The organism is Streptomyces sp. NPDC042201 (genome assembly GCF_055582185.1).
Genome location: NZ_JBVJDS010000001.1, coordinates 686,445 through 908,409 on the forward strand (window position 1 = coordinate 686,445; position 221,965 = coordinate 908,409).

Consider the following 221,965-nt stretch of genomic DNA (forward strand, 5'->3'; position numbering starts at 1 on the left):
GCGCAGACGCGAGGCGTTTTCTGGTCCTCGCCGTGGTCTTCGTCTGCGCCGCGTGCGGACTGGTGTACGAGCTGGAGCTGGTCGCGCTCGCCTCGTATCTGATCGGGGACTCCGTCACCCAGGCGTCCGTCGTCCTCTCCGTGATGGTCTTCGCGATGGGCATCGGCTCGCTGGTCGCCAAGCGGCTGCGCTGCCGGGCGGTGGTCGGGTTCGGGCTGCTGGAGGCGGCGCTCGCGCTGCTCGGCGGCTGTTCGGCGCTCGTGCTGTACGCGAGCTTCGCGTGGATGGGCGAGTCCCGTTACGCGCTGGTCGGCTTCTCGCTCGGCATCGGCATCCTCATCGGCGCCGAGATCCCGCTGCTGATGACGCTCATACAACGGGTCTCCCGGCAGGACGCCGGCGGGACCGTCGCGGATCTCTTCGCCGCCGACTATGTGGGCGCGCTCGTCGGCGGGCTCGCCTTCCCGTTCCTGCTGCTGCCCTGGCTCGGACAGCTGACGGGCGCGCTGCTGACGGGCGCGGTCAACGCGGTGGCGGGCGGCGCGCTGGTCCTCTGGGTCTTCGGGCGCGATCTGACACCGCGTTCGCGCCGGCTGCTGGTGACCGTCAATGTCCTGGTGCTGGCGATATTGGCCACCGCGGCGGTCCTGGTCGACGACTTCGAGCGGGCGGCGCGGCGGGCGGTGTACGGGGACCGGGTGCGGGTCGCCGTCCACACGGATGTGCAGGAAGTCGTGCTCACCGGCGGGCGCTCGGGGCCGCTGGACCTCTATCTGGACGGGCGGCTGCGGGTCAGCGGGCGGGACGAATACCGCTACCACGAGGCGCTGGTGCACCCCGCGATGCGCGGGCCGCACGCGCGCGTGCTGATCCTGGGCGGGGGCGACGGGCTCGCGGCGCGGGAGGTCCTGCGGTACGGGGACGTCCGCGAGGTCACCGTGGTCGAGCTGGACCCGGGGGTCGTCGGGCTGGCCCGTACGGACCCCGCGCTGGCGGCGCTGAACGGGCACGCGTACCGGGATCCGCGGCTGCGGGCGGTGTACGGGGACGCGTTCACCTGGCTGCGGGAGGTACGGCGGGAGACCTACGACGTGGTCATCTCGGATCTGCCGAACCCGGGCATCACGTCCAGCACGAAGCTGTACTCCGAGGAGTTCTACGGCCTCACCGCGCGCGTGCTCGCGGACGGCGGGCGGCTGGCTGTGCACGCGGGGTCGCCCACGGCCCAGCCGCACACGTACTGGACGGTCGACGCGACGCTGCGCGCGTCCGGGTTCAGCACGAGCCCGTACCGCGCGACGGGACGGCTGTCGCGCTTCGCGGCGGGGCCCGACCGGGGGCGGGGCGGCAGGTCGGCGGCGAGCGACTGGGGGTTCGAGCTGGCGGAGGTGGGCGGGCGGCCGCGGCTGGGGCTGGCGGCGGATGCGCCGAGGCTGCGGTCGCGGGGGGTGGTGGCGCTGGGGGCGGGGACGCGGGATCTGCCGCCGTCAACGCTGGTGCATCCGCGGTACGGGGGGTAGGGGGGCGTTTCGCCGTCCGGCGGGGGGTGCGGGGCCGTTCGTCGTGGTGCGGGTGTCGGGGGTTCCGGAGGTGCGTGTCCGGACTGCATGATTTACGGCGCCGTGCGGGTCGGATCCCGGGTGCGGCTTGTGTGCGCCGACAAATCACGCTTTACGTCCGGACACGCACCTCCTGCACCCCCGACCCCCTCCCGCCGGTGGCCCCCGCCCGGCTTGGGGTGGGGTGGGGGTGGGGGTCTGTGCGGGTGGTGGAGGGGGACGGGTAGGGGTGGTGTCCAGGACGTAGAGCGTGATTTGTGGCGCTCGACAATCCCGCGCCCGGGATCCGGTCCGCACGCGCCGTAAATCATGCAGTCCAGGACACCACCCCTACCCGGCACCCGGCGACAACCCGCACCCGGCCAAGACCACCGCACCCCGCCGGACGGCGACCCGCACCCGGCGACAACCCGTAGCCGAACGACTGGCCCCGCCCAAGACCACCGCACCCCGCCGGACGGCGACCCGCACCCGGCGACAACCCGTAGCCGAACGACTGGCCCCGCCCAAGACCACCGCACCCCGCAGGACGGCGTCCCCACCCAAGACGAGCCGTTCCACCGCCGGACCGGGGCCGGGCTGAGTAGGCTCGGGGGCATGGAGCATGAGGTGTTCGTTCCGGTTACGGCAGAGGCTCTCCGGCAGACGCTGCGCGACCCCGCCCGGGTCGCCCGCTGCGTGCCGGGGCTCCAACAGGACGCCGAGGAGTCGGCCGGCCCGCTCTCGGGGCGTCTGAAGGTGCGTATCGGCGGCCATACGATCACCTACCGCGGCGCGCTGACCCTCGCCGAGCGGGACGGTGCGTTCGAGGTGGAGGGCGAGGGCGCCGAGGTCCGTGGCACGGGCTCCGCCAAGCTGACGCTCACGGTCCGGCTGGCGGAAGCCACGGGCGGCACGACGCTCGCCTTCACGGGCGGATCGCGCGCCGAGGGCCGGCTCGCGGAACTCCCCGACGAGGCGACCGTGGCCGCTGCTCACCGCCTGCTGGACCGCCTGGCCGCGCGGCTGGGCGAGGAGTCGGCCCCGCCGGAGCCGTCGGAGGAGCTCGAACCCCCGGCCCCCGCGGACCCGCAGGCGCACACCACGGACACCCCGGCCCCCGCAGACGCAGACGCAGACGCAGACGCGGCCGCAGACACCCCGGCCCCCGCGGAGCCAGACGCCGACGACGTGCCCGCGTTCGACGTGGACGTGACACCCGCCGCTCTGGACGGCGAGACCGCGTCCGGGGAAGGGGACTTCCTCATTCCCGATGAGCCTCCCGCCGAGGCCGCCCACGCCCGGCGCACCATGATCGGGCGGAGCGCCGAGGAGGTCGATCACGCGCCGCCGCGTGGACGGTACGCACCCGTGCCCGCGCCCGAGTCCGCCAGCGCGGGGGCCACGCTCCGGTGGGTCGCGCCGGCCGCCGCCCTCGCGCTCGCCTCCGCCGTGGTGGTCGGACGCGTTCTGCGGCGTCGCAAGTAATGTCGGAGCGTGAGTAGCAGCGAAGAGAGCATCCGACTGGCGGCGGGCGACGCCGAGTTGACCATCAGCCCGGCGAACGGCTGCCGGATCGGCAGTCTGCGCATCGGCGGGACCGAGCTGTTGCGCCAGGGCGAGCGGTACGGCTGCTTCCCGATGGTGCCGTGGTGCGGGCGGATCGAGCACGGGCAGTTCCGCAACGGCGAGGTGGTCCGGCAGATGCCGCTCAACTCCCCGCCGCACGCGATTCACGGCACCGGCAGGGACACGGCCTGGCGCACCGCCCGGATCAGCGAGAACAAGGCGTCGTTCACGTACGAGCTCGCCGACCCCTGGCCGTACAGCGGCCTGGTCACCCAGACGTTCGAGCTGACCGAGGACTCGTTGACCCTGGTGCTGGGGGTGGAGACATACGACACCTCTTTTCCCGCCCAGGCAGGCTGGCACCCCTGGTTCCTGCGCAACCTCGGCGGCGAGGGCGGCGATGTGCTCGTCGACTTCACCGCCGCGTGGCAGGAGGAGCGCGGCGAGGATCATCTGCCCACCGGCCGCCGTATCCCGCCGCGCTTCAGCCCGTGGGACGACTGCTTCGGGATGCCGGACGGCGTCGATGTCACCCTCACCTGGCCCGGCCGGCTGGAGCTCAAGGTCGCCAGCCGCGCCGAGTGGGTCGTGATCTACGACGAGCAGGCCGAGGCGGTCTGTGTGGAGCCGCAGTCGGGCCCGCCGAACGGCCTCAACACCCTGCCCCGGCTGGTCACCCCCGTGGACCCGCTGGAGATCGCGACGACGTGGAGCTGGCGGGACCTAAGCTGATGGGCATGACTGACGTACGGGCTGAGCTGCTTCAGCTGATCAAGGACAAGGCCGTGGTGCACGGCAAGGTGACCCTTTCGTCGGGTCTCGAGGCCGACTGGTACATCGACCTGCGCCGGATCACGCTGGACGGACATGCCGCGCCGCTGGTCGGTCAGGTCATGCTCGATGCCACCGCCGAGCTGGACTTCGACTGTGTGGGCGGGCTGACGCTCGGCGCCGACCCCGTGGCGACCTCGATGCTGCACGCCTCCGCCGCGCGCGGGAAGCGCCTCGACGCGTTTGTCGTCCGCAAGGCGCAGAAGGCGCACGGCCTCCAGCGCCGGATCGAGGGCACCGACGTCAAGGGCCGGCGCTGCCTGGTGGTCGAGGACACCTCGACCACCGGCGGTTCGCCGCTGACCGCCGTCGAGGCGGTCCGCGAGGCCGGTGGTGAGGTGGTGGCGGTCGCGGTCATCGTGGAGCGCGGTGCGGCCCCCGCCATCGCGGAGGCGGGGCTCCCGTACCTCAATGTCTATGCGCTGGACGAGCTCGGCCTCGCCTGACCTGGTTCTTCGATGCGGGCTGGGCCGTTTCACGTGAAACGGCCCAGCCCGCATCGCCGTATCTGCCGTGCTCCAGGTGGAGCCCGGACAGGAGTCTGGAAAGATGGGGGCGACGATGACGTCGCCCCCAGGTCAGGGACAAGCACCTCACACCCGCACATCACAAGGAGCGGCCCGATGCCCATCGCAACCCCCGAGGTCTACAACGAGATGCTCGACCGGGCGAAGGCAGGCAAGTTCGCCTACCCGGCCATCAATGTGACCTCGTCGCAGACCCTGCACGCTGCGCTGCGCGGCTTCGCGGAGGCCGAGAGCGACGGCATCATCCAGATGTCCACCGGTGGTGCCGAGTTCCTGGGCGGTCAGTACAACAAGGACATGGTGACCGGCGCCGTCGCGCTCGCCGAGTTCGCGCACATCGTCGCCGCCAAGTACGACATCACGGTCGCGCTGCACACCGACCACTGCCCCAAGGACAAGCTGGACGACTATGTCCGTCCGCTGCTCGACATCTCTGCCGAGCGCGTCCAGGCCGGTCGTAACCCGCTCTTCCAGTCGCACATGTGGGACGGCTCCGCCGAGACCCTCGCGGACAACCTGTCCATCGCCGAGGAGCTGCTCGCCAAGGCCGCCGCCGCCAAGATCATCCTTGAGGTCGAGATCACTCCGACCGGCGGCGAGGAGGACGGCGTCACCCACGAGATCAACGACGAGCTGTACACCACCGTCGATGACGCGCTGCGCACCGCCGAGGCCCTCGGCCTGGGTGAGAAGGGCCGCTACCTGCTGGCCGCGTCCTTCGGCAATGTCCACGGCGTCTACAAGCCGGGCAATGTCGTGCTCCGCCCCGAGCTGCTCAAGGACCTGCAGGCGGGCGTCGGCGCCAAGTACGGCAAGCCCGCCGGCAGCCAGCCCTTCGACTTCGTCTTCCACGGCGGCTCCGGCTCCACGGCCGAGGAGATCGCCACCGCGCTGGAGAACGGCGTCGTGAAGATGAACCTCGACACCGACACCCAGTACGCGTTCACGCGCCCCGTCGCCGACCATGTGCTGCGGAACTACGACGGTGTGCTGAAGGTCGACGGCGAGGTCGGCTCCAAGAAGACGTACGACCCGCGCACCTGGGGCAAGCTGGCCGAGGCCGGCATGGCCAAGCGGGTCACCGAGGCCTGCGCCGCGCTGCGCTCCACGGGCACCAAGATCAAGTAGAACCGAACAACAGCCTGTGCACGTCGGGCCCGGTATCGCTGTCGGTACCGGGCCCCCGTCATGCCCGGAGGAGAATCACCGTGGGCTACGACTTCGACACCCCCATCGACCGCTACGGCACCTGGTGCGTGCAGTGGGACGGCGTCGCGGACCGCTTCGGCGTCGATGGACTGCTCCCCTTCACCATCTCCGACATGGACTTCGCCTCGCCGCCTGAAGTGCTCGACGCGCTTCAGCGGCGCATCGCCCATGGTGTCCTCGGCTATACCGACTGGCGCAACGAGGATTTCCTGTCCGCGATACGCCACTGGTTCGCCTCGCGGTACGACACCGATATCGACACCGAGCGCGTGGTGTACGGGCCGTCCGTGCTCAATCAGCTCTCCCAGCTGCTGCGCATGTGGACCGGGCCGGGTGACGGCGTCGTCGTCCACACCCCTACGTACGACGGCTTCCTCAAGTCGATTTCCGGGCTCGGACGGGACCTGCGCGGGGCGCCGATCGGCGATACGGCGGCGCTGGAGCGGCAGCTCGCCCGGCCCGGCAGCAAGGTGCTGCTGCTGTGCTCGCCCCACAACCCCACCGGGCGGGTGTGGACGGAGGACGAGCTGACGGAGTTCGCCCGGCTCGCCGAGGCGTACGGGGTCGCCGTCATCAGCGACGAGATCCATGCCGACTTCGTCCACGCGGATTCCGTGCCCGAGGGGTACCGCCATCTGCCGTGGACCCGGTTCGGTGCCGGCCGGTGGGCGCTCATCACCTCCGCGTCGAAGGCCTTCAACTTCCCCGCGCTGAGCGGCTCGTACGGGATCATCGGTGACCCGGACGACCACGCGGCCTTCCTGCGCCGGATGGAGACCGGCGAGGGCCTCGCCTCGCCCGCCGTGCTGACGCTGACCGCGCATATCGCGGCGTACCGCGAGGGCGGCCCCTGGCTGGATGCCCTCAACGCGTATGTGGAGGGGAATCTGCGCAGCGTCGCCGACCGGCTCAACTCGGCCTTCCCGCAGCTGGACTGGCGGCCCCCGCAGGCCGGCTATCTCGCCTGGATCGATCTCCGGGCCCTCGGGGTCGATGACGACGCGGTCCAGCGGGAGCTGATCGCGCGCGAGAAGGTCGCGATCATGCCGGGCGTCACCTATGGGAGCGCCGGTTTCGTACGACTCAATGTGGGGTGCCCGCGCACCAAGGTGGAACAGGGCATCGACGCCCTGATCCGGGTGCTGCGCCGGCTCGCCCCCTAGCCCGGGGGCGGGGATGATCCCGGTATGGACATCAGGCTGTCCTCGGCCAAGGGCCGCTGGGTCATTCTGACGACGGTGCTCGGTTCCAGCATGGCCCTGCTGGACTCCACCGTCGTCAATGTCGCGCTGCCCCATATCGGGGACAGCCTCAACGCGGACCTGGCGGATCTTCAGTGGACGGTCAACGCCTACACGCTCACCCTGGCGGGGCTGATCCTGCTCGGCGGGTCGCTCGGCGACCGGTTCGGGCGGCGGAAGATCTTCGTTCTCGGCACCGTCTGGTTCGCGCTCGGCTCGCTGCTGTGCGGGCTCGCGCCCAGCGCGATCGTGCTGATCATCGCGCGGGCGTTGCAGGGCGTGGGCGGGGCGCTGCTCGTACCGGGATCGCTCGCGATCATCCAGGCGAGCTTCCATCCGGACGACCGGGCGCGGGCCGTCGGGGTGTGGTCGGGGCTCGGCGGGGTCGGCGCGGCGGTCGGCCCGTTCCTGGGCGGCTGGCTGGTCGACGGGGCCGGCTGGCGCTGGGTGTTCTTCATCAACCTGCCGTTGGCCGCGATCTGTGTGCCGGTGGCGCTGCGGCATGTACCGGAGTCCAGGGATCCGGCGGCGCACGGCCGGTTCGACGTGCTGGGCGCGGTGCTCGGCGCGGGGGCGCTCGCGCTCGTGACGTACTCGCTGATCGCCAAGGCGCTGTGGGCGGGGGTCGCGGGTGTACTGGTCGCCGTCGTCTTCGTGCTGGTCGAGCGGCGCAGGGCGGACCCCATGCTGCCGCCGTCGATCTTCGCGTCCCGGCTGTTCACCTCGGTCAACCTGGTGACGCTGTGCGTGTACGCGGCGTTCGGCGGCTTCTTCTTCCTCACCGCGCTCCAGCTCCAGGTCGTCGTGGGGTACTCGGCGCTGGGCGCGGGGGCGGCCCTGCTGCCGACGACCGTTCTGATGCTGCTGTTCTCCGCGCGGTCCGGTGCGCTGGGGGCGAAGATCGGCCCACGTATTCCGCTCACGGTGGGGCCGCTGCTGTGCGCGGCGGGGCTGCTGCTGATGCTGCGGGTGGGGCAGCACGCCTCGTATCTGGCGGATGTGCTGCCCGCGCTCGTGGTGATGGGGGCGGGCATGGTGACGCTGGTCGCGCCGCTGACGGCGACGGTCCTGGCCTCCGTGGACACCGCGCGGGCGGGCCTGGCCAGCGGCATCAACAACGCGGCGGCCCGCGCGGCCGGACTCCTGGCGGTGGCCGCGCTGCCGCTGCTCACAGGCATGGGCCCGGAGTCGTACCGCTCGGCGACGCAGTTCGGCGAGACCTTCCGCCGCGCGATGCCGCTGTGCGCGGGGGTGCTGGTGCTGGGCGCGGTGATCGCTTTCTGGCGGATCCGTACGCCGAAGGACGCGGCGAGCCGGCCGGAGTGCAGGATCCACTGCGGTCTGACGGCGCCGCCGCTGGAACCGGTGACGGCCGAGGGACCTACGGACCGGCCCGCGACCGCCTCGTAGGTCCGGTGAGACCGGGCCGGGGGCCGATGGCGAGAGCCGCCGGAGCGGGCAAGGCAGACTGTAGACATGGCCATCCATGAAAACCTCCTGGGGGGACCGCCCCCCACCCACCTGCCCGACGATCCCGAGCCGCGCGAGCTGCTCGCGAACGGCACGCCGCCCACCGATGTCGCCGCGAAGTACCCGACCTCCTCGCTGGCCTGGGCGCAGCTCGCCGACGTCGCGTTCGAGAACGGGCGGGTCGTCGAGTCGTACGCGTACGCCAGGACCGGCTACCACCGCGGACTCGACTCCCTGCGGCGCAGCGGGTGGAAGGGGCACGGCCCGGTGCCGTGGGAGCACGAGCCGAACCGCGGCTTCCTGCGGGCCCTGCACGCGCTCGCCCGCGCCGCGCAGGCGATCGGTGAGCAGGAGGAGTACGAGCGCTGCGCGACGTTCCTGCGGGACTCCTCGCCGCTGGCGGCGGACACCCTCGGCTGAGTTGTCCGGTTGAAGAAGCAACCTTTCGAAGGCCCGGCCCGTCTCCCAGGGCGCGGGCCTTCGGTCTGTACGATCGCACGCGTTGTCGCATCACCAGTCACTTCCGGCACAGAGGCCCCACAGCACCCCACCTCTCCCCCCGCCGCCGGCCTCACCAGGGGAGAAGTCTGTCGTGGGCAAGCGTGCCGTCGGCCGCCGAGGACGCCGTCGTGGGCCCGCCCGCGGTCGCGGTCGCAGTAGCAACCGCAACCGCGGCCGCCGCTCACCGGCCCACATAGTCCTGGCAGGACTCGTCCTGGCCGCCGTGATCGTCGGCGGCGGTGCCGCCGTCGCCTCCTGGCAGGGCGACGAGGCAGGGACCGGTCCCGCCACGGCCCGCGAGGTCACGGACGCCCTCCGCTCGCCGGAGCCCACCCCCTCCGCGTCGGCGTCCTCGAAGCGCCCGCCCTCCCCGCCCTCTCCGCCCGCGAGTCCCAGCGCTTCCGTCGAGCCGAGCCCCTCCGCCTCCTCGCGCCGCCCGCCCGCACCGCCCCGCGTCCCCGCCTCGGGCCCCGGCACCTTCACCACCGCGCGGGCCGACGGCGACCGGGTCGGCTCAGGACCGTTGCGCCGCTACCGCGTGCAGGTCGAGAACGGCATCGACATCTCCGCCACGGGGGCGGCCGCCGAGATCCAACGGATCCTCGCCCACCCGCGCAGCTGGGCCGCGCACGGCCGGGGCACCTTCCAGCTGGTCTCCTCGGACGCCGACTTCGTCATCCGTATCGCCACCCCGGCCACCGCCGACCGGCTCTGCCTTGCCCAGGGGCTCAACACCCGCGGCGAGCTGAACTGCGAGACCGTCGACGGCGTGGTGGTCAATCTGCGGCGCTGGGTGCTGGGATCGCCGACGTTCCGCGGGTCTGCCGCCGAGTACCGGCACCTGATCATCAACCACGAGGTCGGCCATGAGATCGGCATCCGGCAGCACATGGGGTGCCGCGGTCCCGGCAAGCTCGCGCCGGTGATGATGCAGCAGATCAAGGGCCTCAACGGCTGCCGGTCCAATGCCTGGCCGTACAACGAGCACGGGACGTACATCACCGGTCCGACTCTCTGACGCAGCCCGCAGCCCGCAGCCCGCAGCCCGCAGCCCGCAGCCCGGACCCCGGAGCCCGCAGCCCCGAGCGGACGTGGCATATCGAGCCCGCATATGGAGCCCGGATCCGGACCCAGGATTATGATGCGCGGAGGGGACCGGGGCTCCGTAACCAACACGGAAGGGGCGGACCGCTACCCGGTAGCAATTCGAGGAGACAGAGATGTCACACGACCCCGATGCCTCCGGAGCCGGCACCGCCGGTTCGGACACCCCGAATCTCGACTTCGCGGGGACGACCCCGTACGAGGACTATGTCCAGGCGGACGTCCTCACCCACTTGCAGCACCCCCTCTCCGACGACCCCGGCGAGATGGTCTTCCTCGTCACCACCCAGGTCATGGAGCTGTGGTTCACGGTCATCGTCCATGAGTGGGAGACGGCGTCCCGCGCGCTGCGCGAGGACCGGACGCAGGTGGCGGTCGACGCGCTCAAGCGGTCCGTACGCGAGCTGGACGCGCTCAATGCCTCCTGGAAGCCGCTCGGACAGCTGACTCCCGCGCAGTTCAACTCGTACCGCAGCGCGCTCGGCGAGGGCTCCGGCTTCCAGTCGGCGATGTACCGGCGGCTGGAGTTCCTGCTCGGCGACAAGTCCGCCTCCATGCTCGTCCCGCACCGGGGCGCGCCGCGCGTCCACGCCGAGCTGGAGAAGGCGCTCCAGGAGCCGAGCCTGTACGACGAGGTGCTGCGGCTCCTCGCGCGGCGCGGACTGCCGGTGCCGCCGGCGGTGCTCGACCGCGATCTCTCGAAGCGGTACGAGCCGTCGGCCGCGATCGAGGAGATCTGGGCCGGCATCTACCGCGACCCCGACCAGCACACCGAGCTCATCCGGCTCGGCGAGGCGCTGACGGACGTGGGCGAGCTGGTGTGGCGCTGGCGCAACGACCATCTGGTGGCGACCCGGCGGGCGATGGGCTCCAAGACCGGCACGGGCGGCTCCGCGGGCGTCGCCTGGCTGGAGAAGCGGGCCACCAAGAACGTCTTCCCCGAGCTCTGGACGGCGCGCAGCCATGTCTGAGTCCCGCACCGACCGCACCGATCGCACCCACGTCCCCCACCTCACCGACCGCACCGGCGCCGCTGAATCCCTGGCCGAGCGGGCCGCCGCGCTGGACGCCGCCGACGAACTGGCCGAGCGGCGCAAGCTGTTCACCCTCGACGACGACTCCGTCTATCTCGACGGCAACTCGCTGGGCGCGCTGCCCCGCCATGTCCCCGAGCGGATCCAGGACGTCATCAGCCGCCAGTGGGGCGAGCTGCGCATCCGCTCCTGGACCGAGGGCGGCTGGTGGACCGCGCCCGAGCGGATCGGCGACCGGATCGCGCCGCTCGTCGGCGCGGGCCCTGGGCAGATCGTCGTCGGCGACTCCACCAGCGTCAATGTCTTCAAGGCCGTGGTGGCGGCGGTACGTCTCCTGGATCCCGCGGAGCCGGCCAGGGACGAGATCCTGGTCGACGCCACGACCTTCCCCACGGACGGCTACATCGCCCGGTCCGCGGCCCGGATGACCGGCAGGCCGATCGTCCCCCTCGACCCGGAGAACCTGCTCGGGGCGCTCGGACCGCGGACCGCTGTGGTGCTCGTCAACCATGTCGACTTCCGTACGGGCCGCCTCCACGACCTCCCCGGCATCACCGCCGCCGCGCACGAGGCCGGGGCTCTGGTCGTCTGGGACCTGTGCCACAGCGCGGGCGCCCTGCCGGTCGGCCTGGACGCGCACGGGGTGGACCTCGCGGTGGGCTGCACGTACAAGTACCTGAACGGCGGGCCGGGTTCGCCCGCCTTCCTGTACGTCGCGGAGCGCCACCAGGCCCGCTTCGACTCCCCGCTGCCCGGCTGGAACGCGCACACCGACCCGTTCGCGATGGCCCAGGAGTTCGCGCCGGCGGACGGCGCGGTCCGCGGCCGGGTCGGCACCCCCGACATCCTCTCCATGCTGGCGCTGGAGGCGTCCCTCGACGTCTGGGAGGGGGTGCGGGTGGAGGCCGTACGAGCGAAGAGCCTGGCGCTCACGGACTTCTTCCTGGAGTGCGTGGAGGCATACGCGCCGCCGGGGCGGGTCAGGTCGGTGACCCCCGCCGCGCACGCGGAACGCGGCAGCCAGGTCGCCCTGCGGTGCGCGGAGGCGCCCGCCATCATGGAGACGCTCATCGCCCGGGGAGTGATCGGCGACCTCCGCAGGCCGGACCTGCTGCGGTTCGGATTCACCCCGCTCTATGTGGGCTTCGCCGACGCGGAACGGGCGGCGAGAGTGCTCGCGGAGGTCCTGACGGAGGTCCCGGCGGGCCCGCCCGCCTGACCCGTGTCCGGCCGGGGGGCCGAGGGGTGTGATCAACGCCCGCCGGGGCTGATACCGTCCCCGCTGATCAGGTCAATTCGGCCCCCGTACCGAGAGGTTGGAGCAACATGCCGGACCCCGCCGCGCACGATGCCGTTGCTCGTGACGCCGCAGAGGCCGAATCGGTCTTCGCCCATCCGGGCGTCCTGCCCGATGCCACCGCGGCGTACGGCGAACACCCTGATCAGGTGATCGACTTCTATGCCCCCCGGGGCAACCAGGAGCGGGTGCCTCTCGTCGTCGTGCTGCACGGCGGGGCGTGGCGGGCGCCGTACGACCGGGGACACCTCACCCCGTTCGCGGACTTCCTGGCCCGCCGCGGGTTCGCCGTCGCCAATGTGGAGTACCGGCGGGGTTCCGCCATCCCGCAGCAGGGCGGCGGCGCTCCGGTGGCGGGGCGCTGGCCGGAGACGTTCGACGATGTGGCCGCCGCGATGGACGCGCTGCCCGCGCTGGTCGCGGACGCGCTGCCGCAGGCCGACGCGCGGCGGATCGTGGTGACCGGGCACTCCGCCGGCGGCCATCTCGCGCTGTGGGCGGCGGCCCGGCATGTGCTGCCCGAGGGCTCGCCCTGGCGGCTGCCGCACCCGCCGCAGTTCCGCGGAGTGGTCGCGCTGGCGCCGATCGCGGATCTCGTACGCGCCGTCGAGCTGGACGTGTGCGGCGGGGCCATCCTCCAGCTGCTGGGCGGCGAGGAGGAATTCAAGAAGCGCAGGGAGAGCGCCGACCCGGCCGCCCTGCTGCCGACGGGCATCGCGACCGCCGTGGTGCAGGGCCGTACGGACCTCACCGTGCCGTACGCCGTCCCCGAGGCGTACGTGGACGCGGCGGCCAGGGCGGGCGAGATGGTCGGCCTGACCCTGCTGGAGGACGTGGGCCACTTCCCGCTCATCGACCCGGCGGCGGACGCGTGCGCGGTGGTCGCGGAGGAGATCGCCCAGCTCGCCTGGTGAGCGCCGCGCTCCGTGCCTGGTGGGAGCGTGTAGTACCTGGGAGGGACGGGGAAGGATCCGCTTCGCTGGTGACGACCTCGCCCGGCACGCCCCCTACCGTGGCAACGTGACCCAGACAGATACCGGGAAGACCCGGAGCCCCGAGTTCCGGCTGGCCATGAACGCGATCGGCGGCCTGCGCCAGGACCTCTTCCACGACGCCTTCGCCTATCGCCCGCTGAAGCCCATGCGGACGGACGGGCCGATCACCCGCCGGCTGCCGCGCCGGATACGGGAGCGTGCGGCCTGGACCCCGCACGCCGTGATCGTGGGATGCGCGCTGATCGTGGTCCTCATCGGCTACGACAGCGGCGTGCTCGCCATCCTCCCGGCGGTGCCGGTGCTGCTCACGCTGGTCAGGCCGGTCGGCGCCTGGTGGCTGCTCCTGATCGTCAGCGGCTTTCTGGGTCTCGTCACCGGCGGCTACGACGGCTGGCCCTGGACGCCGGGCGCCTTCGCCGCGGCTCTCCTCGTGATGACGGTGACGGCGATCCGCACCCGGCCGCGCACCGCCGCCTGGATGTGGGTGCTCACCGCCCTGTACGGGCTGTTCGCCGAGGCCGTCCTCAACCGCGGCGACTACTTCCCCAGCACCCCTCCGCTGCTCTTCATCTCCGCGCTGGTGCTGCTGACGGTGACCGTGCTCCACGTCCGCCGCGAGGCACAGCACGAGGTGGCCGCCCAGCAGAGCGTCACCGCCGTCGAACGCGACCGGCGCACGCTGCTCGAAGAGCGCACCACCATCGCCCGCGAGCTGCACGATGTGGTCGCGCACCACATGTCGGTCGTCGCGATCCAGGCCGAGGCCGCCCCGTACCGGGTGGAGAACCCACCGCCCGAGCTGGAGCAGGCGTTCGTCACGATCCGGGAGAACGCGGTGGCGGCGCTGACCGAGCTGCGCCGGGTCCTCGGTGTCGTACGGGCGGAGGACTACCAGGCCCCCGATGCCCCGCAGCCCACGCTCGCCGAGCTGGAAGGGCTGCTCGGCAACGTCCGGGACGCCGGCCTGACCGTGGAGAAGACGGTCACCGGCGCGGTCCGCGAGCTGCCGCAGGGTGTGGAGCTGTCGGCGTACCGCATCGTTCAGGAGGCCCTCAGCAACGCGCTGCGGCACGCACCGGGATCGACCGCGAAGGTGGAGATCTCGTATGTCCTGGGCGGGCTCGGCCTGCGGATCGTCAACAGCGCGCCGCAGGGCCTGGTCAAACCGTCGCCCGGGGCGGGGCACGGCATCACCGGGATGCGGGAGCGTGTCTCGATGCTGAGCGGCGAGATGACCGCGGACCTCCTGGCGGACGGCGGCTACGAGGTCGCGGCGTTCATCCCGGTGACCGCCGTGCAGGACGGGGACGCGTCATGACGATCCGGGTGCTGATCGTCGACGACCAGGTGATGGTCCGCGAGGGCTTCTCGGTCCTGCTGAACGCGATGCCGGACATCGAGGTCGTCGGCGAGGCGGTGAACGGCCGCGAGGCCGTCAGCCAGGTCGCCGTGCACCGCCCCGATGTGGTGCTGATGGACATCCGGATGCCGGAGATGAACGGCATCGAGGCGACCCGCGAGATCGTCGCGGCCGACGCCGACGCGAAGGTGCTGGTACTGACCACCTTCGACCTCGACGAGTACGTGTACCAGGCGCTGCGCGCCGGAGCCTCGGGCTTCCTCCTGAAGGATGCCTCGGCGCGGCAGCTGGCGGACGGCGTGCGGGTGGTGGCGTCCGGCGAGGCGCTGCTCGCGCCCACCGTCACCAAACGCCTGATCACGGAGTTCTCGAAGCTCGCGGAGACCCCGCGCGCCCCGGCGATGGCCCGGATCGGCGACCTCACGGAGCGCGAGACGGAGGTCCTGGTCCTGATCGCCCAGGGCCTGTCGAACGCCGAGATCGCCGAGCATCTGGTGGTCGCGGAGTCCACGATCAAGACGCATGTGAGCCGCATCCTGGTGAAGCTGGGGCTGCGGGACCGTACGCAGGCGGCGGTGTTCGCGTACGAGGCGCGGCTGGTCACGCCGGGGTGAGCTGGTCACACCGGGGTGAGGCGGCGAGCACCGGACAGCTGATCACCCGCACGAGTGATCACACCGGGGAAGGCCGCATGGCTCGGGTCCGAGTCCGTCACGCTGGTATTCACCTGACAGGAGGGGCACCATGACAGCTATGGACGAGCGCACGGCGCAGATGACGGCGGAAGAGTTCGAAAGGTACGCCGCCGTGGAGTCCGAGACCGTCAGGCTGGAATTCATCGGCGGGCGGATCGGGGTCAAGAAGGTGGCGGACGGGGACCACGGAGCGATCACTATGTGGCTGCTTCGTCAGTGCATGCAGGCGCGACCGGACCTTGATCTGGACCCCGTGCAGGGGCTCAAGATCGAGAAGTATCGCCAGGGCCGTGCCCGGCCGGACGGGACACTGGCACCTGTCGCGCACTTCGCCGGCCAGGGCGAGTGGGCCGACACCGCAGGTGTGCTGATGACCGTCGAGATCACCTCGTACGACTCGGACACGGACAAGCGGGACCGCGAGGAGAAGCCCTCCGCTTACGCCGACGCCGGTATCCCGGTGTATCTGCTGATCGACCGGGATTCCTGCACCATCACCGTGCACAGCATCCCGGACCCGGTCGCAGGTGACTACCGCGACCGGCACAAGGTTCCCTTCGGAGAACCGATCTCTCGGCCCGACCCCGTCGGCATCGAGCTCGACACCGAGATCCTGAAGAGCTACGTCCGCTGACGTCCGCCGGCGCGCACCGGCCCGGCTTTCCACAGGCTGTGGATAAGTCGGACCGGGTGTCGCTTCCGGTCAGCTCAGCATGTCCCTGCGCCGCAGTCCCGCCAGCCCCGCCGCCACCAGCGCCGCCGCGAGCGCGGTCAGCGCCAGCACCGGCGTCCAGGCCATCTCCGTGCCGGGCAGCTTGGGCAGGTGCCCGAACGGCGACAGGTTCAGCACCGACTGCGGGAAGCCCAGCGCCGGGCCGATCCAGCCCAGAGCCAGGGCGAGGCCCGCGACCGCCCAGCCGGCGACGGCCGCCTTCGGGACGATGCCGTACAGCGCCACCGCCAGCGCGCCCAGCACCCAGATCGCGGGCAGCTGCACCAGTGCGGCGCCCAGGAGGGCGGGCAGGGCCCGGCCGTAACCGATGGCCAGCCCCACCCCGCCGAGCAGCACGACCAGGGCGCCGCCGCCGAAGGCGATCATCAGATGGCCCGCGGCCCAGCGCAGCCGTCCGACTCCCCCTGCCAGCACCGGTTCGGCGCGCCCGCCGGTCTCCTCGCCGTACAGCCGCAGCACGGAGGCGACCACATAGAGCGCCGCGACCATGGCGAGCACGCCGACCATCGCGGCGAGGAAGGCGTCGGTCAGGCCCTGCCGGCCGCCCATCCGCTCGATGATCTCCCTGGTCTGCTGGTTGCCGCCGACCAGGTCCGCCACTCCTTCGGTGATACCGCCGAAGACGATCCCGGCGAGCAGGAAGCCGGTTCCCCAGCCGAACAGGCTGCCGCGCTGGAGCCGCCAGGCGAGCCCGCCCGCCGTGCGCAGCCTGCCCCGCGCCGGTCCTGGGCGCGCGGGCAGGAAGCTCATCCCGATGTCGCGCCGGCCGGCGAGCGTGTACGCGAGGACGGCCTGGACGGCGATGGCGGCCGGCAGCATCAGCAGCACCCACCACCGCTCCCCGGCGAAGGCGCGGACGTTCTCCGCCCAGCCGAGCGGGGAGAGCCAGGTGAGCACGGAGGAGCCGTCGTCCGACGCGGCGTCACCGGCCGCCTTGAGCACGAACGCGGCGCCGACGACGGCGCCGGAGAGGCCCTTGGCGAGGCGCGCGTTCTCGGTGATCTGCGCGGCGATGGCGGCGGTGCAGGCGAAGAGCATGCCGACCCCGGCGACGGCGAGGCCGAGGGCCAGTGCGCCGGCCGTGTCCTCGACGTATCCGGCGAGCCCGGCCGTGATCACCAGGGCCAGTGCGGCGTTGGCGATCAGCGCCGTGAGCAGCGCGGCGGTCAGCGGCGCCCGGCGCCCGACCATCGCCGAGGAGAGCAGTTCCTGACGGCCCGTCTCCTCTTCCTCCCGGGTGTGCCGTACGACGATGACCAGGCTCATCACGGCGGCGAGCCCGGCGCCGAAGCCGACCATGCGCACGGCGGTGAGCCCGCCGATGGAGTCGGTGAAGACCGGTCCGTACAGGGCGCGCAGCGAGCTGTTCGCGGACATCGACCGCGCGAGGTCCGCGCGCGCGGCGGCGGTGTCGTACAGCGCGGAGTAGGACTGGGCGACGGACGCGAAGGAACCGCCGAGGACCAGCACCCAGACCGGGATCATGATCCGGTCGCGGCGCAGGGCGAGCCGCAACAGCGGGCGGGTGCCGGCCAGATGGCGGGAGCCGGTGGTGCGGGCCGCCGGGACGGCTACGGCGGCGGTCATCGCGACACCGCCTCGTCGGTCGTGGTCGCGGACGCGGACGGGGGCACGTGGGTCACGGGCTCGCCGGTCGTCCGCTCGTCCGGCGCGTAGTGGCGGAGGAACAGCTCCTCCAGGGTGGGCGGGGTGCTGGTCAGCGAGCGGATGCCGGACGCGGAGAGCGAGCGGAGCACCGCGTCCAGCTGGTCGGTGTCGACCTGGAGCCGGACCCGCCTGCCCGGGCCCCCGGCGACGGACTGTTCGGCCAGGTTGTGCACCCCGGGCAGCCCGGCCAGTCCGGCGGGCGGCCCCGAGAGCTCCGCGCTGACGCTCGTACGGGTCAGATGGCGCAGCTCGGTGAGCGAACCCGACTCGACGGTCACGCCCTTGCGGATGATGCTCACCCGGTCGCACAGCGCCTCGACCTCGCTCAGCACATGGCTGGAGAGCAGGACGGTCCTGCCGCGGTCGCGCTCCTCGGTGACGCACTGCTGGAAGACCTCTTCCATCAGCGGGTCGAGCCCCGAGGTCGGTTCGTCGAGGATGAGCAGATCGACGTCCGAGGCGAACGCGGCGACCAGCGCGACCTTCTGGCGGTTGCCCTTGGAGTACGTACGCCCCTTCTTGGTGGGGTCGAGTTCGAAGCGCTCGACGAGAGCGGCCCGCCGCGCCGTGTCGAGCCCGCCGCGCAGCCGCCCGTACAGGTCGATGACCTCGCCGCCGGAGAGGTTCCGCCACAGCGTCACGTCCCCGGGTACGTAGGCCACGCGCCGGTGCAGTTCGACCGCGTCCCGCCAGGGATCCCGGCCGAGGAGCTGGGCCGCGCCGGAGTCGGCGCGCAGCAGCCCGAGAAGGACCCGGATGGCGGTGGACTTGCCGGCTCCGTTGGGGCCGAGGAAGCCATGGACCTCGCCGGTCTCGACGGCGAGGTCAAGGCCGTCCAGCGCGTGCGTCCGGCCGAACGACTTGTGCAGTCCGGACACGGTGATTGCCTTGGTCATGTTTCGGAATGTACGCTACTTTCACAAACTTGTGAAGTTAAGGAAGCGTAAAAACGCACACGTTAAGATCGGGGGCGGACCGCGAGCAGGGGAGACGATGGGGCGATGAGCAGCAGGACCGGCGAGACGGATGAGACGGGCGCGGCGGACGCGGCGGGCGGGACGGATGAGACGGGCGACCCGCAGCGGGACGAGGAGGCGGTAGCGCGCTTCGTGGAGCGTTTCGCCGCCGATATGACCGAGGCCGGAATGCAGCGGACGGCGTCCAGGGTCTTCGCGGCCCTGCTCGCCTCGGACGACGCGAGCATGACCTCCGCCGAGCTGAGCGAACAGCTCGGCATCAGCCCCGCCGCCGTATCAGGGGCGATCCGCTATCTCGTCCAGGTCAGCATGGTCGGCAGGGAGCGCGACCCCGGCTCGCGCCGTGACCGCTACCGGCTGCACAACCAGCTCTGGTACGCCACCTTCGCCCAGCGGGACACGGTCCTGACCCGTTGGGAGCACACCCTGCGTCAAGGCGTCGACTCCCTCGGCAGAGACACCCCGGCCGGCGCGCGGGTCGCGGAGACGGTGGCGTTCTTCGAATTCCTGCAGAAGGAACTGGTGGCCCTCCTGGACCGCTGGCGCGAGCATCAGGCAACCCTCCGCCACGACGAGGGCTGACGCGCTTCAGCGGTCCTGTTCAGCGGGCTCGGAAGGCGGTTCGAGGGCCGGTTCGACAAGGGGCTTGTACGCCGTGTTGCGTCGCTGTCGGCCCTTGAACCCGCCGACCAGCCCGGTCAGCGTGAGAGCCCCGCCGGCCACGCTCAGCGCGGCGTTCACCTCGTCGGCGACGGTGCCGCGCAGGTCGGAGTCGTAGAGCTCCCCCTTCCACGGTCCGTACGAGACCACCCAGCCGGTCCACCAGTCGTCCAGGAGCGGATCACGGTCCGGATCGCAGTGGAAGGGGCCCTCGCGCCGTTCGCCGCTCCAGGGGTCGGTCCACCGCACCTCGCAGGTGCCGTCCGGCTCCTGCGCGATCACGGTGAGGTCGATCTGCGGATCCTTCTCCGAGCCCAGGGAACCGGCGATGCCCGGCCCCAGCAGGACCACTCCCGCCAGCAGCACCCACCGGTAGCCGCCCCAGCGGCGGGCGGGCTTCCGCTCCCACCGAAGGTCCCGCTCCAAAAGCTCGGACACCGGTGGCGGTGAAGGTGGCGGTGGCGGTGGCTGGTGCGGCGATGCGGGCCGAGGTGACGTCTGCCGGTCCAGCAGCCCTTGCCGCTGCGCCGCCCGTACGACGCGCTGCCGCGACCAGCGCCCCCGTACCGGTTGCGTCCAGATCAGGTCCGCCCCGCCGGGAGGCGCGATCACCCCGCCGGTCCGTGGGTCACCGCACCACCACAGCGACCCGTCGGGACCGGGCTGTGCCAGGTGGTAGCGCTGCTGGATCGCGATTAAGGTCAACGGCCACAGCTCACCGGTCGCCGGATCCCGCAGGACCACCGCCGCGGCATGTATCCCGCGCGGTACGGCCTCGGCGGCGCAGGCCATCCAGGGGCCCGCGGCCAGCCGGTCCCGCATCCGGCGGGAGAGCCGCAGCGTCAGCAGACCGAGCCCCGAGCAGAACAGGGACACGCCGATCAGCGCGGGCAGCGCCCCCCTCGGCCACCCAGGACCCTCGCCCGTCAAGGCGATGATCACAGAGCCCATCAGCATCGTCAGGCCGACCCGCACGCATATGCCCGCGCATGCCCGGTAGCGGGCCAACGCCTTCGCCGTGTCGGCGACGGCCAGAGCCGTGCCCTGCGATCCCGTGTCTGGCATCGATGCGGCCCCCCCGGGCGTCGTGTCGAAGGCCGAGGCTACCCGGCGCCCCGACCCGGCAGTAGAGGTCCTGTACGGCTCGATCCGGTGGTCATCCCCCGCCGGGGCCCGCGTACGCGCCTGCCTCCGCCGGCAGCGTCAGCCCCCACGCCCCCGGCCGCAGCGTCCAGGTTCTGGTCCGCACCGGGCCGGTGATCCGGGCGTCCGCCCGGTAGCGGAAGTCCGCGCCCGAGACCGTCACGGACAGCGCGCTGGCCCGGCGCGGCTCGGCCGACGCGTGCGTACGGATCACGACTTCGGCGCGGCCGCCGTACGAGCGCACCGTCACGACCTCGACCGGCTCGTCCAGATCGCTCAGCAGCACGCCGTCCGCCTCGACCCGCAGCCGGTGCGTACGCGCCGCGAGCGCCCCCGGCGGAGGCCGTACCAGCGTGCGGACCAGGGAACGGCAGGTGTCCCAGACGGACGGCGCGGCCGGCGCCCCGCCCCTCGTCGGGAGGGCCGGGATACGCAGCCCGCCCAGCACCACGCCGTCGCTGTCATCGACCAGCAGGTCCAGCCGGCGCACCACGCCGTCCAGCACCGCGCGCGCCGCGGCGACCGCGCCCGTCGGCACGCCCAGCGAACGGGCCAGCTCCACGGAGGCTCCCACCGGCACCACCGAGAGCGCCCCGGAGCCCAGCTCCCGGTCCCGGTGGAGCAGGGCCACCATCCGCAGCAGCGCCCGGTCGTCGCCGATCACCACGGGTCGCCGGCTGCCCCGCCGGGCCAGCGCCCGGGCGAAGGCCTCCGGGCCGTCCGGGAGACAGATCTTCACTGACGCCCCCGCGCTCAGCACGTCTTTCGCGATCAACACGGATTCGCCGTCGGTCCGGCGGGCGACCGGGTCGATGACCACCAGAAGCTGCTGCGCACCGTTCTCGGCGGGCTCTGGAGCCGACACCTCGGTCCTTCCTCGGGTAGCATCCTTGTGCAAGAGCCCCTTGCGCTATTGCGCCAGGGGCTTCGTCTATTCCGGGGCAACCGGTTCGACGGTTCGGGCTGTGTCGTACAGCGTTGTGCGATGACATACGGCGTACGCGCGCCGCATGGACGGCGTTAGTGCGCCCCCTGACCTTGGACATGCCCCGCCCGGAAGGGGTGTACGCCTGTGCCCGCACTTGTGCTGCTCGGTGCTCAGTGGGGTGACGAAGGCAAGGGAAAGGCCACCGACCTGCTCGGTGGGTCTGTGGATTATGTCGTGCGCTATCAGGGTGGCAACAACGCCGGCCATACGGTCGTCGTGGGCGACCAGAAGTACGCACTGCATCTCCTCCCTTCCGGAATCCTCTCGCCGGGATGTGTCCCGGTGATCGGCAATGGAGTGGTCGTCGACCCGGCCGTCCTGCTCTCCGAGCTGAGCGGGCTCAATGACCGCGGTGTGGACACGTCCAAGCTGTTGATCAGCGGTAACGCCCATCTGATTACCTCGTATCACACCACGATGGACAAGGTGACGGAACGGTTCCTCGGTTCGAGGAAGATCGGCACGACGGGCCGTGGCATCGGTCCGACCTACGCCGACAAGATCAACCGCGTCGGTATCCGGGTCCAGGACCTGTACGACGAGTCGATCCTGATCCAGAAGGTCGACGCCGCTCTCGACTTCAAGAACCAGATCCTCGCCAAGCTCTACAACCGGCGTGCCATAGAGTCCGGCAAGATCGTCGAGGAGCTGCTCACGTACGCGGAGCAGCTGAAGCCGTACGTCTCCGACACGACCCTGGTGCTGAACAACGCCATCGACGAGGGCAAGGTCGTCCTCTTCGAGGGCGGCCAGGGCACGCTGCTCGACGTCGACCACGGTACGTATCCCTTCGTCACCTCGTCCAACCCGACGGCGGGCGGCGCCTGCACGGGCGCGGGTGTGGGGCCGACGAAGATCAGCCGGGTCATCGGCATTCTCAAGGCGTACACGACGCGGGTGGGCGCGGGGCCGTTCCCGACGGAACTGTTCGACGAGGACGGCGAGGCGCTGCGCCGCATCGGCGCCGAGCGCGGAGTCACGACGGGCCGCGACCGCCGCTGCGGCTGGTTCGACGCGGTGATCGCGCGCTACGCGACGCGGGTCAACGGTCTGACGGACTTCTTCCTCACCAAGCTGGACGTGCTGACCGGCTGGGAGCAGATCCCGGTGTGTGTGGCGTACGAGATCGACGGCCGGCGCGTCGAGGAACTCCCGTACAGCCAGACGGACTTCCACCACGCGAAGCCGGTGTACGAGTACCTGCCCGGCTGGTCGGAGGACATCACGAAGGCGAAGACCTTCTCCGACCTGCCGCAGAACGCGCAGGCGTATGTAAGGGCACTGGAGGAGATGTCGGGGGCCCCGATCTCGGCGATCGGCGTCGGTCCCGGCCGTACGGAGACGATCGAGATCAACTCGTTCCTGTAGCCGGGCACGGATGAACGGCGGTACCGCGCCCCGGCGGCCTTGACGGCAGCCGGGGCGCGGTCGCGTCAGTCTCCCTTTGCGCGTCAGTCTGTGCGTCAGTCTTCCTTTGTGTACGTCAGGGACTCACCGTTGGAGGTCACTCGGCGCAGGCTGCCGTCGGACAGGATCGTCAGCTCCGTCGGGGTGCCCGGGGTGCAGGAGGACATGGGCTCGCCCGTGGTGACCTCGGAGGGGCCGATGCTGAGCGGCGCGTCGGAGACGGGAGAGGACGCCAACGGGGCCTCGAAGACGCAGTGGTAGCTGCCGCCGCCCCCGGCCGGTCCGTCCGCCGTCAGGGAGAGGACCGTATCGCCCACCTCGCCCTGCTCGATGACGAGTCGCCGGGTGCTGTAACCCGAGCTGGTGTCGACGCCGCCCGTCCATGTGCCCAGGTACTTCGTGGGCACGTCGCCCTTCTCGGCCGTGGATGTGGCGCCGGACGGTGTGGTTGAGGCGGACGGGGCGTCGACCGGGGGCTTCGGGGTCGTCGTGTCGGTCACCGCCGTCCCCTTGTCGTCCTTCGTGCCGTCGCTGCCCATGAACGCGTACACCGAACCGCCCGCGCCTATCGCGACGATCACTGCCACGGCGATCAGGGCGATGGTGCCGCGGGCGTTGCGCTGCGGGGGCGGGGGGACCGGCGCCGGGCCGTACGGGGGAGTGGGGCCGAAGGGCGCGTGGTACTGCGGGGACGGTCCGTACTGCGGGGACGCGCCGGGTGGCGGTGTCGGCCCGTGCGGCGGTGTCGGGCCGTATCCCGCCGGCGGATAGCCGTACGGCTGCGGTACCGGTGCCTGGCCGTATGCCGGAGGCAGCGCCGGAGTCTGGAGGGGAACCGGAAAGGGCGCCGGACCCGGCAGGGGAGCCGCAGCAGGAGCAGGAGCAGGAGCAGGAGCAGGAGCCGGGGCGGGGGTTGGGGCAGCGGCAGAGGCAGGGGGAGGGGTAGCGGCAGGGGTGGGGGTAGGAGCCGGGGTCGCGGCCGGGGCCTGGCCCCCCGTCGGCGCGGGCGCCGCCTCGGGGGCCGACCCGACCGGGCCCGCGACCGCCGGGCCTGCCGCCTCAGGGGTTGGCACCGCCGGCCCCGCCACCGCCGGCCCCGCCACCACCGGCCCCGCCACCGCCGGGCCCGGCTCGATCGCCGCCACCCCCGCCGTTCTCAGCTGTCCCGTCGGGTCCTCGTGTTCCAGCAACCGCACCGCGTGCTGGCCCAGTTGTGCCAGCAGTCCGCCCGGCAGCCAGGGCTCCCCGCCAGGACCCGCCCCCGAGTCCGACGCCTCGCCCACCCGGGCCAGGATGTCCTTCGTGGTCGGCCGCGCCGCCGGATCCTTGAGGAGGCAGCACCGCACCAACTCGGCCAGCCCTTCGGGGAGTCCGGACAGGTCCGGTTCCTCCTGGGCGATCCGGAATATCAGCGCGTGCGCCCCGGTGTCCGCCGCGCCGAACGGCAGCCGGCCCGTCGCCGCGTACGCCAGGACCGAGCCCAGGCAGAACACGTCGCACGCGGCCGTCACCCGTTCCCCGCGCACCTGTTCCGGCGCCATGAAGCCGGGCGAGCCGACCAGCGCACCGGTCCGCGTCAGACCTCCGTCGGTGACCGTCTCCAGCGCGCGGGCTATGCCGAAGTCGATGACGCGCGGCCCGTCGATCGTCACCAGCACATTGGACGGCTTGAGATCGCGGTGGATGAGGCCGGCCGCGTGGATGTCCTGGAGCGCGTGCGCGAGACCGGACGCGAGGATCCGTACGGAACGTTCCGGGAGCGGACCGTGGCCGCCCGAGACGACCGACTGCAGGGAGGGCCCGGCCACGTAGCCCGTCGCCAGCCAGGGCACCGCCGCCTCCGTGTCGGCGTCCAGGACGGGCGCCGTCCACGAGCCGCCGACCCGTCGCGCGGCGGCGACCTCCTGCCGGAAGCGGCTGCGGAACTGCTCCTGTTCGGCCAGCTCCTGGCGTACGAGCTTGACCGCGACCGTACGGCCCCGGTCCGAGCGCGCCAGATAGACCCGGCCCATTCCTCCCGCGCCGAGGCGCGCGAGCAGCTGGTAGGTGCCGATGCGTTGTGGATCTCCTGCTGCCAGCTTTTCCATGGCCGCGCGGCCTCTCCTCGTACCCGAGCGCCCAAGGAACCGCCAGCCATGTCCGTCAAACCGGTTCCCGAGGGCTACACCACTGTGACGCCCTGGATCATCTCGCATGACCCGGCCGGCCGCCCCCCGGCCTTCCTGGCTGTTGGGAGGCCCGCCGTCCGAGCGCTTCCGGGGAGTAGGGTCTGCCGCGTGACTGAGCCGTCCTACCTGCGCGAAACCCGGGCTTCGTACGACACCGTCGCTGTCGACTACGCCACGCTCGTGCCGCCCGCGTTCGAGGCCGACGTTCTGGGGCGCGCGATGCTGGGCGCGTTGGCCGAGCTCGTGCGGGCCGCCGGCAGCGGCCCGGTCGCCGACGTGGGGTGCGGCCCCGGCCATGTGACGGCGTATCTGCACTCTCTCGGGCTGACCGCGTTCGGCGTCGATCTGTCGCCGAGGATGGTCGAAGTGGCCCGGCGGGACCACCCGGGCCTGCGGTTCGACATCGGGACGATGACGGCCCTGGGGCCGGCGGACGGCGAACTCGGCGGCATCGTCGCCTGGTACTCCATCATTCACACGCCCCTGGACGTACTGCCGGCGGTGTTCGCCGAGTTCCACCGGGTGCTGGCTCCCGGAGGCCACCTGCTTCTCGGCTTCCACGTCGGCGACGAGCGGCGGCGCAAGGAGAAGGGATACGGCGACCACGAGATGTCCCTCGATGTCTACCTGCTCCCGCCCGACCGCATCGCCGAACTGGCAACGCGAGCCGGGTTCGTGGTGCACGCCACGCTGGTCAGCGAGCCGGAGAGTATGCGAGTTCCGCAGGCCTGCCTCCTGCTCCGCAAACCGACGGCGTCGTAGCTCACTCCGGCCAGGCCGAGTTCTCGATCACGTCGACGAAGTCCGTCCGTACGAACCCCGGGGAGAAGCGCGCCAGTACATCCGCCTTCACATTCCCGAAGGCCGTGTCAGGACGGTGCTCGATCCCCTCCGTGAACGCCTGCAGGATGCGCCGCTTGAAGTCCGGCCGCGGATGGGCCGCGACGACCTCTTCCCTGGTCTTCGACGGTACGTCGTTCAGCCCCATCCCCAGGACGTCGAACTCGACCCCGGCCGTGACGAGCGCGACCTCGGGCTCCATATGGGCCGGGATCTCCGGCGTCGTGTGCAGCGCGATGGCGGTCCAGACGATGCGCGCGCTCTCCTGGGACAGGCCGTGGCGCAGCAGGAAATCCCTCGCCGCGTCGGCGCCGTCGAGCTCGAAGCGCTGCTGGGAGCCGCGGTAGTCCTCGGTCAGGCCGAGGTCGTGGAACATCGCGCCGATGTAGAGCAGCTCGGGGTCGTACGCCAGCCCGCGCCGCTGCCCCTGGAGCGAGCCGAAGAGGAAGACCCGGCGGGAGTGGTCGTACAGCAGCGACCCGGTGGTGTCCCACACCAGCTCGGTGGCTTCCTTGGCGAGGCTGCTGTCGGGGATCTCGATACCGGCGATGCGCTCGGGCATGGCGGGATTCCTTTCGCGAGGGGCGTGTCTCCACTCTCCGCCCGGCCGCCCCGCCCTCGCCATGTCCATCCGGACGTACATCCCACACATACGGCCATGGATCCGGGCTAGCGTGGCCATATGCAGGGAAGAGAGCGCAAGGACATCACCGTGCTCGTGTACGACGGCGTTCGGCTGATGGATGTCGCCGCGCCGCTGGAAGTGTTCGGTACGGCCGCGGGGCTCGGCGGCGCGTACGCCCAGACGGTCTGCTCGGCGGACGGCGGTCCCGTCATCACCTCCACCGGCACGCGGCTGTACGCCGACGCGGCGGTGGCCGAGGTCGGCAGGACGCACACGCTCGTCGTCCCGGGCTCGGAGGACCTGCCGCACCACCCACCGCCGGCCGGGCTGCTCGACGCGGTGACCGGTCTGGCCGGCCGGTCCGCCCGCGTCGCGTCCGTCTGCACCGGGGCCTTCGCGCTGGCCGCCGCCGGGCTGCTGGACGGCAGGCGCGCGACCACGCACTGGCGGCACGCGGCGGTCCTGGCGCGGCGCTTTCCGGCGGTGACCGTCGACCCGGACGCGATCTTCGTACGGGACGGCCGTACGTACACCTCGGCCGGAGTCACCGCGGGCATCGATCTCGCGCTCGCCCTGGTCGAGGACGACGAGGGCGCGGACCTTGCGCGTGAAGTCGCCCGTGACCTGGTGGTCTTCCTGCAACGGCCGGGCGGCCAGTCGCAGTTCTCGGTCGCCGCGCGCACCCCGAGCCCGCAGCACGACGCGCTGCGCGGACTGCTGCGGGAGGTCACGGCGGATCCGGCCGCCGACCACTCACTGCCCGCGCTGGCCCGGCGGGGCGGGCTGAGCGCGCGCCATCTGACCCGCCTCTTCAACGAACAGGTCGGCAGCACCCCGGCGGCGTACGTCGAGTCCGTACGGCTGGAGGCGGCGCAGGCGCTGCTGGAGGCGGGGGAGAGCGTGACGGGCGCGGCCGGGCGCAGCGGTCTGGGCAGTGACGAGTCGCTGCGGCGGGTGTTCCTGCGGCGGCTGGGCGTGACGCCTTCGACGTACCGGGCGAGGTTCCGTACGACGGCCCCGGCGCCCTGAGCCGTCCGGCGCCCTCCCGGACATACGTGGGCGTCGACAGCGGCGCGTCGACACCGGTGCGTCGACACCCTCGCGTCGACACCCTCGCGTCGACACCATGCCCAGCAAAGTGCCTCACTCCATACAGCGTGGCCATACCGCCCCCCACCTGCGCCTCCTAACCTGGGCCGCATGAACCCTCTTGTCGACCCGCAGGCCGGCGCAGCCGTGAAGGCCGCAGACCGCGCGCACGTGTTCCACTCCTGGTCCGCCCAGGGCCTGATCGATCCGCTCGCCGTCGCCGGCGCCGAGGGTGCGTACTTCTGGGACTACGACGGCAACCGCTACCTCGACTTCACCAGCGGTCTCGTCTTCACCAACATCGGCTATCAGCACCCCACCGTCGTCGCCGCCATCCAGGAGCAGGCCGGCCGCCTCACCACCTTCGCGCCCGCCTTCGCCATCGATGTGCGGTCCGAGGCCGCGCGCCTCATCGCCGAGCGCACCCCCGGCGACCTCGACAAGATCTTCTTCACCAACGGCGGCGCCGAGGCCGTCGAGAACGCCATCCGCATGGCCCGTCTGCACACCGGCCGCCCCAAGGTGCTCTCCGCGTACCGCTCGTACCACGGAGGCACCTCCACCGCGATCAATCTGACCGGTGACCCGCGCCGCTGGGCCTCCGACAACGGATCGGCCGGGGTCGTGCACTTCTGGGCGCCGTTCCTCTACCGCTCGCCGTTCTACGCCTCGACGGAGGCGGAGGAGTGCGCCCGCGCGCTGGAGCACCTCGAAGCGACCATCGCCTTCGAGGGCCCTGCGACCATCGCCGCGATCATCCTGGAGACGATCCCGGGCACGGCCGGCATCATGACCCCGCCGCCCGGCTATCTCGCGGGCGTACGGGAGATCTGCGACCGGCACGGCATCGTCTTCGTCCTCGACGAGGTGATGGCGGGCTTCGGCCGTACGGGCAAGTGGTTCGCGGCGGAACACTTCGACGTCGTCCCCGACCTGCTGACCTTCGCCAAGGGCGTCAACTCCGGTTACGTCCCGCTCGGTGGCGTCGCCATCTCCGCGGCCATCGCCGACACCTTCGCCACCCGCCCCTACCCCGGCGGACTCACCTATTCCGGCCACCCGTTGGCCTGTGCGGCGGCCATCGCCACGCTCCAGGTGATGGCGGACGAGAAGGTCGTCGAGAACGCCGCGCACATCGGCGAGACGGTCCTCGGCCCGGGGCTGCGCGAGCTGGCGGCCCGTCACCGGTCGGTGGGTGAGGTCCGCGGTACGGGCGTGTTCTGGGCCCTCGACCTGGTCAGGGACCAGGAGACCCGCGAGCCGCTGGTGCCGTACAACGCGTCGGGTGAGGCGAACGCCCCCATGGCCGCCTTCGCCGCCGCCTGCAAGAAGAGCGGCCTCTGGCCCTTCGTGAACATGAACCGTACGCACGCGGTCCCGGCCTGCAACATCACCGAGGCGGAGGCGAAGGAGGGGCTGGCGATCCTGGACGCGGCGCTGTCGGTCGCGGACGAGCACACCGCGTAGGGCGGAGTTCGCGGACCGGGCCCGGTGCCACCCGGCCCGGTCCGTCCCACCTCGTCCCATCCGCTGCCTTAAGGTGTCGGAAGCCTGACGAGGGGACCGAAGACCATGCCCGCCAGCGGAGCCGTGACCCGCAATACTCTGCGGCAGCAGATCGCGGACGCGCTCCGTGACGAAGTGCTCGCAGGGCGTTTACTGCCGGGGCAGGAGTTCACGGTCAAACAGATCGCCGAGCAGTACGGAGTCTCCGCGACCCCCGTCAGGGAGGCGCTGGTCGACCTCTCCGCACAGGACCTGCTCGACTCCGACCAGCACCGCGGCTTCCGGGTCCACCAGTTCTCCATCGCCGACTTCCGCGACATGGTCGAGGCACGCTCGTTGATCGTGGACAGCGTCTTCCGCAAGCTGGAGGGCGAACACCTCGCGGGCCGGGCGCACGGCGCGGCGCTGGTGTCCGTACGCCGCAGGGCCGAGGAGTCCGCGCGTGCCGCCAGGGGCGGGGATCTGAACGTACTCATCGGCTACGACCTGCGGTTCTGGCGCGAGTTCGGCGCCCTGGTGGCCAACCGCTACGTCGCGGACTTCCTGCACCGGCTGCGCGTCCAGGCCTGGGTGTTCTCCGTACCCTTCCTGCGCGAGGACACCGAGGGCGGGAAGTGGCTGTGGAGCGGACATGAGCGCGTGGTCGACGCCCTCACCCTCGGCGACGCGGCGGCGGCGCGTGCCGTGATCGGGGAGTACGACGACCATTCGCTGGAGTGGGCGGACCGGCTGGAGCGTTCGCAGCGGTGAGGACGGACGCGGCGAGAGCGGGCCTGGGCGAGGACGCGGTGAGCGTCGATCTGACCGTCGTCGTACCGGCGTACAACGAGGAGCGGCGGCTGCGCCCCACCCTGGACGCCATCTGCGCCCATCTGCGCGCGGATCCGGACCGCTGGGGCGAGTGGGAGCTGATCGTCGTCGACGACGGTTCGTCGGACGGCACAGCGGGGATCGCCGCGGCGGCCGCGGCCGACGAGCCGCGTATCCACGTGGTGACGAGCAAGGGCAACCGCGGCAAGGGGCATGCGCTGCGCCAGGGCGTCCTGGCCTCGTACGGCCGGCGCGTGCTGGTGACGGACGCCGACCTCGCGACACCCATCGACGAGCTGGACCGGCTCGACAAACAGCTCACGGCCGACGGTGGCGGCGCGGCGATCGGCTCCCGCGCCCATCCCGACGCGCGGATCGAGGTGCGGCAGCTGGCGCTGCGCGAGTGGCTCGGCCGCCTCGGCAACCGGCTGATACAGCTCGTCGCGGTCCACGGCATCAGCGACACCCAGTGCGGCTTCAAGCTGTTCGACGGCGAGCAGGCGCGGGCCGCCTTCGCCGACTCCCGGCTGGACGGCTGGGGCATCGACGTCGAGATACTGCGGTTCTTCCGGCGGTCGGGCTGGCCGGTGACGGAAGTCCCGGTGCGCTGGTCGCACCAGCCGGGGTCCAAGGTACGGCCGCTGGATTACGGCAAGGTGCTGCTGGAGCTGGTACGGCTCAGGGCGCGGGGGACGCTGGGGACGCGGGGGACACGGGGAGCCCAGTGGGCTCAGCGGCTCCACCGGGGCCGGCGTACGGATCTCGCGGTGGCCGGGCTCTTCCTCCTCGCCTCGTTCTTCCTCTACAAGGGCCTGTGGGCGGACCTCGACCACACGTATCTCGCCGACGCGGGGTCGGACCAGAACCAGTGGGAGTGGTTCTTCAGGGTCACCGCCGACAACGTCGTGCATCTGCGCAATCCGCTCTTCACCACCCTCCAGAACTTCCCCGACGGCGTGAACCTGATGGCGAACACCGTCATGCTCGGGCTCTCCGTACCCCTCACGCCCGTCACGCTCGCCTTCGGCCCGACCGTCACCTGGGCGCTCGTCCTCACCCTCGGTCTGACGGCGACGGCGGTCGCCTGGTACTGGCTGTTCGCGCGCCGGCTCGTCAGGAACCGCTGGGCGGCCGCCCTCGGCGCGGCCCTCGCCGCGTTCGCGCCGCCGATGATGTCGCACGCCAACGCGCACCCCAACTTCCTTGTCCTCTTCATGATTCCGGTGATCATCGACCGGGCGCTGCGGCTGTGCGCGAGCGCGGCTGCGGTGGTGGAAAAGGCGCCGGACGGGGCGGCGGACAAGGGGACGGACAAGTCGGCGGACCAGGGGCGCCGGGTCGCACGGGACGGGGTGCTGCTCGGCCTCTTCGCGACGTACCAGATCTTCCTGGGCGAGGAGCCGCTGCTGCTCGCCGCGATGGGGATGCTGCTCTTCGCGCTCGCGTACGCGGTCGTGCGCCGCGATGTGGCGCGGGCGGCGCTGGGGCCGCTGCTGCGCGGGCTCGGATTCGCGGTGCAAGTCTGTCTGCCGCTGCTGGCGTTCCCGCTGTACTGGCAGTTCTTCGGCCCGCAGAGCTACCACAGCGTGCTGCACGGCGACAGCGCCGGGAACAGCCCGCTCGCCTTCCTGGAGTTCTCCGGGCGCGCGCTCCTCGGCGACGAGACGACGGCCGACGCGCTCGCGATGAACCGCACCGAGCAGAACGCCTTCTACGGCTGGCCGTTGATCGCCCTCGCCTTCGGGATCGTGGTGTGGCTGTGGCGGCTCGCCGTGGTCAGGGCACTGGCGTTCACGGCGGTCGCGGCGGCGCTCCTGTCGCTGGGTCCGAAGGTCCGTATCCCGTTCACGGACGTGGTGCTGCCCGGCCCTTGGCGGGCGCTCGCCCATCAGCCGCTCTTCGAGTCGGTCATCGAGTCCCGGGTCGCGATGATCTGCGCGCCGGCGCTGGGCGCGCTGGTGGCGCTGGCGGTGGACCGGCTCGGCGACCGGCTCGGGGACGTATCGCGGCGTACGCACCGGATCGTCGGACTCGCGGCGGTGGCCGCGGCCCTGCTCCCGATCCTGCCGACACCGCTGCCGGTACGGGACCGCGTGGACGTACCGCCGTTCATCGCCGAGGGGATGTACCGCTCGTACGTCTCCGAGGGCGAGACCCTCGTGCCCGTACCGCTGCCCGACCCGGGCGGCGCGGAGGCGCTGCACTGGCAGTCCGCGACCGGCCTCGGCTTCTCCGTGCCCGGCGGCTATTTCAACGGGCCATGGGGCGAGGACCGCAGAGGCATCTACGGTGCCCCGGCCCGCTACACCTCGAACCTCCTGCGCGATGTCCGCTACAGCGGCCAGGTCCCGACGCTCGGCGACGACTGGAAGGCGCAGGCGAGCTACGACCTCGCCTTCTGGAAGGCGGGTGTGGTGGTGCTCGCGCCGCAGGCCAATGACGCGGCGCTGTACGAGACGCTGGAGAAGCTGCTCGGGCGCCCGGGGAAGCGGATCGGCGGGGTATGGATCTGGGACCTGCCGCCTGCCGCGGGAGGTTCAGGATGACGGGATCGGCCGCTGCCGGATGACTCGATTCGCCGATGCCGGACGACGGGACTCGCCGGTGGTGGCTGACCGGGCTCTTCGCTGAACGTGCCCGCCGCACTACGCTGTCCCGACCATCGCGACCATCGCGCGCACGCGTACGAACCCCGTTGGAGAGCGAGCCTCCCTTGGCCTGTGACCTGTGGTTGGTCCCCCTCGTCGATGTGCTGTGCCACAGCCCCGACAATCCCTTCGCCGAAGAGATCGCCGTTTATGACAAGGCGCTCGGCGACGCCGGGCTGCCGTCCGTTCCTGTCTTCGCCTATATGCCAGGCCTTTCGGGGGACGTCGCCCCGGTCGCCGGCTTCGACTACGACGCGCTGCACTTCCTGCGGCGGGTGTATCTGCTCCAGCTCTGCGGCCTGGCGGTGACGCCGGTCGGCGAACTGGGCGGTGACTACGAACAGTTGCTGGAGATGTTCGAGTCGACGGCCCAGCAGTCGCATCTGGTCTGGCACTACGACCACGCGGGCGCGTACGTCCCGGTGGACTTCGCCGCGCCCCTCTCGAACGAGGAACTCCTCGCGGGCGGTGGCCCGCTGGGCTCCACGCAGGGCCTGCTGCGTGAGCTGGAATTCGTCGCCGCGTCGATCGGCATCGACGCGGCCAACCCCCCGGCCGCCCCGACCCCGCCCGAGCGCCCCACGTCCCTGGAGGAACCGGCGACCTCGATCCCGTACGACGACAGCCCGTTCGCCAGGGAACGCCACGTCTGGCTGGGCCTGCACGCGGCGGCCACGAGGAGCCTCGGCCAGGGCTCGATGATCGTCTTCAGCTGACCGAAGCGGTCGGCAGCTGAGAAGGAAAGGAAGGGGGCCGACGCGATCCGCGCCGGCCCCCTTCTGCGCAGGAGGGCCCAAGAACCAGATGCTGTCCGACCGGCCAGGGCCTAGCGCGGCTGCTCCGGCGGTCGTTGCCTGGGCATGTTCGGGCGGGAGCCCGGGGGGAGGGGGAAGCGGCCAGGGGCCGGCAGGGAGCCGTCACCCCGCGCCCCGCCCATCGGCATCGACTGCATCACCAGGGGCGCCGGGCCGGAGCGGAACTCGACCATCCAGTCCGCCGTCTCCGCCCGTACCAGCTCCGTCACGTCCTCCGTGAACCTCCGCAGCACCCCGAGGCACCGCTCCGCCGCCTCGCTCGCCGTGCCCTCGGTCGGGCCGAGAACCTCCCGTACGCACTCCGACGCCCAGTCGAACTGCAGCGTCTGCAATCTGCGTTGCACCGCCTGGGCGGTCGCGACCGCGCGCATCCACCCGGACGTCAGCCCGAGGTACCGGTCGCACCCCAGACACGCCGCGCCCAGCAGCAGCGAGAGATATCCCCAGCCCGCCGCGCCGGGCAGCGCCCCGGTCAGATCGAGCAGCGGCAGCGCGGCGCCCGCGGTCACCCCGAGGGCCGTGGCGACGCGCAGGACGCGCGCGACGCGCCGTTTGCGTAAGCGGTCGGACAGATACCACTCGACTGTGTGCAGCGCCCCCAGCTCCACCCACTGGTACAGCTCGTCGAGCTGTTCCGCCGGCTCCCCCCAGTCCCCGAGCGGGAACGGGCCTCCGGTCAGATCGCCGTGCGGCGGGCCGCCGTCGCCGGCTCCTTCTCCGTACGCGGCGTCACCGTGCGTGGCCTCGGAGGGGGCGTCGGACGGGGTGTCGGACGGGGTGACCCGGTCCTCCCGGGCGGTGCCTCCGGGCTGCATCTCCGGCTGGCTCACCTGGGCGCTCCTCTGGGGTCTGCTGTGACTCTGGGTGACGGAAATGCCTCGGTGGCCATCGCACGACGCGTGGTGACGCACGTGGTGGCACAGGGTGATGCGCGTGGCGACACGCATGGTGACGCGCCTGGTGACGCGCCTGGTGACGCGCATACATTCCTACCGCCGAATGGCGGGCCGCGTGCCCGAAATCCCGGTATTTACCCCTACGCGAGGGTGTTGATCAGGTGGAGGAGCCGGGAGGCTTCACTCGAAAGAGTTGGCACCCTCGGGTGGGGCGAGGTGCTCGGTGACCACGTAGGCTCGGCTTACAGGTACATCGTCGTCGAATGCCAGGAGTGACCGTGATTCCCGGTGGTGGTCAGCCCGATATGCAGCAGCTGCTCCAGCAGGCCCAGAAGATGCAGCAGGACCTCGCACAGGCGCAGGAGGAGCTGGCGGCGACCGAGGTCGAGGGCCAGGCGGGCGGTGGCCTTGTGAAGGCGACCGTCAACGGCTCCGGCGAACTGCGTGCCCTTGTCATCGACCCGAAGGCCGTCGACCCGGAGGACACGGAGACCCTCGCGGACCTCGTCGTCGCCGCCGTCCACGCGGCGAACGAGAACGCGCAGCAGCTCCAGCAGGAGAAGCTGGGCCCGCTCGCCCAGGGTCTCGGCGGTATGCCGGGTCTCCCCTTCTAACAGCCCGCGACACCAACTAGCGTACGTACCGCGTACGGAGCACAGCACCACAACCGCACAGGCAGCAGGAAAGGCAATCCGTTGTACGAAGGCGTGGTTCAGGACCTCATCGACGAACTGGGCAGGCTGCCCGGCGTCGGTCCCAAGAGCGCGCAGCGGATCGCCTTCCACATCCTCCAGACCGAACCGACCGACGTCCGCCGCCTCGCCCACGCCCTCCTCGAGGTCAAGGACAAGGTCCGGTTCTGCGCCGTGTGCGGCAATATCGCCCAGGAGGAGCGGTGCGGCATCTGCCGTGACGCGCGGCGCGATGTGACGGTGATCTGTGTCGTCGAGGAGCCGAAGGACATCGTCGCCATCGAGCGCACCCGCGAGTTCCGCGGGAAGTACCACGTGCTCGGCGGCGCGATCAGCCCCATCGAGGGCATGGGCCCCGACGATCTTCGGATCCGCGAGCTGCTGACCCGTCTGGCGGACGGCACGGTCACCGAACTGATCCTGGCGACCGACCCCAACCTGGAGGGCGAGGCCACCGCCACCTACCTCGCACGCATGATCAAGCCGATGGGTCTGAAGGTCACACGCCTGGCCAGCGGTCTGCCCGTGGGGGGCGACCTGGAATACGCTGACGAGGTCACGCTCGGGCGTGCCTTCGAGGGGAGACGACTTCTCGATGTCTGACGCAACACTGCACGCCGTCAATCAGGATCCGGACGACTTCGCGGTCCAGATCGCCGACCAGATCGAAAGCTTCATCGTCGCGGTCACGGAAGTGGCGAAGGGCGACGAACCCGACAGTGCCGTACCGTTTCTGTTGCTGGAGTTCTCCCAGCTCATGCTGGCCGGCGGCCGACTGGGCGCGCACGAGGACATCCTTCCCGACGAGCGGTACGAGCCCGATCTCGGCCCGGAGCCGGATGTCGACGATCTGCGCGAGCGCTTCGCCGTGATCCTTGAGCCGATCGATGTCTACTCCGAGGTCTTCGACCCGTACGAGCCCCGCAAGGCGCCCGTCGCGTCCCGTATCTCCGACGACATCGCCGGCGTGGTCACGGACCTCCGCCACGGCTTGGCCCACTACAGCGCGGGCCGGACGACCGAGGCGCTGTGGTGGTGGCAGTTCTCGTACTTCTCCAACTGGGGCTCCACCGCCTCAGCCACCCTCCGCGCCCTCCAGTCCCTGGTAGCCCACGTCCGCCTCGACCAGCCCCTCCCGGCCCTCGACGGCTTGGACACGGACCAGGACCTGAGCGAGGACGCGCTGGCGGAGGAGGCGGGCAAGGTAATGGCAGAAGAGATCGCGGCCCCGCTGGGCCTACGGACACAGGTGGCAAGCCCCCTCGCCTGACGACGTCGGTGACCCGCGGCTCCGAGCCGGGCGTCACGGGCGCGCAGCCCCCAGGGACTACTGCCCGGGGGGCTGCTCCTCGGTGCCGACGAAGCGGTTGACCAGGAGCGTGATACGGCTAGGAATCCGGTCGGCGGGAAGCCGGCCGGCGCGGGTGAGGGTGATCAGGCCGTGCAGCGCGGCCCAGAAGGTCTCGACGAAGAGGCCGGGCTCCTCGTCCGGGCCCGCGTGCGCCACCAGCGGGTCCAGCAGGGCCTGGAAGGCCTCGCGCAGGGGCGCGGGGGTGGCCTCGGCGGCGAAGGGGAGGCCGTTGTCGAGGCTGAACATCGCGTCGTACAGAGCCGGGCTGCCGGTGGCGAAGTCGGTGTAGGCGTGGGCCAGCGCGGCCACAGCCGGCCGTCCGGCGGGCTGCTCGACCACCGCCGCGCGCAGGGCAGCGGTCAGCTCGGCCATGCCCTCCAGGGCGACCGCCCCGAGGATCTCGCGCTTGCCCCGGAAGTGGCTGTAGAGGACAGGCTGGCTGTACTCGATCCGCTCGGCGAGCTTGCGCGTGGTGACCGCGTCCCAGCCCTGGGCCTCGGCGAGCTCCCGGGCCGTGGAGACGATCAGCTGATGGCGGTTGGCCCGCTCTCGTTCCTTGCGTTCCTGTGCAGACATGCCCCGATTCTAGCATCGCTAGACAAACGAGCAGTGACACGTCTAGCATTGCATCAGAATCTAGCGCTGCTAGAACAAGCCCTGGGGAGGGGTCATGCAGAACGCATTGGCGGTCGTCACGGTAGTCGTGGTCGGAATGATGGTGGGCGTGGAGTTCGCGGTGGCGGTGTTCGTCAACCCGATTTTGGACCGGCTCCCGGACGACAGCTGCATCGCCGCCCGCAGCGACGGGGCCCGGGTGCTCGGCCGGGTCATGCCGGTCTGGTACATCGGCTCGATGGTGCTCGGCGCGGTCTGGGCCGCCGTGGCCTGGGGAGGCGCGGGCGCTTCGCTGGTCATGGCGGCCACCGCGCTGCTGGCGGTGAGCGTGGTGATGTCGTTGCTGCTGCTGGTGCCGATCAACAACCGGGCCAAGACCTGGACCGCGGAGGGCAGGCCCGCCGACTGGAAGCAGCAGGCGGGTCGCTGGGACCGCTACCACTACGTCCGGGTGGGCGTGATCGTGCTCGCCTTCGCCCTGTTCGCGGTCGCCCTCAACCGGTGACGGCGTCGGCGCCGTAGAACGGCCGGGCACGTCGCGCCAGTTCCGTTCTGCCCAACGACCCGTCAGGTACGTCTCGGGGTACGGCAGCGCCGGACCAGGTTGAGCACCGCTTCGAGCACCGGAGTGCCGGCAGCGGCCGGTGCCGCCGGGAGCCGGATCCCAGCGCGGCAGTGGAATGGGGCGGCCCGGCTCGGCTAAGCGTCAGGCCGTCATCAGCTGTCTGAGCTGGGGTTGTCGTCTGCGAGTCAGGACCGAGGGGTATTCGGGGCAGGCCGGGTCGTGTTGATCACGGTGGGGCCGCCCCTTTCTGTGTGAGTGTCGCGGTTGCGGGTCGGGCGTCAAGGGCGCTCCTCCGTCGCGTCGGCTACGCCGATTCCGCTCCGCTCCACCCGAAGTCGGAGCGTTGGGGGGATATAGCGTCGCATCATGAGACCGCCGACTGGCACCACCACCGACCAGGCGCCCGCTGATCCGGCCGCCACCGACGACATGCTGGCCACCCAGCCCGTCGGCTACTGGAGTGGCCTCGCCCACGCGGCCGTCACCCGGCATCTGCGTGACGCTATGGCCAGGATCGACGTCACGCAGCTGCAGTACTGGGTGCTCAACCGGGTGAACGGGCCTGCGGCGCCGAGCCGCGAGGAGGTCGTCATCCAGCTGACGCCCCTCGCGGACGGGCCGCACGAGATCGCTCGCGTCATCGACCAGCTGTTCCACCGCGGCTGGCTCCAGGTCGACGCCGGGCAGCGCCTGCAGCTCACAGACGCCGGGGAGGCTGCCAGGGTGCGGCTGCGCGAGCTGGTGACCGAGCTGCGCGCCGTGGTCCACGAGGGCATCAGCGACGAAGAGTACGTGGCGGCGCTCAAGGTGCTGCGCAGGATGGTCGCCAACGTCGAGGACAACGGGGATTCCTAGGTTCTGCGGGGTTGTTGTCTGCGGGTCGGGGCCGGGGGGTATTCGGGGCAGGCCGGGTCGTGTTGAGCACCGTGGGGCCGCCCCTTTCTGTGTGAGTATCGCGGCTCCGGGCCGGGCCTCAAGGGCGCTCCTTCGTCGCGTCGGCTGCGCCGATTGCGCTGCGCTCCACCCGTGACCCCCGTCCCTCCACCGCAAGTGACTCTTTGAGGGGGGCGGCCGGGGGGAGGGTTCCCCGGGGGGCTTGGTTCTGGGCCCGGGCCCTTTGCCGTCCTGAGGTCTGTGGGTGGTCTGCGCGGCAGTGGAATGGGGCGGCCCGGCACCGGCTCAGCGGCAAACCCTTATCAGCTGTCCGAGGCACAAGCAGGTGTCTGAGCTGGGGTTGTTGTCTGCGGGTCGGGACCGAGGCGTACCCGAGGCGGGCCGGGTTGTGTGGTCCGGGTGGGGCCGCCCCTTTCTGTTTGAGTGTCGCGGTTGCGGGCCGGGCGTCAAGGGCGCTCCTGCGTCGCGTCGGCTGCGCCGATTGCGCTGCGCTCCACCCTTGACCCCCGTCCCTCCACCGCAAGTGACTCTTTGAGGGGGGCGGCCGGGGGGAGGGTTCCCCGGGAAGGCTCGCAATTGGCCGAGGCGCTTTGCCGTCCTGGGGTCGGGGGGTGGATTGCGCGGCAGTGGAATGGGGCGGCCGGGCTCGGCTTAGCGACCAGCGACCGTCCCTGGCCGAGGCACAAGCTGGTGTCTGAGCTTGGTGCGTGGTGGGGTGGGTGTGACTCATGGGACGGAAGTGGGTTGGTAGAGGCCCCGTTTGTGCCCGAGGATCCGCTTAACGCAACCCCTGGCGCATGACAGCCCTCCTGAGACCCCAAACGGCTGGGCATATGGGGCATATCGGATGGCCGAAGGAGACTCGCCGCCCCAGTCGGATTTCCGCTGCACATGCGGCCCGCTCTCGCCCACCGGGCCGGGAGGTGGCTGGCGCGCAGGCGGGGTTAAGTGCGACGGGTCGACATGATGCCCTGTATATCCCTATTTACCCCGCCTTTCGGTCCCCTCACTGATCGGCTATGCGTCAGAGAGTGCGTTAAGCGAGTCCCCCGGCACATGCGAGCCCTCTACCGGCCCACTTTCGTCCCATGAGTCACACCCACCCCACCACCCACCAAGCTCAGACACCTGCTTGTGCCTCGGACAGCTGATAAGGGTTTGCCGCTGAGCCGGTGCCGGGCCGCCCCATTCCACTGCCGCGCAGACCACCCACAGACCTCAGGACGGCAAAGGGCCCGGGCCCAGAACCAAGCCCCCCGGGGAACCCTCCCCCCGGCCGCCCCCCTCAAAGAGTCACTTGCGGTGGAGGGACGGGGGTCAAGGGTGGAGCGCAGCGGAATCGGCGCAGCCGACGCGACGCAGGAGCGCCCTTGATGCCCGGCCCGCAACCGCGACACTCACACCGCAAGGGGCGGCCCCACAGTGCTCAACACGACCCGACCCACCCCAAGTACCCCTCGGCCCCGACCCGCAGACAACAACCCCACCCCAGACACCTGACTGCACCCCAGCTCACCGCTGACGTCTTGCCTCAATCCTCGTGGAGCGAAAGATCGAGGAGCAGGTAGCTGTGGTGCTCACGGCCGAGCGGCGAGCGTGCCGTGAGGACGTGTACATCGGCCGCCACCTGCCGTTCCGCATACGCTCCCAGGAAGGCGGTCACCTTTTCCTTGAGAGTGCGGATCACGACGACGCCTTGTCCCGCGACCTCAATCTCGATAATCCCGCGGAGCTTGCTGCCGCCGACGACTGTGCCGAAGAGGCGATCTCGATGCTCCTCCACCTCGGCCGCCCTCAGAACCCTCCGGCACCGATCGGCGCCGGCCGAACTCAACCGAGAGGTCCTGCTCACAGTCGACAGCGACTGCCAGGTCAACGTGACATCCGCGCCGGTTGCCGCGAGTACATCAGAAAGCTCGGAAAGATGGCTGATGGCGCGACGGCCCAGAGGCAGGGTCATGTCGAGAACGGAATCCTCGACACCTGGCCCTGAATCGGCGCGGTCGGTCACATCAAGGATCCTGTTGATCGCTCGGTCGAGCAGCCCGTCGGAGTTACCGAAAACAGGCAGCTCTTCCTGGTTCTGCACCGACGTACCTTCGAGCACCATGCCGTACGAGGACGCGAAGGCCGGTCCCGAGTAGAGCTTGGTCGCGCGCTGGATTTCCTTGGGCACGGGGCCCGAATCGTTAGTGGGACGGAGTTCGTCCAAGGCGTATGCCACAGACTGCACTGCGGTCTGGAACGCCTTCAGCCAGTCGCCCAGCACTGCGGATTCGACTCGGTGCTTCTGCACTGGCGGACCATCGAGTGCGAAGCGGAGCACGGGGCGCCGAGATGGCTCGCTGCCGACAGGCTGTGCCAGAGGGCCATCGTTGAGTGCCTGACGCAGCCGCTTGCGTTGCGCAGAGTCCAATTCCGAAAGCGTATGAACGGGAGCGTTTCCCACTGCTTTTCTCCGCCGGGTCTGCAGCCAGGCGAGCAGCGCGTCTTTGTCCGCAGGGTCGGGAAGGCCCGGGGGAGTGCTCGCAGGGTCACCTCCACATAGCCGCGACGCCCAACGCTGCCAGATCTCGTCGTACAGCCCGAGCTGCTGGAACACCTCATCGTCTCCCGGCGCCATGGCGATTGAGTCGAACGCCTTCGGTGCGATGAGGTAGGCGAGATCCACGTCGCTGGGGTCCAGTTTGCCGCTGACGAAGCTACCTGCCAGCCATATGCGATCCCTATGGCAGCTGTGTCGTACGCGGCAGGCGAGGAGAACCATTCCCCTGAACGAGGACGGGCACTGCGGTCACCTCAGTGCAGGTCGGCGTCTTCGGGTTTGAGGTCCAGCTCGAACCAGACGAACTTGCCGAACGGGCGCTCGCCCACGCCCCAGCGGGACGCGATGGCCTCTACGAGCAGCAGGCCGCGGCCGCTCTGGTCGTCCGCTGCGGGGTGGCGTAAGCGGGGGCGGCGGCGGTTGGCGTCGTGGCATTCGACGCGTACGCGCTGATCGTCGGCGTCAACCTTGAGCAGGAGCGCCCCGCCGACGGGCACGCCGTGCCGAACGGCATTGGTCGCCAGTTCCGAGACGCAGAGAAGGACGTCGTCGAGCGCGTGGGCGTAGGCGCGGGCCTCGCCCAGAACGTCTCGGGTGAAGGCGCGGGCAGCGGGGACGGACGCGGCTGAGCGGTCGAACCGCATCGATGTGGTGAGCATGGTCGTGGTCACCCCGCGACCCGGGCGGGTCGGATTGCGTTGTTCATGCTCACAGGCTGGTCAGGACTGGCTACGCTCGGAAGCGACTGAGTAGATACGCGGCTTGGCGTATCAATCGGAGGTGCGAGCTGTGTCACTCCAGGACCCGCAGCCACCGGTCGCGTGGCGCTACGCCGGCGACCAGCTGAAGAGGTGGCGGACAAAGGCGGGCGTGAGCCGTGAGGAGTTGGGCACGGCGGCGAGCTACGCCCCGGACACGATCAAGTCGATGGAACAGGGCGTACGGATGCCGACGCCGAAGCTGCTGGACGCGGCGGACGACTTGCTGCGGGCGGAGGGGTTACTGAGCGCCGCGAAGCAGTATTTGCGGCGGGAGCGGTTTCCCGTGCGAGCACACGACTACATGCTCCACGAGCGTGAGGCGATCAGTCTGTGGTGGTACGAACTTGCCCTGGTGCCGGGGCTTTTGCAGACAGAGGACTACGCCCGAGCCCTGATCGGCAACCACTGCCCGCCATTCGACGACGAGACAGTTGAGGAGCGCGTCACCGCTCGTATTGAGCGTCAGTCGATCTTTGCTCGCAAGCCCCCGGTGGTCTTCAGTTTTGTGCTTTTCGAGGCCGTGCTGCGCACCCCGGTAGGGGGCCTCGAAGTCCACCGACGTCAGCTGCTCCATTTGCTGGAGATGGGTCGGCTGCGCCACGTATCGCTCCAGGTCATGCCATTCGACCGTGCCATCCCTGCCGCACTCATGGGGCAGATGGTGCTGATGGAAACACGCGACCACGACCGACTCGCATACGCGGAAGGCCAACCTGCGACGGAGCTGACGCCCGATCCGGACGTGGTGAGTTCGCTGACTGAGCGTCATAGCATGATTCGCATGCAGGCCCTCAGCGTTGAGGAGTCGGCCTGTTTCATCGAGCGGATAGTGGGTGAGCTGTGAGCGATCAGCGACAGTGGTTCAAGTCCAGCTACAGCGATTCTGAGGGCGGTGCCTGCGTCGAAGTCGCCCTGTCCTGGAGCAAGTCCACGTACAGCGACGCCGAAGGTGGCAACTGCGTCGAGGTTGCCGCTTGCCCCGCCGCCGTCCACATTCGGGACTCCAAGCGCACCGCCGGTCCCGAGCTGGCCGTGCCCGCCGCTGCGTGGGGCGCGTTCGTCTCGTACGCGAGCCGTCGCGCCTGAGAAACCGCAGGTCGTTCCGGAGCTCAAGCCTCGGGCTCCGGGCCTCGGGTTCCGAGCTCTTCCCAATGGAGTGGGCGGTTGAGGGAAACCAACCTCCCACCCAAGCCCCTGCCTGACTAGGAGAGATGACTTTCCGTGGTCGGCTTGCGCCACAGCGTGGTGACCGTTTAGGTTCGCAGCATTAAGCAGCCCCGGTCGGTGCGCCAACACCGAGTCCGGGGCCTGACCGACGGATCGAAACGGATCGATCGTGGCTTCCCAAGACCTTAGTGCCGCCCTGCCCGCGCCCGCACATCCCCTGGCCAATCCCGGCTACGGCAAGCGCTGTGCGCCCGACCAATGCCCGCGCGGCGAAGCCGACTTCGCACATCTGCGCACGAGGGAAGCGGCCATCGCCGCGTACATCGATCGCCTGCCCGAGGGCACGGCGATAGGCTACAAAGCCCTCGCCGCGAACGTCGCCGACTACGGGCAGCAGGCGTGCGGCAAGGCGCTGAACTTCCTGTCGGACGCAGGCCACCTGCGCCGGGTGAAGGAACACCTGGCGCTGGAGGACAGCAGCTTCCGCTGGGTGACGCGTACGTACTTCTCCCGTACGGCCAGGGACGACGACTGGTGGAAGGCGTTCGTGGGCGGCCTTCGGGGGGTCGACCTCACCGAGGCGGAGAGGCGGGCCAAGGCGGCCGCCGAGTCGAACCCCGGGCCCGCACCCGAGCCCGCCGCCGGGCCGGAACCGCAACCGGAACCGCAACCACGACCGCAACCCGAGCCGCGGCCCGCCCCGGCGGCGCCCGCACCCTCCGACGCGTACCGCGTCCTCGCCCGTCTCGGCCGTACCGAGCCCCGTATGACGCTGTCCGCCGCCGAGTGCGCCGCGCTCGAAGGGCTGGCCGCGACGTGGCTGGCGCGTGGTGCGACGCCGGATCACCTCACCCGTTCCCTGACCGCCGGGCTGCCGCATCCCCTGCACAGTCCCGGTGCGATTGCCCGTACCCGACTGGAGAACAAGATGCCGCCCGAGCCGGTCAGCGCACCCTCGTACATCACCCGTGCCGTGACGGTCTGCATGACCTGCGACGTACCCGAGACGACAACGCTGCTGATCAGAGGCGTATGCGTCGACTGTCGCGAGGAGATGACGGCCTACGACGTGGCGGAGGAGGCCGGGGCGGTCATCGACGCGATCCCCGACACCTTCCGCGCGGTCCCCGCCCAGGTGGACGTCGCCCGCCGGGCATCGGAGGCCCGCGCCGCGGCCGGCCTGAAGGCACGGGCGATCCCCCAGCCCCTACACGGGGCCCTAGGACGCGCCCAGCACCCAGCGACCTGACCGACGTAACGACCTGACCGACGCAACGACCTATCGTGGAGGTAGCCCGGTGATTCCATGCATGGAAAGGCGGCTCGACATGGCCCGCATCACTGTCGAGATCGACGCGGAGTTCCTCGAAGACATCCGTAAGGCATACGGTGCGGAGACGGATGAGGAGGCGGTCAAGGCCGCCGTGGTGGACGCCGCGAAACGCCTGCGACGCCGGGAGTTCAGCGACGCCATCAAGTCCGGGGAAATCGACCTCATGTACGACGCCCGTACCGAACACGGGCAGGAGTCGTCCGCAGCGTGAGTGAGCGATATCTGATCGATAAATCCGCATTCGCCCGCTGGCATCGGTCGGCCGTGGCGGAGGTGCTGGATCCGCTTCGGGAGCGGGGGCTGCTCTGTATCTCGGGAGCGGTGCGCGTCGAGGTCATGTACTCCGCGCGCGGTGCCACTGACGCGAAGCGGCTGGAGCGCTGGTTATCCGGCTTCGAGTATCTGCCGTGTCCGGACGAGGTCTGGGACACCGCGGAGGACATTCAGCGGCAGGCGATGATCAAGGGCAACCACCGCGCGTTGTCTCTCGCCGATCTGCTGATCGCCGCCACTGCCCAGCGACACAAGGTCACCGTGCTGCACTATGACGGCGACTACGACCAGATCGCCGAGATCACCGGGCACCCCTCCCGGTGGGTCGTGGATCCCGGAGCGGCCGACTGACTGATCGAAGGCGGGCTCGCTCTCGTGGGACTCGTGTGACGCACCCCACGTTTCTGCGTGTCGTCGGTCATCGGGGGCATGCATTCTCACCGAGCGGGCGGCTACGTCTCCTGGTAATCATGAAGTGAGCGGGACATCTCACGATGTGGTATAGCCCAGGCATCGCGCGGCCGCTCGTTAAACTGAGCCGACAGTAGTAATGGACTGAGCGAGGAGCGCACGTGGGCCTTGTCGTGCAGAAGTACGGAGGCTCCTCCGTAGCCGATGCCGAGGGCATCAAGCGGGTCGCCAAGCGAATCGTCGATGCCAAGAAGAACGGCCACCAGGTGGTCGTCGTGGTTTCGGCGATGGGCGACACGACGGACGAGTTGATCGATCTCGCCGGACAGGTATCCCCGATCCCTGCCGGGCGTGAGTTCGACATGCTGCTGACCGCCGGAGAGCGGATCTCCATGGCCCTGCTGGCGATGGCGATCAAAAACCTGGGTCACGAGGCCCAGTCGTTCACCGGTAGCCAGGCGGGCGTCATCACCGACTCGGTCCACAACAAAGCGCGCATCATCGATGTCACGCCGGGCCGGATCCGTACCGCGCTGGACGAGGGCAATATCGCCATCGTCGCCGGTTTCCAGGGGGTGTCCCAGGACAAGAAGGACATCACTACCCTGGGGCGTGGCGGCTCGGACACCACCGCTGTCGCGCTCGCGGCCGCGCTGGAGGCCGAGGTGTGTGAGATCTACACCGATGTGGACGGTGTCTTCACCGCTGACCCGCGGGTCGTGAAGAAGGCCCAGAAGATCGACTGGATCTCCTTCGAGGACATGCTGGAGCTCGCCAGCTCCGGTTCCAAGGTGCTGCTGCACCGCTGCGTGGAGTACGCACGCCGCTACAACATTCCGATCCATGTCCGCTCCTCCTTCTCGGGGCTGCAGGGCACATGGGTCAGCAACGAGCCACAAGGGGCACGCAAGGTGGAGCAGGCCATCATCTCCGGTGTCGCCCATGACACCTCCGAGGCGAAGATCACGGTCGTCGGTGTCCCCGACAAGCCCGGTGAGGCCGCCACGATCTTCCGGGCCATCGCCGACAACCAGATCAACATCGACATGGTGGTGCAGAACGTCTCCGCCGCGTCGACCGGTCTCACTGACATCTCCTTCACGCTGCCGAAGACCGAGGGCCGCAAGGCCATAGACGCACTGGAGAAAACGAAGTCGACGATCGGGTTCGAGTCGCTGCGCTACGACGACCAGATCGCCAAGATCTCGCTGGTCGGCGCCGGTATGAAGACCAACCCCGGGGTCACGGCCAGCTTCTTCGAGGCGCTGTCGGACGCGGGTGTGAACATCGAGCTCATCTCGACCAGTGAGATCCGTATCTCGGTGGTCACCCGTTCGGACGAGGTCAACGAGGCCGTGCGCGCGGTGCACACCGCCTTCGGGCTCGACAGCGACTCCGACGAGGCCGTGGTCTACGGGGGCACGGGACGATGACCCGGGCCGGTGCGTACGCGGGCTTCGGGCGCGCGTACGCCGGGCGTAGAAGCGGAAGCGGCGCGCGATGAACGGCAGGCCGACGCTCGCGGTCGTGGGTGCGACCGGGGCCGTCGGCGCCGTCATGCTCCAGATCCTGTCGCAGCACGCCGACGTCTGGGGCGAGATCCGGCTGATCGCCTCGCCCCGTACGGACGGCCGCAAGCTGTCGGTGCGCGGCGAGGAGACCGAGGTCGTCGGGCTCTCCGAGGAGGCCCTCGACGGCGTGGACGTCGCGCTGTTCCTCGTACCGGACGAGGTGTCCGCCCAGTGGGCACCGATCGCCGCGGCCAAAGGCGCGGTGGTCGTGGACAATTCTGCCGCTTTCCGGCTGGACCCCGATGTCCCGCTGGTCGTTCCCGAGCTGAATCCCCACGCCGTACGGGCCCGTCCGCGCGGCATTGTCGCGAGTCCGGGCTGTGCCACGCTGTCGATGATCGTCGCGGTGGGCGCGCTGCATGCCGAGTTCGGCGTGCGCGAGCTGGTGGTCTCCTCGTACCAGGCGGTCAGCGCCGCCGGCCAGGACGGCGTCAGCGCTCTGCGCGATCAGCTCTCCATGGTCGCCGGTACGGAACTGGGCACGCATCCGGGCGATGTGCGCCGCGCCGTGGGCGACACCACCGGTCCCTTCGCCGCCCCGCTGGCGCTCAATGTCGTGCCGTGGTCCGGTTCGCTCCGGGAGGGCGGCTGGTCCTCGGAGGAGATGGCGATCCGTGAGGAGACCAGGAAGATCCTGGATCTGCCCACGTTGCGGGTGACGGCGACGTGTGTCCATGTCCCCGTGATCACCACGCACTCGCTGGCCGTGCACGCGCGCTTCGAGCACGAGATCACGGTCGACCGGGCGCACGAGATCCTGGCGACCTCGCCGGGGGTGGTGCTGTTCGACAATCCGGCGGCGGGCGATTTCCCGACGCCCGCGGATGTGGTGGGCACGGACCCCACCTGGGTGGGGCGCGTACGGCGCTCGCTGGACGATCCCAGGGCGCTGGAGCTGTTCGTCTGCGGCGACAACCTCCGTAAGGGCGCCGCGCTGAACACCGCGCAGATCGCCGAGGCCATCGCGGTGGAGCTGTCGAAGCGGTGACGGGCGGTGTCGTGCCCGGCCGCGCGCGGCCCTAACTCCGGGCTGTGCGGAGGCAGTCGGCGGAAAACCAGGCGCCCCCGATCCTTAAATCTTTGTAGGGTCTGTGAACGTCCTGTGATCAAGTCGAAGGTCTGTACCGCTTGAGCTGGGCGTTGTCATGTCCGACGATGTGGATCCGTCTTTCTGTGGAGGCACTGCAACCGCCGGCCGACCGGAAAGCGTCTCTGCGGTCGCCCCTGTGCGTCGCAAAAAATTGGGGCATTGGGGGAGATTCGGTACGTATGAGGGCAATTGGTGCACCGTCAAATGGGCTGGCGTGCGCGTACAACCCTGACGGGGGGAAGCGTGTCCAACAGGCGTGGCAGAGGTTCTCGACATCACAGGGATTGTCCCGGTGCGCGGCGTTGCAGTGCGCCCCCTCCGGCGACCGCGCACGGCCGGTGGCATGCCGGTGATCGCTCCCATGCCCGCTGCGCGGCCGACCCGCATCCCGTCCCAGCGCGACGGCGCTGACGACACGATGACAGCGGGTACCACCGTCGACCACCTCACCGAGACCTATCGCGCCCATTACCGGTCGCTGCTCGGTCTCGCGGCCCTTCTGCTGGACGACACCGCCTCCTGCGAGGACGTCGTCCAGGAAGCCTTCATCCGCGTGCACTCCGCGCGCAATCGCGTACGTGAGCCGGAGAAGACGCTCGCGTATCTGCGGCAGACTGTCGTGAACCTTTCCCGGTCCGCGCTGCGCCGGCGCATCCTCGGCCTCAAGCTCCTCTCGAAGCCGATGCCCGACATGGCGAGTGCCGAGGAGGGCGCGTACGACCTGCTGGAGCGGGACGCGCTGATCAAGGCGATGCGAGGGTTGCAGCGCCGGCAGCGCGAGGTGCTGGTCCTGCGCTACTTCGCGGACATGACCGAGGCGCAGGTCGCCGAGACACTGGGGGTCTCCCTGGGCTCGGTGAAGGCGTACGGCTCGCGGGGCATCGCGGCGCTGCGCGTCGCGATGGAGGCCACGTCATGAGTGGGCGGAAGAACCGGCGCGGATTCGGCCGGGCAGAAGGCCGTGAGAACGAGCAGACCGGTCCGGACGCGCCGATGGACGACCTGACTGGAAACGGAATTGTGAAGAACGGGCCGGATAACGAGCTGAGCGGCCTCGGCGGTACGGGTGCCGGCAGCGGCAGCGGCAGCGGAAGCGGAAGCGGAAGCGGCAAGGGAAGCGACAGCGGAAGGGCGAGCGGTTCGGGCGGCGACCCGGGCGGCGGCCCGAGCGGCGACCCGGGCGGTGACTGGCTGGGCGACCTGCAAGGTGACCTGCGCGGCGGCCTGAGCGGTGATCTGAGCGGGAGCTTCGGCGGCGACCTGAGCGGGAGCTTTGGCGGGGACGAGCTGGCGCTGCGCCGGATGCTGCACAGCGCCGTGCAGGACTTGGAGCCGGCCGACGGCGTACTCGACCATCTGCGCAAGGCGGTGCCGACCCGGCGGGCCAGAAAGCGGCAGGCGATCGTCGGGATGGCGGCCGCGGCGCTCCTGTTCGGCACGGCGGTCCCCGCCTTCGTCCATGTCGCCAACTCCGGCGGTCTGTCCGACGGGAACCCCGTCAACGCCGGTCATGGCCAGCAGCAGGGCGGCAAGGGCGACGGCGGCAAGGGCGGCGACGGCACCGAGCAGGACTCGGGCCTGCCGTCCGACAAGGTGTCCGCCGACGAGGGCGACCCCGGTAAGACCGGCGAGCCCGGTGCGGACGCGTCGGGGTCGCCGAACGGTGTCCCGGGCGGCGCGGCCAGCCCTGGTGACACCTACACCGCCTCGTCGCCCACCTGCGACGCGAGCCAGCTGCAGGTCACCACGGCCGAGGCGGGTTCACCCGGCTCCGACGGCAAGGTGTACGGGACCTTCCGCGTCGCCAACGTCTCGGGCGCCGACTGCTCGGTCAACGGCAGCGGTTCGATCAACTTCCAGGCGGCGGGCGCGGCCGACGCCACCAAGATCAGCGTCGTGGCGCACACGGCGGGTGACGCGGCGAGCGGGCTGCCCGATCCGTCGCTGGAGACCAACGCGGTGGTCCTGGGGCCGAACAGCGCGTACGAAGTGCAGTTCGCCTGGGTGCCGACGGACAGCTGTCCGTCGGTGGGCCCCTCGCCCGACCCCACGGCCACCGACGACGGCTCGTCGGGTGTGAGCGGCGGCGGGTCCGGCCCTGATGCGGGCGCGGGCGCGGGCTCCGGCTCCGGCGCGTCGAACGCGGAGACCCAGCTCGTGAACGACGGCGGTACGGCCGACGGCAGCGTCTCGGTGTCGCACACGGCGGAGCCGGGCGCGCCGAACGCACAGGCCACGATCCCCAACGCCTGCGCGGGCACGATCTACCGGACGGGCGTCCTCAGCGCGTCGTAGCGAGGCGCTGTAGCGGGGTGCTGTAGCGGGGCGGGGGCCGAAGGTACCCGCCCCATGCCGCGACCGGACAGGGCCTAGGCGGCGGTCTCCAGTCCCAGTGCCCGATCCTTGACCGCTTCGGCCTCGCGCCGGTACAGCCGGAACCACATGAAGACCACGAAGCCGGCGAAGACGAACCACTCACCGGTGTAACCGAGGTTCTGGAACGCCTTGAGGTCGAGCCCGGTGTTCTGCGGCGCGGCCGCGGGCACGGCCCGCAGCCCGTCCGACGCCTCGCTGACGGTGATCCAGGCGTCGTACACCCCGTACGGCACGAGGTTGACCAGCGACGCGGCGCTGATCATGCCCAGCTGCCCCTGCGGCAGCCCGCCGCCCGCCCGCACCCCGTCGGACCCGGTGGACTCGGACGCCTGAAGGGATCCGGTCACGGTGACCTCGCCCGCGGGCGGCGCGGGTGCTTTCTTGCCGGGGGCCAGCCATCCACGCACCACCGGCAGCGCCTGGCCGCCGTCGGTACGCAGCATGGTCAGGACATACGAGCCGTTCTTGCCGTCCAGCTCCCGGTCGGGCACCAGGAACTGATCGCCGTACCGGCCGCTCGCCGTCGCGTGCCGCCCGGATGTCTCCTGATCGACCGGGAGCAGGGTCTCCACCGCCACCGCGGCCCGCTTCCCCGGATCCGGCCGCTCCTCGGCGGCCTTGTGCGAGTCGACACGGTCCTCGAAGCGCCCGAGCTGCCACGTCCCCATAAAGATGCAAAAGGGAATCGCCAGCACGACGAAGACATTGATCCCCCACCAGCGTGGAGTCACCAGGAACCGGTACACCCCTCCACGGTACGGAACGCGGCCCCGCGACTCGGCCGCGGGGCCCCGGCCCGCCCCCTCCTCCCTCGGCTGCCGCCCCGGGGCAGACGCCTGGTCTGACCCAGGCGCCTCGTTCAGCCCAGGTGCCTCGCCGCGAAGTCCAGCTCCAGCCGGACCTGCTTGATGCGCTCCTCCACCACCAGCGAGCCGTGGCCCGCGTCGTACCTGTACACCTCGTGCGTCGCGCCCCGGGCCGTCAGGCGCTCCACGTAGTTCTCCACCTGGCGGATCGGGCAACGGGGGTCGTTGACACCGGCCGAGATATAGACCGGGGCCCGTACCGCGTCGACGTACGTCAGGGGGGACGACGCCTCGAAGCGCTCGGGCACCTCCTCCGGTGTGCCGCCCAGCAGGGTGCGGTCCATCGCCTTGAGGGCTTCCATCTCGTCGTGGTACGCCGTCACGTAGTCGGCGACCGGCACCGCCGCGAGCCCCAGGGCCCAGGCCTCCGGCTGGGTGCCGAGGCCGAGCAGGGTCAGATAGCCGCCCCAGGACCCGCCCGCGAGAACCAGCTTCGCCGGGTCGGCCAGCCCGGAGGTCACCGCCCACTCGCGGACCGCCGCGATGTCCTCCAGCTCGATCAGCCCGACCCGGTGCTTGAGCGCGTCCGTCCACTCCCGTCCGTACCCGGTGGAGCCGCGGTAGTTGACCCGTACGACCGCGTACCCGTGGTCGACCCACGCGGCAGGGCCCGCCGCGAACGCGTCGCTGTCGTGCCACGTCGGCCCGCCGTGGATCTCGAAGACCGTCGGGAACGGGCCTTCACCCGCGGGCCGCTGCACCAGTGCGTGGACACGGCCGCCCGGGCTCTCGACCCACGCGTCCTCCACCGGCACCGAGGCGGGCGCCTTCGGCCCCGGCGGGTCGAGCACCACCCGGCCGGCCGTGGAACGCACCACCGGCGGCCGCGCGGCCGACGACCACAGATACTCCACGCTCCCGTCCGGCCTGGCTGTCGCCCCCGATACCGTCCCGGCCGGGGTGTCCACCGCGATCAGCGCGCCCTTGGCGAAGTCGTACCGCCAGAGCTCGCTACGGGCCTCGAAGCTGTGCGCGGCCAGCAGCCCCGAGCCATCCGGATACCACTCGGCGTTGACATCACCGGGCAGCTCGATCGCGAGATCGGTCTCCTTGCCGGTCAGCGGATCCCAGATCATCGGCTCCCAACGGCCCCGCCGCTGATGGCCGATGAGCAGCCGGCTGTCTCCATCCACCGGCGCGAAGCCCAGCACCTCAAGGCCCAGCTCGCGCGTGCCGCCCTCGGTGTCGTCCAGGTTGGCCACCAACGAGCCGTCCAGCCGCAGCACCCGAACCGCCGAGTGCATCGCGTCCCCGTGCTCGGTGTGCTCGATGGCGAGCAGCTCGCCGTCGTACGACAGATCACCGACGCCGGCCGACTCCCGGTGCCGGTAGATCTCGACGGGCGCCTCCCCCGGCCGTACGACATGGACCGTCGATCCGTCGTCGTCGGTCGACCGCCCGACGACCGCCGTGCCGTCCCGCCCGAGCGCGAGCCCGGCCGGATAGGAGGGATCGAGCCCCGGCGCCGCGGGCTCGTCGAGGCCGGGGGCCCCGGCGCCGTCCCGGCCGCCCTGCTGGTCCGGACCGCCCTGCGGGTCCGGTCCGGCGGGCTTGTCCGCTCCAGGGGTGAACGGCTGCCGCATCCAGACCCCGAATTCATCCCCGTCCGTGTCCGAGAACCACCAGATCCACTCGCCGTCGAGCGAGAGCACCCCGTCCGTCGTCCCGTTCGGCCGGTCGGTCGCCTGCCGCTGCTCGCCCGTCGCGCGATCCCACGCGTACAGCTCGTACGTCCCTGTCGCGTTGGACACGAACAGCGCCCGGTCGGGCGCGTCCTCCGCCCAGTCGGGCAGCGAAACCCGCGGCGCCCGGAAGCGCTTCTCCCACTCCGGCATGGAGTCCGGCGTCGAACCGGTGATCTCAGTCATGACCCCATTCTGCGCTCGCCCCCTGACATTCCGTCGGCGTCCCCCTGAGCCTGTGGACAACTCCGGAAGCTCGGTCCGCTATCGGTCCTCGATCAGCATCTTCGTGGCCATGGAGGCAAGCTCCGCCTCGGCCTGGTCCCAGCTCCAGCCGCAGTCGTCGATAAGAGTGCGCCACGCGCCCAGGCCGAAGCAGAACCACAGCACATCCGCACACCGGTCGACGGTCGTGCCGGGCCTGAGGGCGCCGAGATTGTCCAGATGTGCTGCGATTTCGCGCAGGGCAGAGTTATACAAGGCAGTGCCCTCGTCCCAGAGTGCTTCCGCAGCCTCATGGACGGGTAGAGCACTGTAGAGGATGGCAATGGACTCGCGGTGTTCCTCGTTGTCGAGGCGCGTGCGGTGTGCCAGCAAGGCGATGGCGTCGACGGCGTCCGTCGTGCGCCGTACCTGTTTCACGGTCTCCTGAGCGCCCGAGTTCTTGACGGCTCGGTGCACGGTCTCCCGCAGGATCTCCAGCCTGCCGCCGGCGCTCACATAGACCGTCTTGACCGCGGTCCCGGCCTCGCGGGCGATATCGGCGACGGTCACTCGCGCGTAGCCGCGCTTCAGGAAAAGCCGTCGCGCAGCGTCCATTATGTCGCGCCGGGTCGCTGCCGCAGTGAGGGCGCGGCGCGGGGAGTGGTATGGCCGGACGCCGGACATAAGGGCATTTTATGACAGACATTGGGCGCAGTAAACTTGATTTCATTGCTCATGGTATTACCCGAATTCGAGGGATAGATGATGACTGCTTCACCCACGCTTCGGGCCGAGGGTGCACGCATGTACGAGGAGTTGCTGGCCGTTCACACGATCATGCGCCGGGGCACCGCCCTGGTCTGCGAGTCGTTCGCGCGCCTGGTCGACGGTGAGCCCGTCGACGCCAGGGCGCTGGTGGCCACGTCCCGCTGGCTGATCGAGTTCGTTCACCGCCATCACGCGGGTGAGGACGTGCTCTTCTGGCCGGTGCTGCGCGACCTGTTTCCCGACTCGGTCGCTGAAATCGACGAGCTGACCATCGAGCATCAGGCACTCGACGCCGAGTTGCACGCCCTTGCGAGGGCGCTCGATGCGATAGCCACCCCGGAGGTCGTGGGGCCGCACCCCGCGTCCCTGGTGATCGTCGGCCAGGCGGCCCTATACGGGCTGCCGTCGGCGCAGCGGGTCCAGGCCATCCTGATCAAGCAGTTCGACGAGGAGGAGCCGGTGCTGCTGGAGCTGTTCCCGCGCGTGCCGGACCGCGACATCCTGAGGCTGCGGAAGTCGATCGTCCAAGGAGTCACGCGTACGAGCCCCCACCTGGTGCTCGGCCTCCTGGAGGACCCGGACCGGACGCCGGCGTACGCGGAGATGGTGAGCCACTTCCCCGCAGCCCTGCGCTGGACGAGGCCGGTACTGCTGGCGCGCTACCGCTCCATCAAGAAGGCACTCGGAGTCTCCACGCCCACCCGCCTCTGACCCCCTCCACATCTCCCGCCCCACCCCCGCCCGGCCCCCGGCGCTCCCTCAGTCCGCGCCCAGCGGGGGCGGGGCGCGGAACGCCACACGATCAGGGCGTTCGGATCTTCGTACGGCTCGTGGTGATGGCTTATGACCGGCCGCCGGTGGGTCGGCTTGAGAGTGTGATCGCTCGGTGTCAGCTGCCCGGGCGATGCGCACGCTGCGTCGTGCGCATCGGCTCGGGCTGGCCGAAGTCCCTCGGGCCGACGTCGAGTTGCTGCGGGAGCACAAGACCGGCGTGGTCGACGGCATGGTCAAGACCAACCGGAAGCAGTTCCGCGACTCCGGAATGGAACTGGTCCTCGGAGAAGCCCGGTTCACCGCGCACCGTACGGTCGAGGTGACGCTGGACGACGGCGGCTCCCGTACGCTGCGCGGCGACGAGACGGTCATCGACACCGGTACCCGGCCGCTCGTACCGGCAATCCCCGGGCTGGCCGACGCCGGCGCGCTCACCAGTGACACCCTGCTGCGCCTCGACCGGCTGCCGGAGAGCCTGGTCGTGATCGGGGGCGGCCCGGTCGGTCTGGAGTTCGCCGACATGTTCGCGGCGTTCGGCAGCCGGGTCAGCGTGACCGTACCGGGGCCGCGGCTGCTGCCCGCCGAGGACGAGGACATCGCCGAGGCGGTCACCGCCCAGCTGACCGCCTCGGGCGTCGAGGTCCATACCGGCCGGCACGTCGCCTCCGTCGAGCGTGACGCGGACGGCCGGGCTGTGGCCAGGGCGGCGGGATACGACGTGCGCGTCGCCAAGCTGCCCGTGGCCGCCATTCCGCGGGCCCGTACGACCCTGGAGACGGAGGGGATCTGGAAGGCGGTCGTCGACCGGGACACCGAGCGGATCCTCGGCGTGGCGCTGCTCGGGGCCGAGGCGGGCGAGACGCTGACCACCGTACAGACCGCCATGCTCGCGGATCTGCCCTACACGGCGCTACGAGACATGATCATCACGCACCCCACCATGAGCGAGGGGCTCAATCTCCTCTTTGCCGCGCTCCAGGACTGAACAGGGTCGGCTTGCGGCCCGCGAGATTGAGGCGCAGGCTGGAATTTCGTTGGAATTGCGCTGTACATGAGCCGGTTGTGCCTGCTCAGAGGGGTATTCCCCGGCGATCCGCCCGCGACGTTCTCGCAAGGTGAGGCACCATGAGTAATTCCGTCACTCACTACAGGACGGCGACCGTCGAAGGCCTGGAAGTCTTCTACCGCGAAGCCGGCGACCCGTCCGCTCCGACCATCCTGCTGCTGCACGGATTTCCTTCCAGTTCGCACATGTTCCGTCAGCTGCTGGCCTCCTTGGGGGACCGGTATCACCTGATAGCGCCGGATCACATCGGTTTCGGTCTGTCGGCCATGCCGTCGGTCACTGAGTTCGAATACAGCTTCGACAGGCTGACGCAGATCACCGAAGGACTCATAGACCAGCTCGGTATCGATCATTTCGCTCTCTATATCCACGACTACGGGGCCCCGATCGGTCTGCGCATCGCCAGCCGTCATCCCGAACGCGTGACCGCGCTGATAACCCAGAGTGGAAACGCCTACATGGAGGGCTTCACTCCCTTCTGGGATCTCCTGTTTGCGCACGCCAAGGACCGTGCGGCGAACGAAGAGGCAGTCCGTAAGGTCTTCACGCTCGATACGACGCGCTGGCAGTACACCCACGGCGTGCCCGCAGACCGGCTCGACCGGATCGCACCCGATGCGTGGCTCATGGACCAGGCGGGCTTGGACAGGCCGGGCAACGACGCGATCCAACTGCAGCTCTTCTGGGACTACCAGTTCAATCTGGACGGTTACCCCGTATTCCAGGAGTACTTCAGGAAGCACCAGCCTCCGCTGCTCGTCACCTGGGGCAAGAACGACGAAATATTCAACGCGGCAGGGGCCGAGGCGTACCGACGTGACCTGCCGGAAGGCGAATTCCACCTGCTCGACACCGGGCATTTCGCGCTGGAGACCCACGGGGAAGAAATCAGCGACTACATCCACGACTTCATGAGCCGGGTGCGCTGACCGCCTTCCCCCAAGGCTCGCTGACGGAAAGGGCTGGGGCTGATGACGGCGTCTGTTGATCCCGACCGCTCGGAATGGGACGTCATTGTCCTGGGCGGCGCCGCGGCGGGTGAGAATGTGGCCCAGTACGCGACACAGTTCTCAGGGCTGGACGCGGTCCTGGTCGAGGCGCAATTGCTGGGTGGCGAATGCTCGTACTGGGCCTGTATGCCCAGCAAGGCTCTGCTGCGCCCCGTCGAAGTCCTCGGCAGCGCACGTCACGCGCCCGGGGTGGCCTCCCTGGTCGAGGGCGCGGGACTCGACGTACCGGCCGCGCTGGCCAGGCGGGACGTCGTCGTGAACGGCCTGGACGACACCTCGCAGATACGGTGGGCGCTCGACACGGGGATCGACGTGGTGCGTGGGTACGGGCGGCTCGCGGGGGAGCGGACCGTGGAGGTGGCCACGGCCGAGGGCCGTACGCGGACCCTGACGGCCGGGCAGGCGGTGGTGATCGACACCGGATCCTCCACCAAGATTCCGCCGATCCAGGGTCTGGCCGATGCACTTCCCTGGACCTCTCGCGACGTCACCAACCTGCACCAGGTGCCACGACGCGTGATCATCCTGGGCGGGGGAGTGGTCGCCTGCGAGTCGGCGACCTGGCTCCGCGGACTGGGCGTCGAGGAAGTGGACCTGGTGTACCGGCGCGAGCAACTGCTGCCCCACTCCGAACCGTTCGCCGGACAGCTGGTCGGCGACCGCCTCCAGGCCGCGGGCGTACGCCTGTTCGCGGGCAGGACGATCACCCGCGTACAACGCGACGACCCCTCGGCAGACGGGAGTCGGGCTGCCGCACGGCGGAGAGATCACCGCGCTGCTGGACGACGGCACCACCCTGCTCGCCGACGAGTTGGTCGTGGCCACCGGGCGTAAGCCGCACACCGAGAACATAGGTCTGTCCTCCGTGGGTTGTCCCGACGGTGGGTACGTAGAGGTCGACGACCAGCAGTGCGTGCGCGGCGTGGACGGGCAGTGGCTCTACGCCGTCGGCGACGTCTGCGGGCGGGCGCTGCTGACCCACATGGGCAAGTACCAGGCGCGGGTGGCGGGCGAGGTGATCGCGGCGCATGCCACGGGACGGCCGCCGCCCGGCGGGGACGAGAGCTGGCTGAACGCCGCGGCCGGGCACCGCGGTCTGCCGCAGGTGACCTTCACCGATCCGGAGGTCGGCTCGGCCGGCCTGACCGAGACGCAAGCGCGCGCCGCGGGTATCGACGTCGAGACGGTCGAGTACGACATGGCCGCTCTCGCCGGCACGTATGTACTGAGCGACGACTACATCGGCCGCGCCAAGCTGGTCGTCGACCGGGCGACGGACACCATCGTGGGAGCGACGTTCGTCGGAGCCGGCATCGCGGAGCTCGTCCACTCCGCGACGATGGCCATCGTCGCGCGCATACCGGTGCCCACGCTCTGGCACGTCGTCCCCAGCTACCCCACCGCAAGCGAGACCTGGCTCCGCCTCCTGGAAACCCTCCGCACCCAACGCCACCCCACCCCCTGAACTGGTCGGCGGGCGTGGGCGCGATGCGGCGAGTCACACGGACTTCGGCGGTCGCATCCAGTCCACGAGCGCTGCCATCGCGTTGGCGAGATCTGCGTGGGTTTGTAGGTCGCGATGCTCAGGGTGGACCTGACCACTTGCGACGTCGGCATAGTCCAGTTCCGCTTCGCCGCTGTCCCAGACCGTGACCGCGGCCAGGCGGGTCTCTGACTCCAGGGTCAGCCAGACGCTGGCCTTGTCACGGCCGTCGTCCGGAGACCTGCCGAGGTCGCAGCTGATCCCTTCCTCCGCCTTGAGATCCGCCGCGTGCTCGGCGAACCAGGCGGTCAGCGCCTGAGGGAGATCGGTCACGACGCGTCCGTCGGCAGGATGCGCGCCGGATCGGTGGCAGGGGCGAAGGAGGCGAGGCGGCTCGGGGCGCGAGGGTCTTCGTTGTCGGTGGCCCAGCCGACGGCGCCGGAGATCACGTAGTCCGTGCGGCCGTCCGAGGTCTCCAGAAAGTGGACGCGCTCGTTGCGGCCGAACTTGCCCGTATCCGCCACGATGCGGGTGCGCTCCTCGTCCGTGGCGCACCGGATGACGAGGCCGTCGTAGACCATCCCTGTTCGTATCGCCTCGACAGGCTTGAAGAGCACATCGATCCTTGGGCCACCGTCGACGGGTGCGCTGCGCAGCAGGAGCTGGCTGTGACTGAGTGAATAGGCCCAGACCTTGAACGCCCGATCAGAGCGGAACAACACCCGGCCCGGCGCGAAGTGGTCGTCCTGGTTGAGCCACGCATCCGTCTGCATCTGGGGATCTTGTCAGCACCCTGACCTTCCCCCTGATTTCTCTCCAACGACCGCCCGAAACGAAGGAAGAGCTTGACCCGCGACACAGATCAAGCCCCTGAGCTGGTGTTTCTGCTGTCGGGGTGGCGGGATTTGAACCCACGACCTCTTCGTCCCGAAGCAATTCGACCGACCGTCCGAGGCCCGAGAAAGATGATGTTGACCAGGCACGACAGTTCCTGAACGTCCGTGGCTGTTCGCGTCAGTACGTCGCCGTTGTAGCGCAGTTAGACACTCAGCCGCGCGCACACCGCATCCCCGAATCCGGGGCCAGGTAGAGCCCTCCCCCTCTACCCGACGCCCCGCCGCACCCCCGCCCGTGCCACTGGAAGCGTGGTCCGGTCGGCGCGGCCGGTAGAGGGGGGCCTTTACCTCGATAGAGGGAGGTGGTAGGGGGGTCTGACCTGGAAGGTAATGGGGGTAGAGGGGGTATGGCGGTCTCGTGCCGGCCGCGCCATAAAGGCGGTTTCAGGGGCAGGGAGGCAGGCAGGGAGGTTCGAGGGAGGCAGGGAAAACTCCCTGTCCGCCTCCCTGCCCTGCCTCTCCGTACTGGCCCGGGGTAACCGCCGGTTAGGGAGGTGAGGAGGCTTCTTCGGGAAGGGGTCCAGAACGGCCCCAGGGCGCCGTTTCGCTCCTCTGTCAGTGCCTCCCTCCCTTGTCGCGTCCCTTGTCGTCTGGCTCGTCGCTTGTCGAATCGCAGGTCACAAGCCCGTTCCGGGGGCTCCAGCATCTTCCGTGCGCGTTCTCAGGTGGGGTTGGCGACAAGCGACAAGCCAGCTGTGAACGGACCTCGCTCTGACACCGCGTGACACCTGACACCGTCACGGGACCGTGACACCCAGACCCCTAGGCGGGAGAAGGTGCCACACACCCTGACAGGGCTCGTGACACCGAGCCTGACACCCTGCCTCTGATACGCGACGTGCGAGACCCACGTAACGAAATGCATAACGAAACTCCCTGCGCGCCAGAGCTCAAGAGCAGGAAGGACCGCCCTGTCGGCCGGACGACTCTCGGGTGCCCACGGTCGGGGCTCCCTGAGGCTCGTGGGCGCGTGCCGGACCTGTTGTCTCACCTGTAGTGCGCCTGTTGCCTGTCGCCTGTCTGTTGCCTGCAGCCCCCAGGTCAGGAGGGGGGTACAGGCAACAGACGGCTCCCACAGGGCCCTGGATCGGGTCCAGGCGACAGGCTGAAAGGACCGCCCGCCGGGCGGGGCGACATTGGGCGCCTGCGGTGGGAGCTCCCAGAGGCCGTGGGCGCATGGACCCCCTTGGTAATGGCTTTCATTACCAAAGGCCGTAGCTGGGCCGTCGGATGTCACGTGGCGTGTTTCTTTTTCCTCCCCCTCTGAGGTCCGCTACAGCCGCTACGCCGCTACATCACAGGTCAGGGGCGGGTTATCTGTAGCGGATGGGTGTCGTGTAGCGGATAGGTTCCTCTACCGGCCCCGACTTCGGTGACGGATTGCGACAACGGGACAGGGTCGGAGACGGTCGGTCCGCCCCTCCCGTCCTCCATTGGAAGGCTCGCTGTCCCGGCGCGGCCGACATGGGCCCGGCGGGAGGCCCCTCCCCCTCCTGTCGGGTGCGCTACCGCCGCTACCGTGCAGGTCAGGGGCATGATCGAGGTAGCGGATAGGGGTAGCGGTAGTGGATGGCTGCCGCTACTCGCTTCCCCTCCCTCTGAGGATCCGCCACGTCCGCCACGCCGCCACAGTGCAGGTCAGGGGCTCGGATGTGTGGCGGATGCCCGGTCGTGTGGCGGATAGCTTCCGCCACACGACCGGCGCGGCTCCAGGACCAAGAACAAGAAGGACCGCCCGCCGGGCACGGCTTTTGAGGCGCGCACGGTGGGAGCTCCCAGAGGCCCGCAGGCGCCTGCGGAAGCGAACGACGGCTTTTACCCGGGGGCGGCCAGGTCCCTCCCCCTCCTCTCCACTGAAATGCCTCCCCGCGGTGAAGCCCTCCCGCACTGGCAGGGATCCCCCTCGCACCCCCAGGCAGTGCCTCCACGCGACGCGCACTGCTAGGCCTAGCACCCCCCCCTGCTAGGTCTAGCACCTCCACTAGCGGCACACGTGGGCCATGAGCAGGGAACTAGCGTCTAGCAGGGGGATCGGTCACCCCTCTCGAACCGACCCGCCGGCAGAGGGTCCGGCCCGGTGGTCGGCGCTAGGCGACGCAAGGGGGAAGAATCTCTTAAGCAGGGGATGGCGGCCGGTCTGCGGGAAAGCAAGTGCACGCCCGGCATCACCAGCGCCCTGAACTGGTCGACCGCCCACAACCGACCCGCACGGCGTGAACGCGCCCCCGAGTCCCCCCAATTAGGCCCCGGACCCCTATCTCTGACCCGAGGCGCAAAGTGACGGTCGGGACCTCGCGGTCCGGCCATGCCAGCTCAGATTCCCCTCAAGCCGCCCCCTAGTGTGTGATCACCCTCTGCATGCTGAGCCTATGAGCATTGCCAAGGAATGCCAGGCCACCGCCGGAGTCGTTGACTGGGGCACGTTGCCCGCCTGGTTCAGCGCGATCGGAAGCACCGGCGCCCTCGTCGCTACGATGTGGATCATCCTGCGCGACCGGCGCAAGGAGCGCTGCAAGGACGCCGACCGCATCGTGTGCGCCCTGGGCATACCAGCCAACGGCGATGAGGAGAAGCTGACGGTTCGCAACACCGGCGAGCGCCCGGTCTACGACGCCTCCGTGCACACCGGCAACACCACCGGAACCCTGAGCTGGCCTCTCTTCCGGGTTCTGGGCCCGGGGGAGGAGAAGACGCTGGACCTTGCCGAAGACGGCAAGGGCAAGCGGATCTGGGCACTGCTGGTGTCGTTTAGGGACACTGACGGGCGCATGTGGATCCACCACCTTCAAACGCACAAGGTGCGGTCGGTGCATCCGCGCTTGCTCGGGCGAGCGGTGGTCAGGGCTACGCGTCGTGACCGCATCGCCCAGCGACCTTGCTGGTGTCTGTTCTAGGACTCCGGGGCCAATTAACAGGCAGTTCAACCCGACCGGGTCGCGCCCCCGCCGAACTGCCCCCTGCACGGTTCGTCACAGGAGGCTCTTCAGTGGGAAGGGGGGTGGTCTCTTCGGTCGTCGCCCTGGTGCTGGCCGTGTCCGCTCCCGCAGGCGCCCATGGGCCGCTGGGAGCTCTCGCTGTGGGCGCCTGAGAGTCGTCCGCCCGGCAGGGCGGTCCTTCCTGCTCCTTCCGTCCTGACCCGTACCGGTCGTGTGGCGGGAGCTATCCGCCACACGACCGGCATCCGCCACACATCCGAGCCCCTGACCTGCACTGTGGCGGCGTGGCGGACATGGCGGACGTGGCGGACTCTCAGGAGAGGGAAGTGAAGCCTTCCAAGCGGGGAGGATAGATGGAGACCGGCCGTCGCCCGAGCCTGCCTCATGCTCACAATCCGTCACCGAAGCAGGCCCGGTAGCGGGAGCTAGCCGCTACACGACACCCATCCGCTACGGAAAACATGCCCCTGACCTGCAATGTAGCGGAGTAGCGGCTGTAGCGGACCTGAGAGGGGGAAGGGGGGCCTAAGGGCCCCTGGCGCGCGGCCCGATCTCCCGCCCAATCGAGAAGCTAGTCGAGGGGTCGGAGTGGATGACCGCGGGGAGCGTCGACCGCGGAACCAAGGATCTGGCCGCCTAGGCCACGGTCGCCGTACGTCGGATCAGGCGCACGGCCAAGCCCGTCCTGGTCGGCGACGCGCGCCGCCAAATCCGCGACTACATCGCGGGCCGGGACGGACGCCACTGCCACTACTGCGCCCACCCCTTCGCCTCCGACCTGGCCGACGCGACTCTGGACCACTACATCCCCTACTGTCTCTGGCCCATGAACAGGCCCCGGAACCTCGTTCTGGCCTGCGAGCCCTGCAACCAGGCCAAGGCCGACCACCTGCCCCCCACGCTCGCGCTCATCCTCGCCGCCCGCACCCCCACTGTGGATACCGTGAGCGGCCCCCTGAACGCCGTGAACGCCCCGAGCGCTCACGCCATGAACAGCGCGAGCGGGCCCGTGAACACTGAGCGTGTTCACGAACACCCCGGACTCCGCAGGCGCTGACCAGCGCGACGACCCGCGTCGCACCCCGTCCACCGACCCGACCGACCGCCCGGCGCTCCGGCTGGTCGGCCCCGGTGGGAGCCGGGGAAACGTACCCGATTCCGCGGCTCCCGGGCCCGTACCGACCGTGGCCATGCTCGCCGTTCTCCGGCTGCTGGCCCGACTCACACACGCCCGACTGTCCAGCCCCCATTCGGGTGAACGGTCGGCCCCTCACCAGCCCATTCCCCTGGCCTCCACCATCGCGCGGGGCCACCTGCGGGCGGGCGGCAACTTCCACCCCACACAGCACGCGGCCGTGACTGCGGCCCTTCTGGCCGGCAGTCACGCGCCACTGTGGGACGGCAAGGGCAAGGAGCGGAAGGTCCAGGTCTTCCCGGACCAGTTCCCCGCGCTCTTCGATGTTCCCCTCGCCTCCGGAGGGCGGGCCGGAGCCCTGCTGTTCCCCCAGGTCGATGCCGACGCGGCGCCCGACGTCATCAACGGGGCCCGGACGCTGGGAGCGGCGGACTTCATGTCCGGTGCCACGGAGGACCGTTACCCGGACGTTTTCGAGCTGGCCCAGGTCGTCGATGGTGGCGGCCGGGAGAGCGTTTGTATGGAGGTGGCGTCTCGTCTCGCCGCGCTGCCGCATCACGCTGTCCGGCTCAGCCACGACATCCCGGCCGGCGCCGCCCTGCTGGGCAAGGTCGCCGACACGGCGAGCTGACTGATCAGACCCCCGTACACCTGGAGAACTTGATGGACGTGAGCACCTGGGATCGGATCACCCGCATCCGCCAGTGGCTGGAGGACGAGGCCGGGGAGCAGGCTGAGAAGGAGTGCGCACTTCTGCGAGTGCTGCTCAAGTCCGGCAAGGAGTCCGGGGAGTTGCCCGAGGCATTGCACGGGGCGCTCGGCGCGAACCCGCAGGGGGGACAGTCCTCCTCCTGGGAGGACGTGGGGAGGGAGCTCGCGGACGTCGCCGTAACGGCGTTCATCGCGCTCGCGAGGTTCACCCCGGATGGCGAGGAGGAGTTCGACAAGCGGCTCAAGCAGCTCGTGGACTGTATCCCCGCTCGTGCCCCGTCCGGGCGATCCTCGTGGGCCCGGACGGGGCACGAGCGGGTGTGCGGCGGGGCTTCGCCCGCCGAGGGGGGATCAGCCCGAGATGTTGATGCCCAGCATCGGCTGGCCCGCCGAGGAGATCTTCGTGGCGGTGAGGCCGTATGCGATACCGGTGGTGGACATGGTGGAGCCGTTCGAGCGGAACGCGACCACGTTGCCGTCGAAGGCGTTCTCGCCCGGGACACCGACGGTGAGGTCGGCCCTGCCGTCGCCGGTCACGTCGGACAGGAACACCTCGCCGCCGAACCCGTCGCCGGTCTCGCCGCTACCGGGTACACCCGTGGTCTCCTGCTCGATCGCCAGTCCGGTCGCCGAGAAGAACCCGTTCGGAGTGCCGTAGAGCACCGAGACCATGCCGGCGTCCTTGACGGTGCCGATGTCCTCGCCGGGCGAGCCGATGGCGAGGTCCTGGAGACCGTCGCCGTTGATGTCGCCCAGCGACAGCTCGTGGCCGAAGCTGTCACCCGTCTCGTTGCTGCCGGGGACGCCCGGGGAATTCTGGTCGATGGTGAACACGCCCCCGGTGGGGCCGCTGGGCGTGCCGTAGACGACGTCGACCGCGCCGCCCTTGGAACGGCCGGGGCTGTCGGCGGACACGTCCCAGCTGTTGCCGACGACGATGTCGCCGTAGCCGTCGCCGTTGGTGTCACCGATGTCGGTGATGATGCCGGCGGGCAGCTTGCGGGAGCCGGTGGTGGTGATGCCGGAGGCGCTGCCCGGCAGGTAGTAGTTGGCGTTCCAGGAGTAGTCGCCGCTGCTGTCGCCCTCGTACCCGTCGACGATCAGGTCCGTACGGGCGTCGCCGTTGACGTTGCCGGCGGTGAGGTTGAAGATGTCCGGTCCCGGAACGGCGAGGATGGCCGGGGTCACCGTGTAACGGCCTCCGTTTCCGCCGGTCTTGGTGAAGCCGCCCTTGAAGATGTCAATCTTGTTGATGTCGGAGGCGACGGCCAGGTCGTCCTTGCCGTCGCCGTTGAAGTCGCCGGCGGCCAGGGCACGGCCGAATTTGTCGTGGCTGGAAGGGGACGGGTCGGAGACCGTCGCGGCGCCGGACAGGCCGCCCGCGGCGCCGAAGACGACGATGGCGGTGCCACCGTCCACGTCCGTGCCGACGTCCTCGCTCGCCACACCGATCGCGAGGTCGGCGTAACCGTCGTCGTTGAAGTCACCCACGGCGGTGTGCCCGCCAAAGATGTCACCCTTCTCGGCGCTGCCGGGGATACCGGCGGTCTCCTGGGTGATCGTCTGGATCCTGGCCGCGCCCGCGCCGGAGGCCGATCCGTAGAAAACGCTGACCGCGCCCGCCTCGGCCTTTCCGTTCACGGTGGCGCGCGCGGCGCTGATGGCGAGGTCGCGGTAGCCGTCGCCGTTGAAGTCGCCCTGGAGCCCGGAGGGCGCGGCGGTGGCCATGCCCTGACCGGCGACCAGCAGCCCACCGGTCAGCGTGGCGGCCACAGCGGTGGCCAGGGCCGTACGAAGGTGCATACGCATGCGGGATTCTCCTGCGGCATGCGGGGGCGCCCGCGAAGGGGCGCCCCCAGTCAATGGGTTCGCGGAACGCTGGCGTACACCGGGAGTTTGCCTGGGTGACGCCGCCGCGTTCGGCGATGACATGACTGATGGTGGGGGTGAACGGTTGTACGCAAGAGCGCATGAGTTCGGATCTTGTGATGATCTCGTGTCCGGGGCCCTCCGGCTCACGGTCCCCCGGCCGCTGCGGCGATCGGGAGAGGCCGTCCCTCTGAGGTGGTTCGCCGTCCCTCGCCGGCGGAGGAGACGGTCGCCTAGCCGCCTGCTGCTGGACTGGCGCGGTCGCCTCCCCCCGGGGGTGACCGCACCTTTGCGTACGGTCCCCAGGGGCGCCGGAGTCCGGGTGTGGCACCCAGTTCCGGGGGTGGGCGGTCGCGTTGCACACCCCCGGAACTGGGCAGACTTCTCACGTACTTCTGCGGAATCTGGGTGTGAACCGGGTGTGATCTTGAAGGACGGAGAAGTCTGGAGACGTGTGTGAAAGGTGTCCCGAGCGACGCGACACCCGCGCACCCCACCCGCCTTAGGCGTTTTGACCTGGTGCTTTGCCGAATGACGGGGCAGGTCAGAGAATCGCAATGTCCGGTTTAGCAGCAAATTCGTCTCCGAATGCCGTCAGGGCCGGTCTCCCGTGAGGGAAACCGGCCCTGACCTGCTAATTCTCTGTCGGGGTGGCGGGATTTGAACCCACGACCTCTTCGTCCCGAACGAAGCGCGCTGCCAAGCTGCGCTACACCCCGATGTCGCCCGTGTCGCGGCGACATCGCTTACTTTAGCCCACCGCTGGCCGGAGACGAAATCCGGTTTCGTGGTCTCAGGGGCGGGACGTCAGGGTCAGCAGGGTGGCCTCGGGGGGGCAGGCGAAGCGGATGGGGGTGTAGCGGTTGGTGCCGCAGCCGGCGGAGACGTGGAGGTAGGAGGTGTGGCCGCCGGAGCTGTGGGTGGAGAGGCCCTTGACGCGGTCCGTGTCCAGGTCGCAGTTGGTGACCAGTGCTCCGTAGAAGGGGATGCAGAGCTGGCCGCCGTGGGTGTGACCGGCCAGGACCAGGGGGTAGCCGTCGGCGGTGAAGGCGTCGAGGGAGCGCAGGTAGGGGGCGTGGACCACGCCGATCGAGAGGTCCGCGTCGGTCTCGGGACCGCCCGCGACCTGCTCGTACCTGTCCCGCTTGATGTGGGGGTCGTCGAGGCCGGTGAAGGCGATCTCGTGGCCGTCGATCTTGAGGCGGCCGCGGGTGTTGGTGAGGTTCACCCAGCCCGCCGTGTCGAAGGCGTCGCGCATCGGCTCCCAGGGGTTGTGCACCGCGGCGACGGCTGGGGCGTTGCCGTTCAGGCCGTGGCGCCCCTGGGCCTTCTCGAAGAGGTAACGGGCCGGGTTACGGAGCTTCGGGCCGTAGTAGTCGTTCGAACCGAAGACATAGACGCCCGGGAACTCCATCAGCGGGCCCAGCGCGTCGAGCACCTCGGGGACGCCCTCCGGGTCGGAGAGGTTGTCGCCGGTGTTGACGACGAAATCGGGGCGCAGCCCGGCCAGCGACTGGAGCCAGCGCTGCTTCTTGCGCTGTCCGCTCACCATGTGGATGTCGGAGACCTGGAGTACACGAAGATCACGCATCCCGGGCGGCAGCACCGGTACGGAGATCCTCCGCAGCCGGAACGAGCGGGGTTCGAAGCCAACGGCATAGACAAGGCCGGCGGCGCCGACTGCCGTGATTCCCAGGGGTACTCCGTAGCGTGCGCGCATGCGCCCATGGTCGCAGACACCGTACGGGTGCGAAATCGCGGGCGGGCACCGCTCGGCACCTGCCACACTGGCCGCATGACCAGCCTCAAGTCCAAGCTGAAGGAAGACCTCACCGCGGCCATCAGGGCACGCGACGAGCTGCGCTCCGCCACGCTCCGGCTGACCCTCACCGCGATCACCAAGGAGGAGGTCTCGGGCACGTCGGCGCGCGAGCTCTCCGACGACGAAGTGCAGAAGGTGATCGCCAAGGAGGCGAAGAAGCGCCGTGAGGCGGCGGAGGCCTTCGCGCAGGGCGGCCGTGCCGAGCAGGCCGAGCGGGAGAAGGCCGAGGGCGTGCTCCTCGACGCGTATCTGCCGAAGCAGCTGACCGACGAGGAGCTCGGCGAGATCGTCGCGCAGGCCGTCGGGGAGGCGAAGGCGGCCGGAGCCGAGGGTCCGCGCGCCATGGGTGCCGTGATGAAGATCGTGAACCCGAAGGTGGCCGGCCGCGCCGAGGGCGGCCGGGTCGCTGCCCTGGTGAAGCAGTCGCTCGCCGGCTGATCACGTAACGCCGGGCCTCTTGGAAACAGGTGCCGGTCGCTTGGAAACAGGTGACCAGGTCCAGGACCAAAAGATCGAAGGGGTGCTCCGTATGGAGCACCCCTTCGTCGTTCTCGCGGACTGATTGTGCAGACCGGGACTACGGGAAGTTCCCGCCGCCGTCCTGGCCGCCGTCGGTCCCGCCGCCGTTCGCGCCGTTCCCGTTTCCGCCGTTCCCGTTTCCGCCGTCGGTCCCGCCGCCGATCAGGCCGGGGAACGGACCCTGGCCGCCGTCGGCGGTCCCGCCGTTCGCGTTCCCGGCGGTGTCACCGGGCTTCCCGTCGGGCTGGCCGGTGTCGCCACCCGGCTTGTTCGGATCCCCGTCCCTGCCCTTCGGCGCGTCCGGGATGCTGACCTCGTTGAAGCCCGGGGCCGGCTTGCCTTCCAGCGCGCCGGACATGGCGTCCTTCCAGATCGGCCCGGGGACCTCGCCACCGAAGACCTTTTCGTTGTACTCGCCGCCGATGGTGATGTCGACCATCTTCTTGGCGTGCCGCGGGTCACCGACCCACACCGCGCCCGACATGTTGGGCGTGTAGCCCACGAACCAGGCCGCGTAACGGAAGTCGGTCGTACCGGTCTTGCCCGCGCTCGGCCGGTTGGGACCGAGGCCCGCTTCCTGACCCGTACCGTCCTCCACCACGCCCTTGAGCAGTGTGTTTATGGTGTCGGCGGTCGTCTCGGACATCGCGCGCTCGCACTTCGACTTCGGCACCGTCATCGGCTTCTTGTCGGGGCCGGTGATCGCCGCGATGGCGATCGGCGCGCAGTACGTGCCACGGCTGGCGAAGGTCGCGTACGCCGAGGCCATGGTGAGCGGCGACACCTCCTGCGTGCCCAGCGTGATCGACGGGACCTGCTGGATCTTCTTCCCGTCGGCCCGCTTGACGCCCATCTTCCCGGCCAGGTCGGTCACCGGGCAGACGCCGATCTGGCTGATCAGCTGGACGTAGTAGGTGTTGACCGACTTGGCGGTCGCTTCCTTCATCCCGTACGGACCGACCTCGGTCTCGTTCTCGTTCTCGACCGGGACGTTCTCGTCGGCCCAGGGACCGTCGCAGGTCTGCACCGGGGTCGGGTACGTCATCTTGTACGGGGACGGGAACGACTGCGTCGCCGGAATGCCCCGCTCCAGCGCGGCCGCCGCGACGATGGGCTTGAAGGTCGACCCCGGCTGGTAGCCCGCGCCGCCGCCCATCTTCTGGTCGACGGACAGATTGATCTGGGTCTCGTTCTTCCCGAAGCCGTACGGCCTCGACTGCCCCATCGCCAGGATCTTGCCGGTCCCCGGCTCGACGATGGTCATCGCCGTCGCGACCGGGTCGCTCTGGAAGACGTGGTCCTTGATCGACTCCTGCGCCGAGTCCTGAGCCTGCGGGTCGAGTGTCGTACGGATCGTCAGGCCGCCCTGGTTCCAGACCTTGGCCCGCTCCTCGCGGCTCTTGCCGAAGACCGGGTCGGTGAGGAAGACCTCGCGTACGTAGTCACAGAAGAAGCCGGCTCCGCTGGCGGCTGTGATGCAGCCGTTCTTGGGACGGCTCACCTTGAGCTCGATCGGCGTGGCCTTGGCGCGGTCGGCCTCCGACTGGGAGATGTCGCGGACGTCGGCCATCCGCTGCAGCACGGTGTTGCGCCGCTTGGTGGCCTCCTCCTCGTCGTTGACGGGGTCGTACCGGCTCGGCGACTGGACGATGCCCGCGAGCATCGCCGCCTCCTGCACCTTCAGGTCCTTGGCGGGCTTGGAGAAGTAGCGGTGTGCGGCCGCCTCGATGCCGTACGCCTGCTGCCCGAAGAAGGTGATGTTCAGATAGTTCTCGAGGATCTTCTTCTTGCCCAGCTCCTCCTCGACCTGGATCGCGTACTTCAGCTCCTGGATCTTGCGGCCCAGGGTCTGCTGGGTGGCCTGGGCGACCTTCTCGGCGTCGTCGCCGGCCTCCTCGACGAACACGTTCTTCACGTACTGCTGGGTCAGGGTCGAGGCCCCCTGGGCGACGCCGCCCGACTGCGCGTTGCGGTTGACCGCGCGCAGCACACCCTTGAGGTCGATCGCCCCGTGCTCGTAGAAGCGCGAGTCCTCGATCGCGACGATCGCCTTCTGCATGTACGGGGAGATGTCCTTGAGCTCTACGACGGTGCGGTCACGCGAGTAGACCGTGGCGATGCGGCCGCCCTGGGAGTCCAGGATCGTGGTGCGCTGACTCAGCGGCGGAGTCTTGAGGTTGGCGGGGATCTCGTCGAATCCCTCGACCGTCCCCTTGGCCGCGAGCCCCAGCGCGCCGAAGGCCGGCAGAGCGATTCCGGCCAGCACCGCTCCCGCGAGCACGCTGACACCGAGGAACTTGGCGGCCTGCTGGGTCCGGGTCAGACCCCCGCCCGAGCGCTTCTTTGGCATGAGGGCAGCCTACGTTCTCAATCGCCGGACACGCGTCAAGGCTCTGGCCTAAGCTGTCCTCAACTGTCACAGCAGTGTGGTCGTGCATCAAGCCTCCGACATGAACTTCCCGTGAACCCGAAACGCGGGAAACCGTGTCCGAATACGCCCCATCAGGTATGCGGTGTCCGTTGTGACTCAACTGAAATGCCCGGCTTTGCCGGGTTGGTCGGTTATACCCTTGGGTCACTCCCCTGGGTGATCTGCCGCGTACGCATAGTCCGTTCGGGCCATTCAAGATTGGGCCCGAAGGGGGTGTTGCGCTGTGCCCACCTTCCGTAACGTCCTCAACTGGCAGCGGTGAATATGCCGCTGTCGCCGTGGGGGAGCCTCGATTCGGGAGAGGACGGCGCCGGGATGGGCTGGGTAACCGACTGGAGTGCGCAGGCAGCTTGCCGCACTACCGATCCGGATGAACTGTTCGTGCAGGGTGCAGCGCAGAACAGGGCCAAGGCGGTGTGCACCGGATGCCCGGTGCGGACCGAATGCCTGGCGGACGCGCTGGACAACCGCGTCGAATTCGGCGTGTGGGGGGGAATGACCGAGCGGGAGCGCCGCGCACTGCTGCGCAGGCGCCCGACCGTCACCTCGTGGCGGCGGCTGCTCGAGACCGCGCGCACGGAATACGAGCGCAGCGCGGGCCTTCTGCCCGTGGGCTTGGAGGACGACGAGACGTACGAGACGTACGCCGCGGTCGGGTAGCCCTCGGGCCGTGCCCCGGGGGCCGTCAGCCCTCGGGCGGCAGGCCGGCCGCGACTCGGCGATGGGGTGGGAGTGCAGCGCGTCGGCGCAGGTCGAAGCGTTTCTCCGCCCCGGCCGGGGCGCGCGGCTATGTCTTGCTGCCTGCGGCCACCACTGTCCGCGGCTACTACTGTCTGCGGCCACCACCGCCACCACTGCCTGTGGCCACCACTGTCTCCGCAGTTCGCGTTGCCGTACCGCCACCCGCCACCCGCCTCTTCGCGGCTCAGCCCGTGGCGTCACCCGCCGCGAGGCGTTCGCCGATGGCCCTGAGCCCAGCGAGGTCATGAACATCGCCGGGCAGGGCGCCCACCTCCGTCACCGCCACTTCGGGGTGCAGCGCGGTGAAGCGATCCCGCGTGCGCTGTTCACGCGCGAGCACCTGCATGCGCTCGGCGTGCAGACGCAGCAGACCCGCCGTCAGCTGTTCCACAGTTGTGACAGAAGCGGACGCGGACATGGAATCTGACGCGGGCGCAGATGTGGACGAGCCGGGCAGGGGTGAGGACTCGGACAAGGGCGAGGAGTCAGCCGGAGGTGGGGGGTCGGACAGGGTCGAGGTGGGGCGGCTCTGCAGAACTACGGCGTCGGGGGCCTCATGCGCCTCGGAGGCTTCGGGAGAAGAGCCTTCCGGGGCAGCAGTGCCACGACCATCAGCCTTCCCGCGCTCCTGATCCACAATGCGGCCCTCTTCAAGATTTTCTGCGGCGGCCCGCGCCCGCTCGGCCGACAGCCGGGCGGCGCCGCTGCCATGGACCCGGTTGAGGACCAGGCCGGCCAGCGGCATCTCCTCGGCGGCCAGCCGCTCTACGAAGTACGCCGCCTCCCGCAGCGCGTCCCGCTCGGGCGCCGCGACCACCAGAAACGCCGTCCCCGGCGCCTGCAGCAGTCGGTACGTCGCATCCGCGCGGGTACGGAACCCGCCGAACATCGTGTCCATCGCCGCCACGAACGTCTGCACATCACGCAGGAGCTGACCGCCGAGCAGCTTCCCGAGGGTGCCCGTCATCATCGACATCCCCGCGTTCAGGAACTTCATTCCCGCCCGGCCGCCCATCTTCGCCGGGGCCATCAGCAGCCTGATGAACTTTCCGTCGAGGAAGGACCCGAGCCGCTTCGGCGCGTCCAGGAAGTCCAGAGCGGATCGCGACGGCGGCGTGTCGACGACGATCAGGTCCCATTCGTCGCGGGCCCGCAGCTGGCCCAGCTTCTCCATCGCCATGTACTCCTGCGTGCCCGCGAAGCCGGCCGACAGGGACTGGTAGAAGGGGTTCTCCAGAATGGCGCGGGACCGGTCGCCGTCCGCGTGCGCCTCGACGATCTCGTCGAAGGTCCGCTTCATGTCGAGCATCATGGCGTGCAGTTCGCCGGGGCCCTCGACGCCCTTCACCTGCCGTGGCGTGTTGTCGAGCGAGTCGATCCCCATGGACTGGGCCAGCCGGCGGGCCGGATCGATGGTGAGGACGACCACCTTCCTGCCGCGCTCCGCCGCCCGTACGCCGAGAGCCGCCGCGGTCGTCGTCTTGCCGACCCCGCCCGAGCCGCAGCACACGATGATGCGGGTGGCCGGGTCGTCGAGCAGCGGATCGACCTCGAGCGGGGCAGCCGCCGGGTTCAGGGTCATGAGAAGACCTCCCCAAGTTGCCGTAGCTCCCCTGCCAGCCGGTAGAGACCGGCGAGGTCCATTCCCTCGCCGATCAGGGGAAGTTCGTACGTGGGCAGCGCCAGCTTCGCCAGGACGGCCCGCTGCTCGCGCTCCAGCTCGACGCGCTGGGCATGCTCCGCGGCCTGTTCGAGGAGTGGCCCGACCAGCTTCGTGGGCGCGCTCACGCCGGCCATGGCGAGCGCCTTGGCGACCTCCTTGCGGCGGTCGCCGGCCGCGGCGCGGACGGCCGCCTCGTCGAGGAGGTGCGGCCGCACCATGTTCACGATCACCTTGCCGACCTGCAGGTCGGCGCCCCTCAGCTCGGAGATGCCGTCCGCGGTCTCCTGGACCGGCATCTCCTCCAGCAGCGTCACCAGGTGCACGGCCGTCTCCGGCGACTTCAGGACACGCATCACGGCCTGCGCCTGATTGTGTATCGGCCCGATCTTCGCCAGCCCCGCCACCTCGTCGTTCACATTCAGGAAGCGGGTGATGCGGCCGGTGGGCGGGGCGTCCATCACCACGTAGTCGTAGGCGAACCGGCCCTGCTTGTCCCGTCGGCGCACGGCCTCGCACGCCTTGCCCGTCAGCAGTACGTCCCTGACCCCGGGCGCGATCGTCGTCGCGAAGTCGATCGCGCCGATCTTCTTGAGCGCCCGGCCCGCGCTGCCGAGTTTGTAGAACATCTGGAGGTAGTCGAGGAGGGCGCGCTCGGCGTCTATGGCCAGCGCGTACACCTCGCCGCCGCCCGAGGCGACGGCGATCTTCCGCTCTTCGTACGGAAGGGCCTCCGTCTCGAAAAGCTGTGCGATGCCCTGTCTGCCCTCGACCTCGACGAGGAGAGTGCGTTTGCCCTCGGTCGCGAGGGCGAGCGCGAGTGCGGCGGCGACCGTGGTCTTACCGGTACCGCCCTTGCCGCTGACGACCTGGAGCCTGCTCACATATTCGAGCCTAACCAGTAAGGCCGCAGGCTACGCACGAGGCTTCCCTGCGGTACGACTACAGTCGCCTCCATGACCAAGTGGGAATACGCGACCGTGCCCCTTCTCGTGCACGCGACCAAGCAGATTCTGGACACCTGGGGCGAGGACGGCTGGGAGCTCGTCCAGGTCGTTCCCGGGCCGAACAACCCCGAGCAGCTGGTGGCTTATCTGAAGCGGGAGAAATCCGCATGAGCGGAGCAGTCGAGGCTGCCCTCGCCGAGCTGGGCCTGAGCCTGCCCGAGGTCGTACCGCCGCTGGCCGCGTACCAGCCGGCCGTGCGGTCGGGTGCGTACGTCTACACCGCGGGCCAGCTCCCGATGGTGGAGGGCAAGCTTCCGGTCACTGGCAAGGTCGGCGCCGAGGTCACCCCGGAGGAGGCCAAGGAGCTCGCCCGGATCTGTGCGCTGAACGCCCTGGCCGCTGTGAAGTCGGTCACCGGCGACCTGGACCGCATCGCGCGCGTCGTGAAGGTCGTCGGATTTGTCGCCTCGGCTACGGACTTCACCGGTCAGCCGGCCGTCCTCAACGGCGCGAGCGAACTGCTCGGCCAGGTCCTCGGTGACAAGGGCGTGCACGCGCGCAGCGCGGTGGGCGTGGCGGTGCTGCCGCTGGACGCACCGGTCGAGGTCGAGATCCAGGTCGAGCTGACCGAGGTCTGAGCGGCCTCCGCAGCGGCCTGAGGGTAGCGTCCTGAGGGCCGGTGGTACGCCGAAGATCCTGCTTGGTGCGGGTATGTGTGCGCACCGGGCGGGGTCCTTCTGTCTATGGGGGCGGACCACATGCTCCCTCGAATGCCCCTCGAAACATCCCCGCGCCAGCGCATAGCATCCGGCCATGCCCAATGGTCAGTGGTACCCGCCCGAATGGCCCGAGCGGATTCGTTCCCTCGCCGCCGGTGAGATCACGGCGGTGACTCCGCGGCGGGCCGCGACCGTGATGCTCCTGCGTGACGATCCCGGCGGACCTGCCGTACATATGCTGCGGCGCCGGACCTCCATGGCCTTCGCGGCAGGCGCGTACGCGTACCCCGGCGGCGGCGTCGACCCGCGGGACGACGACCGGCTCGTCGGCTGGGCCGGGCCGGGACGGGACGTATGGGCGCAACGGCTCGGCGTCGACGCGGCGTCCGCTCAGGCCATCGTCTGCGCCGCCGTCCGGGAGACGTACGAGGAGGCCGGCGTCCTGCTCGCCGGGGAGACCGCGGACACCGTCGTCGGTGACACCACAGGCGACGACTGGGAGGCCGACCGCGCCGCTCTCGTCGACCGCGAGCTGTCCTTCGCGGACTTCCTGGACCGGCGCGGGCTGGTGCTGCGCAGCGATCTGCTCGGTGCGTGGGCCCGCTGGATCACCCCGGAGTTCGAGCCGCGCCGCTACGACACCTGGTTCTTCGTGGCCGCGCTGCCGGCCGGCCAGCGCACCAGGAACGCTTCGACCGAGGCCGACCGTACGGTGTGGATCAGCCCGGCCGAGGCGACGGAGGCGTACGACAGGGGCGAGCTGCTGATGATGCCGCCGACCGTGTCGACCCTGCGTCAGCTCCGGTCGTACGGGACGGCCGCCGAGGCGCTCGCCGGCGCGGGCGGCCGCGATCTGACGCCTGTCCTGGCCACTGCCCGGCTGGAGGGCGGGGAACTGGTGCTCAGCTGGCCGGGGCATGACGAGTTCACCAAGCGCGTCGACCCCGCTGACCCCGTTGAGCCTGCCGACCCCATCGACCCTGCCGACCCCGTCGACCCCGTGAGCCCCGTGGGCCGTGTCGAGAGGGGGCCCCGATGACCGACGCCGCCGCCCTTCCCGGCCAGCCGCGCGGCGGGGCGCTGTCCGGCCCCGCCACCGCACGCGCCATCAACGTCCTGGCCCCGAACGCGTCCGCGATGACCCTCGACGGCACCAACACCTGGATCGTCTCGGAGCCGGACTCGGAGCTGGCGGTCGTCATCGACCCGGGCCCGCTCGACGACATGCACCTCAAGGCCGTCATCACCACCGCCGAGAAGGCGGGGAAGCGGGTCGCGCTGACCCTCCTCACCCATGGCCATCCGGACCACGCGGAGGGCGCGGCGCGCTTCGCCGCGCTGACCCGCACCCATGTCCGGGCCCTGGACCCGGCGCTGCGCCTCGGGGACGAGGGGCTGGCGGCCGGGAACGTCATCACCACCGGCGGTCTCGAGATGCGGGTCGTGCCCACCCCGGGCCACACCGCGGACTCGCTCTGCTTCCATCTGCCCGCCGACCGCGCGGTGCTGACCGGGGATACGATCCTCGGCCGCGGTACGACGCTCGTCGCGCACCCGGACGGCCGGCTCGGCGACTACCTCGACTCGCTCCGCCGGCTGCGCTCGCTCACGGTCGATGACGGCGTCGATACGGTGCTGCCGGGCCACGGTCCCGTACTGGACGACGCCCAAGGCGCGGTCGAGTTCTATCTCGCCCATCGCGCGAGCCGGCTCGCCCAGGTCGAGACGGCGGTCGAGAACGGCTACCGCACGCCCTCAGAGGTGGTGGCTCGGGTGTACGCGGGCGTGGACAGGTCGCTGTGGCCGGCGGCCGAGCTGTCGGTACGCGCCCAGCTCGAATACCTGAGGGAACACGGCCTGATCTGAGCGCCCGGGACGCCGGGCCGGCATCCCGGCCCGGCGACGGCATCGGTCACCGGGCCCGCATCGGTCACCGGGCCTGCATCGGCCACAGGGCCGGCATTGCTCGCCGGACCGGGCCGGCCGGTCCTCGGGCCGGCCCGTCATCGGTGAGGGGCGTCCGGCCGTCCGGTCGGTCGGACGACCGGACGGTCAGCGCGAGCGCTTCGCGAGGCGCTCCACGTCCAGCAGGATCACCGCACGCGCCTCCAGCCGCAGCCAGCCGCGCTGCGCGAAGTCGGCGAGCGCCTTGTTGACCGTCTCGCGGGAGGCGCCGACCAGCTGGGCCAGCTCTTCCTGGGTCAGGTCGTGGACGACGTGGATGCCCTCCTCCGACTGCACGCCGAACCGGCGCGACAGGTCGAGGAGCGCACGGGCCACGCGGCCGGGGACGTCGGAGAAGACCAGGTCGGACATCTGGTCATTGGTCTTGCGCAGCCGTCGGGCGACGGCGCGCAGCAGAGCCGTGGCCACTTCCGGGCGGGCGTTCAGCCAGGGCTGAAGGTCGCCGTGGCCCAGACCGAGGAGCTTGACCTCGGTGAGCGCACTCGCGGTGGCGGTGCGCGGGCCCGGGTCGAAGAGGGACAGCTCGCCGATCAGCTCGCCGGGGCCGAGCACGGCCAGCATGTTCTCGCGGCCGTCGGGGGAGGTGCGGTGAAGCTTGACCTTGCCCTCCGTGACCACGTAGAGGCGGTCGCCGGGGTCGCCCTCGTGGAAAAGCGCATCGCCGCGGGCGAGCGTCGCTTCACTCATCGAGGCGCGGAGCTCCGCTGCCTGCTCGTCATCGAGCGCCGCGAAGAGCGGGGCACGCCGCAGAACGTCGTCCACGTGTTCTCTCCTTGTCGACCTGCTCAGGGAACCGTGGTCCCCACCTGCCCGGGACCGTGGTCCCCATGATGCCGTACGTGCTGCTTCTTCTCGGGTGGCTCGGCATCCTGGGCTTTTACGCCCTGTGCCGAATTCCGCTTGTTCGAAACCGTGCGATCAGTCACAAGTTTGACGTACGGGTGTGCCCCACCGTGCCCAGGGGGCCGATTCGGGTGGTGATCGGCCGTGGCCGGGGCGGATGTCACTGCAGGGCTTTAGGCTGGCCGGGTGTCCAACTCGCCGGTGACAGCACAGGCCAAGGGGGCTGGAAGAGTGTCCGCGGAGCGTAATTCCGCTGTGGGCGAACAGCCTTCGGCGAAACCGAAAAAAGCCGCAAAAGGGTCAGCGTCGAAGGTGAAGCCCGAGGCTGACAGCACGTCCGCGTCCCGGGACGGCGGCACGTCCGCGTCCGGGGCCGACAGCCAGGGCGCGCGCAAATCCGGCCCCAAACCGGAATCGAGACTGGCGATGGTCCGCCGCGCCCGCCGGATAAACCGCGAGCTGGCCGACCTCTATCCGTACGCCCATCCCGAGCTGGATTTCCGGAACCCGTTCGAGCTGCTGGTCGCCACGGTCCTGTCCGCCCAGACGACCGATCTCCGGGTCAACCAGACCACGCCGGCTCTCTTCGCGAAGTACCCCACGCCCGAGGACATGGCCGCGGCCGTGCCGGAGGAGCTGGAGGAAGTGATCCGGCCCACCGGTTTTTTCCGCGCCAAGACGCGGTCCCTCATCGGCCTGTCCACCGCCCTCCGTGATCGCTTCGGCGGCGAGGTCCCTGGGCGGCTGGAGGATCTGGTGACGCTGCCCGGCGTGGGCCGCAAGACGGCGAACGTGGTCCTCGGCAATGCCTTCGGTGTCCCCGGTCTGACGGTCGACACGCACTTCGGCCGACTGGTCCGTCGCTGGAAGTGGACCGAGCAGGAGGACCCCGAGAAGATCGAGGCGGAGATCGCCGCGATCTTCCCCAAGAGCGAGTGGACGATGCTGTCGCACCGCGTGATCTTCCACGGCCGCCGGGTGTGCCACTCCCGCAAGCCGGCCTGCGGCGCCTGTCAGATCGCGCACCTCTGCCCCTCGTACGGCGAGGGTGAGACGGACCCCGAGAAGGCGAAGAAGCTCCTCAAGTACGAGCTGGGCGGCTATCCGGGCCAGCGCCTGAACCCGCCCGCCGACTACCCGGGCAAGCCGGCCCCGCCGCTGGGCGCCGCACCGGGCTCCGTATGAGACAGCAGGGCGGAACGATCCGGCCAGCGGCCGGTGTAGCAACGACAGGGGTGCCTATGACGCGTACGGAAGAGACCTGCGACGACCCGATGACCGGGATCGCCGTCACCACCGACGGGCTGCCGGACTGGCTCGCGCCCGTCGCGCGCGCCGCACAGACCGTGGCGCCCGAGCAGCTCAGCCGCTTTCTGCCGCCGAAGAGCGGCAGCGGGCGGCAGTCGGCCGTGCTCGTCCTCTTCGGCGAAGGCGATCAGGGGCCGGAGCTGCTGCTCATGGAGCGGGCCAGCAGCCTGCGCTCGCATCCGGGACAGCCCTCGTTTCCCGGCGGCGCCCTCGATCCCGCGGACGGGGATCCGGCCACCACGGGACCGCTGCGGGCGGCGCTGCGCGAGGCCGAGGAGGAGACCGGTCTCGATCCCTCGGGGGTCCAGCTCTTCGGCGTGCTCCCCAAGCTCTACATCCCGGTGAGCGGCTTTGTGGTGACGCCCGTCCTCGGCTGGTGGCGCAGACCCACCCCCGTCGGCGTCGTCGACCCCGCGGAGACGGCCCGGGTCTTCACCGCGCCCGTGGCGGATCTCACGGATCCGGCCAACCGTGCGACCGCCATGCACCCCAGCGGTCATCACGGCCCGGCCTTTCTTGTCGCATCTGCCCTGGTCTGGGGTTTTACCGCCGGAGTGATCGACCGGATCTTGCATTTCGCGGGCTGGGAGCTGCCGTGGGACCGCTCCAAGCAGGTCCCGCTCGACTGGCGCGCATGACAGGCTGACCCAGTGCTGTGCCCTTGCGGGGGCTGTGACAATTGCGGCTCCGCCGCGGGTCGCGGGGGCTCCCGTGCCCCTGGAGCCCCCGTGCCGCCGGCCAGGCGGGGCGGCAGGATCTGCGAGGCGAGCGAGGCTACTGACGGTGAACGTGCTGGACATCCTGCTGCTGGTCGCCGCCGTGTGGTTCGCGATCATCGGTTACCGCCAGGGTTTCGTCGTCGGCATCCTGTCGGTGATCGGCTTCCTCGGCGGCGGTCTCGTCGCGGTCTATCTGCTTCCCGTGGTGTGGGCCAAGCTCACCCGCGGCTCGGAGGTCTCCACCACGGCCGCTGTCGTCGCGGTCGTCATAGTGATCGTCTGCGCCTCCGTCGGCCAGGCCTTCACCACTCACCTCGGCAGTAAGCTCCGCCGCTACATCACGTGGTCGCCCGCCCGCGCCCTGGACGCCACCGGCGGGGCGCTGGTGAATGTCGTGGCCATGCTGCTGGTGGCCTGGCTGATCGGCTCCGCGCTCGCCGGGACCTCGCTGCCGACGCTCGGCAAGGAGGTCCGCAGCTCCAAGGTGCTGCTCGGGGTCTCCCGGGTGCTGCCCACTCAGGCGTCGTCGTGGTTCACGGACTTCTCGTCCGTGCTCGCCCAGAACGGTCTCCCGCAAGTCTTCAGCCCGTTCGCCAATGAGCCGATCACCGATGTCCAGCCGCCCGACCCGGCGCTCGCGGGCAGTCCGGTCGCGGCCCGTGCCCAGCAGTCCATCGTCAAGGTCGTCGGTACGGCCCCCAGCTGCGGCAAGGTCCTCGAAGGTTCCGGTTTCGTCTTCGACGACCGCCGGGTGATGACCAACGCGCATGTGGTCGGCGGCGTGGAGGAGCCCACGGTCCAGATAGGCGGCAAGGGGCGGCTGTACGACGCCAAGGTCGTCCTCTACGACTGGCGGCGCGACATCGCCGTACTGGACGTGCCGGACCTCCGGGCGACCCCGCTCCAGTTCTCCGAGTCGGACGCCGAGAGCGGCGACAGCGCGATCGTCGCGGGCTTCCCGGAGAACGGAGCGTACGACGTACGCTCCGCGCGGGTCCGGGGCCGTATCGACGCCAACGGCCCCGACATCTACCGCCGCGGCGAGGTCCAGCGCGATGTGTACTCGCTCTTCGCGACCGTACGGCAGGGCAACTCCGGAGGCCCGCTCCTCACCCCCGAGGGCAAGGTGTACGGAGTCATCTTCGCCAGGTCGCTCGACGACCAGCAGACCGGTTATGCCCTGACGGCCGACGAGATTCGCGACGACATCGCGCTCGGCCGGACCGCCAACCAGGAGGTCGACAGCCAGCAGTGCGCGCTGTAGACGGGTGTTTCCGGCCACGGAACGCGGGCCGGGGAAAGCCGGGAAGCGAGGGCCGAGGCCAGGGGTTTCGGCCCTGGCCTCGTGTCCTGTCCGACCCGGTCTTGTCCGACCAGGTCTTGACCGACCGGACAGGGCCTAGGTGCGTTGATGGCGCAGCCGGGCCGAGACCCAGCGGGCCCTGCGGCGGAGAATGAGGGAAATACCGAGCCGGGGATCATGGCCCTGATGTTCGGGTCCACCCCTCTCGTGGGTGATCGGCACAGAGGCCGAGCGGCGGTTGCGTGGTGCGTCACCGTAGTCGTGCGTCCAGCCCATACCCCGACGTCTGCCCGTGCCCCATGGTCGGTAATCGCGCGGAAGACGGCCAATTGGCCTATGCGGCAGGCAATTGGCTGTTCGTAGGACAAGCGTTCACGGGGCGGCCACGCGTGCCGGTGACAGCGGTCGGGATCAGCCGATCGGGGCAGCGGTTCTACCGGGTGCGGTCAGCGATCCAAGCGGCGTGCGTTCAGGGCGTGGTCACGCTCAGCGGTCAGCGGTCAGCGGTCAGCGGTCGGGCTCGGGGTCCTTGAGCCAGTTGATGAGCTCCGCGGAGAACGCCGCCGGGTCCTCCTCGTGCGGGAAGTGCCCCAGACCATCGAACAGCCGCCAACGGTAGGGCGCTTCCACATACTCGGCGGATCCCGCCGTGCTGCGCGTCCGCATCGCCGGATCGAGCGAGCCGTGCAGCTGCAGCGTCGGCACCCGCACCGGCCGTTTCATCCGCCGGTTGAACTGGATGCCGTCAGGACGCGCCATCGACCGCACCATCCAGCGGTACGGCTCGATCGAGCAGTGCGCCGTCGACGGGATCGTCATCGCACGCCGGTAGATCTCGATCGCCTCGTCGTCGGGCGGGCGCGGCCCGGACCAGTCCCGGATCAACCGCCCCACCAGCGCCGCGTCGTCCGCCACGAGTTGACGTTCCGGCAGCCACGGCCGCTGAAAGCCCCAGATGTACGAGCCGGCCCGGCTCTGCGCGAAGTCGGAGAGCATCGCCGAGCGCCAGCGGCGCGGGTGCGGCATGGAGGACACCGCGAGCCGGCGCACCAGCTTGGGCCGCATCACCGCCGCGGTCCAGGCGAGGTAGCCGCCCAGGTCATGGCCGACGAGCGCGGCGTCGGGCTCACCGAGGGAGCGCACCACCCCGGTGATGTCGAGGGCCAGGTTGGCGGGGTCGTAACCCCGCGGCGTACGGTCGCTGCCGCCCACACCCCGGAGATCCATGGCCACGGCGCGGTAACCGGCGTCCGCGAGGGCCGTCAGCTGATGCCGCCAGGTCCACCAGAACTGTGGGAAGCCATGGAGCAGCAACACCAGCGGTCCGTCGCCCACCTCGGCGATATGGAAGCGCGCACCATTGGCCGCCACGTCGCGGTGAGTCCAGGGACCATCAAGACGTACGGCGGAGGACGGCGGCGCACCAGGAGTCGAGCCGGGGGTCCTGCCAGGGGTCCTGCCGGGGGTCGAACCAGAGGTCTTGCCAGCGGTCTTGCCGGGGTCGGAATCAGGGGCGGTCATGCAGACGAGCGTGCCACAGACTTGTTGCGCGCCCCGACCTCGCGGGGGTGGGGCTTCACGTTCTGCAGTACGGCTGCCGTCTCCTTGGCCGAGGCGATGGACTTCTCCGGCGGCTTGACCTTCTTGAACTTCAGTATGGCGAGCCCGGCGAGCAGCCCGGCGAGCACCAGAAACGCTCCGCCCACGATCAGGAACGACCAGACGAGGGCGAGGCCCAGATTGTGGATCCCGTACGCGGCGGCGAAGCTCAGCACCGGCAGGGAGAACAGGGCGAACACTCCCGCGATGGTGATGGCGCCGCCGCCGATCGCCCCGCGCTTGACGTCCTGTCGGATCTCGGCCTTGGCCAGGGCGATCTCGTCGTGCATCAGCGCGGACATCTCGGCGGTCGCCGAGGCGACCAGCTGACCGATGCTGCGGTCGGCGCTGACGACTTCGATCACGGTGCCGGTCCGGACAGTGTCGGCGACTTGCTTGCCGGGGTCGCTCATCGGTGACTCCCTCTTCTCGCTCTTCTCGTCCACGAATCCGTTGCCAGATACGGATCCGTTGTCAGATCATGCCGGACTGTCGCCGTCCTCGCGCGTTGCCCCCGCGTGTTCCGCCAGCCGACGGTGTTCCGCGGCCTTCGCCTCGTAGAGCGCGGCCATGCGCAGGTGATACCCCGGATCGTCCTGTTCATAGATGTCAGGGATGCCGTCCTGGTCCTCGTCGCGCTCCTCGGCCTCGTACAGAGCGCGGTAGGTGCGGACCCGCAGCTTCAGCAGAATGCCGGCGATCACGGCGGCGATCACGGAGCCCGTCAGCACCGCGGCCTTCACCTCGTCGGTGAGGACCGGGTCCGTCGAGAACGCCAGCTCGCCGATGAGCAGCGAGACCGTGAAGCCGATTCCGGCGAGTGCGGCGACGGCGAAGACATCGGGCCAGGCCAGGTCCTCGTTCAGCTCGGCCTTGGTGAAGCGCGCGGCCAGCCACGTACCGCCGAAGATGCCGACAGCCTTGCCGACCACCAGCCCCAGGACGACCCCCAGGGTCTCGGGCTGGGTGAAGACCTCGCGGAGCGCCCCGCCGGACAGCGAGACGCCGGCCGAGAACAGCGCGAACAGTGGCACGGCCAGACCGGCCGAGAGCGGGCGCACCAGATGCTCGATGTGCTCGCCGGGGGAGTGCTCCTCGCCCTCGCGCCGGTAGCAGCGCAGCATCAGGCCCATCGCGACTCCGGCGATGGTGGCGTGGACGCCGCTGTTGTACATCAGGCCCCAGATGACCAGGGCCAGCGGGACGTACACGTACCAGCCGTGCACGCCCTTCCTCAGCAGCAGCCAGAAGACGACGAGACCGACGACCGCACCGCCGAGCGCCGCGAAGTTCAGTTCGCTGGTGAAGAAGACGGCGATGATCAGGATCGCGAAGAGGTCGTCGACCACGGCGAGGGTGAGGAGGAAGGCACGGAGCGCGGAGGGCAGCGAGGTGCCGATGACCGCGAGGACGGCGAGCGCGAACGCGATATCGGTGGCGGTGGGGACGGCCCAGCCACTGAGCGAACCGCCGCTGACCCCGTTGACCAGCACATATACCAGCGCGGGCATGATCATGCCGGAGAGCGCGGCGATGACGGGAAGCGCGGCGGCCCTGGGGTCACGCAGCTCCCCGGCCACCAGCTCGCGCTTGAGTTCGATGCCGGCGACGAAGAAGAAGACGGCGAGCAGGCCCTCGGCCGCCCAGTGCTCGACGGAGAGATCGAGGCCGACCGCGGCGGGTCCGAAGTGGAATGCGCGTACGGAGTCGTAGCCGCCGCTCAGCGGGGTGTTCGCCCAGATCAGTGCGGCGACGGCGGCGACGAGCAGCAGTACGCCACCGACGGTCTCGGTGCGCAGCGCGTCCGCGAGGTAGTTCCGCTCGGGCAGCGGGAGGCGTCCGAGGAACTTACGAGGGGTGGGGCTGGGCGCGGCCACGGGTGGGACCTCCGGGTCGGTTCGGCGGACATGACGAAACACATGCCGACCAGACTTCCCGGCGCACCCAGAATCCCTTGTTGTGTTGTTGACGCGGCGCCTACTTTACCCGGGGCGCGCGGGGGAACGCAGAGCGGGACGCCCGGCATACGCTGCCGGGCGTCCCGCTGTGGGTGTGCGGGTGCCGCTCAGTCCTCGGAGGCGGCTGCGGGAAGCTGGCTCTGGATGAGGTCCATGACGGAGGAGTCCGTGAGCGTCGTGACATCACCGAGCTGACGGTTTTCCGCGATGTCGCGCAGAAGGCGCCGCATGATCTTGCCGGAACGGGTCTTCGGCAGCTCCGCGACCGGGAGGACCCGCTTGGGCTTGGCGATCGGGCCGAGCGTGGTGCCCACGTGGTTGCGCAGCTCGGCCACGAGGCCCGCGTCCTCGGTGGCGGTGCCACGCAGGATGACGAAGGCGACGATGGCCTGGCCGGTGGTCTCGTCGGCGGCGCCGACGACGGCCGCCTCCGCCACCTTGGGGTGCGAGACGAGGGCGGATTCGACCTCGGTGGTGGAGATGTTGTGGCCGGAGACCAGCATGACGTCGTCCACCCGGCCCAGCAGCCAGATGTCCCCGTCGTCGTCCTTCTTGGCGCCGTCGCCGGCGAAGTACTTGCCCTCGAAGCGTGACCAGTAGGTGTCGATGAACCGCTGGTCATCGCCCCAGATGGTGCGCAGCATCGACGGCCACGGCGCGGTCAGGACGAGATAGCCGCCGCCCCCGTTGGGGACCTCGCGGGCCTCGTCGTCGACGACGGTCGCGGAGATTCCGGGCAGGGCCCGCTGGGCGGAGCCCGGCTTGGTCTCGGTGACGCCCGGCAGCGGGGAGATCATCATGGCGCCGGTCTCGGTCTGCCACCAGGTGTCCACGATGGGTGTCTTGCCCGCGCCGATGTGCTCGCGGTACCAGATCCAGGCTTCGGGGTTGATCGGCTCGCCGACCGAGCCCAGCACACGCAGGGAGCTCAGGTCGAACTTGGCGGGGATGTCGTCCCCCCACTTCATGAACGTACGGATCGCAGTGGGCGCGGTGTAGAGGATCGTCACCCCGTATTTCTGGATGATCTCCCAGAAGCGGCCCTGGTGGGGCGTGTCGGGGGTGCCCTCGTACATGACCTGGGTGGCGCCGTTGGCCAGCGGCCCGTACACGATGTACGAGTGGCCGGTCACCCAGCCGATGTCGGCCGTGCACCAGTACACGTCCGACTCGGGCTTGAGGTCGAAGACGGCGTGATGGGTGTAGGCCGTCTGGGTGAGATAGCCGCCCGAGGTATGCAGGATGCCCTTCGGCTTACCCGTGGTCCCCGAGGTGTAGAGGATGAAGAGCGGGTGCTCGGCGTCGAACGCCTCGGGGGTGTGCTCCGGCGACTGCCGGCCCACGATGTCGTGCCACCAGACGTCCCGGGAGTCGTCGAAGGCGGTGTCCTGGCCGGTACGCCGGACCACCAGCACATGCTCGACCTGCGGGCATTTGGCCACGGCCTCGTCGATCGCCGGCTTGAGCGCGGACGGCTTGCCACGGCGGTAGCCGCCGTCCGACGTGATGACCAGCTTGGCGTCCGCGTCCTGGATACGGGAGGCGACCGCGTCGGCGGAGAAGCCGCCGAACACCACGGAGTGCGCGGCTCCGATCCGGGCGCAGGCCAGCATGGCGACCGCGGCCTCGGGGATCATCGGCAGGTATACGGCGACCCGGTCGCCCTTGCGCACGCCCAGTTCGGTCAGCGCGTTCGCCGCGCGGGAGACCTCGTCCTTCAGATCCGCGTAGGTGATCGCACGGCTGTCGCCGGGCTCGCCCTCGAAGTGGATCGCCACGCGGTCGCCGTGGCCGGCCTCCACATGACGGTCGACACAGTTGTAGGCGACATTCAGCTCACCGTCCGCGAACCACTTCGCGAAGGGTGGGTTCGACCAGTCCAGTGTCTCGGTCGGCTCGGTGACCCAGGTGAGTCGCCTCGCCTGCTCGGCCCAGAAGCCAAGCCTGTCCGCCTCGGCCCGCTCGTACGCCTCCGCCGTCACATTGGCGTGCGCGGCCAGCTCGACCGGCGGTGCGAACCGCCGCTCCTCCTTGAGCAGGTTGGCCAGGCTTTCGTTGCTCACGACATCTCCCTTTCCCAGGGGCGTCCTATGTGTCCCGGGCCTAGCTCATCAGGCGGATGCCCGGGTGACAAGGGCCAGCCGGAAATTGGTTTAGACCTGTGCGGGCATGCTCCGGACGGAGTGATCCGTACGCTCCGGAGAAATGGCCCTCCTCCCCGGGGCAGTGGGGAAGGGGGCCACACACTCTCACGGATGCGGTACGGGGATGGTTCAGGCACGCGACGCCGCGAGCGAGGTCGGGGCCACCCGGTTGAACACCTCCTCGTCGCCGCCCCCGTGGCCGGGCGCGACACCGCCTGCCAGCAGATATGCCTGGGCCTCGCCGACATGGAAGTACATCCCGTGCAGCTCGAGCCGGCCCTCGGCGAGCCCGCGCGCCACCGCGTCGTGGGCCCGCAGATGCTCCAACTGCTGGACCACATTGGTCAGACAGAGCTGCTCCACCGCGTCGGCCGGCAGCCGCCCGGCGATCCTGGCCCAGGAGTGGTGCCTGCTCCTCATCCGCTCCAGGCTGGGCAGCCCGTGCCGCAGCCAGCGCCGCAACGGTGTCTGGGGCTCGTCCGGATCGGCGGGTGTGTTCAGGAGGGCGGGTGTGTTCAGCAGGGCCTGCATCGCCCCGCATCCCGAATGCCCGCAGATGGTGATGGACTCCACCTGAAGGACCTCGACGGCGTACTCGATGGCCGCGGCCACCGAGTCGTCCGCGCCGTCCGCTTCCGGCAGCGGCACCAGATTGCCGACATTGCGTACGGTGAAGAGATCGCCCGGTCCGCTGGATGTGATCATGCTCGTGACCAGCCGGGAGTCGGCGCAGGTGAGGAAGAGCTGCGAGGGCCGCTGGCCTTCGCGGGCCAGCCGCGCCAGCTCACCGCGCACCAGCGGAGCCGTGTTGCGCTGGAAAGAGCTGAGCCCGCTGGCCAGTTGGCGACTGCTCGACGTACGGCCCGCTCCGCCGGCCCCCGGCCCTGAGCCCGGCTGACCGCCGTCCGACTGCGAGCCCCCCGACTCCCAGCCGCAGGACTCCCAGCCGTCAGGGTGCGTGCCGTGGGTGTGCGTGCCGTGGGCGTGCGCGCCGTCGGTCGGGCCGGCGCCTGACGGCCCTGTGCCTGACGGCCCTGTGCCTGAAGATCCGGCGCCCGATGATCCCGGGCCTGACGGCCAGGATCCTGGTGGTCCGGATCCGGATCCGGATCCGGACTCCATGGCTCCGGACCGACCGCGGTCCGCATACTCCGCGGCGGGGTGTTCGCCGCAGTGGTGGTTGCGCCACGGCGTCCAGGGCCGGCAGCAGGCGTGCGACTCGTCGGCCGGCTCGGCGATCCGGCCGCCCGCCCGGCCGGTGAACTCGGCCGTACCGCCCTGGGCGATATGCGCGACCTGCCAGTCGTGCAGGGCCTCGTACGCCGCGTGATCCATGAAGGACCCGTCCAGCTCGACGACACAGTCGGCGTCCTGCGGCACCTGATGCAGTATCCGGCTGAGCCTCGGCACGGCGAGGAACGTCAACTGACCGCGGGCCCTGACACGATGGACCCCGTCCTCCTCCTCCACGGTGATGCGCGTCCTGGTCAGCCGGTGCAGCGCGACCGCGACCGCCATCGCGATCCCGAGGACGACACCTTCCAGCACGCCGGTGAACACCACGGCGGTGACCGTCACCGCGTACACCAGCATTTCGCGGTTCCGCTGCACGCTGCGCAGATGCACGAGGTTCACCATCTGGACGCCGACGACCATCACCAGCGCGGCCAGGGCCGCCAGGGGGATCAGATCGAGCACGGGCACCAGCAGCAGGGCCGCGATGGCGACCCACAGACCGTGCAGCATCGTCGAGTGCCGGCTCACACCGCCCGCGGACACATTGGCGGCGCTGCGTACGGCGACCCCGGTGATGGGCAGCCCCCCGAGCGCACCGGAGACGACATTCCCCGCGCCCTGTCCCGCCAGCTCCCGGTCGAGACGGGCTCGTGGAATCTGGACGCGAGGCTCCTTCCTCGCGGCCACCAGCTTGTCCACCGCGACGGCGGAGAGCAGCGATTCGACGCTGGCGACCAGGGTGACGGTGAGCACGGCGGCGAGCAGTCCGAGCATCGGTCCTTCGGGCAGCTCGGGCATCGCATGGCTGCGCCAGGAGGGCAGGTCGACCCGCGCGGGGTTCATTCCGGCGACGACCGCCACGGCGGTCGCGACGGCCACCCCGGCCAGCGTGGCCGGGAGTTTGCGGACGATCCGGCCCGCGCGGCCGGGAATCCGTGGCCAGGCGAGCAGCACCGCGATCGTCACGGCGCTCACCATGAGCGCGCCCGGGTGCAGGTTGGCCAACTGGGCGGGCAGGCCGCGCACATTGTTGACGGCAGAGCTCTGCGGTGTGCCACCGAGAACGATATGGAGTTGGGCGAGGGCGATCGTGACGCCGATGCCGGCGAGCATGCCGTGCACGATCGCCGGGCTGACGGCGAGCGCCGAGCGGGCCACTCGCAACGCCGCGAGTGCGAGTTGAGCGAGGCCGGCGCAGATGGTGAGGGCGCAGGTGGTGCGCCAGCCGTACAGCTGGATGAGGTCGGCCGTGACGACGGTGAGACCGGCCGCGGGGCCACTGACCTGGAGCGGCGCCCCGCCCAGTCGGCCGACGACCAGGCCGCCGACCGCGGCGGCCACCAGGCCCGCCTGGAGCGGTGCGCCGGTGGCGAGCGCGATGCCCAGGGAAAGGGGCAGCGCGATCAGGAAGACAGAGATCGAAGCGGACAGATCGGCTCCCGCGATCCGGAACCCGCTGCCGCCCGGAGGTGGGCTGTGTGGCCGCCGGAAGCGTGAGAAGCGGGATGCGGCTTTGGCGCGGGTGGTGTGAGAAGCGTGATCGGTGTGAGTGGGGACGCAGGCAGGCATATTTTTTTCCCGTCTTTTCCGGGGCAGCGCGGTCGCGGAACGTGGGGTCGCGGCCGTGGGACGGCATGCAGCGGCGGGATGCGTAACTCAACTCTCGGTAAATAGATCGTAATGGAGAGTAAAGGCCAGGATGTGATTTTCCGGGCATATGGGGCAGAGCTTCACTCGGTCTGGTGAATAGTGATTTTGTACGGCTTGTCGCCTCTCCTCCTCTTCCTTCGCAGTGCGACGTTGTCGGCGCTCGGCGCCGTGCCGGTACGTCGCCGCTCGGCACCCCGGTACTGAAACCTGAAGGAAGAGGTGGGCGGATGCTGGCCGCCACAAAGAGAGTCGCCTTCGGTGCCGCCGTCATGGCGTTTGCCGTCGGTCTTGCCGGATGTTCCGGTGCGTCAGGAGGCAAGGGGGGCGTCCAGAAGGGCGACCCCGGAGCCAAGAAGGGGCCCGGAGCCCCCAAGAGCGTCATGCGGCTCATCGGCGACGGCTCGACCGCGTTCACCGGCGCCCAGCCAAATTTGGCCAGGCCGCAGCGCCTGAAGCCGGGTCAGCGGCCCCCGCAGTTCGTGGTGTTCTCCTGGGACGGCGCCGGCGAGGACAGCCAGAAGCTCTTCTCCCACTTCCGTGGCGTGGCCAAGAAGTACAAGACGACCATGACGTACTTCCTGAGCGGCGTATATCTGCTGCCCGAGGAGAAGGCGGCGCTGTACGACCCGCCCCAGCACGAGGCCGGCAGCTCGGACATCGGCTTCAACGACACCCAGGGAATCAAGGACACGCTGCGGGAACTGCGTGGCGCCTGGAATGAGGGCAATGAGATCGGCACCCACTTCAACGGCCACTTCTGCGGCGCGGACGGGGGCGTCGGTACCTGGTCCGTCGACGAGTGGAAGAGCGAGATCAACCAGGCCAAGTCCTTTGTGAAGGGCTGGAAGACGAATGCCGGGCTGAAGAACGAGGCCCCGCTGCCGTTCGACTACGACAAGGAAATGATCGGCGCCCGCACGCCCTGCCTGGAAGGGCAGAAGAACATGATGCTGGCCGCGCGGACGATGGGGTTCCGCTACGACTCCAGCGGCGTCGGCGACCAGGTCTGGCCGAAGAAGAAGGAGGGCCTGTGGGACCTCCCGCTACAGCTGGTGCCGGTGCCGGGCCGCGATTTCGAGACGCTCTCGATGGACTACAACTTCATGTTCAACCAGTCAGGAACGGTCAAGGGCGATCCGTCCCAGCACACGTTCTGGGGCAACCAGATGCGTGACGGCCTGCTCCAGGCCTTCGACCGCTCGTACAAGAAGAACCGCGCCCCGCTGATCATCGGCAACCACTTCGAATCCTGGAACGGCGGCACGTACATGCGCGCCATCGAGGAGACGATCAAGAAGGTCTGCGTCCAGAAGGAGGTGCGGTGCGTGTCGTTCCGTCAGCTCGCCGACTGGCTGGACGTGCAGGACCCGGTGATGCTGGAAAAGCTGCGTGGACTCGACATCGGCCAGGCGCCCAAGGGCGGCTGGGCGCAGTACACGGGCACCGCGCAAGCCGGCCCGAACTCCTCCGCGAGCCCGTCGGGCCACCCGGCGGCCCACCCCGAAAAGCACTGACAGCACCGGCCGCGGCCTCGCGGGGGCGAGGCTGAGGCCGGTCAGCTGAGGCGGATTCCCGCTGCCCGACGGCGAGGCCGGGGCCTTACGTCAGGACGGTTGCGGTACGGCGAGCTCTTCGCTGAGGACGAAGGCGGGGTCGACCTGCGCCGCCAGGTCGACGCCCGTCTTCGCATTGCCCCAGCTCTCCGCGTTCCGGAGATGGAAGTGGACCATCTGCTGCATGTACCGCTCCCAGTCGCGGCGCTCGTACGAGTCCTCCGCCGCGTCCTGGAGCGTCTGCAGCGCGCAGCGGTTGTCCGCCTCCAGGAGTTCGAAGCGGGACGGACGGCCCTTCTCCATCCTGCGGACCCAGTCGGACTGGCCCACGGTGACGAGCAGGTCGTCGCCCACCTCCTCGCGGAGGAAGTCCAGGTCGTCCTGACCCTGGACCTTATTGCCGACGACCTTCAGCGAGACGCCGAAGTCCCGTGCGTACTCCTTGTACTGGCGGTAGACGGACACGCCCTTGCGAGTGGGCTCGGCCACCAGGAACGTCATGTCGAACCGGGTGAACATCCCCGAGGCGAAGGAATCCGAGCCCGCCGTCATATCGACGACCACATACTCGTCGGGGCCGTCGACCAGATGGTTGAGGCACAGCTCGACCGCGCCCACCTTGGAGTGGTAGCAGGCCACCCCGAGATCGGACTCGGTGAAGGGACCGGTGGCCATCAGCCGGATCTCACCGTCGTCGAGCTGGAGGGGGCGGGCGCAGGCCTCGTACACCGGATTGTCCTCGCGGACCCGGAGCAGCCGGGATCCCTCGCCCGGCGGAGTGGTCTTGATCATCGCCTCGGCGGAGGCGATCCGCGGGTTGTTGCCCCGCAGGTAGTCCTTGATCAGCGGGAGGTGCGCACCCATCGCCGGCAGCGCGGTGGCCTGCGCCTCGTCGAGGCCGAGCGCGGCGCCCAGATGCTGGTTGATGTCGGCGTCCACCGCGATGACGGGGGCCTCATTGGCGGTCAGATGGCGGATGAAGAGCGAGGACAGCGTCGTCTTGCCGCTACCGCCCTTGCCCACGAAAGCGATCTTCATGTTCACATAGGGTAGTGGAACACTTGCTCAAAGTGATGGGATTGCGTGAGGAAGACCACTCCAAGGTGGGGCGCGCGCCGTGGGCGCGTAGCCTCCTTACTTATGAGTACGACTGTCTCTGACGGCTCCTTCGCGCCTCGGCCCGAGGATCCCTTGGCCGCGCTGGCCTCCCTGCCGGGCGTCCCCGACGCGGTGGATTCCGTACGTAAGGCCGTCGACCGCGTCTACGGTCACCGCGTGATGCGGCGGCGCAGCAACGAGGTCACTTCGGAGGCGGCGTTGCGCGCCGCGCGCGGCTCCGCGGCGCTGTCCGGCGCCGACTGGGCGCTCGAAGAGGTGCGCCGCCGCAGCGACTTCGGCTCGGAGGCGGAGGCCCGTACGGTCGGCGCGGCGTTGAGGCTGACCGCCGAGGCCGGTCAACTTCTGTCCATCTGGGGGCAGTCGCCGGTGCGCGTGCTGGCCAGGCTGCATCTGGTGGCCGCGGGTGGCGCGGGTGTCCCTGGCGAGACGGTGGGGCGGCCCCGGCTGGCGGGCGAACCGGTCACCGAGGTGCCGGGGGCCGACGTGGCCGGACCGCTGATCGAGGCTCCGCTGCCGGGTGCGGACGAGGTCGCGGGACGGCTGGACGGACTGTCGGGGCTGGTGATCGCGGCGAGTGTGGCGCCGGCGCTGGTGACGGCGGCGGTGGTGCACGGTGAACTGCTGGCGCTGCGCCCCTTCGGCTCGTACAACGGCTTGGTGGCACGGGCGGCGGAACGCGTCGTGCTGATCGGCAGCGGCCTCGACCCCAAGTCGGTCTGCCCGGCGGAGGTCGGCCATGCGGAGCTGGGACGCGCGGCGTACGCGGCCGCGTTCGACGGCTATCTGTCGGGAACCCCGGACGGTATGGCGGCGTGGATCACCCACTGCGGACGCGCGGTCGAGCTGGGTGTGAGGGAATCAACGGCCGTCTGCGAGGCGCTTCAGCGCGGCGCGGCCTGAACAGGGTTGCGGCGGCACCTTGCTGGGTGCCGCCGCTGGCATGTCCACGGGGTTACCAAGCGTCCTCGTAATGTTGCCCATCAGGTCGGGTGCTTTGCCCGTCACCTGGTGCGGCTGGCCCGTATTCGACGGGTCGACGTCGCGTGGGTGCTCCGTGTCCATGCTCGGTCCGTGGGGCCTGATGCGTTAACAGGTAGTCCTCTCGGACGTCCTTGGTCTCGCGGGCCGTTGAATCCTTTGTACTCCTGTCCACAGGGATGCGGAACCCCTGGCTGCACTTCTTTACTTTCAGGTTCAAATAGGGGCGAAACGGTCACGTGTTGACGGTTGAGGCCGGGGAGTGGCGGGTGCCGGTCAGACCGGTGTGGCCTGCCGGCGTCGGCTGGCGTACCAGACCAGTCCGGCCGTCGCGGCCGCCGCGCCCACCGCTGCTGCCGCGACCAGTGCCGGGCGGGGCGGCATGGAGAAGGCGGGCAGGCGCCGCTTGAGCCGGACGGGCCGGTTGAAGACGAGAATCGGCCATCCGCGCGCCGTCGCCTCGCGCCGCAGCCCACGGTCCGGGTTGACCGCGTAGGGGTGGCCGACCGCCTGGAGCATCGGCACATCGGTGATGGAGTCGCTGTAGGCGTAGCAGCGGGACAGGTCGTATCCCTCGGACTTGGCGAGTGCCTTGACCGCCTCGGCCTTGGTCGGCCCGTACGCGTAGTACTCGACCTCGCCCGTGAAGCAGCCGTCGGCGCCGACGGCCATCCGGGTGGCCACCACCCGGTCGGCGCCGAGCAGCTCGCCGATCGGTTCGACGACCTCCGCACCCGAGGTGGAGACGATCACCACATCGCGTCCTGCGGTGTGGTGTTCCTCGATGAGGGACGCGGCCTCGTCGTAGATGATCGGGTCGATCAGGTCGTGCAGTGTCTCGGCGACGATCTCTTTGACCTGTTGGACGTTCCAGCCCTTGCAGAGTGCGGAGAGGTACTCCCGCATTCGCTCCATCTGGTCGTGATCGGCACCTCCGGCGAGGAAGACGAACTGCACGTATGCGGTGCGCAGTACGGCACGGCGGTTGATCAGGCCGCCTTGGTAGAAGGACTTGCTGAAGGTCAACGTCGATGACTTCGCAATGACCGTCTTGTCCAGGTCGAAGAAGGCTGCTGCACGCGGCAAGGAGTGGTTTTCCACGAGGTCGAGCATATGCGCCCACCATTCGGCGTAAGCTCGGGCGCGTGGGTTTGCCTGAGAAGGCTCTCGGGTACACCATGGAAGTCACGGATCGTTCGCGACCGTGCTAACCCGGTCCGGCTCCTCCCCCCCCGAGTCGGCCGTGGGGACGACCCCCGCTCTCCCCCCCGGCGGGGGTCGTCGCATGTCCGGACGCGTTTTCGGTCTTGAATCAAGGCGTGCTCCCCCCTGACGGCCCCGTGTGCGGGGACCTCGCACCATTGATACCCGTCACCGTGCGTGGCGGACGCGCTGCTCTCCGGAAGTCACTGGTATGAGCGAGCCGGATATTCACAACCGCTGAGTTGTCCACAGTTTTCAAGCAAGATCCACACGATTTCCCGTTCCACTGCACGGTGATTCCAGCCGCGAAGTTCGCGGAAGCCGGAATCGCAGATACCGGATCAGTGCGAGATCGCGCAGAGAAGCGCTCGCAGATCACGGATCGAAGCAGGGATAGGGGGCGTAGATCGTGGCTGGATCCATGACATCCGATCGGTCGCGGGTCGCCGAAGGGCGCCGGGCGGGACCGCTGATCCTCACCGAGGATGTGGAGCTGCTCGACGATCTGCTGCGGCTCTGTGCCGCGGCGGGCGCCGAGCCGGAAGTGCACCACTCGGTGCCGGAGCGGAAGGGGAGCTGGGAGGACGCGCCGATGGTCCTCGTCGGGGACGACGCGGCGGCTCGCTGCCGTGGCGCCACCCGAAGGCGGGGCGTGATGCTCGTCGGGCGGGACCAGGACGACCCGGGCGTGTGGCGGCGGGCGGTGGAGATCGGAGCCGACTGTGTGCTGCGGCTGCCCGACGCGGAAAGCTGGCTCGTCGACCGGATCGCGGATGCCGCCGAGGGCGTGGGCCGGCCGGCGCTCACCGTCGGCGTGATCGGCGGGCGGGGCGGCGCAGGGGCCTCGACGCTGGCCTGTGCCCTGGCCGTCACCGCGGCGCGCGCCGGTCGGCGCACGATGCTCATTGACGGCGATCCGCTCGGCGGCGGGCTCGATGTGCTGCTCGGGGGAGAGCAGGCGGAGGGCAGGCGGTGGCCGGATTTCGCAGCTTCCAAGGGGCGGGTCGCGGGCGGTGCGCTGGAGGAGTCGCTGCCCCGGCTGCATGAGCTGCGGGTGCTCAGCTGGGATCGTGGAGATTCGGTGGTGGTCCAGCCGGAAGCGATGCGGTCGGTGCTCGCCGCCGCCCGCAGACGTGGTGGCGTTGTGGTCGTGGATCTTCCCCGTCGGGTCGACGAGGCCGTGGCGGAGGCCCTGGCACAGCTGGATATGGGGTTACTGGTGGTCCCCGCCGAGCTGCGGGCCGTCGCGGCGGCCGGACGGGTGGCCTCGATGGTGGGCATGGTGCTGCGGGACCTGCGGGTGGTGGTCCGCGGTCCGTACGCGGCCGGGCTGGACGAGCAGTGGATCGCCGCTGCGCTCGGGCTCCCGCTGGCCGGCGAACTTCCCCTGGAGGCGGGCCTCTCGGAGGCGCAGGACGGCGGGGCGCCGCCGGGATCCCGGGCGCGCGGACCACTGGCCGCGTTCTGTACGGCCTTCTGGGAGCGGGCGCTGGCCGGCGACGGGAGCGTGACGTCATGACCGGCGCGACGGCTGCCGGCGGGCTGCTCGATGCCGTACGGCAGCGGCTCGCGGAGAGCGGGGAGGATCCGACACCGGCGCGCGTGGCGGCGGCGTTACGGGCTCAGGGGCGGCTGCTCGGCGACACGGAAGTGCTCGGCGCCGCCGAGGAGTTGCGGTGCGAGCTGGTGGGGACGGGGCCGCTGGAGCCATTGCTCGCTGACCCGTCGGTGACGGATGTGCTGGTCTCCGCACCCGACCGGGTGTGGGTGGACCGGGGCGGCGGCCTTGAGCTCACCACCGTGTCGTTCGCCGACGCCGCGTCCGTACGGAGGCTGGCGCAGCGACTCGCGGCCGTGGCCGGGCGGCGGCTGGACGACGCCAGACCCTGGGTGGACGCCCGGCTGCCCGACGGGACACGGATGCACGCCGTGCTACCGCCGGTGGCGGTCGGCTCGACCTGTCTGTCGCTGCGGGTGGTGCGTACGAAAGCGTTCTCACCGGCGGAGCTGACCGCGGCGGGGACCGTACCGCCGGGCGGGGAGCGGGTGCTGCGAGCGCTGATCGAGGCCCGGCTGTCGTTCCTGATCAGTGGAGGTACGGGCACCGGGAAGACAACGCTCCTGTCCACCCTTCTCGGGCTGGTCGGGCAGCGCGAACGGATCGTACTGGCCGAGGATTCCGCGGAGTTGAGGCCTGACCACCCGCATGTGGTGCGGCTGGAAGGACGGCCGGCGAACCAGGAGGGAGCGGGCCTGGTGACCCTGCGGGACCTGGTCCGGCAGGCGCTGCGGATGCGGCCGGACCGGCTGGTCGTCGGTGAGGTGCGCGGTTCCGAGGTCACCGAACTGCTCGCCGCTCTGAACACGGGGCACGAAGGCGGCTGCGGGACCGTGCACGCCAATACGGCGGCGGACGTCCCCGCGCGCCTGGAGGCCCTCGGGACGGCGGCGGGCCTCGACCGGGCGGCTCTGCACAGTCAGCTGGCCGCCGCGCTGTCGGTCGTGATCCATCTCGTACGGGACCGGAGCGGGCGGCGGCGGATCGCCGAGGTGCATGTGCTGGAGCGGGACGCCGCGGGGCTGGTGGTGCCGGTGCCCGCGCTGCGCTGGGGCGCGGAGGCGTTCGCGTACGAGCAGGGCTGGCCGCGGCTGCGGTCGCTGATCGGGGGTGCGCTGTGACGACGGCCTTCATGTCGTTCGTCGCGTGTGCGGCGGCGGTGTGCGCGGGGGCGGCGGCCTGGCTGACGGCCGGTCATGAACGTGGGCTGCGACGGGCCAGGCTGCTGCTCGCGGAATTCGGCCGGGCGGACAGCGACGTACCGGGGGCACCGCCGTGGGAGCGATGGCTGCCGCGAGCTCGCGGGTGGGCGAGGGGGCTGCGCGGGGAGTGGCTCTGTCTGCCGGTGGCGGTGGTGCTCGCCGTGCTGGGCGAGTCGGTGCTGCCGCTGATCGGGGGCGCGCTGGCGGTGCCGCTGGTGGGACGGCGACTGCGGGCCAGGGAGCGGCGGAGGGCACAGGAGCGGCGGGCCGATGCAGTCGTCGCGCTGTGCGGCGCGGCAGCGGGCGAGCTGCGAGCCGGTCAGCAGCCGCTGCAGGCGCTGCTGACCGCCGCGGGGCCCACCGGTGGCCTGGGAGGCGCGGAGGCCGCTGTGCTGGCCGCTGCGCGGTTCGGCGGCGACGTACCCGATGCGCTGCGGCAGGCGGCGCGTGAGCCGGGGGCGGACGGCCTGGCGGGGCTCGCGGCCTGCTGGCGGGTCGCCGTGGACGGTGGAGCGGGCCTTGCCGCCGGGCTGGACCGCCTGGAGGCGGCGCTGCGGGCGGAGAAGGACCAGCGGGAAGGACTGCGAGCCCAGTTGGCGGGGGCCTGGTCGACGGTCGTGGTGCTCGCGCTGCTTCCGGTGGTGGGCCTGGTGATGGGCTGGGCGCTCGGCGCCGACCCGTTGCGCGTGCTGCTGCACACCCCGGCCGGCCTGGGATGTCTGGCGGCGGGCGCGCTGCTGGAGGGTGCGGGCCTGTGGTGGGCCGGCCGGATCGTACGGGTGGGGGAGACGTCGTGACCGGGGAGTTCGCTCACGGGCTGTGGGTGACGGTGGCGGTGCTCGCCGCCGTCGGGTGCCTGGCCTTCGCGGTGGCGGCGGGGCGGCGCGAACGGCGAGTGCGGGGGCAGCTCGCGGCCCTGCTGGTGGTCGACCGCGGCCGGCGGCGTCAGAGGCCGGAGGCCACGGCGTGGGCGCGGCGGTGGGGCCCGCCGCTCGGCGCGCTCGTCACCGGCTACGTCCTGGTCGGCGGGGTGGCCGGCTGGGCGGTGGGGTTCGCCGTGGCGTACGGCCTCCGGAGGTGGCTGCGCACCAGGAAGCCGGACGGCCGTATCCGGACCGAGGAGACGGTGCGTCAGCTTCCGCTCGCCGCCGACCTGCTGGCCGCCTGCGTCGCCGCCGGAGCAGGACCGCGTGACGCGGCCGAGGCGGTGGGTGAGTCGCTGGGCGGGCCCGTCGGTGACCGGCTGGCCCGGACGGCGGCAGAGATCCGGCTCGGCGGCGAACCGGCCGAGGCGTGGGGGCGGTTCGGGGCGATACCGGGCGCGGCGGGACTGGCCCGTTGTCTGGAACGGGCCGGGGCCACGGGAGCACCTGCGGCGGAACCGGTGTCCCGGCTGGCCGAGGGCTTCAGGGCGGAGCGGGCCCGAGTCGCCGTGGCCAAGGCGCAGCGGGCCCAGGTGCTGATCACCGCGCCGGTCGGGCTGTGCTTTCTGCCCGCCTTTCTGGCGGTCGGGGTGGCGCCGGTGGTCATCGGCCTGGCGAGCGGGCTGCTGAGCGGCAACTGACGTCGGTCGGCAGATCGTTTTCGCCGAGCGATTGCTCTTGATTTCCAATGATTTCTACGGGGAGACAAGCATGTGGACAAAGATGCGACAAATGCGACAAATGAGGCGGGTATGGCTGTGTCGGATGCGTACGGATTCGGGGATGACGACGTCCGAGTACGCGGTGGGGACGATCGCGGCCTGCGCGTTCGCGGCGGTGCTCTACAAGGTGGTTACGAGCGGACCCGTGTCGGAGGCGTTGGAATCGCTGATCGCGAAGGCACTCAATGCGCAGTTCTGAGGCGGTCGGCGTGTCCCCTGGCCGCACTGGACGGGGAGACCGAGGCGCCGGGGGCCACGGGCGCGATCGTGGGTCCGTGACGGCGGAGGCGGCTGTGGCGGTGCCGGCGCTGGTGGTGTTCGCCCTGGCCCTGGTCTGGGCTCTGACAGCGGCCTCCGCCCAGATCCAGTGCGTGGACGCGGCACGTGCGGGGGCGCGGGCGGCCGCCAGGTCCGAGCCACGGGCCGCGGCGCTGGACGCCGCCCGCTCGGCCGCCCCGAAGGGGGCCAGGGTCACGCTGGGGCGTACGGACGATCTGTGGCGCGTGCGGGTGGAGGCCCCTACGCCGGGGCCGGGCGGGCTGGCCCTGACGCTCACCGCGGAGGCGGCCGCCCCGGCGGAGGATGTCCCGGTGGCGGACGCCGTCGGAGGGCCGGGCCCGGTGGAGGCGGCGCCATGACCAGGGACCGGGGCTCGGCGACGGTATGGGTGGCCATGGCGGCGACGACGATGTGTGTGGTGTTCGCGGTGGTGCTCGCCATGGGCCAGGCGGTCGTCGCCCGTCACCGGGCGGGCGCGGCCGCGGACCTGGCGGCTCTCGCCGCGGCGGACCATGCGCTCCGGGGCCCGGCGGAGGCCTGCCGCGGAGCGGCCGAGGTGGCGGCGGCGCAGGGGGCGGAGGTGGTGCGGTGCGCGCTGAGCGGGGAGATCGCGGATGTGACGGCGCGGGCCCGCTTCGGACCGTACGCCCCCACGGTCAGGGCACGGGCGGGGCCGCCGCTCGCGCCGCCGGGCCCGGCGCCGACGGAGGCCATGCCGTGAAGTGGAGGCCGCGCCGTGAAGTGACGATGCCTAGGTCCTGTCCGGTCGATCTTCGTGGATCAGCCCGCGGCGTCCGGTGCGGTGGATCGCAAGGCGGAGGATCGTCCTCGTACTGGACGTACTTGGACGACTCCGACAACGCGGCGAGGTGCCGTGCCGGGCGTCGCGGGCCCGCGAAGATCGACCGGACAGGGCCTAGCCCACCGGGGGTGCGACCGGCGTTTGCGCCGCGTCCGGCGCGCATCTGAGCAGCTCGGCCAGGAGCCGTACGGCGCCTCGCTTGTGCAGGGGATCGTTCCCGTTGCCGCACTTGGGGGACTGGATGCAGGACGGGCAGCCGGCGTCGCACTCGCAGGAGGCGATGGCCTCGCGGGTGGCTGTGAGCCACTCACGGGCCGTGTGGAAGGCCCGCTCGGCGAATCCCGCGCCGCCGGGATGGCCGTCGTACACGAAGACGGTCGGCAGCAGGGTGTCCGGGTGGAGCGGCACGGACACGCCGCCGATGTCCCAGCGGTCGCAGGTGGCGAAGAGCGGGAGCATCCCGATGGAGGCGTGTTCGGCGGCGTGCAGCGCGCCCGCCAGCTGCTCAGGGTTGACGCGGGCGGCGTCCAGCTGGTCCTCGGTGACCGTCCACCACACGGCCCGGGTGCGGAGTGTCCGCGGTGGCAGATCGAGTTTGCTCTCGCCGAGCACCTCGCCGGTGATGAGTCTGCGACGCAGGAAGGAGACGACCTGGTTGGTGACTTCGACGGAGCCGTAGCAGAGGCGTCCGTCGCCCCAGGGGATTTCGGTGTCGGTTTCGAGGACGGAGATGGCGGTGGTGTCGCGGGCGGTGGTGGAGTACGGCGGATTCGCCTCCTCGACGAGGGCGACCGAGTCCGCGAGATCCAGCCGCTTCACCAGATAGGTGCGGCCCTGGTGCAGATGGACGGCTCCGTCGTGGACGGCGGTGTGGGCGGCCGGTTCGTCGACGGTGCCCAGCAGCCGGCCGGTCGCCGCCTCGACGATCTGGACGGGACGGCCGCCCTCGCCCCGGATGTCGGTGAGGTCGGCGGCCCGTTCGCGGCGGGTCCAGTACCAGCCGGAGGCGCGGCGCCGCAGCAGCCCCGCGGTCTCCAGCTGCGGGAGCAGGTCGGGGGCGGCCGGGCCGAAGAGCGTCAGATCGGCTTCGGTGAGCGGGAGTTCGGCGGCGGCCGCGCACAGATGGGGGGCGAGGACGTACGGGTTGTCCGGGTCGAGCACGGTGGACTCGACGGGCTGCTGGAACAGCGCCTCGGGGTGGTGGACCAGGAAGGTGTCCAGCGGGTCGTCCCTGGCGACCAGGACGGCCAGGGCTCCCTGCCCGGAGCGGCCGGCCCGGCCCGCCTGCTGCCACAGGGAGGCGCGGGTGCCCGGGTAGCCGGCGATCACGACGGCGTCCAGGCCCGAGACGTCGATGCCGAGTTCCAGGGCGGTGGTGGCGGCGAGGCCGAGAAGCTCGCCGGAGTGCAGGGCGTTCTCCAGGGCGCGGCGTTCCTCGGGGAGGTAGCCGCCGCGGTAGGCGGCGACCCGGCGGGCCAGGGAGCGGTCTACCTCGGCCAGGCGTTCCTGGGCGATGACGGAGACGAGTTCGGCGCCGCGACGGGAGCGTACGAAGGCGACCGTGCGGACACCCTGGAGGGTCAGGTCGGTGAGGAGATCGGCGGTCTCGGCGGTGGCGGTACGGCGCACGGGCGCGCCCTTCTCGCCATGGAGGTCGGTGAGCGGGGGCTCCCAGAGGGCGAAGACCAGTTCGCCGCGTGGGGAGGCGTCGTCGGCGACCTCGTGGACGGGCAGGCCGGTGAGCCGGCCGGCGGCCAGCGCGGGTTCCGCGGCGGTGGCGGAGGCGAGCAGGAAGACCGGATTCGCACCGTAGCGGGCGCATACGCGGCGGAGCCGGCGCAGCACCTGGGCCACGTGCGAGCCGAAGACGCCGCGGTAGGTGTGGCACTCGTCGATGACGACATAGCGCAGGGAGCGCAGGAAGGAGGCCCAGCGGGGGTGGGACGGGAGTATGCCCCGGTGCAGCATGTCTGGGTTGGTCAGCACGTAGTTGGCGTACTGGCGGACCCATTCACGCTCTTCGACGGGGGTGTCGCCGTCGTAGACCGCGGGGCGCACCCGGGTGCCGAGCGGGGCGGCGAGCGCCTTGACGGCGCGGCGCTGGTCGGCGGCGAGGGCCTTCGTCGGGGCGAGGTAGAGCGCGGTCGTGCCCCGGCCGTTGGGGGCCTCGGAGCCGTCGAGGAGCGTGGACAGTACGGGAGCGAGGTAGGCGAGGGACTTGCCGGAGGCGGTGCCGGTGGCGATGACGACCGACTCGCCGTCCAGGGCGTGCTCGGCGGCGGCTGCCTGGTGGGCCCACGGATGGTCGATCCCGGCCTGCTGAATGGCATTGATCACTTCTCCCCGAATGCGATCGGGCCAGACCGCATGACGGCCCGCACGCGGGGGCAGGTGCTCCGTATGGGTGATGCGCGCAGCACGGCCCGCCCCTGCGGCGAGCCGGTCGAGGACCGTGCCGGGAGAGGGGCGGTCGCCCCCGATGTCGGGGGGTCCACTGGGGCGGTGATTCCGGGCCATCGGCATCGAGTCTGTCACTGGCGTGACGGACAATGGTCCCAAGGCGTCGTGCACGGCCGTCGGTAAGTGATTGAATGCCATCGCGGCTGGCGATACGTCCCCTGGCTCCGTCGGGGAGACCCGAGGGGCGACCGCTCGATAGCAAGGTGCTGGAGGATCCGTGGACCTGTCCCTGTCGACTCGCAATGTGTCCGGCCCTGGTGGCGACCGTACGGTCGTCGAGGTCGGTGGCGAGATTGATGTTTATACCGCGCCCAAGCTGCGCGAGCAGTTGGTCGAGTTGGTGAATGACGGCAGCTACCACCTGGTTGTCGACATGGAAGGCGTGGACTTCCTGGACTCGACCGGCCTCGGCGTGCTTGTGGGCGGCCTGAAGCGTGTGCGCGCCCATGAGGGTTCGCTGCGTCTCGTCTGCAACCAGGAGCGCATTCTCAAGATCTTCCGGATCACCGGTCTGACCAAGGTGTTCCCGATCCACACCACGGTCGACGAGGCCGTGGCGGCCACCGACTGAGGTCGGCCCGCAGCCTTCCGGAGGAAAGGGCAGGGGCACCGGGCGTCATGCCCGGGTGCTCGGGTCCGTGAGTATGCACGCTCGTACGTTCGTTCGAGGGGGATCGCATGGCCACCGTTGAACTCCGCTTCAGCGCCCAGCCCGAACATGTCAGGACGGCCCGTCTGGTGGCGGCCGCCGTGGCACGCCGGGCCGGCGTCGATGAAGCTGTGTTGGACGAGGTCAGACTCGCGGTCGGTGAAGCATGCAGCCGAGCCGTCGGGCTGCACCGCAGTCATGGCATCACCGCCCCGGTGAGAGTCGTGCTGACCGAGGAGGAGAAGAACTTCTCCATCGAGGTCGGCGACGGAGTGCCGGGTGCGGGCAGTGGTGCCGGCGCCCCGGAGCGCGAGGGAGCGCCCACGGGCGATCTCTACGACAGCGACCCCGAGGGTGAGGACGAGATGGGTCTCGCGGTCATCAGCGGGCTCGTCGACGATGTCCAAGTCACCTCGGGCGACGACGGTGGCGTTATCCGCATGAGCTGGCCGACGGCGCAGGCCGTCGCGCTGCCCTGACCCGCGTCGATCGGCCCCCCTCGGCCGGTGGCCCGTAAACGGGTGATCAATTTTTAAGAAAGGCCCTGCTGAGCAGGGCCTTTCTTATTTCCGTAGATCGTCGATCACCTATCAATGCGTTTATCCCATTACTCATTCCGAGGTCATTTCCGGAATGATTTTCAGGGTGCGATCATTTGCTGACCAATAAGTCAAGGTCAATTACATGTGGCGTGCTCTGTTTTGATCAGGCTCCGCTCCCTACAATCCGTCCATCTTGAGCGCTGAGCGTCAAGGAGGACGAATGGCGGGATACTTCCATCCACAACTGTCCGAGCACCCCACTTCTCTCGCGGCCGCGATACTCACGGACGGCAACCGGCTGATCGTGATCGTCATCGCGGTCGTCGCGCTGGCGGCGCTGCTCGTCGCCCAGCTGCTGGTGCGTCAGGTACTGGCGGCCGACGAGGGCACCGATTCCATGAAAGAGATCGCGGCAGCCGTACAGGAAGGCGCGAATGCCTATCTGGCCAGGCAGTTGCGCACCCTCGGCGTCTTTGCCGTCGTGGTGTTCTTCCTGCTGATGCTGCTTCCGGCCGATAACTGGTCGCAGCGCGCCGGACGTTCGCTGTTTTTCCTGGTGGGTGCGCTTTTCTCGGCGGCCACCGGTTACATCGGCATGCGTCTGGCCGTACGCAGCAATGTGCGAGTGGCCGCGGCCGCGCGCGAGGCGACGTCGGCGGAAGACGGCCAGGAAAAGGATCTGACGTCCCCCGACGGCCGGGCCGGCTCAATGCTCGCCGCGCACAAGGCGATGAAGATCGCATTCCGTACGGGTGGCGTGGTCGGCATGTTCACGGTGGGCCTCGGCCTGCTCGGTGCCTCCTGCGTGGTCCTCGTCTACGCCGCCGACGCCCCCAAGGTCCTGGAGGGCTTCGGGCTCGGCGCCGCGCTGATCGCCATGTTCATGCGTGTCGGCGGCGGCATCTTCACCAAGGCCGCCGACGTCGGCGCCGACCTGGTCGGCAAGGTGGAGAAGGGCATCCCCGAGGACGACCCGCGCAACGCCGCGACCATCGCCGACAACGTGGGCGACAACGTCGGCGACTGCGCGGGCATGGCGGCCGACCTCTTCGAGTCGTACGCCGTGACGCTCGTCGCCGCGCTGATCCTCGGCAAGGCGGCGTTCGGGGACTTCGGGCTCGCGTTCCCGCTGATCGTTCCCGCGATCGGTGTGGTCACCGCGATGATCGGCATCTTCGCCGTCGCCCCGCGACGCGCCGACCGCAGCGGGATGAGCGCCATCAACCGCGGATTCTTCATCTCCGCGGTGATCTCGCTCGCCCTGGTGGCCGTGGCGGCCTTCGTCTACCTGCCGTCCTCGTACGCCGAGCTGGACGGGGTCACCGAGGAGTCGATTCTCACGCACGGCGGTGATCCGAGGGTGTTCGCGCTGCTCGCGGTCGCCATCGGGATCGTGCTAGCGGCCCTGATCCAGCAGCTCACCGGCTACTTCACCGAGACCACCCGGCGCCCGGTCAGGGACATCGGCAAGTCCGCCCTGACCGGCCCCGCCACCGTCGTCCTCGCGGGCGTCGCCATCGGTCTGGAGTCCGCGGTCTACACCGCGCTGCTGATCGGTCTCGCGGTGTACGGGGCGTTCCTGCTCGGCGGTACGTCGATCATGCTCGCCCTCTTCGCGGTGGCCCTGGCGGGTACCGGCCTGCTGACCACCGTCGGCGTCATCGTCGCCATGGACACCTTCGGCCCGGTCTCCGACAACGCCCAGGGCATCGCCGAGATGTCCGGCGACGTCCAGGGCGCGGGCGCTCAGGTGCTCACCGACCTCGACGCCGTCGGCAACACGACGAAAGCCATCACCAAGGGCATCGCCATCGCTACGGCCGTACTCGCCGCGGCGGCGCTCTTCGGCTCGTACCGCGACGCCATCGCCACGGCCGTCGCGGACGTGGGAACCAGGGCCAACGGGCTGACGCTCAGTCTGGACATCTCCCAGCCCAACAATCTGGTGGGGCTGATCCTCGGCTCCGCGGTCGTCTTCCTCTTCTCGGGGCTGGCGATCAACGCGGTCTCGCGGTCGGCCGGCGCTGTGGTCTACGAGGTGCGGCGGCAGTTCCGCGAGCACCCCGGGATCATGGACTACACCGAGAAGCCGGAGTACGGCCGCGTCGTCGACATCTGTACCAAGGACGCGCTCCGTGAGCTGGCCACCCCGGGTCTGCTCGCCGTTCTCACGCCGATCGCGGTGGGCTTCGCGCTCGGTGTCGGAGCGCTCGGTTCGTTCCTCGCCGGCGCCATCGCCACCGGGACTCTGATGGCGGTCTTCCTCGCCAATTCCGGAGGCGCCTGGGACAACGCCAAGAAGCTGGTCGAGGACGGTCACCACGGCGGCAAGGGCAGCGAGGCCCATGCCGCCACGATCATCGGCGACACCGTCGGCGACCCGTTCAAGGACACGGCGGGCCCCGCCATCAACCCGCTGCTGAAGGTGATGAACCTGGTCGCGCTGCTCATCGCCCCGGCGGTCGTGCAGTTCAGCTACGGGAGCGACGCCAGCGCCGGCCTCCGCGCGCTGGTGGCGGTCCTCGCCCTGGCCGTCATCATCGGCGCGGTGTACGTCTCCAAACGGCGCTCGGTCACCGTGGACGGCGGGGGCGACGACGGAGGAGACGATTCCGGCGGCGGGACCAAGGAGTCGCCCGACCCGGTGGTGGCTTCCTGACGCCAGGCCGGCATCCGTGACAGCGGGGGGTGGGCGGCGTGGATCGACGCGCCGCCCGCTCGCCGGTGCTCCAGGGGTCGCGCGGCGGGCTCAAAGCGTCGCGAGGCGAGCGTGAGGTGTCTCTCCCTTGGTGCAAATGGCTTCAATAGCCCATGAACCGGACGTCCCGCGCATGGTTGTCGCCCACTTGGCGTGTAAGTTCCGGGGCCGAGAGCCTTGGAAGGGACCAATCCGGTGAACAAGAAGCTTGTGGCCGCGCTGTCCGGCGGTGCCGTACTGCTCATGGCGCTGTCTGGCTGCAGCGGCGATGACAGCAACAGCCGAGTGAACGACTGGGCCAAGAAGGTCTGTGACCAGGTCCAGCCCGAGCTGACGAAGATCGCGGGTGCCAATACCTCCATCCAGCAGGCGACCTCGGACAGCAGCAAGCCCGCTGCGGTCCAGGAGACCGACTCCGCGGCCTTCCAGTCCATTTCCGGCGCCTACAAGGCGCTGGGTTCCGCCGTGGACAGCGCGGGGGCGCCGCCCGTCACTGAGGGCGAGAAGACCCAGCAGGAGGCGGTCAAGGAGCTCAACTCCACTGCGGCGTCGTACGCGGACCTCAAGTCGAAGGTGGACGCGCTCGACACCAAGGACCAGGCGAAGTTCGCCGACGGACTGAAGGGCGTCGCGGACGAGCTGGACAAGCTCAGCAAGAGCGGTGACCAGGCACTCCAGAAGCTCCAGTCAGGGGACGTGGGCAAGGCGATGGCGAAGCAGACCGGCTGCCAGAAGCCGCCGCAGTCGGCGGGCGGCGCGGCCGCTACCCCGTCGGCCGGCAGCTGATCGTGACGGGTCCGGCAGCACCCGACGGCTCTGCGCCGTAACCGTTGCCGTCGCCCGGCGTGGCGATCCACGGCATCCGCTCTCGGACGCTCTCGAACGCGGTACTGCGGCCCGATACCCCGAAACGGGTGCCGGGCCGCAGGCCGTTGTCAGTGGGAGCCCCCACAATGGGCAGGTGAGTACGACCAGCCTTCCCGCGCCCGACCACTCGCCCCGACTCCGTGCGGCCCTGCTCGCCGCGGACTTCACCGCCGACGGCCTACTCGACCTGCTCGGCGCACCCGCCTACGCCGCGCTGGCCCGCAGCGAGACCGTGCCCGCCCTGCGCGCCACCCGCGGCGACACCCCGCTCGAAACGCTCGTGCGGCTCTTCCTGCTCCAGCGGCCGGTCCCGCACGAGCGGGCGGGAGCCGCCCTGCCGCTGGACGAGGCGCTGGCCGACGGCTGGGTCGAGCGGGACGGCGAGGAGGTCCGCGCGACGGTGGATGTACGGCCGTTCGGGGGCCCCGAGGGGCAGGACTGGTTCATCGTCTCCGACCTGGGCTGCGCCGTCGGCGGTGCCGGAGGCGCGAGCGGCCATGACGAGGGGGTGGTGCTCGGCATCGGCGGGGCCTCGATGACCCTGGCCGGGATCACCGTACGTACGCCCGTCGGGACGGCGCTCGATCTCGGCACCGGTTCCGGCATCCAGGCGCTGCACGCCGCCGAGAACGCCACGCGGGTCACCGCCACCGATCTGAATCCGCGGGCGCTCGACTTCACCCGGCTGACCCTGGCCCTCTCCGATGTGCCCGCGGCCGAGCTGCACGAGGGCTCGCTCTTCGAGCCGGTGGGGGACGAGACGTACGACCTGATCGTCTCCAACCCGCCGTTCGTCATCTCGCCCACTGCCCGGCTCACCTACCGGGACGGCGGGATGGGCGGCGACGATCTGTGCCGCACGCTCGTCCAGCAGGCGGGGCAGCGGCTCAACGAGGGCGGGTTCGCGCATTTCCTCGCCAACTGGCAGCACGTGGAGGGGGAGGAGTGGCAGGAGCGGCTGCGTTCGTGGGTGCCGCAGGGGTGCGACGCCTGGATCGTGCAGCGTGAGGTCCAGGACGTGACGCAGTACGCCGAGCTGTGGCTGCGGGACAGCGGTGACCACCGGACCGACCCGGAGACGTACGCCGCGCGGTACGAAGCATGGCTGGACGAGTTCGAGGCCCGTAAGACCAAGGCGGTCGGCTTTGGCTGGATCACGCTCAGGAAGTCGGCCGCCGGACAGCCGTCGATCGTCGTGGAGGAGTGGCCGCATCCGGTGGAACAGCCGCTCGGCGAGACCGTACGGGCCCACTTCGACCGGCAGGACTATCTGCGCACGCACGACGACGCGGCGCTCCTCGCCGACCATTTCGTCCTGGCTTCGGAGGTCGTCCAGGAGCAGGTCGGACTGCCGGGCGCGGAGGACCCGGAGCATGTGGTGCTCCGTCAGAACCGCGGCATGCGGCGGGCCACGAAGGTCGACACGGTCGGCGCGGGGTTCGCGGGGGTCTGCGACGGCACACTGAGCGCCGGGCGGATCCTGGACGCGATCGGCCAACTGATGGGGGAGGACCCGGTGCTGCTCCGCGACCGCACGCCGCAGGCGATCCGGTTGCTGGTGGAGGAGGGTTTCCTGGAACCGGTGCCCGCCGCGCGGTGACAGCGGGCAGCGGAGCGGTCGGCGGGACAACGCTCCGGTCCGGTGTGCGGGTGTAGGTGCGCGGGTGAACCCGTGCGCGGCGTTCACCCGGAATTCGCGCTGGTGACGCCCCGAGGTGCCAGCCTCGGCCTCCTCAATTCTCGGCGCCCCGGAACGGGTGCCACGGAATGGACGAGGTACGGGCATGGAGAGCGGACCAGCGATCTTCGCGGGAACGGCGTTCGCGCTGTTCGGTGCCGGGCTGCTGCTGTGGACGGGAGCGCGTGTCCTGCACCGCGCCCCGGTGGCCCACGGAGTGCGGCCCGCGGCGTCCATCACGCTCGCGACACTCTCGGGCGTGGTCTTTCTCGCTCTCGGCGTCTGGTGCTTCGGTCGTATCTGATTCGCGCTTCCCGAGGCCGGACCGGAACCCCGGGCCATGATCGACCGGGCCTCCGAACGGCGCCCCACACCCGCCGGACCTGCGGCGGACGCGTCGAGGGGCCCCGCCGCCCGGCCATCTCCGCGCCCCTGGCGGAATCACCGCGGGCCCGGTCCGACGCGGCGGGCACAGGGGTCCGGGCGGCAGGAATGCCTGGAGTCGGGTTACCGTTCGAGTGGCCGTTGCGGGCTTTTGCCGTTTGACACGGGGGCGGGTTGTACCGTCACACTCCGCAGCGAAGCAGCGTCATCGCTGGGCCGTACCGCGCCCCGCCGTGCCGTGCCGTACTGCCGTACGGGCCCACCGAGTGTCGACCGGAGAGAAGAGCGAAGTTGTCCCCGACCAGCGAGACCGCACACGGCGGCCGCCGACTCGTCATCGTCGAGTCGCCCGCCAAGGCGAAGACGATCAAGGGCTATCTCGGCCCTGGTTACGTCGTCGAGGCAAGCGTCGGGCACATCCGCGACCTCCCGAACGGCGCCGCCGAGGTGCCCGAGAAGTACACCGGCGAGGTCCGTCGCCTGGGTGTGGACGTCGAACACGACTTCCAGCCGATCTATGTCGTCAACGCCGATAAGAAGGCCCAGGTCAGAAAGCTCAAGGAGCTGCTGGCCGAATCCGACGAGCTCTACCTCGCCACCGATGAGGACCGCGAGGGCGAAGCCATCGCGTGGCATCTGCAGGAAGTCCTCAAGCCCAAGGTCCCGGTCCACCGGATGGTCTTCCACGAGATCACCAAGGACGCGATCCGGGCCGCCGTCGCCAACCCGCGCGAGCTCAACACGCGCATGGTCGACGCCCAGGAAACCCGCCGTATCCTCGACCGCCTGTACGGCTACGAGGTCTCGCCGGTCCTGTGGAAGAAGGTCATGCGTGGCCTCTCCGCCGGCCGCGTCCAGTCCGTCGCCACCCGTCTCGTCGTCGAGCGGGAGCGCGAGCGCATCGCCTTCCGCTCCGCCGAGTACTGGGACCTGACCGGCACGTTCTCCACCGGCCGCGCCGGTGACGCCTCCGACCCGTCCTCGCTGGTCGCCCGGCTGAACTCGGTCGACGGCCGCCGTGTCGCCCAGGGCCGCGACTTCGGCTCCGACGGCCGGCTCAAGTCCGACCAGGTCCTGCACCTGGACGAAGCCGCCGCACGGGCCCTCGCCGCCGCTCTGGAGAACGCTTCCTTCTCCGTACGCTCGGTCGAGTCCAAGCCGTACCGCCGCTCCCCGTACGCCCCCTTCCGTACGACGACCCTCCAGCAGGAGGCCGCGCGCAAGCTGGGCTTCGGCGCGAAGTCCACGATGCAGGTCGCGCAGAAGCTGTACGAGAACGGCTTCATCACCTATATGCGTACGGACTCGACCACCCTCTCGGACACCGCGGTCTCGGCGGCCCGGGCGCAGGTCACGCAGTTGTACGGCGCGAGCTATCTGCCGGACAAGCCGCGCACGTACGCCGGCAAGGTCAAGAACGCGCAGGAGGCGCACGAGGCGATCCGTCCCTCGGGCGACCGTTTCCGCACTCCGGCGGAGACCGGTCTGACCGGCGACCAGTTCAGGCTCTACGAGCTGATCTGGAAGCGGACCGTCGCCTCCCAGATGAAGGACGCGGTCGGCAACAGCGTCACCGTCAAGATCGGCGGCCGCTCCGCCGACGGGCGGGACGCGGAATTCTCCGCCTCCGGCAAGACGATCACCTTCCACGGCTTCATGAAGGCGTACGTCGAAGGCGCGGACGATCCGAACGCGGAGCTGGACGACCGCGAGCGCCGGCTGCCGCAGGTCGCCGAGGGCGACGCGCTCTCCGCCGAGGAGCTCTCGGTCGACGGCCACGCCACCAAGCCGCCCGCCCGCTACACCGAAGCCTCGCTGGTCAAGGAGCTGGAAGAGCGCGAGATCGGCCGTCCGTCGACGTACGCCTCGATCATCGGCACCATCCTCGACCGCGGCTATGTCTTCAAGAAGGGCACGGCGCTCGTCCCGTCCTTCCTCTCCTTCGCCGTGGTCAATCTGCTGGAGACGCACTTCGGCCGGCTGGTCGACTACGACTTCACGGCCAGGATGGAGGACGACCTCGACCGCATCGCGCGGGGCGAGGCCAAGGCCGTGCCGTGGCTGAGGCGTTTCTACTTCGGCGAGGGCGACGACAACGCGGGCGCCGCGTCGGGCGCGGGGAACGGCGACGGCGACCACCTCGGGGGCCTCAAGGAACTGGTCACGGACCTCGGCGCGATCGACGCGCGCGAGATCTCCTCGTTCCCCGTCGGGGACGGCATCATGCTGCGCGTCGGCCGGTACGGGCCGTACGTCGAGCGCGGTGAGAAGGACGAAGAGGGCCACCAGCGCGCCGATGTGCCGGAGGACCTGGCGCCCGACGAGCTGACCGTCGAGTACGCGGAGGAGCTGCTGGCCAAGCCGAGCGGCGACTTCGAGCTCGGCGCGGATCCGGAGAGCGGCAACCAGATCGTGGCGAAGGACGGCCGCTACGGACCGTACGTCACCGAGATCCTCCCGGACGGCACCCCGAAGACCGGCAAGAACGCGGTCAAGCCGCGTACCGCCTCCCTCTTCAAGTCCATGTCCCTGGACACGGTCACCCTCGCGGACGCGCTCAAGCTGATGTCGCTGCCGCGTGTGGTCGGCGCGGACGCCGAAGGCGTGGAGATCACCGCGCAGAACGGCCGGTACGGCCCGTATCTGAAGAAGGGCACGGACTCGCGGTCGCTGGAGACCGAGGACCAGCTCTTCAACATCACGCTGGACGAGGCGCTGGCGATCTACGCCCAGCCCAAGCAGCGTGGCCGGGCCGCGGCCAAGCCGCCGCTGAAGGAACTGGGCACGGACCCGGTGAGCGAGCGCCCGGTCGTGGTGAAGGACGGCCGTTTCGGTCCGTATGTCACGGACGGCGAGACGAACGCGACACTGCGGACGGACGACAGCGTCGAGGAGATCACGCCGGAGCGGGGTTACGAACTGCTCGCGGAGAAGCGCGCCAAGGCCCCCGCCAAGAAGACGGCGAAGAAGGCCCCGGCGAAGAAGGCGACGACGGCGAAGAAGGCCGTCGCGAAGAAGACGACGGCCAAGAAGACGACGACGGCGAAGAAGACGGCGGCCAAGTCGACGACGGCCAAGAAGGCGACCGCGAAGAAGTCGGCGGCGTCCGCGCAGTCGGACGAGTAGAAGTCGGACGAGTAGACGAGTAGGGGCGGGGAACGCGCCCCCGTGGAAGGCACCGCCGAACGCGGTGCTGACCAGCCCGACCTTCCTCAGGGAGTGTGGGTGCGGTGGTCCTGACGTGGTGCTGGACCGACGCGTCCATCATTCCGTTCGAACCCCGCCCCATCCGCCGCAGGCGTCATGCGCCCGTATGTTCGGACGGGGCCTCCAGGGAGCCAACAGCTCCGGATAGGCTGGGCGAATGACGCGAGCCGAGCAGCCAACGGTCGTGAGCGCCACCTCCGACTCCGACGCACTTGCCGCAGACTCACGAGAGCGCGCCGTACGATCTCTGTTGCGCCTCCCTCCGCTGCGGCGGTTGTGGGGAGCCCAGCTCGTCGGTGGCATCGGCGATGTACTCGCCGTTCTCGTGCTTCTGCTCCTTTCGTTGCAGGCTGCGATTGCCGAGGGCTCATTCGGTGCTGGATACCGGGGAGTGGCGTTCGCCGTCGCCGCGGTGTTCGGCGCCCGGATTCTTGCCGGGCTGCTGTTCGGAGCCGTACTTCTCGGCCCGCTGTCGGCGCTGATCGCGCCCAGCGCCGGGAGTAGCAGGCGTGCAGGCACCGGGGCCGGGGAAACGACGGGCGACGCCGATGCCGCGGGCGCCACGACGGCCAACGCGTCCACGGCATCCAAGAAGGCCAAGGCGTCCAAGAAGCCGGCCAAGGACGGCGGTCCCCTGGACCGCCGCTGGACGATGATCGTCGCGGACGTACTCCGCCTCGCGCTCCTCATCGTCGCGCCGCTGTGGCTCGACTGGACCCCCGACCGCGCCCTCCCGATCCTCCTCAGCACGGTCTTCGTCGTCGGCGTCGCCGAGCGCTTCTGGACGGTCGCCAGGGAGAGCGCCGCTCCGGCCCTGCTCCCGCCCCCGCCGCTGGAAGGCGCGGCGGTACGCCCGCTGCCCGACCACCTGGACGCGCTGCGCCGCCTCTCGCTCCGTACGGCCTTCGTCGCCGTACCCGCCGCGGCCGCGGTCCTGCTTGTGGCCACCCTGATCGGAAACCTGCTCGGTACGGCCATCCCGTGGTTCTCGCTGCACCAGGCCGCCCTCGGCTCGTACGTCGCGGCCGGGCTGTTCGCCGCGTCCGTATCCACCCTGTACTTCCTCGAACTGCCCGACGGTCACACGCCCCGCCCGCGTTCACCGCTCGCGGGCCTGCGCCGGCCGTCCGCCGACCGCGGCGGCAGCGGTGGCCGCGACAAGGGCCGTACGGGCGCGGTGCCGCTGCTCGTCCTCGCCTGCGCCGCCATCGCCGCGGCGATCACGTCCGCCGTGGCCGTCTCCGTACTCCAGGCCAAGGACCTCGGCGGCGGCCCCGTCGCCTTCGCCCTGCTCGTCCTCGCCCTGACCGGGGGCACGGGACTCGGCATCCGCCGCGCCGCGAAGGTGCTGCCCGCCCTGTCCCGCCGACGCCTGCTCGCGCTGGCCATCGCGGTCACCGGCATCGCGCTGCTCGCCATGGGCCTCGTACCGGACACGGCGACCGTACTGTTCCTCGCGCTGTTCGCCGGCTTCACGGCCGGGGTCGCGGCGAGTACCGGACACTCTCTTATCGACCTGGAGACCGAGGAGTACCGTCGTGACCGAGTCACGGAACACCTCCACGCGGTTGTCACGGTCTTTGTCGCCCTCGGTGCCGTCGTCGCCCCCCTCGTCGCCGCGGCCATCGGCCCGCACCGCCTCGCCAACGGCGACTTCGTCTTCGCGCACGACGGCGCGGCCTTCACGCTGATGCTGGTCGGCGCGCTGTTGCTGCCGGTCGCGGCGGTCGTTCTCGCCAAGACGGACGACCGTTCCGGCGTACCGCTGCGCCGCGACCTGCGCGACGCCCTGCGTGGCGGAGCCGACCCGGCGCAGGCCCCGGCCGGCACCGGCTTCTTCCTCGCGATAGAAGGCGGCGACGGCGCCGGCAAGTCCACCCAGGTCGAGGCCCTGGCGGACTGGATTCGTGCCAAGGGCCACGAAGTCGTTGTGACCCGCGAGCCGGGCGCCACCCCGGTCGGCAAGCGGCTCCGTTCGATCCTGCTGGATGTGTCGAGTGCGGGTCTGTCGAACCGCGCCGAGGCCCTGCTGTACGCCGCGGACCGCGCCGAGCACGTCGACTCGGTGGTCCGTCCGGCGCTGGAGCGCGGTGCGATCGTCATCTCCGACCGCTACATCGACTCGTCCGTGGCCTACCAGGGTGCGGGCCGTGATCTCTCGCCGACCGAGATCGCCCGTATCTCGCGCTGGGCGACGGACGGTCTCGTACCGCACCTCACCGTGCTGCTGGACGTCTCCCCGGAGACGGCGCGCGAGCGCTTCACCGAGGCTCCGGACCGGCTGGAGTCCGAGCCCGCGGAATTCCATCAGCGGGTACGGTCCGGCTTCCTCACCCTCGCCGCCGGCGACCCCGCCCGCTACCTCGTCGTGGACGCCGGCCAGGAGCCGGAGGCGGTCACCACGGTCGTACGGCACCGGCTCGACCAGCTGCTGCCGCTCTCCGAAAACGAAGTGAGGGCCCAGGAAGAGGCGCGGAAGGCCGCCATCGAGGAAGCGCGCCGCAAGGCTGAGGAAGAGGCCGCGCGCAAGGCGGAGGAGGAGCGGCTGGAGCGCGAGCGTGAGGCGCAGCTCGCCAAGCTCCGCGCCGAGGAGGAGGACCGCAAGCGCCGCGAGCTGGAGGAGGCGCAGCAGCGCGAGGCCGACCGGCAGGCGGAGGAGGCCAGGCAGCGGGCCGAGGAAGCGCGCCGGCTGGCCGAGGAGGAGCGCAGGCGGCGCGAGGCCGAGGACCAGGCGCACGAGGCGGAGCAGGCACGCCTCAGGCGGCAGGCCCAGGAAGAGGCCAGGCTCCGCGCCGAGGCGGAGGAGCGGCGGCGCGAGAAGCAGCGCAAGGCGGAGGCGGCGCTGGTCCGCGCCGAGGAGGCGCGTCGTCTCGCGGAGGAGTCGGCGGGCGCTTCCGCTGCTCCGGCGTTCTCGCCGAACGAGATCACGGTCGCCACGCCGGTCCAGCAGCCGACGGCTGTTCCGGACGACGTGACGCAGGAGGTTCCCGCGGTACGGCCCGACGAGCGGCGGCGGAGCGAGGAATCCGATGCGGACAGGACGGCGGTCATTCCGCAGGTGCCCGACCGAGCGACCGACGAGACGACGGTGCTTCGGCCGGTACGGGACGAGGACCGGGACGACGACCGTTCCGGCGGCGGTTCCGGCGCCGGTTCCGGTGGCGGGAATCCCAAGGACGCACGCGCGGCCGACGAGACCGCCGTACTCCCGCCCGTACGGAACGCCGATCCGGCCGACCGTGTGCCTCCGGGTTTCTTCCGCGAGGACGCCCAGGCTCCGCAGGCGCCGCCCGCGGGTGGCGGCAACGACCGCACCCGGGAGATGCCGCAGGTCAACCCCGAGCGTGAGCCGGAGCGTGAACAGGAGCGCCCGCGCCGTCGCTCGGACTGGGCCGAGGAGACTCCGCTCGACGACCTCCCGAGCCTGGCGGACGAACTGCTGGGACCGCACGACGACGGCGACGACAACGGCAACGGCAACGCGAGGCGCCGTCGCTAGATCCGTCCGGTGTTGGCGTGTGTGCGCCGGTGGGGCCGGACTGTCAGACCCCGGCCCCACAATGGGATCCACGGGCGGGATCCGCACACAGGGGATCAACTGAGCACGGAGGCGGTGACGGCGCATGACCGTATGGGACGACCTGGTCGGACAGGATCGTATTCAGCTGACGCTCTCCGCCGCCGCCCGTGACGCCGACGCGCTCGTGACGGCCACGTCGTCGGGCACCGCCCCGCCCGAGGCGTCGAGGATGACGCACGCCTGGCTGTTCACCGGCCCGCCGGGCTCCGGCCGTTCCACCGCGGCCCGCGCTTTCGCCGCCGCCCTGCAGTGCACCAGCCCGGACCGCGCGCTCGGCGGCGAGCCGGGCTGCGGGTTCTGCGACGGCTGCCACACGAGCCTGATCGGTACGCATGCCGACGTCGACGTGATCCGCACGGATCTGCTCTCCATCGGCGTCAAGGAGACCCGTGAGCTGGTCCGCCGCGCCCAGCTCTCGCCGGCCGTCGGCCGGTGGCAGGTCATCGTGCTGGAGGATGCCGACCGCCTCACCGAGGGCGCCGGGAATGTCCTGCTGAAGGCGGTGGAGGAGCCCGCGCCCCGTACGGTCTGGCTGCTCTGTGCGCCCTCTCTGGAGGACGTCCTGCCCACGATCCGCTCCCGATGCCGCCATCTCGTCCTGAGCACTCCGTCCATGGAGGCCGTGGCCGACGTCCTGATTCGGCGTGACGGCATCGAGCCCGACGCGGCCCACGCCGCCGCCCGTGCCACCCAGGGACACATCGGCCGGGCCCGCCGCCTCGCCACCGACGAACGGGCCCGGGCCCGCCGTGCCACCGTTCTCAAGATGCCGCTGCGGGTGGACGACATCGGCGGCTGTCTCAAGGCGGCGCAGGAGCTGATCGACGCCGCGACGGAAGACGCCAAGCAGGTCGCCGAGGACGTCGACGTCAAGGAGACCGAGGACATGAAGGCCGCCCTCGGCGCGTCGGCCGGCGGCCGGATGCCGCGTGGCACAGCGGGTGTGATGAAGGAGCTGGCCGACCGTCAGAAGCGCCGCTCCACCCGTACGCAGCGGGACAGCCTCGATCTTGCCCTGACCGATCTGACCGGCTTCTACCGCGACGTACTTGCCCTCCAGCTGGGCTCGCGGGTCGCGCTCGCCAATGGGGACGTACGGGACGCGCTCGACCGGATCGCCCGTGCCTCGACGCCGGAGCGGACGCTGCGCCGGATAGAGGCGATCGTCGCCTGCCGCCAGGCGCTGGACCGCAATGTGGCGCCGCTGCTGGCGGTGGAGTCGATGGCGGTGTCGCTGCGGGCGGGCTGATCCGGCGCTGACTCACCCATACGAGTACGGACAGGCGGCACACGCAATCCGGCGGCTACGCTCCCTGAATGGACACCAGGCGCCTGTTCCGTATCTCCGCCACCGCGTTCGTGGCGGCCGGTCTGATGATCTCCGGCTGCAGCTCAGGCGGTTCGTCGTCCGACGCGTCGGCTTCGGACTCGGTGTCCGCGGATCCGGCCGCCCTGAAGAAGTATTACGGCCAAAAGCTCAGATGGCGCGCGTGCGGAGGCCCTGACTTCCAGTGCGCCACGATGAAGGCCCCGCTCGACTACGCGAAGCCTGACGGGACGGAGATCGAACTGGCCGTCGCCCGCAAGAAGGCCACCGGCCCCGGCAAGCGCCTCGGCTCCCTCCTGGTCAACCCGGGCGGCCCCGGCGGCTCGGCCATCGGCTACCTCCAGGGGTACGCGGCCATCGGTTACCCGGCCCCGGTCCGTGCCCAGTACGACATGGCGGCCATCGACCCGCGCGGTGTGGCCCGCAGCGAGCCCGTCGAGTGCCTCAGCGGCAAGGACATGGACGCCTACACCCAGGTCGACCAGACACCCGACGACCAAGCCGAGACCTCGCGGCTGGCGGCGTCCTTCAAGAAGTTCGCCCAGGGCTGCCAGAAGCGGTCCGGCGCGATCCTCCCGCATGTCTCCACGGTCGACACGGCCCGCGACATGGACATCTTCCGCGCCGTGCTGGGCGACAAGAAGCTGTCGTACGTCGGTGCGTCGTACGGCACCTTCCTCGGCGCCACATACGCCGAGCTGTTCCCCAAGCGCACCGGCCGCCTCGTCCTCGACGGCGCGATGGACCCCTCCCTCCCGGCGCGCGAGCTGAACCGCGACCAGACCGCCGGCTTCGAGACCGCCTTCCAGTCCTTCGCCGCGGACTGCGTCAAGCGCGCCGACTGCCCCCTCGGCACGAAATCCACGGCCGACATCTCCACCCGTATGAAGGCCTTCTTCACGGACCTGGACGCCCAGCCCGTCCCGACCGGCGAGACCCGCCCACTGGGCGAGTCCCTCGCCACGACCGGTGTGATCGCCGCGATGTACGACGAGTCCGCCTGGTCCCAGCTCCGCGAGGCCCTCGCCAGCGCGATGGACGGCGACGGCGCCGGCCTTCTCGCCCTCGCCGACTCGTACTACGAGCGCGAGAGCGACGGCTCGTACGCGAACCTGATGTTCGCCAACTCCGCAGTGAACTGCCTGGACCTCCCGCCCGCCTTCACCACCACCTCCGACGTCACCGCCGCGCTCCCCTCCTTCGAGCAGGCATCCCCGGTCTTCGGCAAGGGCCTCGCCTGGGCCTCCCTGAACTGCGCCTACTGGCCCACCAAGGCCACCGGCTCCCCCCACCGCATCGAAGCGAAGGGCGCGGCCCCGATCGTCGTGGTCGGCACCACTCGCGACCCGGCAACCCCTTACAAATGGGCCCGGTCCCTGGCCGGCCAGCTCTCCACCGGCACGCTCCTCACCTACAACGGCGACGGCCACACGGCCTACGGCCGCGGCAGCGACTGCATCGACACGGCGATCAACACCTACCTCCTCGGCGGCACACCCCCCACCGACGGCAAGAAGTGCTCCTGACCTGCGAGAAACCCCCCACGCCGGGCGTGTACGGAGCACCCCCGGAAACTGTGTAGACTTGGCCGCGCCGCTGATCGCACCATGGTGCACACAGCGCGCCGCCTTAGCTCAGTTGGCCAGAGCAACGCACTCGTAATGCGTAGGTCTCGGGTTCGAATCCCGAAGGCGGCTCAGAGAAACCCCAGGACTCACTCGCCGTGACCTGGGGTTTCTTCTTTTTGTTGGCCTTGGGATTCGGGCTGAACGGACACCAGGGCTTTATGTGTCGCAATGCGTAGGTTGAGGTTGACTGGGTGTTGTCGGAGTGCACTACGCGGCTGTGACCTGCTCTTTTGTAGCGGACGTACGAGTCGGTGGTCGGGGGGCGGGCTTGCTCTTTCGGCTGGGGCGCATGTGGGCGAAGAACTCCCGTACAGGGACGGTGCGTCATAGGGTTGTGGGCAGAAGATGGAGGTCGTGCGTGGTGGAGCGGAAGCCCGACGGGGGGTTCGCGTGCGAACTGGTCCTCAACGGGGATGTACGAGCGGATGCGCCTGCCGCTCTGGGCCGGAAGCTGTTCGAGGACGGGGCCGCGCGGGTTGTGCCGGTCTATGCCGCACGGCCCGCGCCCGGACGGCGCTCGGGCGGTGTGGTCGAGGTGGCCACCCTCATGGTGAGCTCGGCCGGAACCCTGGTCCTGATCATCGACACGATCCGGGGCTGGCTGACCGGGGAACGTAACGCCCCGTCAGGAAGTGGGACGGGCGCGGCAGACGGGACCGGTGGCGTCACTTCGATCACGGTGATCATGGGGGACGACCAGGTGGAGATCATCCAGCCCTCCACCGCCGCCGAGGAACGGCTCGTCGAGGCGTTCGTCCGGCGGCACAGTCCGCCGTCATGAGCGAGGCGGCCACGCTGAATGTCCGGGTCACCGCACAAGGCATGACCGTTCGCTATGAATACGATCTGCGGATCGGCAGCACCGTCGGCGACAGTCCTCCGCTCGAAATGGAGTACACGGTCGAGGTCGACCCGGGACTGGTGAAGGGCTGCCGCACCCGGATCGACGAGGCCCTGACGAAGGCGGCCGCCGGGGAATCGGGCCCGGAACCCGGCCTGGTCAAGGAGCTGGCCAAGTGGGGCAAGCTGCTCTACGAGCAGCTGTTCCCGCGTGTACAGGGCAATGTGGCCGAGCTGGTGACCCGGCTGCGCGCGTCGGCCGGCCCCATCCTGGTGCGTACGAACGAGCAGGAGGTCCCGTGGGAACTGCTGCACGACGGTGGGGACTTCCTCGGCCTCAAGCATGACCTCGGGCGCCGGTTGATGGGCAAGCGCCCCGTCGTCGGTGGGCGCAGCATCAGCCGGGTCGGCCGCGCGCTGATCGTGGGCGACACCCTCGGTGACCTTGCCTCCGCACGCGAGGAGGTGGCCAAGGTCGCGGCGTGGCTGCGCGGCCGTGGCATCGAGTGCACGGTGCTGCTGGGGCAGGAGGCCACCCTGCTCGATGTCGTCACGGAACTGGCCTCGGAGGAGACGCCGTACGATCTCTTCCACTTCTGCGGTCATGTGGCGACCGGCTCCGGCACGACCGGGCTGATGATGCACGGCCGTCAACTGCTCGGCGAGGTCGTCCTGCAGGCCCTCTCGTCGCGTGGCGCGCCGCCGGTGGCCTTCATCAACGGCTGTGCCTCCGCCGGTGGGGGCGAAGTGGCCAACATGTGCATGTCCTTCATGGTGCTGGGCGCGAAGACCGTCGTCGGTACCCGCACCGATGTGGCCGATGAGGGCGCCTGGCAGTTCGCCGCCGAGTTCTACGGACGGCTGCTCGCGGGCGAGCCGGCCGGCGCCGCGGTCCGGGCGGCCCGCACCGCGCTCCGTGAACGGCCGGACGCCGCCTGGGCGTCCTTCATCCTGTACGGCGACCCGGCCGCGGGCATCACCAAGGACGCGACAACGGGGCACCCCCAGCCGCCTGAACCGCCCGACGACGACCTGACGATCGCTCTCGCCCCCGACGCTCAGAAGCTGATGCGGCGGGTGCGCGCATCCGCCGCCGACCGGGGCGGGGTCGCGTCGGTCGATCTGCTGCAAGGGCTGCTCGGCGAGGCGGACATCCGGCAGCGGATCGAGGAGAGCATCGGGGCGGACGCCATGGAAGCTCTCGACCAGGTGATTCACCAGGTCCTCAGCGGCAGCCCCGGCACGGACGGTGGCTCCGGTACGGACGGCGGCGGTTCCGGCACTGGTACGGCGCGCGCCAGCGTCCTGTCCGACACCGTCAACCGCGTGTTCGCGGACGCGGCCGCCCGCGCCGCCGCGGACGGCAGGAACACCATCACCACGGCCGACATCACTGCGGCCTTCGTCGCCGTGGGCGGCGGCGTCTCCGCCCGGCTGCTGGAACTGTGCGGGGTTCCGCTGGCCCGGCTGCTGCCGGACACCGGGACGGACGCCTCTGACCAGGACGCCTCGGACCAGGACATCACGGCCTCGGACACCGTGGCCCCGGACACCGCGGCGCTGAACGGCGACGAGCGGCTGTCGATGGACGACCTGAGCCGCAGCGCCGTAGGCATCGTGCGGCTCGCGAATCTGCTGGCCGAAACGCGCGGCGAGGTCATCGGCACCTACACGCTCCTGCTCGCCTTCGGCGCGATCGGCAGCGAAGTGCTGCGCCGCGGCATGTACGAGCAGGGGGCGGCCGGGGAGCGCGCCTTCCAGCGGCTCTCCGGGATGCTCACCCCCCGGCGCCGTGACCTGTCCCCCCGTGTCCATGACGTACTGGACCAGGCCCGTCTGCGCACCGCGGCCGGGCGCACCTCGTCCGGTCGCGTCGGCGAGACCGCGATCCTCCTCGCCCTGCTCGAGGACGAGGAGTCGTCGGGGCGCGAGCTGATGCGGAAGCTCGGGGTCGACCCCGAACTGCTCATCAGGGCCCTGGGCCGGGCTCGCTGACCTCACCGGGCTCGCTGACCTCGCTGACCTCGCCGGGCTCGCTGGTCCCACCCGGTTCGGCGAGCCCTGCCTGTTCCGCGAGCTCTGTGAGTTCCGCGAGCCCCCGGGCCGCCTTCGGGTCGCCCGGTCTGCGATCCAGCACCTCCGTCCACTGCCGGTGTGCCTCGTCGCGGTCACCGAGCCGGAAGCCGGCCAGGGCCAGCGCGTTGCGCGCCTCGGTGTCGCCCGGGCACCAGTGCACCACTGCGGCGAAGCAGTCCCGTGCGGTGGCGAGGCGGCCCTCGCGCGCAGCGGCAAGCCCCTGGTTGAACAGGTGCGCCGGGTAGGTGTGCAGCCGCGCATAGCCGGACAGGGGCGTCCGGCAGCCCGCGCAGACCTCCGTCCCGTACGCGTTCTCCTTGCGGCACAGGGCCACCGGGCAGCGGACGGGCATCGTCGCGGCCGTCATTTGACAGCCACGGGGATGCCGGGGCCGTCCGAGTCGTCGGGCGAACCCATCAGGATGTTCTTCAGCCGGATCAGACGCTGGCGTTCCTGCCCCGCCTCCTGCTGGACCCGGTGCGGGTCCTGGGCGATGAGGACCTGCAGGCCGGCGAGCCGCTGCCCGATGTCCTCCACCTCCTGGCGGTGTTCGGCCGTGGCGGTGCGGGATGCCTGGACCTGCGTACGTACCTGGCTCAGCATCTCCTGGGCGCTCTGCAGCCGGGATACGGCCATCTCGGTCTCGTCGACCGGCCCCTGGTCCTTCTGATGCTGCCGGTACGCCAGGGTCCTGAGGTGGTCGAAGATGTGCTGCAGCTGGGTGATGACCTCCGCGTACGAGCGCTGATCACCGGCGCTCAGGGTCCGTTCGCCCTGGTCCCGCTGGACTTCGATGGCCTGGGCGATCTCCCGTTCGTCGTGCGGGGCTTCGGCCTCGGCGCTGAACGTGGCCACGTACCGGTTGAGCTCCACGCAGTCCTTGACGAGCTTCTCGAAGTCCGCCCTGGGCGGCTGCAGATCCCCCGGCTGGTGCTGGCCGACGGAGTCGACGATCGCCTGCATCTGCTCGAACTCGTGGCTCGCGACTGCTTTCTCGCCCCGTTCGAGCGCCTCGGTGAAGGCCCCCTGCGCCATCTCCATCCTGGTCGTCTTCACGTTCCGCTCGCCCACCGGCAGGAACTCGACGCCCTGCTCGAAGCGGCGCATCAGCTCGGCCACCTGTGCCTCGCCCGGCAGTTCGGCCTCCGGCGGCACCTCGACGAGTGCCTCGAACGGATGGTCTCCGATGGAGCCGCGCACCGTGATGAGCGCGTGTACGTCCATCTCCACATCGAGGTCGATGACCGTGCCCCTGGGGGTGGAGGACGGCACCGGCACCTTGATGACCTGGATCTGGCGGGCCTGCTGGTACAGCCGGAACTCCACGGTGGCGGTGTCACCGGGGTGGCTGAAGTCGTAGCGCTCCTTGAACGGCAGCGGCCGCAGCGCGGGGATCAGCACGTCGCGCTGCGTCCGCCCCTCGCGGTTCACCTCCAGCAGGATCGGCTTGGCGTTGATGGACGCGCTGGTCGTACTGCGCCCCGGCCTGTCCGCGGCGGCACGGTCGTGGACGACCGTGCGTCCTACGGTCGCCAGCAACTCCCCGTCGGCGTCGAACACCTCGACGGTGAGCAGGCTCTGCGCGTCCGGCTGTACGGGAATGCGGGTGAACGCGAAGCTGCCGCCCGGCTTGAGCTGCGCCTCGTCCTCGTACTCCTCCGTACTGAGCCGCACCGAGCCGCCGGCGAGATCGAGGTCGGGGTCGAGCGCCTCGACCGTCCCGCCGACCACCGTACGGTCCGAGGCCGTGACCACGGTGCCGCGGAAGCCCACCCGGACCGTCCGCTCCTCGTTGAAGATGTCCAGGCCGCCCACCGCCGACGCACGCACGGCGGCGCCCAGCGCGACGACCGTGTCCACCTGCTCGTACACCGGTTCGGTGCACTTGGCGCGCGGCGAGCCGGGGTCGGGGGAGCCGAGGGCGGGCGAGCAGAACCGGCTCTTCACCATCTCCTGGACCAGCGGCAGGTGGGTGGACCCGCCGGCCAGGATGATCTGGTCCACATCGGCCAGGGTGACCCCGGCCTCCGCGGTCGCCTGTTCGAGCGCCTCGTCGCAGTACTGGAAGGTACGCTCCAGAATGGGCCGGGCGATCTTCTCCAGCTGCGCGCGTTCCATCACGGTGTCGATGACGACCCGCTGCCCGTCCTTGTCGGTCAGCCCTCCGGAGTCCCGGAGCATGAACTCCGTACGGTCCGACAGCCCCTTCTTCACCGACTCCGCGAGGGACTTCAGGCGCCGGAAGCGCAGCCGGTCCTCCGCGTCGTTCTCCAGGTCCAGGTCCATCGCCCAGTCGTCGTCCTGGATCAGCTGCTGGAGATTGCGGGCGAGCGCGGTGTCGATGTCGTCACCGCCGAGCATGGTGTTGCCGCTGATCCCGAGCACCTTGAAGTCGGCCGCCTTGCAGCGCACCACGCTCACGTCGAAGGTGCCGCCGCCGAGGTCGTAGACCAGGAAGGTGCCGTCCCGGGTGCCGGTCCGCCAGCAGTAGTAGCTCGCGGCGGCCGTCGGCTCGTGCAGCAGGTCCACCACTCGCAGGCCGGCGCTCTCCGCAGCCTTGCGGGTGGCGTCGATCTGCGGCTGGTCGAAGTACGCGGGTACGGTGACGACAGCGCGGTCGACCACCCAGCGCACGTCCGGGGTGTCGAACTCCGCCACGCTCTGCTCGATCTGCCGCTTCATCTCCCGCAGGATCTCGGCCGAGATCTCGACGGGGGTGCGCTCCTCGCCCGCCAGGGTCACCGTCCTGCGTGATCCCATGAGGCGTTTGACGGAGGTGATCGGCTCCGGCTCGCTGCCCACCCTCGCGAACGCCTTGCGCCCGACGACCAGTTCGCCGTTGCGCGGGTTGCGCCACACGCAGCTCGGCGTCGTGCGGGCGTTCATGCCGTCCTGGTGGATCACGATGTCGGTGTCCGTCGGGTTCATCACCGCCACCGCGCTGTTGGTGGTCCCCAGGTCGATCCCGACGGCCTTGCTCACGTACTGCGTCATGCGTTGTCCTCCGGTCCGGCGCTCGACGGGGCGCCCATGATCACTTGTCCCAGCCGTACGACCGTGCCGCCGTCGAGCACGATCGGCTCCACGGTCTCCGTGACCACCTCGGCGGTGAACTCGGGCCCGTAACGCCACCCGGTGATGTCGACGACGTCCGCGACCGATTCGTAGGGCTTGCCGGTGGGGTCCTGCGTGGTGATGTCCATCGCGTGCAGCGGTTCGAGGACCTGTTTTCTGGCCACCTGCAGACGGCGGCTCAGCGACTTGGCGCCCGCCGCCTCCAGCGGACCGGCCGCCTCCCGCAGCAGGCCGTCCAACCGCGCGACGTGGACGGCCAGTTCGGTGAGGACCTTGCGCGCGGCCGCCGTCTCCTTCTGCACTCTGTTGCTCTCGTCCTGGAGGTCGGACCAGTACCGCTGGAGCAGGGCGGCCATCTCACGGCCCGGGCTGACGGGGTCCGGCTGCTCCGGCCCGCCCAGCCCTTCCGGCACCGGGCGCTCCTCGAACTCGTCCCAGTCGGTCCCGGTCCCGGTCCCGGTCCCGGTCACGCTCGGGCGGAACTCAGCCGAAGAGGACATCACGCACCTCCAGCGGCGGCCGCTCCAGGCGCAGCGGCACCGGCGCGTTGTCCAGGGCGGGGCGGACGTCGACGGTGGGCGGCGTCAGCATCCCGTCCAGCAGCAGCCGGGCCACGGCGGCGAGGTCGAAGTCCGACGCCCGTGGCGCCTCCGGCCGCCCGGACGGCCCGTCGAACGTGTCGGGACGGCGTCCGTACTGCCTGGCGAAGTCCTCCCACCGCTCGCCGCGGTACTCCGCGCCCGGCGCCTCCAGCAGGACGTGCAACTCCCGCCTCTCCGGGCGGCCCATCAACTCGTCCTTGGCCCATTCGGCGAGCGCGCCCGCGTCCTGGGTTCCGATCACGGCGAGTTCCTGGAAGCGCTCGGCCACGTCCTCGTCGCTCGCCGACACGGGAAGCCCGAGGATATGGAAGGGATTTGGCTTCATCAGTCTCCGTTCACTGTTTGTAGCGTAAGAGGTTGTAGAGCGAGAGGGCCGTATCGTTGGAGGGATTGAGAGTCATGGCCCGTTTCAACAACGAAAGGGCCTCGGGCAGCTTTTCGGGGCTGTTGTGACTCATGGCCTGGTAGGTCAGGGCCACCGAACGGTCCGCGTCGTTGCCGGCCGATTCGTACGCCTCCCTCGCCGCGGTCAGCGCGCGGGGATAGTCCTTCGCCTCCAGCGCGGCGACGACACGGTCCAGTTGGGCGCCGTACCTGGTCTGGGCGAGCAGTTGGGCGGCGTTGACGTTGCCGGGATCCCACTTCTGCGCCGCCTCGTACAAGACGACGGCGGCGCGGTTGTCCTGCGCGACGAACAGTCCGCGGTCCACGAAATGCTCGCCGAGCGCGCGGTTGCCCGGGAGATGTCCCTTGCCCGGAGTGCAGAGCGGGACGAGCGCGTCGGCGAATGTGCGCGCTCTTCCGACCACTTTCCGCAGTTCCTCGGTCCTGCGCATTTGGTAAAGGCAGGACTGCAGCCCGTTGTACCAGTCGAGTCCGGTCTGCAGAAGGCGGGGCAGCGGAATATCGAGACCGATCAGCGGTTCCAGCTTGCGAATGCCGGATTCGTAGTCCTTGTCGATTCCCTCGGCCAGTTTCGCGATGGCGGCCGGGTCCTTGACCGCCTTCTCGGCGGTCTCGATGACCTCGGCGCACCACGCGTCGGTGACCGAACCGGCCAGAGCGGAGATCTCGGCCCAGCGTCGCGCGTCGGCCGGGGGAGACCACGGGATGCCGAAGTCCCGCAGGAGGCCGCGGACGGCGGACTCCCCTTTACGGGCCGCCTCCAGCACCAGCAGGTGCAGCCGGGCGGTGTCCCGCTCCCCTGCCTGGAGGGCCTCGGCGCCGAGCTTGCGGTGCATGCCGAACAGTTCCCGGCAGACGGTGTCGCGCAGCCGCGTCTCCGCTTCGGGCCCGGCGGGCACCTCGCCGTGCTGCTCCCAGAATCCCCCTGAGGCCAGCAGCAGGGTCCACAGCACGGTCGCGCGGGCGAGGTGCCCGCCCGCCCGCGCGGTGGGCGCGGGCCCGCTGAGCGCCATGCTTCGGTACAGCAGGGCGAGGGTGTGGTGGAGCCGTACGTCGTACTCCAGGGTCTTCAGGCAGTCCGCCCAGCTCCGCTCGACCCTGCCGGCCTTGTCGGCCCGCAGGACGCGGAACAGCCCCCGGTCGGCCATGATGGCCGCCTCCAGGGCCGCGTAACGGCCGGGCCGCTCCCAGGGGACCTGCTCCTGCTCGGCGCCGGGGAAGAGCTGGTCCAGCAGGCGGCTGACGTAGACGTCGAGTTCCAGGCCGCGCGCGAGCGATTCGGCTCTGCCACGGGACGGGACGCGTTTCAGCGCGGGCCCCGCCGCCGGTTGCAGGTCGGCGGCCTGGCGCAGCAGCTTCGCGCCCCGCAGCGGATCCTCCGCGTGACGGGCGGTCACGGCCTTGTAGTAGAGCAACCGGGCGTACTGCGCACGGACGGCGCCGGAGTCGCGCCCCTCCTGGTCCGCCGCGTAGTACGCGAGCATCCACTGCTCTTCCGCCAGCTCGTAGTCACCGACGGCGGTCGCGCAGCCTGCCAGGATCGCCGGGTCGAATCCGGGCGCACCGTCGTCGGTCAGCCGCCTGATGACGACGGCCAGCGGGTGGGCTTCGCCGGGACGGCGTTTGGCGCCACCGGAGTTGGCGGACCTGCCGTTGCTGCCGGGCTTGCCGCCGCCGCGCGCGAGAAGCGCGGGGAGCAGCCGGGCGATGTCGGTGACGGCGGCCAGATCGCAGTCGGCCGCCGCTGCGGAGAGCAGCTCCAGGCACCGCCGCGGATCGCTCTCGACGAGCCCCGCCGCATGGACGACCCGGACCAGCGCGGCCTGCTCCCCGGTCCCATCGGGCACAGGCACTCCGGGCGGGCGGCCGTCCAGGACGTCGGCGAGCACGGCGCACACGGCGCTGTCCGCCGGGGCGGCCCTCAACTGCCGTACGGCGGCGACCCGGTCGCCCCGCGAGAGGTGACGCACGGCGGCGGCCAGCGCCGGCACCGGCTGTATGACGCCGGACGGCCGCGCTGCCTGGAGCGGTGGGCGTCCGACGGCCGGCAGTGCCATCGCCGCAGCCGTGACTCGACCGGCCAGCGCGTGCACCTCCGGCAAGGCGTGCCGGTCCGCGAGACCGCGCACCAGCCGGGCGAGGGCGTCCCGGCGGTAAGGGTCCTTGCTGAGCATGCCCGCACGGGCGAGCGCGGCGGCCAGGCCGGTCACGGCGTGCGGGGGCGGCTCGTCGGCTTCCTCGACCAGGGCGGCCAGCCGGCCGCAGAGCTCCGGGTCGGCGGCTTCCGGATCCTCGGCCAGCAGTACGAGTCCCAAGACCCATTCCGCCCAGGGGTGCTCCCGTACGGAGGGCGACAGCCCGGCCGGCCCGTTGCCCGGCCCGGGGGCGGTCCCGTGGGCGACCGTCTTGGCGGCCCGCAGCAGTACAGAGGCGTCCGGGGGTACGGCGCCCGGCCCGGCAGCGACGGCTCTGTGGAGATCCCTGGCCGCCCGCCGTGCGTGGTACGGGGCGTCCTCGGGATCCAAGGTCGCGCCCTCCCCGGCCAGTTGGTGCAGCCAGACCGCGCCGAGTACGTACGGCACCTGCGGCAGTTCACAGGCCGCCAGCCGCTCCAGCCGGTCCTCGATCGCCTCGTCCGACCCGCCCCCGGCTGCCTCGGCCCATACGCTCAGCACCTCTGCCTTCGCGCCGCTCCGCCCGGCGAGCAGCCGGTGCGCCCTGGCCGGACGGCGCCTCTCCAGGTGGTGCGCGGCCAGCACCAGCGCCGCCCGCTCGTGCCCGAGCGCCAGGGCCGCCCCGAGCAGTCGCCGCCCCTCCTCCGGCTCCTCGCGCAGCGCCAGCAGCCCGGACCACAACAACCGGTCGGCCCGCGGCAGCCGCCGGTACAGCGGCTCCCTCAGCAGCGCCGCCATCTCTGCCGCGCTCGCCCGGCCGTACGCTTCGCCCAGCGCCGTACGCAACCCCTCCAGGCACTCCGGTGCGCCGCCGCCTGCCACCGGCAGGCCGGGCGGGGGCCGGTCCGCGGCGCCGGGCGGCCGCCTGCCCGCAGCCAGGTCACGGCGGACCTGCGCGATCCGCTCGTAGCCGGGCGGGGGCGCCGCTGCCGCGTGTTCCGCGTCGGTGCCGGGCACCGCGTCCGGCTCGGCGTCCAGCAGGAGGCAGGCGAGCGCCCAGTCGTCCGAGTGCCGGGTCATCGTGCCGATGCGCAGCCGGAGTTTGGTGCGGCTGCCGCACAGAAGCTGCGACCAGGCGGCGTGGTAACGCCACTGCGGGAAGGAGGAGTCGCTCTTCGCCAGGGGTACGAGGAGGTCGCGGGCCCGCGCGGCGTCACCGTCCAGGAGGTGCAGGCGGCCGCGGGCGTAGGCGGACCAGAGGCCCGCCTCGCGGGTCAGGTCGACCGCGGTCAGCCGGTGGGCGGCCGGGGGAGGTGTGTCGGTGTCGGAGTCGAACCAGGCCAGTACCCTGCCGAGTTCGCCCATCGCGGCGACGTCGGCCGCTGCTTCATGGGCCGCGTCGAACGCCCACTCGGGGATGCTCGAGGCCTGACCGGCCCGTACATACGTGGCCAGGAACCCGAGGAGTGCGGTCCCGTCACGGGGGTCCGCCGTGCAGGCCGCACGGAAGCGGTCCCGGGCCGTGTCGAGTTCCGCGGTGACCGACAACCGGTAGAGCCCGGCCGCGCGGTCCGCTCCCGGGAGCCCGGTCGCCGCCAGCTTGTCCGCCGCACGCAGCTGTGCCGGGTCCGAGGAGAAGTCCACCCGCAGCACATCGGCGGCCAGCGCGACGACCGCCGGGGGCCGTGGCCCGGGCCTGCCCAGAAGGTCCGCATAGATGGTCAGCAGGGCGTCGTCCCGCTGGCCGGACCGGGCCAGGTCGTCCGCCAGTGCGGCCCTGACCGGATCCTGCTCCGGCACCTTCCAGTACAGCCGGGTCAGCAGCTCGTTGGCCTGCTGCCCCTCGCCTCGCCCGAGGCGCGCCTTGACCAGCGGCCGGACCGCCTGATCGAGAGGGATGTCACCGGTCTCCGCGACACGCAGGCCGATCCTCTCCAGCGCTTCGAAATCGGCGTCGGTGAGCAGCGGCCGGAACGGCCGGCCGACCACGGACCGTAAGAAGTCGGTCCATATCGGAGCGGTCGTCTCGGGGCGCTTCTCCATCCGCGCGCAGACCTCGCGCAGCCGCGCCAGGCCGCTCTGCGGGTCAGGGTCTTCGACGGCCGCGATCCACTGCCTGCGCAGCCGCCCCGAGGAGGTGAGGAGGTCGCCGATGGATGAGGGCGGACTCATACCGCGGTGCTCACCCCCTGTCCCTCTCGCGGCGCAGGAGATCTTCGAAGTGGGTTGCCTGGAAGGCGTTCCCGGCCCGCCGGTAGGCGTCGGCCGCACGCGACAGCAGGGCGCAACGCTCCTTCCGGGTCCGCAGGAGGGCGCTGTTGCGCACCAGCTGCCAGGCCTCGGCGAGGCACCGCGCCGAGGTGGCCGGGTCGCCCTGCGCGTCGAGCAGGCGGGCGAGTTCGTTCAGCAGCGCCAGCCGGTCGGCGGCCGGGAGATCCCCCGAGCCGGAGTCCAGGCACTTTCGCAGGGTGTGGCACGCGCCGGCCGGATCGCCGGCGGCGGCCTGCTTGCGGGCCTGCTCCAGCGCGCGTTCGCCGGGCGGCGGGCGGTGGGCCCCGCTCTCGGCCCCGGCCAGCGCGTCCAGCAGTTCCGCCGCGCTGCGGAAGCGCCTCGCGGGCTCGAACTCCAGGCAGCGCAGGACGACGGCATCGGTCTCTCGCGTCACCGTGTTGTTCAGCCGTGACGGCGGGGCGGCCGCGCGGCCCTCCTTCTTCTGCTGGTACAGCCAGTCGCCGTGCAGCGTGTCGGGCAGGCCGGGCGGCGGTATGAGGTGCGCGAAGGGAAGCCGCCCGGTCAGCCCCTCGTACATCAGCACCCCCAGCGAGTACAGATCGGAGGCGGGCATGCTCTGGCCCTGGGAGGTCTCGGGGGCCATGTACGTCAGCGTGCCGGCGACTCCGGGTACGGTCCCGGACGCCAGCAGCCTGGCGGCGAGGCCGAAGTCGATCAGCCGTACGGTCAGGTCCGAGCCCAGCAGGACGTTGTCCGGCTTGAGGTCCCGGTGCAGCAACGGCTGGTCCAGGGCGTGCAGTCCGCGCAGCGCCACGCAGATCTGCCGCGCCCAGCCGAACAGCAGCTTGGCGGGGACCGTCTTCAAGGTCTCGAACTGGGCGGCGAGCGTGGTGCCCTGTACGTACTCCATCACCAGGAAGGCCCGGCCGCCGGCGTCCTGGGCCAGCCCGCCGTCGTACACATGGACGAGGTGGCGGCGTGCCTCGGCGTCGGTCATCCCGTCCATCGCCTCGGCCAGCCGCAGGATGTCGGCGAACCGCTCCTGGGCGTCCGCCTCGGTCATCCCCGTCTCCTTGGAGATCTTGCAGGCGACCCGCCGGACGGGGCGGCCGAGGATGCGCTGCTCGCTGAGGAAGACCGCGCCGAAGGCACCGCCACCGATCCACTTGGTGAGCAGATAGCGGTCGTTGATCACCCGGCCCTCGAACGCCCGCAGGTCGGTCCCGGCTCCGTCGTCACTCATGGCCCGGTCCTGCCTCCTCTGCCGTCTTCGTGTCAGGAGCGGGGCGGAAGCGGACGTCCGTCCGGGGTTCGCCGGGCCCGACGCGGTGGAAGTTGAGTTCGATGCGGGCGCACTTCCGGAACTCCTCCTCCCGGCGCTCCTGTTCGAGAAGGATGGGATTCTCGATCAGGTCCGACAGGATTTTCGCGATGATGCGACCGCCCTCTTTGCCGCCCGACTTCTCGTTCAGCAGATGTCCGCGCCCGGCGGCGTAATGGATCAGCGCCTCGGGGACGATCAGCTCCTTTTCCCTTTTGTCCAGCCAGAATTCGCACTGCCGGTCGACCAGCTTTCGGCAGATTCCGGTCATCGCGTCCAGATCCAGCGGGCGGAACACGATGATCCGGCGGATGCGCGCCACGAACTCGGGAGAGAAGACAGGCCCGCTCCGCGCACGGTTCCCGATCTGGAGCAATTCCTCTTTCACCCGGGCGACGATCGCCTCGTCGGACCGGCCCTCCCGGGTCATCCGGGAAATGATCTCCTGGCCCGCGTTGCTGGTGAGGATGAATATCGCCCGGTCGCCGTGGGCCTTGACGCCACGCTGGTCGACGATCCAGCCCTCGTCGAAGAGGTTGAGGAAGGGCCGCCAGACCTCGGGGTGTGCCTTTTCCGCCTCGTCGAGCAGGAAGACGCAGTACGGGTCCGCGTTCAGCTCGTTGATGAGGCGGCCGCCGCGCTCGAAGCCGATGTATCCCGGCGGCGAGCCGATGATGCCCGACACGCTGTGCGCCTCGGAGAAGTTCTCCATGGGGTAGGTCTGCAGGCGTTTGGAGGAGGAGTAGAAACCCGCGACGGTCTTCGCCAGCTCGGTCTTGCCCGTCCCGGTCAGCCCGGCGAAGAGCATCACCGAGGCGGGGCCGCCGCTCGCCCCGGACAGGCCCGACTTGATGCGGCGCAGCTCGCTCGCGACGACCTCGACCGCGTCCCGCTGACCGAAGACGGAGCCGCCCAGGGCCTGTTCGTAGTCGGTCCGCTCGCCGCCCGTGCCGGCGATCTGCGCGGCGGGCACGCCCGACACCTCGGCGATGACCCGCACCACGTCCTCGGTACTCACGACGGCTCGGGCGTCGCCGAGCTGCGTACGGCGGTAGTCCAGGTCCTCGCAGGCCCGGCGGAGCACCTTGACGGCGGCGAGCGGCAGCCGCTGGTTGAGGATGTAGTCCCCGGACATCACGACCGCCCGGTCGACGGCCCGGTCGTCGACCTCGGTACTGAACTCCGCTTCCAGCGCGTCCGCCGCCTGACGGACCATGTCCCGCGCGGAGGCGCGGTCCGGCTCGGTCATCTCGATACGGGTGGTGAGTTCGCGCAGGGCATGGTCGGCGGCCAGCAGGTCGTCGTACTCCTGGTCGGACAGCACCCCGATGAGGTGGATCCGGCGCTCCTTCAGCGCGCTGCGCAGGGCCTGTACGTGGTCGGTGCCCCGGGGGCCGCGGAGCATGGCTCCGAGCCCGTCCAGGCACACGATGAGATCGGTACGCCCGGCGACATGGCCGACGATCCTGGCGAGTTTGGCACCGCTCTCGGAGTCCGGTACGTCACGGCAGTCGACGCGCAGCAGGCGCTTGCGGCGCAGGAAGGGCAGCTCTCCAGCCGCGGCGCGCCTGGCCAGTTCACGCACCAGGCTGGTGGTGCCGACCCCGGCGGGCCCGGTGATCAGCACATGGTTGTCGGTCGTACGGTGCAGGGCCCGGCCCAGGGCGTCGAAGTAGCGCTCCAGGTGCCGGGCGGGTGCGATCCCCTGGGTACGCGCCAGCCAGGTGAGGTCCTCGGCGGGCGGTGATTCCGGTGGTAACCGGAAGGAGACCTCGCGCGGTCCCGCGGTGCGCGCCTCTCTGACGGCCTGGGCGAGCAGCTCACGCATGCGGGCGAGGTCCACCCGGAGCGGCTCCGCCTGGAACACCGACGCCAGCCTCGGCGGTGGATCCTCCAGCAGGGCATCGAGCAGATGCGGGGTGTCGACCAGCTCGGCACCCCAGACCACGGCGGCCCGCTGGGCCCGCTGGAGCAGGGCGAGCAGCGGCTCTCCCAGGCCGTCACGGTGCAGCGGCGGCGCGTCCTTTCCGTGCGGCGACAGCCGGAAAGCGCCGCTCAGCATCTCCGCGACCTTCGCCAGACCCAGCTGCGGCGGGATCTGGAGCCGGACGAGCCGCTCGGTCAGCCCTTCCGTCTCGCCGAGCAGGGCGAGGAAACAGTGCGGTGGCAGCAGGCGGTCGTACCCCAGCTCACCCGCGCGCCCCGCCGCCTGCTCCAGAACCGCCCAGGCGTCCGCCGAGAACTCCTCGGAGCGCAGCCGACCGGTGTCGTCCAGCAGGGCGGGCGGCGGCTCGGTGCTGACGCGCACCTGGTCCCGCAGGGTCCGCGCGGCGGCCGCCGTGTCGAGAATCCGCAGGAACTGCCGGTCACCGGGGTCGGGATGGTCCAGGACACAGGCGACGAGCAGTTCGAGGCAGACCGGGCGCAGCCGGTCCTGGTCCTGGGCGAACTCCGCGGCGAAGCGGTCGAGGGCGGCCAGCGTCTCCGCTGTGAAGCGCTCACGCCTTCCGTCGAAATCGAAATACTGCCCGTCCTGGCTCCCCGGGTTGTACACCGCGATGGTTTCCAGCAGATGCCGCGGCTGGGCACCTTCGGCGAGCGTGAGCGCGAGTACCGACAGAACTCCCTGGTCACCGGAGTCGATTGCGGTGTAAAGGATGTCACTCGGACGGACCGTCCCCGAGCAGCGCTGGGTTGCCGCCGAGAGAATATCGATCGCGCGTTCGTCCAGAAGTGTGTGCGGAGTGAAGATCCCCTCCGAAAACAATGACAAAACGACGGCACCCCCGTACCCGTTCCCGGCACGCCATGTTCGCGGAGAATGCCGGAGCCGCCGGTGGTTGCCCCGTCGCATTCATAGTTTGGCACGGGTACGGCAATGTCCGCCGCTCATGGGCCACATCATCCGCCCGACTTCCCCGCCCGGAGATCAAGGTCGAAAACCGAGGCCCCCGGTACTTCGGCGACGCGCCGGACCTGGTCGGAGGGTGTGATCGGGAAGAATTGGCCGCCATGCGGAAGAACAGATCCAAGGCGCTCACGCTGGCGGGCATCCTGCTGATCACCAACGTCGTCCTGGTGACGGTGCTGATCAGTAGCCACGCCTCGTCCGAGGGGGATGCCTCGGTGGGCAGGGCCGTGCCGAAAGGTGCGACCGCCGAGCTTCCCGCGCTCACGGGTGGCGCCGTCCTGTCGGCGAACCGGTGGCCGGACGCGTGCTCGCTTGTGAGCCGGGAGGAGATCGAGGCGATCTTCCCCGGCGCCAAGGACATCACCGAGGAGCGCCGCCGGATCTACACCCCTTCGATCAAGGAGTTCGGCGCGGACTCCTCGTGGCGGGAGAGCGACAGATCCGAGGCCGGCCAGTGCCTCTACAGCATGCGGCTGCCGGGCGAGAAGAACCCCGCCACCCAGTTCTGGTTGCGCATCGAGGCCGTGGCCGATCCTGAGCTGATCGCCCGTTACTACGAGCGCTTCGCATCGGGTGGCGACCCCAGGAAGGGGGCGATGGGAGCGGATCGGTGTGTTGTCGCCGGGACGGCCGAGGGGAGCTGGATCTGCCACAAGGGGCCGCTGTTGTTCACCGTGGGCGGGCAGACCACCGTGGCGTTCGACGGTGAGGAGGCGCCGGCCCCGTGGACCTGGCGGGACAACGTGCTCCCCGAGTTCGTCAGGACCATCGCCTCGAAGATCAAATAAAGCCGACTGAAACATTTCCGCCCGCCCAGCGCGTCAGTGGGGTGTAGGGGTGAGGAGCCGGCGGGCGGGGCGGACGGGGAAACCATGGCGCGCATGGGTCTGATGGGGCGTACGGGCAGGGAGGGGTCGCGAGCATCCAGAGCGGATGACTTCAGGGAGTTCGCGGTTGGCCGTACGAACCATCTCTTCCGCTCCGCTTGCCTGCTGACCAGCGGCGATATCCATCTCGCCGAGGACCTGGTGCAGGAGACGCTCGGCCGGATGTACGCGCTGTGGGGACGCGTCTCCCGGATCGGGAACCCCGCGGGGTACGCCCAGACCGTGCTGGTCCGCACCTTTCTCACCCATCAGCGGCGGCGCTCCGCCACCGAACGGCCCCTCGGGGAACTTCCCGATTCGGCCCCGTACTCGGGCGACGATCCCGCCCTGCGCATCGCGCTTCTCGATGCGCTCGGGCAGCTGGCGCCCAAGGACCGGGCGGTGGTGGTGCTGCGGTACTGGGAGGACCGCAGCATCGAGGAGACCGCCGATGCGATGAACGTCAGTTCCGCCGCCGTACGTACCAGGTCGGTGCGGGCGCTCGCGAAGCTGCGCGCGCAACTGGGGGGCCAGTTCGCCGAGTTCGCCGGCCGCTGAAGCCTGGGCTGAGGTCGTGCGTCGAGGTCGTGCGCTGAGGCCGCGAGGCGGAGCCATCAGATCAATTCTGTCCGATAAATGATCAGAAAGTGAGGTAAACATGCTCCTGGACAAGCCAGGCGAAGAGCCCTTCGAGGACGAACTCGGCGAGGTGCTGCGCCGCACCGGGGACCTCTTCGAACCCATGGACCGGGGCGAACTGGTGGACGGCGCAGTGGCGCGCGGCCGCCGTCGGCTGGCCCGGCGGCGTGCCGCAGCGGTGACGGGGAGCGTGCTCGCCCTGGCCGCCGTGGGGATCGGCGGTGCGTACGGCGGCGGACTGCTGGGTGCTTCGGGCGACGGCGAATCGTCGGTGGCCGCGCCCACGCGGTCGGTCACCGGTGGCGCGGACGGCGTCGTCACGGACAAGGACATGATCGGGATTCTGGAGCGGTTGGTCCCCGTCGGAGAGCTGATCGACACTCAGGCACGCGGAACCCATGAACGGGGCGGCCCGAGCGTGTCGGGGGTCATCGACGACGGGATGGGCAGAGCCGCCGTGTCGGTCGGTCTGTTCCGCGTGAGCGGCGCGGAGGCGACCGGTCAGGTGACCTGTCCTGACAAGGCCCTCGTCGCCTACGAGAGCTGCACCGGCAGCACGCTGGCCGACGGCTCACGGCTCATGATCTACCAGGGGTACGAGTACCCGGGCCGACCCCAGGACACCAGGAGCCGGCGGGCCGTGCTGTCCACGGCCGACGGGTTCCTGATCGACGCCCATGTGTACAACGCCCCGATGGTGAGGGGCAGCACGCCGTCCCGTACCGATCCGCCGCTGGATCCGCAGCAGTTGAAAGAGCTGGTGACGTCGGACGCGTGGCGCAGGCCGCTGAGCCAGATGCCGACGACCCCGCCCGGAGAGGACCGCACCGGAAAGGAGGGCGGCGGTGCGGGCATCGTGAGCGGCTGGGATGTCCGCAACGCGTTGGTCTCTCTGCTCCCCTCCGGACTGAAGGTGAGCGGTGAGGGCTACCAGGAGGAGTACGCGTACGTCGTGGTGGACGACGGCCGCGGCCGGAGCCTCGTCCAGATCAATGTGCAGCCCGGTATGTCCGCCGATGTGATCTTCGGGGAGGACACCACCACCCTGCCGGACCGTACGAAGCTGAAAACGGAGAAGGGGCCGGGCGAGAAGGGCGGTAAGGGCGTGGTGATGTGGACCGTCGACACCGTGCGGCCGGACGGACTGCGTGTCGTGATCTCCGCCTTCAACTCCGTTACACAGCACGGCGCGGCCACCCGCGAAACCCCCGCGCTGACCATGGAGCAGCTCACCTCGATCGCGACCAGCGAGCGGTGGCTGTCCTACTCATAGCCGTCCTGCTCGAAGCTCCCCTGTTCGTAGTCGTCCTGTTCGAAGCCGCCCTGCTCGTAGTCCGGCCCGGCCGGCGGGGGCCGTCGTCACTTCGCGTCGGAGTACCGCTCCACCGTCGCCGTCGTGAAAGGAAACCGCACCGGTGTCTCCCCGAAAGTGATCCGCCCGGCCAGCTCCCCTGCCGCGCGGATCGCCTTCGTCACGTCCTCGGTCTCGCGCTCGGGACAGTGCACGATCACCTCGTCGTGCTGGAAGAAGACCAGCTCCGCCCGCATCCCCGCGGTCGCCTGCCGCAGCGCGGCCAGCATCACCAGGGCCCAGTCGGCCGCGCTGCCCTGGACGACGAAGTTCCGCGTGAAACGGCCGCGGGCTCGGTCGTTCGACGACGCGTAGCCAGGGGTGAACTCACCGCCGGAGGTGGACGATCCGTCCATTGCCTGATCCGTCCCGGCCGGCGACTCCTGCGGAATCCCGGGCTCGCCGTCGTCCTCGGCCCCGGCCGCCCGCGGACTGGTGCGCCCCAGCCACGTCCGTACGAGCCTGCCCTCCTCGCCCGCCCGTGCGGCGTCGTCCACATACGCGACGGCCAGCGGGAATCTCCGGCGCAGCGCCGCCAGATTCTTCAGCCCGTCGCCGGACGTCTGACCGTAGATCGCCCCCAGCAGCGCGATCTTCGCGTGGTCGCGGTCACCGGAGAACGCCCGGTCGGACAGCGCCGTGTACAGATCGCCGTCGTGTCCGGCCACTTCCATCAGCCCGGGGTCACGGGAGATCGCGGCCAGCACCCGGGGCTCCATCTGATCGGCGTCCGCCACCACCAGCCGCCAGCCCTCGTCGGCGACGACCGCCCGCCGTATCACCCGGGGGATCTGCAGGGCGCCGCCGCCGTTGGTCGTCCAGCGCCCGGAGACCGTACCGCCCGGCTGGTACTCCGGCCGGAACCGCCCCTCCCGCACCCAGTCCTGGAGCCAGCTCCAGCCGTGCGCCGTCCAGATCCGGTACAGCTTCTTGTACGCGATCAGCGGCTCCACCGCCGGATGGCCGATCTCCGCCAGCTCCCAGCGCCGGGTCGATTTCACCCACCCGTCGCCCGAACGCCTCCGACACCTCGTCCGCCAGCTCGGCCAGCCGTCGCGGTTCGCCCCCGCCCGCGTACCGCTCGCCGAGCAGTTCACGCAGCACCTCCCGGTGCACATCCGCGCGCCACGGCAGCCCGGCGCGGTGCATCTCGGCGGCCACCAGCATTCCCGCCGATTCGGACGCGGTGAGCAGCCGCATCCGTCCGGGGTGCTCGGCGGACGCATGCCGACGCTGCTGCCGCGCGTACACCTCCAGCAGCCCTTCGAACGGCACGTCCGCCCCCGCCTGCGGCTCGAACAGCGAGGACTGCGAGCCCGGCGCCGCCGACCGTGGTGGCGGATCGGGCGGCACCGGCGCGTTCCGCAGCCGGGCCAGGGCCGCGGCGGCCGACCGGGGCTCCCCGAGCCGGCCTTCGTGGCCGAGCAGCAGCAGCTCCGCGACCTCGATGTCGTAGCACCGCTCGATCCGCACCCCCGCCGCGAGCAGTCGCGGATACAGCTCGGCGGTGGAGCGCCACACCCACCGCGCGACGTCCGGCAGCCGCGCCCTGACCGCCCCGACGAGATCGGGCTCCCGCAGCACGGGCCCGGCCGGGCGCCCGTCCGCGCCCAGCGGAGCCAGCAGCGCGCCGCCGCCGTCCGCCGGGGCCAGAGCCCATCGTTCGGTCATGGTGGTGAGTCTGGCAGGGGGGTCTGACAACGGCCCGGCACGCGCCGCTCGCCACCGCTGAGCACAGGTGGCGGCGCGTTCGAAAGGCGGGCCGGGCCCGGCACCGGGAGGATCGAAACCAGAGCCAGGAACGGAGTTCCGGCCGGAGCCCCGGCCTGTCCCCCTGTGCACCGTATGGAGGCTGACATGCAAGGCATCGTTTTCGAGGAGTTCGGCGCGGCCGACGTGCTGCACGTCAAGGACGTCGAGGAACCACACGCGGGCCCCGGTGAGGTCCGGGTGGCAGTACGGGCGGCGGGCGTCAATCCGATGGACTACAAGATCCGTCACGGATGGATGGAGCAGGCGTTCCCCACGCCACTGCCCGCCGTGCCCGGTCTGGAGTTCGCCGGGGTCGTCGACGAGATCGGTGAGGGAGTCACGGACGTTTCCGTCGGCGACGACGTTCTGGGCTGGACCGCGACCGGTGCCTACGCCCAGTACGCCCTGGCCGAGACGCTCGTACGCAAGCCGGCCGCCCTCGGGTGGGCGGAGGCGGCGGCGATCCCGGTCGCGGGAGAGACGTCCCGGCGGGTGCTCGACCTGCTCGGTCTGCGGGACGGCGAGACCCTGCTGGTGCACGGCGCGGCGGGCGCGGTCGGTTCGGTCGCCACCCAGCTCGCGGTGGCCCGCGGCGCGACCGTGATCGGCACGGCGTCCCCGGCCAACCACGAGTACGTGCGCTCGCTGGGCGCGATCCCCGTGGCGTACGGAGACGGTCTCGTCGAACGCGTCCGCGCGGCCGCGCCCCAGGGCGTGGACGCGGTCTTCGACGTGGCGGGCAAGGGCGCGCTGCCCGACTCGATCGAGCTGCGCGGCGGTACGACCGACCGGATCGTCACCATCGCCGACCCGAAGGCCGCGGAGTACGGGGTGACCTTCTCGGGCGGCGGCGCGTCGGACGGGAAGCGCTCCGGTCTGGCCGAGAACGTCCGTCTGGCGGGGGAGGGCGCGCTGCGGCTGCGGGTCGCGCGGACGTTCCCGCTCGCAGACGCGGCGAAGGCGCAGGAGGCGAGCGAGGGCGGCCACGCGAGTGGAAAGCTGGTGATCACCCCTTGATACGGCGGTCACCCTAGATGCGTGATCACGCCTCGACGTGGTGATCACCCCTTGATGCGGCCCTCCTGGGGGCGGTGACGCCCTCAGCCCGCCAGCTCGCGGATCACCCGCGCGGGGTTTCCCACCGCCAGTACGCCCGCCGGCAGGTCCTTCGTCACAACCGAACCCGCGCCCACCACGGTGTTCTCGCCGATCGTCACTCCGGGACAGACGATCACCCCGCCGCCCAGCCAGACGTTGTCGCCGATCGTCACCGGGAGGGCCTTCTCCCAGCCCGCGCGACGGCGTTCCGTGTCGAGTTCGTGGGCGGGGGTGAGGAGCTGGACGTTCGGGCCGATCTGGACGTCGGAACCGATGGTGATCGGCGCCGCGTCGAGGAAGACCGCGTTGAAGTTGATGAAGGTACGGGCGCCGATGCTGATGTAGCTGCCGTAGTCGCAGAGGAACGGCGCGCGGATGCGGACGTCCTCACCGACCGACCCGAGCAGCTCTGCCAGGATCTTCGCGCGGTCGGCCGGCGCGGCGCCGCCGTCCGCGTTGTACGCCGCACAGAGCGCGATCCGGCGCTCGGTGTCCGTGCCCAGTTCCTCGTCGTCCGGGAGGTACCACTCGCCGGCCAGCATGCGCCGTTTGTTCTCGCCCATGGATGTCCTTCCGTCTCTTCCGCCAACGACAGCAACGGTAAGTCCACTGTCCACAGCCTGTGGACAGTGAATGGGCGGCCACCCCTCGGGGACGGTGCGGACCTCCCGTACGGACCTGCGACCATCGAGGACGCGCCGGGGAGCAGGTCCGAGGAGGCACAGGCATGGTCATAGAGCACACGCGGGCTGCGGCATGAGTGACGCGGGCGCCACGGACTCCGGCGCGCGTACCGTCGAGCGGGCCCTCGCCGCCGTGCTTTCCACGACCAGCAGCGAAGGGCTCGACACAGGTGCCTCCCTGCTCGCCGCCGATCCGACGGCCGATGGAGAACTGCGACGGCGCGGCGAGCAGTTCGTACGGCTCGCCTGGGAGCGCGGCTGGCAGCCGGCCGATGTCGTACGCCTCGTCCGCCGGGACCTCGACGAGCCGCACGTGCGGCTCGTCGCCGAGCTGATCACGGCGGAGGCGCGGCGGTACGAGCGGCTGACGCCCCGCTGGGCCGCCCAGCTCGCGGAGCTCGACCCGGAGCCGGATGCGGAGCCGAAGCCGAAGTCAGAGCCGAAGCCCTACCGGGCCGACCGCTTCTCGTACGCCACCGCCGTACTGGAGCTGTATCTGCTCCTGGTCCGGCTGCCCGCGATCGAGCCGGTGGGGCCGGTGCCCGGTACGCCCGTACATCTGCCCCCCGCGGACGGCGAGCCGCGCATGCTCACCCGGATCCGGGCGCTCCTCGCCAAGGCGGAAGCGACCGGTTATCCGCAGGAGGCGGAGGCGCTCACCGCCAAGGCGCAGGAGCTGATGGCGCGGCACAGCATCGACGAGGCGCTGCTCGCCGACCGGACCCACCGGGGCGATGTGCCCGGCGCGTGCCGGATCGGGGTGGATGCTCCGTACGAGACGGCGAAGGCGATGCTGCTCGATGCCGTCGCGTCCGCGAACCGCTGCCGCGCGGTGTGGAACAGCGCGTACGGCTTCTCGACGGTCGTCGGCTTCGAACCCGATCTGGAGGCGGTCGACCTGCTCCACACCTCCCTGCTGGTGCAGGGCACGGCGGCGATGACCCGCGCGGAGGCCGCGCAGCGAGCGGCGGGGCGCAAGCGGACAAAGACCTTCCGCCAGTCGTTCCTGATGGCGTACGCCCACCGCATCGGCGAACGCCTGGCGATGGCGACGGAACAAGCGACAGGGCAGGCGGACGCGGCGGCGAACGGCGGAGGCCTGTTGCCCGTCCTCGCGGCGCGGGACGTGGCGGTGGCGGACCGTGCGGACCGGATGTTCCCCGAGACGGTGGCGACAAGAGTGCGCGGGGTGACGGACGCCGAGGGCTGGACCCATGGCACCTCGGCGGCGGACGCGGCGCACGTGCCCGGCGGTGGGGGCGCGCGGGACCGCCGGGGCCGGATCCGCCCCGCGCGCTGAGCATCAGGGCCGGGCCCGTCCGGCCTGTCAGGACGTCATCGGGGCATCATCAAGACGTCGGAAGGCTCGTCGGCAGCCCGCCGGGCAGCTTGCCGTCCTCGGCCTTCGCCAACGTGTCCTTCTTGCCCGCGTCCCAGGAGATCACCAGGGTCTTGCCGTCGTTCGACTCGATCGTCCCCATGGTGCGGTCGGTGTTGCCGTCGGCGCACTTGAGGGAGAGCATCGGCTCGCCCATGTCCTCGACCGTGCCCTGGCAGACATGCTGGTCGGCGACGAGAGCCACCTTGCCGGCCTTGACGGACAGCGCGACGGCCTTCCCGTCGGACAGCCCGGCCCACGTGCCCTCGATGCTGCCGCCCGACGCGTCCCCGCCGGAGCCGGCGTCCGAACTGGCGTCCGAACCGGAACCCGCGTCACCGCTGTCCGTTGCGCTCGACGCGGCAGCGCCGCCCTTGTCCTTGCCCGAGTCGCTACCGCTGTCGCTGTCGCCGCCACAGCCCGTGAGGACGAGTGCGGCGGCCAGCCCGGCCGCGGCGACGCTGGTTCGTATGAGCTTGTGCACGGTCAAGTCCCCCTGGTCGGTTGCCGGACCGCGCCAAGCTACCAGGAGGACTTGCGCACCCCGGGAAGGAATCCGGCATGGGCCTGCTCGCGCAGCCGGACCCTCGACAACCCGAACTTCCTGAGGTGTCCGCGCGGCCGTCCGTCCACGCTGTCCCGGTTCCTCACGCGCGTGGCGCTCGCGTCGCGAGGCTGACGTCGCAACTCCTCCCGCGCCGCGATTCTTTGATCTTCGGGGGTGCCGGGGCGGCGCAGGAGCTCCTTCAGTTCGGCGCGGCGCACCGCGTACCGCTCGACGATCTCCTTGCGCCGCTCATTGCGGACAATCTTGCTCTTCTTGGCCATCAGACCTTCACCCCCCGCGCACGGATCCGGGCGACGGCGCCGGTCAGTTGGCAGTGGGCGGACAAGATCACACTCTTTTTGGAAATGGAAACCATTTCCATATACTAACCCCATGGCCCGTAACGAACTACGCCCGATCATCAAGCTCCGGTCCACGGCGGGGACCGGCTACACGTACGTGACCCGCAAGAACCGCCGGAACGACCCCGACCGCATGACGCTGCGCAAGTACGACCCGGTCGTCGGCCGGCACGTCGGCTTCCGCGAAGAGCGCTGACCGGCGGAAGAGAAGAACAGACAAGAGCAGACCAGAACAGAAGAGGACAGAGAGAACCGAGATGAAGCCCTCGATCCACCCCGCGTACCAGCCCGTCGTCTTCCGCGACAAGGCCGCCGGCTTCGCGTTCCTGACTCGCTCGACCGCCACCGGCGTGAAGACGATCGAGTGGGAGGACGGCGCCACCTATCCCGTCATCGACGTGGAGATCTCCTCGGCGAGTCACCCCTTCTATACGGGCACCGCCCGCGTCCTGGACACCGCCGGCCGCGTGGAGCGCTTCGAGCGCCGCTACGGCCGCCGGCCCGAGGCCCGTTGATGGCCGGCCCGGACGACTCGCACGACACCGACGGCAGGCTCGCCGTCGCGATCGTCTGCGGGCTGCACGCCGACGCCCGCCAGGCTGCCGTGCGGCGGCTGCTCGCCACCGTGCCCGGCAGCGTCGCGCTCCACCACGACCTGTCGACGGCCGGGCGCGGCACCGTCGTACGCACGGTCCGCGACGCCACCGGACCGCTCTCCCGTGGCGAGGCGCCGCTGGTCAACGACTGCGCCTGCTGCGCGCTGCGCGAAGACCTCGTACCCGAGCTGGAACGGCTCGCGGACGGCGGACCGACCCGGCTCGCGATCGTCGAGCTGTGGGACTCGGTCGAACCCCGGGCGGTGGCCGAGGCCGTCGCGGCGCACGGCGAGCGGCTCGTCGTCACATCGGTGCTGACCGCCGTCGACCCGGCGCTGCTGCTGCCGTACCTCGGCAACGGTGACGACCTGTCCGCCGCCGGGCTCGCGGCCGCCGCCTCCGACCGGCGGACGATCGCCGACACCTGGGCGCGGCAGCTGGAGTACGCGCCGGTGCTCGCCGTGGCCGACAGCCCGCTCGCGGACGACGAGGACCGCGCCCTGCTGGCCCAGCTGCACCCGACCGCACGGCAGGTACGGATCGACGGCGGCGCGGCGTCCGCCGGGGAACTGGCCGCCGCCGCGCTCGCCGGCTTCGACGTCGACGCGGCCGCCGCCCGTCAGCACCCGGCCTGCGCCCTGCTGCCGCAGGAGGCGGACGCATGCGGAGTCGGTACGTACGTCTGGCACCGCGCCCGTCCCTTCCATCCCGAGCGGCTCTATCGCGCGCTGGAGGAGCTGACCTGCGCGGCGGCCCGCAGCCGCGGCCGATTCTGGCTCGCCGACCGTCCCGACACCCTGCTGGCCTGGGACGCGGCCGGCGGCGCGCTCAGCGTGGAGAGCGCGGGACCATGGCTGGCATCGATGCCGGACGCCGCCTGGGAGACGGTCCCGCCGCTGCGCCGGGTCGCCGTCGCCCTGGACTGGCACCCGGAACACGGCGACCGCTGCCAGCACCTGGTCTTCACCTCGCCGGGCCTCGACCGGGAGCAGATCGAGCGGCTGCTCGACTCCTGTCTGCTGACCGACGCCGAGTACGCCGCGGGCCGCCTGGCATGGAAGCGCCTTCCGCCCGCCTTCGACTCCCTCCTGGAGGCCTGATGCCCACCCGCCGTGGGGACCGCCGGCCACGGAGACCGAGTCGGTCGCGTCGGTCGAGACGATCAAGAGCAGGCCCCCGTTGTGGAGGACTGGACCAATTCTTGGACACTGTGGAGCCAGATGGCCGCGGAATGCGTCTCTTCCTGTAGCGAGGGGGAGTCGACCCGTTCGGCCGGGTCCAGTTGAGCGTCTGTAACCAAGGGAACACCCCGCGTGCACGTGCATATGCTCATGCATCAGCACGTGAAACACAGCTATGATCCGGGAAAGTTGACACCTGCACCTTGCAACTCGGGGAGCGACCTGTGCACCACGTGTACAACGGCATAACGGCCACAGAGCTTCACGGAGTTGTCTGGCAGAAGAGCAGGCACAGCAACTCCCAGGGATCCTGCGTGGAGTTCGCCAAGCTGCCGGGCGGGGAGGTGGCGGTACGGAACTCACGCCACCCCGACGGACCCGCGCTGGTGTACACCCCCGCCGAGATAGAGGCCCTGCTGCTGGGCGTCAAGGACGGGGAGTTCGATCATCTGACGGCAGGCGGCTGAGCGCCGAGCGAACAGATTCAGCCGCCTCGCTCGGCCTCAGTAGGGGGTCGGCCGCCGGACCGACCCCACCGCACCCATCAGTTCCGGCCAATCTCCACGAGCTCATGGCCGGTTAGGTACACACCAATCGGCGCCCTCGCCGCTCGGCACTGACCGGTAACGGCGAGAATCAGTCACCCGGCAACTGGAACAGCGCCCAGACCACTTTGCCGTTCAGCGACCCCGCCAGCGGGTGCCAGCCCCAGGTGTCGCTGAACGAGTCCACCAGGAACAGCCCGCGGCCGGACTCCGCCGCGCAGTTCTCGTCCTTCTCCCGCGCCTCAGGGCTCGCATGGCTGGGATCCCGTACCGCGCACACCAGTCGCGACGTCCACCGCATCAGATGCAGCCGTACGGGATGGTCCTGCGGCTCCCGCGGCGTGTCGGCGGGCAGGGCATGCCGCAGCGCGTTGGTGACGAGTTCGGAGACGACCAGCGCGACATCGTCGAAGCGGTCGCTCAGCTCCCATTGTCCCAGCGTGGTCCGGGTGAACTGGCGTGCCCCGCGCACCGCCTCGTATCGGGGAGGCAACGCGCACGACGCCGAGCTGGCGGCCCCTGCGGGATCGATGGGGGGAAGCCCCTGCCTTAACGGCTCGAGCATGGTCGATCCATTCGTCCCCATGCGAGGCACTCCCGGGATTCGCGGCCGTAGCGATACTGCGGTGGTCCAGCGTCACAACACGTCAATCACGAACGAGCACGCAGGTGCGCGGGGACCATGGTTCCGAATGCGTACGGCAGATGCAAGGGCAGATGCACGTGCACGTGCCAGTCCTGTCCCGTCCTATGCTGATTCCCTCCTATTTCTCCCTGTGACCAGTTTCGCCCTCTCCGCAAAGCCTTCTTATTTCCGTAATCGAATGAGTACGGGCTGAAGCGTTTTGGTGGCAGAATCCGGCACTTGGGGTTCGGGGGTGCTCCTGGAAAACCACATGTGATGGGGAGGGTTGGAGACGTGACCGCAGCCGAATCGGGCGGTTCCGTGGTGCGGCGCATCCTGCTGGGCTCACAGCTGAGGCGGCTGCGCGAGACGCGCGGCATCACACGCGAAGCCGCCGGCTACTCGATCCGCGCATCCGAGTCCAAGATCAGCCGTATGGAGTTGGGACGGGTGAGCTTCAAGGCCAGAGACATCGAGGACCTGCTGACCCTCTACGGTGTCGCCGACGAAGGCGAACGCGGGGCCCTTCTCGGCCTCGCCCGTGAGGCCAATGTCGCGGGTTGGTGGCACAGCTACGGCGATGTGCTGCCCGGCTGGTTCCAGACCTACATCGGTCTCGAAGGCGCCGCCTCGCTGATCCGTATCTACGAAGTGCAGTTCGTGCACGGTCTGTTGCAGACCGAGGCGTACGCACACGCCGTCGTCACCCGGGGCATTCCGGACGCGCACCACTCCGAGGTCGACCGCCGTGTCGCCCTCCGGCTGGAGCGGCAGAAGGTCCTCGTGTCCGAGCGGGCGCCCCGCTTCCACGCGATCCTCGACGAGGCGGCGCTGCGCCGCCCGTACGGCGAGCGCTCGGTGATGCAGGGCCAGTTGAGGCATCTGATCGAGATCTCGGAGCAGCCGAACATCACGCTCCAGGTGATGCCGTTCAGCTTCGGCGGCCATGCCGGCGAGAGCGGCGCCTTCACCATGCTGAGCTTCCCCGAGTCGGATCTCTCCGACGTCGTCTATCTGGAGCAGCTGACCAGTGCGCTGTATCTGGACAAGCGCGAGGAGGTCGCTCAGTACGAACGGGTGATGGCGCGACTACAGGAGGACAGCCCGGGACCGGAGGAGAGCCGAGATGTCCTCCGTGGACTGCTCCAACTGATCTGAGGCATCAGTACGATGACAACACATCAGGAGTTTGCACCTGCAGTAAGGGATCGCATGTCCTACTTCACCGACCTGGCCCACCAGTACATCGATGGCGAGTGGCGGACCGGCAGCGGCTCGTGGGACATCATCGACTTCAACCCGTACAACGGGGAGAAGCTCGCCGCCATCACGATCGCCACGGCCGCGGAGGTCGACGAGGCGTACCGCGCGGCCGAGCGTGCCCAGCGGACCTGGGCCGAGACGAATCCGTACACCCGCAGGCTGGTCTTCGAGCGCGTGCTCAGGCTGGTCGAGGAGCGCAAGGACGACATCGTCGAGGCGATCATCGACGAGCTGGGTGGTACGCGGCTCAAAGCGGTGTACGAGGTCCGGGCCGCGCAGGAGTTCCTGCGCGAGGCGATACAGCTGGCGGTCCGCCCCGAAGGCCGGATCCTGCCCTCCCCGGTGGATGGCAGGGAGAACCGCGTCTACCGACTGCCGGTCGGCGTCATCGGCGTGATCAGTCCATTCAACTACCCCTTCCTGGTGACGATCAAGTCGGTGGCGCCCGCGCTGGCGCTCGGCAATGCCGTCGTGGTCAAGCCCAACCAGAACGCGCCCGTCGTCGGCGGCGGGCTCATAGCCAAGATCTTCGAGGACGCGGAGCTGCCGGCCGGACTGCTCAACGTTCTGGTGACGGACGTCGCGGAGATCGGCGACGCGCTGATCGAGCACCCGGTCCCGAAGGTGATCTCGTTCGCGGGCTCCGACCGGGTCGGCCGCCATGTCGGCGCGGTCGCGGGCAGAAATTTCAAGCGGGCCATACTCGAACTGAGCGGCAACAGCGCCCTGGTCGTCCTCGACGATCTCGACGAGGCGGGGATCGACTACGCGGTGGACGCGGCGGTGGCCAGCCGGTTCGTCTATCAGGGCCAGGTCTGTATGGCCGCCAACCGGATCCTGGTGGACCGCAGCATCGAGCGGGAGTTCACCGAGAAGTTCGTGGCGAAGGTGGCGGCCCTCAGGACCGGCGACCCGCGCGATCCGGAGACCCAGATCGGCCCCGTCATCAACACCTTCCAGGCGGACGCCCTGTCGGCGCTGGTGGACCAGGCGCTCGCGGAGGGCGCGACCGCGCTCGTACGGGGCCGTACCCGCGGCAATCTCGTGGAGCCGACGGTACTGTCGGGGCTGTCGGAGGACTCGCCGCTGATGCAGCAGGAGATCTTCGGGCCGGTGGTGCTGCTGATCCCCTTCGACGGGGAGGAAGAGGCGGTACGGCTCACGAACAACACGCCGTACGGGCTGAGCGGCGCCGTGCACACGTCGAATGTGGAGCGGGGCGTCGCGTTCGCCAAGCAGATCGTCACCGGCATGATGCACGTCAACGACTCGACCGTGCAGGACGAGCCGCTGGTGGCGTTCGGCGGGGAGAAGTTCTCGGGCGTCGGCCGGCTCAACGGCGACTCGACGGTGGAGGCGTTCACGACGCAGAAGTGGATCTCGGTGCAGCACGGCCGTACGGAGTTCCGCTTCTGAGGCCCTGTCGCCGCTGATTCGGCGACGACCGGGGCTGAGACCACACCGGGCCCGGGACTACACCGGGCCTGAGGCCACACCGGAGCTGAGACCGCGCTGCGGGGGTCCTAACCTGGAGCAATGTCAGCGATCCGTTTGCTCGTGCTCGGCGCGGTCCGCCAGCACGGGCGGGCCCACGGCTACCAGGTCCGCAACGACCTGGAGTACTGGGGCGCCCACGAGTGGTCCCACGCCAAGCCCGGCTCGATCTATCACGCCCTGAAGCAGATGGCGAAGCAGGGCGTGCTGCTGGCGCACGAGGTCGCGCCGAGCACGGCGGGCGGGCCGCCGCGGACCGAGTACGAGATCACGGACGCGGGCCGCGAGGAGTACTTCAAACTGCTGCGTGGGTCGCTGACCGCGTACGACCAGAAGATGGACGTGCTCTCGGCGGCGCTCGGCTTCATCGTCGACCTGCCGCGCGCCGAGGCCGTGGACCTGCTCAAGGAGCGGGTGCGCACGATCGAGGCCTGGCGGGCCTCGGTCACCGAGCACTACGTACCGGAAGAGGGCCCGGAGCAGCTCGGCCACATCGGCGAGATCATGAACCTGTGGGTCCACTCGGCGGACGCGGGGGCGGAGTGGACGCGGGGCCTGATCAAGCGGATCGAGGGTGGGGCGTACACCTTCTCCGGGGAGGGCGAGCCCTTCGTGGGGGTGCTCGCCGAGGGCGAGGAGAACCCGTACGCGACAGGGATTCCCGATGATGGAGATCGCTACTAATCAAGTTTGACCAATCGCGGGGCCGGGGCTACTCTTCCGGCCATGTAGTCAAGTTTGACTACATGGGTCGTCGGCGGGCCGGAGGAGAAGGCATTGAGTGACGCGACGGACGCGATCGTGGTGGAGGGCGTACGCAAGCGGTACGGCGGGAAGCGGGCCCTGGACGGGTTCGATCTGACGGTGGAACGCGGCACGGTGCACGGAGTGCTCGGGCCGAACGGCGCGGGCAAGACCACGGCGGTGCGGGTCCTGACCACGCTGCTGCGGCCCGACGAGGGGCTGGTACGGGTGGCCGGCTTCGACGTACGGACGCGGGCCGGCGAAGTACGGCGGCGGATCGGGCTGCTGGGCCAGCACGCGGCGCTCGACGAGGATCTCAGCGGCCGGCAGAACCTGGAGATGTTCGGACGGCTCTACCACCTCGGCGCGCGGCGGGCGGGGGTGCGGGCGGACGAACTGCTGGAGCGGTTCGGCCTGCTGGACACCGGACGCAAGGCAGTGAAGCAGTACAGCGGCGGAATGCGGCGCCGGCTCGACCTGGCGGCGTCCCTGATCACCGATCCCGAGGTGCTCTTCCTGGACGAGCCGACCACCGGGCTCGATCCGCGCGGCCGGGCGGAGGTATGGAGCGCGGTGCGCTCGCTGGTCGGCGGCGGGACGACCGTACTGCTGACGACGCAGTATCTGGAGGAGGCCGACCAACTGGCCGGCCGGATCTCGCTGGTGGACAGCGGCCGGGTCATCGCGGAGGGCACGCCGGACGAGCTCAAGGCCAGGATCGGTGGCGACCGGATCGATGTCGTCCTGCGCGACGCGGACCGGCTGGCGGACGGGGCGCGGGTGCTGGCGGAAGCGGCCGGTCCGTCCACCGTCAGCACGGATGTGGACCGGCGGCTGCTCAGCGCGCCGGTGAAGGACCGGATGGCGGCACTCACCGAGACGGTACGGGCGCTGCACGCGGAGGGGATCGAGGCGGAGGACATCGCGCTGCGCGGGCCGACGCTGGACGAGGTGTTCCTCCGGCTCACCGGTGAGGAACGGGACGGCTCCGCCCGTCACGAGCGGCGAGAGGTGTCCGCATGACGCTCGTGAACGGTACGGCGCCGGCGCCCACGGTCGGCACCGGTGGCCTCGGCTGGGCGCTCGCCGACTCCTGGACCATGACCCGGCGCGAACTCGCCCGCTGGGCGCGGCAGCCGGTCCAGGTCGTCGTCGGCCTGGTCTTCCCGGTGATGCTGCTGCTGATGTTCGGCTATCTGATCGGCGGCGGACGGGGGATCGCGGGGGAGTACGTCGAATTCCTCGTCCCTGGCATGCTCGCCCTGACCATGGCCTTCGGTCTCGAGTCGACGATGCTCGCCGTCACCCAGGACCTGAACAAGGGCGTCGTCGACCGCTTCCGCTCGATGCCCATGGCGTCGTCCGCGGTCCTGGTGGGGCGGAGCGTCGCGGACATGTTCCAGTCGGCGCTGAGCCTGGCGGTGCTGATCGGCGTCGGGTACGCGATCGGCTGGCACTGGCACGACGGTCCCGCGGCTTTCCTCGGCGCGGTCGGACTGCTGCTCCTGTTCCGGTTCGCGATGCTCTGGCTCGGTATCCAGCTGGCGATGGTGGCGGGCCGTCCCGAGATGGTGCAGGCGGTGCAGATCCTGGTCTGGCCGATCGGTTTCCTCTCCAACGCGTTCGCGACGCCGGAGTCCATGCCGGGGTGGCTGGGCGCGGTCGTGGAGTGGAACCCGATGTCGGCGACGGCCACGGCGGTACGTGACCTGTTCGGCAACCCGGGCGCGGTGGGCGGCTCCTGGGCGGCGGAGCACGCAGGGCTGCTGGCGGTGGTGTGGCCGGTGGTGCTGCTCGCGGTGTTCTTCCCGTTGGCGGTCCGGCGGTTCGCCCGGCTCAGCCACTGAGCGGTGCGCCGGCAAAAACCCCGCCCCGGAGTGGAACCCGGGGCGGGGCAGCGGTGTATCAGAGACAACAGCGTCCGACCGGCCGCCGGGGGGCAGCCGGTCGGACGGTGTGGACGGGACAGCGCGTATTCAGGAGAGCGCGTATTCAGTACAGCGCGGATCGGGGGAGCGGATGAGCAGGGACGGGTTCGGGGACGGGTATGGGCGGGGCGCGACGGCGCTCTCAGTGGTGGAAGGCCGTGGCGATCGACCTGTCGCGGTCCAGCGGATGGGCCTGGCGCCGCAGCTCCGGCAGCACCAGCTCCAGGTCGGTCACCAGCAGCGCGGCCAGGTCGGCCGAGAAGCCGTTGCGGCAGACCACCCGCAGGACGGACAGATCCTCGCGGTTGGCGGGGAAGGTGTACGCGGGCACCAGCCAGCCGTGCTCGCGCAGCCGGCGCGAGACGTCGAAGACGTCGAAGCTCTTCAGGCCGGGGGCGGTGGTGAAGGCGAACACGGGCAGCTCGTCGCCCCGGGTCAGGAGCCGGAAGTCGCCCATCGCCTCGATCCGTCCCGCCAGCTTCATGGCGATGTCCCGCGCCGTCTGCTGGACGGCCCGGTAGCCGTCCCTGCCCAGCCGCAGGAAGGTGTAGTACTGCGCGACCACCTGCGCGCCCGGCCGGGAGAAGTTCAGCGCGAACGTGGGCATGTCGCCGCCCAGGTAGTTCACGCGGAAGACCAGCTCCTCGGGGAGCTCGGCGGGCGAGCGCCACAGCGCCCAGCCGACGCCCGGGTAGACCAGCCCGTATTTGTGCCCGGAGGTGTTGATGGAGGAGACGCGCGGGAGCCGGAAGTCCCAGACCAGATCCTCGTCGAGGAAGGGAGCGACCATGGCCCCCGACGCCCCGTCGACATGGACGGGGATGTCGAGGCCCGTGCGTTCCTGGACGGCGTCCAGCGCCGCGCACAGCTCGGCGACCGGTTCGTACGAGCCGTCGAAGGTGGAGCCGAGCACGGCCACGACCCCGATGGTGTTCTCGTCGCAGAGTTCGGCGGCGGCCTGCGGGTCGAGATGGAAGCGGTCACCCTCCATGGGCACCGTCCGGGCCTCGACCTCCCAGAAGGCGCAGAACTTCTCCCAGCAGACCTGGACGTTGATGCCCATGACGAGATTCGGCCGGGCGGTCGCCGGATAGCGCGACGCGTTGCGCAGGGCCCAGCGGCGCTTGAGCGCCATTCCGGCGAGCATGCAGGCCTCGCTGGACCCGGTGGTCGAGCAGCCCACGGTCGTCGTCGGGTCGGGGGCGTTCCAGAGGTCGGCGAGCATCGCCACACAGCGCCGCTCCAGCTCGGCGGTGCGCGGGTACTCATCCTTGTCGATCATGTTCTTGTCCCGGCACTCGCCCATCAGCACCCCGGCCTGCGGCTCCATCCAGGTGGTGACGAAAGTGGCGAGGTTGAGGCGGGAGTTGCCGTCGAGCATCAGCTCGTCATGGACCAGCTGATATGCCGTCGCGGGCGGGATGGGGCCGTCGGGGAGCCGCTGTGTGGGCGGGGCGGAGTTCATCTCGCCGACCGGATCGGCCTCCCCGTAGAAGGGGTTGAGTGAGAGTCGGCGCAGCTCGGCCTGGTCGTTCGGGGACGCGTCGGCCGGCCCGCCCGCTCTGCGGTCCCCGCCTCGGTGGAGTGGCATCGGCTTCCCTGTCTTCCGTCGGTGCGCGTCGGACACGACCCGCTCCGCCTTCAGTGACGGGTCTTCGGTCAGCGACGGGTCTTCGGGTCTTCCGGCGACGACGATACGGACAAATGCGGCGTTCGGCTCGCCGGGCGGGAGAGGGGGAGCAAGCGGTGCTGTGCCGGTCCGGCGTGGGTGGGACGGCTGTTCGGCGCGGCTTCAGCGCAGGGAGGTGCCGTCCTGGTGAAGCTGCATCTGGGGGCGGCCGGTGACGAGCAGCCAGGCCGGGAGCGCGGCCACACAGAGCAGAGGGAGGACATTCACGTCGGCGGCCAGGACCGCCGCCGTGAACAGACTGAGCCAGCCCTGCCGGGTGAGGGCGAGCAGGACGCCGAGCACCCCGCAGACCACCCCCAGGGTGGGCTGGACGGCCGGGACGAGCGCGTGGGCGCACAGTCCGAGGGCGACCCCGACGAAGACGGCCGGGAAGATCCGCCCGCCCCGGAACCCGCAGGCCGCCGCGGTCGTCATCGCGGCCAGCTTCACCACCGTCATCAGCGCGAACGACCCGGCCGACCAGCCGTCAGGATCGGCGGCCAGCGTCTTCACCTGGTCCAGTCCCTTGAAGAGGGTCAGCTGCCCGCCGAGCGTCCCGAGCAGGCCGAGCACCAGCCCGCCCGCGGTCAGGGCCAGGACGGGATGCCCGATGCGCCGGAAGAGGGCGTGCGCGTACGGGAACGCGTATACGGCGGCCATGCCCAGGGCCGCCGCGACCGGGGCGATCACCAGTGCCGCGAGGAGATCGCCCCAGCTGTTGCCCGGGTACGGCGGCAGGTCGAGATCGAAGGTCGGGTGGTCGAGCAGCACCGTGGTGAGGGAGCCCGCGCCGGCCGCGATCAACGGGCCGAACAGCTTGTCCCAGAGCGAGCCGGGGCCCGGTCTGGTGGCAAGGGTCTCGGAGAGGACCAGCGCGGCGGCCACGGGCGTTCCGAATAGCGCCCCGATCGTGCCCGCGGCGGCGAGCGCGACCCAGAGCGCGGCCGGGACGGTGGGCGCCACCTTGCGGCCGAGCCAGTAGGCGAGCGCGATATTGGACGCGGTGATCGGATTCTCCGGGCCGAGGCTCACCCCGCCGGCCAGCGCCAGTCCGGTGACCACCAGCAGCCCCGGTACCACCCCGGCGGGCATCGGCTCGTCGACCAGTCCGGTGGTGGCCGGATCCGGACCCGCGTGTCCGTGCACCTGGCGTACGACGATCCCCACCGCCAGCCCGGTGGCCGTGAGCATGACGATCACCCAGAGCGAGGAGTAGGCACCGATGCCGAGGGCGCCGGGCAGTGTCTTCCAGAGCACGTCCTCGAGCTCGTCCGCGACGGTGCTCACCCCTACGAGCACGAGGGCCGCGGCGACTCCGACCGCCAGGGAGGGCGCGACCAGGGGCAGCAGTGCGCGCGCCGAGAGGGAGGAAGCGGCGGACGGAGGGTCGGTGGCCACGCACTCACCGTAACCGTACAAAAGCGGCACAGGAGTCCGGCGCCGGACCCCCGCCGGGAGTGATCAGGGCCGGCGCCGTCCGCCGCGGCGCGCTACAGCTCGCTGATCACGACGGCCGTGCCGTACGCGCACACTTCCGTCCCCACGTCGGCCGCCTCCGTGACATCGAAGCGCATCATCAGCACGGCGTTGGCGCCGCGTGAGCGCGCCTGCTCGACGAGGCGGCCCATCGCCTGGTTGCGGGTCTCCACGAGCGTCTTCGTGAGCCCCTTGAGCTCGCCGCCGATCATCGACTTCAGCCCGGCGCCGATCTGGCTGCCCAGATGCCGTGAGCGGACCGTGAGACCGAACACCTCGCCGATCACTTTCTGCACCTGATGACCGGGCACGTCGTTCGTCGTGACGACCAGGATGTCGGCCCCGGACCGCTGTCCGCCGCCGTAATCGTCGATGCTCATCTGTGTCCGCCTTCCTCGAAGCCCTTGTGGCCACAGCTTTATGCCGCTATGTCCGAAGTGCATTTCGGGGGGCCGGGTGGAACCTGGAGGAGCGGGCAGGCGTTGATAGCTTGTGCGCGGCCGACCACGCCGAATCGACGATCGACCGACTAATGACACAGGAGTCCGGAACCCGTGACCACCCTTGCACTCGGCCCCAGCTGGCTGGACCCGGACTATCTGATCGGAACCTTCGGGCTGATCGGTGTCCTGGTCATCGTCTTCGCCGAGTCCGGCCTTCTCATCGGCTTCTTCCTGCCGGGTGACTCGCTGCTCTTCACCACCGGGCTGCTGGTGACGTCCGGCACCCTGGACACCCCGCTGTGGCTCGTCTGCACCCTGGTGGTGATCGCGGCGATCGTCGGCGACCAGGTCGGCTATCTCTTCGGCCGGAAGGTCGGCCCGTCCCTCTTCAAGCGCCCGGACTCCAAGCTCTTCAAGCAGGAGAATGTCGAGAAGGCGCACGAGTTCTTCGAGAAGTACGGCCCCAAGTCGCTGGTCCTGGCGCGCTTCGTGCCCGTCGTCCGGACGTTCACGCCGATCATCGCCGGTGTGAGCCGGATGAACTACCGCTCGTTCATCATCTTCAACGTCATCGGCGGCACGCTCTGGGGCGCGGGTGTCACGCTGCTGGGGGCCGCGCTCGGCAAGATCGAGTTCGTGCACAAGAACATCGAGATGATCCTGATCGCCATCGTGGTGCTCTCGGTGCTGCCGATCGTGATCGAGTTCATGCGGGCCCGCTCCAAGTCCAAGAAGGCCGGGCGGACGGGCGGCGGCGGTTCCGGTGCGGCCACCACGGAGGACCCGGGCACCCCCGGTACCGGCTCGCGTGGCCGCCACGCCAAGCGCTGAGCCGGGCGAAGCCAGGGTCTAGGTCGGACACGGCCTAGAAGCCGCGCGTCCGCTTGGCCGCGCGGCGGCTCGATGCCCGTCCCGCCCCGGGCACCTTCAGGAACAGCCGGGAGATCTCCCCTCCGAGGTTCACCCCGACGGCGATGGCCAGCGCCAGTGCCGCCGCCTTGGAGAGCGACGCGAGCCCGCGGTCCAGGTTGTTCTGCGCGATGCCCAGCAGTCCGAAGTAGGTCGCGGAGCCCGGCAGCAGCGGCCCGATCGCCGCGGTGACATAGGGCAGCGCGGAGGCGAACTGGTAGCGCGAGAAGAGCTGCCCGAACAGTCCCACCAGGCCGGCCGCGACCGCCGTCGCGGCCACCGGCGAGATGTCGCCCGTGTCGTGCAGCGCCGCGTAGACGACCCACGCGATGCCGCCGTTGAGGGACACCATCAGCACGGTCGAACGTTCCTGCTGGAGCAGGATCGCGAAGGAGAAACTCAGCACCACCGACGCGAGGATCTGCACCACCGGCCGTTCGGCCGTGTGCAGCGCCGCGTCCGGGTTCAGCGGGGCGTCCAGCTGAACCCCCAGGTAGAGCACGATCAGCACACCGGTGACGATCGCGATGAAGAAGTACATGACTTCGAGCAGCCGCGCCGACGCGGTGATGTAGTAGCCCGTCAGACCGTCCTGCACCCCCGCCACCAGGGCCCGTCCCGGCAGCAGCGCGAAGAGCCCACCGGTGATCACGGCCGAGGGCCTGCCCTCCCATTCCACGGACGAGCTCAGGAGTGTCAGCGCCACCCCCATCCCGGCGGGCGGCATCGCGGCCACCACGAACTGGTAGAACTCCGGCAGACCGCGGCCCGCGCACAGCCAGGCCAGCCGGTCGCCGAGCATCGCGCCGAGCGCCGCGGCCACGAACACCAGCAGACCACCACCGACCAGTACGGACGCGGCGCCGGCCAGCAGCCCGCTCGACGCGGTCAGCGCCCATCCGGGGTACGGGTGCCGGTTACGGCGGATCTCGGCGAGCCGCCGGTACGCCTCCTCCAGCGTGACGTCCGTGTCCTCGGTGGTGATGTCGTCGATGAGCGTGTAGACGGCGGACAGCCGGGTGTAGTCGGTGCCCCGCCTGCGTACCGTCCGACTGGCCGTCACCGGGTCGTCCACCAGTGAGGGCTGATGGGAGATCGACAGCAGGGTGAAGGTCACGGTCGGCTCGCAGCGGTCCAGTCCGTACGCGCGGCTGACCGCGAACATCGCGGCCTCGACGTCCTCCGCGCCCTCGCCGCCGGCCAGCAGCAGTTCACCGATACGCAGCGTCAGGTCCAGCACGCGGGGCACGGCGGGCCCTTGGTCGTCGTGGCGCTGCACCGTCTCCGGTACGGGGCGCTCGGCGGCCGGCATCCGCAGCAGGGTGCGCATCCGGTCCTGCCAGGGCGCCTCCTTGCTCAGCCTGACCATGGGGATGCCGTGCGCGGGAGTGAAGGCGGGCGGCGCGTGCCGGCCGCCGTAGGACCCCGCCTTGCCACCGGGAAGGCGCCCCGGCAGATCGAAGGCCGAGCCCTCGGGCTCGGCCGCCGCCTCCGTACTCAGCCCGTCGGGAAGCGCGAACTCCGACGTCGGGTGGTCTTCTTCGGGAACCAGCGGCTGCTCCACCCCGTGCGGCGGAGTGAAGGCGCTGTGCGCCTCGTCCGACGGAGGCTTTCGGTCCTCAGGACCGTCCGGCTCGGCCACCACTGTCCACGCCCTCACTCCCTGTCGTATGCGCCGCCGTTCCGTCGTCCCGGCTGTCCCGCGGCCCTCTGGTCTTCGTTCCCGCTCCGCGTCTGCCCAGTATGGGCACGGACATGAGCGGCGGCACGCGAACGGGCGGCGCACCCCGAGGGGTACGCCGCCCGTCGTCCGTCCGGCTGTCCGCCGGTCACACGGAGGAGTGCGCGGTCAGTGCGCGCCGCCCTGCGCCTCGAGCCGCTTGTACGAGGCCTCGATCTCGGCCTCGGCCTCGGCGCGGCCGACCCAGTCGGCGCCCTCGACGGACTTGCCGGGCTCCAGGTCCTTGTAGACCTCGAAGAAGTGCTGGATCTCCAGGCGGTCGAACTCCGAGACGTGGTGGATGTCGCGCAGGTGCTCCACCCGGGGGTCGGACGCCGGTACGCACAGCAGCTTGTCGTCGCCGCCGGCCTCGTCGGTCATCCGGAACATGCCGATGGCACGGCACTTGATGAGGCAGCCCGGGAAGGTCGGCTCGTCCAGGATGACCAGCGCGTCCAGCGGGTCGCCGTCCTCGCCCAGGGTGTTCTCCACGAAGCCGTAGTCGGCCGGGTAGCTGGTCGAGGTGAAGAGACGACGGTCAAGTCGGATCCGACCGGTCTCGTGGTCCACCTCGTACTTGTTCCGCGAACCCTTAGGGATCTCGATGGTGACGTCGAACTCCACGGGTGGCTCCTCCATGATCAACACATAGGTCGGTGGTGCTGCGTCCCCACGGAGGAGGGCTCCCGGACCCCGCCTGACAGGCGGCTATGTGGCCGGGGTGCCATGCTCGCGGCAAGGCGCAGTGATTAAGTGTCCCCCACGCAGCTGTGTGATCGCGAAAGGGGCTGGTCAGCCGTGCTTGAGCCGAAAGTGTGGCAGCTCACGGCGGGTTCCGTCGTTGTCGGCCTGACGCTCGCCGCCGTCGCGGTGGCCGCGGCCGGCCCCTGGGACTCCGGTCAGCGTAAGGCCGAGCGGGAGTGGGCGGTGGCCCAGAGCCGTACGGGTGGCGCAGATCACGGCGCGACCGGCTCCCGTACTCCGGCGCCCGCTCCCAGCGCCGCCGGGGTGCTCGCCGCGCTCGGCACCTCCGTCGCCGGCCCCGCGGACCTCAAGGAGAAACTCGGACCGCTGCTGGACGACCCCGCGCTCGGACGGACGCGTACGGCGTCGGTCGTCGATGTCGCGACCGGCGAGCGGCTGTACGGGAGGGGCGAGGGCACCGCCATGACCCCGGCCTCCACCGTCAAGATCGCGACGATGGCCGCCGCGCTCTCCGCGCTCGGCCCCGACCACCGCATCGCCACCACGGTCGTGGCCACCCCTGACGGACGAAGACTCACCCTGGTCGGCGGCGGGGACGCCACGCTCGACAGGTCGGGGCTGCGGGCCCTGGCCGACGACACCGCCCGCGCGCTGCGCGACCGCGGAGTCACCACGGTCGCGGTCGGCTACGACATCTCCCTCTATTCGGGCCCCCGTGACCACCCCATCGGCGCCAACGACAACATCGCCCCCGTCACCGCCCTGATGGCCGGGCAGAGCCGTCTCGACAAGTCCACGAGCGGGCCCGCGCCGCGTGGCGGCGATCCGGCGGGCGCCGCCGCCCAGGCCTTCGTCGCGCTGTTGGGGGACCGCGGTATCAAGACCTCCGCGGCCCCCGCGGCGGGCAAGCCCGCCAAGGGCTCCAAGCCCCTCGCGAGGACCTTCTCCAAGCCCCTGTCCGCCCTGGTCGAACGGGCGCTGACCGAGAGCGACAACGACATCGCGGAGTCCCTGGCCCGCCAGACGGCTATCGCGGCGGGCGAGCCCGCGAGCTTCGCCGGCGCGGGACGGGCCGTCAGCGCCCAGCTCAAGAAGCTCGAACTGCCGGTCAACGGGGCGCGTTTCGCCGACGGCAGCGGCCTCAACCGGCAGGACAGGGTCAGCGCGTCCCTGCTCACCGCCCTGCTGACCCGCGCCGCCGACCCGGCCCACCCGGAGCTGCGCCCCGTCCTCACCGGCCTGCCGGTCGCCGGATTCAGCGGCACCCTCCAGAGCCGGTACGCGGACGCCGCGCCCGCCGCCGGACTCGTCCGGGCGAAGACCGGCACGCTCACCGGCGTGAACACGCTGGCCGGCACGGTGGTCGACGGGGAAGGCCGACTGCTGGCCTTCGCCTTCATGGCGGGCTCCACCCCGGCCCCCGAAGCCGCTCAGCACGCCCTGGACCGGCTTTCCGCCGCCCTGGTCCCCTGACGGCGCAACCTGATCCGGGACCGGTGTCCCGGCCGGTCCCGCGGCCTGATTCCGGGCCGTATCCCAGCCCCAAGGGGACGGGATACGGGAAGAACCGGCCCCTCGACAACTCTCCGTACCCCGGTCCGACCACGTACGGTTGACGCATGACGAGCATCGGTGGTGCCGAGATGGTCGACTGGAATCTCGCGGTGGCGACCGCGACCCGCCTCGTGCGGCCCGGGCCAGAAGTGACCCGCGACGAGGCGCGCGAGATCGTCGCCGAGCTGCGGCGGCATGCCAGGGCCTCGGAGGAGCACGTCCGCGCGTACACGCGGCTGATCCCCGAGGGCCATGAGCCCCCGGACACCCCCGTCCTGGTCGTCGACCGGGCCGGCTGGGTGAAGGCGAATGTCGCCGGATTCCGCGAACTGCTCAAGCCGCTGTTCGAGAAGATGCAGGAACGCCGCTCGGCCACCCCCGGCGGCGCCGTGCTCGGCGCGGTCGGCGGCAAGGTGACCGGCGTGGAGCTGGGCATGCTGCTGTCCTTCATGGCGTCCCGGGTGCTCGGCCAGTACGAGACGTTCGCTCCCGCCACCCGCGATCTCCCGGCGTCCGCGGCCGGCGGCGGCCGGCTCCTCCTCGTCGCCCCCAACATCGTCCATGTCGAACGTGAACTGGACGTCGATCCCCACGACTTCAGGCTCTGGGTCGCGCTCCACGAGGAGACCCACCGCACGCAGTTCACCGGCGTGCCCTGGCTGCGGGACCATCTGCAGGGCGAGATCCAGTCATTCCTGGACGAGACCGAGGTCGACCCGATGACCGTTCTCGAACGGCTCCGCGAGGCCGCCCAGTCGCTCGCGGGCGGCCGCCCCGAGGGCGAGGAGGACGACGGCGGCCGGAGCATCGTCGAGCTGGTGCAGACCCCCGGCCAGCGCGAGATCCTCAGCCGGCTCACCGCCGTGATGTCCCTGCTCGAAGGCCACGCCGACTATGTGATGGACGGCGTCGGGCCGCAGGTCGTGCCGACCGTCGCCGAGATCCGGGAGAAGTTCCAGCAGCGCAGGGCCCGCGGCGCCAGCCGTCTCGACCAGGCGCTGCGCAAGCTGCTCGGGCTGGACGCCAAGCTGCGCCAGTACCGGGACGGGGAGCGGTTCGTACGGGCCGTGGTCCAGGACGTCGGCATGGACGGCTTCAACCGGGTCTGGACCTCGCCGAACACCCTCCCCACCAAGGCGGAGATCGCCCAGCCGGCGGACTGGATCGCGAGGGTGCACCGTAAGGCAGATTCCTGAGCTTGATCAGGTTCACCGGAGAAGATCGGCTCAGGTATCACCCATCCGAGGGACCGTGAGTAAGGGATAGGCGTGCAATGCTCGGTTAATGGCTCGGTTCTGTCACCATCGACGCACTCTGAGTGACGCTCCCCGTCCTGACACCGACCGAGGCACCCCCCAAAAAACATCACGAAGGGCACCGGATATGGGTCCCCATCCTGCGGTCGCGGCGATACGCCTGGCGGTCCGCCGCGTACTCCACGACGTCCTGACCGACCGCTCCGACACCTCCCCGGCCGGCGCCGGGGGCCGGCCGATCGTGCTGGTCGCCTGCTCCGGCGGCGCCGACTCCATGGCGCTCGCGTCCGCCCTCGCCTTCGAGGCCCCCAAACTCTCCGTCCGGGCCGGTGCCGTCACCGTCGATCACGGTCTTCAAGACGGCTCCGACATCCGTGCCGCCGAAGTCGTCGCCCGGCTCGGCGCCATGCGGCTCGAACCCGTCGAATCCGTCGCCGTGACCGTCGGCCGCGAAGGCGGGCCGGAAGCCGCCGCGCGGGAAGCCCGCTACGCCGCCCTCGACTCCGCGGCGGAGCGGCATCGCGCCGCCGCCGTCCTGCTCGGCCACACCCGGGACGACCAGGCCGAGACCGTGCTGCTCGGTCTCGCGCGCGGCTCGGGCACCCGCTCCCTGTCCGGAATGGCGGCCGTCTCGGGGGCGGCCGGCCGTTATCGCCGTCCCTTCCTCCAACTCGACCGGCAGACCGCCCGCAAGGCCTGCCTGGTCCAGTCGATCCCGGTCTGGGACGACCCCCACAACGCCGATCCCGCGTACACCCGCTCGCGGCTGCGTCATGAGGGTCTGCCCGCCCTGGAGAAGGCGCTCGGCAAGGGCGTCGTCGAGGCCCTGGCCCGTACGGCGCAGCTCTCCCGTGACGACGCCGACGCCCTGGACACCTGGGCCGCCGACGCGGAGCTCTCCGTACGGGACGAGGCGGGACAGCTGGAATGCGCCAAGCTCTACGCGCTGCCGCCCGCCGTCCGCCGCCGGGTGCTGCGCCGCGCGGCCATTTCCGCGGGCGCCCCCGCGGGTTCGCTGTTCGCCCGGCACATCGAAGAGGTCGACCGCCTGATCACGGGCTGGCGCGGCCAGGGAGCCATCAACCTGCCCGGCCGCGTGGAGGCCAGGAGGCAGGGTGGCAGACTGGTCATCCGGCAGGGCTGAAGCGCTGGTCTCAAGCACTACGGCTGTGTCTCCAGGGCCGCAAGCCCCTGACCCCTGGCCGACAACGAAAGTGATGCGGGTGGACGACAAGGACATGGGCAGCGACCTTCAGTCGGTGCTCATTACCAAGGAAGAGATCGACGCGAAGCTGGCCGATCTGGCCGCGAAGATCGACGCGGAGTACGCAGGCAAGGATCTGCTTCTCGTCGGGGTTCTCAAGGGCGCTGTGATGGTGATGGCGGACCTGGCGCGGGCCCTGTCCACCCCCGTGACGATGGACTGGATGGCCGTCTCCTCGTACGGGGCGGGCACCCAGTCCTCCGGTGTGGTCCGGATTCTCAAGGACCTGGACACCGACATCAAGGGCAAGCACGTCCTGATCGTCGAGGACATCATCGACTCGGGTCTGACGCTGTCGTGGCTGCTGTCCAACCTCGGTTCGAGGGAGCCGGCCTCGCTCGAGGTCTGCACTCTGCTCCGTAAGCCGGATGCCGCAAAGGTCGCGATCGACGTCAAATGGATCGGCTTCGACATTCCCAATGAGTTTGTCGTCGGATATGGCCTGGATTACTCAGAGAAGTACCGGAACATGCCTTTTGTCGGGACGCTCGCACCGCACGTCTACGGCGGCTGAGGCCCCGCGCGACGGCGAAGCATCGGGAAAGGCTTCGCCGTTGCCGGGAACCACCGCCCCACTTCCGGCGTTGGAGCATGGGAAGACGGGTTCCCGCCCGTCCCGTGCCATCGCACGTGACAATGCTGGGGTACCGTCCGAAGAACAGTCTTTTCTCACAGCAGCATTTACCTACGGGCAGGAGGGACGGGGCGAACTCGCTCCGTATGGATGGACGTGAAGCGATACTTCCGTGGGCCGGTCATGTGGATCGTGCTGGCCGTCCTCGCCGTGGTCGTGTTGATGCAGGTCGTCGGCTCGTCGGGCGGCTACAAGACGGTGGACACCGGTCAAGTTGTCCAGGCGATCGACAAGAACCAGGCCGAGCAGGTCAAGCTGACCACCGGCGACGAACAGATCATCAAGGTCGACCTCAAGGGCGGCCAGAAGATCAATGGCAGTGACAAGATCCAGGCCAGCTACATCGGTGACCAAGGCGCCAGCCTGGCCTCGACGCTGCAGACCAAGTTCCAGAACGGCGACATCACCAAGGGCTACACGGTCTCGCCGTCGAAGCAGAGCCCGTTCGTCTCGGTGCTGCTCTCGCTGCTGCCCTTCGTCCTGATCATCGTGGTCTTCCTGTTCCTGATGAATCAGATGCAGGGCGGCGGCTCCCGCGTCATGCAGTTCGGGAAGTCCAAGGCCAAGCTCATCACCAAGGACACCCCCAAGACGACCTTCTCCGATGTGGCGGGGTCCGACGAGGCGGTCGAGGAGCTCCACGAGATCAAGGAGTTCCTCCAGGAGCCGGCGAAGTTCCAGGCCGTCGGCGCCAAGATCCCGAAGGGCGTGCTGCTCTACGGCCCGCCCGGTACGGGCAAGACGCTGCTCGCCCGCGCTGTCGCGGGTGAGGCCGGCGTCCCGTTCTACTCGATCTCCGGTTCCGACTTCGTCGAGATGTTCGTCGGCGTCGGTGCCTCCCGGGTGCGTGACCTCTTCGAGCAGGCCAAGGCGAACGCCCCGGCGATCGTCTTCGTCGACGAGATCGACGCCGTCGGCCGGCACCGCGGTGCGGGTCTCGGCGGTGGCCACGACGAGCGCGAGCAGACGCTGAATCAGCTGCTCGTCGAGATGGACGGCTTCGACGTGAAGGGCGGCGTCATTCTGATCGCCGCCACGAACCGGCCCGACATCCTCGACCCGGCGCTGCTGCGCCCGGGCCGCTTCGACCGGCAGATCGCCGTCGACCGTCCGGACATGCAGGGACGGCTGGAGATCCTCAAGGTCCACCAGAAGGGCAAGCCGGTCGCCCCGGACGTCGACCTGGGCGCGGTCGCCCGTCGTACGCCCGGCTTCACCGGCGCGGATCTGGCGAACGTGCTGAACGAAGCGGCGCTCCTGACGGCGCGCGGCGACAAGAAGCTGGTCGACAACCACGCCCTGGACGAGGCGATCGACCGCGTCGTGGCGGGCCCGCAGAAGCGGACCCGGATCATGTCCGAGAAGGAAAAGAAGATCACCGCGTATCACGAGGGCGGACACGCCCTGGTCGCGGCGGCGTCTCCGAACTCCGACCCGGTCCACAAGATCACGATCCTGTCGCGCGGCCGGGCCCTGGGCTACACCATGGTCCTGCCCGACGAGGACAAGTACTCGACCACGCGCAACGAGATGCTCGACCAGCTGGCCTACATGCTGGGCGGGCGCGCGGCCGAGGAGCTGGTCTTCCACGACCCGACCACGGGTGCGGCCAACGACATCGAGAAGGCCACGGCCACGGCCCGGGCGATGGTCACGCAGTACGGCATGACCGAGCGGCTCGGGGCGATCAAGTTCGGCGGGGACAACACCGAGCCGTTCGTGGGCCGTGAGATGGGCCATCAGCGCGACTACTCGGAAGAGGTCGCCGCGCTGGTCGACGAAGAGGTCAAGAAGCTCATCGAGACCGCGCACAACGAGGCCTGGGAGATCCTCGTCGAGAACCGCGACGTTCTCGACAACCTGGTTCTCGCGCTCCTGGAGAAGGAGACGCTCAACAAGGAGCAGATCGCCGAGGTCTTCTCGACGATCGTCAAGCGTCCGTCCCGTCCGGCCTGGACCGGCTCCTCGCGTCGTACGCCTTCGACGCGGCCGCCGGTGCTCTCGCCCAAGGAACTGGCGCTGACCAATGGCGCGATCGGTTCGAACAACGGCGGGCTGCCCGCCGGGACGACCGGTGACACGCCTACCGAGGCGGTTCCCGAGGACCGTCCCGAGAGCTGATCCCGGGCGCCTCATCCGGCCCGGAATGGATGCCGCGCTTCCCAGGTTTTAGCCTGTGGGAGCGCGGCATTCGTATGCCCGCCCACAAGGACGGCACAGGAACGAGGCACACATGACCGACCCGGTGACGCTGGACGGGGAGACCCAGGTCCGCGAATTCGATGAGAAGCGGGCCGAGAATGCGGTGCGTGAGCTGCTGATCGCGGTCGGGGAGGACCCGGACCGCGAAGGTCTGCTGGCGACTCCTGGCCGGGTGGCGCGTGCGTACAGGGAGATCTTCGCGGGGCTGTGGCAGAACCCCCAGGACGTGCTGACGACAACGTTCGATCTCGGCCATGACGAGATGGTCATGGTGAAGGACATCGAAGTCACCAGTACCTGTGAACATCATCTGGTGCCGTTCGTCGGGGTGGCGCATGTCGGCTACATCCCGTCGTCGGACGGGAAGATCACCGGACTGTCGAAGCTGGCCCGCCTCGTGGACGTCTATGCCCGCCGCCCCCAGGTCCAGGAGCGGCTGACGACCCAGGTCGCCGACTCCCTGATGGAGATCCTGGAGCCGCGCGGTGTCATCGTCGTCATCGAGTGCGAGCACTTGTGCATGTCGATGCGCGGGGTACGCAAGCCGGGGGCGAAGACGATCACCTCGGCGGTGCGCGGGCAGTTGCGCAACGCCACGACCCGCGCCGAGGCGATGAGTCTGATACTGGCTCGCTAGGCCCTGTCCGGTCGATCTTCGCGGGCCCGCGACGCCCGGCACGGCACCTCGCCGTGTTGTCGGAGTCGTCCAAGTACGTCCAGTACGACGACGATCCTCCGCCTTGCGATGCTCCCCCGTAGCCTGAACGGCACGGGAGGTACCCCCTCCACCGGACGCCGCGGGCTGATCCACGAAGATCGACCGGATAGGACCTAGCCGCGCGGGATACGCGGACGGCCGTCACTCAGGTGACGGCCGTCGCGGCATATGAGGTGCCGGCCTGTGAGGTCGTGAACGTGGTGGTGCGGGCGGTCAGTCAGACGGGCCCGGCCGGGGCGGTGCCGTCCTTGTCGTCGTCCGGGCCTTCCGGGAGCTTGCACACCCGCTCCAGGAAGAAGGCCGCGACGATCACCGCGATGCCGGCCAGCACGGAGAAGCCCGCGTAGATGGCCTGGTCGCGGCGGGCGGGCATGTCGAGGGAGCCGAGCAGAAAGACGCCCGTCCCGCCGTACATACCGGAGACGAGGGCCGCGACCAGCGCGCTGGCCTGGCCGAAGACCACCGCGCGGGCCGCCATCAGCGGATCCACGCCCTTCGCGTCCTGGCGCCGCTCCCGCTGGGCCCGGAGCCGCGAGCGGAGCGAGAGCGCGGTGGCGGTGAGCACCACGGCGATCACCACGAGCACGATGGGCGCGGCGAGCGGCACGCTCGGCAGCGTGCCCACCGCGTCCCAGAGACGGGCGCCGGCCCACGAAAGCACACCAGCCACCACAAACAGGCCGGCCAGGACGCCGATCCGCAACTGCTTCACCGAGAAAGCCGCCCTTCGCCTCGCTGTACTCACCCGCGCCGTACCGTCCTGCCGTCGTACAGATCCACGCGGTGCCGGTCCGCAGAGCCTAACGACTACTCGGGCAGGCGAAGTTCCAGGTCGGCCCGGGGCTGGACGCCGCCCCGGCCGACATCCGCCAGCAGCTCGGCGACGCGGCCGTGGCCCGGGACCTGGGCCTCCGGCTCCACGTCATGCCAGGGAGCGAGCACGAAGGCGCGCTGATGGGCCCGGGGATGAGGAAGGGTGAGCAGCGGGTCGTCCGAGACGACGTCCGCGTACGCCAGGATGTCCACGTCGATGGTGCGCGGCCCCCAGCGCTCGTCGCGGACCCGGTCGAAGGCCTCCTCGATGGCCTGTCCGCGCTCCAGCAGCGAGGACGGCGGCAGGGTTGTCTTGATCACGACCACCGCGTTGAAGTACGACGGCTGGGAGCCGGGCTCGACGCCCCAGGGCTCCGTCTCGTACACCGGAGAGACCGCTTTGACACGCAGGCCCGGGGTGTCCTCCAGGGCATCGATGGCGCCCTGGATCGTCTCCAGCCGGTTGCCGAGATTGGAACCGAGGGAGACCACGGCCTGTTTCGGGTTGGACAGCGTGATATCCGCCGCGTCCACCTGCGCGACCACGGAGGCGGGCACCGGCTGTACGGTCGGGTCGCTCTGCGACCCGTCTGTAGAAAACACAGTCATACTCGGCTCCGGGTGATGGTGATGGTCACGTCGTCGAACGGCACGGTGATCGGGGCATCGGGCTTGTGGACGATCACCTCGACCTCCTCGACGCCGTCGTGCTTCAGGCACCGCTGGGCGATCCGCTCGGCGAGCGTCTCGATCAGGTCGACCGGCTCTCCCTGGACGACCTCCACGACCTCCTCGGCCACGATCCCGTAGTGCACGGTCTTCGCCAGGTCGTCGTCGGCAGCCGCGGGGCGGGTATCGAGGCCGAGCACCAGATCCACGATGAAGGTCTGGCCCTCTTCGCGCTCCCGGGGGAAGACGCCATGGTGCCCACGGGCCTTGAGGCCGCGCAGCGCGACACGATCCACGCGAATCACTCCTGCTGTCGTTGGTCGTCAGGGCACCCAGCCGCGTGCGGGCGGCACGGTGCCCTCACTCGAATCTACCCGCGGGCACCGACACTGCTCTCCTGTGGGGCCTGTGGACAGGGTGCCGCACGACTGGTGACCCCCCCTACCCGCAGGTCTCACGAAGCAATCCACAAGGGCGGTTTACCCACTCATGCGGGTGTGTCGTCGTCCGGTTCCTCATCGGTTTCGGCCAGAACGGGTGAACCGTGGTGCGACCACATCTTCCAGCCCTCGGCGGTCCGCCGGAACACATTGGTGGCGACGACGAGCTGGCCGACGAGCGGTCCCAGCTCGCCGCTCTCCTCGGCCGGGCCGCCGCTGAGGATGTTCTCGGTGCAGGTCACCAGCGCGGTGTCGGCGGAGACGGCCACCACCACATCGGTGAGGAAGAACTGGATGTACTCCGTGTTCGCCATGATCAGGGCGTACGAACGCAGGACCTCGCCGCGGCCGGTGAGCACGGGCCAGCCCGGGTGGACACAGGAGATCCCGTCGTCGTCGCCGTCCAGCCAGAGCCCGGACAGCGAATCGAAGTCGCCGCTCTCCATCGCCTCGTAGAACGTGGTGTTGGCCAGCTCGACCTGCTCATTGTCCGTACGCGCGGTCACTGGGCGCCCTCGACCGCGCGCGCCACGCGGACCGCGTCCGCCGTGGCCCGTACCTCATGGACCCGGACCGCCCAGGCGCCCTGGTGGGCGGCGATGGCGGAGACCGCAGCGCTGGCCGCGTCGCGTTCGCGGGCGGGCGGCGGGGGGCCGTCGCCTTTCGAGAGGACATGGCCGAGGAACCGCTTGCGGGAGGCGGCGACCAGCAGTGGACGGCCCAGGGCGCGCAGCTCGGCGAGGTGCGCGAGGAGCTTCAGGTCGTGCTCGGCCTGCTTGGCGAAGCCGAGGCCGGGGTCGATGACCAGGCGGTCGGGGGTGATTCCGCCCGCGATCACCGCTTCCATCCGCTCACGCAGCTCGGCGACGACCTCCGCGACGACGTCCGTGTAGACCGCGCGGCTGTTCATCTCCTGACTGAAGCCGCGCCAGTGCATCACCACGAAGGGCACCCGGGCGGCGGCGACCGTGGGCACCATGGCCGGATCGGCGAGGCCGCCGCTGACGTCGTTGACCAGGACGGCGCCGGCCGCGACCGCCTGCTCGGCGACGGAGGCGCGCATGGTGTCGACGGAGACGGTGACGCCTTCGGCCGCCAGGCCGCGTACGACAGGGACGACCCGCCTCAGTTCCTCGTCCTCGTCGACCCGGGAGGCGCCCGGCCGGGTCGACTCACCGCCGACATCGACCAGGTCCGCACCGGCGGTGACCAGATCGAGGCCGCGCTTGACGGCGGAGGTGGTGTCGAACCAGCGGCCGCCGTCGGAGAAGGAATCGGGCGTCACATTGATGACGCCCATGACCGCACAGCGGTCCCACTCCGGCAGCCCCTCGACCGTGCCTCGTCCGCGCAACGTACTCATACGCCCCACCCTAGGTCCTGTCACGGTCCCTGACCGGGCAAGCCCTACGCCGTGCGGACCTCGCGGTCGGCCGTGGCGCGGACGCCGTGCGCGCACGGGCGGGGGCGGCGGCCCCGGGCCAGGCGGCGCAGGGGGCGGGGCAGGGACATCGTGACGAAGCCCTCCGCCTGCATCGCGGCGAAGCCGATCCGGGGTAGCTCCCCGGTGCTGCGGAAGACCACGTAACGCGGCTCCCAGCGTGGCTGGAACTTGGCGTTGAAGCGGTACAGCGACTCGATCTGGAACCAGCGGGAGAGAAAGACCAGCAGGCCTCGCCAGCCGCGCAGCACCGGGCCCGCGCCCAGGCGTTCACCCCGGGCGAGCGCCGAGCGGAACATCGCGAAGTTGAGGGAGACCCGCTCCACCCCCAGCCCGGACGCGGCCCGCAGCGCGGCGACGATCAGCAGTTCGTTCATACCGGGGTCGGCGGACCGGTCGCGGCGCATCAGATCCAGGGACATGCCGTGCGCCCCCCACGGAACGAAGTGAAGGACGGCCTTCAGGTCGCCGTAGGGGCCGGGCGCGTCCTCGCCGGGCTTGTGGGCGGTGGCGATCACCGAGTCGCCGTCGGCCGGATCGCCGATCCGGCCGAGGGCCATGGAGAAGCCACGTTCGGTGCTGGTGCCGCGCCAGTCGGCGGCGGCGCGGCGGATCCGTTCCAGCTCGCCGTCGGAGAGGTCACGGACGCGCCGTACCCGCGTTTCGTAGCCGGCGCGCTCGATGCGCTTCACCATCTGGCGTACGTTCCGCATGGCGCGTCCGTGCAGGGAGAAATCCGGCACATCCACCACCGCTTCGTCCCCCAGCTCCAGCGCGTCGAGGCCGGTCTCGCGGTTCCAGACCTGGCCGCCGGTCTCGCTGCAGCCCATCACGGCGGGTGTCCAGGAGTGGGCCTTGGCCTCGTCCATGAAGCGTTCGATGGCCCCGGGCCAGGCCTCGACATCGCCGATGGGGTCGCCGCTGGCGAGCATCACCCCGGAGATGACGCGGTAACAGACGGCCGCCTTGCCGCTGGGGGAGAAGACGACGCCCTTGTCGCGGCGGAGCGCGAAGTGCCCGAGGGAGTCACGGCCGCCGTGGAGCGCGAGCAGGGCGCGCAGCCGTCGCTCGTCCTCCTCGGTGAGGCGGGCGGCCGGGTGTTCGGGGCGGAAGGCGAGATAGCTGGTGGTGAGCGCGGTGAGCAGTCCGAGCGCGCCGAGGGAGTAGCCGACGGTGCCGGCCACGCTGCCGCTGTAGCTGACGGGGCCCGTGAAACCGAAGAGTCCGTACAGCACATGTTCGAGCCGGTCGGTCAGGCCGGGGCTGCCGATGGTCCGGTGCGGGTGGGCGCTCACGATGATCAGGCCGAGACCGATGGATCCCGCGCCCATCAGGACGAAGTTCGCCAGCGCCTTCCAGCGGCTGCGGGGGTCGGGCAGGGCCGCGAACTCCCCGCGGTGACGCAGTAGGAGGGCGAGCAGCGCGACCGGGAGGACGGCGCCGAGGAGCGAGTGCCGGTAACCGAACTGCGCCACCGCGCCCACGGGCAGCAGGAAGACGGCGGCGCGCCAGGCCCGGCGCTTACGACGTTTGAGGCCATGGGCGAGCAGCAGCAGGAGGACGCCGGCGCTCAGCGAGAGCGCGGCGGCGAAGGGGCCGAGTGCGCCCGGCAGCACTTCGGCGAAGCTGTGCATCCTGCTGTGCCGGAAGCGCGGGAAGACGCCGGCGGCGATGTCGATCAGGCCGATGAGGGTGCAGGCGGTACCGACCAGAGCGGGTACGGATGCGGGGCGGGGCCCGTGGAACAGACGCTGGAGGCCATGGAGCAGACGGCGTGTCAGCCGGATCGGAGGTATCCCCGGGGACCGCCCCGCCCGATCAGGAACCGATACCGATTTATCCCCATCTAGCGTCACAGACATCGCTTCCCGTGGCTCTGTGAGAGATCGTGGTGCCCATGCCCGCTTCTTCTCCGCGGCGCCGGACATTTTGCGACCTCTAGGACGGGGCTTTGGGGGAGCGGGTTCCTCCGCGTCCAGGAAAATCTCATAGGAGAAAGCTCGGTCGACATGGGTCTTACCAGCCGCAAAGTCCTGGCCTTGGCCGTCCTGCTGGCCGTCCTGCTGTTCGTGGCCACCGTCTGGCTCTGGCCACGGCTGTCGCCGCGCACCCCGCGTGCCGTGCTCGGCCGGGTCGGGCTGCTGTTCGCCACCCAACTGGCGGTATTCGCCGCGGTCGGTCTCGCCGCCAACCACTCCTTCCTCTTCTACGGTTCCTGGGCGGACCTCCTCGGCAGGCAGCAGGATCTGGGCGCGGTCCTCGACCACTCGGCCGGCGGCAGGCAGCTGACGGTCGTGGAGAAGCAGTCGCCGCCCGTGCCGGGCGGTTCACAGCCCATGGCGGGCGGGCAGATCCACAAGATCGCGGTGGGCGGTGAGAAGTCGGGGATCGACAGCTCGGCCCTCGTCTATCTGCCGCCCGAGTACTTCCGGCCGCAATACGCGCGCAAGACCTTCCCGGCGGCCGTCGTGCTCACCGGCTATCCGGGCACGGCGGAAAACCTGATCACCGGACTGCAGTATCCGAAGACGGCCTGGCAGCTGGCCAGGGACGGCAAGATGCAGCCGATGATCCTGGTGATGCTGCGGCCCACCGTGGCGCCGCCGCGGGACACCGAATGCGTGGACATCCCCGACGGCCCGCAGACGGAGACCTTCTTCGCCAAGGATCTGCCCACGGCGGTGTCACAGACCTACCGGGTCGGGACCGCACCGCGGAACTGGGGTTTCATCGGCAACTCCACCGGCGGTTACTGCGCGCTGAAGATCGCCCTGCACCATCCCGAGCGGTTCTCGGCGGGCGCCGGGCTCTCCGCGTACTACAAGGCCGCCGTCGACCCGACCACCGGTGACCTCTTCCACGGCGACCAGCAGCTGCGCAACCGGGCCGACCTGCTGTGGAGCCTGGACCACCTGCCCCAGGGCGCGTCGTCCCTCCTCGTGACCAGCTCCAAGAAGGGCGAGGGGAACCTGAAGGCCACGCGGAAGTTCATCGGCAAGGTCAGGGCGCCCGCACGGGTGTCGTCGATCATCCTCGACAGCGGCGGGCACAACTTCAACACCTGGCGGCGGGAGGTCGCGCCGGTGCTGGAGTGGATGGGCGGACGGCTCAGCCCTAACTGACCTTGCTGATGGTCTCCAGCTCCACTTCGGTACGGGGGATGGCCTGGGCGTCCGCGTCGATCGACCGGCGCAGCGCCTCGTGCAGCCGGGCGGGGGTGAGGACCCCCAGGAACCGTCCCGTCTCCTCCTTGTCGATGACCGCGATCCAGCCCGCGTCGTGCTGGAGCATCGTGGCGAACGCCTGCTTGAGCGAGGCGCCGACGGGCAGCCACGCCTCCATCCGGCGGGCGTGCTCCCGCACCGTCCCCGACGCACCGGTCTGCTCGGTCGAGATCCAGCCGTGCAGATTGTCGTCGGAGTCCAGGACGACGGCCCAGCGCGCGCCCTCCTCGGCGAGCTTGGCCGCGGCGCGGCGCAGCGGGTCGTCGAGATGGAGGACGGGCGGCTGCTCCAGATCGCCCTCCTCGATGGGGGTGACGGAGAGGCGCTTGAGACCGCGGTCGGCACCGACGAAGTCCGCGACGTACGGGGTGGCGGGCGTGCCGAGCACGGCGGCCGGGGCGTCGAACTGCTCGATCCTGCCCTGCCCGTAGACGGCGATACGGTCGCCGAGACGGACGGCCTCCTCGATGTCGTGCGTGACGAAGAGCACGGTCTTGCGGACCGCCGCCTGGAGCTTGAGGAACTCGCTCTGCAGGTGGTCACGTACGACGGGGTCGACCGCGCCGAACGGCTCGTCCATCAGCAGGACCGGCGGGTCGGCCGCCAGGGCACGGGCCACGCCGACGCGCTGGCGCTGGCCGCCGGAGAGCTGCTCGGGGTAGCGGTCGCCGTAGACGGACGGGTCGAGGCCGACCAGGTCGAGGAGTTCGGCGGCGCGCTCACGGCCCTTGGCACGCTTCCAGCCGAGGAGATGCGGGACGGTCGCGGTGTTCTCCAGGACCGTTTTGTGCGGGAACAGGCCGACCTGCTGGATGACATAGCCGATACGGCGCCGGAGTTCGACGGGGTCGATGGCGGAAATGTCGTCCCCGTCGAGGAATATCCGCCCCTCGGTCGGCTCGATGAGGCGGTTGACCATTTTCATGGTGGTGGTCTTGCCGCAGCCGGAGGGTCCGACGAGCGTGACCAGCTCGCCCTGGGAGACCTCGAAGGACAGGTCGTCGACAGCGGTCGTGCCGTCCGGGTACCGCTTGGTGACGTGCTCGAATCGGATCATGGTTCCCCATTGTGCGGCGTGTTGTGTGAAGGCCATGTTGCTGGAATGTGGCGGACTTCCGCGAATGTCAGTGGTCGGGGATAGGGTCGCCAGAACATCGGGTTTCAGACATACGACAGACATACGTTCGGGAAGACGGGGGAGGCGAGGATGGATGAACACGCAAGGATGCCTCGCGGCGAACGACTGGATCTGCGGGGAATATCTCCGCTCCCGTAGCCAGGAGTTGACCGACGCCACGGTCCAGCACGTGTGGATCACCGTGGTCTCGGTCGTCATCGGGCTGGTGGTGGCCTTTCCGCTGGCGCTGCTGGCGCGGAGCAAGCCTTCTTTCGCCGGACCCGTGCTGGGCCTGACGACCCTCCTCTACACGATTCCCTCGCTGGCGATGTTCTCGCTGCTGCTGCCGCTCTTCGGGCTGTCCGCCGGCCTGGTGATCACCGGCCTGGTGCTGTATTCACTGACCATTCTTGTGCGGAACATCATCGCGGGGCTGGAATCGGTGCCGGAAGAGGCCAGGGAAGCGGCCCGCGGGATGGGGTACGGACCGGGGCGGCTGCTCTGGGAGGTCGAACTGCCGCTGGCGCTTCCCGCGCTGATGGCCGGGCTGCGCATAGCGACGGTGTCGACGATCGCCCTGACGACGGTCGGTTCGATCGTCGGCCGGGGCGGGCTCGGCAATCTCATCGAGGACGCGCTGCCGAGCTTCTTCAAGGCGCAGGTGCTGACGGCGTCCGTGCTGTGTGTGCTGCTGGCGGTCGTCGCCGATCTGCTGCTTCTCGGGGCGCAGCGACTGCTGACGCCCTGGACCCGGATACAGACGTCGCGCGAACCGCGCCGTAAAGCCCCGGCGGCCGGTCCGGCCCGCCCGGCGAAGGCGGTGAGCTGACCATGGGTGTCCTCGGAGAGGCCTGGACGTGGCTGACGACCGGTGCCAACTGGTCCGGCGACGGCGGAGTGTGGCACCGGCTCGGGGAGCATGTGTACGTCAGCGGGGTGGCGCTCGCACTGGCCTGCGCCATCGCCCTGCCGATCGCCCTCTTTCTGGGACATATCGGCAAGGGCGGCGCGCTCGCGATCAATATCTCCAACGTGGGCCGGGCGATCCCCGTCTTCGCCGTCCTCGCCCTGTTCATGGTCTCGCCGCTGCGCAACACGGGCTACGTCCCCACGATCATCGCCCTGGTGCTCTTCGCCGTACCGCCCCTGCTGACCAACGCCTATGTCGGGATGCGCGAGGTCGACAGCGCGGTGGTGGAAGCCGCCCGGGGGATGGGTATGTCCGGTCCCCAGCTCTTCGTACGGGTGGAGCTGCCCCTCGCGTACCCGCTGATCATGACCGGGCTCCGGTCGGCCTCCGTTCAGGTGGTGGCCACGGCCACCATCGCGGCGATGGTGGGACAGGGCGGTCTCGGCCGGATCATCACCGCCGGTTTCAACACGTACGACACCGCGCAGGTGGTCGCGGGCGCCATCCTCGTCGCGCTGCTCGCGCTGCTCGTCGAAGGCGCGCTCGTGGCGCTGGACCGGGTGATCGACCCGGCTCCGTCCCTCGCCTCCGGTGTCACCGACGTGTCCGACGCATCCGATGTACCCGACGCGTCCGGCGATTCGGCCGGCACGAACTCCCCCCGCGGTAGGACCCCCTCGCGCACGACCGTGTGACGACGGATCTTTTGGCCCTCTTGGAGATGGTGAACCTCATGAGCAAGACCTCGCGCATCGCGGGTGCGGTACTCGGAGCGGTGGCTCTGACCGCGTCGCTCGCCGCGTGCGGCGGCGACAGTCTGGAGAAGGACAAGAGCGGCACCGCCGCGTCCGGCTCCGACACCGGAAAGAAGGGCACGCTCGTCATCGGCGCGGCGGCCTTCACGGAGTCCAAGGTGCTGGCGGAGCTGTACGCCCAGATCCTGGGCGACGCCGGATACTCGACCTCCGTCACCACGGTGAAGAACCGTGAGCTGTACGAACCCTCCCTGGAGAAGGGCGAGATCGACGTCGTACCGGAATACGCCGCTACGATCACCGAATTCCTGAACGCCAAGGTGAACGGCGCCAAGGAGGCCGAGGCGAAGCCCCTCGCCTCCGGCGACGCCGCCGCGACCTTCGCCGAGCTGGAGAAGCTCGCCGGGCCGCTCGGGCTGAAGGCATTGCCCGTCGGCAAGGCCGTCGACCAGAATGCCTTCGCGGTCACCAAGGAATTCGCCGAGAAGAACAAGCTCAAGACGCTTTCCGATCTTGGCAAGTCGAAGATCAAAGTGAAGATCGCGGCGGGCGACGAGTGCGAGGTGCGGCCGTTCTGCCTGCCCGGTCTGAAGAAGACCTACGGCATCAATGTGACGGGCATCGACCCGAAGGGCGTAGGAACCCCGCAGTCCAAGCAGGCTGTCAAGGACGGCGTGGACCAGGTGGTCCTGAGCAGCACGACCGACGGCACGCTGGACAGCTTCGGACTGGTGGTGCTGGAGGACGACAAGGGACTGCAGAACGCCGACAACGTACTGCCGGTGGTCAATGCCAAGGACGCAGGTTCGCAGGAGATAGCCGATGTCCTCGGCAAGCTGACCGACGCGCTGACGACGGACGACCTCGCGAAGTTGAACCTCAAGGTCGATGCCGAGCGGGCGAAGCCCGAGGATGTCGCGAAGGAGTATCTGGAGTCCAAAGGTCTGGTCAAGAAGTAGCCGCGAGCCGGCGCCCAGGTCGTAAGTGACGGCAGGCAAAACGGAGTTCTGGAGAGGAAGGGGAGGGGAGTCGGCAACGGGCCGGGAAAGATTGTCCGACCGGCCCCCCATTCGGTCTCCACGCACGGTAAATTTCAGGCCATGCCACGTGGACGCCACCGCCATTCCCCACCCCTCCACAAGCTTCTGCCGCCGTCGGCGGTCGCCGGAGCCGCGGTTCTCTGCGCCGCGGGCGCCTGGTTTCTCTCGGAACCGGTGATGCTCCGCGGTCTGGTCGCCGTGACGGCCGCGGCGGCCGTGAGCGGCGCTGTGTTCATGCGCGGTTGGGACCGGAGCGCCGGCCGGCGCGTCGCGGAGCTGACGCGCGGGCGGGAGAGCGACCAGTGGAAGACCGAGGAGCGCGTAGCCGAACTCGAGGCTGACGTGGAGGAGTCGCGCGAGCTGCGCCTCAAGCTCGACGCCAAGCTGCGCGCGAAGCGGGTCGAGCTGGCCGCGCTGCGGGGCGAACACGCCGCGCTGCTGCGGCGGTACGCGACGGCGGAGACCGAGCGCGCCACCGCACTGGAGGGCCGGCGTCAGCTCGCCCTGGAGGCGGCCGCAGAACCCAAGGCCCTGCCCGCCGCGGGCAGCACGCCCACGGCGTCGGCGTACGCCGGTGCCGCCCGCGCTCTGGAGAACCTGCCGCGCAACGGTGTGACCCAGCAGGTGAAGCGGACCGTCGACGCGGCCCGCCGGCGCGATCTGGCCGAGCGGGCGACGGAGGCGGACGAGCCGCAGGGGAAGCACGCGGCGGCCGCCCAAGGAGAGCAGCACAGCCGTCCGTCGTCCGCTCTCCCCGCCACCCGGGTGCCCGCCGCGTCCGCGATCGTTCCGTACGCCCCGCTGCGCCGCCCGGTGCGGCGGCCCGAAGGCGGATTCGACTTCTTCGGCGCGCAGGCCGCGGAGGCCGCGCAGGCCGCGGAGGCCGCGCAGAGCCGGCACAAGGACGAAGCCGACGCGGACGAGCCCGCACCGGCCGCGCGGCTGGCCCGGGTGGAGCGCGAGGACCTCGCCGATGTGGTGGGCGAAGAGGTCCTCGCCGAGCGGCGGAGGGCCGAGGGCCGCGCCGTCGGTCAGGTCATCGATCTGACCGCGCACGACGAGACGGAACAGCTCGAGCTCGGCGGGCTGCGCAACGCGATCGGTTCCTGATCGCGACGTGACCGCGGCGGCCCGCTACTTGTCGATGTCGCCGACGACGAAGAACAGCGATCCCAGGATCGCGACCATGTCGGCGACCTGCGTCCCGGGCAGCAGTTCGGTCAGCGCCTGGATGTTGTTGAACGAGGCGGAGCGGAGCTTCAGCCGGTACGGCGTCTTCTCGCCCTTCGAGACCAGGTAGTAGCCGTTGATGCCGAGCGGGTTCTCGGTCCAGGCGTACGTGTGCCCCTCGGGCGCCTTCAGCACCTTCGGCAGCCGCTGGTTGATCGGACCGGGCGGCAGCTCCGCGATCCGGTCCAGACAGGCGTCCGCCAGGGCCAGCGCGTTGTGCGTCTGCTCCAGCAGGCATTCGAAACGCGCCAGACAGTCGCCGTCCTCGCGGGTGACGACCTTCAGCGTGTCCCGCAGTTCGCCGTAGGCCAGATACGGCTCGTCGCGGCGCAGGTCGAAGTCGACCCCGGAGGCGCGGGCGATCGGCCCGGACACCCCGTAGGCGTGGACCGCCTCCGGCGACAGAACCCCGACACCGCGGGTACGGGCCCGGAAGATCTCGTTGCCGAGCACCAGCCGGTCGTACACATCCATCCGCGAGCGGACCTCGGCGACCGCGTGCCTGGCCCGGCCCTGCCAGCCGGCGGGCAGGTCCTCCTTGAGGCCGCCGACCCGGTTGAACATGTAGTGCATCCGGCCGCCGGAGACCTCCTCCATCACGGCCTGGAGCTCCTCGCGCTCCCGGAAGGCGTAGAACACCGGGGTGATACCGCCCAGTTCGAGGGGGTACGACCCGAGGAACATCAGATGGTTGAGAACGCGGTTCAGCTCGGCGAGCAGCGTCCTGGTCCATACGGCGCGCTCGGGCACCTCCATGCCGAGCATCCGCTCGACGGCCAGCACCACACCCAGCTCGTTGGAGAACGCCGACAGCCAGTCGTGGCGGTTGGCGAGCATCACGATCTGCCGGTAGTCGCGCGCCTCGAAGAGCTTCTCGGCGCCGCGGTGCATATAGCCGATGACCGGTTCCGCGTGCCGGATGACCTCGCCGTCGAGCACGAGGCGGAGGCGGAGCACACCGTGCGTGGAAGGGTGCTGGGGCCCGATGTTGAGCACCATGTCGGTGCTCTCCGCCGCGCCGCCGATGCCGACCGTCGTCCGGGTGGTCTCCGTCATGGGCGACAGTCTCTCAGAGCGATGCCGGGGGCATTGCTAGCGGTGCCGGGGTCGCCCGGCGCGATGCCCATGTCGTCAGGAGCCGTGAAGGGATCCGCCGGCGCGATGCCCACGGGCTGCGTCAGCCAGCCGAAGTCGCCGAGTCCGCCCCGCGCCGTCAGCTCCGCCGCCTCCCCGGCGGCCGCGAGCGCCCGGACGTACGCCGCGGGGTCGGTGGAGGCGAGGGACAGCGGCGGACGCTCCCCGCTCACCCCCAGACGGTGCAGCGCCGCGCGCTGGCTGGTCAGCTCCGCGCCCGGCAGCGCGCAGGCGTCCAGCGCCACATGGGCGGTGAGATCGCAGCTCCCGTCCGGTACGGGACGCACCTCCCGGCCGGCCAGGAAGCCGGTCAGCGTACCGAAGGGCGGCCGGGCGTCCCGTACATGCGCGTAGTCGACGGCGACCGCGAGCCCCCGCTCCAGTGTGCCGACGGCGGCCGCCCACGCCTCGTCGCGCGGCCGGCCGATCTCCGCCCTGGTGCCGGGACCGGTGGGCGGCCACCAGCGGGCGAGCCACTCCGCGTCAGAGCCGTCGACCGGTTCGCCCAGCTCCTCCGAGCCGTCCGGCCGTACGAGGACATACCGCACGAACCCGTCCGAATCGGTCTCGGCGACATCGACGGGGACGTTGTCCAGCCATTCGTTCGCGAAGAGCAGCCCGCTGACCCCGGACGGCGGCTCCGCGCGCCACTCGATACGCGGGTCCAGGCCCGGGGGGCGCGGGGCGCGCTCGACGGCGTACGGCCGTACCGCCAGCCCGTCAGGGACCGCGGCCAGGATGCCGGTCAGCAACTCACCGCGGCCCGCGCCGATGTCGACGAGCGCCACCTCGTCCGTCCCCAGCGCCCGGGCGGTGCCGGCCAGCAGCCGGGCGACGGCGCCGGCGAACAGGGGGGAGGCATGCACCGAGGTGCGGAAGTGCCCGGCAGGTCCCTCGGGCCGCAGATAGAAGCCCTCGGGGCCGTACAGCGCGGCCTCCGCGGCCGTACGCCACCGCTGCGGACCGGGCTCGCACCGCCCGCCCCGCGACCCCTGCGACTTACACGTCTCATCCGTCACGGCGTCAAGTCTCCACCTTGGGGAGTACGCTTCCGGCGACCGGATCGACCCTCCGGTTGACCTCTCTCCCTTTTCCGCCTCCCTACGCTGGGTTACGTGCAGCGCTTCTACGACTTTCTCCGCAGACACCCGACGGGCGTCGACAGCTTCTGGGCTGTCCTGCTCTTCGGGTTCTCCTTGTTGTGGGCGGTCGGGGAGAACTCCGGCGTCGTGCCGCGGCTGGTGGCCATCGGGGTCGTCCTGCTGCTCAGTCTTTCCGTCGCGCTGCGCCGGGTCGCACCCGAGAAGACGCTGCTGCTCGTGGTGGCCCTGGGCGTCGCCCAGGTCGCGCTGGACGTGCAGGTCAATCCCGCCGACTTCGCGATGCTGGTCGTCATCTACACCGTCGCCGCGCAGGGCGGCCCGCGCTGGGCCTCCATGCTGGGGCTGATCGGCGGACTGCTCGCCGCTCCGATATCGCAGGTGCGCTGGCACCTGGAGGGGGCCGGCACCGCGGGCCGGATCTTCTTCACCGCCGTCATGAGCGTGCCGTTCGTCCTCGCCTGGGTGCTGGGCGATTCCATGCGCACCCGCCGCGCCTACTTCGACCAGCTGGAGGAGCGCGCCACCCGGCTGGAGAAGGAGCGCGAGGCACAGGCCAAGGTCGCGGTCGCCGCCGAACGGGCCAGGATCGCCCGTGAGCTGCACGACGTCGTCGCGCACAACGTCTCCGTGATGGTGGTGCAGGCGGACGGCGCGGCCTATGTGCTGGACGCCGCGCCCGACCAGGCCAAGCAGGCCCTGGAGACCATTTCGAGCACCGGCCGCCAGGCCCTCGCCGAGATGCGCCGGCTGCTCGGGGTGCTGCGGACCGGAGATGCCAAGGAGACCGGGGAGTACGTGCCGCAGCCCGATGTCGACCAGATCGAGGATCTGGTCGAGCAGGTGCGGCGCGCGGGCATCACCGTGGACTTCAAGATCGAGGGCACTCCGCGGTCGCTGCCCAGCGGGGTGGAGCTCACCGCGTACCGCATCGTGCAGGAGGCCCTCACCAACAGCCGTAAGCACGGCGGCCCGGACGTCGGCGCCAGCGTGCGGCTGGTCTACTTCGACGACGGGCTCGGGCTGCTCGTCGAGGACGACGGCCGGGGCGCCGCCCATGAGCTGTACGAGGACGGCGGGGCCGACGGCCGCGGTCATGGGCTCATCGGCATGCGGGAGCGGGTCGGTATGGTCGGCGGCACGCTGGACGCCGGGCCGCGGCCGGGCGGCGGCTTCCGGATCAGCGCGCTGCTCCCGCTGAAGCCCGCGCACTAGGACGTACCGGAGCCCGCCCCGCCCGGCCTTCCGGCCCATCGCCCGCCCGATCCGCCTACTGGACAAGGAACCCGCAGATGTCGATCCGCGTCATGCTCGTCGACGATCAGATGCTGCTGCGCACCGGCTTCCGCATGGTGCTGGCCGCGCAGCCGGACATGGAGGTCGTCGCGGAGGCCGGGGACGGCGCCGAGGCGATCGAGAACCTCCGCTCCACCGCCGTGGACGTCGTACTGATGGACGTACGCATGCCCCGGCTGGACGGCGTCGAGGCCACCCGCCGGATCTGCGGCGCCCCCGATGCCCCGAAGGTGCTCATCCTGACCACCTTCGACCTGGACGAGTACGCCTTCTCCGGGCTGAAGGCCGGGGCCAGCGGCTTCATGCTGAAGGACGTGCCGCCGAGTGAGCTGCTGAGCGCGATCCGCTCGGTCCACAGCGGGGACGCCGTCGTCGCGCCGTCCACGACGCGACGGCTGCTCGACCGCTTCTCCCCGCTGCTGCCGAGCGCGGGCAAGCCGCAGAACAAGGAGCTGGAGCGGCTGACCGGCCGCGAGCGCGAAGTGATGCTGCTGGTCGCGCAGGGTCTGTCGAACGGCGAGATCGCGGGGCGGCTGGTGCTCTCCGAGGCGACCGTGAAGACCCATGTCGGCCGGATCCTCACCAAGCTCGGTCTGCGCGACCGGGTGCAGGTGGTCGTCCTCGCCTACGAGACGGGGCTGGTGCGGGCCGGCGGCGGCGCCTGACGCGGGAGAGCCACACCCCGCGGCCGGTCCCGATCCGGTGCGCGTCAGGCCGACTCCGCCCGCTCCTGGCACTCCACCAGCAGGGCCACGAATGCGCCGACCGCCGCCCGCACGTCGTCCGCCGTCCACTCCAGGCCCGGTTCCGCCACCGTGACCTCGGTGAGGGAGACGCCAGGAGGGCCGGAGCCCGAGGCGAACCAGCGGCGGAACAGCGTCACCTTCGTCTCCTCCGACTGCCGGAGCGCCGCCTCGTTCAGCACCTGCGGTGCGTACGGCAGCCACACCTGGAACTGGTGCGTGTGCGGTGGCTCCGGGTGGACGCGGAACCACGGGACCGCGGACGCCGCGAACCCCTCGGCGAGCGCCGTCGCCACCACGCGCGCGTGCGTCACGTACGAGGGCAGCCGCGGCAGCTCACGCTCCAGGCCCAGCAGGGCCGACAGGGCCGCCGGGTACTGCTGGAAGAGCTGGCCCCCGTACCGGTGGCGCCAGATGCGCGCCTCCTCCACCAGCTCGGGGGAGCCGGCGAGCACCGCGCCCGACAGGCCGTCGAGCGACTTGTAGAAGGAGACGTACACGCTGTCCGCGAGACCCGCGATCTCCGCCAGCGGGCGCCCGAAGTGAGGGGCGCACTCCCACAGCCGCGCGCCGTCGAAGTGCACCACCGCGTCCCGTTCACGCGCCGCGGCCACGGTCGCGGTCAGCTCGTCCCAGGACGGCAGGACGAAGCCCGCGTCCCTGAGCGGCAGTTCCAGCATCAGCGTGCCGAAGGGCTCGGCCAGCTCGTGGATCTCCTCGGCGGTCGGAAGGCGCGGCTCCGTCGTCGGATGGACCGTATGCAGCCCGCTGACGGACGACAGCGCGCCGCCCTCGTGGACCACGGGGTGCGCGAGCGGATGGAGGGCCACCGTCCGGTTTCCCGTGCGCCCCGCCCAGCAGCGCAGCGCCACCTGCTGGGCCATCGTGCCCGTGGGGAAGAAGACCGCGGCAGGGAAGCCGAGCGTGGCGGCCACCCGCCGCTCCAGCTCCGCGACGACCCCGTCCCCGTACACATCGGTCCATTCGTCCAGGTCGTAGACCGATCCCGCGTCCGCCGCGAGGGCGGCGAGCCGCTCGCCCACGCGCTGGTCCGCCGACGTCCGGGACAGCACCCGCTCGGACGCCCGCCACGCGGCCAGCCGGCGCCGCCGCTCGTCCTGTGCCGACACCGGTGCGGATGCCGGTGCGGACGCCGCTGCGGTCGGCCGAGCCGACGCGGAGGGCTGCGCCGGTACCTCCGCCGTCGTCGCGCCGGACACCTCGTCGACCTGTTCGCTCATCTCTCCCATGCGTCGATCATCGCTCACCCGCCATCCCCCGCCCACAGCCTGTGGACAACCAGGTGGGCGGGCGAATCGCTGGCGTAGCATGGCGAGAAATCGTCCGGTACCCCCCGCGGACTGGAACGGAAGGCCCCGATTCGCGTGAACCCATCAGCACAGGAACCCTTCGATCCCCGGGACCGCCCCGCCCGGCTCACCGTCGGTGTCGTCGGGGCCGGCCGGGTCGGCCCCGCCCTCGCCGCCTCCCTGCAGCTCGCCGGACACCGTCCGGTCGCCGTCTCGGGGGTCTCGGACGCCTCCGTACGGAGGGCGGCCGCGCTGCTCCCCGACGTCCCGCTGGTCACCGCCGCCGAGGTCCTCGCCCGCGCCGATCTGGTGCTGCTGACCGTTCCGGACGACGCCCTGCCCGGACTGGTCGAAGGGCTCGCCGAGACCGGCGCCGTACGGCCGGGACAGCTGCTCGTCCACACCTCGGGGCGTTACGGCGCCAAGGTCCTGGATCCCGCCCTGCGCGCGGGCGCCCTGCCGCTCGCCCTGCACCCCGCCATGACCTTCACCGGTACCTCCGTGGACGTCCAGCGGCTGGCCGGCTGCTCGTTCGGGGTCACCGCGCCCGAGGAGCTGCGGCTGGCGGCGGAGGCGCTGGTCATCGAGATGGGCGGCGAGCCCGAGTGGATCGCCGAGGAGTCCCGTCCGCTCTACCACGCGGCGCTGGCGCTGGGCGCGAACCACCTGGTCACGCTGGTGGCGCAGTCGATGGAGCTGCTCCGTACGGCCGGGGTCACCGCCCCCGACCGGATGCTCGGCCCGCTGCTGGGCGCGGCCCTCGACAACGCCCTGCGCTCCGGTGACGCGGCCCTCACGGGCCCGGTCGCACGCGGCGACGCCGGCACGGTCGCCGCGCATGTCGCGGAGTTGCGCAAGCACGCGCCCGGCGCCGTCGCGGGATACCTCGCGATGGCCCGTACGACCGCGGACCGGGCGCTGGCGCACGGCCTGCTCAAGCCGGAGCTGGCGGAGGACCTCCTCGGTGTCCTCGCGGACGGGGACCGCCTCGGGGGCGGCGCGGGGGGCGCCCGATGAGCTTCGAACTCGCCCCCACGCGCGCGGACCTCGACCGCCTCCTGGACCGGCGTGCCACCGGCGGCCGTATCGCCGTGGTGATGACCATGGGCGCGCTCCACGACGGGCACGCGAGCCTCGTACGCGCCGCCCGCGCCCGGGTCGGACCGGACGGCTTCGTCGTCGTCACCGTCTTCGTCAACCCGCTCCAGTTCGGCGCGGGCGAGGACCTCGCCCGCTATCCCCGCACGCTCGACACCGACCTGAAGACCGCGCAGGAGGCGGGCGCCGACGCCGTCTTCGCCCCGGCCGCCGACGAGGTCTACCCCGGCGGCGCCCCCCAGGTCAGGATCGCCGCAGGACCCATGGGCGAGCGGCTCGAAGGCGCCTCCCGCCCCGGGCACTTCGACGGCATGCTCACCGTCGTCGCCAAGCTGCTGCACCTCACCCGGGCCGACGCCGCCTTCTTCGGCCGCAAGGACGCCCAGCAGCTCGCCCTGGTCCGGCGGATGGTCCGCGATCTGAACTTCCGGGCCGACATCGTCGGCGTACCGACGGTCCGCGAGGAGGACGGCCTCGCGCTCTCCAGCCGTAACCGCTATCTGTCCCCGCCCGAGCGCCGTACCGCCCTGGTCCTCTCCCGCGCGCTGTTCGCCGCCCGCGACCGCCTCGGCGCCCAGCACGCCCTGCGCGCCCGCGCCGAGTCCGCCCCCGCGACCGGCACTCGCGCCGCCGCGCTCTCCGCCCTCGGCGAGACCCGTGCGGCGGCCGACGCCCACGCGGTGGCGGCCGCCTGGGCACCCGCCGCGCCCGCCCGCCTCTGCGGAGCCGACGCCGTACGGACCGCGGCCCGCGCCGTCCTCGACGAGGCCGCCCGGGCCGCGCCGCCCCTCAGCCTCGACTATCTGGCCCTCGTCGACCCCGCCGACTTCACCGAGATCCCCGACGACCACACCGGCGAAGCGATCCTCGCCGTCGCCGCGAGAGTCGGCTCCACCCGGCTGATCGACAACATCCCCCTGACCTTCGGAGCCCCCAAGTGACCGGAACCGGAATACGGCTGACCGCCCCCGCACCCGGCTGGGCCGTCGACGCCGATGTCGTCGTGGTCGGATCCGGCGTCGCCGGCCTCACCACGGCCCTGCGCTGCACGGCCGCCGGGCTCCGTACGGTCGTCGTCACCAAGGCCCGTCTCGACGACGGCTCCACGCGCTGGGCCCAGGGCGGTATCGCCGCGGCGCTCGGCGAGGGCGACACCCCCGAACAGCATCTGGCCGACACACTCGTCGCGGGCGCGGGCCTGTGCGACGAGGCCGCGGTCCGCGTCCTGGTCACCGAGGGCCCTGCGGCCGTCCGCCGGCTGATCGACACCGGCGCGCACTTCGACACCTCCGCCGGCGGCGAGCTCCAGCTCACCCGCGAGGGCGGCCACCACCGTCGCCGTATCGCCCACGCGGGCGGCGACGCGACGGGCGCCGAGATCTCCCGCGCCCTGGTCGAAGCGGTGCGCGCCGCCGCGCTCCGTACCGTCGAGAACGCGCTGGTTCTCGATCTGCTGACGGACGAACAGGGCCGTACGTCCGGTGTCACCCTCCATGTGATGGGCGAGGGCCAGCACGACGGCGTCGGCGCGGTCCACGCCCCCGCGGTGGTCCTGGCCACCGGCGGCATGGGCCAGGTCTTCTCCGCGACGACCAACCCCGCGGTCTCCACGGGGGACGGGGTGGCGCTGGCGCTGCGGGCGGGCGCCGAGGTCTCGGACCTGGAGTTCGTGCAGTTCCACCCGACGGTGCTCTTCCTGGGCGCCGGGGCGGAGGGCCAGCAGCCCCTGGTCTCCGAGGCGGTACGGGGCGAGGGCGCCCATCTCGTCGACGCCGACGGCGTGCGCTTCATGCTCGACCAGCACGAACTGGCGGAGCTGGCGCCCCGCGACATCGTCGCCAAGGCGATCACGCGGCGGATGGGGGAACAGGGCGCCGAGCACATGTATCTGGACGCCAGGCACTTCGGCGCCCCGATGTGGGAGAGCCGTTTCCCGACGATCCTCGCGGCCTGCCGCGCCCATGGCATCGACCCGGTCACGGAGCCGATCCCGGTGGCCCCCGCCGCCCACTACGCGTCGGGCGGAGTCCGTACGGACCTGCGCGGCCGGACGACCGTGCCGGGGCTGTACGCGTGCGGTGAGGTCGCCTGTACGGGCGTCCACGGCGCGAACCGGCTGGCCTCCAACTCCCTGCTGGAGGGCCTGGTCTTCGCGGAGCGCATCGCCGCGGACATCGCGGCGGACTCGGCGGAGCCGCGTGGCGCGTCCGAGGCGCCCGCCGCCGTCCCGGTCGCCGCGTCCACCGCTGCCTCGCCGCTGCCGCTGATAACACCCGACGCGCGGACCGAGATCCAGCGGATCATGTCCGCTGGGGCGGGCGTGCTCAGGTCGGCCCGGAGCCTGGCGGAAGCGGCCCGGGCGCTGGAGGCCGTCCATCTGAACGCCCTTCGGGCCACCGCCCTGGACCATGAGGGCCCCGGCAAGGCGGCCGTGCCCGGCGTCGACTCCTGGGAGACGTCGAACCTCCTCTGTGTCGCCCGCGTGCTGGTGGCCGGCGCGGTGGAGCGCGAGGAGACGCGGGGCTGCCACTGGCGCGAGGACCGCCCCGAGCGCGACGACACCGACTGGCGCCGTCATCTCGTCGTCCGCCTGCTGCCCGACCGCGGGCTGGCGCTCCGGCGTACCGAAACGGCCGACTTCCCGCCCGTGGATCCCGTACTCGTATCCGTCCCCACAGACCCCGACGCCCCCAGGGAGCCGTAACCGTGAGCACGCCCGAAGACAATCCGCGCCCCGAACCCGTGGACGTACCGCTGATCCAGATCGGCGCCCCGGCCGGGGGCGGCTGCGGTGACGGCTGCGGCTGCTCCGGCGGCGAGGACGGGTACGACCCCGACGACCTGGAGTGCGGCCTCGACCCCGCCCTCGCCCAGCTCCTCGCCGACGCGGGCCTGGACCCCGTCCAGGTCGAGGACATCGCGCATGTCGCCGTCGAGGAGGACCTCGACCACGGCGTGGACGTGACGACCGTCGCGACCGTCCCCGAAGACGCCGTCGCCACCGGCGACTTCACCGCCCGCGAGAGCGGCACGGTCGCGGGCCTGCACATCGCGGAAGCCGTCCTCTCCCTCGTCTGTACCGAGGAGTTCGAGGTCGAGCGGCATGTCGCGGACGGCGACCGCGTCGAGGCCGGCCAGAAGCTGCTGAGCGTCACGTCCCGTACCCGCGACCTGCTCACCGCCGAGCGCAGCGCGCTCAACCTGTTGTGCCGGCTGTCCGGCATCGCGACCGCCACCCGCGCCTGGGCCGATCTGCTCGAAGGCACCGGGGCCAAGGTCCGCGACACCCGCAAGACCACGCCGGGGCTGCGCGCCCTGGAGAAGTACGCGGTGCGCTGCGGCGGCGGCGTCAACCACCGGATGTCGCTCTCCGACGCCGCCCTGGTGAAGGACAACCACGTCGTCGCGGCGGGCGGGGTGGCCGAGGCATTCAAGGCCGTGCGCGACCGGTTCCCCGACCTGCCGATCGAGGTGGAGGTCGACACCCTCCACCAGGTACGCGAAGTCCTGGACGCCGGCGCCGATCTGATCCTGCTGGACAACTTCACGCCCGGCGAGACGGCGGAGGCCGTGGCCCTGGTCGCGGGCCGCGCGGTCCTGGAGTCCTCCGGCCGGCTCGCCCTCGACACCGCGCGCGCGTACGCGGAGACGGGCGTCGACTTCCTCGCGGTCGGGGCGCTCACCCACTCCTCCCCGATCCTCGACATCGGCCTGGATCTGCGAGAGGTCGCCGTCTGATGCTGCTCACCATTGATGTCGGCAACACCCAGACCGTCCTGGGCCTGTTCGACGGTGAGGAGATCGTCGAGCACTGGCGCATCTCCACCGACGCCCGCCGTACCGCCGACGAACTCGCCGTCCTCCTCCAGGGCTTGATGGGGATGCACCCGCTGCTCGGCGACGAACTGGGCGACGGCATCGACGGCATCGCGATCTGCTCGACGGTCCCGTCCGTCCTGCACGAACTGCGCGAGGTGACCCGCCGCTACTACGGAGACGTCCCCGCCGTGCTCGTGGAGCCGGGCATCAAGACGGGCGTGCCGATCCTGATGGACAACCCGAAGGAGGTCGGCGCGGACCGCATCATCAACGCGGTCGCGGCGGTCGAGCTGTACGGCGGCCCGGCGATCGTCGTCGACTTCGGTACGGCGACGACCTTCGACGCGGTCAGCGCGCGCGGTGAGTACGCGGGCGGTGTCATCGCCCCCGGCATCGAGATCTCGGTCGAGGCGCTCGGCATCAAGGGCGCCCAGCTCCGCAAGATCGAACTGGCCCGCCCGCGCAGCGTGATCGGCAAGAACACGGTCGAGGCGATGCAGTCGGGCATCCTGTACGGCTTCGCGGGCCAGGTCGACGGCGTGGTGGCCCGCATGGCCAGGGAGCTGGCCGACGACCCGGAAGACGTGACGGTGATCGCGACCGGCGGTCTCGCCCCCATGGTCCTCGGCGAGGCCTCCGTCATAGACGAGCACGAGCCCTGGCTGACCTTGATCGGCCTGCGACTGGTGTACGAGCGAAACGTCTCGCGCATGTGACGCGGGGCGGGAGGGCCGCGCCCGGGGAGGGGGATTAAGCGGATTTTGTCCCTTTGGCGCGTAGTGTCGCCGCATGCCCACGCCATACGGATCCCGCGGCGGCATGGCGTTCGGCGCTGACGAGCTCAGTGTGCTCCGACGTGCCCTCGCCGTTGCCCTTCATCCCGCCCCGCTCCCCGACGAGGACGTCCAGGCCTGCCTGCGGCTCGCCGAGTCCGTGGACGAGGCGGTACGGGAAGCCGGGCGGCTGCGGGCCTTTCTGCTGGCCGACCTCGGGCGGTACCGCGAAGCGCTCCCCGGCTCCCTCACCGGCTATCTGGAGCTGCTCCAGGACGCCCTGGCCGCCGGCTACGTCCTGCGGCCCGGTGATCTCGCGGCGCTCGGCGCCCTGCGCGGCAATCCGGTCGCGGCGGCCCTGCTCGACCGCGGCAGGCGGCTCGCCGAGCAGTCGGCGCGGGCCCGTCTCACCGGCCGCGCGGCCGTCACGGCCCCCGCCCCCCGCACCCGGCTCCACGCGCTCCCCGGCGGCCGCGCCGCCGACGACCCGCCGAAGCCGAAGCCCGAGCGGGAGCCCCGGGAGCCCAGGAAGCCCGCCCCGCCGCAGCGCCCGGCGACCGACCGGCCCATGCCCAAGCCGTCCGAGGTCTTCCCGCCACGCCGCCGACCCGCGCCCCCGCCGGAAGAACGCGCCGCCGGCTAGCTACTCTGGTCGCCATGGACTACGTATCCGCGCTGCTGCCTCCCGTGGTGATGGCCGCCTTCTTCATCGGCCTGGTCAGGACGATCGTCAAGAGCCAGGGCGGCTCGAACAAGGCCAAGGAGGACGCCGCCGTCGACGCGGCGCTCGCCCGCGCGGAATCCGCCCAGCAGTAGGCCCGTACCGCCTTTGACGTATCGCCGACGCATGGTCGGCGTATGACCTGGACGTACGACTGTTGATCAGTCGTACGTCCTTTTTGTTACGGTCAATAACCGACCATTCGGACATCTCGCACTATCGTGGAGCTGTGCCCCGTCAATTGGGAGACCTGGAAGACGCCGTCATGACACGCGTCTGGCAATGGAACCGTCCGGTCACCGTCCGGGAAGTCCTCGAAGACCTTCAGCAGGAACGGTCCATCGCCTACACCACCGTCATGACCGTAATGGACAATCTCCATCAGAAGGGCTGGGTGCGCAGGGAAGTCGAGGGCCGCGCCTATCGATATACGGCGGTCTCCACCCGCGCCGCCTACGCGGCGGCACTGATGAACGAAGCGTGGTCGAAGAGTGACAACCCGGCGGCCGCACTTGTCGCCTTCTTCGGCATGATGTCGGCCGAGCAGCGCCGGTCACTGGAGGACGCCATCCGTATGGTTCGAACGGACCGTCAGGAAGGTGACCCCGTGGAAGATGAACGGTCCGAAGGCGACCGCCCGGAAGGCGGCCGCGGGCAGGACGAGCGCCCGGAAGACGACCGTACGGAAGACGCCGCCGAGGGCGCCGACGGCGGGCGCGACGCGGGGCGATAGCGTCCAGTCATGTCCTCAGCCCTTCCGCTTCCCAATGCCACAGCAAATGCCATCACCGTCCGGCGGGCCAGGACCAGGGATGTGGCGGCGATCCGCCGTCTCGTCGACCCTTACGTGAGCGAAGGCATCCTGCTCGACAAAGCGCCGGTGACGCTTTACGAGGACATCCAGGAGTTCTGGGTGGCGGAACGCGACGAGGACGCGAGCGTCATCGGCTGCGGCGCCTTGCACGTGATGTGGGAAGACCTCGCCGAAGTGCGCACACTCGCCGTGGATCCCACGGTCAGGGGCGCCGGCGCCGGACATCAACTGCTCTCCAAGCTGCTGGAGACCGCGCGCTGGCTCGGAGTGAGCCGCGTATTCTGCCTCACCTTCGAAGTCGAGTTCTTCACGAAGCGCGGCTTCGTGGAGATCGGTGAGACACCGGTCGACGGAGATGTGTACCGGGAGCTGCTCCGTTCCTATGACGAGGGTGTTGCGGAGTTCCTCGGTCTCGAACGGGTGAAGCCGAACACCTTGGGCAACAGCCGGATGCTTCTGCACCTGTGATCGCCGGAAGCCACCCCGATCCCTATGTCCGAATCGCGCACGTTTCCCGTGTTCTTGCGACAGTGAACCTCTGCCGGGGGTTTGTGTTTTCCTGAGAAAAGCGGTTTCCTTTCCGCGTACTGCATTTTCGATGAAAGGAAATCCGGTGGCACAGAAGGTTCAGGTCCTTCTTGTCGATGACCTCGACGGCGGCGAAGCGGACGAGACCGTGACGTTCGCTCTGGATGGCAAGACCTACGAGATCGACCTCACTACCGCCAATGCGGACAAGCTCCGGGGTCTGCTCGATCCGTACGCCAAGAGTGGCCGGCGTACCGGTGGCCGTGGCGCGGGCAGCCGTGGCAAGGGCCGTGTCGCAGCGGGCGGGAACAAGGACACCGCGGAAATCCGCAAGTGGGCGAAGGAGAACGGCTACAGCGTCAACGACCGCGGCCGTGTTCCCGCCGAGATCCGCGAAGCCTACGAGAAGGCCAACGGCTGAGCATTCGTACGGAGCGTATTTCTGCGCAGCAACCGGGCCCGGTGGCACTCAGTCGCCGCCGCGTCCACGAGCCGTACGAGATCGGGGGCATCCCCACCACTGCCCCCGCTGTCCGTGCCGTGCCCGAAAGGGGCGAGCGCCGGCAGCGTCGGCTCCACCTCGCGTCCAGGCTCGGGGGGCCGCAGCCATACGGCGGCCCCCTGCGCAGCGGCGCGGGGCCACCGCGGTGGTGCGGGGGCTGTCATCCGCCCGCCCGCACCGACGGCGGTCAGCCCGAGGGCGATCCCGCCCCACTCCAGCCAGTCGAGCAGCCCCGGCAGCTCGTCCGCGCTTCCCGCGGCCACCAGCAGGCCCATGCGCGTCCCGCGGAGCGCCACCGGCCCCGTCGGGCCGATCCGCCGCAGCACGGCCGCACCGGCGTCCGCCGGCAACTCCAGTACGTCGAAGCGGAGCCCGGTCACCAGCTGGACCGGAGGCCCGGCCGCCGTGGCCCAGTCGAGTTCGCTCTCGTACCACTGCGCGGAACCGTCTTCGAGTGCGACGCGGGGAAGCGGGACAGTGAAGGCCATGCCCCGAGCAACTCCCGATCCGCACGCGGAGTTACGCTGAGTCCGCCCCCGATCGCACAGAGTCTCCGTCCTGGGGGCGTGCGGGAGCGTGAGGGAGCGCAAGGGTGTTCGCCCGTAGCGGAGGGAACCGGGGTGCGCCGCATGGAGTGTCACTCCTTACGGGTAAGACATTCCTAGTGGGGAGGGGCGACACGCGGTTTCGGGCGTCTCACGTTCGCCATCGGCGTACTGATGGTGAGGGTATCTGCCTGGCCTGCGGGAACATCGTCTCGCACCATCGGGTTGGAGCTGTTGTCGGAGTTCGGGGCTGGAGGCCTGGGACTGTGTCGGCAGTTGGAATGAGCGGTCCCCGCTTGCGGGACTAAGCTGCGGAAGGACAGGGAGGGGACCGACCCCTTTACTGCCTGACCGCTCTGAGGAGCGATTAACGATGTTCGAGAGGTTCACCGACCGCGCGCGGCGGGTTGTCGTCCTGGCTCAGGAAGAAGCCCGGATGCTCAACCACAACTACATCGGCACCGAGCACATCCTCCTGGGCCTGATCCACGAGGGTGAGGGTGTCGCCGCTAAGGCCCTGGAGAGCCTCGGGATTTCGCTCGAGGCGGTCCGCCAGCAGGTGGAGGAGATCATCGGGCAGGGCCAGCAGGCTCCGTCCGGGCACATCCCCTTCACCCCCCGTGCCAAGAAGGTCCTGGAGCTGTCGCTCCGCGAGGCCCTTCAGCTGGGCCACAACTACATCGGCACGGAGCACATCCTGCTCGGCCTGATCCGCGAGGGTGAGGGCGTCGCCGCCCAGGTCCTCGTGAAGCTGGGCGCCGATCTCAACCGGGTGCGGCAGCAGGTCATCCAGCTGCTCTCCGGATACCAGGGCAAGGAGGCCGCCACAGCGGGCGGTCCTGCCGAGGGCACGCCCTCCACGTCCCTGGTCCTCGACCAGTTCGGCCGGAATCTCACCCAGGCCGCTCGTGAATCCAAACTCGACCCCGTCATCGGGCGCGAGAAGGAGATCGAGCGGGTCATGCAGGTGCTGTCCCGCCGTACGAAGAACAACCCGGTCCTCATCGGCGAGCCCGGCGTCGGCAAGACGGCGGTCGTCGAGGGACTGGCCCAGGCCATCGTCAAGGGCGAGGTGCCCGAGACCCTCAAGGACAAGCACCTCTACACCCTCGACCTCGGTGCGCTCGTCGCCGGCTCCCGCTACCGCGGTGACTTCGAGGAGCGCCTGAAGAAGGTCCTGAAGGAGATCCGCACCCGCGGCGACATCATCCTGTTCATCGACGAGCTCCACACCCTCGTGGGTGCGGGCGCCGCCGAGGGCGCGATCGACGCGGCGAGCATCCTGAAGCCGATGCTGGCCCGTGGCGAGCTGCAGACCATCGGTGCGACGACGCTCGACGAGTACCGCAAGCACCTGGAGAAGGACGCGGCCCTTGAGCGCCGCTTCCAGCCCATCCAGGTCGCGGAGCCGTCGCTGCCGCACACGATCGAGATCCTGAAGGGCCTGCGCGACCGTTACGAGGCGCACCACCGCGTGTCCATCACGGACTCCGCGCTGGTCGCTGCCGCGACGCTCGCCGACCGCTACATCTCGGACCGCTTCCTGCCGGACAAGGCGATCGACCTGATCGACGAGGCCGGCTCCCGGATGCGCATCCGCCGGATGACCGCGCCGCCGGACCTCCGTGAGTTCGACGAGAAGATCGCGGGCGTCCGCCGCGACAAGGAGTCGGCGATCGACTCCCAGGACTTCGAGAAGGCAGCCTCTCTCCGCGACAAGGAGAAGCAGCTGCTGGCCGCGAAGACCAAGCGGGAGAAGGAGTGGAAGGCCGGCGACATGGACGTCGTCGCCGAGGTGGACGAGGAGCTGATCGCCGAGGTCCTGGCGACCGCCACGGGCATCCCGGTCTTCAAGCTCACCGAGGAGGAGTCCTCGCGGCTGCTCCGCATGGAGGACGAGCTCCACAAGCGCGTCATCGGCCAGAAGGACGCCATCAAGGCGCTGTCGCAGGCGATCCGTCGTACGCGAGCGGGTCTGAAGGACCCCAAGCGTCCCGGTGGCTCGTTCATCTTCGCCGGCCCGTCCGGCGTCGGTAAGACGGAGCTCTCCAAGACGCTCGCCGAATTCCTCTTCGGCGACGAGGACGCGCTGATCGCTCTCGACATGTCGGAGTTCAGCGAGAAGCACACGGTTTCCCGTCTCTTCGGTTCTCCCCCCGGATACGTGGGTTACGAAGAGGGCGGCCAGCTCACCGAGAAGGTGCGCAGGAAGCCGTTCTCCGTCGTGCTGTTCGACGAGGTCGAGAAGGCCCACCCCGATATCTTCAATTCCCTGCTGCAGATCCTGGAGGACGGTCGGCTGACCGACTCCCAGGGCCGCGTCGTGGACTTCAAGAACACGGTCATCATCATGACGACCAACCTCGGGACCAGGGACATCTCCAAGGGGTTCAACCTGGGCTTCGCCGCCCAGGGCGACACCAAGAGCAACTACGAGCGGATGAAGAACAAGGTCAACGAAGAGCTCAAGCAGCACTTCAGGCCCGAGTTCCTCAACCGTGTCGACGACACGGTGGTCTTCCACCAGCTCACCGAGGAAGACATCATCCAGATCGTCGACCTCATGGTCGACAAGGTGGACGAGCGGCTGAAGGACCGGGACATGGGCCTCGAGCTCAGCCCGAACGCCAAGTCGCTCCTCGCCAAGAAGGGCTACGACCCGGTCCTGGGCGCCCGGCCGCTGCGCCGGACGATCCAGCGCGAGATCGAGGACGTCCTCTCCGAGAAGATCCTCTTCGGTGAGCTGCGCTCCGGTCACATCGTGGTCGTGGACGCCGAGGGCGAGGGTGAGGAGAAGAAGTTCACCTTCCGCGGCGAGGAGAAGTCGGCTCTGCCGGACGCTCCTCCCATCGAGCAGGCGGCCGGCGGCGCCGGTCCGAACCTGACGAAGGACGTATGAGGCTCACGCCCCCGGGCTGAGTGACTGAAGGGGCTGCCCCGGACCGTTTCGTACGGTCCGGGGCAGCCCCTTTTCGCGTGCCGCGCACGCGAGGACGGTCGGACGGGTGCGGACGGCCGCTGGATCGGAGCGCGTCGGCCAACCGGGCCGTTGGTCCCGAATCGGAAGGCATTCCGGCCCGGTGGGCGTGACAAGGCGCACAGGAGCTTCCGACCCTACTAGTAGGAATAGTGGCAAAGCGGGGCGTCGGCGGGGGCCTTCGGCCGGGGCACCGTCGGGGCTTTCGGTGCCACGGCCGCCCCTGAGCCGGTCGGCCTGGTCGGCTGGGGGTTCGCGTACCGCCTCACGTGGCCTTAAACAGGATGGAATCGGTACATTTCGCTCGGACGATATCGGGCCGTAGTGGGCTATCCAAGGATGGTTCGGCGTGAAGATCCCTACGATGTGATGTCGTAGATGGGCGTTTTGGTATGGGATGGGGTCCGGGTTATCAAGGTGTGGCCAGCCCGGCGCATGTGTGTCGGGTCCATTCATGCCCGGAGGTGTCCCGTATGTCGCAGCGCAACCAGTTCCGTCTGTCCCGCCCGTCCGTCCTGCGCAGCCGTGCCGGCATCGTGGCCGCCGGCCTGGGAGTGTCGATGGCGTGTGGCGCCGGGGCCGCGTTCGCCGCGACCGATGGCGCCGGCGTGACCGCCGGCCCGGCCGCCACCTCGGCCGCCAGTGCCGTCCAGAAGCAGGCCACGGCCCAGGCCAAGGCCGCCGACAAGGCTCAGGACGCCAAGGCGAAGCTCGCGAAGGCGAAACAGGCCAAGGCCGCGGCGAAGGCCAAGGCGAACGCCACGAAGGCCGCCTCCTGGACCGATCCGGTCAACCGCTACGAGCTGAGCGCGAGCTTCGGCCGCGGCGGCAACATGTGGGCCCACAAGCATTCCGGCCAGGACTTCGCGGTGCCGGTCGGCACGACGGTCCACGCCGCCCACAGCGGCACCGTGGTCAAGGCCGGCCCCAACGGCGCCGGTGACGGACCCGCGTACGGCAACGCGATCGTGATCAAGCACCAGAACGGTACGTACTCGCAGTACGCGCACCTGTCGAAGATCAAGGTGCATGTGGGCCAGCACGTCACGACGGACCAGAAGATCGCCCTGTCCGGTAACACCGGAAACTCCAGCGGCCCGCACCTGCACTTCGAGATCCGTACGACCGCGAACTACGGTTCGGCGATAAACCCGGTGCCCTTCCTGCACGCCAAGGGCGTCAAGGTGTGACCCGATGAGCCTGGCTCATCAGATCGATGGAGACCTCGAGGATGGCTTCGCGCTTCGCCTCGGGGTCTCCTTCTATGTCCCTGAGGGCGAAATGACCGGCGTGCATGGTGAAGAGCGCGCTGACGCAGCGGACCCGGTTCTTCAGGGACGCGTCCGGGTCCTGGATCAGATCGAGCATCCCCAGCATCCGGCCCTTGAACGACTCGCCGACGCTGAGGTCGCGGACCGTCGCCTGGTTCTCCTGCATGAAGCGGAAGAGCGGGGCCGCGCTCGCCAGCGCCACGCTGTAGCGGCGCAGGATCTCCGTCTTGGTCTCCAGGGTGTGCGGCTGTGTCCTGCCCCAGGCGACCAGCTCGTCGATCGGCCGCGTCAGGTCCTGGAAGATGCTGATCAGGATGTCTTCCTTGGTCTTGAAGTGGTAGTAGAGCGCCGCCTTCGTGACATCCAGCTGCTCGGCGATCTCCCGCAGCGAGGTCTTCTCGTACCCCTGTTCGGCGAAGAGCTCCAGGGCGATGTCCTGGATGCGCTGGCGGGTGTCGCCCCGCCGCGGGTGCTGTGTGCTGCCCATGCTGCTCTCCTGAGAAATGACTTACTTGACGCCCGGCAAGTTAGGGTCTACCTTCCCCAAGTGTAGTCAACTTGCCGGGCGGCAAGTAAGTGCCAGGGGAGTGCAGGGAGTGGGGAATATGAGTCCGACCGGTAACCAGACGGGGAAGGGCGACGTGGCCGGGGCGGCCGAGAGAGCCGATACGGCCGAAAAGCCCGACCTGCTCAAGAAGGCGGGGCCGCAGCCGCGCAGCGTACGCGTGGTGCTGCTGGCGCTGATGATCGCGATGCTGCTGGCCATGCTGGACAACATGATCATCGGTACCGCGATGCCGACGATCGTCGGTGAGCTGGGCGGACTCGCGCATCTGTCCTGGGTGGTGACCGCTTACACCCTGGCGACCGCCGCCTCGACGCCGATCTGGGGCAAGCTCGGCGACCTGTACGGCCGCAAGGGCGTCTTCCTCACCTCGATCGTGATCTTCCTGATCGGATCGGTCCTCAGCGGTATGGCCCAGGACATGAGCCAGCTGATCGGCTTCCGGGCCGTCCAGGGTCTGGGCGCGGGCGGTCTGATGGTCGGCGTCATGGCGATCATCGGTGACCTCATCCCGCCCCGGGAGCGTGGCAGGTACCAGGGCATGATGGCCGGCGTCATGGCGCTCGCCATGATCGGCGGACCGCTGGTCGGCGGCACCATCACCGACCACCTCGGCTGGCGCTGGAGCTTCTACATCAATCTGCCGCTGGGCGCGCTGGCACTGGTGATGATCACGGTTGTACTGCACTTGCCCGCCAAGGACCGGTCGCAGGCCAAGGTCGACTATCTCGGTGCCGCGCTGCTGACCGTCGGCATCACCTCGATCGTGCTGGTCACCACCTGGGGCGGTACGGAGTACGCCTGGGGCTCCGCGATGATCATGGAGCTCATCGCGATCGGTGTCGCTGCCCTCGTCGGCTTCGTCGTCGTGCAGACCAAGGCGCCCGAGCCGATCATGCCGCTGCACATCTTCCGCAACCGCAACTTCACGCTGATGTCCGTGATCGGCTTCCTGACCGGCTTCGTGATGTTCGGCGCCGTGCTCTTCCTGCCGCTGTACCAGCAGTCCGTCCAGGGCGCCTCGGCCACCAACTCCGGTCTGCTGCTCCTGCCGATGCTGCTGTCGATGATGGTCGTCTCGCTGATCGCGGGCCGCGTCACCACCAACAGCGGCAAGTACAAGATCTTCCCGATCATGGGCGGCGGACTGATGGTCGTCGGTCTCTTCCTGCTCGCGCAGATGGACACCGGCACGTCGCAGCTGACCTCGGGCATCTACATGGCGGTGCTCGGCGCCGGCATGGGCTTCCTGATGCAGATCACCATGCTCGTCGCGCAGAACAGCGTCGAGCTGAAGGACATGGGCGTCGCCTCGTCCTCGGCCACCCTCTTCCGTACGCTCGGCAGCTCCTTCGGCGTCGCGATCATGGGTGCGCTGTTCACCAGCCGGGTGCAGGACGAGATGGCCGCTCAGGCCGGGTCCGGCGCCGCGCCCCTGCAGTCCGCCCAGCTGGACGCCGCGAGCCTGGCGAAGCTGCCGGAGGCGATGCGTGAGGCGTACCAGCAGGCGGTGTCGTCCGGTACGCACGCGGCCTTCACGCTGGGCGCGGCCATCGCGGTGCTCGGCTTCGTCGCGGCCTTCTTCGTCAAGGAGGTCCCGCTGCGGGGCGGCGGCCCCGCACCCGCCTCCGACGCGGCGCCCGACGTCGACAGCAAGGTCCCGCAGTCCGCCTGATCCCCACCGAGTGACTGGTGCCCACGCACCACTGACGACGGCCCCCGGCGTGCGCCGGGGGCCGTCGTCAGTGGTGCGTGCCGGACAGGACTCAGGCGTGGTCCGGGAGACTGAGGATCGGGAAGCTGCCGGTGGTCGTCGGGGCGTGTTCCGGGAGCCAGAGGACCGCGATGGCGCCGCCCGTGCCCTCCCGGTCCGCCGCGCCCTCCGGCATCGCGTTCCGGAAGGTCAGCCGCGCGCCGAGGACGCGCGCCTGGCCGGCCGCGATGGTCAGGCCCAGGCCGTGGCCCTGGCCCGCGCGGTCGCTCGCGCCCGTACGGAACCGGCTCGGGCCCTCACGCAGCAGCGCCTCGGGGAAGCCGGGCCCGTGGTCGCGTACCCGTACCACCCGGCCCTCGACCGTGACCTCGACCGGCGTCTCGCCGTGCTTCGCGGCGTTGGCCAGCAGATTGCCCAGGATGCGTTCCAGCCGCCGGGGATCCGTGCTGACCCAGGACTCGTGCACCACCTGGATCTTGATGGCCGGGTTCAGCACCGCCACCCGCCGTTCGACGAATTCGCCGAGCGCGATCTCCTGGAGCTCGGCGCGCTCCGACGCGCTGTCGAGCCTGGCCACCTCAAGGACGTCCTCGACCAGCGTCCGCATCGCCTGCGCCCGGTCCCGTACGAGCTCCGTGGGGCGGCCGGGCGGCAGCAGCTCGGCCGCGGTGAGCAGTCCCGTCACCGGCGTACGCAGCTCATGGGCGATATCCGCGGTGACCCGGCGCTCCGCCTCGATCCGCGCGTTCAGCGCGTCGGTCAGGGCGTCCACGGCGCGGGCCAGCTCATCCGTCTCGTCGCGTACGACTCCGCCGATGGCGTCCCCGACCCGTACCTCCGTATTTCCCTGCGCGACCTTGCCCGCGGCCGCCGCGGCCCGGCGCAGCCGCCGCGAGAGCTGCCCGCCGATCAGCACACCCAGGGCGCAGCCCCCGAACACCACCGAGACCGAGCCGATGATCAGGGCACGGTCCAGATCCTTCATGATCGTCGTGCTGCGGTCGGCGAACTTGTTGTGCATCGAGAGCACCGTGCCGTTGCCCAGCGGGACGGCGGCCCAGACATCGGGCACCCCGTGCGAAGTCTCCTGCACATACGTCGCGCGCCGGCCCTGCTTCATCTTGATCCGCAGGTCGGGCGGGAGCGAGGGGTCATTGAGCTTCGTGCCGAACTTGGGCTCCTTGGTCGATTCGTACATACGCTCCGCGAACAGCAGCCGCTCCAGCTGCACCTCGCGCGCGTTGTCCAGCATCGAGACCCGGGCCGCGTTGTGCACCACAAGGCTCAGCGCCACCACGACCAGCGCGCCGACGGCCGCGATAGCGATGCTGATCTTCCACCGGACACCGGTGCGCAGAGCGAGCCGCTTCATGCCTTGAGCTTGTATCCGAAGCCGCGGACCGTATCGATCCGGTCCTGTCCGATCTTGGTGCGCAGCCGCTGGACATGGACGTCCACCACCCGGGTGTCACCGCCCCAGCCGTAGTCCCAGACCCGCTCCAGCAGCTTGTCGCGGGAGAGCACGGTGCCGGGCGCGGACGAGAACTCCAGCAGCAGCCGCATCTCCGTCGGCGTCAGCGACACCGGCGCGCCGCCCCTGCGCACCTCCATCCCCTCCGTGTCGATCTCCAGATCGCCGAAGGACAGCACACCGCGCTCGCCGGGCCCGTCCTGCCCGCCCGGCTCACCGGCGTGCCCGAAGCGGCGCAGGACGGCCCGGATCCGCGCGACCAGCACCGCCCCGTCGAAGGGCTTGGTCACATAGTCGTCGGCGCCGGCCTCCAGGCCCAGTACCACGTCGATCGAGTCGGCGCGCGCCGACAGCATGATCACGGGCACGGTCGACTCGTCCCGGATACGCCGGCAGAGGCTGACGCCGTCCAGGCCCGGCACCATCACATCGAGCAGGGCGATGTCCGGCTGGTCGGCGCGAAACGCCTCAAGACCGGAGAGTCCGTCCGGCATGGCGGTGACCACGAAGCCGTCGCGCTCCAGCGCGAGCTGGGTGGCTTCGCGGATCACGTCGTCGTCCTCGACGAACAGGACATGGGTCTCGGCCATCCCGCGGCTCTCAGTTCTCGCTCGGCGTGGTCGGCTCGGGGGCGTACCCGTCTCCGTTGCCCACCGCTTTGCTGTAGTTGTTGCGCACCCGGTAGCGCTCGGTGAACTTGGTGCCGGACCAGCTGTAGGTCACCACGTCCTCGCCGGACGGATACGACACCGGATCGCCCTTCGCGTACACCTGCTGGGTGACGACCAGCTCGCCGCGGTCGATCGTGGCGTAGACCGCCGGCTCCTCGGCCGCGAAGACGTTCTCGTAGTGCTCGTTCGTCTCGCGGTACACGTAGGTCCCGATGCCGACCGAATCGCCGCAGGTCATCACGTTGACCACGACATCGGGAGCGGCGCCGCCGGTGAGCTCTCCGTACGAGGTGTCCACCGGGTACGAGTCCTCGGCGCACGGCTTGAGATCGGCCTTGATCCGCACGCCCACCTTGGGGTCGTGCTTGAGCAACGACACCGCGTCCACCGTCGTGGCGGGCGGCGGCGCCGACACCCTGGCGGTGGGCCCGCCCCGCTCGACCGGCGAGGTCACCGCCGCGCCCTCGTCCCTCGTCCCCGTACCGCCTGTCGAACAGCCGGCCGCGAGCACGCAGAAGGCGGCGAGCCCGGCCAAGGCCGTACAGCTCGCCGCGAATGATCTGCCCCCCGGCCGGTCAGGGCCTGTCAGGCCGCACACCTCTCCCGCCCCCGTTCCCGGCTTTCCCGCTCCCGGCTCTCCAACTCCTGACGGAGCCGGGCCAGCGCGCGGTGCAGCGTGCTCTTGACCGTACCCGCCGACATTCCGAGCGCCGCGGCCGTCTCTTCCGTACTCATCTGCTCCCAGTGTCGCAGCACGACGACACTGCGCTGCTTGGGAGCCAGCACCCCGAGCACGTCCATCAGCAGGGCACGGTCGGCGCGCTGCTCCGTGCCGTCCTCGACGCTCGCGTCGGGCAGCTGCTCGGTGGGGACCTCTTCGAGCTTGCGCGCGCGCCACCACTCCGTACGGGTGTTGATCATGACGCGGCGCAGATAGGCGTCGGCGAGGGACTTGTCCGCGATGCCGTCCCAGCGGCGGTACGTACGCGCCAGGGCGGTCTGCAGCAGGTCCTGCGCGTCGACGGGGTCGGGCACGAGGCGCCGGGCGCTCCGCAGCAGGGCCTCCTGCCGGGTACGCACGTACTCCTCGAATCCGAGCACCTCGCCCTGCGCCATGCCAACCGCCTCCGACCCCGTGATCATCCATGCCGTTCGTGTACGGCACTGAAATTACGGAGCGGTTGTCACGGAGGTGTGCGGGACAGACGTCGGCGGACGCACGGCTGCCCATCGGTTGTGTAACGGCCGCCGAGACGGCTCGCGCGGCGGCGCGAGCCGTCGGTCAGCTGAGCGGCAGCCGGTAGACCCCGCTCTCCATGGGCTCGACCAGCCCGTCGGCGACCAGGCCGTCCAGCGCCCTGGCCCGCTGCACCGGCTCCTCCCACACCGCGTCCAGGACAGCCTGTGGCACCGGCCCGACCGCCTCGCGAAGGACGGCGAGCAGTCTGCCGCGCACCTGGCGGTCGGTGCCCGCGTACGTCTGGCCACGCCGCGCCGGACCTTCGTGCGCCGGCTTCCCGGCCAGCCGCCAGGCGCACCGCGTGGCGATCGGACAGCGTGCGCAGCCCTCGTTCTTCGCCGTGCAGATCAGGGCGCCCAGCTCCATGGAGGACGCGGCCCAGCGCGCCGCGGTCGGCTCGTCCGCGGGCAGCAGTGAGCGGGCCAGCTTCCGCTCGGCGGCGGTGGTCGCGTTCGGTGGGTACTGGATGCCGGTCACGGCGCGCGCGAAGACGCGGCGCACATTCGTGTCGAGGACGGCGTGCCGCTGTCCGTACGCGAACGAGGCCACCGCCGCGGCCGTGTACTCGCCGATCCCGGGCAGCGCGAGCAGCTGCGCGTGCTCGCGGGGTACGTCGCCGCCGTAGCGCTCCGTTATCGCCTGCGCGGCCCCGTGCAGGCGCAGCGCACGGCGCGGATAGCCGAGCCGGCCCCAGGCGCGGACCGCCTCGCCGGGCGCCTCGGCGGCCAGATCGGCGGGGCGGGGCCAGCGGGCGAGCCACTGCTCGTATACGGGGAGCACCCGGCTCACCGGGGTCTGCTGGAGCATGAACTCGCTGACCATCACACCCCAGGCGCCGGCCTCGGGACGGCGCCAGGGCAGATCGCGGGCGTTCGCCTCGAACCACGCGATGACGGGGGTGTGCAGGGCGGCCGGATCGCCGGCAGACGTAGGAGTCGCGGAATTCGCGGAGGTAGCAGTCATGGCACCACCGATCCTGGCACGTTCCGGCGGGCGGACGGTGCAGCGAGCGGGGGCATGGCGGAGGTTGTCGCAGGATGAAGATCTGGGGGAGCGCCCCTCAGGAGCGTCACCGGCGGTTCACCGCGGACTCGGGTGAAGGCGGTCGTGAGCGGGGCGAAGGCGGTCGCGAACGGGGCAAGTACCGCCAGGGCCAAGGCCCGTGAGCCGGTAAGAGGAGCAGCCGTCATCGCCCGCCCAGGATGATGATCCGTAAAACTTGCGGAGACGGACGGCATGTGGGGCGGGAGTTGGCGCCGATCTCTCGTAGAGTTTGCGCCGTGGGATCTTTGCGCAATCCGGTCGGGCCGCTTCCCTCCACCATCTACTGGCGACGGAGGGCAGTAGCGGCGACGCTCATCGCGCTGCTCTCGCTGCTGGTCGTATGGGTCGTCACGTCCCGTGGGGGTGGCGGCAAGAAGGGCGGCGACACCTCCGACGGCGCCAATCCCGCGACCTCCATCACCCCCGGGCCCTCCGGGTCGGGGCCCGCCATCAGCGAACAGCCGGGCGGCCGTGACGAGTCGGGCGCGAACGGCGGGAACGGCGGTACGGACGCCGGCGGCGACGGCGGCAAGAACGGTGACACCGCCGGCAGCGGAGACGTGGGCGGCGCGGGCTCGGGCGGCACGGGCGGCGCGGCGAGCGGCGGTGGCGCCGGTATCGGTGGTACGGGCAGCGGTGGCGGCAGCAGTTCGGGCCAGCAGGTGCCGGCCGGCTCCACCCTTCCCAACTGCGCCCCGAACTCCCTCACCCTGCGGCTCGACACCACGAAGGTCGCCTACGACCCGGGCGAGAAGCCCGCGTTCCGCCTGATCGCCACGAACACCTCGAACACCACCTGCAAGGCGGACTTCGGACCGAAGGCCGTGGTGCTGACGGTCACCAACGCCGAGGACGACGAGGTCTGGTCCTCCCAGGACTGCCCGAAGACCGGCGCGCTGCTGTTCGAGGTCCCGGCGGGCGGGAGCATCACGCGCACCATCCCGTGGGACCGCAAGCAGAGCGCGCCGCAGTGCGCCACCCCGCCGGCGGCCCCGGTCGGCCCCGGTACGTATCTGGTGGAGGCCAAGGCGTCGGGCGCGTCGGTGAAGCAGGGCCAGAAGTCCATCCGCCTGGAGAAGGACTGAGCCACGGGTCGGCAGAACGGTACGACGGAGAACGCCCCGGCCTGATGGCCGGGGCGTTCTGCGTCGTACCGGCCTCTATGGCCTAGACGTAACGCTCCAGGATCGACGACTCCGCCAGCCGCGACAGGCCCTCCCGCACACTGCGGGCCCGCGCCTCGCCGACGCCGTCCACCGTCTGCAAGTCGTCGACGCTCGCCGCCAGCAGCTTCTGCAGCCCGCCGAAGTGCTCGACCAGCCGCTCGATGATGGCGCCCGGCAGCCGCGGCACCTTGGCCAGCAGCCGGTAACCGCGCGGCGATACCGCGGAGTCGAGCGTCTCGGGCGAACCGCTGTACCCCAGCGCCCGTGCCACCACGGGCAGTTCCAGCAGCTCCGCGTGGCTCAGCGAGTCCAGCTCGCCGAGCGCCTCGCCGACCGTACGGGACCGCTTCGCGGTCGGCTCGGGGACATAGTCGCGCGCGACGAGATCCCGCTCCGGCTCCACGCCCGCGATCAACTCGTCCAGCTGGAGCGAGAGAAGCCGGCCGTCGGTGCCCAGCTCGACCACGTACTCGGCGATCTCCGTGGCGATCCGGCGCACCATCTCAAGGCGCTGCGCCACCGCCGACACGTCCCGGACCGTCACCAGGTCCTCGATCTCCAGGGCGGACAGGGTGCCCGCGACCTCGTCGAGGCGGAGCTTGTACCGCTCGAGCGTGGCCAGCGCCTGGTTCGCCCGGGAGAGGATCGCCGCCGACTCCTCCAGGACCCGGCGCTCCCCGTTCACGTACAGCGCGATCAACCGCATCGACTGCGATACGGAGACCACCGGGAAGCCGCACTGCTTGGACACCCGGTCCGCCGTGCGGTGGCGGGTGCCGGTCTCCTCGGTGGGAATGGAGGATTCCGGGACCAATTGGACACCGGCCCGCAGAATCTTGGTCATGTCCTTGTCGAGGATGAGCGCGCCGTCCAGCTTGCACAGCTCGCGCAGCCGGGTCGCGGTGAACTCCACGTCCAGCACGAAGCCGCCCGTGCACATCGATTCGACGGTCTTGTCCATGCCGAGGACGATCAGACCGCCGGTGTTGCCGCGCAGGATCCGCTCCAGCCCGTCGCGCAGTGCCATCCCCGGCGCCACAGCGCTCAGGGAGGCGCGCATCAGCGCTTCGTTGCCGGAGCCCGCGCCGGACTTTCCGGGCGCTGATGCCCGGTCGTTGGCTGCCACTGCACTCCTCCGGCTCGTACGGATGGGCGAGACCAGGGCAAAGTCTACCGGCGTGCGTTGTCCTCCCGTGGGGCGTCCGCACGACCCCGCCGTGGCAGCACGCGTAGCGCGTCCCCCATATCGGCGACTTCTGTGACCTTCATACCGGCGGGGATCTTCCCCGGATCGGTCGGGACAAGGGCCTGGGTGAAGCCGAGACGGTGCGCCTCGGCAAGCCTGCGCTGCACGCCCGTGACCCGTCTGACCTCGCCCGCGAGCCCGACTTCGCCGATCGCGACCAGGTTCTTCGGCAGCGGGGTGTCGCTGGCCGCGGAGGCCAGCGCGAGCGCGATGGCCAGATCCGCGGCGGGCTCGGAGAGCTTTACGCCGCCGACCGTCGCGCTGTAGATGTCGCGCTTGCCGAGCGAGCTGATCCGGCCGCGCTGCTCCAGCACGGCCAGCATCATCGAGACCCGGGAGGTCTCCAGACCGGAGGTGGTGCGCCGGGGTGAGGGGATCTGCGAGTCGACCGTCAGCGCCTGCACCTCGGCGACGAGCGGGCGGCGGCCTTCGAGGGTGACGGTGAGGCAGGTGCCGGGCACCGGCTCGTCACGGCGGGTGAGGAACAGCCCCGACGGGTCCGTCAGCCCCGTGATCCCCTCGTCGTGCAGTTCGAAGCAGCCGACCTCGTCGGTCGCTCCGTAGCGGTTCTTGATGCCCCGGACGAGCCGCAGCCGGGCGTGCCGGTCGCCCTCGAAGGACAGCACGACATCCACCAGGTGTTCGAGCAGCCGGGGGCCCGCGATGGCGCCGTCCTTGGTGACATGGCCCACCAGCAGGGTGGACATGCCCCGCTCCTTGGAGACCCGGATGAGCGCGCCCGCGACCTCCCGGACCTGGGCCATGCCGCCGGGCGCCCCGTCGATCTCGGGCGACGCCACGGTCTGTACGGAGTCCAGGATGAGCAGCGAGGGCTTGACCGCGTCGAGATGGCCGAGGACCGCGGAGAGGTCCGTCTCGGCGGCGAGATAGAGATGGTCGTTGATGGCCTTGATCCGGTCGGCGCGCAGCCGTACCTGGCTGGTGGACTCCTCGCCCGTCACATAGAGCGTGCGGTGCTCGTCGCTCGCCGCCTTCGCCGCGACATCGAGCAGCAGCGTGGACTTGCCGACGCCCGGCTCGCCCGCGATCAGCACGACGGCACCGGGCACGAGCCCGCCGCCGAGCACGCGGTCCAGCTCGTCGACCCCGGTGGAGCGCGCGGTGGCCGTGCGGACGTCGACCTGGCCGATGGGGAGCGCGGCGGTGGAGACCCGGCCGGCCGCGGTGGTCCGCACCGCGGGGGCGCCGTACTCCTCGACCGTCCCCCATGCCTGGCACTCGGGGCAGCGGCCGAGCCACTTGGCGGTCGTCCAGCCGCACTCGGTGCAGCGGTAGGACGGCCTGTCCTTGGCGGATTTCGTACGGGCAGCCATGGCGTCACCGTATAGGTGTCCACTGACAGCCCCGACCACGGCGACGGTCGCTCCGGCCGGGAAATCGGACGCTCGTGTCCCCTTTTGAGGGATAACTTCACCCGTAAGAAGTAAATGTGCTCAAGGGGAGTGAAGGGCGCGGGGTGCCTTGTCTACCGTCGCCGGGTGACCAGCAGCAGTCCCGAAACCTCCCCGCACACCACCGGCGCACACCGCGCGTCCCGCCGTGCGCCCCGTTCGGCGGCGCAGCGCACGCCCGCGCGTGACGAGCCCTATCTGGACGGCCTGTTCACCTACTGCCTCTCCGTGCTGTGCGACCACGGCGCGGCGACCGAGGTGCTCGGTGAGGTCCTGGCCATCTCCGAGCGCCAGTACGGCCGTTGTCCCTCGGGCGCCGGGGAGCGGAAGGCCTGGCTGTACGCACTCGCCCGCTGGGCGTGTCTGCGCAGGCTCACCGAACTGCGCCGGCAGCGGCAGGGGGCGCATTCGGGCCGCCGCGAGCCGACCCCCGCGGCCGCCACGGCCTCCGCACCGGCGGCCGCTGCCGAGCCGGAGACCGCCGCCGAGGCGGAGACCGCCGAGCGCCACCGGCGGGAACTCGCCGCGCTGGCCTGGCCCGAGGCCGCCGGTACGACACCCGAACAGCGCGAGATCCTGGAGCTGGCCGTACGCCATCAGCTCGGCCCGCGCGAGGTCGCCGCCGTGCTGTCCATGGAGCTGCCCGCGGCCCGGGAACTGCTCGCCTCCGCCGCCTGCGAGGTGGATCGCACCCGCGCCGCGCTCGCCGTCGTCGAGACCGGCGACTGCCCGTCCGTCGCCCGGCTCACCGGCGACAGCCACGTACTGCTCTCGGCCGCGCTCCGGCGTGAACTGGTCCGGCATGTCGACGACTGCCCCCGCTGCCGCCGCGCCGCCGAGCGCGCGGGGGCGGTCGGTCCGTGGCCGGGGTCGCCCTCCTCGCCGGGCACGCCCGCGCTGTCCGTCGCGCGCACCTCGCTCGACGTCCTGCCGCTCGTCGAGGCGCCGAGGGCCGCCGCGTACACCGCGATGACCCAGGTCCCGCGCGCCCGGGGATCGGCCCCGCGCTTCGGCCGCAACGGCTTCCCTGTGGACCCCAAGGACCGTGCGGCCCGCCGGCGGCGGCTGCGGGCGCGGGCCGTGACGACGACCGTCGTGGCGACGGTCGTCGCCGCTCCCGTGCTCGCCCTCTGGGCGGCGTACCGGGGCGCACCGCTGACCGGGGAGGGCCACAACGGCTCCTCGATCAGCGCGGGCGACCAAGGACCGCCCGGCGCCGACGGGCGGCCCTACGACCACTACGAGAACGCGGGCAATGCCCAGTACAGGCCCGGCGCCCGCTTCACCGCGGGCGGCCGCACGCCCGATGTCTCGGTCGAGGTCATCAGCGACAGCACGCCCGCGCCGCCGTCACGCCCGGGGCAGCAGGCCGCCGGCCGTCTCACGGTCGAGGCCCGGTCCGCCGGTGACACGACGATGATCACGCTCAGGGCCTCCGGCGGAGCGCCGGTCTCCTGGTCCGCCAGGACCGGCGCCCGCTGGCTGCTGCTGAGCAGCGCTGACGGCACGCTCGAACCCGGCGAGTCGATCACGATCCGCGTCTTCGTCGACCAGCGGTACGAGCCGGCCGGGCCCTGGAGCGCGCGGATCGCGCTGTATCCCTCGGGATCGATGGTGAAGATCGACGGCTACGGCTCCAGGCCGCCGTCCCCGGACCGTCCACCGCGTCCGGGACACCCAGGACACTCCGGCCATCCCGGACACCCGGGCCCCGGCAGCCCGACGCCACCGGGCCCCTCGGACCCCGGCTCACCAGGACCCACCGAGCCGGGACCGCCGGATCCGAGCGGTCCCGGCCCCACGGACCCGGGCCCCGGTGATCCGGACCCGGAGGACCCGGATCCGGACCCGTCCTACCCGGATCCCTCCGTGCCGGAGCCGTCCGAGCCGTCGTACCCGGCCCCCGTGGACTAGGCCCTACATGACCTATGACCCGTCCAGCCGGCGCGTCAGGCCGTGGCCGGGTCCGCCGGATGCGGGGCCACCAGCGGAAGCTCGCTCGCCATGCGCTGTTCGCACAGCTCGACCAGCCGGTCGTACCCCTCCTTGCCCATCAGCTCGGTCAGCTCCGGCCGGTACGTCTTGTACACCGGGTCGCCCGCGCCGTGCGCCGAGGTCGCCGAGGTGCACCACCAGTGCAGATCGTGGCCCCCCGACCCCCAGCCGCGCCGGTCGTACTCCCCGATCGACACCTGGAGCACGCGCGTGTCGTCGGGCCGCTCGATCCAGTCGTACGTACGCCTGACCGGGAGCTGCCAGCAGACGTCCGGCTTCGTCTCCAGCGGCTCGCGCCCCTCGCGCAGCGCCAGGATGTGGAGCGAGCAGCCGGCGCCCGCCGCGAAGCCGGGGCGGTTCTGGAAGATGCAGGAGCCCTCCCAGCGCCGCGTCTGCCGCTCGCCGTCCTCGTCGGTCTGCGTCCAGCCCGTGGCCGTCCCCTCCTCGTGGAACTGCCACAGCTCCGGGGTGAGACGTGCGACATGCCCGGCGACCCGTTTCTCGTCGTCCTTGTCGGAGAAGTGCGCGCCCAGCGTGCAGCACCCGTCGTCGGCGCGGCCCGCCTGGATGCCCTGGCAGCCGCTGCCGAAGACGCAGGCCCACCGCGAGGTGAGCCAGGTCAGATCGCAGCGGAAGACCTGCTCGTCGTCGGCGGGGTCGGGGAATTCGACCCACGCGCGGGCGAAGTCCAGGCCCTTCTCGTCAGGAACGCCACGCGTCCGGGGAGCGCTCTTGGTCCTGCGCGGGGCCTTGCCCTGCGCCGTGTCAGGGGCCGTTCGAGCCTCCTGCCCCTGATCCTGCACATTCGGGCCCTTGGCTTTGCCCGGTTTCGCCTTTTTCGTCTTTGGCACGGGTCCAGCGTATGCGCGCGGTCGCAGTAGCGTTCCGCTCATGAGACTCGGAGTCCTCGACGTCGGTTCGAACACGGTGCATCTGCTGGCGGTCGACGCCCACCGCGGCGCCCGTCCGCTGCCCGCGTATTCGTACAAGGCGGAGCTGCGACTCGCCGAGCTCCTCGACGAGGACGGCGCGATCGGACCCGACGGTGTCGACCGGCTGGTGGCGACCCTCGCCGACGCGCTCCAGGCCGCCGAGGACAAGGGCTGCGAGGACGTGCTGCCGTTCGCGACCTCCGCCGTACGGGAAGCCAGCAACGCCGACCGGGTCCTCGCGCGGGTCAAGAGCGAGACCGGGGTCGATCTCGAAGTCCTCACCGGCGAGCAGGAGGCCCGGCTCACCTTTCTCGCGGCCCGCCGCTGGTTCGGCTGGTCGGCCGGGAAACTGCTGGTCCTGGACATCGGCGGCGGCTCGCTGGAGGTCGCGTACGGAATCGACGAGGCGCCGGACGCCGCCTCGTCCCTGCCCCTGGGAGCCGGCCGCCTCACGGCCGGCTGGCTGCCCGGCGATCCGCCCGACCCGGTCGATGTGAAGGCGCTGCGCCGCCATGTGCGCGCGCAGATCGCCCGTACGGTCGGCGAGTTCGCCCGGTTCGGCAGCCCGGACCATGTGGTGGCGACCTCCAAGACCTTCAAACAGCTGGCGCGGCTCGCCGGGGCCGCACGCTCCGCCGAGGGCCTGTACGTGCAGCGCGAACTGAGTCGTACGTCACTGGAGGAGTGGGTGCCCAAGCTGGCCGCGATGAACGCGCTCCAGCGCGCCGGACTCCCCGGTGTCTCCGAGGGCCGGTCCTCCCAGCTGCTGGCAGGAGCGCTGGTCGCGGAGGGGGCGATGGACCTGTTCGGGGTCGAGACGCTGGAGATCTGCCCCTGGGCGCTGCGCGAGGGCGTCATCCTGCGCCGCCTCGACCAGCTCCCGACCACGTAGGCGCGGCCCGTACGCTGTCTCCGTGGCAGAACCAGTGGTGCGCGTCCCGGATGCGAAGGTCGCTCTCTCGACGGCTTCGGTCTATCCGGAGTCCACGGCGACGGCCTTCGAGATCGCCGCGCGCCTGGGGTACGACGGCGTCGAGGTCATGGTCTGGACCGATCCCGTCAGCCAGGACATCGAGGCGCTGCGCCGGCTCTCCGACTATCACGAGGTGCCGATACTCGCCGTCCACGCGCCCTGTCTGCTGATCACCCAGCGGGTCTGGTCGACCGACCCGTGGGTGAAGCTCAAGCGGGCACGGGCCGCCGCCGAGAGGCTCGGCGCCTCCACCGTGGTCGTGCACCCGCCGTTCCGCTGGCAGCGGCAGTACTCGCGCGATTTCGTGACCGGCATCTGGCGGATGGCGGGGGAGACGGACGTACGGTTCGCCGTCGAGAACATGTACCCGTGGCGCTACCGGGACCGCGAGATGCTCGCGTACGCACCCGACTGGGACGTCACCAAGGACGACTACCGGCACTTCACCGTCGATCTCTCGCACACCGCGACCGCCCGCACCGACGCCATGGCCATGATCGACCGGATGGGCGACCGGCTGGGGCATGTCCATCTCGCGGACGGCAGGGGATCGGCGAAGGACGAGCACCTCGTGCCGGGACGGGGCACGCAGCCGTGCGCCGAGCTGCTGGAACGGCTGGCCGGCGGCGGGTTCGAGGGCCATGTCGTGATCGAGGTCAACACCCGGCGCGCGATGTCCGCGGCCGAGCGCGAAGCCGATCTGGCGGAGGCGCTGGCCTTCGCACGGCTGCATCTGGCCTCCGCGCCGCCCGCGCCCCCGTCCGCCGCGCGGGCGCCCCGTACGTCCTCCGTGGGCCGTACGGGGAGCGCGCGCCGTACCTCAGGAGCCCCTGGAGCGACCGGCGCGTCCGGTTCCTCCGGCTCGTCGGGAGCGCGTCCGTCATGACCGGTACGGCTCCGCGCCGCCGCGGCCGCCCCGCCCGCAAGGACGCGGACACGGGCCCCGGCGCCCGGGAGAAGATCCTGCGGGAGGCCCGTACGGAATTCGCCGAGCGCGGCTACGACAAGACGTCCGTCCGGGGCATCGCCAAGGCCGCCGGCGTGGACCCGGCGCTCGTCCACCACTACTTCGGTACGAAGGACGAGGTCTTCGCGGCCGCCATCGAGGTCTCCTTCGAACCGGCCCTGGTGGTGCCCGCGCTGCTGGCCGGCGGTCCCGACGGCATCGGCGAGCGGCTCGCCCGCTACTTCATCGGCGTCTGGGAGAACCCGGTGACCCGGGCCCCGCTGCTGGCCGTCATCCGTTCCGCGCTGACGCACGAGGCGGCGGCCACGGTGCTGCGTACGTTCGTGCTGCGCCGGCTGCTGGAGCGGATCGCGGAGGAGCTCGACGTACCGGATCCGACGTTCCGCGCCGAGCTGGCCGCGTCCCACATGCTCGGGATCGCGTTCCTCCGGTATGTGATCAAGGCGGAACCGCTGGCCTCCGTGGACACCGAGGAGATCGTCGCGATGGTGGCGCCGACGCTCCAGCGCTACCTGACCGAAAGCTGAACGACAGTCCCGTATGCCGGACGTTGTGTCCAGATCTTGGAGTGCGGGCGTACGCTCGTAGACAGTCATTTTCTGCTGAAGGAGCGAGCGACGATGCCCGAGCTGAGGTCCCGCACTGTCACCCACGGCCGCAATATGGCGGGCGCGCGCGCCCTGATGCGGGCATCGGGCGTAGCGAGTGAGGACATCGGCAAGCCGATCATCGCGGTGGCCAACTCCTTCACCGAGTTCGTGCCCGGGCACACCCACCTCGCGCCGGTCGGCCGGATCGTCTCCGAAGCGATCAAGGCCGCGGGCGCCGTGCCGCGCGAGTTCAACACCATCGCCGTCGACGACGGCATCGCGATGGGCCACGGCGGAATGCTGTACTCCCTGCCGTCCCGCGATCTGATCGCCGACTCCGTCGAGTACATGGTCGAGGCGCACTGCGCGGACGCGCTGATCTGCATCTCCAACTGCGACAAGATCACCCCTGGCATGCTGATGGCCGCCCTGCGCCTCAACATCCCCACGGTCTTCGTCTCCGGCGGCCCGATGGAGGCCGGCAAGGCGACGCTGGTGGACGGCACGGTCCGCAAGCTCGACCTGATCAACGCGATCTCGGACGCGGTCAACGAGAGCGTCTCGGACGAGGACATCCTCCGTATCGAGGAGAACGCCTGCCCGACCTGCGGCTCCTGTTCCGGCATGTTCACGGCCAACTCGATGAACTGCCTGACCGAGGCCATCGGCCTCTCCTTGCCCGGCAACGGCTCGGTGCTGGCCACGCACACCGCCCGTAGGGCCCTGTACGAGAACGCGGGCCGCACGGTCGTCGAGATCACCAAGCGCCACTACGAGCAGGACGACGAGAGTGTCCTGCCGCGCAATATCGCCACCCGCGCGTCCTTCGACAACGCGATGGCGCTCGACATCGCCATGGGCGGCTCCACCAACACGATCCTGCATCTGCTGGCCGCCGCCCAGGAAGCCGAGCTGGACTACGGCCTCGGCGACATCGACGCCGTCTCCCGCCGTGTCCCCTGCCTGGCCAAGGTCGCGCCGAACGTCGCCCCCGGCGGCACGTACTACATGGAGGACATCCACCGGGCCGGCGGCATCCCCGCCATCCTGGGCGAGCTGTACCGCGGCGGGATGCTCAACGAGGACGTGCACACCGTCCACTCACCGAGCATCAAGTCCTGGCTGGAAACCTGGGACGTGCGCGGCGGCTCACCGTCCGACGAGGCCGTCGAGCTGTGGCACGCGGCCCCCGGCTGCGTCCGCTCCGCCGAGGCCTTCTCCCAGTCCGAGCGCTGGGCGACGCTCGACACGGACGCCGCGAACGGCTGCATCCGCGATGTCGCCCACGCCTACTCCAAGGACGGCGGCCTGGCGGTGCTGAAGGGCAACCTCGCCCTCGACGGCTGTGTGGTGAAGACGGCCGGCGTCGACGAGTCGATCTGGACCTTCGAGGGCCCGGCCGTCGTCTGCGAATCGCAGGAACAGGCCGTGGAGAAGATCCTCCGTAAGGAGATCGCCGAGGGCGATGTCATCGTCATCCGCTACGAGGGCCCGCGCGGCGGCCCCGGCATGCAGGAGATGCTCTACCCCACCTCGTACTTGAAGGGCCGCGGTCTCGGCAAGTCCTGCGCCCTGATCACCGACGGCCGCTTCTCCGGCGGTACGTCGGGCCTGTCGATCGGCCACGCCTCGCCGGAAGCGGCCTCGGGCGGCACGATCGCGCTGGTCCACGACGGCGACCGGATCCGGATCGACATCCCGGACCGTACGATCGAACTCCTCGTGTCCGACGAGGAGCTGGCGACCCGTCGCGCGGCCCTGAACGGGGTGTACGCCCCCGCCGACCGCGAACGCAAGGTCTCGGTGGCGCTGCGCGCCTACGCGGCGATGGCGACGAGCGCGGACAAGGGCGCGGTGCGGGACATCTCCCGTCTGGGCTGACGTCTCCGCCTCCCGCCTGGCTGACGCCTTCGCCTCCCGCCCGCGCTGACGCCTCCGCTGCTCCGTATCCGTACGGCCACCGGCCCCGCGGTCCTCAACAGGACCACGGGGCCGGCGCTGTCGGCGGGTCACCAGCGGGCGGGATCCTCGCTGTCGACGGCGAAGACGGACCCGTCGGGCGCGCCGGCGAAGACCTTGCCGGAGGCGACGACGGGGGCGGGCAGCGTGGCGACGAGCGTGTCGGTCCTCTCGGCCATGCGGGGCTTCGTCTGCCCCAGGAGCACTCCGCGCTCACTGTCGACGGCGAGCAGGCGCCCGTCGGCCGCGCTCATGTAGATCCGGCCCCCCACGGCCACGGGGCTCGACGTCCGGGTCACCGATGTCTCCAGCCGCCAGCGCTCGGCCTGTTGCGCGGTGCCGCTTTCGCGGGTGTCGATCGCGAGCAGCGATCCGGCGTACCCGAGGACGTAGACCGTGTCCCCGGCCACGGTGGCCTGTGCCTGATCGACCGGAAAGGCCAGCGGAACGCGGCGTACGGTCCGGCTCGCGGAATCGATCCGTACGACAGCGTCCATGGCGTCCTGGTTGTTGCGGGAGAGCAGGAACAGCGCGTCGTCGGTGGCCTGCACCGGGGTCAGCCATCCGGTCACCCGCTTCTTCCACAGGAGGTCTCCGGTTCCGGGGTCGATCCCGGTCACCTCCGTGGCCGTGCCGTCCTCCGACGGGGTAATGGCGAACAGCGGGCCGTCCTCGCCGCTCGCGGCCACCCACTGCGATCCGGTCCCGCTCTCCTGCCGTGTCCAGCGCTCCGCCCCTGTCGCACCGTCCACGGATCGCACCCGCCCCTGCTCGGTCACGAGCAGCACCGAGTCGCCGGCATGGCGGACGGAGGCGTACGGCGAGATGTCGACCTCCCAGCGGCGGTCACCCGACACCGGGTCGAGGGCTTCCAGCCGCTCTCCCGGTACGACGACGTGCAGCAGTCCGCCGGAAGGGACGGGCGCCGCGCCCTCTTCGACGGTTTTCGAGGCACTCGCGCCCTTCGTGGTCCAGTCGATGCCGCCGTCGGCCGGGTCGAGACGGGCCGTTCCCACCCCCGGGGCACTGCAGAAGACGGCCGAACCGCCGGCCGAACAGGCGGGCGGCCCGCCCGCGCTCTTACGGCCGCGCAGCTGGGTGTGCCACGGGTGGAACGTTTCGTCCTCACTGCCCGAGCCGGCCTTCGTGGCCGCGGTACCGGGGCTGCCGTCGTCCCCCGTGGCACGCATCGCGACGAATCCGGCCACGGCCAGGGCCGCCAGCGCCACGCCGATCGCCGCCCGGCGGACCTGCCGGCGACGGCCGGTCCGGGGCCGGGCCGGCCGGTCCGGGGCGGCCCCGGGCCGTACGGCCTGCGGTGGGTCGTCGTGAAGCCGTGCCGCCCGGGGGTGGGTGGTGGGCGTCGGATCCCCGGCCGCCGCGCGGGGCGGCTTCCGCTGCGCCGGTACGAGGGACCTCGCGCCGTGCGGCGACGGGCGCAGCGCGGTCATCAGCTCGTCCGTCGTCGGGCGGTCGGCCGGCTCCTTCGCCAGGCAACGTGTGATCAGGGGGAGGAGCTTCTCGGGCACCCCGGCCAATTCCGGCTCGTTGTGCACGACTTGGTACGCGACGATGTACGGGCTGTCCGAGTCGAAGGGACCGCGCCCGGTCGCCGCGTGGACCAGCACCGCGCCCATGGCGAACACATCGGCGGCGGGGCCGACTTCGCGCGGCCGCTGGAATTGCTCCGGGGCCATGAACGGCGGTGTGCCGATCAGCTTGCCCGTCTCCGTCCGCAGATCGCTGTCGGTGGGACGCGAGATGCCGAAGTCGATGACTTTGGGGCCGTCCGCCGCCAACAGGACATTGCTCGGCTTGAGATCGCGGTGCACCACCCCGGCCCGGTGAATGTCCCGAAGCCCCTCGGCCAGTCCCGCGCCCAGCTGGATCAACTCATCGGTTCCCAGCGGACCGTTCCGCTTCACCCGCTCGGACAGGGTGGGACCGTCGATGAACAGCGTGGCCATCCACGGCCGGTCAGCTTCGGGGTCGGCATCCACGACGGGCGCGGTGAAGGCCCCGCTCACCCGGCGGGCGGCCGCGATCTCCTGCCGGAACCGGGCCCTGAACTCCGGATCCGAGGCGTGGTTGGCATGGATGACCTTGACGGCAAGACGCAACCCCGAAGCGGACGTGGCCAGATGGACCACACCCATTCCGCCAGAGCCCAGGTCTGATTCGAGTAGATAACGACCGGCGTAATCCGGACGCTCGGCTTCCGGGGCCGGCCCGGTATTGCGCAGTGGTGGCATTGCCCACCCCCGTGTCTTCGTGCGCGAGCGCGCCGCACGGAGCCTAGTCGATGATGCGTGCGATCCAGCCATGGCTTGCTAGCCTGCGCGGCGCAGAGTGCGCACCTTCAATGGGGGAGGACCGAATGTCGATCGAAGAGGTTGAGAGCACCGCGGGGGATGTCGTGGAGGGGGCCGCTGTCGAGATGCTGGCGGCCAAGCGGTACCCGGTCGCTCCGGGCTACCGGGTGAACGTCCGCAGCGGTCCGGGTACGAACTACCAGGTCGTCAGGGTGCTCCCGTACGGGGCCAGCGTGCCGATCAACTGTCAGAAGCCGGGGGAGTCGGTCTCCGGTCCTTACGGGACATCCAACATCTGGGACAACATCGCCAACGGACAGTTCATCTCGGACTCGTACGTCCAGACGGGCAGTGACGGGTACGTCGCCGTACGCTGCGGCTGACCCGGCTCCGTACGCCGAACAGGGCCTCACGGGAGGCTCGTACGCGCAGGGGGATAATCGACCCTGTGAGCGAGCACCCCGAGCACCTTGAACACGATGAGCACTCCGCCGCGACCACGGCCACCGCTGACAGCGGTCGTGGTCGCGGTGGGCCGGAGCCCGAAGCCATCCGGTTCTTCGGTACGACCTGGGTCAGTCATGACGGGGGTTACGGACTGCGGCGTGTCGCGGTCGCCGTCGGCTCGCTCGCCACGGCCTTCGCCAGTTGCTTCCTGCTCCGTTTCGCCTATCAGGGCGTGGAGATCGCGGACGTGGGCTCCTTCGTCGGCGGGCTGATCGTCGTGATGTTCGCGGTCTGCGGTGCCATGGCGTTCCGCAGCACCTGGAGCGGCTTCATCCGCCGCCCGGCCGATCCCGGCCGCGAGGAGTCACTGCGCACCGTCAAGATGATCGGCTTCATCGGCTCGCTGATCGCCTACTTCCTGCGCTCTCTCGTCGAGGCCCCGGGGGAGGGGCTGCGCCGGGGCGAGTACGAGACGGCCGTCACCCAGTACGAGCGCCGCCGCAGCGCCCGCGCCGGCAACCCTGCCGCCCGCCGTGGCAGCAAGGGCAACAAGACCAAGCGCCGGTAGGACGGCAGCCGCCCAGGTCCTGTCCGGGGCGACCCCGGACGGCGAGGGCCCCGAACGGGCCTCTGCCGTCAGGATGAGACGCATGACCCGTCGCGCCCTCTCCTTCGATGCCGTCGCCGACCAGTACGACACGGCCCGCCCCGGCTACCCGCCCGCCCTCTTCGACGCCATCGAGGAACTGACCGGCCGCCCCCTCAAGGGCTCCCGGGTCATCGACGTCGGCGCCGGCACCGGAATCGCCACCCGCCTGCTGCGCGAGCGCGGCGCCCGGGTCACCGCCGTGGAGCCGGGCCCCGGCATGGCGGCCCGGCTGCGCCGCTCCCTTCCCGGCATCCCGCTGGTCCGGGGCCTCGGCGACGCCCTGCCGCTGGCGGACCGCTGCGCCGACCTCGTCACCTACGCCCAGGCCTGGCACTGGACCGACCCGGCCCGCTCCGTCCCCGAGGCCCTGCGCGTGCTCAGGCCCGGCGGCGCGCTCGCCCTCTGGTGGAACGTCTCCGATGCCGGCGTCCCCTGGGTCGCCGCCCAGGACGAGCGCCTCCGCGGCCAACTCGCCGGCGGTGCCCACAGCGCCACCGGCCGCGGCCGCAAACTGCCGGAGGAACTGGTCCGCGTGGAGCGCCGCGTGCCCTGGACCCGGCGCGTCACCCTCGACACCCACCTCGCCAATCTCGGCAGCCACTCCGTCTTCCGGGCGCTGGATGAACAGGCCACCGCCGCCGTTCTCGCGCGGGAACGTACCGAACTGCTCTCCCTCTTCCCCGACGGGATCGTCGAGGAGCCGTACGTCGTCGAGCTGACGGTGACACCGCGCGCCCCCGGCCCGTCCACCCCTTGACGGAGCCATCGGCGGCCACACATTATTCATCACATGATGAATTACTCCGGGGCCGCCATCCGTGCCCACGGCCTCACCGTCCTGCGAGGTGACCGCACCGTCCTGCGCGGCCTCGACTTCGCCGTACCGCCCGGCCGGATCACCGGCCTCCTCGGCCCCTCGGGCTGCGGCAAGTCGACCCTGATGCGCGCCGTCGTCGGCACCCAGGCCAAGGTCACCGGCACCCTCGACGTCCTCGGCCGGCCCGCCGGCCACGCCGCGCTGCGCGCCCGCATCGGCTATGTCACCCAGGCGCCCTCCGTCTACGACGACCTGACCGTCCGGCAGAACCTCGACTACTTCGCCGCCGTGCTCGACCCGGGCCGGTCCCGCCGCGCCGCCCGCCGGGAAGCGGTCGACCGCGCCATCACCGATGTCGACCTCACCTCCCACGCCGACTCGCTCGCGGGCAGACTCTCCGGCGGCCAGCGGGGCCGCGTCTCCCTCGCCGTCGCCCTGCTCGGCACCCCCGAACTCCTCGTCCTCGACGAGCCGACCGTCGGCCTCGACCCCGTCCTGCGCCGCGACCTGTGGAACCTCTTCCACCGCATCGCCGCCGAACGCGCCGCGACGATCCTCGTCTCCTCCCATGTCATGGACGAGGCCGAGCGCTGCCACCGGCTGCTCCTCATGCGCGAAGGCGAGATCCTCGCCGACGACACCCCGGACGCGCTCCGCAGCCGTACCCACTCGGAAACCGTCGAGGCGGCCTTCCTCCACCTGGTCGACGAGGCCAACGCACTCCAGGAGAGCGCCCGATGACCACCACGGCCCCCGTCTCCGCCGCCAGGACCCTGGCCACCGCCGCCCGCGTGCTCCGCCAACTGCGCCACGACCCGCGCTCCATCGCCCTGATGATCCTGGTCCCGTGCGTGATGCTCGTCCTCCTCCGCTACGTCTTCGACGGCAGCGCACGCACCTTCGACAACATCGGCGCCTCCCTCCTCGGCATCTTTCCGCTGATCACGATGTTCCTGGTCACCTCGATCGCCACCCTGCGCGAACGCACCTCCGGCACCCTGGAACGCCTGCTCGCCATGCCCCTGGGCAAGGCCGACCTGATCGTCGGCTACGCGCTGGCGTTCGGCGTGCTCGCCATCGTCCAATCCGCCCTCGCCACGGGCCTCGCGGTCTGGACCCTCGGCCTGGATGTCGTCGGATCGCCCTGGCTGCTCCTGCTGGTCGCGCTCCTCGACGCCCTGCTCGGCACGGCCCTCGGCCTCTTCGTCTCGGCCTTCGCCGCGTCCGAGTTCCAGGCGGTCCAGTTCATGCCGGCGGTGATCTTCCCCCAGCTCCTCCTCTGCGGACTGTTCGCCCCGCGCCCGACCATGCAGCCCGTCCTGGAGGCGATCTCCAACGCCCTGCCCATGTCCTACGCCGTCGACGGCATGAACGAGGTCCTGCGCCACCCGGACATCACCGGCGACTTCATCCGCGACACGCTGGTCGTCGCCGGCTGCGCCGTCCTCGTCCTCGCCCTGGGCGCGGCGACCCTCCGCCGCCGTACGGCCTGAACCTCTGGCCAGGGATCCCGCCCCTCGGACACCTCAGGCCCACCGCCCGCCCCCGGTGCGAGGATGGTTACGGACGACAACTGCACCACCCACCGGCGAGGTGACCCCGAATGACCCTGACAGTCGCAGTCCTCGGCACCGGCAAGATCGGCGAGGCCCTGCTCAGCGGCATGATCCGGGCCGGCTGGCGCCCCGCCGACCTGCTGGTCACCACCCGCCGCGAAGACCGCGCCGAGGAGCTCCGCAACCGCTACGGCGTCGAGACCGTCACCAACGCCGACGCCGCCAAGCGCGCCGATATCCTCATCCTCGCCGTCAAGCCGCAGGACATGGGCAAGCTGCTCGACGAGCTCCACCCCCACATCACCCCGGACCGCCTGATCATCAGCGCGGCCGCCGGTATCACCACCGCCTTCATAGAGGAACGCCTCGCCGTCGGCACCCCGGTCGTACGCGTCATGCCCAACACCCCCGTCCTGGTCGATGAGGGCATGTCCGTCATCTCGGCCGGCAGCCATGCCCTCGCTGTCCATCTGGCCCACGCCGACGAGATCTTCGGCGGCGTCGGCAAGACCCTCCGCGTCCCCGAATCCCAGCAGGACGCGGCCACCGCGCTCTCCGGCTCGGGCCCGGCGTACTTCTACTACCTCGTCGAGGCGATGACCGACGCCGGCATCCTCCTCGGCCTGCCCCGAGCCCAGGCAGCCGACCTGATCGTCCAGGCCGCCATCGGCGCCGCCGTCATGCTGCGCGACAGCGGCGAACACCCGGTGAAACTCCGCGAGGCCGTGACGTCCCCGGCCGGCACCACCATCAGCGCCATCCGGGAACTGGAGAACCACGGCGTACGGGCCGCCCTCATCGCCGCCATCGAAGCGGCCCGCGACCGCAGCCGCGCCCTCGCCTCCGGCAACGGCTGACCCCGGAGCCGCTGCCGGAAACCCGAGCACCCGCCGCGCTGCCTTCGCCCCGGCGGCTCAGCCGGCCGGCAGCAGTCCCACGGCCCGATAGGCCGCGTCGACCACCGGCCGGGCCATCCCCCTGGCCCGCTCCGCTCCCTCCTTCAGTACTCCGTCCACATAATTCGGATCCGCGGCCAACGCCGCATGCCGCTCCCGCAAGGGCCGCAGCAGCTCGACCACAGCCTCCGCGGTGTCCCGTTTCAGCGCGCCGTACGACTCATATACACCGGCCAGCTCGTCCGGGTTCCCGTTCCCGCACGCCGCGAGAATCTCCAGCAGATTCGCCACCCCCGGCTTCGCCTCGCGGTCGTACTCGACCTCCCGCCCGCTGTCGGTGACCGCCCGCATGATCTTTTTCCGCACCACATCGGCGTCGTCCAGCAGATACACGATCCCGGCGCCGGCCTCGTGCGACTTCCCCATCTTCGACGTCGGGTCCTGAAGATCCATGACCCGTGCGGCCACCGGCGGCCGGGTGGCCTTGGGCACGGTGAACGTGCGCCCGTAGCGTTGGTTGAACCGCACCGCGAGATCCCTGGTCAGCTCCACATGCTGCGTCTGATCGTCGCCGACCGGTACCTCGTCGGTGCGGTACGCCAGGATGTCCGCGGCCATCAGCACCGGATACGACAGCAGCGAGAACCGCACGCTCTCGCCGGACAGCTGGGCCCGCGCGCTCTTCTCCTTGTACTGGATCATGCGCCGCAGTTCCCCGTCCGTGGCCGTGCACTCCAGCAGATTCGAGAGCCGCGCATGTTCATCCACATGGCTCTGTACGAATACGGTGCAGAGAGCGGGGTCGAGTCCGGCCGCCAGCATCAGCGTGGCGGCCTGCCGACTGAGTCTGCGCACGCGAGCCGGATCGTGTTCGACGGTCAGGGCATGCAGATCCACCACGCTGAACAGGGCGTCGGCCCGGTGCTGATCGACCTCGGCCCACCTCCTAACAGCCCCGAGGTAGTTGCCCAGCGTCAGATGCCCGGTCGGCTTGATCCCACTGAAGATCCGTGTCATCTCTACTCACCCTCCTGATCGGAGCCGCCGCTTCCAGCGGCCGGCTCCCGAGGGGAGAAACACGAACGGCCGCCGAAGCGGCGGCCGTTGAGTGCATACGTATGTGGCGGCCGCCGTCAGGCGGCCCACCACTGAAGGATGCACGCATGCGTTGTCATGGGCCTCAGAGTAGCGGCCGAACCACCGAGTTGACACGCCAAACACGGATCCGTAATGTTCTCCGAGCTGTCCGACGTGAGCACCGGCCCCGGCCGGTCCCCGGACAGTCATTCCGCAAGACCCACTACAAGCGAGCGACTGCTGGTCGCATTGTTTTGCGTGTGTCTTTGCGAATGAGGAATCCGCGTTCGAAGGGACGCGGCCCCGATTAGCGTCAGGGCCGAGGATTCCGCTAAAGTCTCACTCGTCGGAACGGCCGAAGGGCTGGGACGACAGCCCACTCTGACTGGGAATCAGGCCCGAAAGGATCTGGTAGAGTCGGAATCGCCGGAAAGGGAAACGCGAAAGCGAAGAACCGGAAGGCAACCCCGCTCCGACGGGGAATCGGACACGAAAGAGTCTGATAGA

196 protein-coding genes, 2 tRNA genes and 1 pseudogene (1 of these 199 running past the window's edge) are annotated in these 221,965 nt (G+C 70.4%); 129 read left to right on the forward strand and 70 right to left on the reverse strand.

What is annotated here, in order from left to right; all coding sequences use genetic code 11:
* The 15 genes from ACZ6MZ_RS02955 to ACZ6MZ_RS03025 form a co-directional block, all read left to right on the forward strand.
* On the forward strand, nucleotides 1-1,520 hold the 3' portion of the coding sequence (locus tag ACZ6MZ_RS02955; protein ID WP_469349423.1) for a polyamine aminopropyltransferase. 55 nt of this gene lie to the left of the window's left edge; only the last 1,520 of its 1,575 coding nucleotides appear in the window; the start codon falls outside the window, past its left edge; its stop codon occupies nucleotides 1,518-1,520.
* Between the two features lie 636 nt (nucleotides 1,521-2,156).
* Entirely contained in the window at nucleotides 2,157-3,026 is an 870-nt protein-coding gene (locus tag ACZ6MZ_RS02960) for an SRPBCC domain-containing protein (RefSeq protein WP_469349424.1), read from the forward strand.
* Between the two features lie 9 nt (nucleotides 3,027-3,035).
* Nucleotides 3,036-3,839 carry an aldose epimerase family protein gene (locus ACZ6MZ_RS02965; RefSeq protein WP_469349427.1) on the forward strand — a complete coding sequence of 268 codons (804 nt, stop codon included), beginning with the start codon at nucleotides 3,036-3,038 and terminating at the stop codon, nucleotides 3,837-3,839.
* Between the two features lie 5 nt (nucleotides 3,840-3,844).
* Nucleotides 3,845-4,384, forward strand: a complete 540-nt coding sequence (gene pyrE, locus ACZ6MZ_RS02970; protein WP_384337788.1) for an orotate phosphoribosyltransferase — start codon at nucleotides 3,845-3,847, stop codon at nucleotides 4,382-4,384.
* Between the two features lie 177 nt (nucleotides 4,385-4,561).
* Complete coding sequence (fbaA, locus tag ACZ6MZ_RS02975; protein ID WP_384191280.1) at nucleotides 4,562-5,593, forward strand: class II fructose-bisphosphate aldolase; 1,032 nt, start codon at nucleotides 4,562-4,564, stop codon at nucleotides 5,591-5,593.
* A gap of 74 nt (nucleotides 5,594-5,667) precedes the next feature.
* Complete coding sequence (locus tag ACZ6MZ_RS02980) at nucleotides 5,668-6,837, forward strand: MalY/PatB family protein (protein WP_469349641.1); 1,170 nt, start codon at nucleotides 5,668-5,670, stop codon at nucleotides 6,835-6,837.
* Nucleotides 6,838-6,861: 24 nt separating this feature from the next.
* Nucleotides 6,862-8,325 (forward strand): MFS transporter, encoded by a 1,464-nt coding sequence (locus ACZ6MZ_RS02985; RefSeq protein WP_384191278.1) that lies wholly within the window; start codon nucleotides 6,862-6,864, stop codon nucleotides 8,323-8,325.
* 66 nt (nucleotides 8,326-8,391) lie between these two features.
* Complete coding sequence (locus ACZ6MZ_RS02990) at nucleotides 8,392-8,805, forward strand: DUF3151 domain-containing protein (protein ID WP_384191275.1); 414 nt, start codon at nucleotides 8,392-8,394, stop codon at nucleotides 8,803-8,805.
* A 172-nt stretch (nucleotides 8,806-8,977) separates the two neighbouring features.
* A complete protein-coding gene (locus ACZ6MZ_RS02995; protein ID WP_469349430.1) occupies nucleotides 8,978-9,904 on the forward strand; it encodes a DUF3152 domain-containing protein in 927 nt (308 codons plus the stop codon).
* Between the two features lie 202 nt (nucleotides 9,905-10,106).
* On the forward strand, nucleotides 10,107-10,961 hold the full coding sequence (locus tag ACZ6MZ_RS03000; protein ID WP_384191271.1) for a tryptophan 2,3-dioxygenase: 855 nt from the start codon (nucleotides 10,107-10,109) through the stop codon (nucleotides 10,959-10,961).
* Nucleotides 10,954-12,243 (forward strand): kynureninase, encoded by a 1,290-nt coding sequence (gene kynU, locus ACZ6MZ_RS03005; protein ID WP_469349431.1) that lies wholly within the window; start codon nucleotides 10,954-10,956, stop codon nucleotides 12,241-12,243. Before ACZ6MZ_RS03000 ends, kynU begins: the two co-directional genes overlap by 8 nt.
* A gap of 107 nt (nucleotides 12,244-12,350) precedes the next feature.
* Nucleotides 12,351-13,235, forward strand: a complete 885-nt coding sequence (locus tag ACZ6MZ_RS03010; protein WP_384191267.1) for an alpha/beta hydrolase family protein — start codon at nucleotides 12,351-12,353, stop codon at nucleotides 13,233-13,235.
* 157 nt (nucleotides 13,236-13,392) lie between these two features.
* Complete coding sequence (locus tag ACZ6MZ_RS03015) at nucleotides 13,393-14,634, forward strand: sensor histidine kinase (protein ID WP_469349643.1); 1,242 nt, start codon at nucleotides 13,393-13,395, stop codon at nucleotides 14,632-14,634.
* Nucleotides 14,631-15,290, forward strand: coding sequence for a response regulator (locus ACZ6MZ_RS03020; protein WP_389789944.1), 660 nt, complete (start codon nucleotides 14,631-14,633; stop codon nucleotides 15,288-15,290). The genes ACZ6MZ_RS03015 and ACZ6MZ_RS03020 overlap by 4 nt, the downstream gene beginning before the upstream one ends.
* A 130-nt stretch (nucleotides 15,291-15,420) precedes the next feature.
* The gene (locus ACZ6MZ_RS03025) at nucleotides 15,421-16,005 is read left to right on the forward strand and encodes a Uma2 family endonuclease (RefSeq protein WP_469349434.1); all 585 of its coding nucleotides are present in this window, start codon (nucleotides 15,421-15,423) and stop codon (nucleotides 16,003-16,005) included.
* A gap of 69 nt (nucleotides 16,006-16,074) precedes the next feature.
* On the opposite strand, the gene ACZ6MZ_RS03030 is transcribed toward ACZ6MZ_RS03025, so the two are convergent.
* Nucleotides 16,075-17,691 carry an ABC transporter permease gene (locus ACZ6MZ_RS03030; protein ID WP_469349436.1) on the reverse strand — a complete coding sequence of 539 codons (1,617 nt, stop codon included), beginning with the start codon at nucleotides 17,689-17,691 and terminating at the stop codon, nucleotides 16,075-16,077.
* Entirely contained in the window at nucleotides 17,688-18,668 is a 981-nt protein-coding gene (locus ACZ6MZ_RS03035; protein ID WP_469349439.1) for an ABC transporter ATP-binding protein, read from the reverse strand. The genes ACZ6MZ_RS03030 and ACZ6MZ_RS03035 overlap by 4 nt, the downstream gene beginning before the upstream one ends.
* A gap of 105 nt (nucleotides 18,669-18,773) precedes the next feature.
* Between ACZ6MZ_RS03035 and ACZ6MZ_RS03040 the strand changes: the two genes are divergently transcribed.
* Nucleotides 18,774-19,331, forward strand: a complete 558-nt coding sequence (locus ACZ6MZ_RS03040; protein ID WP_469349440.1) for a GbsR/MarR family transcriptional regulator — start codon at nucleotides 18,774-18,776, stop codon at nucleotides 19,329-19,331.
* Between the two features lie 6 nt (nucleotides 19,332-19,337).
* Here ACZ6MZ_RS03040 and ACZ6MZ_RS03045 read toward each other — a convergent pair whose 3' ends face one another.
* Both ACZ6MZ_RS03045 and ACZ6MZ_RS03050 read right to left on the reverse strand, forming a co-directional pair.
* Nucleotides 19,338-20,474: a hypothetical protein gene (locus tag ACZ6MZ_RS03045; protein ID WP_469349442.1), complete on the reverse strand. Its 1,137-nt coding sequence runs from the start codon at nucleotides 20,472-20,474 to the stop codon at nucleotides 19,338-19,340.
* Between the two features lie 91 nt (nucleotides 20,475-20,565).
* Nucleotides 20,566-21,417 carry a diacylglycerol kinase family protein gene (locus ACZ6MZ_RS03050; RefSeq protein WP_469349443.1) on the reverse strand — a complete coding sequence of 284 codons (852 nt, stop codon included), beginning with the start codon at nucleotides 21,415-21,417 and terminating at the stop codon, nucleotides 20,566-20,568.
* Nucleotides 21,418-21,624: 207 nt separating this feature from the next.
* Between ACZ6MZ_RS03050 and ACZ6MZ_RS03055 the strand changes: the two genes are divergently transcribed.
* Nucleotides 21,625-22,908: an adenylosuccinate synthase gene (locus ACZ6MZ_RS03055; RefSeq protein WP_389789953.1), complete on the forward strand. Its 1,284-nt coding sequence runs from the start codon at nucleotides 21,625-21,627 to the stop codon at nucleotides 22,906-22,908.
* A 95-nt stretch (nucleotides 22,909-23,003) separates the two neighbouring features.
* Here the strand turns inward: ACZ6MZ_RS03055 and ACZ6MZ_RS03060 are convergent, their stop codons facing one another.
* A complete protein-coding gene (locus tag ACZ6MZ_RS03060) occupies nucleotides 23,004-25,034 on the reverse strand; it encodes a serine/threonine-protein kinase (RefSeq protein ID WP_469349446.1) in 2,031 nt (676 codons plus the stop codon).
* A gap of 189 nt (nucleotides 25,035-25,223) precedes the next feature.
* Here ACZ6MZ_RS03060 and ACZ6MZ_RS03065 point away from each other — a divergent pair, with 189 nt between their 5' ends.
* Nucleotides 25,224-25,877, forward strand: coding sequence for a class I SAM-dependent DNA methyltransferase (locus ACZ6MZ_RS03065; RefSeq protein ID WP_469349448.1), 654 nt, complete (start codon nucleotides 25,224-25,226; stop codon nucleotides 25,875-25,877).
* Between the two features lies 1 nt (nucleotide 25,878).
* Here ACZ6MZ_RS03065 and ACZ6MZ_RS03070 read toward each other — a convergent pair whose 3' ends face one another.
* Nucleotides 25,879-26,517, reverse strand: coding sequence for an HD domain-containing protein (locus ACZ6MZ_RS03070; protein ID WP_469349449.1), 639 nt, complete (start codon nucleotides 26,515-26,517; stop codon nucleotides 25,879-25,881).
* A gap of 120 nt (nucleotides 26,518-26,637) precedes the next feature.
* Here ACZ6MZ_RS03070 and ACZ6MZ_RS03075 point away from each other — a divergent pair, with 120 nt between their 5' ends.
* The 5 genes from ACZ6MZ_RS03075 (at nucleotide 26,638) to ACZ6MZ_RS03095 (ending at nucleotide 33,349) form a co-directional block, all read left to right on the forward strand.
* Complete coding sequence (locus ACZ6MZ_RS03075; RefSeq protein ID WP_469349451.1) at nucleotides 26,638-27,609, forward strand: GlxA family transcriptional regulator; 972 nt, start codon at nucleotides 26,638-26,640, stop codon at nucleotides 27,607-27,609.
* A gap of 171 nt (nucleotides 27,610-27,780) precedes the next feature.
* Complete coding sequence (locus ACZ6MZ_RS03080) at nucleotides 27,781-29,136, forward strand: aspartate aminotransferase family protein (RefSeq protein ID WP_389789961.1); 1,356 nt, start codon at nucleotides 27,781-27,783, stop codon at nucleotides 29,134-29,136.
* A 105-nt stretch (nucleotides 29,137-29,241) separates the two neighbouring features.
* Entirely contained in the window at nucleotides 29,242-29,925 is a 684-nt protein-coding gene (locus ACZ6MZ_RS03085; protein WP_384191232.1) for a GntR family transcriptional regulator, read from the forward strand.
* Complete coding sequence (locus ACZ6MZ_RS03090; RefSeq protein ID WP_469349454.1) at nucleotides 29,922-32,531, forward strand: glycosyltransferase; 2,610 nt, start codon at nucleotides 29,922-29,924, stop codon at nucleotides 32,529-32,531. The genes ACZ6MZ_RS03085 and ACZ6MZ_RS03090 overlap by 4 nt, the downstream gene beginning before the upstream one ends.
* Before the next feature lie 167 nt (nucleotides 32,532-32,698).
* On the forward strand, nucleotides 32,699-33,349 hold the full coding sequence (locus tag ACZ6MZ_RS03095; RefSeq protein WP_384191227.1) for a hypothetical protein: 651 nt from the start codon (nucleotides 32,699-32,701) through the stop codon (nucleotides 33,347-33,349).
* Nucleotides 33,350-33,459: 110 nt separating this feature from the next.
* Here ACZ6MZ_RS03095 and ACZ6MZ_RS03100 read toward each other — a convergent pair whose 3' ends face one another.
* Complete coding sequence (locus ACZ6MZ_RS03100; protein ID WP_469349456.1) at nucleotides 33,460-34,278, reverse strand: SLATT domain-containing protein; 819 nt, start codon at nucleotides 34,276-34,278, stop codon at nucleotides 33,460-33,462.
* Between the two features lie 344 nt (nucleotides 34,279-34,622).
* Between ACZ6MZ_RS03100 and ACZ6MZ_RS03105 the strand changes: the two genes are divergently transcribed.
* From ACZ6MZ_RS03105 to ACZ6MZ_RS03115, 3 genes are all read left to right on the forward strand, one after another.
* On the forward strand, nucleotides 34,623-34,958 hold the full coding sequence (locus ACZ6MZ_RS03105; protein WP_384332645.1) for a YbaB/EbfC family nucleoid-associated protein: 336 nt from the start codon (nucleotides 34,623-34,625) through the stop codon (nucleotides 34,956-34,958).
* 81 nt (nucleotides 34,959-35,039) lie between these two features.
* Nucleotides 35,040-35,639 carry a recombination mediator RecR gene (recR, locus tag ACZ6MZ_RS03110; protein ID WP_384191224.1) on the forward strand — a complete coding sequence of 200 codons (600 nt, stop codon included), beginning with the start codon at nucleotides 35,040-35,042 and terminating at the stop codon, nucleotides 35,637-35,639.
* A complete protein-coding gene (locus ACZ6MZ_RS03115; RefSeq protein WP_469349458.1) occupies nucleotides 35,632-36,306 on the forward strand; it encodes a DUF5063 domain-containing protein in 675 nt (224 codons plus the stop codon). The genes recR and ACZ6MZ_RS03115 overlap by 8 nt, the downstream gene beginning before the upstream one ends.
* A 57-nt stretch (nucleotides 36,307-36,363) precedes the next feature.
* On the opposite strand, the gene ACZ6MZ_RS03120 is transcribed toward ACZ6MZ_RS03115, so the two are convergent.
* On the reverse strand, nucleotides 36,364-36,963 hold the full coding sequence (locus tag ACZ6MZ_RS03120; RefSeq protein WP_469349460.1) for a TetR/AcrR family transcriptional regulator: 600 nt from the start codon (nucleotides 36,961-36,963) through the stop codon (nucleotides 36,364-36,366).
* A gap of 94 nt (nucleotides 36,964-37,057) precedes the next feature.
* On the opposite strand from ACZ6MZ_RS03120, the gene ACZ6MZ_RS03125 reads away from it, so the two are divergent.
* Both ACZ6MZ_RS03125 and ACZ6MZ_RS03130 read left to right on the forward strand, forming a co-directional pair.
* Nucleotides 37,058-37,507: an anthrone oxygenase family protein gene (locus tag ACZ6MZ_RS03125; protein WP_469349461.1), complete on the forward strand. Its 450-nt coding sequence runs from the start codon at nucleotides 37,058-37,060 to the stop codon at nucleotides 37,505-37,507.
* Between the two features lie 426 nt (nucleotides 37,508-37,933).
* On the forward strand, nucleotides 37,934-38,422 hold the full coding sequence (locus ACZ6MZ_RS03130) for a MarR family transcriptional regulator (RefSeq protein ID WP_469349462.1): 489 nt from the start codon (nucleotides 37,934-37,936) through the stop codon (nucleotides 38,420-38,422).
* A 1,570-nt stretch (nucleotides 38,423-39,992) separates the two neighbouring features.
* Here the strand turns inward: ACZ6MZ_RS03130 and ACZ6MZ_RS03135 are convergent.
* Both ACZ6MZ_RS03135 and ACZ6MZ_RS03140 read right to left on the reverse strand, forming a co-directional pair.
* Nucleotides 39,993-41,228, reverse strand: a complete 1,236-nt coding sequence (locus ACZ6MZ_RS03135; RefSeq protein WP_469349464.1) for a DUF6932 family protein — start codon at nucleotides 41,226-41,228, stop codon at nucleotides 39,993-39,995.
* Between the two features lie 32 nt (nucleotides 41,229-41,260).
* The gene (locus ACZ6MZ_RS03140; protein WP_384332590.1) at nucleotides 41,261-41,665 is read right to left on the reverse strand and encodes an ATP-binding protein; all 405 of its coding nucleotides are present in this window, start codon (nucleotides 41,663-41,665) and stop codon (nucleotides 41,261-41,263) included.
* A gap of 130 nt (nucleotides 41,666-41,795) precedes the next feature.
* Here ACZ6MZ_RS03140 and ACZ6MZ_RS03145 point away from each other — a divergent pair, with 130 nt between their 5' ends.
* The 9 genes from ACZ6MZ_RS03145 (at nucleotide 41,796) to ACZ6MZ_RS03185 (ending at nucleotide 49,907) form a co-directional block, all read left to right on the forward strand.
* Complete coding sequence (locus ACZ6MZ_RS03145) at nucleotides 41,796-42,611, forward strand: helix-turn-helix domain-containing protein (protein WP_469349466.1); 816 nt, start codon at nucleotides 41,796-41,798, stop codon at nucleotides 42,609-42,611.
* On the forward strand, nucleotides 42,608-42,853 hold the full coding sequence (locus ACZ6MZ_RS03150) for a DUF397 domain-containing protein (RefSeq protein ID WP_469349468.1): 246 nt from the start codon (nucleotides 42,608-42,610) through the stop codon (nucleotides 42,851-42,853). The genes ACZ6MZ_RS03145 and ACZ6MZ_RS03150 overlap by 4 nt, the downstream gene beginning before the upstream one ends.
* A gap of 250 nt (nucleotides 42,854-43,103) precedes the next feature.
* A complete protein-coding gene (locus tag ACZ6MZ_RS03155) occupies nucleotides 43,104-44,183 on the forward strand; it encodes a hypothetical protein (RefSeq protein ID WP_469349469.1) in 1,080 nt (359 codons plus the stop codon).
* Between the two features lie 79 nt (nucleotides 44,184-44,262).
* Entirely contained in the window at nucleotides 44,263-44,478 is a 216-nt protein-coding gene (locus ACZ6MZ_RS03160; RefSeq protein ID WP_469349471.1) for a type II toxin-antitoxin system VapB family antitoxin, read from the forward strand.
* A complete protein-coding gene (locus ACZ6MZ_RS03165) occupies nucleotides 44,475-44,891 on the forward strand; it encodes a PIN domain-containing protein (protein WP_469349472.1) in 417 nt (138 codons plus the stop codon). The genes ACZ6MZ_RS03160 and ACZ6MZ_RS03165 overlap by 4 nt, the downstream gene beginning before the upstream one ends.
* Nucleotides 44,892-45,112: 221 nt before the next feature.
* On the forward strand, nucleotides 45,113-46,384 hold the full coding sequence (locus ACZ6MZ_RS03170; protein WP_384179461.1) for an aspartate kinase: 1,272 nt from the start codon (nucleotides 45,113-45,115) through the stop codon (nucleotides 46,382-46,384).
* A gap of 67 nt (nucleotides 46,385-46,451) precedes the next feature.
* Nucleotides 46,452-47,510: an aspartate-semialdehyde dehydrogenase gene (locus ACZ6MZ_RS03175; protein WP_469349474.1), complete on the forward strand. Its 1,059-nt coding sequence runs from the start codon at nucleotides 46,452-46,454 to the stop codon at nucleotides 47,508-47,510.
* A 358-nt stretch (nucleotides 47,511-47,868) separates the two neighbouring features.
* Nucleotides 47,869-48,531, forward strand: a complete 663-nt coding sequence (locus tag ACZ6MZ_RS03180; protein ID WP_384179465.1) for a SigE family RNA polymerase sigma factor — start codon at nucleotides 47,869-47,871, stop codon at nucleotides 48,529-48,531.
* A complete protein-coding gene (locus ACZ6MZ_RS03185) occupies nucleotides 48,528-49,907 on the forward strand; it encodes a hypothetical protein (protein WP_469349476.1) in 1,380 nt (459 codons plus the stop codon). Before ACZ6MZ_RS03180 ends, ACZ6MZ_RS03185 begins: the two co-directional genes overlap by 4 nt.
* A gap of 74 nt (nucleotides 49,908-49,981) precedes the next feature.
* On the opposite strand, the gene ACZ6MZ_RS03190 is transcribed toward ACZ6MZ_RS03185, so the two are convergent.
* The 3 genes from ACZ6MZ_RS03190 to ACZ6MZ_RS03200 form a co-directional block, all read right to left on the reverse strand.
* The gene (locus ACZ6MZ_RS03190) at nucleotides 49,982-50,734 is read right to left on the reverse strand and encodes an SURF1 family protein (RefSeq protein ID WP_469349477.1); all 753 of its coding nucleotides are present in this window, start codon (nucleotides 50,732-50,734) and stop codon (nucleotides 49,982-49,984) included.
* Nucleotides 50,735-50,847: 113 nt separating this feature from the next.
* Nucleotides 50,848-52,722: a S9 family peptidase gene (locus ACZ6MZ_RS03195; protein ID WP_469349479.1), complete on the reverse strand. Its 1,875-nt coding sequence runs from the start codon at nucleotides 52,720-52,722 to the stop codon at nucleotides 50,848-50,850.
* Between the two features lie 78 nt (nucleotides 52,723-52,800).
* Nucleotides 52,801-53,355 carry a TetR/AcrR family transcriptional regulator gene (locus tag ACZ6MZ_RS03200; RefSeq protein ID WP_389789986.1) on the reverse strand — a complete coding sequence of 185 codons (555 nt, stop codon included), beginning with the start codon at nucleotides 53,353-53,355 and terminating at the stop codon, nucleotides 52,801-52,803.
* 189 nt (nucleotides 53,356-53,544) lie between these two features.
* Here ACZ6MZ_RS03200 and ACZ6MZ_RS03205 point away from each other — a divergent pair, with 189 nt between their 5' ends.
* The 5 genes from ACZ6MZ_RS03205 to ACZ6MZ_RS03225 all read left to right on the forward strand — a co-directional run bounded on the left by ACZ6MZ_RS03205 (nucleotide 53,545) and on the right by ACZ6MZ_RS03225 (nucleotide 57,823).
* Nucleotides 53,545-54,219 carry a hemerythrin domain-containing protein gene (locus tag ACZ6MZ_RS03205; protein ID WP_469349481.1) on the forward strand — a complete coding sequence of 225 codons (675 nt, stop codon included), beginning with the start codon at nucleotides 53,545-53,547 and terminating at the stop codon, nucleotides 54,217-54,219.
* Between the two features lie 175 nt (nucleotides 54,220-54,394).
* Nucleotides 54,395-55,267, forward strand: a complete 873-nt coding sequence (locus ACZ6MZ_RS03210; protein WP_469349482.1) for an FAD-dependent oxidoreductase — start codon at nucleotides 54,395-54,397, stop codon at nucleotides 55,265-55,267.
* Between the two features lie 140 nt (nucleotides 55,268-55,407).
* Nucleotides 55,408-56,277 carry an alpha/beta fold hydrolase gene (locus ACZ6MZ_RS03215; protein WP_469349484.1) on the forward strand — a complete coding sequence of 290 codons (870 nt, stop codon included), beginning with the start codon at nucleotides 55,408-55,410 and terminating at the stop codon, nucleotides 56,275-56,277.
* A gap of 42 nt (nucleotides 56,278-56,319) precedes the next feature.
* Nucleotides 56,320-57,192, forward strand: a complete 873-nt coding sequence (locus tag ACZ6MZ_RS03220) for an FAD-dependent oxidoreductase (RefSeq protein WP_469349486.1) — start codon at nucleotides 56,320-56,322, stop codon at nucleotides 57,190-57,192.
* Entirely contained in the window at nucleotides 57,176-57,823 is a 648-nt protein-coding gene (locus tag ACZ6MZ_RS03225) for a hypothetical protein (RefSeq protein WP_469349488.1), read from the forward strand. The genes ACZ6MZ_RS03220 and ACZ6MZ_RS03225 overlap by 17 nt, the downstream gene beginning before the upstream one ends.
* 33 nt (nucleotides 57,824-57,856) lie before the next feature.
* On the opposite strand, the gene ACZ6MZ_RS03230 is transcribed toward ACZ6MZ_RS03225, so the two are convergent.
* Together ACZ6MZ_RS03230 and ACZ6MZ_RS03235 are read right to left on the reverse strand one after the other, a co-directional pair.
* A complete protein-coding gene (locus ACZ6MZ_RS03230; protein ID WP_469349489.1) occupies nucleotides 57,857-58,174 on the reverse strand; it encodes an immunity protein TriTu family protein in 318 nt (105 codons plus the stop codon).
* Nucleotides 58,171-58,614, reverse strand: coding sequence for a hypothetical protein (locus ACZ6MZ_RS03235; protein WP_389790002.1), 444 nt, complete (start codon nucleotides 58,612-58,614; stop codon nucleotides 58,171-58,173). Before ACZ6MZ_RS03235 ends, ACZ6MZ_RS03230 begins: the two co-directional genes overlap by 4 nt.
* A gap of 2,492 nt (nucleotides 58,615-61,106) precedes the next feature.
* Between ACZ6MZ_RS03235 and ACZ6MZ_RS03240 the strand changes: the two genes are divergently transcribed.
* The 3 genes from ACZ6MZ_RS03240 (at nucleotide 61,107) to ACZ6MZ_RS03250 (ending at nucleotide 63,439) form a co-directional block, all read left to right on the forward strand.
* On the forward strand, nucleotides 61,107-61,631 hold the full coding sequence (locus ACZ6MZ_RS03240; protein ID WP_469349491.1) for a hypothetical protein: 525 nt from the start codon (nucleotides 61,107-61,109) through the stop codon (nucleotides 61,629-61,631).
* A gap of 763 nt (nucleotides 61,632-62,394) precedes the next feature.
* Complete coding sequence (locus ACZ6MZ_RS03245; protein ID WP_469349645.1) at nucleotides 62,395-62,730, forward strand: HNH endonuclease; 336 nt, start codon at nucleotides 62,395-62,397, stop codon at nucleotides 62,728-62,730.
* Nucleotides 62,696-63,439: a hypothetical protein gene (locus tag ACZ6MZ_RS03250; protein WP_469349493.1), complete on the forward strand. Its 744-nt coding sequence runs from the start codon at nucleotides 62,696-62,698 to the stop codon at nucleotides 63,437-63,439. The genes ACZ6MZ_RS03245 and ACZ6MZ_RS03250 overlap by 35 nt, the downstream gene beginning before the upstream one ends.
* A gap of 431 nt (nucleotides 63,440-63,870) precedes the next feature.
* Here the strand turns inward: ACZ6MZ_RS03250 and ACZ6MZ_RS03255 are convergent, their stop codons facing one another.
* From ACZ6MZ_RS03255 to ACZ6MZ_RS03265, 3 genes are all read right to left on the reverse strand, one after another.
* On the reverse strand, nucleotides 63,871-65,328 hold the full coding sequence (locus ACZ6MZ_RS03255) for an FG-GAP-like repeat-containing protein (protein WP_469349495.1): 1,458 nt from the start codon (nucleotides 65,326-65,328) through the stop codon (nucleotides 63,871-63,873).
* A gap of 705 nt (nucleotides 65,329-66,033) precedes the next feature.
* Nucleotides 66,034-66,107 (reverse strand) — tRNA-Pro (locus tag ACZ6MZ_RS03260).
* Between the two features lie 74 nt (nucleotides 66,108-66,181).
* Nucleotides 66,182-67,108, reverse strand: coding sequence for a metallophosphoesterase (locus ACZ6MZ_RS03265; RefSeq protein WP_469349497.1), 927 nt, complete (start codon nucleotides 67,106-67,108; stop codon nucleotides 66,182-66,184).
* 75 nt (nucleotides 67,109-67,183) lie between these two features.
* Between ACZ6MZ_RS03265 and ACZ6MZ_RS03270 the strand changes: the two genes are divergently transcribed.
* Nucleotides 67,184-67,648, forward strand: a complete 465-nt coding sequence (locus tag ACZ6MZ_RS03270) for a GatB/YqeY domain-containing protein (RefSeq protein ID WP_384179494.1) — start codon at nucleotides 67,184-67,186, stop codon at nucleotides 67,646-67,648.
* A gap of 139 nt (nucleotides 67,649-67,787) precedes the next feature.
* Here the strand turns inward: ACZ6MZ_RS03270 and ACZ6MZ_RS03275 are convergent, their stop codons facing one another.
* Nucleotides 67,788-70,079 (reverse strand): transglycosylase domain-containing protein, encoded by a 2,292-nt coding sequence (locus ACZ6MZ_RS03275; protein WP_389783108.1) that lies wholly within the window; start codon nucleotides 70,077-70,079, stop codon nucleotides 67,788-67,790.
* Between the two features lie 396 nt (nucleotides 70,080-70,475).
* Between ACZ6MZ_RS03275 and ACZ6MZ_RS03280 the strand changes: the two genes are divergently transcribed.
* Nucleotides 70,476-70,820 (forward strand): WhiB family transcriptional regulator, encoded by a 345-nt coding sequence (locus tag ACZ6MZ_RS03280; protein ID WP_030353248.1) that lies wholly within the window; start codon nucleotides 70,476-70,478, stop codon nucleotides 70,818-70,820.
* A gap of 265 nt (nucleotides 70,821-71,085) precedes the next feature.
* Here the strand turns inward: ACZ6MZ_RS03280 and bagB are convergent, their stop codons facing one another.
* Nucleotides 71,086-72,483, reverse strand: coding sequence for an ATPase BagB (bagB, locus tag ACZ6MZ_RS03285; RefSeq protein WP_469349500.1), 1,398 nt, complete (start codon nucleotides 72,481-72,483; stop codon nucleotides 71,086-71,088).
* A complete protein-coding gene (gene bagA, locus ACZ6MZ_RS03290; RefSeq protein ID WP_384179500.1) occupies nucleotides 72,480-73,445 on the reverse strand; it encodes an ATPase BagA in 966 nt (321 codons plus the stop codon). Before bagA ends, bagB begins: the two co-directional genes overlap by 4 nt.
* Before the next feature lie 72 nt (nucleotides 73,446-73,517).
* Here bagA and ACZ6MZ_RS03295 point away from each other — a divergent pair, with 72 nt between their 5' ends.
* From ACZ6MZ_RS03295 to ACZ6MZ_RS03310, 4 genes are all read left to right on the forward strand, one after another.
* Entirely contained in the window at nucleotides 73,518-73,679 is a 162-nt protein-coding gene (locus ACZ6MZ_RS03295) for a DUF4177 domain-containing protein (RefSeq protein WP_075033571.1), read from the forward strand.
* Nucleotides 73,676-74,146 (forward strand): RidA family protein, encoded by a 471-nt coding sequence (locus ACZ6MZ_RS03300; RefSeq protein ID WP_384179502.1) that lies wholly within the window; start codon nucleotides 73,676-73,678, stop codon nucleotides 74,144-74,146. Before ACZ6MZ_RS03295 ends, ACZ6MZ_RS03300 begins: the two co-directional genes overlap by 4 nt.
* 175 nt (nucleotides 74,147-74,321) lie before the next feature.
* Complete coding sequence (locus ACZ6MZ_RS03305; RefSeq protein WP_469349503.1) at nucleotides 74,322-75,266, forward strand: NUDIX hydrolase; 945 nt, start codon at nucleotides 74,322-74,324, stop codon at nucleotides 75,264-75,266.
* A complete protein-coding gene (locus tag ACZ6MZ_RS03310) occupies nucleotides 75,263-76,093 on the forward strand; it encodes an MBL fold metallo-hydrolase (protein ID WP_389783101.1) in 831 nt (276 codons plus the stop codon). The genes ACZ6MZ_RS03305 and ACZ6MZ_RS03310 overlap by 4 nt, the downstream gene beginning before the upstream one ends.
* A gap of 186 nt (nucleotides 76,094-76,279) precedes the next feature.
* Here the strand turns inward: ACZ6MZ_RS03310 and ACZ6MZ_RS03315 are convergent, their stop codons facing one another.
* A complete protein-coding gene (locus ACZ6MZ_RS03315) occupies nucleotides 76,280-76,954 on the reverse strand; it encodes a Crp/Fnr family transcriptional regulator (protein WP_030353254.1) in 675 nt (224 codons plus the stop codon).
* A gap of 336 nt (nucleotides 76,955-77,290) precedes the next feature.
* Between ACZ6MZ_RS03315 and nth the strand changes: the two genes are divergently transcribed.
* The 3 genes from nth to ACZ6MZ_RS03330 all read left to right on the forward strand — a co-directional run bounded on the left by nth (nucleotide 77,291) and on the right by ACZ6MZ_RS03330 (nucleotide 80,326).
* Nucleotides 77,291-78,220 (forward strand): endonuclease III, encoded by a 930-nt coding sequence (gene nth / locus ACZ6MZ_RS03320; protein ID WP_469349506.1) that lies wholly within the window; start codon nucleotides 77,291-77,293, stop codon nucleotides 78,218-78,220.
* Between the two features lie 56 nt (nucleotides 78,221-78,276).
* Nucleotides 78,277-78,981: an NUDIX hydrolase gene (locus ACZ6MZ_RS03325; protein WP_384179510.1), complete on the forward strand. Its 705-nt coding sequence runs from the start codon at nucleotides 78,277-78,279 to the stop codon at nucleotides 78,979-78,981.
* 145 nt (nucleotides 78,982-79,126) lie between these two features.
* Nucleotides 79,127-80,326, forward strand: a complete 1,200-nt coding sequence (locus ACZ6MZ_RS03330; protein ID WP_469349509.1) for a MarP family serine protease — start codon at nucleotides 79,127-79,129, stop codon at nucleotides 80,324-80,326.
* 135 nt (nucleotides 80,327-80,461) lie between these two features.
* Here ACZ6MZ_RS03330 and ACZ6MZ_RS03335 read toward each other — a convergent pair whose 3' ends face one another.
* The 6 genes from ACZ6MZ_RS03335 to ACZ6MZ_RS03360 all read right to left on the reverse strand — a co-directional run bounded on the left by ACZ6MZ_RS03335 (nucleotide 80,462) and on the right by ACZ6MZ_RS03360 (nucleotide 88,871).
* Entirely contained in the window at nucleotides 80,462-80,641 is a 180-nt protein-coding gene (locus ACZ6MZ_RS03335) for a hypothetical protein (RefSeq protein WP_384179514.1), read from the reverse strand.
* A gap of 231 nt (nucleotides 80,642-80,872) precedes the next feature.
* Nucleotides 80,873-81,886 carry an alpha/beta fold hydrolase gene (locus ACZ6MZ_RS03340; RefSeq protein ID WP_469349513.1) on the reverse strand — a complete coding sequence of 338 codons (1,014 nt, stop codon included), beginning with the start codon at nucleotides 81,884-81,886 and terminating at the stop codon, nucleotides 80,873-80,875.
* Nucleotides 81,883-82,377, reverse strand: a complete 495-nt coding sequence (locus ACZ6MZ_RS03345; RefSeq protein WP_384179518.1) for a phage holin family protein — start codon at nucleotides 82,375-82,377, stop codon at nucleotides 81,883-81,885. The genes ACZ6MZ_RS03340 and ACZ6MZ_RS03345 overlap by 4 nt, the downstream gene beginning before the upstream one ends.
* A gap of 66 nt (nucleotides 82,378-82,443) precedes the next feature.
* On the reverse strand, nucleotides 82,444-83,841 hold the full coding sequence (nhaA, locus tag ACZ6MZ_RS03350) for a Na+/H+ antiporter NhaA (RefSeq protein WP_469349515.1): 1,398 nt from the start codon (nucleotides 83,839-83,841) through the stop codon (nucleotides 82,444-82,446).
* A 188-nt stretch (nucleotides 83,842-84,029) separates the two neighbouring features.
* Nucleotides 84,030-85,985 carry an acetate--CoA ligase gene (gene acs, locus ACZ6MZ_RS03355; protein ID WP_469349518.1) on the reverse strand — a complete coding sequence of 652 codons (1,956 nt, stop codon included), beginning with the start codon at nucleotides 85,983-85,985 and terminating at the stop codon, nucleotides 84,030-84,032.
* A gap of 210 nt (nucleotides 85,986-86,195) precedes the next feature.
* On the reverse strand, nucleotides 86,196-88,871 hold the full coding sequence (locus ACZ6MZ_RS03360; RefSeq protein WP_469349520.1) for a bifunctional SulP family inorganic anion transporter/carbonic anhydrase: 2,676 nt from the start codon (nucleotides 88,869-88,871) through the stop codon (nucleotides 86,196-86,198).
* 308 nt (nucleotides 88,872-89,179) lie between these two features.
* On the opposite strand from ACZ6MZ_RS03360, the gene ACZ6MZ_RS03365 reads away from it, so the two are divergent.
* Nucleotides 89,180-90,466 carry a polysaccharide deacetylase family protein gene (locus ACZ6MZ_RS03365; RefSeq protein WP_469349521.1) on the forward strand — a complete coding sequence of 429 codons (1,287 nt, stop codon included), beginning with the start codon at nucleotides 89,180-89,182 and terminating at the stop codon, nucleotides 90,464-90,466.
* Nucleotides 90,467-90,556: 90 nt separating this feature from the next.
* Here the strand turns inward: ACZ6MZ_RS03365 and ACZ6MZ_RS03370 are convergent, their stop codons facing one another.
* The gene (locus ACZ6MZ_RS03370) at nucleotides 90,557-91,549 is read right to left on the reverse strand and encodes an ATP-binding protein (protein ID WP_389783085.1); all 993 of its coding nucleotides are present in this window, start codon (nucleotides 91,547-91,549) and stop codon (nucleotides 90,557-90,559) included.
* 96 nt (nucleotides 91,550-91,645) lie between these two features.
* On the opposite strand from ACZ6MZ_RS03370, the gene ACZ6MZ_RS03375 reads away from it, so the two are divergent.
* Nucleotides 91,646-92,524: a Fic family protein gene (locus tag ACZ6MZ_RS03375; RefSeq protein WP_389783084.1), complete on the forward strand. Its 879-nt coding sequence runs from the start codon at nucleotides 91,646-91,648 to the stop codon at nucleotides 92,522-92,524.
* 354 nt (nucleotides 92,525-92,878) lie between these two features.
* Here ACZ6MZ_RS03375 and ACZ6MZ_RS03380 read toward each other — a convergent pair whose 3' ends face one another.
* Nucleotides 92,879-93,715 (reverse strand): HAD family hydrolase, encoded by an 837-nt coding sequence (locus tag ACZ6MZ_RS03380; protein WP_389783082.1) that lies wholly within the window; start codon nucleotides 93,713-93,715, stop codon nucleotides 92,879-92,881.
* A gap of 511 nt (nucleotides 93,716-94,226) precedes the next feature.
* On the opposite strand from ACZ6MZ_RS03380, the gene ssd reads away from it, so the two are divergent.
* The 7 genes from ssd (at nucleotide 94,227) to ACZ6MZ_RS03415 (ending at nucleotide 99,210) form a co-directional block, all read left to right on the forward strand.
* Nucleotides 94,227-95,324 carry a septum site-determining protein Ssd gene (ssd, locus tag ACZ6MZ_RS03385; protein ID WP_469349524.1) on the forward strand — a complete coding sequence of 366 codons (1,098 nt, stop codon included), beginning with the start codon at nucleotides 94,227-94,229 and terminating at the stop codon, nucleotides 95,322-95,324.
* A complete protein-coding gene (locus ACZ6MZ_RS03390) occupies nucleotides 95,321-96,484 on the forward strand; it encodes a TadA family conjugal transfer-associated ATPase (protein WP_469349526.1) in 1,164 nt (387 codons plus the stop codon). The genes ssd and ACZ6MZ_RS03390 overlap by 4 nt, the downstream gene beginning before the upstream one ends.
* 11 nt (nucleotides 96,485-96,495) lie before the next feature.
* Entirely contained in the window at nucleotides 96,496-97,362 is an 867-nt protein-coding gene (locus ACZ6MZ_RS03395) for a type II secretion system F family protein (protein WP_389783160.1), read from the forward strand.
* On the forward strand, nucleotides 97,359-98,129 hold the full coding sequence (locus ACZ6MZ_RS03400) for a type II secretion system F family protein (protein ID WP_389783076.1): 771 nt from the start codon (nucleotides 97,359-97,361) through the stop codon (nucleotides 98,127-98,129). Before ACZ6MZ_RS03395 ends, ACZ6MZ_RS03400 begins: the two co-directional genes overlap by 4 nt.
* A gap of 82 nt (nucleotides 98,130-98,211) precedes the next feature.
* Nucleotides 98,212-98,409, forward strand: a complete 198-nt coding sequence (locus ACZ6MZ_RS03405) for a DUF4244 domain-containing protein (protein WP_389783158.1) — start codon at nucleotides 98,212-98,214, stop codon at nucleotides 98,407-98,409.
* Nucleotides 98,396-98,848, forward strand: coding sequence for a TadE family type IV pilus minor pilin (locus tag ACZ6MZ_RS03410; protein ID WP_389783075.1), 453 nt, complete (start codon nucleotides 98,396-98,398; stop codon nucleotides 98,846-98,848). Before ACZ6MZ_RS03405 ends, ACZ6MZ_RS03410 begins: the two co-directional genes overlap by 14 nt.
* Entirely contained in the window at nucleotides 98,845-99,210 is a 366-nt protein-coding gene (locus tag ACZ6MZ_RS03415; protein WP_469349530.1) for an Rv3654c family TadE-like protein, read from the forward strand. The genes ACZ6MZ_RS03410 and ACZ6MZ_RS03415 overlap by 4 nt, the downstream gene beginning before the upstream one ends.
* Before the next feature lie 195 nt (nucleotides 99,211-99,405).
* Here ACZ6MZ_RS03415 and ACZ6MZ_RS03420 read toward each other — a convergent pair whose 3' ends face one another.
* The gene (locus tag ACZ6MZ_RS03420) at nucleotides 99,406-101,889 is read right to left on the reverse strand and encodes a DEAD/DEAH box helicase (protein ID WP_389678313.1); all 2,484 of its coding nucleotides are present in this window, start codon (nucleotides 101,887-101,889) and stop codon (nucleotides 99,406-99,408) included.
* 79 nt (nucleotides 101,890-101,968) lie between these two features.
* On the opposite strand from ACZ6MZ_RS03420, the gene ACZ6MZ_RS03425 reads away from it, so the two are divergent.
* The 13 genes from ACZ6MZ_RS03425 to ACZ6MZ_RS03485 all read left to right on the forward strand — a co-directional run bounded on the left by ACZ6MZ_RS03425 (nucleotide 101,969) and on the right by ACZ6MZ_RS03485 (nucleotide 121,146).
* Nucleotides 101,969-102,322 (forward strand): STAS domain-containing protein, encoded by a 354-nt coding sequence (locus ACZ6MZ_RS03425; RefSeq protein ID WP_003967428.1) that lies wholly within the window; start codon nucleotides 101,969-101,971, stop codon nucleotides 102,320-102,322.
* A 107-nt stretch (nucleotides 102,323-102,429) separates the two neighbouring features.
* A complete protein-coding gene (locus ACZ6MZ_RS03430) occupies nucleotides 102,430-102,879 on the forward strand; it encodes an ATP-binding protein (protein ID WP_384179655.1) in 450 nt (149 codons plus the stop codon).
* Nucleotides 102,880-103,162: 283 nt separating this feature from the next.
* Nucleotides 103,163-105,601, forward strand: coding sequence for a sodium-translocating pyrophosphatase (locus ACZ6MZ_RS03435; RefSeq protein ID WP_469349531.1), 2,439 nt, complete (start codon nucleotides 103,163-103,165; stop codon nucleotides 105,599-105,601).
* Nucleotides 105,602-105,835: 234 nt separating this feature from the next.
* Complete coding sequence (locus tag ACZ6MZ_RS03440) at nucleotides 105,836-106,426, forward strand: small secreted protein (RefSeq protein WP_384179658.1); 591 nt, start codon at nucleotides 105,836-105,838, stop codon at nucleotides 106,424-106,426.
* 175 nt (nucleotides 106,427-106,601) lie between these two features.
* Nucleotides 106,602-108,107 carry a DUF7059 domain-containing protein gene (locus ACZ6MZ_RS03445; protein WP_469349533.1) on the forward strand — a complete coding sequence of 502 codons (1,506 nt, stop codon included), beginning with the start codon at nucleotides 106,602-106,604 and terminating at the stop codon, nucleotides 108,105-108,107.
* A 184-nt stretch (nucleotides 108,108-108,291) separates the two neighbouring features.
* Nucleotides 108,292-108,489, forward strand: coding sequence for a hypothetical protein (locus ACZ6MZ_RS03450; RefSeq protein ID WP_389678306.1), 198 nt, complete (start codon nucleotides 108,292-108,294; stop codon nucleotides 108,487-108,489).
* 371 nt (nucleotides 108,490-108,860) lie between these two features.
* Nucleotides 108,861-111,695, forward strand: coding sequence for a type I DNA topoisomerase (gene topA, locus ACZ6MZ_RS03455; RefSeq protein WP_389783066.1), 2,835 nt, complete (start codon nucleotides 108,861-108,863; stop codon nucleotides 111,693-111,695).
* Between the two features lie 238 nt (nucleotides 111,696-111,933).
* Nucleotides 111,934-115,275, forward strand: coding sequence for a dTMP kinase (tmk, locus tag ACZ6MZ_RS03460; RefSeq protein ID WP_469349535.1), 3,342 nt, complete (start codon nucleotides 111,934-111,936; stop codon nucleotides 115,273-115,275).
* 124 nt (nucleotides 115,276-115,399) lie between these two features.
* Nucleotides 115,400-116,605, forward strand: coding sequence for a DNA polymerase III subunit delta' (locus ACZ6MZ_RS03465; protein ID WP_469349536.1), 1,206 nt, complete (start codon nucleotides 115,400-115,402; stop codon nucleotides 116,603-116,605).
* Nucleotides 116,606-116,673: 68 nt separating this feature from the next.
* Complete coding sequence (locus tag ACZ6MZ_RS03470) at nucleotides 116,674-118,209, forward strand: alpha/beta hydrolase (RefSeq protein WP_469349538.1); 1,536 nt, start codon at nucleotides 116,674-116,676, stop codon at nucleotides 118,207-118,209.
* Between the two features lie 97 nt (nucleotides 118,210-118,306).
* A tRNA-Thr gene (locus ACZ6MZ_RS03475) sits at nucleotides 118,307-118,380 on the forward strand.
* Nucleotides 118,381-118,669: 289 nt separating this feature from the next.
* Complete coding sequence (locus ACZ6MZ_RS03480) at nucleotides 118,670-119,092, forward strand: hypothetical protein (protein WP_469349540.1); 423 nt, start codon at nucleotides 118,670-118,672, stop codon at nucleotides 119,090-119,092.
* Nucleotides 119,089-121,146 carry a CHAT domain-containing protein gene (locus tag ACZ6MZ_RS03485; RefSeq protein ID WP_469349542.1) on the forward strand — a complete coding sequence of 686 codons (2,058 nt, stop codon included), beginning with the start codon at nucleotides 119,089-119,091 and terminating at the stop codon, nucleotides 121,144-121,146. Before ACZ6MZ_RS03480 ends, ACZ6MZ_RS03485 begins: the two co-directional genes overlap by 4 nt.
* Here the strand turns inward: ACZ6MZ_RS03485 and ACZ6MZ_RS03490 are convergent.
* Genes ACZ6MZ_RS03490 through ACZ6MZ_RS03520 form a run of 7 tightly spaced genes read right to left on the reverse strand, consistent with a single transcriptional unit; the run spans nucleotide 121,121 to nucleotide 133,749 of the window.
* Nucleotides 121,121-121,594, reverse strand: a complete 474-nt coding sequence (locus ACZ6MZ_RS03490) for a hypothetical protein (RefSeq protein WP_469349543.1) — start codon at nucleotides 121,592-121,594, stop codon at nucleotides 121,121-121,123. The two genes, ACZ6MZ_RS03485 and ACZ6MZ_RS03490, sit on opposite strands and share 26 nt — an antisense overlap.
* The gene (locus ACZ6MZ_RS03495) at nucleotides 121,591-124,221 is read right to left on the reverse strand and encodes an Hsp70 family protein (protein ID WP_469349545.1); all 2,631 of its coding nucleotides are present in this window, start codon (nucleotides 124,219-124,221) and stop codon (nucleotides 121,591-121,593) included. The genes ACZ6MZ_RS03490 and ACZ6MZ_RS03495 overlap by 4 nt, the downstream gene beginning before the upstream one ends.
* Nucleotides 124,218-124,802 carry a hypothetical protein gene (locus ACZ6MZ_RS03500; RefSeq protein WP_469349547.1) on the reverse strand — a complete coding sequence of 195 codons (585 nt, stop codon included), beginning with the start codon at nucleotides 124,800-124,802 and terminating at the stop codon, nucleotides 124,218-124,220. The genes ACZ6MZ_RS03495 and ACZ6MZ_RS03500 overlap by 4 nt, the downstream gene beginning before the upstream one ends.
* Nucleotides 124,786-125,229, reverse strand: coding sequence for a hypothetical protein (locus ACZ6MZ_RS03505; protein WP_469349548.1), 444 nt, complete (start codon nucleotides 125,227-125,229; stop codon nucleotides 124,786-124,788). Before ACZ6MZ_RS03505 ends, ACZ6MZ_RS03500 begins: the two co-directional genes overlap by 17 nt.
* Nucleotides 125,230-125,239: 10 nt before the next feature.
* On the reverse strand, nucleotides 125,240-129,595 hold the full coding sequence (locus ACZ6MZ_RS03510) for a hypothetical protein (RefSeq protein WP_469349550.1): 4,356 nt from the start codon (nucleotides 129,593-129,595) through the stop codon (nucleotides 125,240-125,242).
* 10 nt (nucleotides 129,596-129,605) lie between these two features.
* The gene (locus tag ACZ6MZ_RS03515; RefSeq protein ID WP_469349551.1) at nucleotides 129,606-130,898 is read right to left on the reverse strand and encodes a serine/threonine-protein kinase; all 1,293 of its coding nucleotides are present in this window, start codon (nucleotides 130,896-130,898) and stop codon (nucleotides 129,606-129,608) included.
* On the reverse strand, nucleotides 130,891-133,749 hold the full coding sequence (locus ACZ6MZ_RS03520; RefSeq protein WP_469349552.1) for an AAA family ATPase: 2,859 nt from the start codon (nucleotides 133,747-133,749) through the stop codon (nucleotides 130,891-130,893). The genes ACZ6MZ_RS03515 and ACZ6MZ_RS03520 overlap by 8 nt, the downstream gene beginning before the upstream one ends.
* 239 nt (nucleotides 133,750-133,988) lie before the next feature.
* Between ACZ6MZ_RS03520 and ACZ6MZ_RS03525 the strand changes: the two genes are divergently transcribed.
* The 3 genes from ACZ6MZ_RS03525 (at nucleotide 133,989) to ACZ6MZ_RS03535 (ending at nucleotide 136,665) form a co-directional block, all read left to right on the forward strand.
* Complete coding sequence (locus ACZ6MZ_RS03525; RefSeq protein WP_389783006.1) at nucleotides 133,989-134,675, forward strand: hypothetical protein; 687 nt, start codon at nucleotides 133,989-133,991, stop codon at nucleotides 134,673-134,675.
* Between the two features lie 93 nt (nucleotides 134,676-134,768).
* A complete protein-coding gene (locus tag ACZ6MZ_RS03530) occupies nucleotides 134,769-135,311 on the forward strand; it encodes a SigE family RNA polymerase sigma factor (protein ID WP_469349554.1) in 543 nt (180 codons plus the stop codon).
* Between the two features lie 100 nt (nucleotides 135,312-135,411).
* Complete coding sequence (locus ACZ6MZ_RS03535) at nucleotides 135,412-136,665, forward strand: hypothetical protein (RefSeq protein WP_469349555.1); 1,254 nt, start codon at nucleotides 135,412-135,414, stop codon at nucleotides 136,663-136,665.
* Nucleotides 136,666-136,751: 86 nt separating this feature from the next.
* Here the strand turns inward: ACZ6MZ_RS03535 and ACZ6MZ_RS03540 are convergent.
* A pseudogene (locus ACZ6MZ_RS03540) lies at nucleotides 136,752-138,414 on the reverse strand (bifunctional 3'-5' exonuclease/DNA polymerase).
* 186 nt (nucleotides 138,415-138,600) lie between these two features.
* On the opposite strand from ACZ6MZ_RS03540, the gene ACZ6MZ_RS03545 reads away from it, so the two are divergent.
* A complete protein-coding gene (locus tag ACZ6MZ_RS03545) occupies nucleotides 138,601-139,512 on the forward strand; it encodes an NADP-dependent oxidoreductase (RefSeq protein WP_469349557.1) in 912 nt (303 codons plus the stop codon).
* A gap of 83 nt (nucleotides 139,513-139,595) precedes the next feature.
* Here ACZ6MZ_RS03545 and ACZ6MZ_RS03550 read toward each other — a convergent pair whose 3' ends face one another.
* Nucleotides 139,596-140,156 carry a sugar O-acetyltransferase gene (locus tag ACZ6MZ_RS03550; RefSeq protein WP_469349559.1) on the reverse strand — a complete coding sequence of 187 codons (561 nt, stop codon included), beginning with the start codon at nucleotides 140,154-140,156 and terminating at the stop codon, nucleotides 139,596-139,598.
* 193 nt (nucleotides 140,157-140,349) lie between these two features.
* Between ACZ6MZ_RS03550 and ACZ6MZ_RS03555 the strand changes: the two genes are divergently transcribed.
* Complete coding sequence (locus ACZ6MZ_RS03555) at nucleotides 140,350-141,576, forward strand: DUF2786 domain-containing protein (protein ID WP_469349561.1); 1,227 nt, start codon at nucleotides 140,350-140,352, stop codon at nucleotides 141,574-141,576.
* Between the two features lie 49 nt (nucleotides 141,577-141,625).
* Here the strand turns inward: ACZ6MZ_RS03555 and ACZ6MZ_RS03560 are convergent, their stop codons facing one another.
* Together ACZ6MZ_RS03560 and rpsN are read right to left on the reverse strand one after the other, a co-directional pair.
* Complete coding sequence (locus ACZ6MZ_RS03560; RefSeq protein ID WP_469349563.1) at nucleotides 141,626-142,138, reverse strand: hypothetical protein; 513 nt, start codon at nucleotides 142,136-142,138, stop codon at nucleotides 141,626-141,628.
* A gap of 38 nt (nucleotides 142,139-142,176) precedes the next feature.
* On the reverse strand, nucleotides 142,177-142,482 hold the full coding sequence (gene rpsN, locus ACZ6MZ_RS03565; protein ID WP_384332418.1) for a 30S ribosomal protein S14: 306 nt from the start codon (nucleotides 142,480-142,482) through the stop codon (nucleotides 142,177-142,179).
* Between the two features lie 112 nt (nucleotides 142,483-142,594).
* Between rpsN and rpmG the strand changes: the two genes are divergently transcribed.
* The 4 genes from rpmG to ACZ6MZ_RS03585 all read left to right on the forward strand — a co-directional run bounded on the left by rpmG (nucleotide 142,595) and on the right by ACZ6MZ_RS03585 (nucleotide 144,807).
* The gene (rpmG, locus tag ACZ6MZ_RS03570; RefSeq protein ID WP_384179705.1) at nucleotides 142,595-142,759 is read left to right on the forward strand and encodes a 50S ribosomal protein L33; all 165 of its coding nucleotides are present in this window, start codon (nucleotides 142,595-142,597) and stop codon (nucleotides 142,757-142,759) included.
* 61 nt (nucleotides 142,760-142,820) lie between these two features.
* Nucleotides 142,821-143,078 carry a type B 50S ribosomal protein L31 gene (locus ACZ6MZ_RS03575; protein ID WP_384332409.1) on the forward strand — a complete coding sequence of 86 codons (258 nt, stop codon included), beginning with the start codon at nucleotides 142,821-142,823 and terminating at the stop codon, nucleotides 143,076-143,078.
* Nucleotides 143,078-144,259, forward strand: coding sequence for a CobW family GTP-binding protein (locus ACZ6MZ_RS03580; protein ID WP_469349565.1), 1,182 nt, complete (start codon nucleotides 143,078-143,080; stop codon nucleotides 144,257-144,259). The genes ACZ6MZ_RS03575 and ACZ6MZ_RS03580 overlap by 1 nt, the downstream gene beginning before the upstream one ends.
* A gap of 305 nt (nucleotides 144,260-144,564) precedes the next feature.
* A complete protein-coding gene (locus tag ACZ6MZ_RS03585; RefSeq protein ID WP_384179711.1) occupies nucleotides 144,565-144,807 on the forward strand; it encodes a DUF397 domain-containing protein in 243 nt (80 codons plus the stop codon).
* Between the two features lie 169 nt (nucleotides 144,808-144,976).
* Here ACZ6MZ_RS03585 and ACZ6MZ_RS03590 read toward each other — a convergent pair whose 3' ends face one another.
* A complete protein-coding gene (locus ACZ6MZ_RS03590) occupies nucleotides 144,977-145,471 on the reverse strand; it encodes an ATP-binding protein (protein WP_384179713.1) in 495 nt (164 codons plus the stop codon).
* Nucleotides 145,472-145,786: 315 nt separating this feature from the next.
* Between ACZ6MZ_RS03590 and ACZ6MZ_RS03595 the strand changes: the two genes are divergently transcribed.
* The 5 genes from ACZ6MZ_RS03595 to ACZ6MZ_RS03615 all read left to right on the forward strand — a co-directional run bounded on the left by ACZ6MZ_RS03595 (nucleotide 145,787) and on the right by ACZ6MZ_RS03615 (nucleotide 150,858).
* Nucleotides 145,787-146,668 (forward strand): helix-turn-helix domain-containing protein, encoded by an 882-nt coding sequence (locus tag ACZ6MZ_RS03595; RefSeq protein ID WP_384179715.1) that lies wholly within the window; start codon nucleotides 145,787-145,789, stop codon nucleotides 146,666-146,668.
* A 54-nt stretch (nucleotides 146,669-146,722) separates the two neighbouring features.
* Nucleotides 146,723-148,189, forward strand: coding sequence for an aldehyde dehydrogenase family protein (locus ACZ6MZ_RS03600; RefSeq protein ID WP_469349567.1), 1,467 nt, complete (start codon nucleotides 146,723-146,725; stop codon nucleotides 148,187-148,189).
* A gap of 120 nt (nucleotides 148,190-148,309) precedes the next feature.
* A complete protein-coding gene (locus ACZ6MZ_RS03605; protein WP_384332397.1) occupies nucleotides 148,310-148,951 on the forward strand; it encodes a PadR family transcriptional regulator in 642 nt (213 codons plus the stop codon).
* Between the two features lie 93 nt (nucleotides 148,952-149,044).
* On the forward strand, nucleotides 149,045-150,034 hold the full coding sequence (locus ACZ6MZ_RS03610; protein WP_389782977.1) for an ATP-binding cassette domain-containing protein: 990 nt from the start codon (nucleotides 149,045-149,047) through the stop codon (nucleotides 150,032-150,034).
* Entirely contained in the window at nucleotides 150,031-150,858 is an 828-nt protein-coding gene (locus ACZ6MZ_RS03615; protein ID WP_469349570.1) for an ABC transporter permease, read from the forward strand. The genes ACZ6MZ_RS03610 and ACZ6MZ_RS03615 overlap by 4 nt, the downstream gene beginning before the upstream one ends.
* 223 nt (nucleotides 150,859-151,081) lie before the next feature.
* On the opposite strand, the gene ACZ6MZ_RS03620 is transcribed toward ACZ6MZ_RS03615, so the two are convergent.
* The 3 genes from ACZ6MZ_RS03620 to ACZ6MZ_RS03630 all read right to left on the reverse strand — a co-directional run bounded on the left by ACZ6MZ_RS03620 (nucleotide 151,082) and on the right by ACZ6MZ_RS03630 (nucleotide 154,464).
* On the reverse strand, nucleotides 151,082-152,530 hold the full coding sequence (locus ACZ6MZ_RS03620) for a glutamate decarboxylase (protein ID WP_384179725.1): 1,449 nt from the start codon (nucleotides 152,528-152,530) through the stop codon (nucleotides 151,082-151,084).
* Between the two features lie 201 nt (nucleotides 152,531-152,731).
* Nucleotides 152,732-154,006 (reverse strand): ion channel protein, encoded by a 1,275-nt coding sequence (locus tag ACZ6MZ_RS03625; RefSeq protein ID WP_469349573.1) that lies wholly within the window; start codon nucleotides 154,004-154,006, stop codon nucleotides 152,732-152,734.
* A 92-nt stretch (nucleotides 154,007-154,098) separates the two neighbouring features.
* Nucleotides 154,099-154,464, reverse strand: a complete 366-nt coding sequence (locus tag ACZ6MZ_RS03630; RefSeq protein ID WP_384179729.1) for a YbjQ family protein — start codon at nucleotides 154,462-154,464, stop codon at nucleotides 154,099-154,101.
* Nucleotides 154,465-154,638: 174 nt separating this feature from the next.
* Between ACZ6MZ_RS03630 and ACZ6MZ_RS03635 the strand changes: the two genes are divergently transcribed.
* Nucleotides 154,639-155,358, forward strand: a complete 720-nt coding sequence (locus ACZ6MZ_RS03635; RefSeq protein WP_386877359.1) for a DedA family protein — start codon at nucleotides 154,639-154,641, stop codon at nucleotides 155,356-155,358.
* Nucleotides 155,359-155,392: 34 nt separating this feature from the next.
* On the opposite strand, the gene ACZ6MZ_RS03640 is transcribed toward ACZ6MZ_RS03635, so the two are convergent.
* The gene (locus ACZ6MZ_RS03640) at nucleotides 155,393-157,081 is read right to left on the reverse strand and encodes a threonine/serine exporter family protein (protein WP_469349648.1); all 1,689 of its coding nucleotides are present in this window, start codon (nucleotides 157,079-157,081) and stop codon (nucleotides 155,393-155,395) included.
* Nucleotides 157,082-157,285: 204 nt separating this feature from the next.
* Nucleotides 157,286-157,780, reverse strand: a complete 495-nt coding sequence (locus tag ACZ6MZ_RS03645; RefSeq protein WP_003968257.1) for an inorganic diphosphatase — start codon at nucleotides 157,778-157,780, stop codon at nucleotides 157,286-157,288.
* A gap of 174 nt (nucleotides 157,781-157,954) precedes the next feature.
* On the opposite strand from ACZ6MZ_RS03645, the gene dacB reads away from it, so the two are divergent.
* The 6 genes from dacB (at nucleotide 157,955) to folE (ending at nucleotide 165,408) form a co-directional block, all read left to right on the forward strand.
* Nucleotides 157,955-159,334, forward strand: coding sequence for a D-alanyl-D-alanine carboxypeptidase/D-alanyl-D-alanine endopeptidase (gene dacB / locus ACZ6MZ_RS03650; protein WP_469349574.1), 1,380 nt, complete (start codon nucleotides 157,955-157,957; stop codon nucleotides 159,332-159,334).
* Nucleotides 159,335-159,480: 146 nt separating this feature from the next.
* Complete coding sequence (locus ACZ6MZ_RS03655; RefSeq protein ID WP_384179737.1) at nucleotides 159,481-160,611, forward strand: zinc-dependent metalloprotease; 1,131 nt, start codon at nucleotides 159,481-159,483, stop codon at nucleotides 160,609-160,611.
* A gap of 187 nt (nucleotides 160,612-160,798) precedes the next feature.
* Nucleotides 160,799-161,815, forward strand: coding sequence for a tRNA lysidine(34) synthetase TilS (gene tilS / locus ACZ6MZ_RS03660; protein WP_469349577.1), 1,017 nt, complete (start codon nucleotides 160,799-160,801; stop codon nucleotides 161,813-161,815).
* Between the two features lie 73 nt (nucleotides 161,816-161,888).
* Nucleotides 161,889-162,449 (forward strand): hypoxanthine phosphoribosyltransferase, encoded by a 561-nt coding sequence (gene hpt / locus ACZ6MZ_RS03665; protein ID WP_384179741.1) that lies wholly within the window; start codon nucleotides 161,889-161,891, stop codon nucleotides 162,447-162,449.
* A gap of 210 nt (nucleotides 162,450-162,659) precedes the next feature.
* Nucleotides 162,660-164,690, forward strand: coding sequence for an ATP-dependent zinc metalloprotease FtsH (ftsH, locus tag ACZ6MZ_RS03670; protein ID WP_384179743.1), 2,031 nt, complete (start codon nucleotides 162,660-162,662; stop codon nucleotides 164,688-164,690).
* Nucleotides 164,691-164,802: 112 nt separating this feature from the next.
* Nucleotides 164,803-165,408, forward strand: a complete 606-nt coding sequence (gene folE, locus ACZ6MZ_RS03675; RefSeq protein WP_389782965.1) for a GTP cyclohydrolase I FolE — start codon at nucleotides 164,803-164,805, stop codon at nucleotides 165,406-165,408.
* Between the two features lie 298 nt (nucleotides 165,409-165,706).
* Here folE and ACZ6MZ_RS03680 read toward each other — a convergent pair whose 3' ends face one another.
* The 6 genes from ACZ6MZ_RS03680 to ACZ6MZ_RS03705 form a co-directional block, all read right to left on the reverse strand.
* On the reverse strand, nucleotides 165,707-166,201 hold the full coding sequence (locus tag ACZ6MZ_RS03680; protein WP_389782963.1) for a DUF3180 domain-containing protein: 495 nt from the start codon (nucleotides 166,199-166,201) through the stop codon (nucleotides 165,707-165,709).
* Between the two features lie 95 nt (nucleotides 166,202-166,296).
* Nucleotides 166,297-166,911, reverse strand: a complete 615-nt coding sequence (gene folK, locus ACZ6MZ_RS03685) for a 2-amino-4-hydroxy-6-hydroxymethyldihydropteridine diphosphokinase (protein ID WP_469349580.1) — start codon at nucleotides 166,909-166,911, stop codon at nucleotides 166,297-166,299.
* Nucleotides 166,908-167,267: a dihydroneopterin aldolase gene (folB, locus tag ACZ6MZ_RS03690; protein ID WP_383914293.1), complete on the reverse strand. Its 360-nt coding sequence runs from the start codon at nucleotides 167,265-167,267 to the stop codon at nucleotides 166,908-166,910. Before folB ends, folK begins: the two co-directional genes overlap by 4 nt.
* 191 nt (nucleotides 167,268-167,458) lie before the next feature.
* The gene (locus ACZ6MZ_RS03695; protein ID WP_384179751.1) at nucleotides 167,459-167,917 is read right to left on the reverse strand and encodes a nuclear transport factor 2 family protein; all 459 of its coding nucleotides are present in this window, start codon (nucleotides 167,915-167,917) and stop codon (nucleotides 167,459-167,461) included.
* Nucleotides 167,914-168,774: a dihydropteroate synthase gene (folP, locus tag ACZ6MZ_RS03700; RefSeq protein ID WP_384179753.1), complete on the reverse strand. Its 861-nt coding sequence runs from the start codon at nucleotides 168,772-168,774 to the stop codon at nucleotides 167,914-167,916. The genes ACZ6MZ_RS03695 and folP overlap by 4 nt, the downstream gene beginning before the upstream one ends.
* A 44-nt stretch (nucleotides 168,775-168,818) precedes the next feature.
* Nucleotides 168,819-170,714, reverse strand: a complete 1,896-nt coding sequence (locus tag ACZ6MZ_RS03705) for a phosphatidylglycerol lysyltransferase domain-containing protein (protein WP_469349584.1) — start codon at nucleotides 170,712-170,714, stop codon at nucleotides 168,819-168,821.
* 147 nt (nucleotides 170,715-170,861) lie between these two features.
* On the opposite strand from ACZ6MZ_RS03705, the gene ACZ6MZ_RS03710 reads away from it, so the two are divergent.
* Nucleotides 170,862-171,974: an alpha/beta hydrolase gene (locus ACZ6MZ_RS03710; RefSeq protein WP_389782951.1), complete on the forward strand. Its 1,113-nt coding sequence runs from the start codon at nucleotides 170,862-170,864 to the stop codon at nucleotides 171,972-171,974.
* Here the strand turns inward: ACZ6MZ_RS03710 and ACZ6MZ_RS03715 are convergent.
* Complete coding sequence (locus ACZ6MZ_RS03715) at nucleotides 171,967-173,133, reverse strand: ABC transporter ATP-binding protein (RefSeq protein WP_384179759.1); 1,167 nt, start codon at nucleotides 173,131-173,133, stop codon at nucleotides 171,967-171,969. The genes ACZ6MZ_RS03710 and ACZ6MZ_RS03715 overlap by 8 nt on opposite strands.
* Before the next feature lie 154 nt (nucleotides 173,134-173,287).
* Between ACZ6MZ_RS03715 and ACZ6MZ_RS03720 the strand changes: the two genes are divergently transcribed.
* The 4 genes from ACZ6MZ_RS03720 to ACZ6MZ_RS03735 all read left to right on the forward strand — a co-directional run bounded on the left by ACZ6MZ_RS03720 (nucleotide 173,288) and on the right by ACZ6MZ_RS03735 (nucleotide 177,008).
* Nucleotides 173,288-174,022, forward strand: coding sequence for an ABC transporter permease (locus ACZ6MZ_RS03720; protein ID WP_469349586.1), 735 nt, complete (start codon nucleotides 173,288-173,290; stop codon nucleotides 174,020-174,022).
* A 2-nt stretch (nucleotides 174,023-174,024) separates the two neighbouring features.
* The gene (locus ACZ6MZ_RS03725) at nucleotides 174,025-174,798 is read left to right on the forward strand and encodes an ABC transporter permease (protein ID WP_389782945.1); all 774 of its coding nucleotides are present in this window, start codon (nucleotides 174,025-174,027) and stop codon (nucleotides 174,796-174,798) included.
* Nucleotides 174,799-174,836: 38 nt separating this feature from the next.
* Nucleotides 174,837-175,817, forward strand: a complete 981-nt coding sequence (locus tag ACZ6MZ_RS03730) for an ABC transporter substrate-binding protein (RefSeq protein WP_389782943.1) — start codon at nucleotides 174,837-174,839, stop codon at nucleotides 175,815-175,817.
* 141 nt (nucleotides 175,818-175,958) lie between these two features.
* The gene (locus ACZ6MZ_RS03735) at nucleotides 175,959-177,008 is read left to right on the forward strand and encodes a hypothetical protein (protein ID WP_469349588.1); all 1,050 of its coding nucleotides are present in this window, start codon (nucleotides 175,959-175,961) and stop codon (nucleotides 177,006-177,008) included.
* A 24-nt stretch (nucleotides 177,009-177,032) separates the two neighbouring features.
* On the opposite strand, the gene ACZ6MZ_RS03740 is transcribed toward ACZ6MZ_RS03735, so the two are convergent.
* Both ACZ6MZ_RS03740 and ACZ6MZ_RS03745 read right to left on the reverse strand, forming a co-directional pair.
* Nucleotides 177,033-178,184: an NADH-quinone oxidoreductase subunit D gene (locus ACZ6MZ_RS03740; RefSeq protein ID WP_384179769.1), complete on the reverse strand. Its 1,152-nt coding sequence runs from the start codon at nucleotides 178,182-178,184 to the stop codon at nucleotides 177,033-177,035.
* Nucleotides 178,181-179,191, reverse strand: coding sequence for an SAM-dependent methyltransferase (locus ACZ6MZ_RS03745; protein WP_469349650.1), 1,011 nt, complete (start codon nucleotides 179,189-179,191; stop codon nucleotides 178,181-178,183). The genes ACZ6MZ_RS03740 and ACZ6MZ_RS03745 overlap by 4 nt, the downstream gene beginning before the upstream one ends.
* Before the next feature lie 186 nt (nucleotides 179,192-179,377).
* On the opposite strand from ACZ6MZ_RS03745, the gene ACZ6MZ_RS03750 reads away from it, so the two are divergent.
* Nucleotides 179,378-180,577 carry a sensor histidine kinase gene (locus tag ACZ6MZ_RS03750; RefSeq protein WP_389782939.1) on the forward strand — a complete coding sequence of 400 codons (1,200 nt, stop codon included), beginning with the start codon at nucleotides 179,378-179,380 and terminating at the stop codon, nucleotides 180,575-180,577.
* Between the two features lie 77 nt (nucleotides 180,578-180,654).
* Nucleotides 180,655-181,323: a response regulator transcription factor gene (locus ACZ6MZ_RS03755; protein ID WP_384179773.1), complete on the forward strand. Its 669-nt coding sequence runs from the start codon at nucleotides 180,655-180,657 to the stop codon at nucleotides 181,321-181,323.
* Nucleotides 181,324-181,367: 44 nt separating this feature from the next.
* Here the strand turns inward: ACZ6MZ_RS03755 and ACZ6MZ_RS03760 are convergent, their stop codons facing one another.
* On the reverse strand, nucleotides 181,368-182,651 hold the full coding sequence (locus tag ACZ6MZ_RS03760) for a threonine aldolase family protein (RefSeq protein WP_469349590.1): 1,284 nt from the start codon (nucleotides 182,649-182,651) through the stop codon (nucleotides 181,368-181,370).
* A 135-nt stretch (nucleotides 182,652-182,786) separates the two neighbouring features.
* Between ACZ6MZ_RS03760 and ACZ6MZ_RS03765 the strand changes: the two genes are divergently transcribed.
* From ACZ6MZ_RS03765 to ACZ6MZ_RS03810, 10 genes are all read left to right on the forward strand, one after another.
* The gene (locus ACZ6MZ_RS03765) at nucleotides 182,787-183,728 is read left to right on the forward strand and encodes a Rossmann-like and DUF2520 domain-containing protein (protein WP_469349591.1); all 942 of its coding nucleotides are present in this window, start codon (nucleotides 182,787-182,789) and stop codon (nucleotides 183,726-183,728) included.
* Nucleotides 183,725-184,750, forward strand: coding sequence for a pantoate--beta-alanine ligase (gene panC, locus ACZ6MZ_RS03770; protein ID WP_469349592.1), 1,026 nt, complete (start codon nucleotides 183,725-183,727; stop codon nucleotides 184,748-184,750). The genes ACZ6MZ_RS03765 and panC overlap by 4 nt, the downstream gene beginning before the upstream one ends.
* Nucleotides 184,747-186,513: an L-aspartate oxidase gene (locus tag ACZ6MZ_RS03775; protein ID WP_469349593.1), complete on the forward strand. Its 1,767-nt coding sequence runs from the start codon at nucleotides 184,747-184,749 to the stop codon at nucleotides 186,511-186,513. Before panC ends, ACZ6MZ_RS03775 begins: the two co-directional genes overlap by 4 nt.
* 2 nt (nucleotides 186,514-186,515) lie before the next feature.
* Nucleotides 186,516-187,547: a carboxylating nicotinate-nucleotide diphosphorylase gene (gene nadC, locus ACZ6MZ_RS03780; protein ID WP_469349594.1), complete on the forward strand. Its 1,032-nt coding sequence runs from the start codon at nucleotides 186,516-186,518 to the stop codon at nucleotides 187,545-187,547.
* Entirely contained in the window at nucleotides 187,547-188,344 is a 798-nt protein-coding gene (locus ACZ6MZ_RS03785; protein WP_384179785.1) for a type III pantothenate kinase, read from the forward strand. The genes nadC and ACZ6MZ_RS03785 overlap by 1 nt, the downstream gene beginning before the upstream one ends.
* A gap of 103 nt (nucleotides 188,345-188,447) precedes the next feature.
* Entirely contained in the window at nucleotides 188,448-189,044 is a 597-nt protein-coding gene (locus tag ACZ6MZ_RS03790) for a hypothetical protein (RefSeq protein WP_389783153.1), read from the forward strand.
* Between the two features lie 14 nt (nucleotides 189,045-189,058).
* Nucleotides 189,059-189,217: a hypothetical protein gene (locus ACZ6MZ_RS03795; protein ID WP_469349596.1), complete on the forward strand. Its 159-nt coding sequence runs from the start codon at nucleotides 189,059-189,061 to the stop codon at nucleotides 189,215-189,217.
* A 134-nt stretch (nucleotides 189,218-189,351) separates the two neighbouring features.
* Nucleotides 189,352-189,855, forward strand: coding sequence for a BlaI/MecI/CopY family transcriptional regulator (locus ACZ6MZ_RS03800; RefSeq protein WP_469349651.1), 504 nt, complete (start codon nucleotides 189,352-189,354; stop codon nucleotides 189,853-189,855).
* A 9-nt stretch (nucleotides 189,856-189,864) separates the two neighbouring features.
* On the forward strand, nucleotides 189,865-190,404 hold the full coding sequence (locus ACZ6MZ_RS03805) for an amino-acid N-acetyltransferase (protein WP_384179789.1): 540 nt from the start codon (nucleotides 189,865-189,867) through the stop codon (nucleotides 190,402-190,404).
* Nucleotides 190,405-190,549: 145 nt separating this feature from the next.
* Nucleotides 190,550-190,885: a histone-like nucleoid-structuring protein Lsr2 gene (locus ACZ6MZ_RS03810; RefSeq protein ID WP_384179791.1), complete on the forward strand. Its 336-nt coding sequence runs from the start codon at nucleotides 190,550-190,552 to the stop codon at nucleotides 190,883-190,885.
* On the opposite strand, the gene ACZ6MZ_RS03815 is transcribed toward ACZ6MZ_RS03810, so the two are convergent.
* A complete protein-coding gene (locus ACZ6MZ_RS03815; RefSeq protein WP_384179793.1) occupies nucleotides 190,864-191,454 on the reverse strand; it encodes an SCO3374 family protein in 591 nt (196 codons plus the stop codon). The two genes, ACZ6MZ_RS03810 and ACZ6MZ_RS03815, sit on opposite strands and share 22 nt — an antisense overlap.
* A gap of 430 nt (nucleotides 191,455-191,884) precedes the next feature.
* On the opposite strand from ACZ6MZ_RS03815, the gene ACZ6MZ_RS03820 reads away from it, so the two are divergent.
* Together ACZ6MZ_RS03820 and ACZ6MZ_RS03825 are read left to right on the forward strand one after the other, a co-directional pair.
* Nucleotides 191,885-194,410 (forward strand): ATP-dependent Clp protease ATP-binding subunit, encoded by a 2,526-nt coding sequence (locus ACZ6MZ_RS03820; protein ID WP_389782928.1) that lies wholly within the window; start codon nucleotides 191,885-191,887, stop codon nucleotides 194,408-194,410.
* 551 nt (nucleotides 194,411-194,961) lie between these two features.
* Entirely contained in the window at nucleotides 194,962-195,678 is a 717-nt protein-coding gene (locus ACZ6MZ_RS03825; RefSeq protein ID WP_389793232.1) for a M23 family metallopeptidase, read from the forward strand.
* Here ACZ6MZ_RS03825 and ACZ6MZ_RS03830 read toward each other — a convergent pair.
* Nucleotides 195,668-196,246: a TetR/AcrR family transcriptional regulator gene (locus tag ACZ6MZ_RS03830; RefSeq protein WP_389793230.1), complete on the reverse strand. Its 579-nt coding sequence runs from the start codon at nucleotides 196,244-196,246 to the stop codon at nucleotides 195,668-195,670. The two genes, ACZ6MZ_RS03825 and ACZ6MZ_RS03830, sit on opposite strands and share 11 nt — an antisense overlap.
* A gap of 118 nt (nucleotides 196,247-196,364) precedes the next feature.
* Here ACZ6MZ_RS03830 and ACZ6MZ_RS03835 point away from each other — a divergent pair, with 118 nt between their 5' ends.
* Nucleotides 196,365-197,999, forward strand: a complete 1,635-nt coding sequence (locus ACZ6MZ_RS03835) for an MDR family MFS transporter (protein WP_469349597.1) — start codon at nucleotides 196,365-196,367, stop codon at nucleotides 197,997-197,999.
* A 91-nt stretch (nucleotides 198,000-198,090) separates the two neighbouring features.
* Here the strand turns inward: ACZ6MZ_RS03835 and cseC are convergent, their stop codons facing one another.
* The 5 genes from cseC to ACZ6MZ_RS03860 form a co-directional block, all read right to left on the reverse strand.
* Nucleotides 198,091-199,410, reverse strand: a complete 1,320-nt coding sequence (gene cseC, locus ACZ6MZ_RS03840; RefSeq protein WP_389792462.1) for a two-component system sensor histidine kinase CseC — start codon at nucleotides 199,408-199,410, stop codon at nucleotides 198,091-198,093.
* Nucleotides 199,407-200,099, reverse strand: coding sequence for a two-component system response regulator CseB (gene cseB / locus ACZ6MZ_RS03845; protein ID WP_389792460.1), 693 nt, complete (start codon nucleotides 200,097-200,099; stop codon nucleotides 199,407-199,409). Before cseB ends, cseC begins: the two co-directional genes overlap by 4 nt.
* A 10-nt stretch (nucleotides 200,100-200,109) precedes the next feature.
* Complete coding sequence (locus ACZ6MZ_RS03850) at nucleotides 200,110-200,715, reverse strand: hypothetical protein (protein ID WP_389792458.1); 606 nt, start codon at nucleotides 200,713-200,715, stop codon at nucleotides 200,110-200,112.
* Between the two features lie 50 nt (nucleotides 200,716-200,765).
* Nucleotides 200,766-201,296, reverse strand: coding sequence for a SigE family RNA polymerase sigma factor (locus tag ACZ6MZ_RS03855; RefSeq protein ID WP_384179809.1), 531 nt, complete (start codon nucleotides 201,294-201,296; stop codon nucleotides 200,766-200,768).
* Nucleotides 201,297-201,462: 166 nt separating this feature from the next.
* Nucleotides 201,463-202,383: an HhH-GPD family protein gene (locus ACZ6MZ_RS03860; RefSeq protein ID WP_384179811.1), complete on the reverse strand. Its 921-nt coding sequence runs from the start codon at nucleotides 202,381-202,383 to the stop codon at nucleotides 201,463-201,465.
* Between the two features lie 317 nt (nucleotides 202,384-202,700).
* On the opposite strand from ACZ6MZ_RS03860, the gene ACZ6MZ_RS03865 reads away from it, so the two are divergent.
* Complete coding sequence (locus tag ACZ6MZ_RS03865) at nucleotides 202,701-203,549, forward strand: hypothetical protein (RefSeq protein WP_386877369.1); 849 nt, start codon at nucleotides 202,701-202,703, stop codon at nucleotides 203,547-203,549.
* 82 nt (nucleotides 203,550-203,631) lie between these two features.
* Here the strand turns inward: ACZ6MZ_RS03865 and disA are convergent, their stop codons facing one another.
* Together disA and radA are read right to left on the reverse strand one after the other, a co-directional pair.
* Nucleotides 203,632-204,756 carry a DNA integrity scanning diadenylate cyclase DisA gene (gene disA / locus ACZ6MZ_RS03870; protein ID WP_389792453.1) on the reverse strand — a complete coding sequence of 375 codons (1,125 nt, stop codon included), beginning with the start codon at nucleotides 204,754-204,756 and terminating at the stop codon, nucleotides 203,632-203,634.
* Between the two features lie 44 nt (nucleotides 204,757-204,800).
* Nucleotides 204,801-206,210 (reverse strand): DNA repair protein RadA, encoded by a 1,410-nt coding sequence (gene radA / locus ACZ6MZ_RS03875; RefSeq protein WP_384179817.1) that lies wholly within the window; start codon nucleotides 206,208-206,210, stop codon nucleotides 204,801-204,803.
* A 165-nt stretch (nucleotides 206,211-206,375) separates the two neighbouring features.
* Between radA and ACZ6MZ_RS03880 the strand changes: the two genes are divergently transcribed.
* Entirely contained in the window at nucleotides 206,376-208,202 is a 1,827-nt protein-coding gene (locus tag ACZ6MZ_RS03880) for a BACON domain-containing protein (RefSeq protein WP_469349600.1), read from the forward strand.
* Between the two features lie 35 nt (nucleotides 208,203-208,237).
* Here ACZ6MZ_RS03880 and ACZ6MZ_RS03885 read toward each other — a convergent pair whose 3' ends face one another.
* Entirely contained in the window at nucleotides 208,238-209,134 is an 897-nt protein-coding gene (locus ACZ6MZ_RS03885; protein ID WP_469349601.1) for a DUF3109 family protein, read from the reverse strand.
* 40 nt (nucleotides 209,135-209,174) lie between these two features.
* Between ACZ6MZ_RS03885 and ACZ6MZ_RS03890 the strand changes: the two genes are divergently transcribed.
* The 4 genes from ACZ6MZ_RS03890 (at nucleotide 209,175) to ilvD (ending at nucleotide 213,626) form a co-directional block, all read left to right on the forward strand.
* On the forward strand, nucleotides 209,175-210,107 hold the full coding sequence (locus tag ACZ6MZ_RS03890; RefSeq protein WP_469349602.1) for a Ppx/GppA family phosphatase: 933 nt from the start codon (nucleotides 209,175-209,177) through the stop codon (nucleotides 210,105-210,107).
* 22 nt (nucleotides 210,108-210,129) lie between these two features.
* Nucleotides 210,130-211,074 carry a sugar phosphate isomerase/epimerase family protein gene (locus ACZ6MZ_RS03895; protein WP_389792442.1) on the forward strand — a complete coding sequence of 315 codons (945 nt, stop codon included), beginning with the start codon at nucleotides 210,130-210,132 and terminating at the stop codon, nucleotides 211,072-211,074.
* Complete coding sequence (locus tag ACZ6MZ_RS03900) at nucleotides 211,071-211,682, forward strand: TetR/AcrR family transcriptional regulator (RefSeq protein WP_389792440.1); 612 nt, start codon at nucleotides 211,071-211,073, stop codon at nucleotides 211,680-211,682. The genes ACZ6MZ_RS03895 and ACZ6MZ_RS03900 overlap by 4 nt, the downstream gene beginning before the upstream one ends.
* A 93-nt stretch (nucleotides 211,683-211,775) precedes the next feature.
* On the forward strand, nucleotides 211,776-213,626 hold the full coding sequence (gene ilvD, locus ACZ6MZ_RS03905) for a dihydroxy-acid dehydratase (RefSeq protein ID WP_469349603.1): 1,851 nt from the start codon (nucleotides 211,776-211,778) through the stop codon (nucleotides 213,624-213,626).
* Nucleotides 213,627-213,754: 128 nt separating this feature from the next.
* Here ilvD and ACZ6MZ_RS03910 read toward each other — a convergent pair whose 3' ends face one another.
* Complete coding sequence (locus ACZ6MZ_RS03910) at nucleotides 213,755-215,956, reverse strand: serine/threonine-protein kinase (protein ID WP_469349605.1); 2,202 nt, start codon at nucleotides 215,954-215,956, stop codon at nucleotides 213,755-213,757.
* Nucleotides 215,957-216,081: 125 nt separating this feature from the next.
* Between ACZ6MZ_RS03910 and ACZ6MZ_RS03915 the strand changes: the two genes are divergently transcribed.
* From ACZ6MZ_RS03915 to proC, 6 genes are all read left to right on the forward strand, one after another.
* Nucleotides 216,082-216,399 (forward strand): peptidase, encoded by a 318-nt coding sequence (locus tag ACZ6MZ_RS03915; RefSeq protein WP_389792434.1) that lies wholly within the window; start codon nucleotides 216,082-216,084, stop codon nucleotides 216,397-216,399.
* Between the two features lie 65 nt (nucleotides 216,400-216,464).
* Complete coding sequence (locus ACZ6MZ_RS03920) at nucleotides 216,465-217,031, forward strand: hypothetical protein (protein WP_389792432.1); 567 nt, start codon at nucleotides 216,465-216,467, stop codon at nucleotides 217,029-217,031.
* 73 nt (nucleotides 217,032-217,104) lie between these two features.
* Nucleotides 217,105-217,869 carry a class I SAM-dependent methyltransferase gene (locus ACZ6MZ_RS03925; RefSeq protein WP_469349606.1) on the forward strand — a complete coding sequence of 255 codons (765 nt, stop codon included), beginning with the start codon at nucleotides 217,105-217,107 and terminating at the stop codon, nucleotides 217,867-217,869.
* A gap of 33 nt (nucleotides 217,870-217,902) precedes the next feature.
* Nucleotides 217,903-218,670, forward strand: coding sequence for an ABC transporter ATP-binding protein (locus ACZ6MZ_RS03930; RefSeq protein ID WP_389792428.1), 768 nt, complete (start codon nucleotides 217,903-217,905; stop codon nucleotides 218,668-218,670).
* Nucleotides 218,667-219,422, forward strand: coding sequence for an ABC transporter permease (locus ACZ6MZ_RS03935; protein WP_389792426.1), 756 nt, complete (start codon nucleotides 218,667-218,669; stop codon nucleotides 219,420-219,422). The genes ACZ6MZ_RS03930 and ACZ6MZ_RS03935 overlap by 4 nt, the downstream gene beginning before the upstream one ends.
* Nucleotides 219,423-219,532: 110 nt before the next feature.
* Nucleotides 219,533-220,342, forward strand: coding sequence for a pyrroline-5-carboxylate reductase (gene proC, locus ACZ6MZ_RS03940; protein WP_384179840.1), 810 nt, complete (start codon nucleotides 219,533-219,535; stop codon nucleotides 220,340-220,342).
* Between the two features lie 57 nt (nucleotides 220,343-220,399).
* Here proC and trpS read toward each other — a convergent pair whose 3' ends face one another.
* The gene (trpS, locus tag ACZ6MZ_RS03945) at nucleotides 220,400-221,398 is read right to left on the reverse strand and encodes a tryptophan--tRNA ligase (protein WP_469349608.1); all 999 of its coding nucleotides are present in this window, start codon (nucleotides 221,396-221,398) and stop codon (nucleotides 220,400-220,402) included.
* Between the last annotated feature and the right edge of the window lie 567 nt (nucleotides 221,399-221,965).

What these genes read in the sequence shown, in the direction of transcription:
- ACZ6MZ_RS02960 (WP_469349424.1), top strand. Translation starts at nt 2,157, where the DNA reads ATGGAGCATGAGGTGTTCGTTCCGGTTACGGCAGAGGCTCTCCGGCAG.
- pyrE (WP_384337788.1), top strand. Translation starts at nt 3,845, where the DNA reads ATGACTGACGTACGGGCTGAGCTGCTTCAGCTGATCAAGGACAAGGCC.
- fbaA (WP_384191280.1), top strand. Translation starts at nt 4,562, where the DNA reads ATGCCCATCGCAACCCCCGAGGTCTACAACGAGATGCTCGACCGGGCG.
- ACZ6MZ_RS02985 (WP_384191278.1), top strand. Translation starts at nt 6,862, where the DNA reads ATGGACATCAGGCTGTCCTCGGCCAAGGGCCGCTGGGTCATTCTGACG.
- ACZ6MZ_RS02990 (WP_384191275.1), top strand. Translation starts at nt 8,392, where the DNA reads ATGGCCATCCATGAAAACCTCCTGGGGGGACCGCCCCCCACCCACCTG.
- ACZ6MZ_RS03000 (WP_384191271.1), top strand. Translation starts at nt 10,107, where the DNA reads ATGTCACACGACCCCGATGCCTCCGGAGCCGGCACCGCCGGTTCGGAC.
- kynU (WP_469349431.1), top strand. Translation starts at nt 10,954, where the DNA reads ATGTCTGAGTCCCGCACCGACCGCACCGATCGCACCCACGTCCCCCAC.
- ACZ6MZ_RS03010 (WP_384191267.1), top strand. Translation starts at nt 12,351, where the DNA reads ATGCCGGACCCCGCCGCGCACGATGCCGTTGCTCGTGACGCCGCAGAG.
- ACZ6MZ_RS03015 (WP_469349643.1), top strand. Translation starts at nt 13,393, where the DNA reads ATGAACGCGATCGGCGGCCTGCGCCAGGACCTCTTCCACGACGCCTTC.
- ACZ6MZ_RS03020 (WP_389789944.1), top strand. Translation starts at nt 14,631, where the DNA reads ATGACGATCCGGGTGCTGATCGTCGACGACCAGGTGATGGTCCGCGAG.
- ACZ6MZ_RS03025 (WP_469349434.1), top strand. Translation starts at nt 15,421, where the DNA reads ATGACAGCTATGGACGAGCGCACGGCGCAGATGACGGCGGAAGAGTTC.
- ACZ6MZ_RS03030 (WP_469349436.1), bottom strand. Translation starts at nt 17,691, where the DNA reads ATGACCGCCGCCGTAGCCGTCCCGGCGGCCCGCACCACCGGCTCCCGC.
- ACZ6MZ_RS03035 (WP_469349439.1), bottom strand. Translation starts at nt 18,668, where the DNA reads ATGACCAAGGCAATCACCGTGTCCGGACTGCACAAGTCGTTCGGCCGG.
- ACZ6MZ_RS03040 (WP_469349440.1), top strand. Translation starts at nt 18,774, where the DNA reads ATGAGCAGCAGGACCGGCGAGACGGATGAGACGGGCGCGGCGGACGCG.
- ACZ6MZ_RS03045 (WP_469349442.1), bottom strand. Translation starts at nt 20,474, where the DNA reads ATGCCAGACACGGGATCGCAGGGCACGGCTCTGGCCGTCGCCGACACG.
- ACZ6MZ_RS03060 (WP_469349446.1), bottom strand. Translation starts at nt 25,034, where the DNA reads ATGGAAAAGCTGGCAGCAGGAGATCCACAACGCATCGGCACCTACCAG.
- ACZ6MZ_RS03070 (WP_469349449.1), bottom strand. Translation starts at nt 26,517, where the DNA reads ATGCCCGAGCGCATCGCCGGTATCGAGATCCCCGACAGCAGCCTCGCC.
- ACZ6MZ_RS03075 (WP_469349451.1), top strand. Translation starts at nt 26,638, where the DNA reads ATGCAGGGAAGAGAGCGCAAGGACATCACCGTGCTCGTGTACGACGGC.
- ACZ6MZ_RS03080 (WP_389789961.1), top strand. Translation starts at nt 27,781, where the DNA reads ATGAACCCTCTTGTCGACCCGCAGGCCGGCGCAGCCGTGAAGGCCGCA.
- ACZ6MZ_RS03085 (WP_384191232.1), top strand. Translation starts at nt 29,242, where the DNA reads ATGCCCGCCAGCGGAGCCGTGACCCGCAATACTCTGCGGCAGCAGATC.
- ACZ6MZ_RS03115 (WP_469349458.1), top strand. Translation starts at nt 35,632, where the DNA reads ATGTCTGACGCAACACTGCACGCCGTCAATCAGGATCCGGACGACTTC.
- ACZ6MZ_RS03120 (WP_469349460.1), bottom strand. Translation starts at nt 36,963, where the DNA reads ATGTCTGCACAGGAACGCAAGGAACGAGAGCGGGCCAACCGCCATCAG.
- ACZ6MZ_RS03125 (WP_469349461.1), top strand. Translation starts at nt 37,058, where the DNA reads ATGCAGAACGCATTGGCGGTCGTCACGGTAGTCGTGGTCGGAATGATG.
- ACZ6MZ_RS03130 (WP_469349462.1), top strand. Translation starts at nt 37,934, where the DNA reads ATGAGACCGCCGACTGGCACCACCACCGACCAGGCGCCCGCTGATCCG.
- ACZ6MZ_RS03135 (WP_469349464.1), bottom strand. Translation starts at nt 41,228, where the DNA reads ATGGTTCTCCTCGCCTGCCGCGTACGACACAGCTGCCATAGGGATCGC.
- ACZ6MZ_RS03140 (WP_384332590.1), bottom strand. Translation starts at nt 41,665, where the DNA reads ATGCTCACCACATCGATGCGGTTCGACCGCTCAGCCGCGTCCGTCCCC.
- ACZ6MZ_RS03160 (WP_469349471.1), top strand. Translation starts at nt 44,263, where the DNA reads ATGGCCCGCATCACTGTCGAGATCGACGCGGAGTTCCTCGAAGACATC.
- ACZ6MZ_RS03175 (WP_469349474.1), top strand. Translation starts at nt 46,452, where the DNA reads ATGAACGGCAGGCCGACGCTCGCGGTCGTGGGTGCGACCGGGGCCGTC.
- ACZ6MZ_RS03185 (WP_469349476.1), top strand. Translation starts at nt 48,528, where the DNA reads ATGAGTGGGCGGAAGAACCGGCGCGGATTCGGCCGGGCAGAAGGCCGT.
- ACZ6MZ_RS03195 (WP_469349479.1), bottom strand. Translation starts at nt 52,722, where the DNA reads ATGACTGAGATCACCGGTTCGACGCCGGACTCCATGCCGGAGTGGGAG.
- ACZ6MZ_RS03200 (WP_389789986.1), bottom strand. Translation starts at nt 53,355, where the DNA reads ATGGACGCTGCGCGACGGCTTTTCCTGAAGCGCGGCTACGCGCGAGTG.
- ACZ6MZ_RS03205 (WP_469349481.1), top strand. Translation starts at nt 53,545, where the DNA reads ATGTACGAGGAGTTGCTGGCCGTTCACACGATCATGCGCCGGGGCACC.
- ACZ6MZ_RS03215 (WP_469349484.1), top strand. Translation starts at nt 55,408, where the DNA reads ATGAGTAATTCCGTCACTCACTACAGGACGGCGACCGTCGAAGGCCTG.
- ACZ6MZ_RS03220 (WP_469349486.1), top strand. Translation starts at nt 56,320, where the DNA reads ATGACGGCGTCTGTTGATCCCGACCGCTCGGAATGGGACGTCATTGTC.
- ACZ6MZ_RS03235 (WP_389790002.1), bottom strand. Translation starts at nt 58,614, where the DNA reads ATGCAGACGGATGCGTGGCTCAACCAGGACGACCACTTCGCGCCGGGC.
- ACZ6MZ_RS03240 (WP_469349491.1), top strand. Translation starts at nt 61,107, where the DNA reads ATGAGCATTGCCAAGGAATGCCAGGCCACCGCCGGAGTCGTTGACTGG.
- ACZ6MZ_RS03255 (WP_469349495.1), bottom strand. Translation starts at nt 65,328, where the DNA reads ATGCGTATGCACCTTCGTACGGCCCTGGCCACCGCTGTGGCCGCCACG.
- ACZ6MZ_RS03265 (WP_469349497.1), bottom strand. Translation starts at nt 67,108, where the DNA reads ATGCGCGCACGCTACGGAGTACCCCTGGGAATCACGGCAGTCGGCGCC.
- ACZ6MZ_RS03270 (WP_384179494.1), top strand. Translation starts at nt 67,184, where the DNA reads ATGACCAGCCTCAAGTCCAAGCTGAAGGAAGACCTCACCGCGGCCATC.
- ACZ6MZ_RS03275 (WP_389783108.1), bottom strand. Translation starts at nt 70,079, where the DNA reads ATGCCAAAGAAGCGCTCGGGCGGGGGTCTGACCCGGACCCAGCAGGCC.
- ACZ6MZ_RS03280 (WP_030353248.1), top strand. Translation starts at nt 70,476, where the DNA reads ATGGGCTGGGTAACCGACTGGAGTGCGCAGGCAGCTTGCCGCACTACC.
- bagB (WP_469349500.1), bottom strand. Translation starts at nt 72,483, where the DNA reads ATGACCCTGAACCCGGCGGCTGCCCCGCTCGAGGTCGATCCGCTGCTC.
- ACZ6MZ_RS03295 (WP_075033571.1), top strand. Translation starts at nt 73,518, where the DNA reads ATGACCAAGTGGGAATACGCGACCGTGCCCCTTCTCGTGCACGCGACC.
- ACZ6MZ_RS03300 (WP_384179502.1), top strand. Translation starts at nt 73,676, where the DNA reads ATGAGCGGAGCAGTCGAGGCTGCCCTCGCCGAGCTGGGCCTGAGCCTG.
- ACZ6MZ_RS03305 (WP_469349503.1), top strand. Translation starts at nt 74,322, where the DNA reads ATGCCCAATGGTCAGTGGTACCCGCCCGAATGGCCCGAGCGGATTCGT.
- ACZ6MZ_RS03310 (WP_389783101.1), top strand. Translation starts at nt 75,263, where the DNA reads ATGACCGACGCCGCCGCCCTTCCCGGCCAGCCGCGCGGCGGGGCGCTG.
- ACZ6MZ_RS03325 (WP_384179510.1), top strand. Translation starts at nt 78,277, where the DNA reads ATGACGCGTACGGAAGAGACCTGCGACGACCCGATGACCGGGATCGCC.
- ACZ6MZ_RS03335 (WP_384179514.1), bottom strand. Translation starts at nt 80,641, where the DNA reads ATGGGCTGGACGCACGACTACGGTGACGCACCACGCAACCGCCGCTCG.
- ACZ6MZ_RS03340 (WP_469349513.1), bottom strand. Translation starts at nt 81,886, where the DNA reads ATGACCGCCCCTGATTCCGACCCCGGCAAGACCGCTGGCAAGACCTCT.
- ACZ6MZ_RS03345 (WP_384179518.1), bottom strand. Translation starts at nt 82,377, where the DNA reads ATGAGCGACCCCGGCAAGCAAGTCGCCGACACTGTCCGGACCGGCACC.
- ACZ6MZ_RS03360 (WP_469349520.1), bottom strand. Translation starts at nt 88,871, where the DNA reads ATGCCTGCCTGCGTCCCCACTCACACCGATCACGCTTCTCACACCACC.
- ACZ6MZ_RS03365 (WP_469349521.1), top strand. Translation starts at nt 89,180, where the DNA reads ATGCTGGCCGCCACAAAGAGAGTCGCCTTCGGTGCCGCCGTCATGGCG.
- ACZ6MZ_RS03375 (WP_389783084.1), top strand. Translation starts at nt 91,646, where the DNA reads ATGAGTACGACTGTCTCTGACGGCTCCTTCGCGCCTCGGCCCGAGGAT.
- ACZ6MZ_RS03380 (WP_389783082.1), bottom strand. Translation starts at nt 93,715, where the DNA reads ATGCTCGACCTCGTGGAAAACCACTCCTTGCCGCGTGCAGCAGCCTTC.
- ssd (WP_469349524.1), top strand. Translation starts at nt 94,227, where the DNA reads ATGACATCCGATCGGTCGCGGGTCGCCGAAGGGCGCCGGGCGGGACCG.
- ACZ6MZ_RS03390 (WP_469349526.1), top strand. Translation starts at nt 95,321, where the DNA reads ATGACCGGCGCGACGGCTGCCGGCGGGCTGCTCGATGCCGTACGGCAG.
- ACZ6MZ_RS03395 (WP_389783160.1), top strand. Translation starts at nt 96,496, where the DNA reads ATGTCGTTCGTCGCGTGTGCGGCGGCGGTGTGCGCGGGGGCGGCGGCC.
- ACZ6MZ_RS03405 (WP_389783158.1), top strand. Translation starts at nt 98,212, where the DNA reads ATGCGACAAATGCGACAAATGAGGCGGGTATGGCTGTGTCGGATGCGT.
- ACZ6MZ_RS03410 (WP_389783075.1), top strand. Translation starts at nt 98,396, where the DNA reads ATGCGCAGTTCTGAGGCGGTCGGCGTGTCCCCTGGCCGCACTGGACGG.
- ACZ6MZ_RS03415 (WP_469349530.1), top strand. Translation starts at nt 98,845, where the DNA reads ATGACCAGGGACCGGGGCTCGGCGACGGTATGGGTGGCCATGGCGGCG.
- ACZ6MZ_RS03420 (WP_389678313.1), bottom strand. Translation starts at nt 101,889, where the DNA reads ATGGCATTCAATCACTTACCGACGGCCGTGCACGACGCCTTGGGACCA.
- ACZ6MZ_RS03430 (WP_384179655.1), top strand. Translation starts at nt 102,430, where the DNA reads ATGGCCACCGTTGAACTCCGCTTCAGCGCCCAGCCCGAACATGTCAGG.
- ACZ6MZ_RS03435 (WP_469349531.1), top strand. Translation starts at nt 103,163, where the DNA reads ATGGCGGGATACTTCCATCCACAACTGTCCGAGCACCCCACTTCTCTC.
- ACZ6MZ_RS03450 (WP_389678306.1), top strand. Translation starts at nt 108,292, where the DNA reads ATGGAGAGCGGACCAGCGATCTTCGCGGGAACGGCGTTCGCGCTGTTC.
- tmk (WP_469349535.1), top strand. Translation starts at nt 111,934, where the DNA reads ATGACGCGAGCCGAGCAGCCAACGGTCGTGAGCGCCACCTCCGACTCC.
- ACZ6MZ_RS03465 (WP_469349536.1), top strand. Translation starts at nt 115,400, where the DNA reads ATGACCGTATGGGACGACCTGGTCGGACAGGATCGTATTCAGCTGACG.
- ACZ6MZ_RS03470 (WP_469349538.1), top strand. Translation starts at nt 116,674, where the DNA reads ATGGACACCAGGCGCCTGTTCCGTATCTCCGCCACCGCGTTCGTGGCG.
- ACZ6MZ_RS03485 (WP_469349542.1), top strand. Translation starts at nt 119,089, where the DNA reads ATGAGCGAGGCGGCCACGCTGAATGTCCGGGTCACCGCACAAGGCATG.
- ACZ6MZ_RS03490 (WP_469349543.1), bottom strand. Translation starts at nt 121,594, where the DNA reads ATGACGGCCGCGACGATGCCCGTCCGCTGCCCGGTGGCCCTGTGCCGC.
- ACZ6MZ_RS03495 (WP_469349545.1), bottom strand. Translation starts at nt 124,221, where the DNA reads ATGACGCAGTACGTGAGCAAGGCCGTCGGGATCGACCTGGGGACCACC.
- ACZ6MZ_RS03500 (WP_469349547.1), bottom strand. Translation starts at nt 124,802, where the DNA reads ATGTCCTCTTCGGCTGAGTTCCGCCCGAGCGTGACCGGGACCGGGACC.
- ACZ6MZ_RS03505 (WP_469349548.1), bottom strand. Translation starts at nt 125,229, where the DNA reads ATGAAGCCAAATCCCTTCCATATCCTCGGGCTTCCCGTGTCGGCGAGC.
- ACZ6MZ_RS03510 (WP_469349550.1), bottom strand. Translation starts at nt 129,595, where the DNA reads ATGAGTCCGCCCTCATCCATCGGCGACCTCCTCACCTCCTCGGGGCGG.
- ACZ6MZ_RS03515 (WP_469349551.1), bottom strand. Translation starts at nt 130,898, where the DNA reads ATGAGTGACGACGGAGCCGGGACCGACCTGCGGGCGTTCGAGGGCCGG.
- ACZ6MZ_RS03525 (WP_389783006.1), top strand. Translation starts at nt 133,989, where the DNA reads ATGCGGAAGAACAGATCCAAGGCGCTCACGCTGGCGGGCATCCTGCTG.
- ACZ6MZ_RS03530 (WP_469349554.1), top strand. Translation starts at nt 134,769, where the DNA reads ATGGGTCTGATGGGGCGTACGGGCAGGGAGGGGTCGCGAGCATCCAGA.
- ACZ6MZ_RS03535 (WP_469349555.1), top strand. Translation starts at nt 135,412, where the DNA reads ATGCTCCTGGACAAGCCAGGCGAAGAGCCCTTCGAGGACGAACTCGGC.
- ACZ6MZ_RS03545 (WP_469349557.1), top strand. Translation starts at nt 138,601, where the DNA reads ATGCAAGGCATCGTTTTCGAGGAGTTCGGCGCGGCCGACGTGCTGCAC.
- ACZ6MZ_RS03550 (WP_469349559.1), bottom strand. Translation starts at nt 140,156, where the DNA reads ATGGGCGAGAACAAACGGCGCATGCTGGCCGGCGAGTGGTACCTCCCG.
- ACZ6MZ_RS03555 (WP_469349561.1), top strand. Translation starts at nt 140,350, where the DNA reads ATGAGTGACGCGGGCGCCACGGACTCCGGCGCGCGTACCGTCGAGCGG.
- rpsN (WP_384332418.1), bottom strand. Translation starts at nt 142,482, where the DNA reads ATGGCCAAGAAGAGCAAGATTGTCCGCAATGAGCGGCGCAAGGAGATC.
- rpmG (WP_384179705.1), top strand. Translation starts at nt 142,595, where the DNA reads ATGGCCCGTAACGAACTACGCCCGATCATCAAGCTCCGGTCCACGGCG.
- ACZ6MZ_RS03575 (WP_384332409.1), top strand. Translation starts at nt 142,821, where the DNA reads ATGAAGCCCTCGATCCACCCCGCGTACCAGCCCGTCGTCTTCCGCGAC.
- ACZ6MZ_RS03580 (WP_469349565.1), top strand. Translation starts at nt 143,078, where the DNA reads ATGGCCGGCCCGGACGACTCGCACGACACCGACGGCAGGCTCGCCGTC.
- ACZ6MZ_RS03590 (WP_384179713.1), bottom strand. Translation starts at nt 145,471, where the DNA reads ATGGGGACGAATGGATCGACCATGCTCGAGCCGTTAAGGCAGGGGCTT.
- ACZ6MZ_RS03595 (WP_384179715.1), top strand. Translation starts at nt 145,787, where the DNA reads ATGGGGAGGGTTGGAGACGTGACCGCAGCCGAATCGGGCGGTTCCGTG.
- ACZ6MZ_RS03600 (WP_469349567.1), top strand. Translation starts at nt 146,723, where the DNA reads ATGTCCTACTTCACCGACCTGGCCCACCAGTACATCGATGGCGAGTGG.
- ACZ6MZ_RS03605 (WP_384332397.1), top strand. Translation starts at nt 148,310, where the DNA reads ATGTCAGCGATCCGTTTGCTCGTGCTCGGCGCGGTCCGCCAGCACGGG.
- ACZ6MZ_RS03615 (WP_469349570.1), top strand. Translation starts at nt 150,031, where the DNA reads ATGACGCTCGTGAACGGTACGGCGCCGGCGCCCACGGTCGGCACCGGT.
- ACZ6MZ_RS03620 (WP_384179725.1), bottom strand. Translation starts at nt 152,530, where the DNA reads ATGCCACTCCACCGAGGCGGGGACCGCAGAGCGGGCGGGCCGGCCGAC.
- ACZ6MZ_RS03630 (WP_384179729.1), bottom strand. Translation starts at nt 154,464, where the DNA reads ATGAGCATCGACGATTACGGCGGCGGACAGCGGTCCGGGGCCGACATC.
- ACZ6MZ_RS03655 (WP_384179737.1), top strand. Translation starts at nt 159,481, where the DNA reads ATGACGAGCATCGGTGGTGCCGAGATGGTCGACTGGAATCTCGCGGTG.
- tilS (WP_469349577.1), top strand. Translation starts at nt 160,799, where the DNA reads ATGGGTCCCCATCCTGCGGTCGCGGCGATACGCCTGGCGGTCCGCCGC.
- hpt (WP_384179741.1), top strand. Translation starts at nt 161,889, where the DNA reads ATGCGGGTGGACGACAAGGACATGGGCAGCGACCTTCAGTCGGTGCTC.
- ftsH (WP_384179743.1), top strand. Translation starts at nt 162,660, where the DNA reads ATGGACGTGAAGCGATACTTCCGTGGGCCGGTCATGTGGATCGTGCTG.
- folE (WP_389782965.1), top strand. Translation starts at nt 164,803, where the DNA reads ATGACCGACCCGGTGACGCTGGACGGGGAGACCCAGGTCCGCGAATTC.
- folK (WP_469349580.1), bottom strand. Translation starts at nt 166,911, where the DNA reads ATGACTGTGTTTTCTACAGACGGGTCGCAGAGCGACCCGACCGTACAG.
- folP (WP_384179753.1), bottom strand. Translation starts at nt 168,774, where the DNA reads ATGAGTACGTTGCGCGGACGAGGCACGGTCGAGGGGCTGCCGGAGTGG.
- ACZ6MZ_RS03705 (WP_469349584.1), bottom strand. Translation starts at nt 170,714, where the DNA reads ATGTCTGTGACGCTAGATGGGGATAAATCGGTATCGGTTCCTGATCGG.
- ACZ6MZ_RS03710 (WP_389782951.1), top strand. Translation starts at nt 170,862, where the DNA reads ATGGGTCTTACCAGCCGCAAAGTCCTGGCCTTGGCCGTCCTGCTGGCC.
- ACZ6MZ_RS03715 (WP_384179759.1), bottom strand. Translation starts at nt 173,133, where the DNA reads ATGATCCGATTCGAGCACGTCACCAAGCGGTACCCGGACGGCACGACC.
- ACZ6MZ_RS03720 (WP_469349586.1), top strand. Translation starts at nt 173,288, where the DNA reads ATGAACACGCAAGGATGCCTCGCGGCGAACGACTGGATCTGCGGGGAA.
- ACZ6MZ_RS03725 (WP_389782945.1), top strand. Translation starts at nt 174,025, where the DNA reads ATGGGTGTCCTCGGAGAGGCCTGGACGTGGCTGACGACCGGTGCCAAC.
- ACZ6MZ_RS03730 (WP_389782943.1), top strand. Translation starts at nt 174,837, where the DNA reads ATGAGCAAGACCTCGCGCATCGCGGGTGCGGTACTCGGAGCGGTGGCT.
- ACZ6MZ_RS03735 (WP_469349588.1), top strand. Translation starts at nt 175,959, where the DNA reads ATGCCACGTGGACGCCACCGCCATTCCCCACCCCTCCACAAGCTTCTG.
- ACZ6MZ_RS03740 (WP_384179769.1), bottom strand. Translation starts at nt 178,184, where the DNA reads ATGACGGAGACCACCCGGACGACGGTCGGCATCGGCGGCGCGGCGGAG.
- ACZ6MZ_RS03755 (WP_384179773.1), top strand. Translation starts at nt 180,655, where the DNA reads ATGTCGATCCGCGTCATGCTCGTCGACGATCAGATGCTGCTGCGCACC.
- ACZ6MZ_RS03760 (WP_469349590.1), bottom strand. Translation starts at nt 182,651, where the DNA reads ATGGGAGAGATGAGCGAACAGGTCGACGAGGTGTCCGGCGCGACGACG.
- panC (WP_469349592.1), top strand. Translation starts at nt 183,725, where the DNA reads ATGAGCTTCGAACTCGCCCCCACGCGCGCGGACCTCGACCGCCTCCTG.
- ACZ6MZ_RS03785 (WP_384179785.1), top strand. Translation starts at nt 187,547, where the DNA reads ATGCTGCTCACCATTGATGTCGGCAACACCCAGACCGTCCTGGGCCTG.
- ACZ6MZ_RS03790 (WP_389783153.1), top strand. Translation starts at nt 188,448, where the DNA reads ATGGCGTTCGGCGCTGACGAGCTCAGTGTGCTCCGACGTGCCCTCGCC.
- ACZ6MZ_RS03795 (WP_469349596.1), top strand. Translation starts at nt 189,059, where the DNA reads ATGGACTACGTATCCGCGCTGCTGCCTCCCGTGGTGATGGCCGCCTTC.
- ACZ6MZ_RS03805 (WP_384179789.1), top strand. Translation starts at nt 189,865, where the DNA reads ATGTCCTCAGCCCTTCCGCTTCCCAATGCCACAGCAAATGCCATCACC.
- ACZ6MZ_RS03815 (WP_384179793.1), bottom strand. Translation starts at nt 191,454, where the DNA reads ATGGCCTTCACTGTCCCGCTTCCCCGCGTCGCACTCGAAGACGGTTCC.
- ACZ6MZ_RS03820 (WP_389782928.1), top strand. Translation starts at nt 191,885, where the DNA reads ATGTTCGAGAGGTTCACCGACCGCGCGCGGCGGGTTGTCGTCCTGGCT.
- ACZ6MZ_RS03825 (WP_389793232.1), top strand. Translation starts at nt 194,962, where the DNA reads ATGTCGCAGCGCAACCAGTTCCGTCTGTCCCGCCCGTCCGTCCTGCGC.
- ACZ6MZ_RS03830 (WP_389793230.1), bottom strand. Translation starts at nt 196,246, where the DNA reads ATGGGCAGCACACAGCACCCGCGGCGGGGCGACACCCGCCAGCGCATC.
- ACZ6MZ_RS03835 (WP_469349597.1), top strand. Translation starts at nt 196,365, where the DNA reads ATGAGTCCGACCGGTAACCAGACGGGGAAGGGCGACGTGGCCGGGGCG.
- cseC (WP_389792462.1), bottom strand. Translation starts at nt 199,410, where the DNA reads ATGAAGCGGCTCGCTCTGCGCACCGGTGTCCGGTGGAAGATCAGCATC.
- cseB (WP_389792460.1), bottom strand. Translation starts at nt 200,099, where the DNA reads ATGGCCGAGACCCATGTCCTGTTCGTCGAGGACGACGACGTGATCCGC.
- ACZ6MZ_RS03855 (WP_384179809.1), bottom strand. Translation starts at nt 201,296, where the DNA reads ATGGCGCAGGGCGAGGTGCTCGGATTCGAGGAGTACGTGCGTACCCGG.
- ACZ6MZ_RS03860 (WP_384179811.1), bottom strand. Translation starts at nt 202,383, where the DNA reads ATGACTGCTACCTCCGCGAATTCCGCGACTCCTACGTCTGCCGGCGAT.
- radA (WP_384179817.1), bottom strand. Translation starts at nt 206,210, where the DNA reads ATGGCTGCCCGTACGAAATCCGCCAAGGACAGGCCGTCCTACCGCTGC.
- ACZ6MZ_RS03890 (WP_469349602.1), top strand. Translation starts at nt 209,175, where the DNA reads ATGAGACTCGGAGTCCTCGACGTCGGTTCGAACACGGTGCATCTGCTG.
- ACZ6MZ_RS03900 (WP_389792440.1), top strand. Translation starts at nt 211,071, where the DNA reads ATGACCGGTACGGCTCCGCGCCGCCGCGGCCGCCCCGCCCGCAAGGAC.
- ilvD (WP_469349603.1), top strand. Translation starts at nt 211,776, where the DNA reads ATGCCCGAGCTGAGGTCCCGCACTGTCACCCACGGCCGCAATATGGCG.
- ACZ6MZ_RS03910 (WP_469349605.1), bottom strand. Translation starts at nt 215,956, where the DNA reads ATGCCACCACTGCGCAATACCGGGCCGGCCCCGGAAGCCGAGCGTCCG.
- ACZ6MZ_RS03915 (WP_389792434.1), top strand. Translation starts at nt 216,082, where the DNA reads ATGTCGATCGAAGAGGTTGAGAGCACCGCGGGGGATGTCGTGGAGGGG.
- ACZ6MZ_RS03925 (WP_469349606.1), top strand. Translation starts at nt 217,105, where the DNA reads ATGAGACGCATGACCCGTCGCGCCCTCTCCTTCGATGCCGTCGCCGAC.
- ACZ6MZ_RS03930 (WP_389792428.1), top strand. Translation starts at nt 217,903, where the DNA reads ATGATGAATTACTCCGGGGCCGCCATCCGTGCCCACGGCCTCACCGTC.
- ACZ6MZ_RS03935 (WP_389792426.1), top strand. Translation starts at nt 218,667, where the DNA reads ATGACCACCACGGCCCCCGTCTCCGCCGCCAGGACCCTGGCCACCGCC.
- proC (WP_384179840.1), top strand. Translation starts at nt 219,533, where the DNA reads ATGACCCTGACAGTCGCAGTCCTCGGCACCGGCAAGATCGGCGAGGCC.
- trpS (WP_469349608.1), bottom strand. Translation starts at nt 221,398, where the DNA reads ATGACACGGATCTTCAGTGGGATCAAGCCGACCGGGCATCTGACGCTG.